We start from the raw sequence: 230,686 nt of genomic DNA on the forward strand, positions 1-230,686 counted from the left end.
CGAGAACCCCGAGCCGAGCGACTTTTATTATTTAATGAGCAAGGTCGGGGGCATTGTCGTTATGATCGGTTCGATAATCGTCGCTTTCAAAGCGTACTAGGCGCATGTGGATACTGCTTTTGCCGCTTTTATTGAGTAGAGGCCAGGTTCATGCACAACCTTATCCTATATCATACGTTATAGTAGTAAACAGTTTTAAAAGAAGGATGGTTTTGCTTAATGGCGGTAAAGATATGTACCGATTGTGGGGAATCAAACGCTGAAGGCTCGTTAATATGTGTTATTTGTGGTAGTTCGCTTAAAGATGCAATGATGGAAGGAACTCCAAACACTGTTAAAGATTATTCAAGAAACGCAACTCCCGCAACATGCCAGCACTGTAATGAACGATTGGTCCTAGGATCATTAACATGTAGATATTGTGGATCCGTTGTATCAAAGACGGTAAAAGGATCTCGTTATTATAGTGATCATATTTCCTCAGGGGAAAGCGGAGGATCCACACCTATGGCGACTTTTGGAAGAGGCTGCTTATGGCTCATCCTTGGTACATTAGGATTGGTACTGATCGCTGTTATTACCCAGAGTACAATTAATATTCCATGGTTCATATTTATCCCAGTCGTGATTCTTGTCTTCTGGATGGCTTCGAAGAAAGGAAAATAACCATAAGATTGGATTTCAGGGGGATGGTTTATTCCCTGCAAATCTAAACAATCATGTATTGAAAGAAGAGGAGGAAATGGAGCTTTGAAACGTGTTGTCGTTTATGATCCGGATCTCGTCAGATCCGTCAATTTGCCTGAGAAGGTAGAGGCATTTTTGCTTAAAGAAGGGCTTCCTCTTATCGAACCCGCGGATGCCGTCTTAGGCGTTCGCTTCCAATCGTTCGCGGATATGGGACTTCTGCACACTGGCGAACGCAAGCTGCTGCCCATCGGATACGAATGGGAGCCGGAGAGCGCCATTCTGGGGCTGGCTCAAGGTTCGGGGCATCTATATTCCTTCCACCCGACCTCCGGGCAATCAGGATTCGTTAACTCGGATATCCATTTGTTTCTGTTGTTCTTATCCTGCGTCCGATCGTTTACAGCAAGTCACTCCGAAGGTGATCAAGCGACAATATGGACGGCGGAGCAAATGCGTGAACGGCTGGCCGCCTTCCGCCGCGGTGAGATCGTCCCGCAACATCCGAAACGGCCGGCCTTCGACCGCAAGACGGAGTTGACCCGGATGCGGGCTTTGTTTGAGGAGAAGGACGCGGCCAGCCTGGCAAACGAAAACCGATGGTGGAGCCTCGTGCTTGAGCAACTGGAAGACGGCTTGTTATAGAACTTCGCTAAAACACTCGGTAGTCGAAAGTATTCTATATTGCAGGACAATGCTTGTGTCTAAGGGGGTTGAAAATGAAGGTCAAACGAATTGTCGCCAATATAAACACGAAGGATATCGCGGCAGCTAAAACCTTCTACCAGGATGTGCTCGGCCTTGACTTAATGATGGATCATGGTTGGATTAGAACCTATGGTTCAAACGAGGAGATGAGCATTCAAATTAGTTTCGCCACGCAAGGTGGCTCAGAAACGCCGACGCCTGAATTATCGATTGAAGTCGATAATGTCGATGCTGCATTAGAAGGCATGAAGAGAGCCGGATTTCCGATAGAATATGGGCCTGTCGACGAACCTTGGGGCGTTCGTAGATTCTTTGTTCGCGACCCATTTGGCAAGCTAATTAATATTCTTGCTCATGTACATGGGTAAACTTACGGCCAATCGTAAACGGACGCTGGTATGGCTTGCTTCATGCGCTATTGGGGGGAGAGGGCCGGCGCCTTATGCCGATCTCTGAACTGCTTGGGCGAACAATCGTTGTACCGTTGAAACAGATCGTAGAAGTGCCCAAGGTTTGAGACTCCCGCCGCTTCGGCAACTTCGGCGATGCTGACATCGCTCGTAAGCAGCTGTTGCTCGGCCTTCCTTATTCGCTTATAAGAGACGAAGTCCATAAAAGACATGCCGAACGCTTTTTTGAAAGTCTTAATAAAGTGGGTGTAGCTCATATTAAGAAGGCTGCTGACCTCTACCACGGATAGTTTGGTTCCCAGTCGTTCTTCCACATAGTCAATTGCAGGCTGCAGCCGATGAGCCAATTGGTTGTCGCTATAGTTCAGCTGCATTCGCTCATCATGCCTGAGCAGCAATAAGAGAAGATCTTTGATGCGGGAAGAAACGGCAAGCTCGTAACCAAGGTGACCTCCGTTCATTTCCTTAAAAATATCGCGGATCAGGGCGGCGGAGCGGGTGCGCGCCTCGCGGCACTCCCTGTAGATGTAGTTCAGCGCGCTAAGCGGACGAAGAACTTCCGAGAAGTGACGCATGCTGTTCAGCGTGCTCTGATCCCAATATTTGCGCAGATCAATCTGGAACACGAGGTAACTCAAATTGCCTTCCTTTGTTTGCATCGTCCTGTGCGGTTCGGAGGATCCGAAAAGGCAGATATCCCCTTTGCGCAGTACCAACCGTTCCTCTGTGCAAAATGCCGTCAGCTCACCCTTGAGGATAAGGAGAAACTCAACTTCTTCGTGGTAATGCCATTCTGCATATTGTTTTTGTCTCCAATCCTGCTCGACCTGCAATTGAACGGCTTCCGGCGTTGTATCCTTGCAATCGATTTGCCAGATTCGCATGGCGAGAAACGGATTCTGATAGACAACTTGCTCATGGCGCATCCCGGAATACATGGCTCGGACTCCTTTTGTTTTCGACTTGAATGGGACAGAATGACGTAAGGATATCGTAACATAAACCCCAAATTGGATAAAGAATATGACAGAATACCGTATAAATGAAAACAAAACGCTAATCAAACGGAGAACGCTTGTCGCGAAAATGTGACAGGCGTTCTTTGTGTATGAGGTCTGCTCGACGACTGCCGGTCGGACTAAGGCTCTCATTCAAAGAGGATTATTGGCAAGATTTGTAGAATGGTTAGTTATCGTGAGGGGGGAAGCCGCTTTGAAATTCGTTTATTCGATTCGAACCATTTTGATTGCGGGTTTTTTGGCGGTCATGCTGCCTACCCTTTTGTTCATGATGATCAACCACTTCTACTCCAGAGATATCGTTCGCGACAAGGTTACGGAGACGTACAGCAATACGCTGGATATCTTCGTCGGGCAGACGGACGACAATTTGGATGAAATTACGAATTACCTTCTTAAGATGTCCATTCTGGACGTGGATGTCGGCATGTTAATGTCGTTCCCGACAAACGACGATATGTATACGCTTACGAAGATTCGGATCGATACCAAGCTGAAGCGGGACGTCGACATCTATAATGTCATTGACAGCGTGTTCTTGTATCACGAGCAGGACATTATTATGGGCACGAACAGCGAATACAATAGTATGAAGGATATTATACAGACGCATATGGGCGAGCGCACAGCCAGTTCGGCATCCATAACGGACGACGTTAGCCGGAGATGGGAAGTTCGGTTCGATCAGAGAATGCCGGGGGGATTTTTCCTGCTTAATAGCATTGAGGTCAATGCCGGACTTCATGTCGGAGCGCTGATTCGCTTGAAGGACATTAACGAAAGTCTCCTCACCCAATGGAACGACGGTGTCATTGGCGATACGGGGATATGGCTGCGGGAAGAGGATCGTCTCAAAAAACGGCTTACGGAGAATGAACCTCCTGTAGATGCCGGGGCTACACGGATTACGGATGTTTCCTATCAGACGCTGAGCAGTAGCGATAACGGAAAGTCCTATCTCGTCATGAACCGGCCCAGCCGGGTTGTTCCCGTCGCTTATCAAGTGATTGTTCCCGAGCAGGCGCTGTTGAAGGAACTGAGCTTTTTCCGCAATGTCGCGTTATTCGCTCCGATTGGTCTGGTTCTGATTTTGTCCCTGTATTTGATTTTCATACGCAAAATGTTGTTTAAGCCGCTTCAGGAGCTGATCTTCGGGATGCGGAAAATCTCGCTGGGCATGCTGGATGTCCGCCTCAAGCGGGGCAAGACGATCGAATTCGAGTTTCTGGGCGAAACCTTTAACAAGATGGCGGAGCAGATCAAGACGCTTAAGATCGACGTGTACGAGGAGCAGCTCCGCGTCAAACAGGGGGAGCTGCGGCAGCTCCAAAGCCAGATAAACCCGCATTTTTATATGAACAGCTTAAATATTATTTATAACCTGGCCGCTCTTAACGATACGGAATCCGTAAAAAAGATGTCGCTTCATCTGGCCGACTACTTCCGATTTATTATGCGTAGCAACTCGGACACCATTACGATCCGGGAGGAGCTGTCGCATATCGGCAACTATATTACGATCCAGCAGATCCGATTTCCCGATAAGCTGGCCTGCGCCATTAAAGCGGATGAAGAAGTAACCAAACTGCCGATTCCGGCGCTTACGCTGCAGCCTTTCGTAGAGAATGCGATCATCCATGGCTTCAAGAACAGGCGGAAAACCTTCCATATTTCGATTACCGCGGCAATAGGCGAGAGAGAGGGCCAACCCGCATTGACGCTGACGGTTGCCGATAACGGTACGGGGTATGATGAGGCGGTGTTAGAACAGCTCCGACAGAAACGGTATGTACCTCAAGGCGATTCCGGTGGGCTTGGCATTATGAATGTTATCGACCGATTGTCGATTCTGTACGGAGACCGCTGTTCAATCGAATTCGGCAATAACGCCGACGGCGGCGCCGTGGTCACGATCAGCATTCCATTGCAAGGGGGAGGAGCTTAAACGATGTATAATTTGTTGATCGTGGATGACGAGGATATAGCGATTCGCGGGATTCGCCATGGCATCGACTGGAGCGATACAGAAATTGCGGAGCTCTTTGTCGCATATGACGCGGAAGAAGCCAAAGAGCTGATGCAGGAGCATCGGATCGATATCTTGTTATCGGACATCGATATGCCCGGGGACAACGGCATTGAATTGCTTCGATGGGTAAATGGGAATAAGCCGGATACCGTGACGTTGTTCCTGACAGGCCATGCGGATTTTGTTTATGCTCAGCAAGCGGTGCATCTCGACTGCTTCGATTATTTGCTCAAGCCGATCGATCATGCCCAGTTAAAACAATGTATCGCGGCCGCCGCGAAAAAGGTAAAGGAGCAGCGCCAGCTCGTCGAGATCAAGGATACGTTCGCGATGGTATCCGAGCAGTGGAGACAGCAACGGCCCGCCATGGTCGAGCGGTTCTGGCAGGATTATCTGCATGATCGCGTACAGGCCCATCCAAGCAGGCTGGAGCCGATTCTGGTGACCTATGACATCCCGCTGCAAGGAGACAGTCTCATCCGTATTATCGTCGTCAGCATCGAGCAATGGCGAGAGGAATGGTCGGCGAGAGACGAAGCGATTATGACTTATGCGGTCAAGAAGGCAGCCGAGGAACTGCTGCTCGAGGGGCGTGCCGGGACCGTCGTGCAGGAACCGAACGGCATGCTCTACGTTATCGACTATCACCCTCATCCCGAAGAAGAATCCGGGCTTGAGTCGCGTTGTCTGCATCTGATCCAGCAATGCCGTACGCTGCTGCATTGTCAGCTGTCTTGTTACGCCGGCTCGCCGGTCTTGCTGCAGGAAGCGAGGGCGGAAGCGCAGAGGCTGCTGGAGCAGGAGAAAAACAATGTCAGCCAAGGCGGCACCGTATGGCTCCATGCCGAACCGGTCAAAAGCAAAAGCATTTACACCGCGTTTGAATTCCCGTTTGCGGATTGGAGTTCCTTGCTTTCGCTTGGCAAACGAACGGAGCTTGCGTACCGAGTGGACGAATGTTTCGACCGGCTGCTGGAGCGCAAGGCGAACTATACGGAACTTGCTTCGTATTATTTTGGCTTTATGCATATGCTGTTCGGCTGGTTAAACGAGAGAACGTTGCAGGCATCCGACGTATACCCGGCGAACGAGTGGGAGGACGGCGCGGCCGCGCTGAAGTCGTTGTCCAAGCTGCGGGCTTGGACCCACCGGATCTGCATGATGACGGCCGACTATTCGTCGAAGAATGGCAAGTCGGTATCCAGCGCCGTGGAGAAGGTCCAGCAACATATGAAGGAGCGTCTACACGAGGATTTCAGCCGTGAGCAGGCCGCTGAGCTTGTTTATTTAAATCCGGCTTATCTCTCCCGGCTGTTCCGCAAGGAAACGGGACTGACGTTAACCGACTATCTGGTGGAGCTCAGAATGGCCAAGGCGAAGACGGAGCTGGCGAATACGAACAACCGGATCAGCGATATCGCCGTATCGGTCGGATACTCCAACTTTTCGCATTTCTCTCAGGCCTACAAACGCGTCACGGGACTTACCCCGCAAGAGTACCGGAAAAAGTTTCAAAACGTATAAAGGAATAGATAGAAAGCGGACTTTTTGAACTACCTCTAAAGTCACAGCGCCGACAATGCGGTCATTACGCCGACAGATGTCGGCTTTTTTTTTATTTAAACTAAAGAAGTAGCAAGCGAGAAACAGGAGGAGGGAAGGCGATGGACATTCTTTACGGCAAATTTCAGAGGAGCGTCTTCCGCAAATACTGGATGTTCTATCTGATGATGCTGCCCGGAATCGCCATATTGGTCGTCAATAACTACATTCCGATGTTCGGCATTCTGATCGCGTTCAAGAACATCAATTACACCGACGGCATACTTGGAAGCCCCTGGACGGGCTTGCGGAACTTCGAATATTTGTTCAAAACGAAGGATGCCTGGATCATTACGAGAAACACGCTGCTCTATAACGGAAGCTTCATCGTGCTGAATCTGATCGTGCCGCTCGCGTTCGCCCTGATGCTGAACGAGATGAGAAGCCGATTCCTGGCGAAGCTGCATCAGACCATCATGTTCCTGCCTTACTTCCTGTCAATGGTCGTGGTCAGTTATCTGGCTTTTGCCTTCATGAGCGACGAACATGGATTCCTGAATACGACGCTTCTGCCGATGCTGGGACTGGACGAGGTGAAGTGGTATTTCACCAAGGAGGTGTGGCCGTACGTCCTGCCGCTGGTCAACACGTGGAAGTGGGTCGGCTATTACACAGTTATCTACATGGCCGCGATCATTGGCATAGATGAGGAATATTACGAAGCCGCAACCATCGACGGAGCCAGCAAGTGGAAGCAAATGACGCGAATCACCATTCCGCTTATTACGCCGGTTATCGTCATCATGACGCTGCTTCAGATCGGGCGAATCTTCAACGCCGACTTCGGACTCTTCTTCCAGGTACCAAGGGAGTCAGGCGTATTGTTCCCGGTGACGAACGTCATCGACACCTACGTGTACCGAACGTTCCTGACCGTTGGCGATATCGGACTATCTTCGGCCGCGGGGCTGCTGCAATCGGTCGTCGGCTTCACGCTCGTCTTCCTGTCCAACTGGATCGTTCGGCGAATCAATAAGGATAACGCATTATTTTAGGAGGTGGCCAGCATGGAAGCATCAGTAGTGGAGAAAGCGCCAAGCGCCTCCAATCCCCAAAACAAGTTATCGTTGCCGGCTTCGGCGGGCATCCATCTCTTCTTCATTCTTTATTCGCTGCTCTGCATCATCCCGGTCATTCTGATCATTATGGTATCCATCAGCGATGATTCGACGGTTGTACGCGAAGGTTACCAATTCTTACCCTCGAAGTTCGGTATGGAAGCGTACGAATTCCTGTTCAAGGATGCCCGGCAAATTATTCGCTCGTACGGCATCTCCATCTTCGTTACGGTTGTCGGCACGCTGTCGAGCTTAATCATTATGGCCCTGTACGCATACCCCATCTCCCGGAGCGACTTTCCGCATGCGAAGCCCTTTACCTTCTTCGTTTTCTTCACTATGTTGTTCGGCGGCGGTCTTGTTCCGTGGTACCTTGTCTACGTGCAAATGCTGGAGCTGAAAGACAACATTATGGCGCTTATTCTGCCCCTTGTCATCTCGGCCTTTTTCGTCCTGATCATGCGCACCTTCTTTATCACAACCATCCCGTCGGCGGTGCTGGAATCGGCCAAAATCGACGGCGCTGGCGAGCTAACCATCTTTATGAGAATCGTCCTGCCGTTATCGCTGCCCGTGCTGGCCACCGTGGCCTTGTTCCAGACGTTGACGTATTGGAACGACTGGTTTCTCAGCCTGGTGTTTATTACGAAGGATGCCAATATTACCGTGCAATATCTGATGTACAAAACAATGCTGAACATTCAATTTCTTGCGAACAACAGCACGGCGGCCGCGGCGATTCAAGCGGCGGGCGGGACGTTCCGGTTTCCGAGCGAAACGGTGCGGATGGCCATGGTCATCATCGGCGTCGGCCCTATTATTTTCGCTTACCCGTTCTTCCAAAAGTACTTTGTGAAAGGGCTGACGGTCGGCGCGGTCAAGGGATAATCCCGCACTTATAGCATTGGCTTGAGCTAGCTGACGCTAGTTAAGCATAAATTCATTATTCCATTCGGGAGGTCATAACCATGACAAAGAAAAGTCGAGGAAAATGGGTATCGCTGCTCTTGCTCTCCATGATAACGGCATTAATCGTATCGGCATGCTCGGGCAACAGCGGCAGCGGCAAGGAGACGGAAGCGACGAATAAACCGGAGCAGAGCGAGGCGACCGGCGGGGAAGCAACCGCAACCGAAGCGCCGGATGAGCTGAAGCCGCACAAATTGACGCTGGTCTACCCGGGTACGCCGCAGACGGACGAAGCCGTCGTGGAGGAAGCGCTGAACAAGCTGCTGACGGCAAAGATCAACGCCACAATCGACCTCATGCCGATCGACTGGGGCGCATGGGACGACAAAGTCAATCTGATGATCGCGGGCCGCGACGTCATCGACATCTATTTCACCGCGCAATGGAACGGTCACGCGAACAACGTTTCCAAAGGCGCATTCATTCCGCTTAATGATCTCATCGACCAATATGGCCAAGGGATCAAGGAAACGCTTGATCCCGCTTTTCTGGAAGGCGCCAAGATTAACGGCAAAAACTACGGAGTCCCTACCAATAAGGAGCTGGCTTCGGCCGGAGGCATCGTATATCGCAAAGACGTGACCGACGAACTTGGCATCGACATGAGCGCGGTCAAGGAGCCCAAGGATCTCGACGCGGTATACGCGGTCGTGAAGGAAAAACGTCCCGACCTTGTGCCGTTGTATACGACCGGCGCTGTCTTTAATGCCCACTACTTCGGCAACTATGACTTCTTGGGCGATTCCACTATCCCGGGAGCGCTTCTGAAGGATGAGAGCGGCACGACGGTAGCCCCGGTCGAAGATTCGGCAAGGTATCTGGAGTATCTGGCTCTGGCACGGGACTTCTACGTGAAAGGCTACATTAACAGCGACGCCGCGACGACGCAGGTTGCATCCGCGGATGCCTGGAACGCGGGCAAAGTATTCTCCACGGTAGAGCCGATGAAACCGGGCAAAGATGCTGAAATCGCCAGCGCTGCAGGTATTCCGGGCAAAACGGCGCAAATCATCATGACATCGAAGACGGTCGCAACTTCCGAGACGGCGGGCTCCATGCTGGGCATTTCCTCGACATCGACGAATCCGGAGCGGGCCATGATGTTGATCAACCTGCTGCATACGGACAAAGAAATCAATAACCTTCTGAACTTTGGCATCGAAGGCGTTCATTATACGAAGAACGGCGAAATCATATCGCCAACCGGTAAAACGGTCGATTATTCCCCGGGCTCCGCGTGGATGTTCGGCAGCCAATTCCTCAACTACGTATGGGATACCGAAGCCCCCGACAAGTGGGAGCAATTCAAAGAGTTTAATGAAGGAGCGATCTCCTCGCCCGCGCTCGGGTTCGTCTTCGACAGCGAGCCGGTCAAATCCGAGGTCGGCGCCCTTGCGAACGTTATCCGCCAGTTCCAGAAAGCCGTAGAGACGGGTTCCGTCGAACCGGAGCAAGGATTAAAGGAATATCGTCAAGCGCTCAAGGACGCCGGCATCGACAAGGTCATAGCCGAGAAGCAGAAACAATTCGACGACTTCCTGGCAAGCAAGTAATAGAGGTAGTCGAAAGCAAAGGCTATTATGCTGAAAACCGAACCTCGACCTCCGCCGATTGCGGGAGGTCGGGGTTTTTCGTTTCTCCAATCGCAACCCAACCTTCCCGGCAAGCGTCTAATAGTTAACCAGGTGCTGGAAGGGGAAGGTCGAAATGAAAAAAACAGTTATTTTGATCCTGTTATGCGCGTGCTTGGCCTTAGCGGGTTGCAAGGGCGGTCAGGCGGAGCGGGAGTCCAATGCAGTTACCCCGCAGCCTACTTTGCAGACGATGCAGACGGTGTCCGTGACACCGGTCCCAACGTCAGAGAATGAGACGACAGGAGCGATAGACAGGGTGGAGACGGAAAATGGTTTTCGGCTCGCAACCGATGGGACGTACAATCCCTTTCAACTGTTCACGGCAGCCAGCGACGAAGGGACATCGTATGTCGTACACGTACTTACAAGCAACGAGTCGCTGGAGCATGGTGTCCGGTACGGGGCCATCGCCGCAGTAGTCCATCCCAATAGCGGAGAATTTCGAACCTATCCGCTCTTTAGCGCCATAATCAATGACAGCTACGCGGCTCACTCGATAGCGAAAGCTTACGGCATGCTGGACAGCCGCCATCTGCTGTATATCGCTGTTCATGACGCGAACGACGAAGGAGAGGTTCAATCCTATAGTGTAGAAAAGTTGGATATTACATCCGGCGAAAAGACCATAATCGTACCCGCAATCCAGGAATTGGACTCGATATCCCAAGAAGAGCATTTTGCGCCGGGATGGATGACGACATCCGGCGAATCGCTCGTGTTAAACAGTTATTCGGAAGGAAAGCTGTGGGCGATAGATATCGCGGACGGCGAAGTACGGCAATTGCCGAAACAAACGAAGCATAGCTGGCCTTTTTTTCTAACATCGGTATCGCCGGACGGCGAATTGATCTGGCATTTGGACAGTGACAATAGTCGATTCGTGTTGCTGGATTTAGAAGGGAACGAACGATCAACCGTCCCTTTTTCTTCGGAGGCCATCAGGGGGCAAAACGGCTGGTTTTATTGGAGCCCGAACGGAAAGTACGCCATATTCGATGACTCATCCGCCTCCGAGCAAAACCCTGTTATTTATGAGGACTCCGAATTCTCGGTAAAAGCGATGAACAAGCTGAACATCTATACGAGGGAAGGAAATGGACGGAGCATCATGTTCGATCGGAGCAAGGGGCAATTCGTTGAGGTTGCCGGATGGCTCGGGGCAGAGGATGAGTATGCGGTGCTGCGTTTCTATGATGTGGAGGGCGCTTCTGCATCGCTTGTACCGGATAGCGTCAGCTTCTTGCTTCTTCATCTGCCGACCGGCGGGTTGACGTCTCTCCAGCCAAACGCGGATAGACTGCCTGGCGAGAAACTCGAGCTCGCTTCTCTCTATAAAAGCAGGCCAGGCCTGCGGGAGCCGCTGCTGCTGGTAGATTTGGACAGCCATAATTACGTGCTTCTGTCAGACAGCGGAGCTTGGGCGAAGCAATCCTCTAATGAAGCTTCAAAACGAGCTTGGATTGAGGCGGCGTCCCAACTAGGAGGCACGCTTCTGCATTGGGAAGGAAAGGATGACACTCGGGGACTCGAGAAGGAGAGTCTCGTTTTGCAAGAGAATGTACGGGAGATAAGTTTCGCGGGAGAGAATTGGATCGTCACGGAGGATATGGTCTACATTCGAATGGACTGATATATTGCTTTTTGATTGTGATCCATTAAAATAGAAGTAGCTGGAATGAAACGGAAAAAGATGGGGGAGAGCGTCGATGCCATGGAGACACTCGAAAGGTTCAATTGTTCGCGCTCTGTTGTTGGCGCCAATGATGCTCTCTTATCTGTTGCTGCTTGGAAGCTGCTCTTTGCCAAATGAAAATGAAAGCGCTTTTCAAAGCGGTGCGCACACGAATCAGCCTCATGAGATGGCAGGACCGTACACGATCAAATTCGTGTATACGGGAGCGGGGCAGAAGGATGAGGCGGCGGTAGAAGCTGCTATTAACGACTACCTGAAGGGCAAGCTGGACGCCAGGGTCGATCTGATGCCGATTGATTGGGGACAGTGGGAAGACCGAATCAATCTGATGATTGCTTCCCGCGAGAAGGTGGATGTCATCTTTACGGCGCAATGGAACAAACATGCGGTCAATGTCGCCAAGGGGGCATTTCTGGAGCTCTCGGAGCTGCTGGAGAGCTACGGGCAAGGGATTCTGGGCAGCCTGGATCCCGCTTTCCTGAGCGGTTCGAAGATCGATGGAGGCAATTACGGCGTGCCCACCAACAAGGAGCTGGCCGCGCAGGGGGGCATTATCTACCGGAAGGATATCGCGGAGGAACTGGCTATCGATATGTCCCTCGTCCACACGATTGCGGACTTGGAGCCTGTCTTCGCCCGAGTAAAGAGTATGAAGCCGGACATGACTCCTATATATATGAAGCAAGGCGAAACGTTTAACGCGCATTACATCGGCAACTACGACTCGCTTGGCGATACCTCGATTCCCGGCATCCTGCTCAAGGACGGAGACAGCACCGTGGTGAGGCCGAACTACGAGACGGAACGATACGTGGAGACGCTGCGAATTACGCGCGACTTCTATCAGAAGGGCTACATTAATAACGATGCGGTCACCAACGGCACGATGAATATGGACGCGCTTATGGGCGGCAGCGTATTCTCCATTACTTCTTCGCTAAAGCCAGGCAAGGCTGAGGAAATTGCCATGGCGACAGGGCTGGTCGGCAAGCTGGCGCAGAGGGAGCTGAATGCCAAGACGATCTCCACCTCGGAGACGGCGGGCTCCATGCTGGGCATCTCTTCGACGTCGCAGCGGCCGGATCTGGCGATGGGGTGGATCAATCTTCTTCATACGGATCGCGATCTCAACAATTTGGTCAACTACGGGATTAAGGGCATGCACTACGAACAAGCGGGAGACGGCATCATTAGACAAACGGACCGTACGCAGGACTACAATCCTTCTTCGAACTGGATGTTCGGCAATCAGTTCCTGAACGACGTATGGGATACCGAAGATCCGGACAAATGGGAGAAGTTCCGGGCGTTTAACGAAGGAGCGCATCTGTCTCCAGGACTGGGCTTCGTCTTCGACAGCGCTCCTGTCAAAGCCGAGGTGGCAGCCGTCGTTAACGTGGACCGTCAGTACTTGAACGCGCTGGATACCGGCACGGTGGATATCGACCATGTGCTACCGCAATACGAGGAGAAGCTGAAGTCGGCGGGGATCGCCCGGATTATCAAAGAGAAGCAGAGGCAATTCGACGCTTATCTGGCGGAAAAATAGAATCAAACGGCTATACGGTCAGCAGACGCAGAAACGCCGCGGAACGCGAAAGATCGCGCGCCGCGGCGTTATTGGTTGTTGCTGAGTTCATACTTATAATAGAAGCAATTTTTTAGAGGACGCTGCCGCCGAAGATCATGCGGTGTTCCCACTGCGTGCCCTTGACGGAGTCGACGCGTACGCCGCCGCTTTTCTTGGAGTAGGTGTGAAGAATGCGGCCGTTGCCCAGGTAGAGACCGACATGCGTCACCTTCTGCTTCGACTTGCTTAATTTGCTGTAGCTGGATGCGGAAGAACCTTTATAAGACATAAAGAACACGAGATCGCCGCGCTTCAGGCTGGACCAGCTTGTCTTTACGGTAGAATTTTTTTTCACCCACGCAGCTTGGGTTGCGGACGAGCCGGGGATGGTTACCCCTGTTGCCTGCTTATAGATATGTTTTACGAAGTCGGAGCAGTCAAACGTCCGCGTTGTGCTGCGGTTCGAGCCGAATTCGTAAGGCGTACCCATATATTTGCCGCCGAGCTTGATCGTTGCTTCGATCTTCGAAGACTTGGATGCGCTTGCCGTAGCGGCATGGGCATGTCCATCGATTGGAAGCGGGACGACTCCGGTTGTCAGCAAGGCTGTTGCGACTACGCTGGCGATCAGGCTTTTCTTGATTATATGTTGTTTCGTAGTTGTCATGTATTATGCACCTCCTGGTTGATAGCTATACCGTAACATGGCAGGAAAGCGTTTATAACCTGCAAAAACTGGGTCTTTACCCAATTCCGCTTCTTAAGACGGGTTGGCGACTCGACCAAAGTCTAGTTCAGAAAGTGCCGAAAGTCTGTTTTGCCAAGGCTTTAAACCATCTATACTAAGTACATAAGCAAGAGCAACAAGATTTAACGCGGAAGCGAATATGAAGAAATTCTAATTGTAGAGAGGAGAGAAAGTTGGAGATGAATGGAAAAAGCGCACTTGGCGTATTACTGATTATCGTAGGCGGACTAGCTGCCTTGAACTTTCTGAACATCGACTTCGGCCGGATTATCGGCTTCCTGATTCCGTTTATTCTAGTGGGCTTCGGTATTCTGGGGTGGATGAATAACAAAAGGCTGATCGGCGGCATTCTAATCGGATTGGGCGGCATCATGCTGCTAGGCAAGCTCGGCGGTCTGCTGATGCTGATCCTGGCAATCGGATTGGTTGTAGCAGGCGTATCGTTGTTCAAAGGCGGAAATCGGAGAACATATTAAGGGATAGGCGGATGAGCGGCCGATACGCCGCTCGGAACCTTCGAGGAGGATACAGAGATGAGCATCGTAAGACGAATTCGCGACATCACCGTCGCAACGCTGAACGAAAGGCTGGAGAAGGCCGAGGATCCGGTTCGGATGATCGATCAATTCCTCTGGTCCACCAGGGAAGATATCATTCAGGCAGAGAAGCTGCATCAGCAATATACGAATCACTCCAATCACCTGAGAGCTCAGTGGCTGCAGGCCGAATCGCAAAAGGAACGCCGCGAACAGCAAGCGATGACCGCTCTCAAGGCGGGCGAAGAAAATATGGCGAGGTTCGCGCTTCACGAGAAGGCGACGGCTGATGAACGAGCGGCTCAATACAAGGATTTGTTCGAACAGAGCAGACAGCATACATTGGAACTGGAAGAACAGCTTCGCGAGATGCGCAGCGAATATCAAGCGGTCTATGACAAACGCGAATATTATGCGGCACGCATGGAATCCATCAGGCTTCAGCAACGCTTGAACAGCCGCTTCGGCGGTTATGGAGAGAGCGGCCCGCAGCCAGGGGCGATGTTCCGCCGGATGGAAGACCGCATCAACGACCTGGAGACGGAAGCAAAGAGCATCCGGGACGTACGCCGAATGGGGCATGAAATGGAAGGCTCTGGCCTTGGAAGCACGGTTAAATCGGTGATCGATAGAGAGCTGGATGAGTTGAAGCGTAAACTTCAGAAGGAAGGATGGTCATCTTGAGAAAATTATATCGCTCTACGCGCGACAAAAAGCTGCTGGGTCTGTGCGGCGGACTCAGCGAGATGTTAAACGTTGATGCTACTTTGCTCCGGATTCTGCTTGTCGTCGTGACGATCTTTACGAGCGGTACCGTCATCTTTATCTACCTCATCGCAGGTATGGTTATCCCGAAGGAGCCGCCGATCCATGGCGGATACGGTCACGGCGGATATGGCCCCGGACCCGGCCCTGGAGGATACGGCGGGTACGGCGGTGGCCATAACGGCGGCTACAATAACGGCGGTTACAATAATGGTGGATACAGCAACGGAACATATGGCTCCGCCAGCGGGCAACAAGGTCCATACAATGCGTCGTATGGAACATCGACTCCCCCTCCTCAGGACAAGTGGGGATACCGCAAAGAGGATCCTGCAGCGACACCCGGATTCGACAGCATGATGGACGATCTGGAGAAGAAGGCGTTAAGACGTGAAATCGACGAATTAAAATCCAAAATCGCGAAGTACGAGAAGGGAGAATAATATTATGGGAATCTTCAAAAGAATGAAGGATATGACGAAAGCATCGGTAAATGAGGTACTCGACAAAATGGAGGATCCGGTAGTCATGCTGAACCAGTATCTGCGTGACATGGAATCCGAAATTCATCAAGCTGAAGTAACGGTTGCCAAACAAATGGCGAACGAGCGCCGCATGAAGCAGCGTCTTGACGAGTCGGTACGCAGCGCGTCCGACCGCGAATCGAAGGCGGAAGCGGCATTGCGCGCCGGCCAGGAAGAGCTTACTCGCAAGCTGCTGGAAGAGAAGCTGTATTTTGATCAGAAGGTGACGGAATATATCGATCTCCATGCACAAGCGAAGGCGCAAGCGGAAGAGCTGATGCAGCAACTGCACGGCATGAAGGAAGAATTCTACCAGCTTCGCAACAAACGCAACGAGCTCGCTTCTCGCGCTCAAGTTGCCAAGGCGCAGAAGCAAATGGCTCAGCTTAGCGCGAACCACACCATCGACAGCGGTTCTGCTTCCCGCGGCTTCTACCGGATGGAAGAGAAAATTATGCAGCTGGAGGCGGAAGCGGATGTTCTTCGCACCCCTTACGGCAGCTACAGCGGCGGTTCGGCTGGATCCACGCCGGTCAGCTCGGCAGATTTGGAGAAGCGCATGAAGGTTGACGAGCAGTTCGAAGCGCTCAAGAGCAAGCTGAATGCGGGCAATGCCCCTGCGGCAAACAACGACGCAACTGAATAATGAAGACGAAATGGGGAAAGCGGCGGACCGGAGACGGTCTGCTCTTTCCTGCTTTGCCACGTTGAACAACCTCATATACAATTACATAAGGAGCGTTCCAGATGCAAGCAGAACAAGATAAGCGCAGCCAGGGCGATGAAGGTCCAAAAGCAGCCCGTAAGCGCAATAACGCGGAGACGGTACTTTGGCTGCTCATTATCGTCAGTCTGGCGGTCATCGTTCTGCAAGGACTCGATGTAGTGGAGCTATACACGCTCAAGGGCAAATGGGCCGTCATGGGATTGATCGGCGTAGGCGGCGGACTTGTGGCCGCAACGATTATGAGTTATCTTCAAAATTCCAAGTTGAAGGCCGCGCTCAAGAGACTGACGGAGCAGCAGCGCAAACGTCCTTCGTATACGGTAACGATTGATTCCAATAATCCCGATGCCGTTAGCCCGGATGAACTTGCCGATGATCCTAATTGGAGGGAAAAGGTCAGGTTCACCGCGGTCATCGAAGAGAGGCAGCGTCTGGCTCGCGAGCTTCATGATGCTGTCAGCCAGCAGTTGTTCGCCATCTCGATGACGGCTACGGCTGTCAGCCGTACGATAGAGCGTGACTGGGAACGGGCGAAGCGTCAAGTGCAGCTCATCGAGGAAATGGCGGCGGTGGCGCAATCCGAGATGCGGGCGCTGCTTCTTCATCTAAGGCCAGTCCATTTGGAGGGCAAGAACCTCGGTCAAGCGCTTAAGGCTTTAATCGAGGAACTGCAGCAAAAGATACCGATGGAAATTACGCTCGAAGTCGACGAGACGATTACTCTGCTGCCTGCAGCGGAGGATCATCTCTTCAGAATTGCTCAGGAGGCGCTGTCGAATACGCTGAGGCATTCCAAGGCAGACAAGATGCATATCCGCCTGATGCGTCTCGACAATCGGGTTCATATGACCTTGCAGGACAGCGGCATCGGATTCGATCTGGAAGTGAAGAAACAAACGTCTTACGGCCTGCTCACGATGGAGGAACGCGTAAACGAGCTTGGGGGCAGCATGCAGATGATGTCACAGCCCGGCGAAGGAACGACGATACATCTGTGGGTGCCGGTAGACGGCCAAGTCAAGACCGGAGCTCAATAAATCAAGGTTGCGAAAAGCGGAGTTCCGGATGGTAACAACCTACTAGGGGAGAGATGGAAGTTATGGAGGCGCCAATCAAAGTGCTGCTGGTCGACGATCACGAGATGGTGCGTATCGGACTTGCAGCCGTGCTGGATACAGAGGATGGTATCGAGGTAGTTGGAGAGGCCAGCAATGGCCCGGAAGGTATACGGCTGGCTACGGCTTATAAGCCTGACATTGTATTGATGGATCTGGTTATGGAGGGCATGGATGGCGTCGAGACGACGGCCAAGCTGCTGGAGCAGCATCCGGATTGCAAGGTTATCGTACTGACGAGCTTTATCGACGACAGCAAGATCTATCCCGTCATCGAAGCGGGAGCCTTCAGCTATCTGTTGAAGACATCCCGCGCAAATGAAATCGCCGAGGCAATCCGCGCGGCGGCGCGCGGCCAATCCGTGCTGGAGGCGCAAGTGGCCGCGAAGATGATGAACCGGTTCCGGCAGCCCAAACATCAGGAGAAGGCTCCTTTGCACGACGACCTGACGGAACGCGAGATGGATGTTCTCAAGCGGCTCGCGCAAGGCAAGTCCAATCAGGAGATCGCGGATGAACTGTTTATCGGCGTAAAAACTGTAAAGTTTCATATTACGAATATTTTTAACAAGCTGGATGTGGACGACCGCACGCAAGCCGCGATCTATGCCCATAAGCAGGGAATTGCGGAGTAACAAAAAAAAGCTGCGGCATTATAAATGTTTGGCGGCCTGGGAAAGAATGTACGCGGCGATTTCCTCGGAATCGTTAATGCTACAAGCGGGCAGCCCGTTCAATCGCTCGGAGACGGCAGGGAGCGACAACGCCTCAGGCCATAGAATGACGGCGGTTATATGAGATAAGCTGGCGAGCAGCTCGGCGTCGCTTGCCTCTCGTACGAGCACGAGCTTCGGATGGTTCTCTCTTTTGAACCCTTCAACCAGGATGATATCGACGTGCTGCATATGAACTAGCAATTCGGCAAGCGATGACGGTTTGTTGCTCAGTATTGCACTACGTCTCGAAGAGGAGATGGCCGTTATGTCGGCGCCTGCCTGTTGATGCCGCCAAGTATCCGTGCCAGGTTCGTCCATGGTGAAATCATGAGCATCGCTTTTGACTGTGCCAACCTTATAATTCCGCTGCTTCAGCAGCTCCGTCAACCGGCAGACCAAAGTGGTTTTGCCGGTGTTTTTGTGTCCGACGACTTGAATGACGAAGGGGCGGACAAGGGGATTGGCGTGAAGCTTCATGAATTCTTTGTGCTGCGGATTCTCCATTTGGAAGCTCCTCTCGAAATCATTTTGCTCATCTTACCATATTTTTGCGGGAAGATGCGGAATCCGGAGAGATGAAATTGATGCTTATGGCAGGTTGTCTCACTTGCTCTGTGATACAATGGAGGAAGAGAGATGGGCTCAAGTTCAAGGACTTGGAGGAACGTACATGGGGAAAGAGAAGGGGTCATTGGATGGCGTGGAGCGAGTAAACTCGCCAGGGAGCGATGGACGCTTTAACCGGCGGGCGATTACGCCGGAGGAAGCGCAGCGGCGTGTCGTTGCCGCTGCAAGAACTGTCGGCAGCGAGCTGGCGCCGCTGGCCGAAAGCGGCGGCCGCCGCCTCGCGGAGTCGCTGCGCGCGACGAGCGATTGGCCGCCGTTCCCGCGCGCGGGGCTCGACGGCTACGCCGTGCGCGCGGCGGATACCGCGGGAGCGGCGCCGGACTCGCCGGCGTTGCTCCGCGCAGCGGGTGCGGTCGCGGCGGGCGAGCTCGCCGCCGCGGCCCTTGCTCCGGGGACGGCTGCGCGCGTCATGACCGGCGCGGCTGTCCCCGAAGGAGCCGACGCGGTCGTCATGCTGGAGCAGACCGCGGAGGCGTCTCTGGCCGGGGGCGCAGCGGCGGTACTCGTGCGAGCGGCCGCCTTGCCCGGCCAGAACGTGGCGCCCCGAGGCGAGGAATTCCGCCTCGGGAGCCTGCTGGCGGAGCCCGGCACTCTGCTGAGGCCGGGCCACGCCGCTCTGCTCGGCACGTTCGGCTATGCCGACGTGCCGGTGTACCGGCGCCCCCGCGTGGCGATTTTTGCCACCGGCAGCGAGCTGATGCCGGTGGAGGCTCCTGCCGCGCCGGGACGGATCCGCGACAGCAACAGCGCGATGGTCGCGTGGATGGCCGAGCAGAGCGGTGCGGTGCCTTGGCTGTGCGGCACTCTGCCGGATGACCGGGCGGCGGTAGAGGAGGCGCTGCATCGCGTCGCGGAGGAAGCCGACCTCATCATAACGACGGGCGGCGTATCCGTGGGCGACTACGACGTGATGGCTTGCCTGCTTCGGGAGCTGGGGGCTGCAGGAACCCGCGTCTATGGCGCCGAAGCAGACGCAGTGAGGGAGAGAGGCCTCTTGTTCAACAAAGTAGCGATGCGTCCAGGCAGTCCGACTTCGGCCGCGATCTACGAAGGCAAGCTGTTGCTATGCCTATCCGGCAACCCCGGGGCTTGCTTCGTCGGCTTCGAATTGTTCGCGCGCCCGGCTCTGCTAGCCATGCAGGGCTGCACTTCGCCGCTGCCGCGCAAGATAATCGCGAAGCTAGCGCTTTCCGTATCCAAAGGCAGCCCGCATATCCGCTTCGTTCGCTCTCGCCTCCGGTATGGAGAAGACGGTATTATATACGCCGACCCGCTTGCGTTCTCCAAGTCCAGCATGATGGCTTCAATCGCTGATGCCGAGGGACTCGTCATCATTCCCGCCGGCCCGCAGGGGCTGGAAGCGGGAGAATGGGCGCAAGTGATGCTGCTGCCGACGTGAGGGCATGCCCGGCAAGTACGCCGGTTTAAGAGCAAGGACGATTTAGAGAAAGTCCGGCTGTAACGGAAACGCAGCCGTCATTGCTGTCCCGATCTGGAATCGATCATCCACTAGCCTCGAATTCCGGGTAAACGGGAGTTCGGGGTGTTTGGCGTAGCCGGCTAGCTTGCCATCCGAAATAATGTTAATGGACGCGTAATGCCGAAGCTGGTATGGTGATCAAACTTGTGTCTATGCGCCTTGAAGGCGATTCGGAAGAAATGCCAATGGAATCGTAATGGTCGTTATGGCATCATAAAAGGATAGAAGAATTCAAGTCAGGGGGAAGCACGGCGTGAAAAGGCTTTCGATGAGAATCAGAGCTTCCTCGAAGTGGATAACGCAAACACTTCTGTTGTCGATCATTCCAGTCATTTTGTTCGGATCCTTGATCTATTATATGGGTTCGCGGATTGTACAGGAGGAAATTCACCGTTCGTCCATGGAAAGCCTGTCCCAAGTCCGGCATCAAGTGGAGTCCGACATGGTCAATATTGAACAGATGTCGAATCAGATCGCGCTGCAGTCCGATATCATCGCGCTGATGAATATTCAGAACGAGACGACGCTGGGAGCATATCCGCGAACCAACGCCGTCCGCAATCAGCTGTCCCAGATCAAAAACGTAACGGATACGATCCACTCTATTTATTTTTATCATATAGGCCAACAAATCATCGTGAACCACGATATCGTCTCAAACGTGAATGAAAGGCGCGTGTTCCGCGATGTATCCTGGCTGGATAACGTAGACGATATGATCGCCGCCAGAAGTCTCCAGAAGTGGGTGGCTCCAAGGGAAATAGTCAGCTTGAACGGCGAAGCCACCTCGACACTGACGCACATTCGTTTGCTGCCGATGCTGTACAAGGAACCCAAAGCGGTCATCGTCGTTAATATGAAACCCGACTTTCTGCAACGGACAATCTCCAGGTTTCCCCTGAACGCGGAAGGCAAGCTGTTTGTAATGAACAAGGAAGGGCAGCTGATTGCCCGTATTCCGGATGAGAGCGGGGAAGGCGACAAGGACGATGCTTTACTTCACGAGATGGGCCGGATTTCGCAGGAGGGCGTCCGGACGACGAGGGTCGGCGAACATTTCCTTTCCGTGCTCCGATCGGACAAAAACGGGTGGACTTACGCCATTGCGGTGCCAGCCTACGTGCCAAGGCAGCCGGTAGAAGAATTCAAGCGAATCATAATTATCATTACGGTTGTTTTGTGCTTGATGGTCGTATACTCCGCCTATTTCACGCACAGTAAATTTCAGCGAAGCATCCGATCCATTCTGGAGAGGTTATCGTCGGCCCGTCCTTCCGAAGCTCCGCAGCTGCAAGGAGATGCAATTGCGGTGATGGAAGAGGGCATTAATCGGCTGCTCGCCACGGTCAAGGAAGGACAAAGCAAGCGGGACGTACACCTTTCATTCCTGAGATCGCACTATCTTCATTCCCTAATACACGGCAACGCAGTCGATGTGTCGCGGCTGGCCAAAGAGATTGACAGGAGCGAGTTGTTCCCGCTCGGCAAGCTGTGCGTCATGATCGCGCAGATGGACGAATCGGGGCAAAGCTCCTTCCGGGCGGAGCGAGAGCTGTTTCTGTTCGCGGTGTCCAATATCGGAACCGAGCTGAACAAGCTGCAGGAGCAGGATGGATCGACGTTCCGGATGGAATCCATTATTACGGATCGGCACACGGTGCTGATCGTTAATTATTCCGATGACGCGGATAATGATAAGCTTCCGGTGACGCTTGCGGATCAGCTTCGATCGGTCGTCAAACAAATTCTGAAGCAAACGATTACGATCGGCGTAGGCACTGGCGTCGATTCCGCCCACGATCTCGCTTATTCCTACAGGGATGCGCTCCAGGCGCTTCGCATGAATGTGGCCAGCGCCTATGACGAGGTTCTTCCCTATGCCAATATGACGCTGGTTGCGGAGAAGCTGGTTCATTATCCCTCAGCCGAGGAGCAGGAGCTGCTCCATGCGCTCCGTTCCAGAGACGGCGCTCTTGCCGAACGGAGTTTGAAGGCGTTTCGCGACGAGTTGGACGGCGAGCACGCATCGTTGCAGATGGCCAAAACCTTTTATTTGCAGCTGCTGGTCGCCGTGATCCGTTTGGTGCAGGAGTATGAGGAGGATATCGTAGCCGTGTTCGGCGAAAATCCGTACGAATCCTTTTTCCGCATGGAATCCGTTCCCCAAATCGACAACTGGTTTCGAGAGTGGCTGATGAGTCCGATTCTGCGCTACATGGACTCCGTCAAGCGTCGCAAGACGGAAACGATCATTAGGCAAACCGTCGATATGATCCATGACCGGTATTCGTCCGATCTTTCGCTGCAGATGGCGGCGGACGAAATGGGGATCAGCGTTTCCTATCTGAGCAAGTTGTTCAAGGAAGAGCTGGGCGAAACCTTTATCGATTATGTGACCCGGATCCGGCTGGAGAAAGCGCAAGGGCTGCTGGTCGAAACCGATCTCAACATGGGGCAAGTGGCGGAAGCCATCGGCTATACGAGCGTGCAGCAGATGTTCCGCGTGTTCAAGAAGAAGCTTGGCATGACGCCGGGAGAATACAGAGAAAGCGCCAAAACGAAAGAAACGGAATAACGTCTCCGGCGTCGCCAACCCGCGATGCCGGAGTTTTTTGCGTCCTGACGGCCATTACGGCAGCACGAACCTATTTTTTATGGCTGTTGCGGCCCTCTCGGAACGGGGAGAAATCAATTCAAAAAGTGTCAGTAGCGGCGAAATGCACATTACGGCTACATTGATGTCAGGCGGTTGCCGAACTAACCAAACGTTAAGGAGTGATGGGGTGAGACATAGCGGAATCAAGGCAACTCTTCGTTCCTACGCGTCGAATAAATATTTGATTCTCATGTTTTTGCCGGGTTTTTTATTGTTTCTGCTATTTCAATATGTACCGATGTACGGCATTCTGATCGCCTTCAAGGATTTCAAAATTTTGGAGGGCATCATGGGAAGTCCCTGGGTGGGCTTCAAGCACTTTCAATATCTGTTTGCGGGCGAAGGGTTTACCGACGCGCTGCGAAATACGGTGATCATCGCTTTGCTGAAATACGCTTTTGTATTTCCGGCTCCCATCGTGCTCGCCATATTGCTGAATGAAGTGCGGCTGAGCTGGTTTCGGAGGAGCATCCAGACCATTACGTATTTGCCGCATTTTTTCTCCTGGGTTATTCTCGGCGGCATTCTGTTTACGTTCCTCGGGCGCGACGGAGGATTCAACCGGATTTTGGGCTACTTCGGCTTTCAGCCGATAAGCTGGCTAATTGAACCATCCTACTTCTATGGCATCATCGTCGCGACGGATATCTGGCAAAGCGTGGGCTGGGGTTCCATCGTCTATTTTGCGGCACTGGCGGGCATTGATCCCACCTTGTACGAAGCGGCGATCGCAGACGGCGCCAGCCGATGGAGAAGGATCTGGCATATCACGCTGCCGGCCATTACGCCGGTCATTACGATCATGCTGCTGCTGTCGATCGGCAATTTCCTGTCCGTCGGCTTCGATCAAATCTACAACCTGATGACCGCCACCACCTCCAAGGTGGGCGATATTCTGGATACGTACGTGCTGCGCAGGCTGCTCACGATGAATTACGAGCTTGGAGCGGCGGCGGGCGTGTTCAGCTCGACCTTCGGATTGCTGCTGGTCATTCTCGCCAACCGTTTGGTCAAGCTGTACGATAAAGACCAGGGCATCTGGTAGAGGGGAGAGACAACATGCATCATCGCACAAGAAGCGAAAAAATATTCGACGGCATCAACATTCTGGCTCTCCTGATTCTGGCTTTTGTGACGCTGTATCCTTTTTTATATACGCTTACGATGTCGCTCAGCACGCCGGTCGACGCGAAGCTGCCCGGCCTGCATCTGTTCCCGATGCGTCCGACGCTGGAATCGTACGAGAAGGTGTTCGCCCAAAGCGGAATCGCGCAAGCCTTCCTGAATACGGCGCTGCGAACGGTCGGAGGTGTCGCATTGGTATTGCTATTTACGTCATTGTCGGCGTATCCGCTATCCCGCAAATCGTTTCCGCACCGCAGCCTCATTATGAAGCTTTACGTCTTCAGCATGCTTTTCAGCGGCGGACTTATCCCGATGTATTTGCTGATCCGTAATTTGGGACTGCTCAACAGCATGTGGGCGCTTCTTCTTCCGGGCGCAGTCAGCGCGTTCAATCTGATCATTATGCGCAATTTCTTCCAAGCCATTCCGGAGGAAATTATGGATTCGTCCAAAATAGACGGAGCTGGAGAGCTTCGCACGTTCACCTCGATCGTGCTTCCGCTGTCGCTGCCGGTGCTTGCGGTGGTGGCGCTATGGTCGGGCGTCAGTCATTGGAACGCCTGGTTCGACGCGATGATTTATATTCATGATATGGATAAGCAAGTGCTGCAGTTGTTCGTCAGACGAACCGTTATCGAGGAAAGCGACGCGTTGGCGACCCAGGCAGAGCTGCTGCATGCCACAACGTATTCCAAGGAAACGTTAAAAGCCGCAACCGTCATGATTGCGACGCTGCCGATCCTGTGCGTCTATCCGTTTATTCAACGCTTCTTCGTCAAAGGCATCATGTTGGGCTCCGTCAAGGGATGACAGGTATGGGCGCGCCAATATGCCGATACACGGCGGCAGAGTGCCCGTTCCGCACAATTATCGGTATCAAGTCGCAAGACTTCGTACAATAGATGCAATCCTACATTACGAATGGGGGAACTTCAAATGGTATTGAGAAAAGGAAAAAAGGGCTTGGCGTTGAACGGTATGGCGCTGATGCTGGCAACGACGCTCGTTATGGCAGGCTGCTCCGGAAACTCCGGCAATGGGGCGGAGCCGTCGCCATCCGCATCGCCGGGCGCAAGCCCGACACAGGAAGCGGCGGGGGGACCTGAGCCGGTCGAGTTGACTTGGATGGTCAACGATGTGATGCTGCCGGATTCATTCGGCGAGAAGTTTGTGGAGGAGAAGTTTAACGTCAAGCTGAATATCGTGTCCATTCCGCGCGCGGATTACGCCCAGCGCCAGCAAATTATGATGACGACGGGCGAAGTGCCGGACGTCATGATCGTCATGGACCCCAATGAAATGAAGAAATATGCGGATCAGGGCTTGCTCGCAGAGGTACCGATGGAGCTGATCGAACAATATGCGCCGCGCACCAAAGCGGAAATCGACAATAATGCGCCGCAAGGCTGGTTCTATACGGAGCACAAGGGCGTCAATTACGGCGTGCCGACGTTGTTCGGCGGCAAAAACACGACGCCGATCGCATGGCGCGTCGACCTGCTGGAGAAAGCGGGAGTAACCGGCATACCGGAAACGATCGACGAAATGACGGAGGCTTTTGAAGCGCTGAAAAAAATCGACGTTTACGGCATGACCTCCAACGGCAATTCCGATTATGCGGCTTTCCAGAAAATATTCGGCGCGTTCGGCGTTATGCCAATTCAGTGGACGGTAAAGGACGGCAAGGTGACAAACGGCGCCGTTATGCCGGAAGCCAAGGAAGCGTTGACGCTGCTCGCCGATTGGTATGGCAAAGGGTATATCGATCCCGAATTCGTGACCGGACAAAATTTGGGCGAAAAGTTTATCGACGGCACCTTTGCTTTTAATGACAATGCCAGCATATTCACCACGGACGAAAGCAACCCCAACTCCGCGGTTTCCGCGCTGAAGGCGATCAATCCGGATGGCAAAATCGAATTCGGCGCGTTGCCGAAGGGGCCTAGGGGCGAAAGCGGCGGATGGTCGTGGGGAACGGCGGCCAACGGCATGTCGTTCGGCGCTCATATGAAGGACCAGCCGGAGAAGCTGCAGCGCGCGCTCGAAATCATCGATGCCGTCATCAACGACGAAGAGGCGTATGTGCCGCTCGCTTACGGGACGCAAGGGACGCATTGGGATTTCAAGAACGGCACGGACCTGAAGGAAGGCGTCAAATATTTGCCGCCGTACGACGATGCGGTCAAGATGCGGGAGGAAGGCATTAAAGTTGGAGAAACGTTTTTCGGCGGACGCCCCAACTTCGAAATATTTTACAAATATTACGGCGACCAGCTTCGGGAGATCAATGAAAAATATGCCGCGAACCCTGTTGCCGATATTTTCGGCAAACCCGACATCTTGCCTTCGGCCGGACAATATTGGGGCGAGCTGAAGAAGCTGAAAATCGAAGCCTACGCGGCCATCATTCGCGGAGATCAGCCTATCGACTATTTCGACAGCTTCGTGAAGCAATGGAACGACATGGGCGGAGAGCAGTTGCAGAAGGAAGCGCAGGAACTGTACGATTCGCTGCAATCATAATGGACGCATAGCTATTGCAAAAGTCGGGCAGGAGACGCGTCTCCTGCCCGAACCTGTAGAATCGACCTTGGAGGGGAAACCATGGGGGCAACGGTATACGAATTAAAGGATCATTTGAATCATCAACAATATGAATGGCCGCTGTCGCTGGTGCGATATCCCTTGCGGCTCCAGCCCGGCGAAGCGCATCCCGGCAGCTTGGCGCTGCGGGATGGAGACGGTCTTCGGGTACCGGTGCAGCTCGTCGGGGCCGAACTGTCAGACGGCTTTGTCATAAGCGGGGAAATCGCTTTTCTGGCCGATCTGCCGAGAGGCGGGACGCGGCGTTATGAGCTGCATTACGGGGCAGCTCCGGAGTCTGTAGCGGATGAAGAGGAGCATGAAGGAGTGAGTGAGTCCCGCGGCATGGCGGTGCGGGAGGATGGCGACGGCATTCGCTTCGGCAACGGGTTGATCGAGGTTGCCGTGCCGCGTGCCGGCAGCGCGCTTGCGGGAGCTGGCGGAGATAGGACGGCGCCCGGATGGGCGAAGGCTGCGAATTCGGCGAAGACCGCCGAGTTGAGGACGACACGGCCGGATTCCGGTGAGATTTCGCCGGAAGCTGTCGAGTCGCAAGAGGTGTTCGGCCTGTATCTAACGAACGGCGGCAAGCTGGCCACGGCGCGACTGGCGAGCGGGCATCGGCTGTGCGCGGTGCAAAGCGAATGCATCTCCTCCGGCGCAGTCCTGCATGAGCATCGGATCACCTTTCTGTGGGAGAACGACGCGCGGTACGCCCTAACGATCCGTTTGGCGGCGGAAATGCCTTTTGTGGAGCTGGAGGAGCAAATGGAGGGGGCGGCCGGCAGTCGGCTGGATATCGAATGGACGGGCTTGCAGCCGACCCGCCGCTACACAAAAAGTCGAGGCGACGAGGCGATTGACGCTTATCTCGGCGAGCGGGGGAAGCTGCCGTTTCGCATTATGCCTTACGACAATTTCCTGTCGTGGCATACGGGAAGATCCGCCGCGTTTGTGGATGAAGGGGAACGGCTGGCGGTCGGCCTGTTCCATGGCGATCCCATGAAATGGGACGACGGGGAATATGCGCTCTGGAGATCGTCGGATACGCTGGCGATTTCGTTCCGATACGGGCAAGCCGGCCTGGAAGAAGGCGAAGAAGGGAGATTGATTTGGTCCTATCCGCTGGCCTCGGGCGTCCGGGCAACCAAAGTGGCGGTGTACGACCCTGATCGGAAACGTGCGGCCCTGTCGACTGCAGCGCTCAGGGTTCCCGCAACCGGGGACGGTCTGCCGTTGATCGACGAGCTCGCATTGTGGCATAGCTTCCTGCCGCTTGACAAGGTGAAGGATTGGGTGCTGGATTGGGAGGAACCGCAGGAGCAATATCCAAGGTTGTTCGATCCGGAGCAACTGCCGAAGGCGGGGCATATGTGGTATTTTGAACTGCATGAGGCGCCGAGGCCGGAGGATATGGAGGAAATCGTCGACAAGCTGTCCTTCAACTTCAACCAGGTGGAGGGCACCGCGCCGGTGTCGAGCAGGGAGTTCGCGTTCTGGACGCCGGTCTTCGACCTGTCGGCCAGAGACATGACGCGTGAGCAATTCCGCCGCTTCAAGGCTGCCAGCGCGTTGATGGCTTATGTGCGCGAGGATGAATACGTGGCTCCCATTCATACGATGTTGTCGGGCCATCCCAATTTCCTGGTTGACTACAAGGCGGTGCTTGGCTATATGTCGGCGCTGTTCCCCCATCACCCCCACGCCGGTCGTTGGATGGCCCATTACGAGAAGGCAATGGCGCTGAATTTGAAGTACCATACCCGTCCCGATGTAGCACCATGGAATGCCGAAGGCGGCCGCTGGACGGAAAATCTGGGCTGCTACGTCTGGGCGGCGCTGGTACCGATGGTTCGGTCCGCATGGTGTCTACGCAAAACGTATGGCGAAAGTACGCTGCTGTATCCTAATTTGGCGAAGCTTGGGGGTTGGCTGCTGAGGAGCCTCAGCGCTCCGCTGGCGGGCGGTCGCTCCTATCCGCCGCAGGGGGCGCATTCCGGCGTCCATAACGATCCGCTGCCCCCGTCTTATGCAATTCGGGTGCTGGGAGAAATGATGATGGACTACGATCCGCTGCTGGCGGAGCAACTGCTCGCGGTATGTCCCGCGGAGGCTCCCGGTTTCGAAAGCGGGGACCATTGCGACGTTTGGCGTATCATGCTGCAAGGCGAATACCTGTCCAATCCCGGTACGCCGCCGCAGCTGAAGTCGGCGAAATTCAACGGCTACGGCCACGTTCTGCGCTCCGCGATCGGGACGTCCGGCGAGATGTCGGTGCACTTGCAGCAGATCGACGAAGGCCCCAACTATCGCTGGGGACGTTCGGGCGACGGCGGCAACGGCGTCATTTATTATTACGCGGACGGCAAACGATACAGCTACAACCGTCCCGAGGATGTCGGCGACGATAACATGGGGACGGGAGAAGGCAGCACGACCTTTGCCGTGCTTGACGGGCATGAATACAAGAGCATCGGACGCAACGAGCTGACGGGGGCGCTGCATGACTTTGGTTACGCGCAGTTTGCCGAGCTGGCGGCGGGGCCCGCCGCGAGGCCGCATTACCGCTCCCGCAGCGTGCTGATGTCCGGCAACGACTATATCGTTATCTACGACGAAGTGGCGGATATGCGGGTACGGGGGCGCTTCTCCTGGTTCTCGCATCGCGACGACCCGTTCCCGGCCATTTACCAGTTGAAGCCGGGCGCATCGCCTTCACAGGTCACCTTGGCAGGGCCGATAGACGGGCCGCAGGTTCCGGCGGGACAATATAAAATCAATCGGAAGGCGCATGGCTATCCCAACGGCTCTGTCGGACGATATTATGACGGCTTCGGCGATTTCCTGACGGTCGTGACGCATCGCGGCGAATGGCAGCCGCAAATCAAGGGCGTCAAGGCGACGCGATACGGCGCCGTCGTGGCGATGGTCGGCAGAGAGGACCATATATTCCGCAGCGCAACGCGCATTCGCCACAACGGCGATGACCTGGCGTTCGACGGCTATGCGGGCATCGTACGCCGCTATGGCCGGGGGCATGTCGAGGCGGCGTTGTTCCGCGGCCGCTTCATCGCGGCGGAGGGCATCAAGGCGACGATACTTCCGGGGGAAGCGCCGGACCGTGGGTCCGCAACGGACGCGGCGATGGCAACGGCGGGCGTCTCGGCGGAAGCGCTGGACTGCGGCGTAACGGAGGCCACGGCGAAGGCAGAGTCGAGCACATTAGCGGAAGCCGTAGACGGCAGTACCATAGCGGGCGCGCCGGGTCCATCGGTAGATTCGCCGTACGGCGGCAGCTTGCAAGGCGCAGGAGCATTCGAATTTGCGACGGTTAGCGGCTTGCTCAGCGGTAGCTCCTCTTCGGCGATTCCGCTTGTCGTTCGATTGGAGCTGCCCAACTCCCGGGTGACGGGACAGCATAAGCTTTACGTGGACGGTAAGGCCCACGAAGCGAAGGCTGCGGTCGGCAACGAGGCAGGGGAGAGTGTGACCGTGCTGGAATTTGTTCTTCCGGCAGGTCGGATGGAATGGCAATGGACGGATGGCGATGCCGTGCCGGGAAGATTTGGAGCGATCCGCATGTCGCTGGCTTCGCCACATGAGGCGGAGCTAGAATGGGACTCGGCAGAGGGTGCGGACCGCTACGAGCTGGCCGTCAGCAAGGACGGCTGCCGTTCGTGGAAAACGGCAGCCGACGATATTCGCGGCCAGCATTACCGGCTGGAAGGGCTGATTGCGGGAACGAAGCTGCATGTCCGGGTCCGCGCATGCCGCGGGCAAGCGACTGGGGACTGGAGCGAGCCTTACCCGATCTATCCGTCGGCGCAACCGCCTGCCGCTCCGCAAGGGCTGCGGCTGCGGCGCAGGGACGGAGCAGTGGAAGCGACATGGGGAATGGTGCTGGGCGCGCAGCGGTATCGGCTGTATCGGCGGAAGGCGGAAGGCGGCGAAAGCGTGCTGCTGTACGAGGGGACGGAGCGACGCTTTCTAGACGACAGCATTACGGCGGATGAGATGGATTGGGTCTATAGCGTTGCATCGGTAAACGGCAACGGGCAAGGTCCTCGCTCGCGGGACCGGGATACGGTTCCGGGCGGACTAATCGATTGGGATCCCAAGCCGGATGAAACTTTCCGCCGCTACATCCGCAGCCACGAATACGGGCATAACGGGTTTGATTATTGGGAGAACGTGAAGAAGGGCAGCTTGCCGCCCTATCCGCAGTCTTGAGTCAACGGGGAGGACGATACGAATGTCAAGAACGATTGAGCATATAAGAGAAGCGGCGGTCGACGCGACGCTGCGGATGCCGCTTCGCGAATGGAATTGGAGCGAAGGCGTGGCCTTGTACGGTTTGACTACGTTATGGGAGAGAACGGGATCGGAGCGCATTCGGACATTCCTTGAGCGGTGGTATGGCGAGCATCTCGGCGGGGGTTCGATCCCGGAGACGGTGAACGCCACGGCTCCTTGGGCAGGCCTGATGAAGCTGTCGGGCAAGCTGGGGCTGGTCGATTACGCCGATAGGCTCGCGGATCGCGTCGATCATCTGCTGCATCGCTCGCTCAGACTGGCGAACGGCGCTTACGAGCATACGCTGACGGAAACCAAGTTCGAGAAGCAGATGTGGGTCGATACTTTGTTTATGGCGGGGCTGTTCCTGACGGAAGCGGGGTTGCGGCTTGGGAACGAGGATGCGGTAGAGGAAGGGCTGAAGCAATTCCATGTGCATGTCGCGGGGCTGCAGCAGCCGAACGGCCTTTTCTATCACGGCTGGGACGAAAGCAAAGGAAGCGTCATCGGCTGTCAGTGGGCGCGCGGCAACGCATGGGCGGCCGTCGTGGCTGTGGAGCTGCTGCGCATCCTGCCGGAACGTTATGCGGAGGATCGGCGGATAATACGGGATGTGCTGCACAAACAGTTGAAGGGATTGCAGGCGTATCAGGACCTGTCGGGCTTGTGGACGACAGTGGTGACGGAACCGGGCACGTATGTAGAAAGCTCGGCGGCGGCGGGCATCGCTTACGCCGTGCTGAGAGGCATCCGCGAAGGATCGGTCGACCCCTCGTTTGGCAATATGGCCCGCAAGGCGTATCGAGCTGTCTGCGCGCTGATCGATCATGACGGCGTGCTGCGGGGCGTATCCAGCGGAACGGGCGTGCAAAGCCATCCCGGCGAATATCACGTTATCGCGCGCGATCGCCTGGAAGGCTACGGGCAAGGTTTGCTGCTGATGATGTTGTCCGAGGAGCTCTGAGTTAGATGGGCGAAGGATTTCGCAGCAGAGGAAATGATCGCGAAACGACAGATGGCGAAGGCGCGCAGAGGACGCTTGGATACGGCGACGTTCTCGGCTCGGGACGAGAACTGGCGTGGCCGGTTGCGAAATTGCTGGAAGGCGCGGAACCGGAGACGCTGATGTACAAAAGCGTCGGCGGCACCGGACTGCGGCTGCTATTCGTGAAGCCGGATGACTGGAGACCGGAGGATCGCAGGCCGGCGATCCTCTGGATTCACGGCGGAGGTTGGTCGGGCGGACAGCCCGAGCAGTTCGTGCCGCATTGCCGGTACGCGGCGCTGCGGGGAGCCGTCGGCTTTAGCGTGGATTACCGGCTCATTCCGAATACGGAGGAAAAGGCGGGCTTAAGCAAGGAGAGTCCGCTCACCACGAACATGGAGGAAAGCGTCGACTCCGCTGCAGGTCAAGACCGTGGGGCAAACCGCCTTGCATCGGCGGCGAAGCTTGCGTGTCAAGCTTCCAGCGTGGAGGACTGCCTTAGCGACTGCATCGATGCCTTGCGGTTCATTCGCGAGCAGGCGTCGGATATGGGGGTCGATCCCGAACGAATCGTCGTCGCTGGCGATTCCGCAGGCGGACATCTCTCCACCTGCATCGGGACTTTGCCTCTTGATCATCCGCTCGGGGTTTTTGCGATCGTCAATTGCAACGGTATTGTCGATCTGACCGACAAATGGCGGTATTCCTCCCGCGCTCCTCTGCAGGAGAAGGCGCAGACCAACGGGCAGGCTGTGCGAAACTGGTTTCTGGGGCGCGAGGAAGCGGGACGGCTGTCGCCGCTTCAGCGGATTCGTCCCGGTCAACCGCCGTCGCTGACGCTGCATGGCCTGCTTGACCGTACGGTTGAAGCCGAGCAGTCTGTGAGATATGTAGAAGCGCATCGCAGCTGCGGCAACGACGCGAGGCTAATTCTATATCCTCGATCGAAGCATGCGTTCATTTTATTCGGCTATACAGCGGCTGTGGCGGAAACGATGGAAGCACTCGGAGACATCGATCGTTTCTTGGAAAACGCAGGATTCTGGGAGAACGTTGGGATACTTCCCCTCAAATGAATTTGTTGACGACGGAACCCCTGCTTGGAAGCGGCCAGTACAGTTGGGCGGCGCCATAATACATGGCGTAAGGGTATGCGGCTGTAAAGGGAAGCTTAAGCCAGTCCGCGGGCTGCTGCTTCTCGGCGTATGTGACCGCCGTCTTCAATCCCGTCAACAAGCCATCCGCTCCAAGCAGCAGGCGCCTCGCCTTGTCCGGTTCTTCACGAGCGGAGAGGAGAGCCGGCGAATGAGCGCCAAAAGTCTCCTTTTGGCGCTCCTCCATGTCCTCCGACGCCAATTCTCCTCTCGCCAGTCCGAACTGCGAAGTTGCCGGATGCCGCAGAGCAAGTTCGATGACCTCCCACACTTCGGGCATCAAATATTCCTCATTGCGCTTGTAAACAGAAGCAAGCCCGTTTAACAGATCATCCAGCTCATGGAGCTTGTCCTTCGTTATTTCTCCATTTCGCCAGCCTTCTTGGCGGCCCAGCTCGATCATTAGGCTGTTCAGCTTTCCTTCGGCGGCTTTTGCTGTTCGAAGCCAGGCCGCGGCTCCCTTAGCAGACGACGCTTCCCAATCGGCCAGTCCGTTGACGGGCTCGGCGCGCGAAGGTTCGATCAGCTCCCGGTTGCGATAAGCGGCATAAGGGTTAACGGCGCTAATCGGCGCATAAGCATTCGAACGTTCAATCCCTCTTATGGAGCGGATATATTCAGCCATTAAGTACTCCCCCTTTCCAAGTCCTGCATAAGGACATTCACGACGAGAATGAGAAAAAAATAATATAATTAGCATACTATATAACGAACACGAAAGGACTCGAACGAGAGAGTCGAAACGTCACGAATTGTTCGTTATAAGGAACGAATTTGTCGACGAAAGACTCTCGCTGTCGATTAGATGATAAGAAATAACAGTCCAATGTCGTCTAGATTCAAAACGGCAACGCCCGATGATCCGCTTCGGGACAATACATGGGCAGGATTCTGTCCGGATTGCGCGTAATTAGTAGAGTGTGCTTCTATGGAAGCAGACGTTGCTTTATCCCCTTGCCGCTGTTTCTTGCCGCGAACACCTTTACTCTTTTTGCCTGGTGTTGTTCGCCTGTTTGACGTGGATTGTTCGTTCGAGTTTCCCTGCTCCCGTTCATAGGCTGATTGGTTTCCATATGGCTGCGAGAAATGCAAGCCTTGACAGTCCCCTTGACAAGGAGATACGAGAACAAGACGTCCGTTAGCGCAACTTTCCGCGATTCCAACATACCTCAATCCGTTTTTTGCCACTGCGCAGACCGGCATCCCGATAATATGCTGCAAGTGATCGACAGTAAGCGGATAGATTCGTTCCATGGCTCCGTAACCATTCCCTCCATTGGTGTTGTTGCGACAGTGTATTCATCCGGAAGCCGAAATGTACGTTTACCTATACAAGAACGGAGGTTATACCATGTATGTACCCCGGAATTCTTTGTTGAATCGGAATGTAGCGGAAGCAGCCAGACATGGGGGATCCCGCAGTCCCCGCAACAAATACGGCGTGGCATTTGCAAGCGCGATGCTCGTTCTCTTGCTGATTGCGGCATTGGTGCTGCAAAAATCGGAATCGAAGGATCAGGCTGCCGCCCCTGCGCGGTACGCCCATGATCTTGCGCAGCTATGGAGCTGGAGCGATTCGGTGTTCGTCGGTGGAGCGAAGACGGCAGAATGGACGCTTCGGTTCGATGCGGCATTAAGCGAAGGGATGTCATTGGCGCAGTTGTCCGATAGCGTATTCTCCGACGCAGATGGAGTCATAAAGACGGAACGAATCGTGACGAATGGGGGAAACAGCGTGTCCGGACAATACACCGCGCTTATTGGCGAAAGTACGGACGCCGCTCGACTGTCGCTGCATCAGACGGGACAGTCCGGCAATGGCATGACGGTGATATTGCTTTTGGAATCGGGCGTCGAAGACTCGACGGAGCAAGGTCTGCAGGCTGCGCTTAAGCAACTGGGCTCCCTCCTCGCGAAGATGAGCGACGAATGGACACTAACGATGAAGACGCATGGATATTCGGACAAACAAGAAGGAGCCAAAACACTGGAGCGAATAGCCAGAGGCCGCATCCTGGAGCAATATGAGGATGGAGGCACACGCAGCGTCACGATGTTAAGCGACGCTCTTTTATCGTCAAAGGCACTCGGACATAACCGGCATGCCAATTTGCAGGTCGCGGAGCATAGCAGCACGGAAACGGCGCGGAACGAGCTGACGATAGGAGTACCGCTTATTTCGGGTGATTTCTCCTCGGTTCGAACGACCGAAGAACGAGCGGATTAACAGATGGTTTATTTGCATTTTTTATAACCCGTTCAATGGCGATTTAAGGTTGAATATGCTAAACTACATATCATGCAATTCCCATAAAAATTCAGGTAGAAAGAATGAGGCGTATGACTCCCAATCCCATAATAGAATCGAATTCCCCGGAAGGCGCGGTTTATTACCTGTTCGGGGCGACCGGAGATCTCGCAAGACGCAAGCTGTTCCCGGCATTGTTCAGTTTATATAAAGAAGGCAAGCTGTCCGAGAAATTCGCTGTCGTCGGTCTCGCTCGCCGGGCGCGCAGCAACGAGCAGTTCCGTTCGGATCTGTACGAATCCATCAACGAGTTCTGCCGCTACAGGGCCGACGACGCCGAGCTCTGGACGCGGTTCGCGGAGCACTTCGTCTATATGTCGCTGGATATTAACAACGTCGACGGGTTCCGCGAGCTATCCTTGTTATCCGCAGAGCTGGACGAGAAGTTCGACATCCCGGGCAACCGTCTGTTTTATCTGGCGCTTGCGCCGTCACTGTTTGGCCCTGTATCCCTAAATCTCCGAGACGGAGGTCTGTTGGAGTCCAAGGGATGGCATCGGCTCGTTATTGAGAAGCCATTTGGCTACGATCTGCCCTCGGCGCAGAAGCTTAACGAACAATTAGGCCAAGTGTTTAAGGAAGAAGAGATTTTCCGGATCGACCATTACCTGGGCAAAGAGATGGTTCAGAACATCCAGGTCATCCGTTTCGCGAACGCATTTTTTGAGCCGTTGTGGAACAATAACCATATCGCAAATGTGCAAATTACGTTGTCGGAGACTGTGGGCGTCGAGGAACGCGGCGGCTATTACGACAAATCCGGCGCGCTGCGGGACATGGGGCAGAACCACATGCTTCAGATGCTGACGATGATCGCCATGGAGCCGCCAAGCCGACTTCACGGCGAGGATATCCGCGACGAAAAGGTAAAGGTGCTTCGTTCTCTTCGCGGCTACAAGTCGAACGAGGAAGTACGCAGCCATGTCGTGCGCGGTCAATATACCGCCGGCAAGCTGGGCAACAAGGAACTGTCAGGCTACCGCCAGGAGGAGTCTGTCGGCGAAGATTCCGTGACGGAAACTTATTTTGCCGCAAAGGTGTTTGTCGATAACTTCCGCTGGGCGGGCGTGCCGTTCTATATCCGTACGGGCAAACGCCTGCCGGTTAAAACGACGGAAGTCGTCGTGGAATTTAAAGCGATGCCGCAAAACGTCCTGTTCGCGCAAAAACACGAGCTGTCGCCGAACCTGCTTGTCATCCGGGTTAATCCGATGGAAGGCATCTATATTAAGATCAACGCCAAGAAACCGGGCGCGGACAACGACGTCCAGCCGGTGTCGATGGAATTTTGCCAAAGCTGCATGATCGGCATCAATACGCCGGAAGCCTACGAGAGGCTCATTCATGACGCGGCCCGAGGCGATTCCACTTACTTTACGCGTTGGGACGAAGTATCCCATGCATGGGAATTCGTGGACCGGATCGCGAAAGGCTGGCGCGAGGATTCATCTGATCTTGAGCCGTATCCGGCAGGATCGTGGGGTCCGGCAAAGGCGAACGGGCTGCTCGCGGAGCAGGGCCATCACTGGTGGCCGGTCAACGGCCAGGATGAGGATAACGTCATCTGGATCACCAATAAGGATAAATAGATAAGACCGTGAAGGGAAGGCAAGCATGAATCAATCATTATCAAACGAAATTAAGCAGGAAGTCGACAAACGGCGTACGTTCGCGATCATATCCCATCCGGACGCCGGCAAGACGACCTTGACCGAAAAGCTGCTTCTATTCGGGGGCGCAATTCGACTGGCCGGCTCTGTCAAAGCCCGGAAAGCCAGCCGTCATGCGACATCCGACTGGATGGAGATCGAGAAGCAGCGGGGCATCTCCGTTACCTCGTCCGTCATGCAGTTCGATTATTTGGGGCATCGCGTAAACATTCTGGATACTCCCGGTCACCAAGACTTCTCCGAGGACACATACCGCACGTTGACGGCGGCGGACTGCGCGGTCATGTTGATCGACGTTGCGAAGGGCGTCGAGGTGCAGACGGTAAAGCTGTTCCAGGTTTGCCGCAAGCGCGGAATTCCGATCTTTACCTTCATCAACAAGTTGGACCGCGAGGGCAAAAGCCCGTTCGATCTTATGGAAGAGCTGGAGCAGGTGCTTGGCATCCGTTCCGTGCCGATGAATTGGCCAATCGGCATGGGCCGTGAGCTATGCGGGGTCTACGATCGGATGAAGAACCAGGTGGAGCTGTTCCAAGGGAACGATCACTCCACGATAGAAGTACGCAAAGTCGGCGACTACAACGATCCCATTATTCGCGAGATGGCCGGCGACTATTTGACGGATCAGCTGGTTTCCGATCTGGAGCTGCTTGACGTAGCGGGTGATCCATTCGACTACGACAAGGTACGCGCAGGAGAGCTGACGCCGATCTTCTTCGGCAGCGCCGTCAACAACTTCGGCGTACAGACATTTCTGGAGAACTTCCTGCAGCTAGCGCCGAAGCCGACTTCGCGGAACAGCATGTCGGGCCCTATCGAGCCGACGAACGAGAAGTTCAGCGGCTACGTATTCAAGATTCAGGCCAACATGAACCCGGCTCACCGCGACCGCATCGCGTTCCTGCGTATTTGTTCGGGACGGTTTGAGCGGGGGATGGCCGTAAAGCATGTGCGAAACAAGAAGGAGATCAAGCTGTCGCAGCCGCAGCAATTTCTGGCGCAGGACCGCGATATCGTCGAGACGGCTTACCCTGGCGACATTATCGGTCTGTTCGATCCCGGCATCTTCCGTATTGGCGATTCCTTGTCGCAAGGCATGGAGGTGGAATTCGACGAGCTGCCAACGTTCTCTCCCGAAATTTTCTCCAAGGTAACGGTTAAAAATGCCCTTAAGCATAAACAATATCAGAAGGGGCTGGACCAGTTGACGGAAGAAGGCACGATCCAAGTGTTTTACTCCACCGGCAACTTCGACGAGACGATTCTCGGCGTCGTCGGCCATCTGCAATTCGAGGTGTTCGAGCATCGGATGAAGGCGGAATACGGCGTAGACATCCAACTGCACCGTATGACGTTCCAATTTGCCCGCTGGATCGTGGACGAGAAGATCGATCCTTCCAAGTTCCGAATCAACTCCACGCTCGTGAAGGACAAAAAAGGCAATTACGTTGCCTTGTTCGAGAACGAATATGCGATGCGCACCGCCATGGACAAAAATCCGACCTCCAAGTTTCTGGAGACGGCGCCTTAAACTTATCTCAACCTCTCGGCCGAGCTGCCGGGGGGATTTTTTTATTGTATAGGAAATAATGCGACATACGAGATTGTGGATAATGAGCTTCAGCAGTAATGGGGCAAAATAGGTTGGCGGTCATTTTTGCGACTATTAAGTAGGCGAACGAGCAGCTATAGGCGTTAAAAACGCCGATGGACCGGAAAGTAACTCCAATTAGCGTACATAGGAGTTAGTGACGCTTATGGCTCCAAAAAGTATAAGTTTTGCAACCACTGTGCTGACAAAGCCAGTGAAACGTAACCGAATGGTGAGAAAAGAAGTAAAAAAAAGCATGCGCCAATGCGGCGCACGCTTGCAAGAAGCTCAATTATTGGAAGCTTTTGAAGCCTTGGTTCATTCCGGCTTGATTTTGAAAACCGTAGGAATGGCTGGTTTGCTGATTGGCGAATGCAGGGGAAACGTGGGAAAGGGAAGCTTGCTCGATTTGACGCAGGTTTTGGGACATTTGCTGCATTTGCTGGATGGCTGTTTGATGACCTTGCAGTGCCGTTTGGATCGTTTGAGCGGCACGCTGCTCCTTCTGAGCGATTTCCTCCAGCGTTCTTGCGTTTTGCTGCTCTTGCTGCAGCAATTGCTGGTACATCTGAGAGGCTTGCTGCGTTTGGGTGATGAGTTGGCTGATCAGTTGTTCGCATTGGTTGATCTGGCCGGTAATGGATTGATTCTGGTACAAGGATTGGTTCTGATACATGAGATTACCTCCGTCTGATATTAGGATAGTGTGGCGCTTCGCGATTCTTTCTCACACCAACCCGATTAGTTATTCTCAGGATGTGGATGGATTATTCAAACGTGGCAACTCTATGAAACTATCTCTCTTTTATTGTGTCCAGATAGACAGTTAGTCTATAATAGTTGGGATACAAAGAGAATGGGAGGGTACAAGAGCAGGCATGAAGAATCGCAAGTCTATTATTTTGCTGACATTGGGACTATTGCTAATCATTATCGCAGGGTTGTTTTACGTAATAAAATTACAGGACGACAAGGGCCCCGCGCCCGTGACGGAAGTTAAGGATATTCCACAGGTTCCGGTAAAGGAGCTGAAGGAGCAGTACGACGTAGTCGTCGTCGGCACCGATCCGGAGGGCGTGGCCGCAGCCGTATCCGCGGCGCGGAATGGCCTGAAGACGCTGCTGGTTGACGGGAAAAACCGAGAAATATTGGGCGGACTGTTTACTTTAGGCTGGCTTAACAGTCTGGACATGAACCGGGCGCCGGATGGTGTCGATTATTATAACAAAGGCATATTTAAGGAATGGTTCGACCGAGTCGAAGGCGATTCCTTTGCTATCATTACGGCTACCAATGCCTTCCATGAATTGGTAGAAGCAGAAGATAACATCGAGGTTCGCTTGGGCATGAAGAGCATAGAACCCATTATTTCGACTGATGGCGGCGCAACGACCGTAACGGGAGCGAAGCTGACGGCCGCTGATGGCACCGTATTGGATATAACCGCAGGGGCTGTCATCGACGCGACGCAGGACGGCGATTTCGCGGCTGCTGCGGGAGCGCCGTTTACGTTCGGCCGCGAGGATATCGGCGACGACAAGCTGTTGATGGCCGTTACGCCGGTGTACGAGCTGGTTAACGTGACCCCGGAAGTGTGGGATGCCATCAGTAAACGTCAGAACAATGACGACGATCCGGATACGGGAGCAAATAACGAAAGCGTATGGGGCTTCAAAGAAATGTGGGAATATCCTTCCACGAATCCGGAGCGCATTCGTTCCCGGGGACTTAACATCGGCCGTTCGGTCAATGATACCGCGTTTATCAATGCCGTTCAGATTTTCGAGGTCGACCCGTTTAATCCCGCATCCATCGAAGAGGCCTACGAAATCGCGCGTAAGGAAATTCCGCTTATGCTCGATTATTTGAAGTCGCTGTACCCGGAGCTTGAGCCGATAGAGCTTGGGGCGCTTGCGCCGGAGCTGTACGTGCGAGAGACTCGCCACTTGATCGGCGAATATCGTCTGACGATGACGGATTTGCTGGAGCAGCAGACTCATCCGGACGATATCGCATTCGGCTCCTACCCGGTCGATATTCAGAGCACTTCGTCCGCGCCTACGGACAGAGGCGCTGTCGTTATGAGACCGAAGTTCTACGGCGTGCCGTTCCGTACGCTCGTGCCGCAGGAGATAGACGGCTTGCTCGTCGTCGGACGTTCGGCCAGCTTCGACTCTTTGCCTCATGGCAGCGCTCGCGTCGTGCCGCTCGGCATGGCAACAGCCCAGGCTGCAGGAGCAGCTGCAAAGCTTGCACAGGAGGAAGGCATCACGTTCCGCGAGTTGTCGGCGAGCGAGTCGCTGATCGCGACCCTGAAGGAGCGGCTGACGGAACAGGGCATGGATTTGACTCCGCCTAAGCTCGAGCCATATCCCTTCATCAGCCACCCAGCTTACGAAGGCATGAAGCTGGCTGTAAGCATGGGCATCTCTCAAGCCGGGTACGGTGTCGACTTCGGACTGGATATCGAGTCCAATCCGAAACGTCTCTTCTTTAATCTGACCGGTGCGTCCAAGACGCATCCCGAAGCGTTCGCGCATTCGGCGGAACCGTCCATCAAGGACATTCCGACGGACCAAGTGAGCACGATGCCATTAACGCTGGAGCAAGCAGCTTATTCTCTCTTGATCGCCGTAGAAGGCGAAGCCGTTCCGGCCAAGGCGCTGGACGTGCTTATGGCGGGTGGCCTCGTCCAAGCGGACACCCTGGCCCTGATCAAGGACCGCAATAAGCTGACGAACGGCGACGTATACATGTTAATTAAAGATGTCGTGGACGCCTTGTCCACCAAATAAGACGATGAAAGCCGATGGGGCGGAATGCGCCCTGTCGGCTTTTTTTATAAAATTTCGTGGCGGACATCCGCGACCGTCGGCCGTTTCACCTTGACGAGGGAAACGTCAGCCTTCTATCAGCCACATTCCAAATATATGAAACTGCCATTCTATCAATCCCGTAATAAGTAGAGTTGTTTATCCTACTACGAGAAACGGAGTGAAAGTTCAGTTGAGATGGTTGACTAAAACAATGACCGCATCAGTCGTAGCTTTTAGCCTGGTTGTACCTGCTGCTTACGCAGCTCCGGCGACGGATACGCCGGCTGCCGGCTCAGGCGCAGTGCCGCTTGCAAAGGACTTGAATGCAGAGACGGCTAAAGCATTTTTGGATTCGTTTTTTGCCTCCGAGCAAGCAAAACCGCTATATGTAGGAGCATCCGTCGTCATCGTCAAGGACGGCAAGACGATCGCGGAGAGCGGTTACGGATTCGCGGATCTGGAATCGAAGGAGCCCGTCGATCCGGCAAGCAGCCTGTTCCGAATAGCGTCGGTATCCAAGTCGTTTACGGCAACGGCGCTCATGCAACTGGTGGAGCAAGGCAAAGTGAGCCTGAAGGATGACTTCTCGAAGTACATCAAAGGACTGAAGTTTGATAATCCATACGATGCCCCGGTGACGATCGAGCAGTTGCTTACGCATACAACCGGCTTCGAAATTCAGGATCCGCTTCCGGAGGATATACATACCGACTACGACCGTGTCGTGAAGCTGGAGGATTACGCGCTCAAGCATATGCCTCCCGTCGTCAGGGAGCCCGGAAGCTCCTATATGTACGACAACTTCGCATCGCTGCTGCAAGGACTAGTGGTACAGAATGTCAGCGGCGTGCCGTTCGAGACCTATATGGAGGAAAACCTGTTCGAGCCGCTTGGCATGACGAACAGCACCTTTTTGCCCAAAGATGAGCTGAAGGAGCGAATGGTAACGGAGTATGGGGCCGACGGCTCGGTGCTTGATCATTATGCCATCGATCCGACGGTAATGCCGCAGGGCGGCATGTTGTCCACGGCTCAGGATGTCGGCAAATATATGGTGTCGTTCTTAAACGAAGGAGCAGCCGGTTCCGGACGTATTTTGAAGGGTGCAACGGTAGCCGACATGCAGGAGTACCGCTCTTACGCGCATCCGCTGCTGCCGGATACAACTTATGGCTTCGAGGCGCCGATCCAGCTGCCTGGAGCGGGCAGCAGCTCAAGCGTCATTACCAAGGCGGGCGATCTCATTGGCACCAGCTCCCTGATGTTTATGATTCCGGAGGAGGAGACAGGCGTATTCCTGACTTACAACAAACTCGGACCGTTGCGCGATCTATTCTACCCGGCCTTTATTGCAGAGTTTTTCCCGGATATCGCCAAGCCGGCAGAACTGGATCCAGCGTTCGAGCCGTACACGACGGAGGAGCTGGGAGCATTTAGCGGCGTTTATTCCGATCTGCGGCTTCGCGTAATCGTATCGACGCTTGGTGCGGAAGAAGACGGCAGCTTGGTTATCTCGGATTCCTTCCTGGGACCTCGCAGCTTGAAGCAAGTGGATGACAATCTGTTTGTCGACGGTCTGACGGGCAAGTTTACGGCATTCCGACTAAACGACGACGGCAATGCTACCTACATGAAGGAACCCTATCTGAATCCGCTCGGCTATGCGCGCAAGGGCGTAGAACCTGCCGGCTTCGCCGATGTCCCGGCCGATCATCCGTATGCGGAGGCCATCCATGCGCTTCAGTCGCTTGGCTATCTCTCCAATGACGCGAAGGCAACATTCGGACCCGAAGAAGCGGCAACGCGCAGCGGGTTCGTGCAGGCTTTGATGGAGATCAGCGGACTAAGCGGAAGTACTTCCGAGGAGCCAGCCTTTAAGGATCTCGCTGGCCATCCTTCCGCTCCGTTTATCCAGCAAGCCTATGAGATGGGACTTGTCAAAGGCGCGAACACGGAAGAATTTAGACCGGATCGCCCAATTACCAGACAGGAAGCGGCCGTTATGATCTGGCGCGCGCTCGTATTGCAATATCCGGCGGAGCTGTTCGAATCCGTTAAGCTGTCCGGAGATACGGACGAATGGGCTGAGCCTGCCGTAAAGATGCTCGTAGGGTTAGGCCTCATCGGTCCTGAAGTGAAGCAGAATGCGGACGGAGCTTTCGACTTCTTGTCCAAGGCAACCCTGAAGCGCCAGGAAGAAGCGTTCATTCTCCATGCGCTTCTGACATCGCCGACGGATGCCATCGTTGCGGGGTTGATGGCCCAGCAAGCTCAATAATGGATTACAGCTCCCGATGCTTGACATCGGGAGCTGTTCTTTTATTCCAAGAGTTTAAAATTTGTCTATGTTATTAAGAACCAGGATGATCCCCGCGATGCTCATTACCCAGGACAACGTCGATCCGGCGCTGTTAGCAAGCTTTGTGCCAAGTTTCTCAAGCGGATGGCGCATTAGGCGTCCCAGAACTAGATGAAGCAAGTATAATATGATCGCGGGCAAAACCATGATCACATTGTACGAGGCTAACAGCGGAACCCACTCCACGGGCGTCAGCTCGGCTGTGCCCATAAGCCCGATTGCGGCAAAATAGGGAAGGGCTGTCGCGACCTCTATGGCAAAGGTAGTTATTCCGAGCGCAACCATGGAAGCGACGTTTTTGGATTTAGGTCTAGGGGGCGAATATTTTTTTTTGGTGTTGATAAAGAAGCTTCCGATAAACAGGGCCGCGCCGATAATCGTCAAAGCTATGCCGACAGCCCGGCTTTGGAAAAGATCCGCTGCCGATTCCATAACGGTGCCGAGTCCCATCATCAATAAAGCTCCGACGGCAAAATACAGAACGGCGACGGTTGCAATATAGGCGAGTAGACGAGTGAACACCTTCCCTCCGGGAGAGAGCAGCAAATAGATGGTGACTCCGATGATGGCGGGGCTAAGCATGTCCAATAGGGACAAGGCGCCAACGGATAAAATTAATTCTGTGGTCAACGAACTACCTCCGATCACTTATTGTAGCGAGATAAAAAGATGTCGTACGCGTTTTCGATTAACGCGATAAGCCGATCGTGGATGGGATACAGCCCCATCTGCTCCGATTGTTCCGAAGACTTCCGAATGTCCCACAGCTTCTCCGCAAAAGCCTCCTCGCCGCCGAATTCCTCCAGATACTTCTCGTGCATGCGAGCAATAATACGCTGAATGGCGGGAGAGTCGGGAGCCGAATCCCCGTATTTGTTGAGCTGACCCAGTAAAGCGATCCACTCCAGAGAATCGGGATCGTCGCTGTTCATATTAGGCAGCCGTTCCAGCAAGGGGAGTTCCCGTTCCTCGAACATTCGTGCGCGGTAATCATGCTTGATAGCCGAATCGCTGCCGGATGACCGGATAAGCCGATGGATGACCTCCCGTTTGGTTGCTCCTTCAACCGCGAGGCTATTAAGAAGCCCCCGCAGGTCCGATTCCGTTTGCTTTAATTTTTTTTGCTCGTTTATGACGTAATGGAGCTGCTGCTTTAGCGAGCCGGACCAGTTCCATTCTTCTCTGGCAAGCATGTCCTCGATTTCCCGCAAGCCAAAGCCCAGTTTTTTGAGAAACTGGATTTGCTGCAATCTCATCAATTCCGAATCGCCGTATAATCGGTGATTTCCTTGCGTCTTATCCGCAGGCTTGAGCAAGCCTATATGGTCGTAATATCTTAACGTACGGACCGTAATGCCGGTTTGTTTGGACATTTCATGAATGGAGATCGACTTCGTCACCTTCTTTCGCAAATAGGTATGATTCTATTGTAAAAGATGACGCTGCGTCACTTTCAAGCTTTTTTTCGTCATTCAACCTTTTTTTGCAGTCGATGTGAAGTTGAGGGGAGAATGCGATTGCCCGTGCTATTTTTCCCTGACGAAAGTATAATGAAAGGAATGTGATTGGAGGTTAACGGGGATGAAAAAAATTATGTTCACGGGCGGGGGCTCGGCTGGTCATGTGACCGCGAATCTCGCGCTGATTCCATACTTTCGTCAGGAGAACTGGTCGATACATTATATCGGTTCCGTCGGCGGCATCGAACGAAAGCTGATCGAGGAGCTGCCCGATGTGCGGTATTGGCCTATCTCGACAGGGAAGCTGCGCCGCTACCTGGATTGGAATAACGTGAAGGATCCATTTAAGGTGGTGGGCGGACTGCTGCAGGCCTACCGCATCATTCGCAAGGAGAAGCCGAATGTCGTCTTTTCCAAGGGCGGCTTCGTGTCCGTGCCTGTCGTCATCGGCGCATGGCTGAACCGGGTGCCCGTGCTTATCCATGAATCCGATATGACGCCGGGCCTGGCGAACAGGATCGCTCTGCCGTTTGCTTCGGGCATCTGCACGACGTTCCCGGAGACGACGAAGTCGACCTCGCCGGGCAAAAGCCGGTACATAGGTCCCGTCATTCGCGATGAGCTGCTGCAGGGGAAAGCGGAACGGGGACGCGAGCTGTGCGGCTTCCGCCGGGATAAACCGGTGCTGCTCATCATGGGCGGCAGTCTCGGGGCGCGGCGCATTAACGAAGCCATCCGCAAGCAGCTGTCGCCGCTGACGAGCCGGTTCCAGATTGTCCACCTATGCGGCAAAGGCGGCGTAGATGCCAAGCTGGAATCGAACAACTACAGGCAGTTCGAATATGTAAACGACGAGCTGCCGCATCTGCTGGCATCCGCGGACATCGTCATTTCGCGTGCGGGCTCGAACTCTATATTCGAATTTTTGGCTCTCCGCAAGCCCATGCTCCTTATTCCGCTGACCAAGGGCCAAAGCCGCGGCGACCAGATACTGAACGCCGAATCGTTCCGAAAGCTGGGTTATGCCGAAGTGTTGCCGGAAGAGCAGCTGACGCCGGATTCGCTGCTGGAGCGGACGATGGACCTGTACGGGAACAGGGAGCGTTACAAGGAAACGATGAAGGCGTTTGATCCCGGTAACGGCATCAAACTAATTCGTGATTGGATCACGACGATTATGAAGTAAGCCTGTCCGCAAGGAGACGGGGAAAAAAGCTGCTTTGACGCCATCCGTTTGCGATGACGCCAAGGCAGCTTTTGCGTTGGCGGGGTTATGTGTGCCCGGACTGAAAGTACGTGAAGCGATTACTTCCGGTTGTAGACGAGCGGGTTCAGCGGGCTTGCTGCCGGATCGCCTGGCTTGCAGCCCGGGAACCAGCTATTCATGTCCGATTCACGCGCCTTGCTGTCGGGTTTCGCCACCGTCAGCCCGTCCGCGATATAGATGACGGTCATAACCTTGCGCATATGCTCCGTCGGGTTGCCCGGGGCGGAATGCATCGTCCAGCCGGAGTGGAAGGTAGCGTCGCCCGGCGACATGGCTCCGTAATTCACCTGCGGTATGCCTTTGCCTTCAATGAATTGTCCGAGCGTCTTATGCGATTCGTCGGAAATGAACTGCTTGTTGACGTAACCCAGCTTATGCGTCCCGGATGCAAATGACATCGTGCCCACCTCTTGCGGGATCGGGACTAAGGGCATCCACATCGTAATCGTTTTGTCTGTGTCGAGCGGCCAATAGATTTGGTCCTGGTGCCATGGGGTATGCCCGCCGCCCGGTTCCTTGAACAACGCTTGATCGTGATAAATGCGCACGCCTTCCACGCCCATCAAATCGGCGGCGATTTTCGCGAAACGCTTCGCCAGGACAAATCGCTTAACCTCTTCGCTCTTCTGCCATAGATTTCCGACCTGGATGAAAGCTTTGCCGTACGTGTCCCGCTCGGAGACGGGTTTGTCGTGGTAGTTCAGCTCCATGACGATGGATGTAATTTGATCCTCGTAATACGCGATTTCCTCTGGTGTTGCGACGTTTGTCAAAAAGATGTGACCGTCTTCTTGATATTTGTCCGTCTGCTCTTTGTTGAGAGGGTATTCGTTTTGCATGTCGTAATACGTTTTTGCTTGTTCTGTCATGTTCTACACATCCTTTGACTCTGAATTATGAAATAAGATAGTTCTATCATAAGGCGGAAGTGACGAGAGGGCTTTGTCAAAGTCAATTGAAAGTTTGTCAAAAACAACGAAAATTATGAACGGTCATGGTATAGTGGAAACAACAGATACGTTATGTACGGAGAGGCGATTTACGATGCAGCGATTATACGAAACGATGAACGAAATGCCGATCGTCCCGTTTGTCCGCCAGTGCGACTATGCAGTTCGAAAGCCGTGGGTCATGCCGGAGCGGAGACTGCTGGACTATTTGCTTATTTACGTGCAGGAAGGCGAATGCCGCTTCTATGTAGATGATAAAAACTACCGGATGGGGAGGGGGGAGTTCTGCCTCATTCAGCCGAACAGCTACAACAAGCTGGCGGGGTTAACGAATACGGTAACTCCTTTCGCGCATTTCGATATTTTCTACCACCCGAGACGGGAAGAGAGCTTCGCTACAAAAGCCGGGCAAACCCAGTTGTCCGCTTATGCGCATCTGCTGCAACCGAGACTGGATGAATTGATGGCGACCGATATTCCGGTCAAGCTGGTGCCGAAACACGAAGGCAAATTCAGAGATACATTTCTCAAGGTCGTCGAACAATGGCAGCATAACGACCCGATTATGCAGTTAAAGGCTCAGGCGGGCATGCTGGATATCGTCTCGATGATCGTGGAGCAGTACGCGCCTAGCGCCCCTCCCTCAAAAGCGGCTACGACCGCACTGGATTGGGTCACGTCTTATCTGTCCTTCCGCCTTGGCGAATCTGTGAGCGTGGCCGACATGGCGAAGCGGGCCAATCTGTCGATATCCCGGTTCAACGAATTGTTTAAGGCGCAATACGGCATGACGCCGCATCGCTACTTGCTGGATATGCGTGTGAGCCATGCCTGCGAGCTGCTGCGCGAGACTCCGTTGTCGCAAGAAACGATAGCCGACTATTGCGGATTCTCGGATATCCACCACTTCTCGAAAATGTTCCGAAGCCGAATGATGATGTCGCCGGGAGAATATCGGAGATCGACGTAATCCGCGCGGCACCGCCAAAGGACGGCGGCGGCCGATTCACTTTGTGAAATGAAAGGATTGACGGTAAAACGGTTTCATGCCATAATGTACGCGTGTACATAAAAGGCGAGGAGGCTGCTTCCATTAGCAGGAAAGAAGTAGCGAGGCTGGCAGGCGTGTCGGAGGCAACGGTCTCCAGAGTGCTAAACAATGTAGGTCCCATCAAGGAAGAGACCAAGCAACGCGTGCTGCGGGCTGCAGCAGAGGTTGGTTATGTGCCAAGCGCATTGGCGCAACAGTTTGCAAGACAAAAAAGCGGCAATATCGGGGTTATTCTACCGTCTGTACCGAAGGTGCATCTGTTCTCGACTTATTACTTCTCGGAAATTTTAAGCGGGATCGGCGAAGGGGCCAAACGGTTCGGCTATGACTTACTGCTGATGTTTCAGGAGCCGGGCGAGCCGCGCGATTATGCCGCCTTGTTCCGCAAGCAAAAGGTGGACGCCTGTATTATGCTGGGTTCGCAGGATGTAGCGGAGGAGCGCGAGGCGCTGGCGGAGCTGGCGGACGCCGGACATCCCTTCTTTCTTGTCAACCAGCGCTTCGAAGGTTATCCATTCCCATACGTCGACGCGGATCATGTTTATGGAAGCAAGCTGGCGGTGGAGCATCTTCTCCAGCAAGGGAGGAGCCGTATTGCCTTTTTGAATGGACCGGATCGGTATTCCAACAGCCTTGACCGGCTGAAGGGGTATAAAGAAGCTTTGGCGGGCAGGGGGCTTTTGTATGACGACAGCCTTCTGTTTGAGGGCAATTACAGCCGCAAGAGCGGATTTGCCGTTGCGACCGCTGTCGGCAAAGCGATTAGGGACGGATTAGTCGATGCGGTATTCGCGGCCAATGACCGGATGGCCATCGGATTGATGCATGGTTTGCGGGAGCAAGGACTGGAAGCTCCCAAACATTATGCGCTGATCGGCTACGACGACTCTGACGGCTCGCGGATCATTCGTCCGATGCTGTCGACCGTAGCGGTTCCCTTTTACGAGATGGGCAAGCTGGCGGCGGAGAAGCTGCTCGATTCGGGACGGCAGGCTGTCGGGGCGGACGTTGATGAAGTAAAGGCTAGAGAATCCATGCTGCAGGTGCAGCTCATCGCAAGAGAGACGACATAACACAAGCGGGATTCAGAACGATTCCATTCAATCTAGAGAGGCGGTTGTAACCAATGGCAAAAGTAAGAGTAGGCATGGTCGGCTACAAATTTATGGGCAAGGCGCACAGCAATGCTTATCGTGCGCTTCCCATGTTTTTCCCGGGATCCGTGCAGCCGGAGATGAAAGCCATATGCGGACGCGATCCGGTCGGCCTGGAGACGGCGCGCGCGCAATTCGGCTGGGAGAATGCCGTGACGGATTGGAAGGAGCTGGTGCGCCGCGACGATATCGACCTGATCGACATTAACGCGCCAAGCGACGCGCACAAAGACATCGCGCTTGCGGCCGCCGAGGCGGGCAAACATATTTTTTGCGAGAAGCCGCTGGCTCTGACGCTAGAAGATTCGCGAGAAATGCTGGCTGCCGCGGAGAAGGCCGGCGTGAAGCACATGGTTGGTTTCAACTACCGCTTCGCTCCTGCGGTTCAACTGGCCAAAAAGCTGATCAGCGAAGGACGTCTGGGCAAAATCTATCACTTCCGCGGCGTGTTCCTGCAGGACTGGATCATCGATCCTTCTTTCCCCCTCGTTTGGCGGCTGCAGAAGGAAATCGCGGGCTCGGGATCGCATGGCGATCTTGGCGCTCATGTCATCGATATGGCGCGATTCCTCGTAGGGGAGTTCGACGAGGTGATCGGCATGAACGACACGTTCGTCAAGCAGCGGCCGATCGCGTCGACGATGACGGGCTTAAGCGCGAAGGGCGGAGCCGGCGAGGAGCTAGGCGACGTGACCGTAGACGATGCGACGGTGTTTATGGCGCGGTTCGAGAACGGAGCGATGGGCAGCATCGAGGCGACGCGGTTCGCAGCGGGGCATCGGTGTACGAACGCTTTTGAAATTAATGGCAGCAAGGGCAGCATCAAATTCGACTTCGAACGAATGAACGAGCTTCAAGTGTACTTTACGGACGACGCGGAGGATGTGCAGGGTTTTAGACGCGTTCTGGCTACGGACGGCGCGCATGCTTATATGGATGCCTGGTGGCCGGCGGGTCATACGATCGGCTATGAGCATACGTTCACGCATGAAGTGCTGGAGCTGATGACCGCCATTGGCGAAGACCGTCAGCCGGTGCCGAACTTCGTGGACGGGGTGAAGTGCCAAGAGGTGCTGGAAGCGGTGGATCGCTCGATCGCGGAGCGCAGATGGGTATCGATCAGCGAGCTTTAGATAGACGACTAGGGCGTGTCTGAATACTCCGAGGGGAGCAGATTTTGCCGAATTTTCGTTCCATGCAAGGAACTTTTGTGAAGGCGTACCGGGGGTACGTCAAGCAAAAGTGACGAAGCAGGGGGCGGAAAGGCGGTGAAAGATGCCCCAGAGTGGGTTTTCAGACACGCCCTAGCATAACGGAGAGGCGGAGGACAAATGAGAAAAGCATTAATCGTATGGGGCGGATGGCTGGGACATCAACCGGAGGAGGTCGCGGCGATCTTCCGGGGGCAGTTGGAGGCGGAAGGCTTCGAGGTGGAGGTGTCGGACACGCTGGAGGCGTTCGCGGACGCCGAGAAGCTGAAGGCGCTGGATCTCATCATTCCTCTATGGACGATGGGACGGATCGACCAGAAGCTCGTCGACAACGTATCGGCGGCCGTGCAGAGCGGCGTCGGACTGGCGGGCAGCCATGGCGGCATGTGCGACGCATTCCGGGAGAATGTCGACTGGCAGTTTATGACGGGCGGACAATGGGTGGCCCACCCCGGCAACGACGGCGTGAACTACACGGTTAACATCAGCAATTCCACCAGCCCTCTGGTAGATGGCATTGACGACTTCGAGGTAAGTTCGGAGCAATATTACCTGCATGTCGATCCGGCGGTAGAGGTGCTGGCAACAACGAGATTCCCGGTCACTCCGGGGCCGCACGCATATAACAAAGCGGTTGATATGCCCGTCGTTTGGACCAAACGCTGGGGACTGGGTCGCGTTTATTACAACTCGCTCGGACACCAAGCGAACATTATGGATATTCCAGTCGTGAAGGAGCTTATGCGGCGCGGCTTCCTGTGGTGCGCGGACGGCAAGACTGCGGCTGAACAAGCCGGAGCAGGCAATGGGGCTGCTTACACGGGCATGCAGGATAACCAGCTGTAGGAAGCGCTGCGGCAAGAAACGGGAACTAAGCTCGGTTTGAAACGAATGCAGACGAGGGTTTGCAGTTCCGTTTTGATTGAAATCTATTATTTGGGCGCAGAGAAGGATGGGAGCACATGGACAAAATTAAAGCGGGCATTATCGGAACCGGCAACATCAGCGGCATCTACTTCGAGAACGGCAGCAAATTCGATGCGTTGCAGGTGGTCGCGTGCGCGGACCTCGACGTGGATCGGGCGAAGGCGAAGGGCGAGCAATACGGCGTGCGGGGTTATTCCGTGGATGAGATGCTGGCCGACTCGGATATCGATATGATCATCAATCTGACGATTCCCCAGGCGCATGCGGCGGTTAATTTGCGGGCGCTGGAGGCAGGCAAACATACGTACGTCGAGAAACCGTTCGCCGTTACGCGCAAAGAAGCGCAAGAGGTGCTGGAGCTTGCCGCGCGCAAAGGACTGTATGTTGGCAGCGCGCCGGATACGTTCCTTGGCGGGGGGATCCAAACCTGTATCAAGCTGATCGAAGACGGCTGGGTAGGCACGCCGATCGGCGCAACCGCGTTTATGGTGGGCGGCGGCCACGAAAACTGGCATCCTTCTCCGGAGTTCTATTACCAGAAGGGCGGCGGCCCGATGTTCGACATGGGACCGTACTATCTCACCGCGCTGGTAGCAATGCTGGGGCCAATGACCCGAGTGACGGGCTCCGCCCGTATCTCCTATCCGGAGCGGACTATTACAAGCCAGCCCAAATTCGGGCAAAAGGTGCAGGTCGAAGTTCCGACGCATATTGCCGGCGTCATGGACTTTGCATCCGGCGCCATCGGCACCATCCTGACGAGCTTCGATGCGAAGGGAGGCTCCACGCTTCCGCGTATCGAAGTGTATGGCAGCGGCGGCACGATGGTCGTTCCGGATCCCAATAACTTCGGCGGCGAAATTCTCGTATGCCGTGCCGGAACTCGGGAATGGGCGACGATTCCGCTTACTTACGGCTACTCGGAGAACGCGCGCGGCGTCGGCGCGGCCGACATGGCCAAGGCGATCCAGACGGGCCGTAAACATCGGGCTAACGGCGAGCTCGCATATCATGTGTTGGAAGCGATGCACGGCTTCCACGACGCTTCGGAGCAAGGCGCGCATTACAGCATGAGGAGCAGCTGCGAGCGTCCGAAGCCGCTGCCGCTGGGCTTGCAGCCGTTTACGCTGGACTAAGGCACGACACGCTCGCGGCGTTGCCTGGAAGAGCTTTTGAAGGTGATCAGGCAAGGGGAGGCCAATCCGATTGTTGGATTGGCCTTTTTTGCGCGGTGGCCCGGGGGGGAGGGGTTCCCGATAGTTGAGTAACTTGCTGTAGCCCGAACCAATCCGTTCGGCTATAGTATGCTTTCGAGTGATGCAAACCGAGAAATTCTGCTTAGAGGCATGCCGGCGATGCGAGTAGTTGCAAGCCGATAAATGGGCTTAGAGGCGAGCGGAGCGATGTTGCGAGTGGTGCAAGTTGATAAGATCGGCTTAGAGGTGAGCGGAGCGACGCTGCGAGTGGGGCAAGCCGAAAAATCGCCATCGACCGATCGCATAGAATAACATTGGGCTTAATAACCCGATAAAAATCGGCTTACAGTGTGTCGCGGAGCGACTTTTGGAGCTGTAACCCGAAAAAATCGGGTTACAGTGTGCCGCGGAGTGACTTTCGGGTTGATGTGCAATAGCCGGAGAAGCTCTGGTTACAGCTACGGCTACTTTTAAAGTAACCTGCTTTCTTACGCCTCATATGCTCAACTCGCCCGACTGTCGCTTTGACTGCTCGTATGAGATAATTGGATGCGAGAGGTGAACACCCATGACGAATCCCAAGCCTTCAGCTGGCAGCATGTCCTTTCGGTACCGTCTGCCCCGTCATCCGCTGCTGGGACGGTACGTTTCGCAAATCTGGCACATTGTGCAGGACGGAGCCGAGGTAGTAGGGATGAATCCGAAGATGATTCCCGACGGACTGTATCATATGGTTATTAATATGGGCTCTGCCCATACTTATATCGACGGCATAGGGAGGCGGTGGTCTCCCAAGGTTAGCCATGTCAACGCCAAGCATAACGATTATGTCTCAATCGAACGAAGCGGCGAAGTTGATCTGTTGGGCGTCGTATTCCACCCCTGGGGGCTGTTTCCCTTCTTGTGTGATTCTATGGACGGAGTGCCTGGCGCCATATGGAATATGGAGGATCTGCTGGGCAGCCGCATCAACGAGCTGGAGGAACGGTTGTCGGAGACCAGGGACAGCGACGGGAAACTGCATATACTTGAGGAGCTTTTGCTTGAATGGGCAAAGCGGGCGGACGAGCCGCGCCTTGATATCCTACATGCAGCAGAATGGATCAGGAAGTCCGGCGGCACGCTTCAACTTGGAGAAGTTAGAGATCGAGTCAACCTCAGCGAAAGAACTTTGGAGCGGCATTTCAAACAATATACCGGGCAAAGTCCCAAATCATTCTCCGATATCCAGCGCATGCAAAACGCTCTCCGATTGATGAACCGTTATCCGGACAAGCTGGTTAACCACGCCATGCTCGCCGGTTATTACGATCAGGCGCATTTCAATCGGACGTTCGCAAAGCTGGTGGGGACGACGCCGACAAAATATTTGAGCGAAAAAAACTTGTTGTCGGATTTATACAAGAGCGGGGATGGAACGCAAGGTAAGATGGAGTAGAGATCGGTAAAGGGAGGAAGAAAAAATGAAACGAACAATCGGACATGTTACCATCCTGGTGGAGGATTACGATGAGGCTATCGCATTTTACAGGGACAAAGCCGGTTTCGAGCTGTTAGCGGACAACGAGTTTGGAGGCGGCATGAGATGGGTCAGTCTAGCTCCATCCAGGGAATGTCAGACTGCCATCGTGCTGGTGCTCGCGGACAGCGAAGAGAAGCGGGCTAGAGTCGGCAGCCAGGTTGCCAATCATGTGAACCTGGTCATTCAGACGGATGATTGCCGTCGGGATTACGATGTCATGAAGGCGGCAGGCGTGAAGTTCCTCGGCGAGCCGAACGAGGTGCCTTGGGGTGTCGAGGTCGTCTTCGAGGACCTGTATGGCAATCGATTCGATCTGCTTCAGCATAATGGCTTCTAGGCTTGCGGCAGGAGCGGTAGTGACAGAGAGTTGCCAAGAAAAAAGTCACCCTAGGGTGATTGGAAGATGAGGCATCCGAGGTCAAGCATAGTTCCTTTTGCATGGAAAAAGGCGTTGCGGGTAGTCCCGCAACGCCTCTTGGCTTGAATTGTTCAGCTAATAATTGTTCTGCTTAAGTTACTCCAGCCAAGCGTCGACTTTATCGCCGTTAGCCTCGACCCAAGCTTTCGCAGCGTCCTCTGGCGATGCGCCTTCGACGATGTCGATCATGACCGCGGCCATATCGTCCGGGGTCCAGTTGAACTTGTCGAGGAACGCATAGGCTTCCGGCTGAGCGTCCTTCAGACCGTTACGAACGACCGTATGAATCTGCTCGTCCTGGCCATAGACACCCTTCGTATCTTCAAGATATTTTAAGTCCATTTTGGCGAACTTCCAGTGAGGCGTCCAGCCCGTCACGATAATAGGCTCTTCTTTCTTGTACGCGCTCTCCAGCGCCTGCGTCATGGCAGCGGAGGAGCTCTCCAGCAGCGTCCACTTGTCTTTCAGTCCATACTGCTCCAGCACGTCTTCGGTCTTCATCATAAGGCCGGCGCCCGGCTCGATTCCGGTAATGGTGTATTTGACGCCATCGCCGACAGTTGCGTCCGTTGCGAGTTCTTCGATGCTGTTAACGTCCATGTAAGCCGGAACGACAAGGCCGAGTTTCGTACCTTCCAGGTTTGGACCCAGATCCTCCAGCTTGCCTTCGTTGTCGGCGAGATACGATTCATGCGTGGTCGGCAGCCATGCGGCTACCATAGCGTCCGCGCTGCCGTCCGCAATACCGGTCCACATAGGTCCCGCGTCGACTTGCAGCATGTCTACTTTGTAGCCCAGCTTGGTCTCCAGCACTTCCTTCACGACATGCGTACTCGCGATTTCGGAATCCCAAGCGACGTAAGCAAGCTTGATTTCTTTTTTGGCATTCGAAGCGCCGTCTCCGGACCCTCCGCCATTGTCTCCGTTGTTCGCTCCGCAGCCTGCCAGCAGCGCGACCGACATGGCGACCGCCGCGAATACATTCCACTTCTTCTTCATTGAACCAACACTCCCTTTTCTGTTAGATGTTGTTCAAAAAGTCCGCTTCCCATTACGAAGTAATCCAAGAAGCATGCTCGACGTCGAATATTTCCTGAAACCCACGAAAGTGAAGGGAAGCTTCGATGTTAATTCCGAATACTTTCGCGGGGCCCGAGGTTTGCCGAACCTAAGCAATTGCTCACGTAGCTTCCACTACGCTCCGCTCCTCAGGTTCTAGCTTCATCCAATCTTCTCGGTACTGATAACCGAACTTTTTGAACTAGTACTTTAATAAAATATTTTATGCCTTGGAACGTTTGATCACCTGTTGGGTTAAACGATCCAGTATAATGGCCAAAATAACGATAGCAAGACCGGCCTCGAAGCCAATTCCCGTCTTTACCTGCGTTACAGCCCGGTAGACCGTAGCGCCGACGCCTTGCGCGCCGACCATGGATGCGATAACGACCATGGACAGGGATAACATAATGGTCTGATTTACGCCTGCCATTATTGTAGGCAAAGCGATGGGCAGTTGAAGTTTGATCAGCTTCTGTCCCGGTGTCGAACCGAACGCATCGGCTGCTTCGACCAGCTCTGCCGGAACCTGCCGGATTCCGAGATTGGTTAGGCGAATCGTAGGCGGAATCGCAAAGATAATCGACGATATAACGCCAGGCACAACGCCGAGACTAAAGAACGTAACCGCCGGCAGCAAATACACGAATGCAGGCATTGTCTGCATAAAGTCCAGCACCGGAGTGATCACTCGTTGCAGCCCATTGTAGCGGGCGATCAGAATGCCGATCGGTATGCCGATAAGGATGGAGATGAACGCGGCGGTCAGCACGAGCGACAACGTCTGCATCGTCTGGCTCCAGAGCTGCAGATTGTCGATAATGAGCAACCCTATCGCGGTGAATACGCCCATCTTCCACTTGCCGATATACCAGGCAAGCGCTGCGAAGATAATAATGACGGCAAGTGGCGGCAGCCAGTCCAGCGCGTTGTTCAACCCTTCGACGGTGCCTCCTATGATCATCTTAATGAAGTCGAACAGCGGACTTAGATTGTTCTCGAGCCATTCCTCGAGCGTCTCGATCCAGTCTGAAAGAGGAATTTTAGGCAGATTCATGGTTATCTCCTCCCTCCGTCACGACATTGGTATTGCCCGCAAGCGCTGCGAGAACGGCTCCCTTGATCACGACGCCCTTCAAGCGGCCATTGTCGTCCGTTACAGCGACCGGAAGCCTGATATTGCCCATCAATTCGAACAATTCATTTAGTACGGCATCCGGCGAAACGATCGGGATATCCTCACGCATAAGGGTATCCTCGAGCTTCAAATTCTCTTTGACGGCGCGAGACGCATCGTCCGCCGTAACGATGCCGAGCAGCTTCATCGACTTGTCTACGGCATACAAGCTGGAGACGCCGCGTTCGCGCATAAATTGAAGCGCAACGCGTGGACCTTTGTCGAGCGTAATCGTCTCGGCCTTGTCCATGACGTGAGAGGCGGTAAGCACCTTCGACAGGTCGACATCTTCGACGAACCGCTCCACGTATTCGTTGGCGGGCTGCATCAGGATATCCTCCGGCGTGCCGATCTGCACGATGCGGCCATCCTTCATTAATGCAATGCGATCGCCGATACGCAAGGCTTCGTCGAGATCATGCGTAATGAAGATAATCGTCTTTTTCATCTGGCTCTGGAGCTCCAGAAGCTCATCCTGCATATCCTTGCGGATGAGTGGATCCAGTGCGCTGAACGCTTCGTCCATGAGAAGAATGTCGGGATCGTTGGCGAGTCCGCGCGCCAGTCCGACACGCTGCTGCATGCCGCCGCTAAGCTGTTCGGGATAGCTGTCTTCCCAGCCCTTTAGGCCCACAAGTTCCAATGAACGCATCGCCATATCTTTGCGTTCCTTCTTCCCGATGCCCTGCACCTCCAGTCCGTACTCTGCGTTGCGCAGCACGGTTCTATGAGGGAACAGCGCGAACTTCTGGAACACCATGCCGATGTTCTTGCGGCGGAAATCGCGGAGCTGCTCCGCGTTCATCTTCATGACATCCTGTCCCGAGAACAGCAGTTGTCCCGCCGTTGGCTCGATCAGTCTATTGAGGAGTCTCACGAGCGTCGACTTGCCGCTTCCCGAGAGCCCCATGATCACAAAGATTTCTCCTTCTTCAATAGAGAAATCCGCTTGATTGACGCCGACGGTCAGCTTCGTTTCCGCTAGTATTTTGTCCTTCGACCAGCCTTTATCGAGCAGCGGAATGGCCTTCTTCGGATCATTGCCGAATATTTTCGTCAGCTTCCTGGCTTCTATAATGGCCATGTTTGTACGCCCCCTTCCAAGGTTTCCGGTAAAAAATCGACTCCTCAAGTGTATCTGGATAAAGTTGTTATGGTCAAAGACGCTGAGGCTTCGTATACTTTGTACAGTTTTAACTTTACGAACTTTACGTACCGTATACTCCGGATAACGCCGAATTTCGCCATAAAGACCTACTTTACATGGATTAGGTTGTATGCTTCAATATCGGTAGAGGTTTTGACAGGCGCTGCCGCTCCTTGGGAGGGATAACATGAATGAATTAGCAGCCATTACGGATGAACAACGCGCGAAGCTGCTCGGAACGCGCAGACGAGTGGTGGAATCGATCGGCAAAAACATGGATTTATATGGCATCACGTTATCCATTGGCCATTTATATGGAAATATGTATTTTAATCAGGAGCCGGCTACACTGGACGAGATGGGCGAAACGATGGGCATGAGCAAGACGTCGATGAGCACCGGCATGCGTACGCTGCATGATCTCAAGATGATCAATAAGGTGTGGGGCAAGGGCTCCAGGAAAGATCTGTACGAGGTGGAGCCGGACTGGCATCAGAACTTCGCGGACTTCTTCTCCATCAAGTGGCGCAAGGCGGTCGAGCAGAACATGAACGTTATGCAGCGGTCGCTGAAGGATATAGGGGCGATGATGGGGCAATACGAGGACGACGAAGCTTTTATGAAGCTTCTGCTGAACGACAAGGGCAAGATCGAGGAGGCGCTGAGCTATTATCGTTGGCTGGACAGGCTCATCGACTCGTTCGAATCCGGCGAGATCTATAATTTCATTCCGAAAGAACAATAGACGATACGAAGATGGCCGCGGGAAGCTCCCGCGGTTATTTTGTTTGCTCGCGGGTTATGGTACGCTACATGTACAAACTTGGATTTTACGAAAATTCAACAGAACAGGAGCGGAATATAACCGTGAACAATAGAAACTTGCCGCCGCTGCCGCTGATGGATCGGCCTTCAACGCCGATACTGGTCCGCAATGGACAGATCGTGCTCGCGGACCGCGTCATTAAAGGCTCCGTTGGAATTGTCGATGGGCGGATTACGGACATTTTGGAGGAAGAGGACCGGGGAGCTGGCATTGCGCCGACTGCGGCCTCGTTCCTGGATCGGTACCCCGAAGCAGACGTCGTTGATGCCGAAGGGAATTTCGTGCTGCCGGGACTCATCGACATCCATTGCGACGCCATCGAGAAGGAAGTCCAGCCGCGCCCCAATACTCTGTTCCCGCTTGAGATGGCGCTTATGGAGTTCGAGCGGAAGCTGCCATTGCACGGGATAACGACGATGTATCATTCGTTGTCGCTCGGGGTAGGACTAAGCTTGCGGGGCGATCATTATTTAACTGGCATGGTGGATCTGATCGGACGGTACAATAAGCGTCGGTCCATGATCCGAAATTTGGTACACCTGAGGTTCGAGATCTCGCATCACGCCGGATTGCCCATTGCGGAGCGGTATGTGGAGGAAGGCGCGATCCATTATTTATCGTTTATGGATCACTCCCCTGGGAGCGGACAATATCGAAAACCAGGCTCCTTCGAACGATATGTAATGAAAAATCAGGGTGTCACGATGGATGAGGTCCAGACGATCGTAGAGGAGCTGGCGGAGCGTCGCAAAAGCGTGGATACCGACCGTCTAAAGAAGCTCGGCGAACTGGCGCGATCGCGAAGCATAGGCGTCGCGTCGCATGACGACGATACGCTTGAGCAGGTAAATCGATCGCATGCGCTTGGCGCGAATGTGAGTGAATTTCCCATCACTTTGGAGACCGCGCAGTATGCGGTAACTCGAGGAATGCGCGTCTGCGTTGGCGCGCCGAACATCGTCCGCGGTGTCTCGCACGACGGCAACCTGAGCGCGTCGGAAGCCATTCGCGAGGGAGCGGCAGACATCATTTGCTCCGATTATCATCCTTCCTCCCTGCTGACGGCGATCTTTAAGCTGGCAGACGAAGGGACGACCGATCTGCCAGCCGCTGTTCGTCTGGCTTCCCTGCATCCGGCGCAAGCGATGTCGGCAGACAGCCGGATAGGGTCCATCGAGCGTGGCAAATCGGCCGATCTCATCATCGTTGGCCGGTATGAAGGAATGCCGTGGGTTACCGATACGATTGTGGGCGGAGTTAAAGTATATCGGTCCTCCGTCCGATATTAACGCTTAAGAGGGCGAAGGATTCGCAGCTGCATTGCCCGTGTCGCCATGCAGATGCTGGTATATGGCATTGACCAGATGAGACTGCTCGTTCTCGCTGGACTGCTTCCAGATCATCTCGAATAGTACGCCGAGACCGGGCAACGCCTTCTCGTCATGGTCGACCGATCCTTCAATCACCTCTGCCAGCTGCTCCTTGGAATTATCTTGCACACGATTGACAATGGCTTGCCGCAAGTCGATTATCGGATTCATTGACAATACCTCCCGCCTGGATTCATGTTGCTTCCGGTGCACGACTTACTATTCCCTTGCCGCTTGGCCTTCATCCAAGCCAGGATAAGGTTGTGGTATACTGGATGAGATGAATCGACGGTGCCATACGGGCAACCCATTATATGAAGGAATAGGCAGGGAAAGCTAATGACTCATCATAATCGTTATCATAATCGTCATATGCTGATCAGTTCCGCGCTAAACGACCGGGTCAAAGGCTGGGCAGCGTTGCTTGATAAAAAAAACCGTGATAAATCCGGACTCTTCCTGATCGAAGGCGTCCACCTGATCAAGGAAGCGTTCGAGTCCGGCGCCGGTGTGCGAACCGTCGTCTACGACGACGAACGTGGATTGCCTGAAGAGCTCGTGGACATCGAGGAGTCGGAGCGGGGGATGGATGCCGAATGGATTCGGGCTTCGCGCGCCGTCATGGCCAAGTGCTCCGACACAGACAGTCCTCCTCCGGTATTCGCCGTTTTGGTAAAGCCAAACACTGACGCGGAAGCGCTATTTCGTGGGGATGGCTTTGTTGTCGTGCTGGACGGCTTGCGCGATCCCGGCAATGTCGGCACGATTATCCGGAGCGCGGACGCCGTAGGCGCGGATGCCGTGCTGCTGGGGAAAGGCAGCGTCGATCTCTTTAACCCCAAAGTCGTGCGCTCCACGATGGGGTCGTTGTTTCATCTCCCGATCGTGGAGGGAGATCTCGCAGAGCTGCTGCCGCTCGCGGGCGATCGGGGCATTAAGCGCGTCGGAACGAGCCTTCAAGCGGATCATAGCTGTTATGGCTACGACTGGAAACAGCCGACCTGGTTGCTGATGGGCAACGAGTCGAACGGTCTGTCGGCCGCTGTCCGCGAGCTCATGGACGAATCCGTCATTATTCCGATGCGGGGCCGCGCGGAATCGCTGAACGTGGCGATGGCAACCACCGTATTGTTGTTCGAGGCGGCTAGACAGAGAGAGTTTAACAAATAAAAAATTCCTGTCCAATTTTATTTTTAACTTCTCTAACTAAAATTAACTGTCCCAAACCACCAAAGGCTGGAACCTGGTTGACTATTTCACCAACCACTTCTCCAGTCTTTTTTTCTGCTTATAAAGCACCACAGCAGGGATTTCTCAGCCAAATCCCGAATAGGTAATCAAGCAGAAACCCAGCCAAATCAAGGCTTTTGGGGAAGTAGATATGGTTTTACTCAGGCATTTCCCAGGCTTTTATCCATGCGTTTTAATTACCGATCCCTGCTTTTCTCAGGCACTTCTCTACCCATTCAGGGACACGAATTATTAGTCGTTTTCGTTCACAATTGAACCAGTTTCCTTCCAGTTTTCAAGCCTTTTTCTCAGCGTTTTTGGGACAGGAATTTTTATCTCAGAATTGGCGGTGAGGCGGCGTGGGGGAAGGGATTGGGGGTTTTGGGGGAGTGGACAGTTATTTTTAGTTTTCTACAGAGAGCTTTAAAGAGCAGACAATGCCTGTCCATTCCCAAATAACGGTCTCTAAAAGAAGGGGCTGTCCCAAAAGTCATCGTCAGTTGACTAAAGGCCCCCCCTTTTCTCTAAATTGTAAAACAAAAAGAAACCTTTCCTTGGTAAAATGGAGGTACCACCCAACCACATACCAAAAGGAGAGGTTTCTTTTGTACATTCAATATACCATGGACCAACTTCATCTGCCAATGGACTTGGAGGACGACATTCCTCGCAATCACCTCGTTCGTGTAGTCAATGAGGCTGTCAATCGCTTAGATGACAAGATCTTCAGGGATGCTTACCCCGGTGGAGGAAGAGACAGCTACCATCCCAAAATGCTCACCAAAGTCATCATTTATGCCTATACACAGCGGATTTACTCTTCTCGCCAGATTGCCAAGGCGATCCGTGAAAATATCATGTTTATGTGGATTGCCGGCAGACAACGCCCAGACTTCCGGACCATTAATCGGTTTCGCTCCGAGCGGATGAAAGACATATTGGAGACCGTCTTCACTGGTGTGCTTCAATTTCTTGCTGCTGAGAAGTATGTAAAGCTTGAGCATTACTTTGTAGATGGCACAAAAATCGAAGCGAACGCGAATCGGTACACGTTTGTCTGGGGTAAGGCAGTCGTGAAGCAGAAAGCGAAGCTCCAGGAAAAAGTAAAAACATTGTTTGCCACCATTGAAGCGACTGAAAAACAAGAAGATCAGGAGCAGACCGGACAGGATCTTGCTGAGCTAGGCGAAGCATCCGAGTTGACCAGCGAGAAATTGGAATCGGCCGTTCAGCAATTGGAAGCCAACCTGCAAACTCGGCCGAAGGATAAGCCCCTTAAAAAAGCGGTACGCGCCCTTCGTAAGGACCTGTTGCCTCGTCTGCAGAAATACGAGACCCAGCAAGAGATTCTCGGAGATCGGAACAGCTTTAGCAAGACTGATCATGACGCCACATTCATGCGAATGAAAGAAGATCATATGCGTAATGGTCAGCTTAAGCCTGGCTACAATGTGCAGATCGGAACAGAGAACCAGTTCATTATCGGGTACAGCTTGCACCAACGTCCGACCGATACGCGATGCCTAAAACCTCACTTGGAGAAGGTCAAAGCAGCGCTCGGCAAGTTGCCGAAAACGGTTATTGCGGACGCTGGATACGGTGGTGAGGAAAACTACGCCTATTTGGAAAGCGAACAATTGGAAGCATTAGTGAAGTACAGCACCTACCATAAGGAAAAATCGAAGAAATGGAAGCAAGACATCAGTAAGCTGGATAATTGGCAGTACAACGAGATCGAAGACACGTGGACGTGCGCCGCAGGACGAAAACTATTATTCCGTTATGAAAACAAGGAGAAATCGGAAAGTGGGTATGAGCTAAGGAAGCGGCACTATCGGAGCGAGAGTTGCGAGGGTTGTCCGTTTAAGGAATTGTGCACGAAAGCGAAAGGAAATCGCGAAATCAGTGTAAGTATGAAGTATTTAAGTTACAAGCAGCGAGCACGCGAGAAGCTCAGAAGTGAGGACGGGTACGCCCTCTCGGTTCGAAGGATGATTGAGCCGGAAAGTGTATTCGGGCAAATAAAGAATAACCGCGGATTCAGACGTTTTCTGCTTCGAGGCCTGCCAAAAGTGAGCCTAGAGGTCGGGTGGCTTTCGCTCGCCCACAATTTGCTCAAGAAGGCGGCAATAGACCAAAAAGCAGAAATGGTGGTGCAGGGATAGCCTCCCTAGCACCACCATTTTTCCATTTTAGACGTTTCTTTCATCAAGTGAGCTATTACATAAGCGAACGATCTTACTTTTGAGACAGCCGCTTATTTATGCTCCCGGTTATCCAACTTTGCATCTGTTCGCTGATTATAAAATAATAGGATTAGGAGCAATCCGTTTAATATAAGGTACCGCAGCAACAAAAGTGTTATTATGTATAATAACGACTTTTGGGGGTGATGAATTGTTCTCGTGGTTGCGAGCAGGCGTTATTTTTGTTGTCGTGTTGGTGCTGACCCGGTTCATCCCGTTCTCATCCTTCTTCCGGAACGTGAATACGCTGGTTCATGAGCTTGCGCATGCCGCGGCGGCGCTCGTGCTTCAAGGCAGCGTCATGCATATCCATCTCTTCGCGGACCAAAGCGGAGTGACCTATACGAGATTTCAAGAAGGCTGGATGATGATTCCGATCGCACTGGCAGGATATATCGGGGCTTCTTTGTTTACCGTTCTGCTCTTCTCCATGTACGCGAAAGGGCGGGTCAAAGCAGGTCTTATTATCGTGGCCGTGCTGGCCACCGCGGCGCTTGCCTTGTTCGTGCGAAACGGATACGGCGTGGCATGGAGCGCCGGTTTTGCCGCTGTAACGCTTTTGATTGCTTTGGCTGGGCAGGCATGGCTCATGAAAGGTTATTATTTGCTCATCGCATTTCTGTGCCTCGTTGAATCCGTTGTTTCCTCACTTGTCATATTGTATTTGGCCGTCGTCGACCCGGCTGCCGCAGGCGATGCGGCCAGCTTAAGCGGAACAACCGCCGTTCCGGCCATAGTTTGGGGCCTGCTATTCGTAGCGTTTGCGTTATGGTGCGCCAAGCTGTCGCTTGGCAGCCTGTTTGCAAGAAAACGGACGGATTCGGGGCAAGTACAAGAGTATAGCAGAAACATATAGGCATAATAAAGGACATAAGAGGGCATCACGGGTCATCGCCAATGACAGCCGGGGCCTTTTTTTTTGTATGTCGCTAAGAGAAGCGTTTGGTCACGTGGACACTAAGCAGCTTGGCAACATGGAAGCCGAGTTCGTGGTATAATACTGCATTATCGCTCCGACATCGTGTCGGCAGCTTCATTAGGAGGAGCGAAAATGCGGAATGTCGTTTATTTGTTAGTGAGACGGTTGATGAACCGGCGCTTTTTCACGAAAATATTCATATCCATATCCGTCGTATCGTTTATCGGCGTATTCAGCCTGGTGTTCATCTACCAGCAGTATTACGAACGAATCATTACAGAGAACGAGCTCGACCGCGTTCAGCGCTCCATCAACCAGGCGGGCTTCAATCTGGACAACCAGTTGCAGCGCGTCGTACAGAACGTGCAATATTTGTATTATTACTCCGACAACGGCTCCGAACTGATCGGCGATTCCGGCGGAGATCGGCCGGTCAGCAAGCTGGAGGCGTTCCGAGGGCAATATTCCAGCGAAGTCGAATCCGTGTTTCTGCTGATCAAGGATAACGACAACGGCGGCCGCGAGACGCTGATTCACGATCAGGGCCTCGACAGGGTCCCCGGCATTGATTATAAAAGCCACTCCTGGTATCGAAGCTTTCTCGCGAAGGAAGCCGATATATGGTCAAAGCCAACCCGCGACCATCTCTTTTACCAGGACAGGTCTTATACGTCGATCTATTTGACGATAGGCAAATACGATGCGGAAGGGCAGGACGCGTTGCTGGCCGTCCGTCTGAACGGTCGTATTTTCAGCGACGCCTTCCGCCTGCTCGCAGCTTCGGATCTGCTGATCGAGTTGAAGGATGCCCGAGGATATATCGTTTATTCTTCGTTTCCGGACGGCAGCGGTTCGAACGAGGCGCATTATTTGAGAACGGAATCCCGTCTGAGCTACAGCGGCTTTCAAGTACAGGCTTATATCAACAAAGGGGCGATTACCGATAAAGTACGGCAGATCCAGATTGTCAATCCGTATGTCATCATCGCCATTCTGCTGATTACGCTAATGATTTCGTTTTTGTTATCCCTGATGCTGGTCCAGCCGATCAAGAAGCTGCTCCAATTGATGAAAAAGGTGGAAATCGGCGATCTTGATGTCAGATTCTCAAGCAAATATACGGATGAGATCGGTCTGCTAGGCCGGAATTTCAATAAAATGCTCGCCAACCTGTCGGAGATGATCGACCGGGTCTACGTGGTCGAGATGGAGAAAATCAATGCCGAGATGAAGCAAAAGGACGCCATGCTGCTTGCGATGCAAAATCAGATAAATCCGCATTTTCTGTATAATACGCTGGAAGTGATCAACTGCCAGGCTATTCTGCACGACGCGCCGCCCGTCAGCCGGATGAGCAAGGCGATGGCCGACTTCTATCGGTACACGATCGACAACCCCAGGGTGGAAGTAGAGCTCGGGACCGAGATCGAGCATGTAAGCACGTATCTGGAAATCCAACAAGAGCGTTACCCACATATCGAGATCGATATGGATGGGTTGGAGCCGTTCGACCGGTACCCGATCGTGAAGCTCACGCTCCAGCCCATCGTGGAGAACGCCTTCCATTACGCGTTCGTGGGGGAGCGGGATTATTATTTGAAACTGTACGCGGAAGAGGTCGACGAAAATACTTATGCCGTATGCGTCGAGGATAACGGACACGGCATGGAGGAGTCCGCCATAACATTATGGAACGAGAGGTTCCGTGACGGCGAATCCGATGTCCCCGAAGAAGAACGGAATGACGGGCCCAAGAGAGGCATCGGCCTGCTGAATGTGCACGGGAGGATCAGGCTGCGTTACGGGGAAGGTTACGGATTGGAGCTGCATGAATCGATAACCGGGGGAGTGACCGTCCGGGTCGTATTGCCGAAGGAGGGAAAACGCGGATGAAAGTGTTGGTCGTTGACGATGAAATCGTGATCCGTCGGGGAATCGTCAAGTTGCTGGAGCAGCCGGGCGGCCACATAACGGGCATCGAAGAGGCGAAGAACGGCGAGGAGGCGCTGAACCGGATCAAGACGGGGCGATTCGATCTGCTCATCACGGACATCCAGATGCCCGTCATGAACGGCCTTCAACTGATCGCCAAGGCCCGGGAGATCTATCCCGAGCTTGCCATTATCGTGCTTAGCGGATATGCCGAATTTCAATACGTGCAGCAAGCGTTGCGGCATCAAGTGTCCGATTACCTGCTGAAGCCGATTACGGGGGACAAGCTGCAAGAAGTCATTTCGAGAGTACTGCTTAACGATCCGGCCAAATGGACATCCAGAATGGATGAAGAGAGCATTCGGCTCATGAAAGAGACGGTAGCTTCCCTCGTGAAGAGCGTGCTCGCCGAACGAACGGAGGAGTCGGACGCTGCCATCGACAGATGGGGAGCGCATTTGAACGGGCGCGGGCATACGCTGCTGGAAATGAAACGGATAATGGGCCACTTCGGTCTCCTCTTTCGTTCGGAGCTGATGCTTGCTCATAAGCGCCCGCCAGGCTCGGAATCCATTCCGGTTTCCCCGGCGGCCTCTTCGCCCGAAGAATTGCTGCAAAGCTGGAAGCTGATCTTGAGAGAGGAGATCAGGCTTGTGGCGGGCAGCCGCGCGCCACGCAATAAACGAATCGTCGACGAGGCGATTGCGGAAATCAGCATGAATTACGGAGATGCCTCCTTAAATTTGTCGGGGCTGGCGGAGAACAGAGGATTAAGTCCGGCATATTTGAGCAAAATATTCCGGGAAGTCATGAAGAAACCCATAACGCAATACATTAGCGAATTCCGGCTGGAGAAAGCTAAAGAAATACTGCTGCGGGAGGACGCTCCCAAAATCAATCATATCGCGGAGCAATGCGGCTTTAACGATTACCCCTATTTCTCGAAAATCTTCAAAAAATATTATGGCGTTGCACCGCTCGAGTATAAAGAAAAAAATAATTCAACTATGTGACGAACCTTTACATGAAGGTTTGTTTTTTTGTATCAATTCGTAAATTAGTTTTCAGAAGACAAGAGTCGGCGTTACAATACATTGTTGAAAACGGTTTATCGCGTTATTATTTGAACTGTCACATCCGATATTTCATAAAAAGGCTGATATCGGTGTGAGGTATTATAACTCGAATATCGAACAGGGGAGTGTGCAGACATGTCGAACAAATGGACGAAGCTTACAACGGTAATGCTGCTTGCCGCCGTTATTTCCGCTTGCGGATCGGGCAACGGCAACGGCAATTCGGCGGGGACGGGCAATGCCGGAGGAAACAGCGGAGGAGCGCCGGCGGGGGAGACGGATACGATCGAAGCGTGGGGAGAGACGATCAAGAGCCAGTATGGAGGAGACACATTGAATCTGGCTTTCGCAAGCCATCCGTCCACGGAATCGTTCCAGAAGCTGACGGCGGATTTCGAGAAGCTGACGGGCATCAAGGTGAAGTGGGAGGTGATGGAGGAAACGTATCTGAAGAACAAGCAACTGCTCGACTACACGGGCAAAACAGGTTCGTACGACGTGCTGATGGTCGATGGCTTCTGGATGAGCGAATACGGCGCGAAAAAGGTCGTCGAACCGCTTGACGAGTATATCGGAAACGAGTCGCTTACGCCGGCCTGGTTCGATTACGAGGATATTATTCCCGCCTATCGCAACGGCATCAGCAAATACGAGGAGAAGACGTACGGCATTCCGACCGCCGGCGAAACCCGGTTCATTGCTTATCGCAAGGACTTGTTCGACAAGTACGGCAAGCAGGCGCCGACAACGATGGATGAATTCCTGGAGCTGGCGCAATTTTTTAACGGCAAGGAAGACGGTTTGTACGGCGTCTCCATGAGGGCGCAACGTGGCGTCCATGCGGCATCAGGCCTGATGACGATCATGTACAACTTCGGCGGAGGATTTATCAATCAGCAGACGGGCGAAGTAACGATGAACGATCCGAAGACGGTCGAAGCGCTGCAATTCTACGTGGATCTGCTTAAGAACGCTCCGAAAGACGTCGTGTCCTATACGCATGAAGAAGCCTTGTCCGCGTTCATGACGGGCAAAAGCGCCATGTGGCTGGACGCGACGGCGCTGGCGAAGCGCATCCTGGATCCTGCAAGCTCGCAGGTGTACGACAAGGTCGCGTTCGCTCCGACGCCGGAAGGGCCGGACGGCAAGGCCAGCGCGCTTGCCGGCTGGAATATGTCCATCTCCTCGCTGTCCAAGAACAAGGAAGCGGCTTGGGCGTTCATCGTCTACATGAACAGCAAAGTCAATGCCAAAGCTTACGTCGAGGGCGGAGGCGTGCCGGTACGGACATCCATCTACGAAGACCAGGAGCTTGTGGCTGCCGATCCTTCCTACCCGGTGCAGCTGGCAGCGCTGAACGACGCCAACGTGCTGGTGGAGAAGGGCATCTCCTGGATTCCGCCGCATGAGAAGATGGGTCAAATTCTGGACCGGGTCGGCTACTACGTGAGTGCCGCCATGTTCGGGGAAGTGACCGCCGAAGAAGCGGCCCGGAAGGCGCAAGAAGAATTAGAGGATATTGCCGGTTAACGCGGGAATCGGCGGCCGGGGGCGTCAAAGCGCCTCCGGCCAATATACGCAAGGAAGGTGAAAGCGATGATTCGCTCTTATTTCAAGAAAAGACCTCATCTCGTATACATCATGCCCGCCATCGTTATTCTTGGAGCATTGACGATTATTCCGACCATCTTCTTGTACGGGCTGAGTCTAACAAATTATGAGCTCGGTTATCCGACATTCGACTTTGTATGGCTTGAAAACTATATGCGGTTATTCACGGGCAAGGACGCCGAATTCTGGTATTCGGTATCCATCAGCCTGGGCTTCATGCTTGTAACCACGGCCATCGAGCTGCTGCTCGGCTTCTGGCTGGCGGTATTGCTGGACCGCGAATTCAAGCTCAAGTTTCTTGTATTCGCCTGCATGATCGTGCCGGTGGCGATGACGCCGAGCATTACCGGTCAAATCTGGAAGCTTATGATGAACGCGGAATACGGCGTACTGAACTACTTCCTCCAATTTTTCGGCGGCAAAGTGATCTGGTTGTCGGGAGAGAACGCCTTCTGGTCTACCGTTCTCGTTGATGTATGGCAGAATACGCCGTTCGTGGCGCTCATTATATATGCGGGCATGCGCTCGCTGCCTTCCGATCCGTACGAAGCGGCGGCTATCGACGGAGCCGGCAAGCTGCAAGTGTTCCGCAATATAACGATGCCGCTGCTCTGGCCGATGATTCTGCTGGCGGTTATTTTCCGGGCGATCGATTCGCTCAAGACGTTCGATATTCCGTATTCTCTAACGCAGGGCGGCCCTGGCAGCACGACGGAATTTCTTAGTCTTCACGTTTACCGGCTCGGCTTCGCCGGGACGGGATGGATCGGCCGTTCGGCGGCGGTTTCCGTCGTGCTGCTCGTGCTCACGACCGTCATCAGCATGGTGCTGATCAGGCTTTACCGGAAAGGAGTTGAGAGCAAAGGATGAATCCGCTGGGCAACAAAAAAGTCGGCGCAACGACGGCGATCCTGTTATTGCTGGTATGCGTGTTCTGCGTGTTCCCGTTCCTCTGGATGCTTATCATTAGCTTGAAGACGGGGACGCAAACGTACGATCCGGCCATATGGTTCTTCACTCCGACGATGGACAATTTCAGGGCCGTGTTCGAGGACAGGCATGCAATGGATTATTTAAAGAACAGCGCGATCGTCGTTCTGCTTACGACGTTGATATCGATTTTCCTGGGAGGTTTGGCAGCTTACGGCTTCGCCAGATTCGAATTCAAGAAGAAGGAGAACCGGGCGTTCTGGGTACTGAGCTTGCGGATGCTTCCGCCTATGGCCTCCGTCATTCCGATTTTCGTCATGGCGAGCATGCTAGGCCTGCTGGATACGCATCTGGTGCTCGTCATTTGCTACATGCTGTTTAACATTCCATTCACGATATGGATGATGCGCAGCTTCTTCGAGGAAATTCCGGTCGCGCTGGAGGAAGCGGCGTTCGTGGATGGAGCTTCCCGTTTCCAGGTATTCATCAAGATCATTTTGCCGCTTGCGACCCCGGGGCTTATCGCGACCGCGATCTTCTGCATTATCAATTCCTGGAACGAGTTCGTGTTCGCCCTGTTCCTGACCAGCGCGGACGCATCGACGCTTCCGACGACCGTGACGCTTTTCTTGTCCGTAAGCGGAGTTGCATGGGGCGAGATGTCGGCGATCGGCATCGTCACTATTTTCCCCGTGCTGCTGTTCGCCATGGTCGTGCAGAAGTATATGATTCGCGGCCTAACCTTCGGCGGCGTGAAATAATTCAACTCATGAATCGAACCAACGAATGAAAGGCGATGAAGGTAATGACAACAATTAAAATGGGAATCGTCGGCGCGGGAACATGGGGCCAGACGCACGCTTATATTTATAACGATCATCCGCATGCCGAGGTGGCTGCGGTATGCGACATGAACGCGGAGCGGGCCGCCGCGCTCGCCGAGAAGTTCGGCGTTCCTGCTTCCCGCGTATACACGGATCATAACGAGATGCTGCGAACCGGGGGAATCGATGCGGTGGCGATCGTTACTCCCGATTTTGCCCATACGAGAGTGGCGGTGGACGCGGCTAACGCGGGGAAACACATGATTATCGAGAAGCCGCTGACGACCTCGCGAGAGGAAGCGCTTGAAATTATCGAAGCGGTGAAACGCAACAACGTGCGCATGATGGTGGATCTGCACAGCAGATGGAGCCCGCTGTTCGCCATTCCGAAGCAGGCGATCGTGGATGGGGAGATCGGCGATCCGTACAGCGCCTACTACCGGCTGAACGACATCAAGTGGGTAGCGACGGATCTGCTGCCGTGGGCGGCCAAGTCGTCGATCCTCTGGTTCCTCGGCTATCATAGCGTGGACGTATTGCGCTGGTTGTTCGACGACGAAGTGGAGCGGGTGTACGCCGTATCGCGGGAAGGGATTCTGAAAGGGGAAGGCGTGGATACGGCCGATATCTACCAGACCATTCTGGAATTCCGCAAAGGCGGCATCGCCACGATGGAGAACGGCTGGATAACGCCGAACACCAATCCCAACGTCAATGACATGAAGCTGAATATTACGGGTACAAAAGGGATGTTCAACATTGATCCGACGCATAGCCAAATGATGGAGAGATTCACGGAGACGAAGGCGGACCGCCCCGATTTGCTGGTGCGCCACTTTATCCACGGCAAGCCGAAGGGCTTCGCTTACGAAAGCATTCGCCACTTCGTCGACCAGCTTGCGTCGGGCGAGCCGTTCCATGTGACCGTGGACGATGCCTTCAATACGACGATGGTTATACTCGCCATTATGGAATCCGCCAAAACGAGAACGCCGGTCAAAGTGGTCTATTAATTAATCCACTTACTCTGAAATGCGCCTTCCTGCTCAATAAAAATTGTCGGATCTTATCGATCGGTACGTCGAAAAGATAGGTGCTGCAGTCGATTGACTGTCCGCCCGGCGGAATGATAGACTCACTCCGAATTGGCGCCGTTCATAGGTTTCCTGCGCATCCTGTCATCGACAGCGCTAATAAAACGATTTCCAATCAAGGAGGAATTGTTGATGGCGGGGTTCACCGAACAAGGTTTGAAGCTCGAATCTTCCGTTGCGGGCACGATGGCGGCGCTTTTGCCCGCTGCCGGGCCGGTCGGCGCGGGTATTGCGACGGCGATCGGCGGTGTGGCGTTTATTATGGAAGTGCTGAGCTGGATGGAAAACGACACGACGATCCCGGACGCTCTGCGGGACATAGAGAAGCAGATCGATGGCATCATCTTCGTGCTGAACTTGCTGGACGAAAGAATGGACGAACTCGTTAATGAAGTTGCCAAAGAGGCGAATCGCGGGACGAACCGCGACCTGCTGGATTATCTGGACGAGATTCGGCAAGTCCATCTGGCCATGCAAGCCCCGTCGCCGGACATCGAGACGGCGGTGCGAAGTGCAAACGCGTCAGGCATTACGTTGGACAAGTTCCTCCGCAACGACTATGACATATGGAGATGGACGGATGTCGTCGCGAAGGAGGTCTTCGATCCGCAAACGGGTAATACGCATGGGGTTACTTCGCTGGCATCAAATGTCTTTAAACATTTGCCGACGTTGCCCGTATATTTGATGGCCGTTCTTACCTGGCTGGCCGCACGGGAGAAGGTCGTCCAAATGAACGCGAGGCATCGGCTGGATGATGACGCCGGCCGGATCGCCAGACATCTTGCGGCAGTGTCGGTCCGTCCCGGTTTCGATAAATACGGGGACGGGGCAGCGAGCTCGCCTCATTCGATCCCGGAGAACATCAAGTGGCAAATACGCGCGTTTCCCGTTGCCAGCGACACGCATCCGGTGAACCGGGTTTGCCGATTTATGTTCGAGCTCCGGAATTGGATGAACGGCGAAGTCAAGCGCGGGGATCACTTCGATCTGACGATGGAGAGCGATCACGTGTTGTGTACGGTGAATCCGGACAAACTCGGCTCGCCTTCGCTTGAGATTGATGCAGAGACCGAATGCGGCATCGAGGTGCTGCAAGTTTTGGCGGAAACGCTAGAGCGCGTCTCGAATGCAGGTACCGTTAGGAAACCGTTTGTAGGGCGATTTTCGACGGAGGAAACTTACGCCCCCGCCTGCTTGTACGTCATTGCCCAAAATGCGGAACTCCGTTGGTATCGCAACGAAGAGGCGGCGAAGCCCGGCGGATCGAAGGAATGGACAGGTCCCATTACGATTGGCAACGGCTGGGGAGAATTCAAGACGGTGTTCTCCGGAGGCGGTGCAGCTTTGTATGGCATTCTCCCGGACGGCAAGTTGATGTGGTACGGCCACGACGGCTATTTCGAAGGAACCGGGAGCTGGCGCGGAGTCCCAATTCAAGTGGGGCATGGCTGGAACGGCTTCAAATCCGTATTCCCGGGAGGAGAATACATCGTCTATGGCATTCAACCAAACGGAGACTTGATATGGTACCGGCATGACGGAGCAGCTTATGGAGGGGACGAGGCCACCTGGGCTCCCGGCGTCAAGGTTGGCACGGGCTGGGGCGGATACGCCAACGTCTTCTCTGGCGGGTATGGCGTTATTTACGCCATCCGCGAGGATGGCGTACTGGAGCGCCATGTTCATGCCGGGTACTTGAAAGGAACGAGCGAATGGGAGCCTCGCGCCGAAATCGGCACCGGCTGGAACGGATTCCAGGCCGTTGCTGCTGCGGCGGACGGAGTTCTTTACGCGTTCACGCGAGACGGCAGAGTGCTGTGGTACCGATATGGCGAGCGAAAGAAACCGGCTGCCGAAGGCATTCGGGATTGGATGAAAGTAAAGGAGTTCAAGTTTAAGGGGGCTGTCCGAAGCCATCCCGTCATTAAAGGCACGATTAGTCAGACGGACTTGAAACCAAAAAGATTTCCGGGTCTGGCGCAGCTGCCGGATTCGGCGATTCCTGTGGAGTACTGGAAGAAACGTGAGTTAATCGAGCTTAAGAAGCATCCGGCTCTCGCCGATTTCGTGGCAATGACATGGGAAGGACCGGTTGAAGTGATGCGGGGCATGTCCGGCTTCCGAAACGTATTCCCTCTCATGAATCCGCCGTTTCGAGGACCCAATTAACCGATCACGTTAGAAGAAGCCAAGGCACCCTTTGCGGGTTGTCTTGGCTTGTTTGCGATTGAGCCGGCTAATTCCGTTAATCGTTGTTGCAGCATCGTTCGTTATCGTTTAGATGGCCGGAGCGCTGTATTTTGGTTTCCAAATAGTTGCAGTTGTAATCGGAGACGTCTCCCCATAGCTGTACCCGGTCCTCGACGTCCAATCCGGCCTGGCGAAGCGCCTCCAGCTTTTTTGGGTTGTTCGTGATCAGCGTGACGGGTTTCGTCCGAAGCGACTTCAACACCTTGATCGCGTCGCCGTAATCGCGCGAGTCGTCCGCGAAACCAAGCTGGAGATTGGCGTCCACGGTATCGTAGCCATTTTCCTGCAGGATATAGGCGAGCGCCTTGCTGAACAATCCGATGCCCCTGCCTTCGTGGTTGGCCAAGTAGAAAATAGCCCCGCTGCCGTGCTCGACAACGTGCTTCATGGACTGCTTGAGCTGATAACCGCAGTCGCATCGTTTGCTGCCGAATATATCGCCGGTGTGGCAGATGGAGTGGAAACGGATCAAAGCGGAGGCATCGTCGGCGAAATCGCCGTGAACCAGCACGCTGGATTGTTGAAGCTCCGCCAGATTGGACGCGGACAGCTTGGCGACGATCGCCTCGAAGTTTTCCGTTGCCTCCTTGCAGTTCAGCCAGCAATACCACTTAAACTCCGCGGTTTCGCCGTCCAGGTTCACCGGCAGTTTGATGGGACCGACGAGGTAGATGGCGCCGTCTCCTTCGAGCGAAGGAATAAGTTTGATTTTCTCTTGCAGGAGCGAAATGACTTTTGGATCAAATGATTGCACGACTGGCATAGCAAGCTCTCCTTTAATTGTTTCAGCGTATCTTTCAAGTATAAGTCTTTTCTCTAGCTTGCGCATGTTCGGCGGCTGATTATGCGAAATCCGGATCATTCGAGGCGGAGTTGTGGTACTCTACAGAGAGCGTTGCTTGAATCGGTATTAAAGAGGGGAAGACGCAATGTCCGGAGTAATCACGAAAGCCATTCAAATTCTGGATGTGCTGCTGCCGCAAGGCACGGAGAAGGAAATGAGCGTGACGGAAATCAGCAAAACGCTCGACATGCCGGTCCAGAGCGTACATCGGCTGCTTGCTTCGCTTGCGGAGCACGGTTTCGTCTCCCAGAATGCGAAGACGAAGAGGTACAAGCTGGGATTGTCGATAATGAGATACGGCTTCCTGATGTGGGACAGCCTGATGTTGCGGACGATTGCAAGACCGTTCATGGAGGAGCTCTCCAAACGGACGAAGGAGACCGTTTATTTATCGGTGAGAGAAAACGCGGAGGGCGTGTATATCGACTCCGTGGATTCTCCTCAAGTATTGAAAATATCCGAACCGATCGGTCTTCGTTTGCCTATGTTCATCGGCGCCTCCAATCGGGTCATCCTCGCCTACCTGAATCCGTCGCTGCAACAAATATTATTGGACGGTTTCGACTGGGACAACGTCCCCGCCTTGAAGCCGATGACCCGCGAGTCCATCGAAGAGGAGCTTGAGGTCATCAGAGAGCGAGGTTACGCGGTAACGGAGGGCGAAGCGACGGAAGGAACAACGGGCATCGGCGCTCCGATCTTCTCTTACGAGAACATGGTCATCGGTTCCCTGAACGTAGCGGGGCCTACGATCAGGTTCGGGGAGGAGCAGTTGGACAAACAAGCCAGTCTGGTGATAAAGTACGCCGCGCGAATATCCGAGGAGCTTGGTTACCGTGGACGACGGAGGTCCCGCTAAGTTCCTTCGAGGTACGGTTACTCGTACTAGTTATCCGTGTGCATGTGCTGCTGGCAGGGATCGTATGAGTATTTGCACATTATCCCACTATTCGGGAAAGGTGCGTTGTGCGTGTTGGAATATGAGATATGATGGAACTAATTATGGCTGGGAGGTCAGACTTATGAACATCATCGCATTCCAACACTTTTCCTTCGACGATCCGGCGGCGATCGCGGCTTGGGCTCAAAATGGCGGTCATAGGCTCGACGTCGTCGATCCGTCATTGGGGGTACAACGCGAACGACTGGCGGATATGGATCTGCTTATTATTCTGGGAGGACCCATGAGCGTGTACCAGGAATGGGAGTATCCATGGCTAAGGGAAGAGAAGGCTTTCGTCAAGTCGGCGATCGACGGCGGCAAGAAGGTGTTGGGCATTTGCCTGGGCGCGCAGATGATCGCGGAGGTGCTTGGCGGCACGGTATCCCGCAATAAGGAAAAGGAGATCGGCTGGCACGAAATAAAGCGTACGACGGAACGACACCCGTGGCTGTCCTCGCTTCCTGAGACGTTTATGTCGTTTTCCTGGCACGGAGACACCTTCTCCTTGCCACGAGACGCGCGTAGTCTTGCCTACTCGGAGGCATGCGTCAACCAAGCGTTCGCATACGGCGAACATGTGCTGGGGCTTCAGTTCCATCTGGAGACGACAACAGACTGCATCGGGCAGATGCTGGAGCGCTGGGCGGACGAGTTGGTGGATCGGCCCTACATTCAGAGCGCTGATACCATCCGCAAAGGGTTGCCGTGCGGCGATCAGGCGCGGGAGCTCTTGCTAGGCATATTGGATAACATTCAGGTTGAATCTGCGAGCGTAAGACATATACCCTATTTTTCGGGTTTGTACGAGGGCAGCTCGTTATAGGCCCGCTTGTACAATCGGGTAAAATAGACGGGCTCCATGCCGACATACGCGGCGATCTGTCGGATGCTCAGATCGGGATATTCGTTTAGCATCTGGCGCGCTGTGTGCAAGCGCAGCTTGTGCAAATATTGCAGGGGCGTCGTGTCCAGCGCGGAGCGGAACAGTCGAGTCAGCTGCTTCTGCGAATAACCGACATGCTCCGCGAGCGATGCGATCGTAATCGGACGGTTCAGGTGATCCCGCAGAAACTGGACCGCCGTGTCGACTGCGGATTCCCGATAGCTGTCGGGCAGCGCGACGGGCGAAGCGGAAGGGAGTTGCTCCTGATTGCTTTTAAGGATGTGGAGCATAAGAGCGTACAACGCTTCGGAGGTATGCCATGGATCGGGGGCACCGCCGGAATGGGCCCAGATGTCGCGGATTCGCCCCGTTATTGCGGGAATATCGGTCACTGCGAACAGACGGGGAATATCCCGAAAACCCCATCCTTTTAACGTATTGCCGAAGTTCTCCAGGAAGGTTACATATGCGACATGCCACGCTCCGCTATCCTGCGGCATATATTCGTGCGCGCATCCGGCGGGGATGTACAGTAGATTGCCGCTTTTAAGAATGTCCCATTTGTCCTTTTCGGATCCCAACCTCCGGAATCGACCGGATCCGGATATCGTGAGAAATAACTGATGTGCAGAGAACCCCTTCATCCTCGTAATCGACCTCTGATTCTCCATTCCGGCCGTATAGACGGTGAGCGGCAGCAGCTCGCTTAATGTCTGATTGAGGTTGCTTCTAAGAGTCAGTAGCTCCATGGCAATGGCTCCTTGTCCATTTTGTACGGGTATTTGTCCGTTTTGGCTGTTCCAACGTATCATAACGCACATCTATAATGGAAGCAAACCATTAGGAGGTATGCGGGCATGATCGATATCGAACGTTATTGGGAACGGCTGGACATTCTTGGGGTGAACAGGGAGCGAGCGCGGGCGTCGTTTATCCCTTATGGCAGCGCGGCAGCTGCGAAATCCGGCAAACGCGGAGGTTCTCCTTATTTTCAGACGTTGAACGGCGCTTGGAAATTCCGATACTATCGCAGCGTAAGCGATGTGGCGGAGGTCTTTTACGAGGACGCTTCCAGTGTGCATGAAACCTGGGACGAGCTCATCGTGCCATCCTGCTGGCAAAATAACGGTTACGACCAGTTGCATTATACGAACGTCAATTATCCCATCCCGTACGATCCGCCGTTTGTTCCGGATGACAATCCGGCCGGCGCATACGTAAGGGAGTTTAACGTAGCGGCAGCATGGATCGCGAATGGCAAACGTACGCATGTCGTCTTCGAAGGAGTTAACGCCTGTTTTTATCTTTGGGTCAACGGAACGTTCGTCGGTTATAGTCAAGGCAGCCGGATTCCGTCCGAATTCGATCTTTCCCCTTATGTAATGGCGGGAACCAACCGTATGGCCGTGCTCGTGCTGAAGTGGTGCGATGGCACTTACCTGGAGGATCAGGATTTGTGGCGTTATTCCGGCATCTACCGCGATGTCTATTTAGTCTCCAGAGAAGCGGCGCATGTCCGCGACGCATTTATAAAGCCGGAACTGTCGGGCGATTTTACAGAAGGAACCGTGCGTGCCGAGCTTGAGACATCGGGCGAGCTGCCGATACGAACGGAACTTTACGCGCCAAATGGCGATCTGGTTGCCGATGGAAGCGCCATAATTGCGGGCAGCGGCGTCATTGAGCTGGGTTTGTCCAAGCCGGAGCTTTGGAATGCGGAGCAACCGCGGTTATACGATCTTTACGTGCATGCAGGCTCTGAAGTGTTGCTATTCCGTATCGGATTCCGCATGGTCGAAGTAAAAGACGGCGTGTTCCGTGTAAACGGGAAAGCGATCAAGCTCAAGGGGGTTAATCGTCACGATTCCCATCCGTCGCTTGGGCAGACTATCCCGCTGAACCATATGATCAAAGATTTGAATCTGATGAAGCAGCACAACGTCAATACGATCCGCACGTCGCATTACCCCAACGATCCGCGTTTCCTGGATCTGTGCGACGAATACGGCTTCTACGTTGTCGACGAAGCGGATCTGGAATGCCACGGCGTCGTAAACACGGGAACGAGGGAAGAAGGCTCCTTCCACAAGCTCGCGGTACATCCCGACTGGAAGGAAGCGTTTGTCGAACGGGCGGTTCGGATGGTGGAGCGGGACAAAAACCACGCCTCGATCCTCATCTGGTCGCTTGGCAACGAATCCGGCTACGGAGGCAATCATATCGCGATGGCGGAGTGGGTGCAGCAGCGCGACGAATCCAGGCTGGTTCATTATGAGGGAGCGGCCGCGCTTTATAAGGGGGACGAGAATACCGAGGCGCTGGACCTGGAGAGCCGCATGTATGCGTCGGTGGCTGAGATTGAGGCCTACGCTTTGGACGAGTCAAAGACGAAGCCGTTGTTCCTCTGCGAATACAGCCATGCGATGGGCAACGGTCCCGGCGATCTGCGGGATTACTGGAACGTCATCTACGCTCAGCCAAAGCTAATGGGCGGCTGTGTATGGGAATGGTGCGATCACGGCATTGCGGTCAAGACGCCGGAGGGCGTGGATTATTTCGCCTACGGCGGCGATTTCGGCGAGAAGCCGAACGACGGCAACTTCTGCATCGATGGCTTGGTGTCGCCGGACCGCAAGCCGCATGTCGGCTTGCTGGAGCTAAAGCAGATCATTGCGCCGATCGTAATGGAAGCGGAGGATGTGGGCGAGGGAATCGTACGAATTACGAATCGCTACGACTTTATCGATCTGTCGCATCTGTCCTTGCGCTGGAAGCTGGAGTACGGCGGCGAGTTGATCGATCAGGGCTCGGTTGGGGCACTGGAAGCGGCGGCCGGAGAGACGCAAACCTTGCGGCTCGGCTATCGCCAGCCTATTGCCGAAGGAGACGGCTGCGTACTGACGTTATCGGTTTGGCAGCATGGCGAGACGGCTTGGGCGGCACCGGGGCATGAGGTGGCATTCGCGCAGTTCGAGACGGCTGCGGCAGAGATTGCAGATCGTGGCGGCGAGACCGAAGCGGGGGGAGAGGAGTCGGCTGGCGCAGCGGCTTCCTACCGCTCGGAATTTATGAAAGCCGTAGAAAGCGGCGGCGTTCTGGCGGTAAGCGGGTTCGATTTTGAATACAAATTCGACCTTGGCAAAGGTGCGATCGCATCCATTACGCGTCACGGTGTCCGGATGATCGACGAGCCCGTTCGCTTTAATGTGTGGCGGGCTCCTACCGACAACGACATGTATATCCGCAAGGAGTGGGAGCGCGAAGGTCTGGATCGTGCCGTCATGAAGGTATACGACAGCTCATGGGAAATATTATCCGACTCGTCCGTGCAAGTAAAGGTCGCATTCTCGCTCGGAAGCTATATCCGCAGTCCGTTCTTAAAGGGGGAAGCGGTTTGGACGTTCTTGCCGAGCGGAGAAGCGAAGGTAAACTTTACGGCCGACGTGCGTGAGGATCTGCCGTATTTGCCGAGGATTGGCCTGGAGCTCGTTATGCCGAAGGGGACGGAAGAGGTCGAATATTATGGCTACGGCCCGCATGAGAGCTACGTCGACAAACGCGCAAGCGTACGCAAGGGGCGCTATCTGCTGACGGTGGACGAAATGGCGCAGAAGTACGTCATGCCGCAGGAAAACGGCTCGCGTTACGGAACGGAATGGGCGATGGTGACCAGCGAGCTCGGCATGGGACTGCGCTTCGACGCGCCGGAGCCGTTCTCGTTCCAGGCGCTTCATGTTACGTCGGCCGATCTGGCAGCCGCGAAGCATACGCCGGAGCTGGCCCGTCGTGATCAGACGATCGTTAACATCGATTACAGGATGAGCGGCGTAGGCTCGGGCTCATGCGGCCCTCAGTTGCTCGACCAGTATCGACTGGATGAGAAGCGGATCGCTTTCGAGTTGTCGCTGAGTCCGGTATTCAAGGAAGAATAGGCCGCCATTCGGGGCGGAAAAGGATGAATAGGCATAGGCCGCTCTTCGGGGCGGAAACAGGAACGACCTGCAGATGCTGTGGGTCGTTTTTTTCTTTTGCGGGAGCTTGTAGCTGTAACCCGAAAAATCGGGTTATTGAGCTACGCAGACCTCCTACGCTCGCAATAACCCGAGAAAATCGGGCTATAGAGCAACGCAAACCTACTATGCTCGCAATAGCCCGAGAAAATCGGGTTATAGAGCAACGCAAACCTACTATGCTCACAATAGCCCGAGAAAATCGGGTTATTGAGCAACGCAGACCTACTATGCTCGCAATAACCCGAGAAAATCGGGTTATTGAGCAACGCAGACCCACTTTGCTCGCAATAACCCGAGAAAATCGGGTTATTGAGCAACGCAGACCTACTATGCTCGCAATAACCCGAGAAAATCGGCCTATAGAGCAACGCAGACCTACTATGCTCGCAATAGCCCGAGAAAATCGGGTTATAGAGCAACGCAGACCTACTATGCTTGCAATAGCCCGAGAAAATCGGGTTACAGAGCAACGCAGACCTACTATGCTCACGATAGCCGGAGAAAATCGGGTTATTGAGCAACGCAGACCCACTTTGCTCGCAATAACCCGAGAAAATCGGGCTATAGAGCAACGCAGACCTCCTACGCTCGCAATAGCCCGAGAAAATCGGCCTATAGAGCAACGCAGACCTACTATGCTCGCGATAGCCCGAGAAAATCGGGCTATAGAGCAACGCAGACCTACTATGCTCGCAATAGCCCCCATAAAGTCGGGTTACAGAGCCGCTCGACTACGACTTTGTGAGCTGCAGCCCGACGCAGTGCAACTTTGCACGGCATACTACCGCCACACAGCCCGCTTCCCGAAACACAACGCTCGAATCAACTGTCACCCCGCAGTATGTGCATTTCTACGATACCCGCCTCACCTAACCAGCAAGCCCATAGAATCGGCTACACTGAAAGCGCTGTATCCATGCTATAGTACAGAGAGAGCGGGAGGTGCGGCAGGTGGGCAGATCCGTCATTAATCCACTAACGAAATTAAATATGAAGCAGCAGCTTATTTTGTTGTTCCTGCTTATGGTGAGTCCCGTCTTCCTGTTGCATTGGTACGGCAATCTCAAAGCGGAGGATTTGCTCAAAAATCAGGTGACGAACGCCTACGCCGAGCTGATCAAGCAGAATCACGCGCTGATTAACCGCGATATCGATACGATCGACAAGGTGACGGCGACGATCATCCAGCATCCTTCTACGCAGAAACTGGTGCCCAATGGAGCAGAAGCGGTCATCGAACGCGTGCGCAAATACGATGCCGTCGACAAGCTGCTGGCGAGCCTGTCCATCCCGGTCAACGGCGGCGAAGCCGTCTACTATTCGTTGTACGTGTACGATCCGGGCGACTATTACTTCTTCGCTCCGAAGCGGCAGGTGTTGCAGACGGGCGTCTACTTCTTTAACGACAGCACGAAGCCGGAGTGGTTCGACGAGGCGGTAAGCCATAAGGGCAGCGGCTACATGGAACTCATCAACGGAAACAAAAATTTGTCTCGCGTCCAGACGCTGGCCTTCATTCGAGCGGTCAATAACACGGGAAACGGAGATCGGATCATCGGCGTGCTTGTCGCGACAAACATGGAGAAGAAGGTGCGGGAAGCGCTTCATTCCGTGTCCCTTCCGCAAGGACATCTTATGATGTTTACCGATTGGACCGGCCGGATTCTGACCGCAACGCAGCCTGAATTGGCAGGTACGATTGCCGAGCTGCCACCTGAAGCGAGCGTGGATATCGATCTTGCGTCCTCAGGCACGATCGAAGCAATGACCAAGGATTCCATCTATATCGTCAACTATAGCCGGGTAATGAACCAACGGCTCATCTATCAAATTCCGGTCGGTTCGCTGCTCAAGCAGCAGAATGAGCTTAAGCGCGTCATTCAGTTCATTACCATTGCATACATGCTGCTGGGCAGCGTATTCCTGCTCTACTTCTGGCGTTCGCTTATGACGCCGCTGCAGAAGCTCGCGCAGTTCGTGCGCAAGTACGAGCCGGGACGGCTCGTGCCGGAGACGCCAAGCAGGCGCAGGCATGACGAAGTCGGCGTCCTGATGGCCGCCATGTACGATATGGCCAGACGGCTAAATGCTCTTATTCATTATAAGTATCATATGGATCTCAAGCAGAAGGAGTCGCAGCTGCAGCTGCTCTATCAGCAGATCAATCCGCATCTCCTCTACAATACGCTGGAAAGCATCTATTGGAAGATCACGCTGGAAGGGAATACGGAGTCGGCGGAGATGATCAAGGAGCTGTCGAAGCTGATGAAGATCGGCCTCAGCCGCGGCCGCGAGCTAATTCGGCTCGAGGAGGAGCTGGAGCATGCCGGTGCCTACGTCAACCTGCAGCAGAAGCGGTATTCTTACGAGTTCAAGGTGATATGGAGGGTGCAGGATGCGGCGAAGGGGATTCGTATTCCGAAAATAACGCTGCAGCCGCTGATCGAAAACGCCATAATCCATGGCGTCAAGCTGATGGGCGATGACGGGGAAATCATGATCACGGCCGCCGTCGAAGGGGAGCGCGTAACGATCAAGGTAGAGGATAACGGCTACAAGCAAGCCGACATCGGGAACATGGAGCGGCTGTTGTACGAGGAAGAAGCCGACCACACGCTGGGGTACGGCATCCGCAACATTCATCAGCGCATTCAGCTGCATTTTGGCAATTCATACGGATTGAGCTACCGAAGACGTGAGGAAGGCGGGACGGCTGCCATTCTTGTCTTGCCCGCCACCTACGAGGACCCGTTGCCCGGCACGGAATCATAAATAGAGTGAAAGGATGATTGCGGATGTACAATATTCTCATCGTGGACGACGAACCTCTTATCTGCGAAGGATTAACCCAGCTGCTCTCGACTTCGGGCATTGCGATCAAAGGGCTTTTTAACGCGCACAGCGGATACGAAGCGCTGGACTATATTCGCATGGAGGATATCGATCTGCTCGTTACGGATATCCAGATGGGGTCGATGAGCGGCATCGAGCTGATGCAGCAAGCCAAGATCATTAAACCATGGGTACAGGTCATCATCATTTCGGCGCATGAAACCTTTCAGTACGCGCAGCTTGCCATCAGGTTCGGCGCCAAAGACTATCTCATTAAGCCGCTGAACAGCGAGCAGTTTCTAAGCTCCGTGCGGCATGTGCTGCTGCATATGGACAAAACGGCAAGAGATTCGGAGCAGATGCTGTCCGATCTTAACGACGGTTTTCGCATGCGGGAGCCTCTGCCCGTCCGGATGGAGCTGCTCAAGTCGCTGTTGGAGCCTCATACGGGCAATCGGGAAGCCATCATTGACGAGCTTGCAAAAGGACACGGCATCGATCTGTCCGGGCCCTATTACGCCGTCATTAAGGCAAAGCTCGACTTGGAATCCGGCGGACGGACGTTGACGAAGAAGGATGACGAGCTGCTGCAATACGCGGTGCTCAATATAGCCGGGGAGCTGCTGGGCAAGGAGTGGGACTATCAGTCGTTCTACGATTCCGGCGGCATCGTCTGCATCATCATTCAGTGGACGGAAGCAAAGTACGGCGATTCCAGCGTCGACAAGGTCAATCAGTTGGAGATGATCGGGCGGAGCCTTCATTTTAACGTCGACAAGTTTCTCGGGTTCGGCTGCGTTGTCGGGATTAGCCAGATTTTGAAGGGGGCGGACTTTCTCGGCGTTACGAACGAACAGGGAGACAAGGCGATGCGCTGGAGCCGCCAGTTCAAGGATCATTACGTCTTCTATTATGGAGACTTCAAGTGGGGCGTCTATTCGGAGGAGGAGCCGACGGAGGAAGAGATCAACGCCCAGAACAACCTGATCGTGGAGCGGGCGAGCAAGTATATTCATGCGAATTACGCGCAGAAGGGACTTACTCTGAACGAGGTTGCGCTCAAGAACCATGTCAGCCCGAATTATCTCAGCTATCTGTTTAAAAAAAATACAGGCTGCAACCTGTGGGAATACGTCATCAAGCTGCGGATGGAGGAGAGCAAGCGGCTTATTCAGACTACGGATTTAAGGCGCTATGAAATTTCCGAGCTAGTCGGCTATGAATCTCCGGAGCATTTCAGCAAAATTTTCAAAAAGTACTTCGGGGTGAGTCCCAGCGAGATGAAGAAGTAAAATCGCCTATCATAAGCATAGATACGCACATGTGCAGGGGGACCGGGTTTCTCTAAAATGGGGGTAGATTACCTATAGGAATGAGGGACCACTGCACATGGAGCAAACAACGGCAGTTCCAATGAACGGGCAGCACCAGCCTAAGACGAGGCAGGGGACGCAGCGTACGGGCAAGTATAAACGGTATTTATGGGGATATCTGTTCCTTCTCCCGGCCGTTATCACCTTTACGCTGTTCCTGTGGCTGCCAATCTTCAAGGGCGTATTAAACAGCTTCTACATCGTCGATTTCGTCAAAGGCAATTCCTTTGCGGGCTTCGGCAACTACAAGACGATCTTCGCCGACCGGGATGTCATGACAGCCGTAAAAAATACGCTCTATTATATGGGGCTCGCGCTTGCCATCGGTTTCTGGGTGCCGATCTTTATCGCGATCGCGATCTCCGAGATGCGAAGATTCCAGGGTTTCGCGCGCGTAGCGGCTTACTTGCCGTATGTCGTGCCGTTCGTCGTCCTGTACGGCGTATGGCGATGGCTGTACGATCCCGTCGGACCGATCAACGCCGTACTTAAGGCAGTCGGGATCGGGGGAATCAGCTTTATGGTCGACCGCAGCTGGTCGATGATCTCTATCGTCATTATGGAGACCTGGCAAAGCTTCGGCTCCGCGATGTTGATCTATCTGGCGGCCATTCTCAGCGTCCCCCGAGACTGGTACGAAGCGGCCGAGATCGACGGGGCCGGCATCTGGAGCCGGATTCGCCATATTACGCTACCCGCGATCAAGGGCCAGATCCTTCTGCTGCTCATGCTGCAACTGATCGCGACCTCGCAAGGGTTCCAGACGCAGTTCGCGATGCTGGACGGCGGTCCCAACAATGCGACACTGACTTACGCGCTTCTGATCGTCAAATATGCCTTCGTCAGGCTGGATTACGGCGTCGCCTCCGCTCTCGGGGTGCTCATGTTCCTCGGACTCAGCATTCTGGCCATCCTTCAATACCGCATCAACAACAGAGGGGGCGTCGGCCAATGAAATCTTTTGATCGGGGCATATTGTCCTCCTACGACCTCAAGAAGGGGAAGGTCAAAGTCGCTTACGCGGGCATGAATCTCCTAATCATCGCGATGATGTGCTGCATGGTCTACCCCATCCTGATTTCCTTGTTCAACGGTCTTAAACTGAACACCGAAGTGAATTCGTTCCCGCCGACCTTCCTGCCGAAGGAATGGCATTTCGAGAACTACTCGAAGGCGTGGAACTACATCGATCTCCCGTTCTATTTTAAAAATACGATGCTTCTTTTCGCCGGCAACATGGTCGTAACGATACTGGTTCTTGGACTTGCCTCTTATGCGCTATCGAAGATGAACATGCCCTTCAAGTCGGGCATTCAATATTACTTCCTGATGACGCTGTTCATTCCGGCGACGACCTATATGATTCCGAACTTCATTAACCTGAAGGATCTGGGGCTGATGGGCTCGTTTGCCGCGGTATGGCTGCCGGCAGGCGCCAACGCGTTTTTCCTTCTTCTGCTCAAGACGTTCATGGATGGCATTCATATGGAAATATTCGAGTCGGCGCGCATCGACGGCGCTTCGGAACTGAGATGCTTTTTTCAGATCGCCTTCCCGCTGTCGATTCCCATCTTTGCCACATTGTCGATTTTCGTCTTCGCGACGGCATGGAACGACTGGTTCTGGCCAAGCTTTATCCTGAGCCAGGAGAACAAGCCGTTGTCCGCGGCCATTCGGGACTTCGTCCTGAACGCGCGCCGACTGGACTTGAATATCAGGTTCGCTATATTGTCGATCGTAATGGTTCCTCCAGTTATTATCTTCTTATTTTTCCAGAAATTTATATTAAGAGGATTATATCTCGGAGGAGTTAAAGGGTAAATTTCATCAAAATTACATGATGTGGTGGAATTGTCAATGCGTAAATCTGCACATGATCGCAATAGGAATACACATCGCCGACACGAACCTGCCTCCATTATGATGAGCATGTAGCCACAACAATCCAAATGAAGAGGGGATACACAACATGCGTAAAATGCAATTAACGCTTGCGACGCTCCTTACGCTCAGCTTCGCGCTGGTCGCGTGCAGCGGCAACGGCGGCGGAGGCACCAAGCCTGCCGCCGACCCGACAACCAAGCCTACCGATTCCGCCAGCACGAAAACGCCGGAAGAAGATATCAAATCGAAGAAGGTATCCATCAGCATCTACTATCCGACGCCGGATCGCGTGGAGGACCGGGCGCTGGAGGATGACAAGATCAGAAGGTTCAACGAGGTTTATCCCAATGTCGAGATCATCAAGAGCGACTGGCAATACAACCCGAACGAAATCGGCATCAAGATGGGCGCGAACGAGGCGCCGACGCTGTTCAATACGTACGCTTCCGAGGGCAAGTTCCTGGCGGAGAAAGGCTGGGCGGCCGACATTACGGAGCTGTTCAACAACTACCCATTCAAGGATCAGATGAATCCGGTGCTGCAGGATCTGTTCACGGTGAACGGCAAAGTGTACGGGATCGCGCAGCGCGGTTATCCGACGGGCGTGGCCGTCAACAAAAAAATGCTGGAAGCGAAAGGCGTGACGCTGCCGGGCTTCGACTGGACCTGGGACGACATGCTAAACGCGGCCAAAGCCGTATCGGATCCCGCCGCAGGCATCTCCGGCATCGCGCCGATGGGCAAGGGCAACGAAGCGGGCTGGAACTGGACGAATTTCCTGTTCACGGCAGGCGGAGACATTCAAACGGCGCAAGACGGCAAAATAACGGCGATCTTCAACTCCGATGCGGGCGTCAAGGCGCTTGAATACTATAATAAGCTAAAGTGGGAAGCCGATGCGATTCCCCAGGACTGGGCGCTTGGCTGGGCCGATGCTGTAGGCGCGTTCGCGCAAGGCAGAACGGCGATGGTTATCGCGGGCCCCGACGGTCCGGTCGACCAAGGACTCAACCAAGGCGGCATGGCGCCGGAGGACATTCTCGTCTATCCGATTCCGGCTTACGAGAAAGGCGGCAAACATTACGGCGTATTGGGCGGAGACTACCTCGTCATTAATCCGAACGCTTCGAAAGACGAGCAGGAGATCGCGTTCTATTATGCAACATTCGACTATTTCTCCGACAAAGGGTTAGAGTCGCTGGAGAAGAACATTCAAGAGCGCAAAACGGATAACAAGTATTATGTTCCGGCAGTGCTGCAATACTTCAAAACGGATTCCGAATACGGGCAGAAGGTTAACGATCTGTTCAACAAATACGACAACGTCTACCAATATGGCCAGGAAACGCTTGGGCTGATCGACGGCAAGCCGGAATCCCCGTACAACACGCAAGACTACTACGCGCAGATGACGAACGTCATTCAGGAGGTATTCTCCAAGCAGGGCGTCGACATGAAAGCGCAGCTGGATCTGACGGCGAAATACGTGCAGGAGAAATATTACGATACGATCCAGCAGTAACGCTTCCCAACAATAAAGACAGCGGCAGCCTGGGGCTTTATTTCGTCCCAGGCTGCCGCTTTTTCATAAATTCGAAGGAGTTATTGCAGGCGGATGCCACTCCAGCCGCTAACATCGCATTGCCCATATTTATTATCACCCACAGCGATTACCGTGCCGTCGGATTTAAGACCGAGAGTATGGGTGCAACCCGCCGAAACAGCCACCATATCGCGCCAGCCGCTTACATTGCATTGGCCATGCTCATTCGAACCCGCAAACGTCACCGTTCCGTCCGATTTAAGCCCGATGGTATGGTAACTACCCGCCGCTATTGCCACTATGCCGCGCCAGCCGCTTACATCGCATTGTTTATGCTTATTCGAACCCGCGGCCACCGCCGTGCCGTCCGATTTGAGCCCTGCGGTATGAAGGTAACCAGCAGCCACCGCCACTAAGTCGCTCCATTCGCTGACATTGCATTGGCCATACTGATTATTACCTGCAATCGATACCGTACCATCCGATTTAAGCCCGACGGTATGCCAGTCACCCGCCGCTACTGCCACCATATCGCTCCAGCCGCTTACATTGCATTGACCTTCATTATTTCGGCCCACAGCCGCAACCGTGCCATCCGATTTAAGCCCTACGGTACGACGCCAACCTGCAGCAACCGCTACAATATCGCGCCAACCACTTACATTGCATTGTTCATGCTTGTTCCAACCCGTCGCCGCCACCGTGCCGTCCGATTTAAGACCTATTGTATGAGCATTACCCGTGTTCGTCGCCATATGAACATTACCAACCGCCACGGCCACCATGCCGCGCCATTCGCTTACATCGCATTGCCCATATTTATTGTCGCCTACAGCAACCACTGTGCCGTCGGATTTAAGGCCAACGGCATGACGACGACCTGCCGCTATAGTAGCTTTGGGAATTGGCGAATTGACTTTTCCTATTAAAATCAACTCCATTTCGTTTCTGGATTCATTCGGACTAGGCTCGAACGTTACTCGACATAATACTTATGACACTAGACATGCTCCTAGCCCTTGCACATGCGCCTAGCGACGAAATATGATTTAATTATACTAAAGGAGCGTGATGCAATGGACATCAAATCGTTTTTATATCCCAAGAATGAGGTCTCGTACCTTATGACATCCTCTAATATGAAAGAAGCCATGGATAAATTGGAGGCGAGCCACTATACAGCCATTCCGATCCTGGACGAGAAGGGCTTGTATTTCGGAACGTTATCCGAAGGGGATTTATTATGGAAGCTAAAAGACACACCTGGCCTCGACTTCGATACAATGCACGAAATTCCTGTCATCTCCATCAAAAAACGAATGAAAGTCGAATGCGTTGCGATCAGCGCAGATTTGGACGATATGCTGGCGCTGGCGGCCGATCAGAACTTCGTTCCGGTCGTTGACGCCGATCGCGTTTTCCTCGGTATTATTCGCCGCAAAGATATAATCGCATACTATACCAGGAATATTGTGGATTAGATGAAAAGACCTGAACTTTGCCAATATATAAGGCTGCCGTTCGACTGGCAGTCTTATTTTTGTTGTTCATGTTAATTGAGTTATCCTTCTCCGTAAACTTTATATAAAATCTCTGCTATCTAATCGTTTTTATTTAAAAAAAGTTTTACCAGAAATGGAACTTTCCTTGAACTAATTTGTCTGTTTATAGGAGGTGATGGAAGTAGTGGAAGATGACTATCTTGTAACGATAACGAGTTTAGGACCGGCAGAAATGGAGCTGCTTATCGTAAAATACTGGAATGATATTTGGAATTATGCATTTGTATTGACCAAAAAGCACGATATGGCGGATGATCTCGCGCAGGAGACCTTCGTTAACGCCTTTCTTGCGTTGAACAAGTTCCGTGGGCAATCGACGGTGAAGACCTGGCTACTGAAGATTTGTCATAATCTCGCAATAAACCACAGAAGATCAGCCTTTTTTCGTAAAGTTCTCCCCGTTCCGTTTGTTCGATTTTCAGAGGAGTCTCCTTCCGCCGAAGCCGTTTATTTTGCAAGATCCAGGCTGGACGAAGTTTGGAGCGTGTTGCTGACGCTGCCTCTTAAGCATCGAGAGGTTTTAATACTGGAAGTCAGATATGGATTATCAATTGCTGATATAGCGAATTTACTCTGCATCGCGGAAGGTACAGTGAAATCCAGGCTTCATCGGGCGAGAATCAAAATGAGAAATAAGATGCTGGAGGAATGATATGAAGAGGAGAAACTTTGAACATGACCTTCAAAACGAGCCTTATTCCGAGCCAAGCCGGATATCGACCGCGCAATTAAACTACATACAAGAAAGAGTGCTACGTGGTGATCGGAGACGACCGTACATACATGTAATAAGTGTCATCCCTATTATGCTGTTTTTTGCGATATTGGCTATTATCGTATGGCTCGGTCTGCCGACCGCTCAGCCATCGACTCCAATGGCATCGATACCGCCTTCGGATGATCAGATTTCGCAACTCATTCATAATGCCAACTCTGATATGAATCCGGAAATCATGTATAAGGAACAGTTGAATGATCATCAAATACTCATCTTCACAAATAGCGTAAATCATGCGAATCGTATCATGAACTGGGAGGCAGGAATACTACATTGGGATGAAGGCGGCATGTCTTGGTCCGTTCAGGGTAAAGTAGAGGTGCCGCTTCTGACGGAACTGGAATACGGTAACCTGACTACAGAAGGAATAACTGGGGCCTTTAACTACACATTTGTACCCTTCGCTGAACAGAACACATTGCTTGTATTCGGCGCTTCTATCGATCCTGATGTCGACTCTATTTGGATGACTGATGAATCCAATCAAGTACATACTGCCAAGATGATTCCGCAGGTGCACGAAGCATATACACTGTGGTTTACGCCCCTTCCTGGCCAAGATGAATCATCCTACAAGCTGCATGCAGCAGAAGCGGGATCAATGTCCGGACCGATGGATTATAACGATCATGAAATACCGCTTTACAGAAAGCTGGATATATCTAAATTCAAACCCGACGAAATCCATATTCCTTTGAATTTAGCCGACAATCAATCAGAAGGAAATCCGGTAATCAAATTACTTAATACGACAGCAACCGAAAGGTCTGAAGGTATTTTAATTAGTGCTGCGTATCTGCTTCAGGATGAGAAATCCGAATTTTGGATTTCGCAATCAAGCAGTGACCAAGAGAATCCAGAACAGGTATTGGAAGATTTAAAATCCAATTTTCCAACCGAAACGATTACCGAAACGATTATTAACGGCCATAAAGCGTTGATCGAGCAGACTGAAATACGCGGGCAAATTTTTATTGCAACGAAGAATTACTTTTATTCGGTAGCTTCTACGTATTCCGTTGATATTGATATTTTATTGTCTGCAGCCAAACAAATTAAGGTTCATTAAAGGCATTCGCAGGCGGAGCGGCTGCTAAGGCAATGACTTCGTAGTACTCGCATCGTTTGCAAATGAAGGACAGAGAAACAGTGGCAGCCATGGGCGAGTCAATCAGTCCCAGACTGCCTCTGTTTAATATTAGCGACAATACGTTTCACCTTCATTTCTAACCTCCATCTTCCTAGTTAAAGCATTTCTGACTTCAATACGGAAATACATTCGACATCTAACAATGACTCTTCTTCAATATTCACAAATCGGGGGTTCTGCTTGCTATAGCGATGTTCGACCATATTCGGACGGAAACGACTCCATGCCGGACTTCCGTACAAGCCGCTTGCGAGGTCGGTGCATTAACTGATAGGGGGAATTACGGGGTTTAGTGTTTGATAGGATTCGAGAGGAGGCCAAGAAGAATATGTCAACGTTGTACATCAAGGACAGTCCGTTCATGGAGGGGTTCTCTGCGTATTTAGCCTCGCAAACGGTTTCCACAAGCGCACAGCTTACCAACTGGGACTTGACGGCACCGTTCTTCGGCAGCCCTGACTTCAACGCAACTAGCGGCAATTATACAGTTCCCGTGACGGGCCGCTACTGGATTGCCGCTACGGTGAACTACTCGCTTAACAACCCCGTTACGCTGGGTATCGGAGGTTCTGTTTACCCAAATTTTCAGGTCAGACGTTCTTTGCCGATCTCTACTATATTGGTCAGCAGCCTTCTTCCGGTGCTTAATCTTAATGTTACGCTTTTGAATATTAGGGCGGTGTTGGGCAACGCCGGCGTTTCGCTGGCGGGAGAGGCCGATCTGACAGCCGGAGACGTTATCGGATTATATTACGCGGCCAACGGCTTGACGCTTACGCTGAGTATCGGCTTGGGAGCCGTTAACGGAGTGATGTGGGTCGTTCAGCGATTGACGTAGTCATTCTTTTGAGAGCGGCTGCAAGTACAGGATCGGCGGTAGATGGTGCAAAAAAAACGAAAGCTTGTCGTTAGACAAACCTTCGGCTGTACAGGAATATATAGGTTAGGCTCCAGCGGCAAGCTCCGTCTTTGCTTTCTCCAGCATGGATGGCCAGTCCGCGAACTTCGTCTCGCGCGCAACATGGCGATTAAGCAGCTCCTCGGGGATCAACGACATATCTTCCGTCGACCAAGCCTGAAAGTTGCCTTTCTCCAGAAATTCTTGTATCGTTTTGCAATTCGAATATTGACTCATGAATGTTTCATTGAACAGCTTCCCTAGCGAGGCTTGTTCCTCCGGGTTTGCACGCTGGTCTTGCAGTTCCTTCAGCAGATCGTCGAACGACATAGGGGCTTTTCTTCTCAAATATGACCACTCCAATCTTCAATTATTTTCCGTCCGTATTGTCGGTTTTTTTCGTGCCTTTACTCTTGTATGGTTTGGGGGCGCCTGCGGCTCTGCGCTCGCCTGCCTGCCACCTGTTCCAGCCCTTCTTGCCGGTGCCTCGTCCGGTACCGCCTTTTCCCTTAGCTTTGCTCAGACCAATCACTCCGTATTCTGGCTGCCTTGACCAATCATTCGCTTCATTATATGTTATTGCTTCGAAATTAGCTATGTATACGTTGAGATCCTTCCTATCGGCGCCTAATATCAAAAAACTCGCAGCCTGCCCGTTCATGATACATAAGATCGCTGACGCTGGATTGCGTTACGACGGTTGTATCGTCAAACCGGACAATGACAGAGCTTCCGTCGACGATAAGATTGTCGCGGAAGACGCGAATGCGAGTGCCCTTCTCCAGTGCCTCCTCGAAGTCGGCATCGGTCAACAATTTGCGGTTTAGCGACATGTTATCTACTCCTCCAATCACCGTCAATGTTCCATTGTCCGCCGTGATCCGTTACACAGCTCCGTTCTGCCTCTAGTTTAATAGTGTACATTATCCGGCTTGATGGAACAACCTGTTTGTCATTGGTTCTGTCATTGCTTCTTTTCGTTTCGCTGGTGTGGGGATGAGACGCCATAAGGGCGGGTAAGGGACAATCCGTTTCTTTTTTGGGCGGGTTTTGCATAAGCTTGGGTATGGAGAAGGACAGGACGGAGGGATGGCGATGGCAAGATGGGGAAGACGGAGTTGGTGGCAGCGATTCGGTGACGGGCTGTCAGGGCTTGGTTCGGGCAGTTCATTACGGCGCACGAAGACGGTAAGCTGGGGAAACGGGAAGGGCAGAATCGGGACGACCAAGTCGGGCCCAGGGAGCGGCGGCATAAAGTGGGGAGCAAGACCCGCAGCAGGGAAGCCGGCCGCAAGCTGGAAGCGGCGGAGACCAATCTTTACATTCAGCTTGGGTGGTGCTGCAGGATCCAAGCGCCCCTCACAGCCAACCGTATGGGGGACAAGGCCAAAAGAACCGCGGAGTCGCCCGCGTCTTCGCAAACGGATGTTTCTGTTATGGCTCCTTCTGTTCATGATCGTCTTCTCGATACCCTCGTTCGTGTTCATAGAACGCAATCTGCGACCTCCGCTTATGAACATTGCGAAGGTCAGGGTGAAGCAGGTAGCCACACAGGCGATTAACAAAGCAATCACGGACCAGGTGGCGCACAAGTCAGAGGCCGATAAACTTATCGATTGGAAGATGAACGCGGACGGCAAAGTATCCGGCTTCATGCTGAATTATGCGGAGCATATCAGCATTACGTCGGAGACGGTGCAGACGGTCCAGGCGGCGCTTAGCGAGATCAAGCATATTCCGGAGCATATCCCGATCGGCCATGCCCTCGGCAGTGCGATCATCTCTTCGTTCGGTCCTACGGTCCCCGTTAAATTCGAGCCGGTCGGAGCGACGAAGGTGGAGCTAAATACCCGCGAACGGGGCGCCGGCATCAATATGGTTTTGGTGGAAGTGTATATTAGAGTCGTCGCTGAGGTATCCATTATTATTCCGTTCGATACTGAACCCGAGGTGGTCGAAACCGAAATTCCGATCTCGTATCTGCTCGTCGTTGGCGATGTGCCGATGTATTATTACGACGGTACGGGCAAGCCGGTTGGCGATTCCGCCGCCCAAGCGCCCAACATATCTGTCCCTCTGCAGCAAGGAGCGGGGGGCGTTACGGCCAAGCCGGGTGAAATTGAAGGCGGTGCGGCAGATGAAGGAGCATTGCCAGGAGAATCTTCCGCTCCGGGAGGCCATAGCAACGGCGACTCTTCTCAAGGAAGTTCGTCGATTCAGCTACAGTCGGAATAAGGGCGCTACCCGAAGGCCTAGAACGCGAAAGGGCTTCCCATCAAATCATTATTGACTTTGATGGGAAGCTTGTTTGTGTGTGAAATATGAGCGACGTGAAGCCACTGTTTGGGCTTTTTGAGGTTTAAGACGGTATCACCGCTCTAAATGCTGCGAGAAGCTCGCTTGGTTGGATTTAGGTCGACGTGACCGATCTAAATGCCGCATCGCTGCCGCGTTTTGATGATTAAGTCGGTATCACCGCTCTAGATGCTGCGAGAAGCTCGCTTTGTTGGATTTAGGTCGACGTGACCGACCTAAATGCCGCATCGCTGCCGCGTTTTGATGATTAAGTCGGTATCACCGCTCTAAATGCTGCGAGAAGCTCGCTTTGTTGGATTTAGGTCGACGTGACCGACCTAAATGCCGCATCGCTGCCGCGTTTTGATGATTAAGTCGGTATCGCCGCTCTAAATGCTGCGAGAAGCTCGCTTTGTTGGATTTAGGTCGACGTGACCGATCTAAATGCCGCATCGCTGATGAAGTAAAGTAGTTTGTGTACCAACATTTGGAGCCTTCACAGGCAACAAAAAAGTAGGGTATTCTCGGGATTGCTGAGATCACCAAGAAGGAGCCCTACTCGATGACTACTATACCCGAAAATGCGTTCAATGATCTACTTGAAAATGCTGTAACTAAGCTTGTGCAGGAGAAGTTGGAGTTACTCCTGCGTGAAGAAATTAAAAATTACATTAGTAACGAACACAAGGGACCGCGTACGACGTTAAATGGCAACTACAAGCGCACTTATCAAACACGCTACGGCGCCATCAACGAGCTTCAAGTGCCTCGAGACCGCAAAGGATTTTTTCAAACTCGACTGTTCCAGCCCTACCAGCGCCGTGAAGGCTGGCTTGAGGAAGCCATTATTCACATGTACAAAGGCGGAATGAGCACACGGGAAGTCGCAAAATTCGTAGAGAGCATGTTTGGCTCGCAGTACTCGCCTACAACCGTCAGCAACATTACCCATACGGTTATGGAGGATATTGAGCAGTGGCAGAAACGTCCGCTTGAGAAACGCTACTCTGTCATTTACCTCGATGGCCTTTATGTGAAGCTGAAGCGCAACACCGTAAGCAGTGAGGCGGTTTATTTGGCCATGGGCATCGACGAGAAAGGCATTCGCCAAATCCTCGGCTTCTACGTAGGCGGCCACGAGAGCTCAAATGGATGGCGCGAGGTTCTTAAGGATCTCAAGAATCGCGGAGCTACCGACATCTTGCTAGGTGTCTTCGACGGCTTGCCAGGGCTTGAAGAGGCCTTCCGTGAAATCTACCCCATGGCCGATGTTCAGCATTGCGTTGTTCACAAAGTACGTGCGACCTTTCCAAAGATCCGTGTAGCGGATAAAACAGAGTTCTTGGATGACTTGAAGCTGGTGTATACCGCCATCGATGGAGACGTGGCACGCGCTGTATTCGACGGATTTAAGGATAGATGGCGTAAGCAGTATCCAAAGGAAGTCGCGTCCTGGGAGGAACAACTCTCGACGCTCTTAACCTTTTACAAGTACCCGACGTTGACTTGGCCCGCCATCTACACCACAAATCCGATTGAACGAATGAACAAAGAACTGCGTAAGCGCCTCAAACCGATGAACAGTTTAACGAACATTGAAGCGGCGGAGAAGATCATTTATCTACAAGCCACCGACTACAACGAAAAATGGTGTGGTCGAGCGATCCGTGGCTTTGTCGATGTCGATACGAAAGCTGCTTTCGAGAAAATGTACAACGAGCGTTATGGAAACCAATAGCCTCCCGCGCCTTCGCTTGGGCTACGCTCACCATTAAAAGAATGCCATCGTCCCGATGGAAAAACCTACTTACACAAACTTCTTGACGCTACCGCATCGCTGCCGCGTTTTGATGATTAAGTCGGTATCGCCGCTCTAAATGCTGCGAGAAGCTCGCTTTGTTGGATTTAGGTCGACGTGACCGATCTAAATACCTCACCACTGTTTCGGCAATCCATCTTTTAAACGCTATCTCGTCAATCTGTTATGCCAGCGAAAATTACTTCCCGCTCCGACGTCGTTGCCGCTCCGCTTGCTCCCAGCGCTTAAGCATGGGATAGGGATCGAAAGCCCATTCCAGAAGGCCGCGATCGCTGTAGACGCCGTAATGGAGATGGGGCGGGAACTTGCCGGACGTACCTGGCTTGCCATAGCCGGAGCTTCCGACCCAGCCAACCACTTGACCGGCTTCGACGATGTCACCGACGTTAAGCTTTTTGTCGAAGCCGGAGAGATGCGCGTAATAATGGTAATGGTTGTTCAGATCACGAATGCCGATTCGCCAGCCGCCGTACTTGTTCCAGCCCTTGATCTCGATAATGCCGTAGCAGGTGCTTCGCACCGGGGTGCCGTGGCCCGCGAACAAGTCTGTTCCTTCATGGCTCCGTCTGCCGCCCCAGCCTCTGCGATCGCCCCATGTATCCCTGTAGGAATACGAAGTTCCGAGCGGAAGAGGGAAGGCGTGCTCAAATAGATCAAGCTTGCCGTAATGCTTGTAGATGGCGGCGAATTGCTCCACCCGCTGAACGGCGCGGTTATTATGGTAATAATCCCATACGCCAGCCGGAAATCGCATATCGACCGTGCCTTTTGCTCCCATAAAGGTAATGAGCGAATACAGCAGGTCGATGTCGCTCGTCCGTTCCGCGAGACCGTTGCCGTCTCCGTCCTTGCCGATCCCTTCGAAGAAACGAATGGAAGCAGGGGAGCTGTCATCGGAGTCAGGATTAAGCGGGCCTGCCCATCGCTCGGGCTCCACAAAAACTCCGGCTATTTGTCCTAACAGAGGGCGTGCCTTTGGCTTCGCTTTGGACATGGAGCGTTCGTATTGATCAACCGCCGCAATCCAATACCATTCGACGCCGGTAACGTTGCTTAGTTGATCGTAGAGCTCCCTGCGCTGGTCGAAGGGATTGGCAGCGAGTTGTCCTTCCGCCGCCGCGCCTGTCGCCTGAGATTGGATGACAGCAGTGCCGGAGGGTTGTGTTTGTTTTACTGGGGCTGCCGCCGCGGCTCCCGTCGCGGGCACAGCCTGCAGCAATGCGGCCGCAATCAGCGCTGAGAGCGGGATGATGGCTTTCAATTGCGTCTCACCCTTTCGATAAGCATGAGGTCATAACGATAGTTTTTGCAGAACTGCCGGTTTTATCCCCGAGCCCCAGCCTTCCGCATGGTTTGTTGCTGGAAATTACGAACATATGTGTGGAATAATGGAGAAAAATGACTGGAGCGATATACAAAGCGGAAGAAATCGCCGCCGACTTATATCGTTTTGCGATGGATCGCATTCGTATTAACTATGGATCAACAATCAATCTTGGAGAGCTTGTCATTACTTTTTGCCAGCAGAGCGTGTTATAATAATGGCAATGCCGTAAACTTATAACGTAACGTGAAAGCAGGGAATGGATATGAGCGAACGCAACAAACGCGAGAAATTGCCAAAGCCGGACTGGCTTCGCATAAAATTAACGACCGATGGCAACTATGCCGAAATTAAAAATATGATGCGGAACAAGACGCTGCATACCGTGTGCGAAGAAGCGCGTTGCCCGAATATTTACGAATGCTGGTCGAACAGGACCGCTACGTTTATGATTCTTGGCGATATTTGCACGCGCGCATGCCGATTCTGCGCGGTCAAGACGGGTATGCCGACTGAGCTGGATCTGCAAGAGCCCGAGCGCGTTGCGGAAGCGGCGGAGCAGATGGGGCTAATGCACTGTGTCGTAACATCCGTCGCACGCGACGATCTAGCCGATGGCGGCGCGTCCATCTTCGCGGCCACGATTATGGCTATCCGCAAACGGTTGCCGTTCTGCCGGGTTGAAGTGCTTATTCCGGACTTTATGGGCAATTGGGATGCCCTGCAAGTTGTTATGGATGCCAATCCGGATATCTTGAATCATAATATCGAAACCGTGGCAAGGCTGTCGGATCGCGTCCGCGCGAAGGCGAAGTACAAACGTTCTCTGGAGTTGCTGCGCCGGGCCAAAGAGATGAAGCCGAAGATTCCCACGAAGTCCAGCATCATGCTGGGCGTTGGAGAGCAGTATGACGAGATTATTCAGGCTATGGACGATCTCCGCGCCGTGGATTGCAATATTCTGACGCTGGGCCAATACCTGCAGCCTACGCCTAAGCATATGCCAATCGAACGTTATGTTCATCCAGACGAATTCGCCCAGCTTAAGATCGAGGGCAAAAATCGAGGTTTCCGCCATGTCGAATCGGGACCGCTCGTACGCAGCTCGTATCATGCGCACGAACAGACGGATTCCGCTCATGCGGCAATCGCCGCAGAAGAGAAGGGCCAGGCTTTGGAAAACAATATGGGACTGGGTCTGGAGTCTTCATCGGGTTCCTGCGCAAGCGCCGCTTCGGGAGCGCTGGCCTGAGCCAACTAATCGTTAATCGACGCTGAAGCGGGGGGTAACAATGGCATTGATTCATATCGGGGGCAAATCGTACGAGCTCATGCACGAAAATCGCAATGGGTGGAATCCCGAAGCGTTTCGTAACAGGTATAGCGAAGTATTAGAGCGTTACGATTATATTATCGGCGACTGGGGTTACAACCAGCTCCGATTAAAGGGTTTCTTCCGCGATGGCCATCAGAAGGCGGCCAAGGAGAGCAGCTTTTCGGGCGTATCCGATTATATTAATGAATATTGCAATTTCGGCTGCGCGTATTTCGTTCTGGAGAAGAAGCAAGGGGGCAATCACGAGCCGGATGCGGATGATCTGGATCTTAACGTGGATCCCGAAGCACCAAGGCTGGCGGGCTACGATCTTCGTGCAGCGGTGGAATCCGCAGCTGCTTCTTCTACGTCGGAGGCCGATCAGAGTCATGAGTTAGACAGACAGGTCCCTGCGAGAAAGGATCAGCATGGCGGAGCCCGGCATCGGAGTCAAAATGGCCACAACAATCACCATGGCCACGGCGGCAAGGGGCAGCCTTCATCCCGTGGAGGACAAGGACAGGAGAAGGATTCTTCTACCGAGCCGGGAGAGAACAAGCGCCGTGACCGCGATCAGTCCTTTAGGAAAAACAATCGCAATCGGCCTAACGATCATCGCGGCAAGAAGCCGGTTAAGGTTGCAGGGAGCGAATCAGCCGTTATATCGGAAGGTCAGAACCACAAGCCGCCGCAACCATAGAATAAAAAGATAAAAAGACGCCGGGCATCTCCTCGAAGGAGAGTACCCGGCGTCTTTTTAAGTCATGTCTATGAACGCTTCGCGTACGCGGTTCCAGAAGGTGAAGGCGCGGTACCTGGGAAACGTCACCTTGCGAGTCGATACGCTGCAGCGGATGGAACGAATGTCGCTGTGCATCATGTTGACGTGGTCCACGCTGAGTTGAATTCGCTGCTCCTTCTTGGATATGATGTCGCAATGATGGTGCTTGGGCAGCATAACGGAGGAGCCGAGCGTCCGGAATACCCGGTTATTGATGGAAGCAATCTCCGCAATCTGAAGCGATTCGATGGACGGATGGACGATGGCGCCTCCCAAGCTCTTGTTATAAGCAGTGCTGCCGGATGGGGTTGAGATGACGATGCCATCGCCCCGGAACATCTCGAACAGCTCGTCGTTAATATTGATCTGCGCGACGAGGGTGCCGTCAACGCCCTTTAAGGTAAATTCGTTAAGCGCTACGTAATGAAGCGTCTCGGTGTTTGTTTCCACCTCGATCTGAGCTAGGGGATAACGAACGAGCCTGGGAGTCTCCTCCGCCATTAATCTTACGAGCTCCTCGATTTCGTCCGCGTTCCAGTCTGCGTAGAAGCCGAGGTGCCCAGTATGTATGCCGATGAAGGCGACGTCCGCGATATGATCCACGTGCTTGTGGAAAGCCTGGAGCAGAGTGCCGTCTCCGCCGATGGAGATGACGAATTCGGGTCTCTCTTCATCCAGGACGAACCCTCTGGCGGCGGCAAGTGCATGGAATTGTTGGACCAGCGATTTGGATAAAGGGTCCCCTCTGTCGATTACGGCGTATTTCAAGTCGCGTTCTCCTTCCGAACTGTCAGTACTTTGATGATAGCGGAAATCGCCCTTTATTTCAACGATATGACAGGTTATCGAGATGATTCGCCGCGTTAAAGCGAGGGGCCGAGGAAACCCCATAGCAGATAGACCATAATGGCCGCCAGGAATGCATGGAGCAATCGCGCTATAAGGAACGGCCGGTACCTCATTGTCGTCCGGCTGACGAGGCTGGCAACCTGCGCATGAACGGATAGTCCCGCCCAGGATAACACCCAGGCCGCGATCGCGGCCTGATGCAGCAGACCGGTTCCGGCCATGCCTGCCGCACGCGTGCCGAGCGTCACTTCGAATAAGCCGTAGACGGCTGCGTCTGCGAGGGCGGGAGGCAGACCTGCCAGTCCCAGGACAAGTCGGAGCCCTTCGGACAGCGCGGAAACAAGTCCCGCATGCGTAAGCATCTCCATCACAACCGAAAAAAACACGACGAGTCCGCCTACGACGATCATCAGCTTGAGCGCGGATTGCACGGCATCCTGCAGCAGTCTGCCCATGTCGCGGCCGTCGAGCAGACGAGCCTCATGCATAGCGTGAAGGGCAGAATAGAATCGGCTTCTTTGCCTTGTCTTCCCTCCCGCGACAGGAACAGAGGACGACGGATCTGAATCGCCCCTTGCGGATGAAGAGGACATAGAAGCGGAGACCAGGGGCTTCTCGGCGGAGGGCTCGGATGCCCCATGGTGCTTGCTGCCGATCTCCTCGCTCCTGCCGTGAAGCCGCATGAGCAAGCCGACCGCGAAGCCGCTGCCGTAATGCGCGGCCGCAAGCACCGGCGCCAAGGCGACATTATGGAAGAAGCCGACCGATACGGCCCCTATGAGGAAGATGGGATCCGAGGTCGTCGTGAATGCGACGAGACGCTCGCCTTCGATGCGCGTAATAAGTCTCTGTTCCCAAAGCTGGGAGGTTAATCTTGCGCCGACCGGGTAACCTGACATATACCCCATCGCAACGACGAATCCCCCAATGCCGGGAAGTCGGAACAAAGGGCGCATCAGCGGATCCAGCAGCTTGCCAAGAAAGTGAACGATACCCAGTCCAAGCAGCACCTCGGAAATCACGAAGAAGGGGAAAAGGGCAGGGAACAGCACTTGCCACCAAATCGACAAGCCACGCAGGGAGGCATATATGGTTTCGTTGGGAAAGACGGCCATGAGCAACGCGATGAACAAGGCTGACATCGCGGTCAAGGACAGAGGGTGGATCATTGAGCGCAGCATCGTGTGTCTCCTTCCGAAGGGGAGGGCCTGTACGGACTCCATACCTACATATATGTTAGGAGTAGGGCATCCATAACTATTGCAGAATGTTACAGGAATATTACAGTTTGTAAACGCTTGCGATTTTGGTTTTAAACAGCGTTTTTTATGGTACAATAGAATCATCCTGACACGCTTGGAGTGATGATCATGAGTATTATCGCCGGCATTCTCGTCTGCGCTTTTGTCTACGTCATCAGGGAGTCCATTGCGGCACCGGCAGAAGAAGAGTACGAATCGTATCAATGAGATGCTGATCCACATAAGTCTTAAGTCCCGCGGACGCGGGCTTTTTTTTGTCCTTTTTTATTTTCGATGTGTTATAATACTAATTACCTACAGTTTGGAGATGGTTTTGACGATGAAGAGGAATATTAGCCTCTATGAGGCGGTAGGCGAAGCAGAAGGTATTAGGACTATAGTCGAGTTGTTTTACCCCAAGGTGCAGGCCCATCCATTGATAGGACCGCTATTTCCGGAGGATATTAATCCCGTCATAGACAAGCAGTATATGTTTTTATCCCAATTTCTCGGGGGCCCAAGCTTGTATTCCGATGAGCACGGCCATCCCATGATGCGAGCAAGGCATATGCCATTTCCCATTACACGTCGCCATGCGGAAGCGTGGCTGAGCTGCATGCGCAGCGCGCTGGAAGAAGCCGGACATACGCCAGAGCTGCGGGATTTACTGATCGAGAGACTGTCGGGACCCGCGTATCATTTTGTAAACACATCAGAAGAGGAGACGTGAATTCTCATGGAACCGCTATATGAATCCAAAGTAACTTGCATTTGCTGTGAAACGACTTATACAACATCCAGAGTTCGACCGAGTTTCAAGAGGGCATCTCGCATGGATTCAGATTTCTGCGGTTATTACGAGAAGGGCGTCAACCCGGACTTTTATGTCGTAAAAGTATGTCCGAGCTGTGGTTATGCATCGACGGATAATGGCTTTGAGCGTCTAAGCGACAAGCAGAGGAAAAGCTATTACGATGTAATCGGATCAAACTGGAAGGGACTTCAATACGGCGGCGAACGGACCGGCAGACAAGCGATGGAGACGTACAAGCTGGCTTTGTTGGCTGCGCAGGCTACAGGAGCTCCCGACCGTATTCTGTCGGGCTTGCTGCATCACATCGCGTGGTTATACCGTTACGAGGGGAACGTCGCGCAGGAGAAGAGATTCCTCGCATTCGCGCTGGAATCCTACATCAAGGTGTACGAGCTGGAAGGCAACAGCCTGAACAATGCCAGACTGATGTTTTTAATCGGCGAGCTGAACCGGAGAGTCGGAGAGTGGAACGAAGCGGTTAAGTGGTTCTCGCGCGTCGTCAGCGACAAACGAATTATGGACGCTGCCATGATTCGGGCATGCCGGGAGCAATGGCAGCTTATTCGCGAGGAGATGGGGCAGCAGAACGGCATAAAATCCGAGGCGGTAGTTTAGACAAGCACGGCTGCGGCTTCATCGCCTTAGCTGCGGAGACAGCCTTGCGCCGTCAGGACCCTGATCGGCGCAAGGGACTGTCCGCGAGCAAATAGTCTCTGTCCGCGTCAATAATGGTCATTCTGCCATGGCAGCAAGGAAAGATCATCAGCCTTTTTTTGCCGTCGCGTATGAGCGGTAGCTCGCTTGGCTTAAGCAGCAGCAGCACGTTCTCGGCGTCGCAGAACGGACATTCGGCAACATACAGGTCGCCCATCATGTTCTCGTACGGCCATGTGTTCTCAAACGGAATCATCACTGCGGCTTGCTCTCTCCTTTTTCCGCTTCGGACTTGGCCAGCTCGGCAAGCTTCTGCAGCAAGATATGCCTTGGCATATGCATCAGATTCTCGATAGGGACATTAAGCTCCTTGGATAGCTTTATCGCCGTGTCAGGTGATATTTGCAATGGTTTAGACATAGGTTTATCCTCCAATTTAAAAACCGAACTTTTTGAACTCGCACTATTACTGTTATACACCGACGGGCATGCTTCTAGCAAATGAATTGCTGAGGCCGCCCGATTTTTTTGTGTTCAATAGGATGATCCTGCGAACGGGATGTCATCGTTTTTGTCATACCTGTCATGGAATGTTGGAATCCTCTATACGATTTCCCATGTGTTTGCTACACTTTTGAGAAAAGCATTGAACAAGGAAACGATAAGAGGTGACTGAGCCCGTGATATCCATTATGATCGTCGACGACCAGCGTTTGCTGAGAGAAGGGCTGCAGACGATACTTCAATCGGAAGAGGATTTGGACATCGTCGGCTTATGCGAGAACGGATTGCAAGCAGTGGAGCTGGCGTCGCGGCAGCAGCCGGATGTTGTGCTTATGGATATTAAGATGCCCGTTATGGATGGCATCGAAGCAATGAAAAGATTGAAGCGCGAACATCCTTCCATAGTGGTGCTTATGCTGACGACCTTCGCTGAGGACCGCTTCATCATCGACGCGATGGCCGGCGGAGCGGATGGCTTTCTCCTCAAGGACATGCCGTCCAAAAAAATCGTGCAGACGATACACGAGGCTATGAGCGGCGCCGTTATGCTTCCGGCGCCTATCGCCTCGAAGCTGGCCGCCAAGCTGTCCGTCTTGTCGGACAGCAGAGCGGATTCATTCGACGAAGACAAGCTCAAAGCGAGCGGGTATTCGTTCACGGAGCGAGAACGCAAGATCATTATGCTCATGATCGACGGGTACAGCAATAAGCAGATATCCTCCGGCTTGTTCATGAGCGAAGGAACCGTAAGAAACTATATTAGCGTCATCTACAACAAACTCGGTACGAGCGATCGCCAGGCAGCCGTTGCGCTGCTGAGGAAAATGCTGCTCGAGGATTCGTACTGAGTATTGACGCCAAGTGGCAAACGACCCGTTATTGCGGCCGCGCGCCCAATCGCAACTTGCTCAGGTCTAGACGGCGGCGGAAAACGCCGCATAAGGAGTTAACTTTGCATGCGAATACTAAGGCAACGTCTATCCTTTCTGCCATGGCTGCTTGTATGCGCCGTTGTCATAGGCACGTTCCTGCCCATGGTGCTATTAAGCCAGTCGAGCCGGATTGATGGGGAAAGAGAACCTTTCACTGTACTGTCTCTGCACTGGGAGGTCGCTTTCGGCGCGTCTTCACCTAAGGATGCTGCGTGGGTGCCTTTTGATGAAGCCGCCAAAGCCAAGCTCGACAATTATGAAGGCACGGTGTGGCTGCAACGCTTCTTGCCCGAACTGCATTGGAACAATCCCTATCTATACTTCTCGATGATGAATAGATTCGAAGCATTCCTGGATGGCGAATCTATCTACCGGTTCAATATGGATGGCAAACTTAAATATATTAGTCCCACGCGAATGATACATGCAGCAAGCATACCATCCGATACTGCAGGCAGGCACCTGCTTATCCGGGCGGAATGGGAAAAGGCAGGATTGCTTGGACACGACCTCGTCATGATGAGCGAGCTGGATCAAATTTTATTCATCTCCATTGTGTCGGAGCTCGCATTCATCGTGTATTCCATGTTGGGAACCGCGGCCGGAGTCACGGGACTCGTGCTGTTCCTCAGAAGGAGAGAGCGTATCTACGGGTGGTTCTCGCTCTTCTGCCTGGCTTCCAGCTGGGGGCTTCTGCTAACCTGCCGTACTCTGCAATGGTTCATTCCGATGAGCGGTGCCTACCATTGGGGGCTGCTTCTCACTCCATTAGCGATTTGGGCGTGCATGGGGTTCTATACGAATGCGCTTAACGCTGGAAGCTTCCGTTATGTTAAGTTCGCGCATTATGCGATGGGCTTTTATTCGGCTGCAGCGATCTTGATCGCAGTTGCTGCACCAAGCATCTTCCACCAATGGGTCGGGATGGGAGAACTCTTTATTGCGCTCGTCGGCTTCAGCACGGTGACTTATGCACTGGCGCGTCATGCTTACGGATCGCGGGGGGAAACGACGCGGCTGGAGAAACGCTGGCTGCTGCGTGGGTATTGGACGTTTACGATGGGGTCGATCGTCAGTATTATTGCGTTTATCTTCCCCCTGTCGCTAACGAAACTTATGATGGAGTTCCCCTATCTGTACAGGGTGGTGGAGGGCATGCTGCCCAATGTATTCTTTTTGTTCCTGATCTGTACGGTCATGGTCATCGTGGTCCGCGTGCGTCAGGTGCATTTGGAGTCGGAGCGCAACGCGGCTGAGCTGCTGGTGAAGAACAGGGAGTTGGAGCAATTCCATCGTAATCTGGAGAAGCTGGTGGATACCCGAACCTCCGAGCTGGAACGGGCGAACCGGACGCTTGCCGTTACATTGCGGGAGAAGGCGGAGACGCTCGCGGAGATCTCGGTGCTTGAGGAGCGCAATCGTATCGCTTATGAAATGCACGACGTCGTCGGTCATACGTTAACCGCTGCAATCGTTCAGTTGGAGGCGACCCGCAAGCTGACCGACCGGCAAGGCGGAGTTCCGCAAGAAAAGCTGGATTTGCTTGATGAGTTGGTGCGTAAAGGGTTAAACGATATCCGCAAGACGGTTCGGCTGATGAAGTCGGACGAAGAACAGCAGCTGTCGCTGGAGGCATCTCTTCGCGAACTCATTCAGTATGCGGAGGACACGATGGAGGTTAAGGTGGAGAGCGATATTTCGCTGCCTCGCGAGCTGTCATTGGGCATAGTGACGGAAGGAGTCTTATGCCATGCGCTGCAAGAGGGGCTGACGAACGGCATTCGCCATGGCCGAAGCTATCGCTTCCGTTTCCGTATCGCATGCGAGGAGAATGAGCTTCGGTTCTGCCTCTCCAACGATGGCGAGCCTTACGAACAGAGCGCCCCGGGCTTCGGGCTCAGCTCCATGATGGAACGGGTGGAGCTGCTCGGGGGCAGCGTGTCTGTGCGAGCATCCACTGGCGAGGACCATTCGCCCGCAGGCTGCGAACTCGTCATTACCATTCCTCTGCGCTGATAAATAAAGATTGATGTTGACGACAGCCGCTGGCTGGCTTCCCGTGGCGGGAGGCCGACCGGCGGCTGTTGCTCGTTTAGGAGGGTGATCGGGAATCGGCAAAGCAAGCCACTTCGTGACACGTATGACAAAAACGATGACGGATTGTAACTACTGGGATTCCGGCGATTCTTTTACACTGTGATTGATCAATCCAAGACTTGCCAGCGAAAAGGAGAATGAACATGGAAAGAGGCATAAGAACCAACGGGATCAGGGCCATCGCGCTTGCGTTAATGGCGGCGCTGCTGCTGACGCAGATGGCAATACCGGGAAGTCGAACCTTCGGCTCGGGTACGACGTTGACCGTATTTGACGATCGTTTGGGAGAGGGATTTAGCAATAACAGCTGGTCTGGCGTCAATCTGGAAGAGACGGGAACGGTAAGGGAAGGTTCGAGATCGATCCGGTTCTCGGCTGGCGAAGGAGAGGCGGTCTACCTTTACAAGGATCGAATTCTGAACGCCGGCGAATTCGACGAATTTAGCTTCTGGGTGCATGGCGGCGGAAGCGAAGGGGCGGCGTTCAAGCTCGTATTCAATCTGGGCGGTGGAAGCATCGCCGAGATGGATTCCGCCAGTCTGCTTCCCGAAGGTGTGCCGGGGAACGAATGGGCCAAGGTGACGGTGCCGCTCGCGGCATCGGGCGTAACAGGCTGGATGGACGGCATTCTGATCTGGGGCGGGGGAGCGCAGAGCCCGATTTACTTGGACAGCATAGCTTTCACCGGCACTGGCACTGGCGGCGGAGGACAACAGCCGGGTCAAGAGCCCGGCGGCGGAACTGGAGGAGGAGAACCTGGCGGGGAAGAGCCGGGAGGCGAGGAGCAGGGGCCGGTGGAGCCTGTCGAGCCCATTCAGGGGGTCTATCTCTATGATGATAGGCTGGCCGACTTCATGGTCAACTACAGTTGGGGCGAGGTTGTACTGGAGCAGCAAAAGGTCAGACGCACGGGCGAAAACGCTATTCGGTTTGTCCCGGACGGAGATCGGGCGCTGTACCTGTACAGCGGCAATTTGCTGACGGTCAACGAATATGAGAAGCTGCGTTTCTATGTAAACGGCGGCGCGCAGGGCGGCCAGTCCGTTAAGCTGGCGCTAACGGCAGGAGGAGTGGCGGCGGCCGAATATCCGCTGGAACGCTGGATTCCGGAGGGCATTCCGGCAAATGCCTGGACAGCGGTGGAGATTGATCTGGCGGAATTGCAGCTGGAGCACCGCCTGTTCGACGGCTTCCGTCTGACAGGAGGAATTGCAGGGGGACAGCCGGCCGTGTATATCGACGACATTGGCGTCACGTCAAGGCAAGCGGCGCAGGCCGTTGTGGCCGAACTGCGGCTGAGTCATCCTCAAGTCGTGATGATGCCTGGCGAAGAACGCCAAATCCATGCCGAGACCTTCTCCATTTCCGGCGACACGTCGATCGTGACGGATGACGCGGAATGGTCCGTTGATCGACCGGATCTCATGACAATCGACAATGGCAAGCTGACGGCGCTGGGTGAAGGCATTGTAAAGGTGAGCGCAAACTATCGGACTTTTACGGCCGAAGGTTATGTGCAGATTACCGAAGTTGAGTCGCGGCCCTTGTATACGGATGGATTGGCAGAGGGATACCGCAACTACAGCTGGCATGAAAAGGACTTCGCCAATACGGAGCAAACGCATAGCGGCAGCCGTTCGATCAAGTTCGAGCCGGACGGCTGGGACGGCGTCTGGATCAATCGCGAGCAGAAGCTGAACATGGAGCAGTATTACGGCTTCGAATTTTGGCTGCATGGCGGCGAAGAAGGCGGACAGGCGCTTATGTTCCATGTATACGATGGCGGACAGTCGAGAGGCGTCGTACATTTGGGAGAACTGCTGCCGGACGGCGTTCTGACAGCGGGGCAATGGACGAAGGTGACGGTGAACCTGGCGGATCTGGGTCTGGATTCCGGCACGTTCGACGGTCTTATCCTGCAAGCGGCCACCGAAGCCGACCAAGGGACGGTTTATATCGATGATATCGCGCTGCTGGCCAATCCGAATCCGGGGCAATTGCCGGAGCCGGAATTGCCGCGCATCACGATAGACATCGACCAGTCCTCGGAGCGCAAGCCGATCAGCAACGATATCTACGGCATTAATTTTGATGATAATTATCCAACGGACTCTGCGTTGTCCTTCCCGATCGAACGGTGGGGCGGCAACCAAACGACGCGATACAACTGGCAGCTTGAAACGGCTAACCGCGCGGACGACTGGTTCTATATCAACTACCCTTATGACAACGACGAACCCGAACTGCTGCCTCATGGCTCGACCTCGGACAAATTTATCGATCGGGTGCTGGGACGAGGCGATAATGTGCTCATTACCGTACCTACCATCGGTTGGACGCCGAAGGACAGGACGGTGAGCTATGGGTTCTCGCAGCAACTGTACGGCAATCAGATTCGCTGGTCTCCCGATCTGCGGGATGCGGGCAATGGCGTGCTGGCAAGCGGAGAGCATGTCACGGGCAACGATCCTGGCGATACGTCCGTTCAGGTAGGGCCGGAATTCGCGACAGGCTGGATTAACCACATCGCGGGCCGCACGGATGACAAAGTGCGCATGTATGCCCTCGACAACGAACCGGAAATTTGGCATGTGACGCATCGCGACGTGCATCCCGAGGCCCCGACCTATGACGAGCTGTGGGACAAAACGGTGCAATACGGCTCGGCGATCAAGGCAGCCGATCCCGATTCGTTGTTGTTCGGCCCGGTAGCATGGGGCTGGTGCGGCTACTTCTATTCCTCCGCGGATATGTGCGCGGACGGACCGGACCGTCAGGCTCACGGCGGCAAGCCGTTCCTGGAGTGGTATCTCGATCAGGTTAAGCAGCACGAAGCGGATACCGGGACAAGATTAATCGATTTTCTCGACATTCACTACTATTCGCAGGAGCAGGCCGTGCCTTCCGAGGATGAAAGCCCTCTGGCTGCCAAACGGCGCTTCCAGGCGCTGAAGACGCTGTACGACGATAATTTCGTGGATCAATCCTGGATCCAGCAGCCCGTTCGCCTTATTCCGCGGATGAAGGAGATTATTGCGGGAAGCATGCCGGACTTGAAGCTGGCGATTACGGAATACAACTTCGGCAATGGAGTGGGCATCACGGCCGGTCTCGTACAAGCAGAAGCGCTTGCCATCTTCGGCAGGGAAGGCGTTGATCTGGCTGCGCGCTTTGGCAACTTCCGCGCAGGCACGCCGATCGAAGATGCGTTCAAGCTGTATTTGGACTACGACGGCAAAGGCTCCTCCATTCAAGGCAGCAGCGTAAAAACGGGTTCTTCCTTGTACGATGCCGTAGGCGCGTACACGATTGAAGGGGAGGAAGGCAAAACCTATATGCTGCTGTTTAACAAAGACACCTTGTCGAGAGATATCGAGCTGAATACCGGCATCAGCACAGGAGCCCAGGGCGAAATCTATTCCTTCAGCGCTTCTCGGCGGCTTGGCAAAACGGGAGATATTGTGATCGGCGGAGAAGGCATGCTGTCCCTGAAGCTGCCAAAGCGGTCCGCCACGCTGATTGTCATTGATCCATCTTAATCAGAAGGAGAGCGATGTCATGCAAGCATACGATGTCATTATTGCGGGGGCCCGGGTAGCGGGCTCCACGCTCGCCTACGAGCTGTCCAAGTCAGGTTATAGCGTCCTGTTGCTCGACAAGGCGACGTTTCCGAGCGATACGTTGTCCACGCATAATTTTCTGACGCACGGCATGGCGATGCTCGAGGAGATGGGGGTGCTGGATTCGTTGCTCGCATCGGGCACGCCGACCTACAGCCGAGCCGTCATTCAGTTCGATGATGCCGTTATCGACGGCCAGTTCCCGGAGGTGAAGGGACGCCGCGACTGTCTTTGTATCAGAAGGACGGTACTGGACGATGTTTTGTTCCGCCATGCTTCGAACATGCCGCGAGTATCCACGCTGGAGGGTTTCCGAGTGACGGGGCTTCTGTGGGAAGGCGGCGCGGTTGCCGGCGTGGAAGGAGTTACTCGCGCAGGAGAGCGCATGAAGTTTCCCGCCAAGCTGGTGGTCGGAGCCGACGGCCGCAACTCCGCGGTAAGAAAGCTGGCAGGAGCCGAGACGCTGATCTCCGTGCCCACCGATTTCGCTTCATACATCGGCTATTACGAGAACTATCGGCAGGAAGGCGAAATACACACCGAGCTGTACAAGGTCGGCGACAAGCTGGGAATCGTATTCCCGACCGGCGACGGTCTGCATGTGGTGGGGATCATGTTCCCTCTTGCCGACGAATACTGGATGTCACGATTTAGGCAAGCGCCCGGGGAAGCGATGAACGAAATCGTTCTCGACAGCTTTCAGGGCACCGCGATAGGGAGCAGGCTTCCTAAAGCATCGCTTCACGGACACGTGAAGGGGCTGCTGGGTTATGACAATGACTGGCATCGAGGCATGGGAGAAGGATGGGCGCTTGTAGGAGATGCGCTCACCTTTAAGGATCCCGCCGTTGGGCAAGGGATGCCGGATGCCATGCTCAGCGCGCGCCTTTTGGCGGGAGTGCTAAATGGGTATGAGGGCCGCTGGGAAGGACATTGGGACGTTATGTCGGAAGCTTACCAGAAGCAGACGGAGGAGGCCATGATGTCCCGCTTCCGTATGGCGTGCCAATTCACCAAAAACGTGCCGTTTACGCCGGAGGAGCATGATGTGAACGGGCTGATCGCTGCCAATCCAGATGCGACCGCGGCATTCCTCGGCATTTATAATCATGCGGTGGAGCCGGAACAGTTCCAGGGACATGTGATGCGGTTAATAGAGCAGAATCGATGAAACGCAAGCGGCGTTATATATTGAGATAAGCGTAGACATTACAATAATAGAATTTGCATAAGGATGGGCGTTTACGCCTCTGGAGCTGCTCGATTGAGAGCGAAGCCGGGGGCGTTTTTTTTGTGTTTCAACCATAGGAAAACAATCTCCATACTTGACCTATGAGGATGTCGATTCATTGTGTGCAAAACCGGAAATGAAGCTGCAATCAATCGCCGGCAACCTGTTTACGGAAATGAGGGCCCTTATATGGAACGTTTGGCGTGATTTTAAAATCCAACGGAACTCTGCGACGTTATTCGTGAGAAATCCAGGCAAATCGCGAGCTTTTGCCCATCATAAGGGCTGTCAGTTCCATTAGATTTGCGAAGTGCCGCTTTTTGCTGAAATAACGCCTCTCATTTCCGTTGCAGTTCAGTTGCTCCCGTTCATTTCTTTCCGGACACTCGCCCGCAATTTCACCTTTGCACAATTAAATAGATAACCTCTTTATGTCCTTTAGATTTTCGAAAACCTAAATAATCGAAGAAAAACGTCATTTATGTCCATTAGGCGGTGAGTGATGGGACGTTTTTGGTTTTTTTGAATCACCTTCAGGTGATTTTGTTCCTCGTATTGTGCGGTAAAAGAATATATGATATATTATTCCAAGTTAATTAAGACACAAATATAGTTAATGTGACTCATAATAGGGAAGAAGGGGAGAACGATTCAGCTTACTTCCAGACAGTTAGAGCTTCTGGATCTCGTCAAAAAACATTCGCCTGTTACAGGCGAACAGCTTGCGGAATATTTGGGCGTGAGCCGTCCGACGCTTCGATCGGACTTGTCGCTGCTTGTCATGCTTGGCATGCTGGACGCGAAGCCCAAGGTTGGTTATTTCCTCGGAAATACATTAAGGACGGCCGGAGAGCCACTGCCGAGATTCAACTCGATGAAGGTGAAGGACGTGCAGGGGGTGCCGGTAAACATTCCGGATACGTTATCCGTTCACGATGCCGTCATTATGTTGTTCACGGAGAATGCGGACACGCTTCTCGTTGTTACGGAGAACAAGCGGTTTGCGGGCATCATTACCCCCAAAGATCTGCTAAAGATCACGCTCGGCAATGCCGGTGCGGCCTCTATTCCCGTCAGCATGGTCATGACGCGATATCCTAATATCGTGACGCTGTCGCCGGACGATTCAGTGCTCGACGCCATTCGCAAAATGTCGCTTCATCAAGTGGACTGCCTGCCTGTTACCGTCGAATCGGATGATGGCGCAGGGCAGCCCGTCGTTACGGGCTGGGTGTCCAAATCGAATATTATTCGCTTGATGGCGGAACACGCGACATCTCAGGAATTGGGGGAGCCTGGTTTATGAAGCAACCATACATCTATGTCTGTTCGGACGCGGTGGGGGAGACGGCGGAAGCTGTTGCCAAGGCGACACTCAGACAATTTTCGACCGACCATGTCAAAATAAAACGTTACTCACATATTCGCACGGAAGACGAAATATTGCGTATTATTGCGGAAGCTTCGCTGACGGGCGGCTTTATCAGCTACACGCTCGTGCAGCCGGAGTTGCGGGAGCTGATGCGGGAGGAAGCGATGAAGCTGGGCATCCGCGCGGTCGATGTCATGGGCCCTATGATGCAGGCGTATGTCGACACCTTCAACGATCTTCCGCGCAGGCAGCCTGGGCTGCTCCACTCGATCGACGCAGAATATCACAAGCGGATGGAAGCCATTGAATTTGCAGTCAAATACGACGACGGCAAGGACGTATTCGGTCTGACGCAAGCGCAGGTTATTCTCATCGGAGTGTCGCGTACCTCGAAGACGCCGCTCAGCGTATTTCTGTCGCACAAAGGCATTAAAGTGGCAAACCTGCCCCTCATGCCGGAGGTGACGCCGCCCGAAGAGCTGAGGCAGGGGCCGGGGAGAATCATTGTGGGGCTTACCATGCAGCCGGATCATCTGCTGCATATTCGCACAGAGCGGCTAAAGGCGCTGGGCTTACCGTCTACGGCGCAATATGCCTCGCCGGATCGGATTCGGGAGGAACTGGATTATGCGGCTGGCGTTATGGAGTCGCTGGATTGCCCGATCATCGATGTGACGAACAGAGCCATCGAAGAGACGGCCGGCATTATTTATGAATGGCTTGCGAAATAAATGTCAATACCTATGAATAAAGATGGAGGGGTAGCAATGGATAGAACATTTGTGATGGTAAAGCCGGATGGAGTTGCCCGTGGATTGACGGGTCATATTGTTTCGAGATTCGAGGAGAAAGGGTTCAAGCTGGCCGCAGCGAAGCTGATGCAACTGGATCGTTTGGTGGCCGAGGAGCATTACGATCATCTGCGCTCGAAAGTATTTTTCGATGAGCTGGTAGATTTCATTACATCCGGTCCCGTATTCGCGATGGTGCTCGAAGGGAAGGACGCGGTTAAAAACGCGCGGTCGCTTATCGGCGCCACTAATCCTTCCGATGCGCTGCCGGGCACGATCCGCGGCGATTACGCTATTGATGTCGCCAGCAATATTGTTCATGGCTCCGATAGCGAGGATAACGCGGAAAGAGAGATCAACCTCTATTTTCATTGATCATAAAAATGAAAATAGTTGACGAATCACACTAGTATATGGTAGATTCTTAATCAAAGTTCAATACCACCAGCGGAAGCACCGCAATGTTGCAGCAATAGGCTGCATGCATTGCGGTGTTTTTTGTGTTGCAGCGGAGTTTTGGCGGTGATAGCGCTGGAGAAGAGGAGAGGATGGGATGAACAAGCTGCAATTGGCCGTTGCGGTCAAGGAGAAGGAGTATCTCAGAAGGCTCGCTGACTATATCAGAGGGAGCGTTTATGCGGCGAGATGGCAAATAACCGCATTCACGAGCGTTAATTCGTGCAAGCAGTATATGAAGCAGGGCTTCAGTATCGACATCATCGTCGCGGAGCGTGAGTTCGCGGAGGAGTTGCGGCACTCAGCGCAAGGCGTGCAGGTTGTTTTGCTGAGCGATCGACCGGCTTCTGGCGAAGGAGAACTGGAACTGAAACTGGAACTGTATCGTTACCAAGCGCTTCCGCAGTTGATGAATGCACTGGAGAGAATATATATCGATGGTGCAGGAATAGAGCGTTCAGTTAGTCTGGCACCTAATGGCTTGAGGGGCTTGGCGGGAACGGAGCGAACGCTTGTCGCAGCCGTGCATTCGGCAGCAGGCGGCGTTGGCAAGACGACGGTTGCGCTCCATCTTGCGGCTGCGGCCGGAGCGGCTGGCATGCGTGCTTGTTATGTCAATCTGGAATGCTGGGACACCACACGGGTCTGGTTTGGAGACGGTAGACGGGAGGAAGCTGGCGCGGGTCTATCCGATCTTCTTTATCTTGTGAAGTCGGGCAATGCCGTGACACGCGAACAGTTGAAGAGCTCTCGCAGGTACAACGCCGTGCTGAAGTGCGATTATATGCCCGGTTTCGCCAATCCGGAGGACAGGCTGACGCTAGGCGGCGAGGATTATGTCGGGCTTGCTGCGGCAATATCATCGAGCGGAGGTTATGATCTGCTTGTTCTGGATATGGATGCCGGATGGTCGGAAGCGGAAGTTTCATTGTTGCGGAAGGTCGATCTCGTCTACGAAGTCGTAAGGAATGATCGTTCCGTCATCGACAAGCAGCGGCAGGCCATGTCCTACTTCCGGCAAGATTCAGAGGGACGTTGCGGAGACCTGTGGAAGAGATGTCTTCTCGTATGCAATGGTGGCTCGCGAGCAGTAGAAGCCGACGCGTTCGGGGGGATGACAGGACTGCTAAAGGAATCTTCCGCATGGCTGCCAGAGGTGCCGGAATGGCGCTCACAGGGCTGCTCGCCCCTTGCATCCTCGTCTTATCTGGCCGCAGCCAGTCTGCTGGTAAAACGATTTATGTCAGAGGGAGATCGCAGACGTGCCGCCGGATGAAAGTATTGCGGAGCTGCGCAGCCGTATTAGAGCATCGATCGACTTCACCGCTTCCATTACGGATGAAGAATTGCTTCGCAAAACCGAAAGCGTCGTTTTTGAGTGGCCTGAGAGCCGATTCCTTTCCGCGGCGGACAAGGTCAAGCTGGTCAAGCGGCTCTACCATTCCTTTCGCGGACTTGATCTGCTGCAGCCGCTGATGGAGGATCCGCTCGTCAACGAAATCATGATCAATGGCCATAAGGATATTTTCGTAGAGCGGCAAGGGGAGATGACGAAGCTGCGGGAGAGCTTCGAAAGCGAGGAGAGGCTGCAGGATCTCATTCAGCGTATCGTGGCAGGGGTCAATCGGATCGTAAACGAATCCTCGCCCATAGTAGACGCAAGGCTGCCCGACGGCTCGCGTGTTCATGTCGTGCTGCCGCCAGTCTCGCTCAGCGGTCCATGCGTGACGATCCGGAAGTTCCCGGAACGCCCCATGAGCATGAAGGAGCTGGTAGAGAAGCAGTCTCTTACGGCGGAAGCGGCTTTTTTCCTGCAAGAGCTGGTAGAGGCCAAATACAACATCTTTATTAGCGGAGGCACCGGCACGGGCAAAACCACATTCCTTAACGCCTTGTCGCAACATATTCCGAGCGAGGAGCGAATCATCACGATCGAGGATTCCGCCGAGCTGCAGATCGCTTCGGTGCCTAATCTGGTCTCGCTGGAGACAAAAAATTCGAATACGGAAGGGAAAGGAAGCGTCACGATTAGGGAGCTTATACGCGCATCGCTGCGCATGAGGCCGAATCGAATCATTGTAGGCGAGGTTCGCGGCGAAGAGGCCATCGATATGCTGCAGGCACTCAACACCGGGCATGAGGGTTCTATCTCCACCGGTCACGGAAACAGCGCGCTGGATATGATGGGACGCCTGGAGACGATGGTGCTTGGCGCAGCCGAGCTGCCTCTGCCCGTCATTCGGGGACAAATCGCTTCGGCGATTGACATCGTCATTCATCTAAGCCGCGGCAGAGACCGCAGACGCCGCGTGATGGAAATTTGCGAGATGGGCGGCGTCGATGAGGGCAGAATTACATTAAATCCTCTATTCGTAAGAGGCGAACCTGAGGAAGGCGCATCTGCCGGGCAATTGTTGCGGACGGAAGTGCCGCTTGCGAGGACGAATAAGCTCAGGGCCGCAGGGAAGGAGGTGGGTCTGATCTGACTATATCGGCGAGAAGCAAACCCTGGAATCTAGTGAATAAGATAATGGGCTGGTGCGGATGGAGGGATGCCAGCGCGCGCGAACGAGAACGGAATCAACACGGTGGAAGGACGATTATGACGGATTATGCGGAATACGAGATGAACAGAAGGGAGGTAGTAACGTCCGTCCTTGGAGGTTCGGCGATGCTGTTCGTCGCTTTATATTTGTTCTATCATTCCATACTTGTATCCCTGATAGGAGCTTTGGCTGGAGCTGCGGCTCCAAGATGGCGACGCGGCGTCTTGCTTCGCAGGCGAAGAGAACGGCTGAAGACGCAATTCAAGGAGCTGCTGTTTTCCTTAACGTCATCGCTCGCCGCGGGTCGTTCGGCAGAGAATGCGTTTCGGGCTGCATGGGAGGATTTAAGTCTGCTTTATACCGAGCCGAACGCGGATATTCTGAGAGAGCTGCGAGTAATCGGCCATCTGTTGGATCAATCGATTCCGCTTGACGAAGCTGTCCGAGACTTCGCGAGGCGTGCCGGCATCGACGAAATAACGATGTTCGGCGATACTCTGACCGCATGCAAACGATCCGGCGGCGACCTGCTGGAGGTTATGAGACGAACGTCGTCGATGATTGGCGAGAAGATGAGCGTCGATGGAGATATTGCCGTGCTGCTGGCGCAGAAGCGATTTGAGGCGCGGATCATGATGGCGGTTCCTTTTGTTTTTCTCGGTTTTCTGGGATGGGCTGCTCCAGACTATATGGCCCCGTTGTACAGCGGCTTCGGGTATGTTCTCTTAACGATTGCGTTGCTGCTGTTAGGCGGTTGCTTTTGGCTTATACATCGTATTATGTCTATCGAAATGTAAGGAGTGGATGGCATGCTTGCAGCGTCAGCGACAGGTATGGTCGCGATATGGTTATATCTGATCGGTGCGGCGACGCTCAAGAAACTTTTGAATGCGATCCGATTGAGAAGAGATCCCTCCGGGGGGTGGCAGGAGGTTTTGCTGGCAAGCCCCTTCCTTCGTGTTCTTGCATTGGCGGAGCGTCTTGAGGTTGCGAGTCTCCGGGTCGAGACGCTTCATCGCCAGCTGATGGTGCTAAAGGGCGTCTCGTGGTCGGTAGAGCAGACAAGATCAGCGGCGGCGCAGTCGCTTGGACAGGCATATGGAGCTTTGACGGCAAGTTTGATCCTGGCAGGGTTCACGGGCGAATCCGTAATGTCCATGATGGGAGCTGTCGTGGCCATTGTGCTGGTGCTGCGTCGATTCGTGGAAGCGGATCGAGAAGTAGAGCGCAGGAGGCGGGCCATCATAGCGGCGCTTCCGGATATGCTGGCCAAGCTGACGCTGCTCGTCGGCGCAGGGGAGACTGTGCAGGGCGCATTCGCGAAATGCCTTAATGGCGGACCAGGATACGGGGACAGTCCGTTGCATAGGGAATGGCGGCATGCCGTCCTCTCGCTCCAGAACGGGCAGTCGTTCGGCATAGCGATCGAAAGGCTGGGCAGAAGCTGCGGCGTTCAGGAGGTTGCCATATTTACGACGGTTATCCTGCTGAATTACCGCAGAGGAGGCGATCGCTTCGTGCTGGCGCTGAGAGAATTCTCGTATTCGTTATGGGAGAAACGTAAGGCTGCTGCGCGTACAAGCGGCGAGGAGGCTTCGTCGAAGCTGGTATTTCCGCTGGTCGGCATCCTGTTCATTATGATGGTGGTGGTCGCTGCGCCTGCGTTTCTACTCATGTCCTGAGATCGACATAGGGGTTGTTCAAAAAGTCCGCTTTTGATCACGAAGTATGCCACGAAGTGTACTCGACATCGAATATTGAATTCAGGCGAAACTTCCGGTGCTCACGTAGCTTCCACTACGCTCCGCTCCTCAGTTTCTACCTTCATTCAATCTTCTCGGTGCTGAAAACCGAACTTTTTGAACACGGTCTAAGGGGTTTTACATTTAATCAAGATAAGAGAGGGATGAGATCGGATGAAGAAGCTGACAACGGGATGGAGATCGTTCTGGAGGAATGATCAGGGGCTGGGTACGCTCGAGATCATATTGATTATAGCCGTCGTCATTATTATCGCACTGTTGTTCAAGGACTGGATTATCGAGCTGATCGAGAACCTGATGGGCAAAGCGGACGATGAAGCCAATCGCATCTTCGAGAATTAACAGGCTATGGCGACGTGAGGAGGGAAGCTTCAGCTTGGAATCGGCGATGGTGTTTCCCATGCTGTTCATTCTGATTTTCCTATTCCTCTTTATGGGCATGTTCGTTTACCAGAATGTCATGGTGAGTTATACGGCTGCCGTTACGTCGGAACGGGCTGCCTTCGCCTGGGACAACAGTCATCGGGATCCGAGATCGGGAATATTGACGGAGGCAGCCTATGACGGGTTGTATACCGAGCTTGGAAGCGATGGCGTAACGGGGAGCCTGTTCGGATTGATCGGTAATCCGGAGACGGTATCCGTGTCGTTGCCATCCGGGCGAACGGAGGGAGCAGGGAGTGCCCTTGCCGTAACCAAGCTGTACCTGGCTTCGGACTGGATTGCTGCAGCAGGGCTTTCGTATTCGGGCGAGGTGACGCGGGTCAACGACGGACTGTTTAGGCTGGTGCGTACGAAGTTGGAGAAGCCGATCGGTTCCAACGTATTTCGTTCATGGGGCAAAGGCGAATTTGTTGATCCGACGGGACAATCGAACGCTCTGATTACGGCTCCTGTCGATTTCGTGCGTCATGTCGATTTGGCGCGTTATTATGCGAAAAAATTTTCTGGCGCGGCAGCAGGCAAAGCGACTTCGAAGAAGCAAGCAGGGAAAGTGCTGTCATCCTATGGGGGAGGCAGCCAGCCTTGAGAGAATAGGAATCGGTTGGAGGATGGGAGCGGGTATGCGGCATACGATATGGCGATATTTGATTAACGGGGAAGATGGCACGATCACGATATTTGCCGTTATTGTCCTTTCATCGCTGTTGTTGTTCTTCGGCACTTTGATCGATTACGCGCGAATTGCGGCAATGGGGCTTATGTCCGAGAACGCGGCCAGAACAGGCGTCCGTTCCGTTTTGTCGGCATACGATTCCTGGTTATACGAACGTTATGGACTGTTCGGACGTGGCGGCAGCGAAGGCGAGGAAATATTCCGGGAGGTTCTCGAAGGTAGCCGAGGAGAGGAGGCGGTTGCTGGAGGTTTTGGCCTGGTCCGTACTCGGCTTGAGGATGCCAAGCTTCATACGTCGCATGTGCTGGGAGATCATGACGTATTCGCAAGACAAGTGCTGGAAGAGATGAAATATAAGGCGCCGGTCGATATGACGCTGGAAGTTGTGGCCAAGCTTGTTCCGTTAGGGGATTCGCTGCGGCAGAGCGGCGAGACGTTCCATACGCTCGACGAACTGCGCAAGCTGTACGAGAAGCGAGAGAAGCTGCTGGAAGATGTACTGCTGTTACAGGAGCAGGCGGCGGACATCGTAGCTGGAAGCGAGGTTCTTCCGCTTGTGCCTGCCGGAAAGGCTGCTTTGAAGCTAGGCAGTAACTCCGTCCATAACGGAACGGTCCAATCGCTGCTGGAGCGATTTGCCGCTTACGCCGGGCAGGTTGGACAGGATGACGGAGCAGATGAGCCGGAGAATGGGAACGAGATCGCCTCATTCGAGAAGGAGGCTGCTTCGTTGGCTGGGCGGCTTCGATCGGCAAGCGCGGCATTGGAGCAGAAGCACGCGGAGCTGTTATCCCGGGCGCGACGACAGCTGGACCAGGCGGAGGCCGTCAACGACGAGATGATCCGCATTAATAGCCGTACTGTTTCTCCAAGCGGGTATGACGGAGTTCGCGGGAAGGATGTGCCCGGCGCAGAGCCATACCCAGACGCAGGGACGGCCGCTTCCGAGCTGGAGGAGGTGCGCAGGAGCGGCGATAAACTCATACGGAATGAAGGCTGGTGGAGTTCGTACCGGCAGGAGCTGGGTGATCAAGAGACGAGCGGCAAGGGAATCGTAAGCGAGGTCGAGCAACTGCTGTCCAGGCTGTCCATTGCGATGGCTTCGCCGGGATCTGCCGCAGCGACAAGGCTGCTGAATGAAGGCGTGACGGAGATACAGTTGGCCGTTCAGCACTATGAATCGGTCTATGCCGGACAAGCTTCGTTATTGGCGAAACGGAAGACGGAGCTTGCGGATGCGGATATGAAGAAGCAACTGAAGGAAACGGAAGCCAAGACCGCTGCAGCTTGGCAGAATGCAGGCAGGCTGTTGAACGGTTTGGCCAGCATGCGGGATTTGCCTGAGCATCGGGAGCTGTTCCAATCGGTGAAGTCGCGTTACGAGGACAGTCTGCTCTTTAATCAGAAGCAGCAAGAGGACGGGAATAACGCCGGAACCGGATGGTCGCAAGCCAAGGATGCGAATCAAGCGGTGGAGCGCTCGACAGGGCAGATGGAAGGATTGTTTGCAGGGATGTCCGACATGCTGGCAAAGAGTCGCGATATGTTCTACTACGGGGAATACGCTTCGGACAGATTCAGCCACTTTGCCCCCCAACAGCTGCTGGATCTAATGGAGAATGGGGACATCGAAGGGATCGCGGAAGCAGCCTCCTTCCATAATCAAGAGATGGAATATTGGCTGTATGGATTCCATGATCCTATTGGCAATCTGATTGCCGCATATGGAGAGCTGTTCGGCGTCAGACTGGCTGTTCGAACGATGGAAGGCTTGATCGTCAGCAAAAATCTGGGGCATCCGCTGTTAATATTGTCCGGGGCCATACTCTATGGGTTGGAGAAGACGGCGGAGGATATGCTGAGCTTCGCCCGCAAAGGAAGCGCGCCATTATCGAAATATGCGAAGGTAGAGCTCGGCTATCTGGATTATTTGCGATTGTTTGCTCTTCTGCATGGAGGCAAGGAGGAGGAGAGGCTGTCCCGAATGATCGCCGTCATCGAGCAAAACAGCGATCTGGTGCTGGCGCAGGTACCGTCAGGCGTTACAGGCGAAGCGTCGATCTCTATAAAGCTATGGTTTTTACCCGGACTGACGAAGCTGATTGGCAGGCTTGGTTTGTTGAATGGGAGGGTGAACGATGGTCGCTTCGAAAGCTCCGAGACGGTGGGTTGGTCGTACTGAACAGGCGAAGATTTTGAAGCTGTTTCTCGAATTGAGAGGCAGAACTAATGGCTCCATCGTTGTCGAGGCGGCGATCGTGCTGCCGCTTCTGATCTTTTTATTGATGGCTTTCGTGCTGCCTATCATGCTTTGCACGGCACAGATGGCGTTACATGAGACGGCTTCGCAGACAGCCCGCAGTCTGGCTTCGCATATATATCCGGCTGAGCTTGCCGTAGATGGAATCTCCGGCAGCGTAAAGGGAGCAGTACCGTCGCTTCCGGCGCCGGCTGCTTCTAAGGATGAGCTGCCGAAGTGGAACGAAGTCGCGGCCGAGGCGGCGGAATGGCTGCCTGGGCCGGCTGGCGAGCTGGCAAGCTCGGCGCTTCGCGGCGATTGGGGACCGCTGGTAAATCTTGCTGCGACAGAGCTGGGACGCAGCACCATCGAGCCGCTTGCCCGAAGGTTTGCGGCGGAGACGGCCCTTCGTCCGGAACGACTGAGTTTGGCCAAGCTTATGCTTCCCGATCTGGTTAATAAGGATGACGCTTATCTAACCGTTGTTATTCAATATGAATTCCCTGTCAGGATGCCATTGCTGGGGAAGAAGATCGTACTAAAGGAACAGGTTCGCGAGCGGGTTTGGATTAGCGATGCGGAGGCGGCGGCCTATGGCTCGAAGATCGGTGGAGACGGTAATGAGAGCCCTCATCTGCAAATCGTCTCCATTACGCCGACTCCGATTCGCCCCGGTCAGAAGGCGACCGTGACCGTACTGACGAATCCCGGCCAACCGGTGTCTTTAGGCGTTATGTACAAAAGCGGTGCCAGCAAGGCGAAGCATCTTGGAGATGCCACCGCGGATGGAGAAGGTTTTGTGTCCTGGACTTGGCATGTGTCGGGCAATACAACGCCGGGCATTTGGGAATTGACCGTGACTGCGGAAGGGGAGCATGCGGAATCCAATGTGTCGAAACATTTTCTGGTCGAGAAACGAAACCGGGGCGATTAAGTTTCAATTCCATCATTGTACTAGAAAGGAGGGCAGACATGAGCACAAGCTTTGCCTTAGCAGCCTTGTTGTTGCTGCTGGTTGCGGCGTTTATAACCGACATGAGGTGGAGAAGGATTCCTAATTGGCTCACGTTTACCTTCTTCGTTGCAGGCTTGCTGTATCATATTTCGATGGACGGTGGTGCAGGGCTCGCTGCCGCGAGTTGGGGGGCAACGGCGGGATTCTTGCCATTGCTGCTGCTATATGCACTTGGAGGCATAGGAGCAGGCGACGTCAAGCTGTTCGGCGCGGCAGGCGCTTGGATTGGCGTTGGGACCGTTCTTCAGCTTATGATGGCCTCCATTGTGTGCGCAGGGATCATCGGTCTTCTGTTGCTCGCAGGACGAATGCTCCCTTCGGTTGCGATAAAAAAAGCAATCCGTTATTTGACCGAGTCGGATGCCGAATCTGACACTGCCATACAGAGTCATGAGAAGGGCTCCAGGAAAGTCCGCTCGCGCCCGCGGATGCCCTTCATGATTGCCGTTCTGCCAGCTGTTGCGCTGGTATGGCCTTCGCTTACGTAACATCATGTTATTGAAGAAAGGAGGGGATCGTGTTGAAGCCGTATCGCATTGATTTCGTCAACGGGCGAGGCCACGAGATGACGCTCGACAAGGATGGGGGCATTCGCAGATCCGAGCTGGACGAGCTGGAAATCAACATGCTGAGATCGCAAAACGTGCCTTGCCTGCTGCCATTGGAATGGATGGAGATGGACGGGAACCTCACGTTCCGTTATGCGCTGAACGGCAAGAAGATGCTGATCCACAGGCTGCAGCAGCAGCCCCTTGCGATGGAGCAATTCTATGGTTTGTTGCACAAAGTCGTTTCCGGATTGTTGGAATGCAGAGATTATATGCTACGGCCGGAAGGATGCATGCTTGGCGACACCTTTCTATTTGTCGGGGAGAATATTGAAGACGTTTCGTTTGTTTATGTACCGCTGCATGCCCGCAAGGAAGAGAGTGCGGCTGGCGATGATTTATTAGCGATGGTAGCCAGATGGTCTGCTTACATCGAGCATGTGGACGGAGAAGGCTTGCAGGAAGTGCTGAGGATGTTCGGCGGCAATCGATGGCCGCTCGAAGAGCTCAGGGAGCTGATGCTGGAGAAGCTTGGCAGCAAGCATCTGTTGCCAGAGGCGGCATCCGGCAATGATGGGATAACGAGTATATTCGAGCGCGGCGTTCCTGAACGGGCGGATTCAATGCACAGGCAGGGACTCGGATATTCATCCATTACAACTAATGAATCTATTGAATCTTTCGATCAAGGCGATGAGAGTTTTATTGATAGCGGCGAAGCTAGCGCCAAGAAATCAGGTAGCCGGCGTTGGCTGATTGCATCGGGCGGGGTACTAGGCACGGCATGTATCTGGCGATTCGTTTATCTTGGTTATAGCACAACGCAGACGATGCTCGTAAGCCTTGGCCTGACCGTCCTGCTATTGGCCGCCGTGGTATGGATGTGGAGAAGGGGAGCCGGCATGCTGCTGGAACCGTCTGCACCTGTGCCGGAAGGGGAGGACATGGCAGTCTCGTTCGAGCTTCATTCTGGTCCTTTGCGTAGGGGTGAACGTTGGCGGACAGACGACTCGCCTCGCGAGTCATGGAGCATGCAAGACGAAAGCGATCGCAAGGACGGCGTGACGACCAGCTCGCTGGGAAGCTATGCATTGCCTCCTAAAGTGAAAGAAGCGGAGGCCGAGCAGCGGAAAATGGACGATCTGCATGCCCCGACGACTGTCCTGGGCGGAAAGGATGCTGACCAAGCGAATGATGGCGGAGGCCACGTTGCGGCAGATGTGCTGCTAAGGCGGCGGTGGAATGGCAAGGAAGAGGTGATTCCGATCTCGTCAGATGTGTTTCGAATCGGGCGAGGCTGCGGAGGCGATGGCTACGAAGAGAAGGCGGACGGAGTATCGCGCTTGCATCTGGAGATTGTGAAAGAGCAAGGCTGTCATGTCGCCAAGGATTTGGGGTCAAGGAATGGGAGCCTGCTTAACGGGACGATGATGGTGCCTTACAAATCCTACCCGATAGCTGTCGGAGATACGATACAGTTAACGGGAAACAAAGGACCTGCTTATCAGTTCGGCAAGGGCTAGAAAAAGCCAGCCCAGGGAGGGCTGGCTTACTGGGAGACGAGGAGCTGCGTGAGCGCCTGATCCAGCTTGGGATACCGGAAGCGGAAGCCCAGCTTGGTCGACTTGACGGGAAGCGCGCGCTGTCCGTCAAGCAGAAGCGTAGACATCTCGCCGAGCCCGACTCGCATTAATCCTGCCGGAAGCGGGAACCAATGCGGCCGTCCGATCGTTTTTGCGATTGCCCTGCCGAATTCGTCGTTGCTGACGGGTTCGGGAGCAGATGCATTGACAGGACCTTTTATGTCGTCATTATCCAGGCAGAACAGGATGAGCCCGATCATATCGTCTATATGAATCCAAGAGAGACCTTGTTTGCCGGAACCGACGCGGCCTCCAATGAACAATCGGTAAGGAAGAAGCATCAACGGGAAGGCGCCTCCCTTGCGGGCGAGAACCAACCCTATTCGCAGCTTTACGAGACGTTTCGCGGGAATGGCGTCTGCCGCCTCTTCCCAACTGCGCACGACTTCCGATAAGTAGTCGGTCACGGCGGTCGGGCTGTCTTCCTCGAAAACTAACGTTTCCGAGCTGCCGTAGGCGGATATGCCGGAAGCATTAACGACGACGGATGGGCCATCTTGGAGCGAACGGACGAGACGTCCGACTCGTGCCGCAGCCCATTTTCGGGAATCCATGATACGGGCTTTGGCCGACTTCGTCCAACGTTGGTTAATACTCTCTCCTGCCAGGTTAACGATGGCGTCTATTCCTTCCAGGATGGAAGGATCCCGCTCCAGCATGTCCCAGGTTACGTAACTCGGTCCGGAGCCGGAGGGTTGCTTTGCGGCAGCCCTCCGTGTAATAATCCATACCGTATCACCACGCCCGATCAGAGCATCGGTCAAACCTTGTCCGATAAACCCCGTCCCGCCCGTTATTGCAACCTTCATCCCCCGTCACTCCCCGGCCGTTATTTGGCTTCGATCTTCGTCAGCCACAGCTGCTTGATGCCTTGTTCGCTGTCAATGACCTTCTCCGTATATTCGAATGCGACGGGCGCTTCCGATTCGAGCTCATTGATCGCGGGAGAAAGCTCTTCCGTAATGCGGTAAGCCGCAGCTCCCTCATCGGTTCTGATTTCAATGGAATTGGAATCGATCAGGCCGGTATAGATTCCCTCGTTGCTAATAATGATATCGGCCGGAGCGTCCGGATCCGTGCCACCTCCCGTAGTAGCGGACTCTTCGGGCTGCTTCGTCTCTTCGTCGTCGCCGATAGAGCCTGGATCCTGAATGCCGCTCTCCTCAGGCAATTGGTCATTAATACCGGGCTCGGGCGAGCCGTTCACGTTTTGACCTGCGTTGTTATTGTTGGCGCCGCAAGCCGATGCAGTAAGCATGACGGCCATCAATAATGCGGCAGCTCCAGCGGTCTTTGTTCTGCGTTTGTTCTTCATGGTTGAACCACCTCCTACGATAGTAAGACGAACGAGCGGGTGGCGGGGTTGCATAAATATGTCTAACCGGACATGACGGCACTGAAACAATACATCTATTGGCGGGTAGTCGCCAAGTGCGTCAGCACTATTTGTTAATCAAATGTTCGTAAGGTCTGTAGTCGATGCCTTTGCGTTCCATGAACGACATAAGGATCCGATAATCGCGCTTGGGCGTAGCGCGTATGTAGCCCTCAATACAATGCTCGCGCGTAACGGTCTTCGCTCCGTGTTCGATTGCGACTTGACCGATCTTGGCCGCGATGGAATGTTTGGCAATGTCGCGGAAGGCATTAGGCACCGGCGATACCAGCTCATCGAGGAACTGCTTCGACTCTTCCCCCCACATGCTGCGGCTGCGCTCGACCCAATAATTCTGCCAATCCAGCTTGGACTTTCCGTCCCTCATCGGGAGCACCTTCAGGAACTTCCGGAACATGAAGAAGCCGCCAACGGACATGGCTATAACCATCACGATCGCCCAGAAAACGATAAAATACATAAACCAGCTTGGCGTTCCGTTCATACCTTATGTCACCTCAATAATGAATTATAGCGTATTCCTAGATTTATTTCGACATTCCTTGTAAAATAAGGTTTGATCAACCGAAAGGGGCGTTCAAGCCAATGTTGAAAATAGGTTCTCACGTTTCATTCTCGGACAAGGGTCTGTTGACTGCAGCCGAAGAGGCAATCTCGTACGGTTCCAGCACGTTCATGATTTACACGGGGGCGCCGCAGAATACGCGCCGCAAACCCATCGACACATTATACATCGAAGAAGGCAAGGCACGGATGGAATCAGCCGGGATCGGCGAGATCGTCGTGCACGCCCCGTATATTATCAATCTAGGCTCCTACAAGGATGATACGTTCGAGCTCGCCGTAAACTTCCTGCAAGAAGAGATTCGCCGTACGGACGCGATCGGCGTCCGCAATATCGTCCTTCATCCAGGTGCTTATACAGACAAGGATGCGGAGTTTGGCATCAACAGGATTGCCGAGGGATTAAACGAAGTACTCGCAGGAACAAGCGGCACGGCTGTCAATATCGCGCTCGAGACCATGGCCGGCAAAGGAACGGAGATCGGCAGAAGCTTCGAGGAGATTGCCGCCATTATCGAGAAGGTAAAGGACAACCAACGTCTGACCGTCTGCATGGATACTTGCCATATGCACGACGCAGGCTACGACCTCGTCCATGATCTGGACGGCGTTCTGGAGACGTTCGATCGAATCGTGGGACTGGATCGCGTCGCCGTCGTACACGTTAACGACAGCAAAAATCCGCGGGGAGCGTCCAAAGACCGCCATGCTCCCATCGGCGCAGGCTGGCTGGGGCACGAAGCGATCTCGAACATTATCCGCCACGACGCTCTGAAGGGACGTCCGTTTATTTTGGAGACGCCGTGGATTGGCAAAGTCGACAAGAAGGAACGGCCGATGTACGAAGCCGAGATTGCGCTTTTGCGCGGTGATGTGAAGGCGCGCTTTGGCGAAGGTTTTCTTGAAGACGTCGAAAAGCTTCATCATTATTTCGGCAAGCACGAGATCGATCCCAGATCGTTTATCATCGATACGTGGACGCTGCTCAAAAATGACGCGAAGGCAAAAAAAGCCGATCCGCGCGAGCCGATGGAGCGCTTGTACGACATGCTGGAAGTAGACGGTCCATTATCTTCCGAGCTGTCGGAGGAGCAAGTGAACCAGCGCTTGACGGCATGGTTTGCAGGGAAAGATCTGCTCGTAAAGGCTTAAAGGGTTTGGAACAAAATTCATTGTAGAAAAGGAAGATTTATCCGATGTCATCTCAAGTAACCAAACTATCGAAAGGACAAGCAGGACGAGCCCGGATGCTGATCTCCTGTCCGGACCGTCCGGGCATCGTCGCGGCGGTGTCTCATTTTCTCTATGAGCATGGCGCGAATATCGTCTCCTCGGACCAATATACGATGGACCCCGAAGGCGGCATGTTCTTTATCCGTTTCGAATTCGACTTAAACGACATGGACCGGGAGCTTCCAGTTCTAGTTGAAGATTTCGCGCGGGTCGCCGACCGCTTCCAGATGAAGTGGCACACGTTCCGGGCCAGTCGCAAGAAAAGGATGGCGGTCTTTGTATCCAAGGAAGATCATTGTTTGATGGAGCTGCTGTGGCAGTGGCGCGCAGGAGAGCTGGATGCCGAGATCGCCATGGTTATCAGCAACCATCCCGATTTGCGGGAGCTTGTGGAATCGTTCGGCATCCCGTACCATCATGTCCCGGTTACCGCGGAGACGAAGGCGGAAGCGGAGCGCAAGCAGATGGAGATCGTCGCGGACAAAGCGGACATTATCGTGCTTGCCCGCTATATGCAGATTATTTCGCCGAAGTTTATCGAGCAGTTCCCGAACCGCATCATAAATATCCATCACTCGTTCCTTCCTGCTTTCGTAGGGGGCAAGCCGTATGCGCAAGCCTACAACCGGGGCGTCAAAATCATCGGAGCAACGGGGCATTACGTTACGGAAGAGCTGGATGGCGGTCCTATCATCGAGCAGGATGTTCAGCGCGTCACGCATCGCGATAACGTCGAGGATTTAAAGCGAATCGGCCGGACGATCGAACGCGTCGTGCTTGCGCGCGCCGTGAAGTGGCATATCGAGGACAGGGTTATCGTACACGGGAACAAGACGGTTGTATTCAATTAATGCCGGGTGATACAATATTCAAAGCTTTTAACCTGGCTTTGGATAGGTACAGAGAATGACAAATTAGGAGGAACACAAATGTCTGTCACGCAAAAATCTATCGATCAGCTGTCGATCGACACGATCCGTACGCTGGCGATCGACGCCATCGAAAAAGCAAAATCCGGTCATCCAGGCATGCCTATGGGCGCGGCTCCGATGGGTTACCAATTATTCGCCAAGGACATGGTCCATAACCCTTCGAATCCGGAGTGGGTCAACCGCGATCGCTTCGTATTATCCGCAGGCCACGGTTCCATGCTGCTGTACAGCTTGCTTCATCTGTCGGGTTATGCGCTTCCGCTGGAAGAACTGCAGAACTTCCGCCAGTGGGGCTCGTTAACGCCGGGTCACCCTGAGTTCGGCCATACGGCTGGCGTAGACGCGACAACGGGTCCGCTTGGCCAAGGCATCGCGATGGCGGTAGGCATGGCAATGGCAGAAGCTCATCTGGGAGCCGTTTACAATAAAGAAGGTTTCAACGTCATCGATCACTATACGTATTCCATCTGCGGCGACGGCGACCTCATGGAGGGCATCTCGCATGAAGCAGCTTCCCTGGCCGGTCACCTGCAGCTGGGCAAGCTGGTCGTGCTGTACGATTCCAACGATATTTCCCTGGACGGCGAGCTAAGCCTGTCTTACTCCGAGACGGTACAAAAACGTTTCGAGGGTTATGGCTGGCAAGTGCTTCGCGTTTCCGACGGCAACGATCTCGGCGCGCTGACGAAAGCGATCGAGGAAGCCAAAGCGGACGCCTCCAAACCAACTTTGATTGAAGTGAAAACGGTCATCGGCTTCGGCAGCCCGAACAAAGGCGGCAAAGGCGGTCATGCCGGTCCTCACGGATCGCCGCTTGGCGCAGACGAGACGAAGCTCACGAAGCAAGTATACGGCTGGGATGAGAACCATCAGTTTCACGTGCCGGACGAAGTGCGCGCGCATTTCGCAGAGGCAAAAGCCAAAGGAGAACAAGCCAACGCGGCTTGGAATGAGCTGTTCGCAGCTTACAAGGACGCCCATCCGGAGCTTGCCAATCAATTCGAGCTGGCAACGGCTGGCGACCTGCCCGAGGGCTGGGACGCGGAGCTTCCAGCGTACACGACCGAGGACAAGCCTTTGTCGACGCGCGTTGCTTCCGGCAACGCCCTGAACGGTCTAGCGAATCGCGTGCCGAACCTGGCCGGCGGCTCCGCCGACCTGGAAAGCTCCACGATGACCCACCTGAAGGGCCTGACGCAATTCAAACCGGGCAGCTACGACGGACGCAACATCTACTTCGGCGTTCGCGAATTCGGCATGGCGGCGGCGATGAACGGAATCGCGCTGCATACGGGCATCAAAGTTTTCGGCGGCACGTTCTTCGTCTTTACGGATTATCTGCGTCCGGCAATCCGTCTGGCCGCGCTGATGAATCTGCCTGTCGTCTACGTCTTGACGCATGATTCCATCGCGGTAGGCGAAGACGGTCCAACGCATGAGCCGATCGAGCAACTGGCTTCCATCCGCATTATCCCGGGCTTGACGGTCATCCGTCCTGCAGACGGCAACGAGACTTCCGCCGCATGGGCTTACGCGGCAGAGAACAAGGGCAATCCGATCGCGCTTGTGCTGACTCGCCAGAACCTGCCGATTCTCGAAGGCACCGTAACGGGCGCCCGCGAGAACTTGAGCAAAGGCGCTTACGTAGTCTCCGACGCTGCCGGCGAGCCGCAAGCGCAGCTGATTGCAACGGGCTCCGAGGTGCAGCTGGCGGTAGCCGCTCAGAAAGCGCTGGCGGAAGAAGGCATCCAGGTTCGGGTCATCAGCATGCCGAGCATGGATCTGTTCGAGCGCCAGCCTAAGGCTTACAAAGACTCCGTTATTCTGCCAGGCGTGAAAGCTCGTCTCGCGATCGAGATGGCGCATCCGTTCGGCTGGGAGCGTTACACAGGCGATCAAGGCGACATTCTGGGCATCGACCGCTTCGGCGCATCTGCTCCCGGCGACCGCGTGATCAAGGAATACGGCTTCACGGTCGAGAATGTTGTAAGCAAGGTAAAAGCATTACTGTAATAGCCATATGAGAGGCTGGGAAGGGCTTCGTTCGTTGGAACGATTTCCTCCCCGGCCTACTTGGATTGTATGAAACGCGCTGCCTCTGAGGAGAACGGCGTCGGCCGCTTCGCCTTGCCATTATTTAAATACTACGCCTGCTAAGGACTAAAGGAGATTGGATCAATCATGTCGCAATTCGAGAACGTAACCGTAATCAAAAAAGCAAACGTCTATTTCGACGGCAAAGTAACAAGCCGCGCGGTTGTATTCGCAGACGGCACAAAGAAGACGCTTGGCGTCATGCTGCCCGGCGACTATGAATTCGGCACGGACTGTCTTGAAATTATGGAAATTCTGGGCGGCGATCTTAAGGTGCTCCTGCCAGGCGAGACGGAATGGATCCATATCCAAGGCGAGGGCGAATTCAAGGTTCCCGCCAACACGAAGTTCAAGCTTCAGGTTGCCGAAGTGACGGACTACTGCTGTTCGTACATTTACGAGTAATCGCGTCAGCCGATGAGGCCGCATCGTTATAGCGATGCGGCCTTTCGCGTTGTCGGAGCAACGCCACCGAACAAGCCAGTCCGCTTGTGTATGAAATTTCAGCTACAATGGCCCGTTCATCCGGGCACAAACAAGCCCCTCTAATTGTGGCGCCGCAAATTCACATAAACGTCAATACTCCGACATTGTATTCCCTTATGAAAATGGGCTAAAGTTAAAACAATCACTACCAACTTGCAATAGGGGGATTTCAATCCATGAAAGAAAGAAATTACACGCCGCTGGTGACGGTATTAACGGTCGTCATCGTGGCGTTGGTCGCGATCCTGTTCTTTTTGCCGGCCTACGACGGCGAAGTCGGATTCGACGTTAAAATGCTGCCGCTGCTGAACGCGATTTTCAACTGCTTCACGTTTCTGACACTGGTCGTAGCGCTGGTAGCCGTCAAGCGCAAAAATATTAAAATGCACAGGGCGTTTATCGGTCTGGCCTTCTTGTCCACAACGCTGTTCCTCGTCTCTTACGTAACCTATCACTACTTGACGGAGTCGACCAAATACGGCGGCGAAGGCATACTTCGGGGGATTTATTTCTTCGTGCTGCTTACTCATATCGTGCTTGCGGTAGTCGTTGTGCCACTTGCGCTGATGTCGGCCGTTCGCGGCATAACGAACCAAGTGGAGAAGCACCGCAGAATCGCGAAATGGACGATGCCGATCTGGCTTTATGTCAGCTTCACTGGCGTCGTCGTATACCTCATGATTTCTCCCTACTATTAAGTTGAGAAGCGAATGGCAGGCCCCCTCCAAACAGGGGGTTATGCTTGTATTCGGGGCTTTAATCCGATATTCTAAAGGAATAGTTACATAGAGGAGGAATTAGCAAACATGAGCAAAACCGTTCAATTCGATTATAGCAAGGCACTGGCTTTTATCGGTCAACACGAGATCGACAACCTGACAGAGCAGGTCAAAGCGGCACATGGCCAATTACATAACGGCACGGGAGCCGGCTCGGACTATCTGGGCTGGATCGATCTGCCAACGAATTACGATAAGGAAGAGTTCGCTAGAATCAAAGAGGCCGCTTCCAAAATCCAATCCGATTCCGAAGTGCTGATCGTCATCGGCATTGGCGGTTCTTATCTGGGCGCGCGCGCCGCGATCGAGATGCTGTCGAATTCGTTCTACAACATCCAGTCGAAGGAACAGCGCAAGACCCCTCAAGTGTTGTTTGCGGGCAACAACATCAGCTCGACTTACGTGACTCATCTGCTGGGGCTGCTGGAAGGCAGAGACTGGTCCATCAACGTTATCTCGAAGTCCGGCACGACGACGGAACCGGCAATTGCTTTCCGTTTCTTCCGTGCGGAGCTGGAGAAAAAATACGGCAAGGAAGAAGCTCGCAAACGCATCTATGCGACGACGGACCGGGAGAAGGGCGCCCTCAAGAAGCTATCGAACGAAGAAGGCTACGAGTCGTTCGTCATTCCGGACGACGTGGGCGGCCGTTATTCCGTCTTGACAGCGGTAGGCTTGCTGCCGATCGCGGTGGCCGGCATCGACATCGACGCCATGATGCTAGGCGCGGCCGACGCGTCCAAGAAATACGGTAACCCGAACCTGGCGGAGAACGAAGCGTATCAGTACGCGGCTGCCCGCAACGCTCTGTACCGCAAGGGTAAAGTGACGGAAATTCTCGTCAACTATGAGCCTAACCTGCACTTCGTTTCGGAATGGTGGAAGCAGCTGTTCGGCGAGAGCGAAGGCAAGGATTACAAAGGCATCTACCCGGCATCCGTCGACTTCTCGACCGATCTGCACTCCATGGGCCAATTTATCCAAGAAGGCAACCGGAACATCTTCGAGACGGTTATTCAAGTGAAGGAAGTTGCGGAGCACATCACGATCGGCCATGACGACGATAACCTCGACGGACTTAATTTCCTGACGGGCAAAACGATGGACTTCGTCAACAAAAAGGCATTCGAAGGTACGCTTCTTGCGCATACGGACGGCCAAGTGCCGAACCTGATCGTGAACATCGCGGACATGACGCCGTACACGTTCGGCTACCTGGTGTATTTCTTCGAGAAGGCTTGCGGCATCAGCGGTTACTTGCTGGGCGTGAATCCGTTTGATCAGCCGGGCGTTGAAGCCTACAAACGCAACATGTTCGCGCTGCTCGGCAAACCGGGCTTCGAGAAGGAAAAAGCCGAGCTGGAAGCGCGTCTGTAGTTCCCGGGGACGGGAGGCGAAACAAATGAACTTAACCAGCTATAAAACGGTCAGGCAAGAAGCCAGCAAAGAAATCGTCATCAAAAAATCGCGGTTCATCGGCTACGCGAAACCTGTGGAAACCGAAGAGGACGCCGTCGCTTTCATCGATGAGATCAAGCGGCTGCATCGTCAGGCTACGCACAATTGCTCCGCCTATGTGGTCGGAGAGCGCGATCAGCACCAGAAGGCGTCCGATGACGGAGAGCCCAGCGGCACGGCAGGCAAACCAATTCTCGAGGTGATCAAAAACAAAGGCCTTAAAAACGTCGTTGTAGTGGTCACCCGCTATTTTGGCGGCATTATGCTGGGCGCTGGCGGACTCGTGCGGGCTTATACGGACGGTGCGGTAGCGGGTATCGAGGCTGCTGAGGAGATCCAACTGGTGCTACATCGCGAGGTGTTCGTTGACGTGGACTACACGTGGTACGGCAAGCTGGAGAACGAGCTGCACGGCCGCGGTACGCGAGTGGGCGGTACGGAGTTCACCGACCGCGTGACGGTGCTCTGTCTGCCGGAGGAGCCTGCGAAGGACGCGTTCATCGCGTGGATGACGGATTTGACGCAAGGCCAGTCGGTGATCACGGAAGGCGAGAGCCGTTATTATATTGAAGGCGAATAGACTTGAAGCCGGCGCGTCGAGCGCCGGCTTTTCGGCGTTTTTAGGCGCCAGTAAGTAAATCGTCCGCTTTCCGAATGTGCAAGTCGCTCACGCCGACTTAAACCCGCCAACTGACAGCGTTTCGAACGTTTAAGTCGTTTAATCCCATGAGGGTTGCAACAAACGTTACATCAACAGTGCGATTGGATGTTTCTCATAGTAGATCAATTATTTTACAGCCTCTTTTTGAGAGAGTGAGCCAAAAACGCAATCCCTACCTAGTTGTAGTCACATTCTCCCAATAATTGTGTTAATTACTTTTTTCTATGTCACTTTACTTTTCTTGAACATGCCTAATTCCGTTCGCAACGGGGGTACTTCTCTTGATGAACCCCTTTTCTTTCCTGTGGATGTTCGTGTAGGCGCTCGGAATAGAGCGTTTAGGAACTGGATCCAAGGATGAAACATATGAATACGGAACAACTCGAGGACGCGCCAAACGCTTTTCTTCGTTTCTAAGTGTAACTGCATGTACTGTGCAAGCATAAAAGTGATCAGCGTGAGGTAAATCTGGTTCCAAATCGCTTGTGGTTTGTAGCTATGCAGTTTCTTCAGCCTTAGATGTTGTTTGATCCATTTGAAAAAAAGCTCGATTAACCATCTGCATTTGTAGATATGAGCGACTTCTTCGGCCGTGATGTCTAGTCGCGAGGTTAGCAGACGGTAGAAACGCCCCTGCTCATCATAAAACTCCACGAGTCGAATGCGTTCTTTCATGGAGCGGAAATCGCCGCCTACGCTAACGATCGCATCTCGGGTGATGGAGCCATCTGGCGTTACTTGCCTTTCTTCTACAACGGTGGTCAGGGCACGATCCCGCATACGCATGACGAAACGAATGCCTCGCCGGATCCAGTTATCCATGTTTTTGTAGTTATCGTAGCCACGGTCCATGACATAGGTCACGGTGGACTCGGTCACAAGCTCAACGGTAGCCGCTCGATCTCCGACGTTTAACGTCGATGGGATCACGGCATCGGGATAAACGACATCAGGCGAAGCAGTCAAGAGACGTACGTGCAGTTTGACACCGCTGGACGTAGACGAAACTCTGGCCCAGTCTCCAAGCACAAGCGGCAATTTCACCTTGGATGAGTCAATAAGAGCTAGGCGCCCAATGCTAGGTGAAATGCCCTTCAGATTTGCCGTCAGCTTCTGGATATGAACCAAGCCATGGAGGAAGAGTTCATGCAGCATTTCCGTTGGAATCTGGGCCAATTTACGCGAAAGTTGTGCAGCGCTAATGCAGGGTAGATCGAGAACGGATCGTAATTCGGAGTGCGCGTAGATTTGTTCTTCCATCTCGACATAACTCTGCCAATTATTGAACTGAGCAAGAACGAACACCAAGATGCTTTTGCTAATCGTAAGCTTCTTCGCATAGCGATCGGCGTAGAGTAGACGATCCTGTACATCCAAAGGCAGTAAAGAAAGTAGTTGACGAACGACAGTGTTTTGGGTTACGTTATCCATGGTTTGGACTCCTTGTTTAGAGGTCGTGGACAACGTGCTACGTCTCTAAATGTAGGAGCCTTTTTCTGTTTTGTCCATGAAAAACGTGTAGGTAATTACAAATATAGTAACTTCTGTTTGAATCATGTGAGGTTTACTGCAACGTTAATGGTTTAATCCGACTTAACCCCGTTAAGCGTCCGCTTTTCGAATGTGTAAGTCGCTCACGCCGACCTAAATCGTCCAAGCTCTCGCTTTTCGAATGTGTAAGTCGCTCACGCCGACCTAAATCGTCCAAGCGCCCGCTATTCGAATGTGTAAGTCGCTCACGCCGACCTAAATCGTCCAAGCTCTCGCTTTTCGAATGTGTAAGTCGCTCACGCCGACTTAAATCCGCCAAGCGCTCGCTTTTCGAATGAGTAAGTCGCTCACGCCGACCTAATCGTCCAAGCGCTCGCTTTTCGAATGAGTAAGTCGCTCACGCCGACCTAAATCGTCCGAGCGACCGCTTTTCGAATGAGTAAGTCGCTCACGCCGACTTAAATTCGCCAGCTAACTGCTTCCCGAGCGTTTAAGTGGAGTCGTTTCACTCGGCCCTGTCCGCCGCCGCCCGCGAGAGTAATTGTTCGAGTTATCGGGTCTACGGATGAGGCGCCGTACTTATATATAAGAATAGGCTATTAATCCGATCAGTTTTTCGTAATTAACCATTGACTTCCTTTAGCGGTGGATGCTAAATTTAAAATACCTAGTAAGCTAATAGGAATTATGCAATTATGAAATGGTTAACACACCTGCGGCTCGAGCCGATGGTTTGGAGGGTTATGTCACAGTGAACGAAATATTCCGGGGGAAAGCCTGGAGCTTCGGATTCAGAAGCGCCATCATGATCTACTTTTTATGTCTTATTGTACTGCCGATTGTCGGGATATATACCCAATCCTTCTCGCTCGGCTGGACGCCATTTTGGGAAAGCGTCTCGGATCCGCTGGCCTGGAAGGCCGTACTGTTGACCCTCAAGCTGGCTCTGATTGCCACAGTGCTCAATATGTTGATCGGTACGATGATAGGCTGGGTGCTGATCCGTTACCGCTTCCCGGGCCGGAGCATACTGAACAGTCTCGTCGATCTGCCTTTTGCACTGCCTACCGCGGTAGGAGGTCTACTTATCCTTCTGTTGCTGGGGCCTAACAGCCTGGTTGGCATGCTGGCCGGAAAGATTGGAATCGAGATCGTGTTCCACGAGCCGGCTATCGTCATCGCGATGCTGTTCGTGACGTTCCCCTTTGTCATTCGGGCCATTCAGCCGCTGCTGGAGGAGCTGGACCGTTCCGAGGAAGAAGCGGCTTACACGCTTGGCGCCTCCAAGGCGAAGACGTTCTTTAGCGTCATTTTCCCGACGATGCTGCCCGGTATTTTGAGCGGCGCAATGCTTGCCTTCTCCCGAGGGCTGGCGGAATTCGGGGCCGTCGTGCTGGTTGCGGGCAATATTCCCGGCAAGACGCTTGTAGCGTCCGTCTTTATATTCGGAGAGATTGAGAGCAATAACCCGCAAGGCGCTGCAGCCGTATCCGTTATGTTATTGACGTTGTCCTTCCTGATTTTGTGGCTTGTGAACCAGCTGCAAGCAAGGAGGTCGACGCCGTGAGAAGACTGTGGATCATCCTGACTTATGTCATATTTACGCTTTTGCTGATCGTGCCGCTGGTTAAAATTTTTACGGGTGCATGGGAGGAAGGAATTGATGGCTTCTGGGATGCGCTGTCGCGCCCGCAATCCATCCATGCATTGATGATGACGGGTATTATCGTCGTTCTCGTTACGATCATCAACACGCTGTTCGGCGTCATGCTTGCGTTGTACCTTGTAAGAGCACAATGGCTGGGGCCGCGGCTTAAGCGACTGCTTAATAGCATCGTAGATCTTCCGTTTGCGGTATCGCCCGTAATCGGCGGTCTCATGATCGTCCTAATACTGGGACCAAGCACCGTCATTGGAGCATTGTTCGCCGACATGGGCGTCAATATCGTCTACGCGCTGCCGGGCATGATTCTGGCGACGCTGTTTGTCACATTTCCGATTATGGTCCGCGAGGTCATGCCGGTGCTGCAGGAAATCGGAGCTCAGCAGGAAGAGGCGGCTTCTACCTTGGGGGCGTACTCCTGGTACACCTTCTGGAAGGTTACCTGGCCGTCCATCCGCTGGGGCGTCATATATGGCGTCGTATTAACGGTGGCGCGCTCCATGGGCGAATTCGGAGCGGTGCTGGTCGTCTCGGGCAACATTATGAACAAAACGCAGACAGCAACGACCCTGGTCTACCAGGACGTCGAAAACTTTAACGTTGTGGCAGCGAACGGCATCGCGCTGGTGCTTGCCGCGGTATCCGTCGGATTGCTGCTGCTGATGGAATGGTCGAAGAAAAGAAGGGAAGTGCATTAGCCATGCATATTGAGGTTCGCGGCTTAAACAAAAGCTTCGGCGATTTCAACGCCGTCAAAGACGTCAGCTTCGACATCGAGAAGGGCAAGCTGATTGGGCTCTTGGGACCGAGCGGCGGCGGCAAAACGTCCATTTTGCGCATGCTGGCGGGACTCGAGACGCCGACCAGCGGCGATATTGTGTTCCATGGCCAACGCGTTAACGATCTGCCTCCGCAAGAGCGGGGCATCGGCTTTGTCTTTCAGAACTACGCGCTGTTTAAACATATGACGGTATACGATAACGTTGCTTTCGGGCTTAAGGTCAAGAAGCTTTCCAAAGAGAAAATCCGCGAGCGCGTAATGTATCTCATCGAGCTTACGGGGCTCAAGGGCTTCGAGCATCGTTACCCGCATCAGTTGTCAGGCGGTCAGCGTCAGAGGGTCGCGTTCGCGAGGGCGCTGGCGCCCGAGCCGCAACTGCTGCTGCTTGACGAACCGTTCGCGGCGATCGACGCCAAAATCCGGACGGAGCTGCGGACTTGGCTAAAAGAAATGATCGAGCGCGTCGGCATTACATCGATCTTCGTTACGCATGACCAAGAGGAAGCCATCGAGGTAGCCGACGAAATCATGATCATCAGCAAGGGACGTCTGGAGCAGAAGGGCAGCCCTTGGGACATCTACAAAAATCCGGAGACGCCGTTCGTTGCGAGCTTTATCGGAGAGTCCACGATCGTTGAGGATATCTCCATTTTAAAGGGATTCGAGTCATTATCCGATCAACCCGGCACCAAAGCGCTCATTCGTCCTGAATATATCGAGCACGGCAAGCCGGGCGAGATCAAGCTCGCATCGGCGGCAACGACGGCAACCGTCCGTCAGTTGCACTTTCGCGGAAGCGAATGGATGGTAGAGCTTGCGATCGGCGATACGAAGCTGATTACCTACCGATCCCTGGAACGAGAGGTGCTCCAAGTGGGAGGGCAAGTACAGGTACTCGTGCATCGCGCCTATATGTTCAACGACGACGACAGCTGGATTATGGAGAATCCGCTAAAGGTCGATCCGATGCCAATTCATATCTAGCTATAAGTTGGTGTTCAAAAAGTTAGGCTTCTTGGCATGCTTCATGATGGAAAACGGATTTTTTGAACTTCCTTTAATGGCCGACCTAACGACTTTCACGAGAAAGAGTTGTTGCATGGATGAAACGCAAATCATCAATATACAGAAAGCTTCTGGCATCTCTTCTGATTGCCTCGGCATTGCTGGCCACGGCGGGCTGCGGGGAGCAAGAGGCTGAGCCGGGCTCTCCGCAAGGCGACGTGACGCTGGTTATCGGCGCGTATTCCGTCGTGAAGGATGCTTTCGCGGAGCTGCTGCCGGCCTTCAAGGAGAAGTGGCGGCAGGAAACGGGCCAGAGCCTCGTTTTCCAAGAGTCCTATGAAGCTTCGGGTACCCAGGCAAGGGCTATCGCGGGCGGCTTCGAAGCCGATGTCGCCGTACTGGCGATGGAGGGTGATCTGGACAAAATCGAAGACGCCGGCTTCATCAGTCATGATTGGCGCGTCGGCAGCGAAGGCGGCATGATTACGGAATCCATCGTCGTTTTGGGAACGCGCGAAGGCAATCCGCTGGGCATTCGGGACTGGGATGATCTCGCGAAGGATGGCGTTAAGGTGCTGTATCCGAACCCCAAGACGTCCGGCGGCGCGCAGTGGGATATCAACGCGATCTACGGCGCAGGCTTGAAGCGCTCCGAAGAGATTGAAGGAGCAAAGTCGGAGACGTATGCCAAGTCATTCCTGAAATCCATACACGCCAACGTGGAATCGCTCGACAAGAGCGGACGGGCGTCGATGGCCGCCTTCGAATACGGCGTGGGCGACGTCATCGTAACGTACGAGAATGAGCTCAAGGCGCGTATCCAGCAAGGGGTGCCGTACGAGATCGTCGTGCCGAAGGATACCATTCTCATTCAGAATCCGGCGGCTGTAGTCGACCGCAACGTCGACAAACACGGCACCAGAGAAGTGGCGGAAGCGTTTATCGCCTTTCTGCATGCCGAGGAATCGCAGCGCGTGTTCGTGAAGCACGGCTTCCGGCCGGCTCGGGAAAACGTCAAGCAGGAGCTGGGCGGACAATTTGTCGTTCCGGAAGGATTGTTCGATATCTCTTATCTGGGCGGCTGGGATGAGGTGCGCTCCAAGCTTTATTCCAAACGAGGCATCTGGTACCAGGTGTTAGCCGATATTTGAGGAAACAATCGATGCCTTCTATAATTTGATTCGAAGAAAGCCGGCCGAGAGGTCGGCTTTTTGGTGTAGCAGAAACAACGTATCCCATTACAAACATTTTGTTTGAGTCGGAGACGTTAATGCTATAAAATAAATAGACGCGCGGACCATATATGTCATATTGATGAATATGGCGACAATGTTCGCAACTTGAGATTGCATTATTAGCGAAAATCGACTACCATTAGTTTAGAATAATTCTAAATAATTGGACTGCCAGGTTAGGGTTACTCATACACACAAGGGAAGCCCATAATAACCTCTAAATAGATAACGAGCTGGAAGGGAGCAGGGCGGAATGAACGTTTCGGCTGAGATCGACAAAATTAAACGAGCATTAATGGAGAATGGCTCCAAGTTAACCACGCAGAGGGAGATCATCGTGCGCGTATTGCTTGAAAACGAGCAGGATCACTTGAGCGCGGAGGACGTGTACATGCTCGTCAAGGAGAAATTCCCGGAGATCGGTCTTGCGACTGTTTACCGGACGCTTGAGCTGCTAGCCGACCTGCAGGTTGTCGCCAAGATGAACTTCGGCGACGGGGTCGCGAGGTACGATCTTCGCGGCGAAGGCCAGGAGCATATGCATCACCATCTTATCTGCCAGAGATGCGGCGCTTTGGATGAGATCAAGGAGGATTGGCTGACGGATCTGGAGGAGCGGCTGGAGCGGGAATACGGCTTCAAGGTGCTGGATCATCGACTGGACTTTATTGGTAATTACCACGAGTGCAAGAACACGGAATGCAAACGGAATAATAAAGCCGTTTCTTGATCTCGCTTATACCAAGGGAAATATGGAACCTGACGGAAGATCGAGAGACTTCCTTCGGGTTCTTTTGCGTTCGGTTGGTCGGAGAGTGAGAAAGTTCTAAAAAAAGTGCTGAAATCCCTTAAAAAAAGCCCATACGGCCCCTGTTTACCTGTGCTAAACTACCCTTGCATCCCATCGATAGCTTAGTTCGAAGGAGTATCTTGAATTCCGCTTGGTATACTAGCTTGTATAGATGATTGAACGAGGAAGGAGTGTCGCCGAATGGCAATATCCGTAGTGCTGGCCGACGATGAACCGATCATATTGAAAGGGCTCACCAAGCTGATTCCATGGGATCAACACGGCATGGAAATTGCGGGTTATGCTTACGACGGCAAAGAGCTGTTCGAGGCCATCGAGACCTATAAGCCCGATGTGGTCATCAGCGACATTAATATGCCTTATTTCAGCGGCATTGACATCATTAAAGAAATCAAGCGACGCCAACTGCCGATCAAAGTTGTATTTATCAGCGCGTATCAGGAATTCGCTTATGCAAGAGACGCCGTCGCTTACGGCGCGGTCGATTATTTGGTCAAGCCCGTTAAAAAAACGGAATTGGAGGCCGTCATCAAGAAGACGCTGGGCCAAATTTCGGAGGAGAACGAGGAAGGGCGGATCCGGGACAAGCTGAACTTGCTGGAGCGCAAAAACAGAGACGACGAAGTGGGCGGATGGCTGGCCCAGCTTGCCGAAGGAACGTTTTCCGAGCAGTCGGAGGGTTACCCGTATTTGCTCGAGAAGCTGGATGATTCGCGATATACGATCGGTATTCTCGGCATCGACCCTTCGGGCAACGACAGCGAGCGCTGGCCGGCGCAAACGCAGAAGCTGGTGGAGTTCGCCATTCATAACATTGTGCAAGAAAGTCTTGCCTTATACGGGAAAGGATACTCCTTCATTCAGAACGGAGCCCATATTTTCGTGCTTAACCATGCCGCGGAGGATGTGCCGCTTCGGTTGGCCGATGCCATCCGCCGCAATATAGCGGACTATTTGAAACTCAAGGTTTCCGTCGGCGTAGGCGAATCGGCAGAAACCCTGTTTGGGCTCAAGCAATCCGGCGATCAGGCAAAGAGGGCGTTGGAGATGACCTATTACGAAGGTCTGAACCGTGTCATCCCGTACCGCAAGCTGGAGCAACGCAAGGACAGCGAAAACGAATGGTTTACGCTCCAGTCCGGCATAATCAAGTCGCTGACCGTGGGAGACTGGTCCGGTGCGAAAGCTTCGATGCAAACGCTGCTGCGATTAATCGAAAGCGCGACGATCGGCAACCGGCAGCTTGCCGTATCCACTTGCTTTTCGTCGATGCTCTTTATCGTGCAAGAGGTCAAGAAAGCGGATGTGCCCATGTCGGACCTCGGCTTCGACATCCAGCATTTGCAGGGCCGGCTGGAAACCTATGTCACTTACAAGGATTTATGCGACGGGATATACGATATGCTGCTGGAGCTGTACAATCGGATCGGCGACAAGCCGGGGATCAAGGAACAAACGTTAATAGCCCGTATAGCAGCCTATATCGATGAGCATTATAGAGAAGATATTTCCTTGGAGTCGGTGGCTGGCATCGCGTTTATGAACCCGTATTACTTCAGCAGCTTTTTCAAGAAACATATGAAACGCAATTTCAAGCAATACGTTACGGATCTGAGAATGAAGCAGGCAATGGAGCTGCTGAAGCATACAGATATGATGATCTACGAAATCGCGGAGCAGGTGGGTTACAATAACGCCCGCCACTTCAGCGATATGTTCAAGAAACAGACAGGCAAGCTGCCGCAAGAGTACAAACAAGCATTCAGGCAATAAAAGGATAGGAACGTTCGATGAAAGCATGCTTCGCTTTGCGCATATGGAACATGCGCTGATGGCGGGACATGCTTTCTTGCTTATTATTCGGGGGAGTGGGAGGCGTTGGCGATCTTGCGGAAGTGGTGGAACAGTATTTTTGTAAAATTTTCGGCTGCGTTTTTGCTTGTCGGCTTAATACCGCTTATTGCGCTTAGCATCTTTTCGCTGCAGGCGTTCAGCGGTCATGTTCAGCAGTTTACGATCAACAATTTAAAGCAGATGTCCTTATATTTGAGCTATAATATCAACAACTTTTTTTCGGATTACGACGAAATAACGAGACTAATGTACACAGGCAGATACGAGGGTTATTCGCCTACGTTGTCCGTCGACCAGACGGCTAACGTAAACGAGTTCGAGCAAATCAACAGCGTTCCTATCGGCGCGTTTTTAAGAACAGTGTTATATAGCGACAAGCATATTCGAAGCGTCTACTTCGTAAGAGCGCTGGATCAAAAGATTTATTACCAGACGAAGCAAAGCAAACCTCTTCTCGCGGATAAATTGCCCATCGATCAATGGCTGAAGCCGCTTGAGGAGCGTCCCAACTACTTGTCGATCTATCCGACCCATGGCGAATATTATTACAACGCGCCGAATCAGAAGGTGATAACGTTCGCGCGCAACCTGATCGATATTTCCGGCACGCTGACTCCGGACCCTAAAGTAGTAGGAAGTCTTTTAATCGACGTAGACGCGGGGGTGCTGGATAGTCTGCTGCAGGAAACGAACTTGTCCGGAGATGATGAGCTCTACGTGCTCGACAGCGACAATCAAGTCTACTACAGCAGCAAGGAAGCGGCAGACGGAGAATCGATCTCCGTATTGGATCGTTCCGAAGACAGCGGTTATCTGACGTTTAGCGATGAGGTTCCATATCTCAACGGACAGGTTTTTATGCGGGTTTCCAAAAATGGGCTGTTCGAGCAACTGACATCCACTCAATCGACCGTCTATATCGCCATTATCGTCTGTTCGATCGTGCTGCTGGCAATGGGAACCTGGTTCTCCAAGCGGCTCGCGGCCCCTATTCGCAATGTGCTGCTGCATATGAATAAGGTAGAAATGGGGAATCTGGACACGCACATCGAGAGATACGGCAAGGACGAGCTTGGCAGGCTGGCCTTTGGCTTTAATCGAATGGTGGATCGGCTCAAAATATTTATCAATGATGCGTACGTCGCGGAAATCAAGCAAAAGCAAGCCGAGCTCAGCGCGTTGAAAAGCCAGATACGTCCCCATTACTTGTACAATACGCTGGAAGTCATTCGGATGAATGCCGTCTACAACGATGACGAAGAAGTCGCCGATATGATTTTGTCATTGTCCAATCAGTTGAAATACGTGATCGACTACGGAGAGGATTGGGTATCCGTTCAGGAAGAATTGAACCATCTGGAGGACTATTTTTATATTATTCGCGTTCGTTACGAAAACCGAATCGAGCTCCGGCTGCAAATCGCCGACGAGGTGAGAAGAGACTATCCCATTCTAAAGCTGTCGCTGCAGCCCATCGTGGAAAACGCGATCCAGCATGGCATTCGCCCCAAGGGCGGGAAGGGCAGCGTGCTTGTATCGCTGGAGGTTGCCGGCAGCAAGCTGGTCGTAACGATCTACGACGACGGTGCGGGCATCGGAGAGGACAGGTTGCTGGAACTTCAGCAGTTGCTTGCGGAATCCAAGGCGCCAAGCAAAAACATCGGCATGAAAAATGTCCATGACCGCATCAAAACGATATGCGGAGAGGATTACGGCTTAACGATCAACAGTATGGAGCATGTGGGAACCTCGGTGCAATTATTATTGCCGATCCTCCCCAAACATCTTAAATAAGCCGCATATGCGGCTTAAAAAACTTCATTCATAACGACTTTGGCGGATGATACTCTTAGATCAAGGAAAACAACATCCTTACAACCTGGTACTCAATAAAGGGAGGCTTACAGAAAGATGGCCAAAAAAACATTATTTCAGTTATTTTCCATTGTTACGGCTGCTTCGTTAGTACTGACCGCTTGCGGCGGGAACAACAACAATTCCGGTGCGAATAACGGTGCGCCAAGCGCTTCGCCGGCAGGAACGGATGCTGCCGAAAGCAATAAGCCAGTGACGATTTCCGTTGCGTACGCAACGGGCGATCCGGCTACGAAACAAGCGATTGAAACAACGATTGACGCTTTTACGACGGCTAACCCGCACATTACGGTTAAAAACATCAGCGAAACGACAAGCGACTCCTATCTGGACTGGCTGAAAACAAAAGACGCGGTCGGAGAATTCCCGGACCTGGTGGAAATGCGCGATACGAAAGTTTTTGCGGATGCGGGCAAGCTGGCCGAGCTGCCGGAAGGGCTGCACAGCCTGTTTACCTTCCTGCCGGAATATGATGGCAAAAAATATAACGCTCCGCTTACAGGCAATGCGCCCAACGGCATTATTTACAGTAAAAAAGCATACGCCGATGCCGGAATTACAGAGCTTCCGAAGACATACGACGAGTTTATCGCGATACAGGATAAGCTGCTCGACAGCGGAATTTCTCCAATTGTAGCCGGCGGCAAAGATATTTTCCATATGGGCTTCTGGGTCAATTACTTCCTGATCAACAACGTGTACAAAGAAGATCCGGATTGGAACTCCAAACGCACAGCCAAGACGGCGAGCTTTACCGATGCCCCTATGGTACAAGCGATTAACGACTATAAGGAGCTGTTCACGAAATATGTGGACAAAGGCTGGCTGAGCACGGGCGACAACCAGACGGCTTCCATGCTCGTAACGGGCAAGGCTGCGCAGCTATATTCGGGTCCCTGGATGTTCGGGCAAATTACGGAGGCTGATCCCAGCTTCGAATACGGCTTCTATGCGTTGCCGGGCAAAGACGGCTCCGTAATCGTTAACGGCTTGCCTACCCTTGCCGGATGGTCCCTTTCCGCAGAAGCGGCCAAGGATGCCGACAAAGTAGAAGCGATTTCGGCGTTTATCAAATTTTTCTTTGATCCGGCGCAATACAGCCCGTACCTGGCGACCGTCAACGGAATTCCAACGACGGCTGCCGAAGTAACCTACGAGACGAACGAGCATATGCAAGAAGTGCTTCGGCTTATGGCGGACTCTTCGGTCGAGAAGTCCATGATGATCAATCAGTGGTTCGGCGAGAACGCAATTCCGCCGCAATTCCGCAACTGGTTCTACAAGCTGTTGCAAGACCTCGTCGTAAACGACGCCGATGTTCTGCAATATATGCAGCAATCCGATACGGAATACGACAACAACGTGAAAGCAAACCAACAATAAAGCCAACAGCTTAGGCGATCAACATGCGGGATAACCTCTGCCGGGCGGCAGAGGTTATCTTTCAGAAGAGGCAGGAGGAGAGCGTTATGAATGCCACGGCAGTAATCAGAAAAAAGAAAAAATGGTGGCAGAGCTACGCGATATGGTTTATATTGCCGGCGTTTGTACTATATACCTTGTTTGTCATGATCCCCACATTCAACAGTATCTATCTTAGTTTTACGTCCTGGGACGGCATTAGCGAAAACGTTCGTTACATCGGCTTCGACAACTTTAAGGAAATATGGGAAAGTCCGAGGGTTCATAACGCGCTGACCAATACGATTATCGTTGCTGTTTCGCTTGTTCTGCTGGAAAATGCGGTGGCCCTTGTGCTGGCTATCCTTGTGGATCAAGTACGCTGGTTCCGCAATTTGTTCCGCAGCATCTTTTATTTCCCGGTACTGATGAGCGGTATTATTATGGGTTTTATCTGGATGATTATTTTGAATTACAATTTCGGCGTTGTAAACCAACTGCTGGATATGACGGGCCTAAGCGCTATTAAGACAGACTGGCTCGGCAACCCGGATTTTGCGCTGCTATCGATTATATTGTCAACGGTTTGGAAAGCATCGGGCTACTACATGATTATTTATCTGGCGGGCCTGCAGGGCATTCCGCAAGAGCTTCTGGAGGCGGCAAGCATCGATGGAGCGGGCAAGTGGAAGCAATTCCGGCATGTTACGTTCCCTCTGCTGGCAGGGGCAACGACCGTATGCGTCATGTTGTCGATGATCAACTCCCTGAAGCTGTTCGATCAAATTGCGGTTATGACCAACGGCGGGCCGGGCTTTGCCACGGAAACGTTGACTTACATTATATACAAGGTTGCGTTCGGCGAAGGACGACAAGGTTTCGGCACCGCGCTTGCAATCGTATTGTTTATTCTCATTCTTATTATTTCGCTTATCCAGATTCGAGTGCTTCGCAAACGGGAGGTGGAGATGTAAGATGGGCCAAAAAGCGAAAAAGCCGATTACATCCGGTCAAATCATTTTGTTCGCGGTTACGCTGCTCATTGCGATCCTATTCGCATTTCCAATCTTCTTTAATATCATGTCTGCGTTTAAATCCAACTCCGAAATTCTTCGTGACGCCATTGCGTTCCCGGAAGGTTTTTATACGGAGAGCTTTAAATATTTGCTTACCGAAACGGAATATCCGAAAGCGATGCTAAACAGTGCGGTCCTTACGCTTGGCTCGATCGCCGCAATGATTGTCATCATCCCGATGGCGGCGTATGCGATCGAACGGACGAACCGCAAGTGGACGAATGCCGTCTACATCTTTTTCCTGTTCGGCATGATGATTCCGTTCCAGGTTTACATGATTCCGCTGTTCAAGCAGCTCAAGACGATGGGGCTGTTCGGCAATCTGGGCGGACCGATTCTGATCTACATCGCGGGTTCGGTAGGTTTCGGCGTCCTGCTATATACGAGCTTTCTCAAGGGCGTTCCGAGAGAAATAGAGGAATCCGCGGAGATCGATGGCTGTACGCGGATAGGCATATTTTGGCGAATCGTCTTCCCTTTGCTTGGCCCGGTTACGGCCAGCATGGTCGTGCTGCAAGGTCTTGGAATCTGGAACGACTTCCTGATGCCGATGCTTGTTCTGCCATCCGGCCAGACAAAGACGATGATCGTGGAGCTGTTCTATTATGTCGGAGAATTCTCATCTCGCTGGGATATGATTTTTGCGGGCACGACGATGTCGCTGGTGCCGGTATTAATCGCCTTTTTGTCCTTGCAGAAGTACTTCGTAAAAGGCGTTTCGTCGGGAGCGGTTAAAGGCTAGCGCCCAGGCGGGCAACCCAATAGCTTGGACATTATTTGGAAAACTGGTTAGCCGAAGCCGAATAACGGTTCACGGTTGAGAGAGGCTGTCCCTTAGGTCATCATTGGCTTAAGGGGAGCCTCTTTTTGTCTGGCACGCTGAGCTGCAAAAGGACGGAAACAGTCGTATCTCCCTGGCGCCGGCATGCTTAACAGCGTTACACCCGGTACAAATGCCGCCAATAGGAGGACGGGGCTTCGCCCGTCACCTTCTTGAACACTCTGCTGAAGTAATAGGGACTGTTGAAGCCTAGCCGTTCGCTAATTTCAGAAACGTTAAGCGAGGTGTTGCGCATCAGATCGATCGCTTTGTCGATCCGCAGCTTCGTATGCATCTCGATCACCGTCCGGCCGGTATGTTTGCGAAATGCGGTCGATATATAGTTGTAATTCAAATCGAGCCGGCGCGCCAGTTCCTCCGCTTGAAATTCTTTGCTCGCATGATCGACGAGATAAGCCATCACTTTGCCTGTCAGCGCCGACATTTTGCCTGCCGGAACCTGGGCATCCTCGTCGGATAAGGTTGCCTCGTGCAAATCGAGAAACAGCCCGTACGCCCGGATGCTCGCTCTTGTCATGCCGTGCAGCCGGGGCTGCCTGTATTCGTCGAGCATCGCCATCAGCCTGTCGCCGAGCGAAGGTTGAAGGGGCAATCCGCCATGCTTGGGCAGCTCGAACCGGTATTCGTAATGGCCCGGCGTATAGTAGCCCGTCTCGGGCATCGGCAAGCGGCCGCTGTAGCCGTCCTGCTCTTCCGACGGAGCATCGAAGTGAATCCAATACCATGCGGTGCCCGCTTCGCTTTCGGGCAGGCCCCAGTGACGAAGCCCCTTTTTCAAAAACAAATGCTCGCCCTGCCGCACCCGATATTCCGTTCCTTCCTCGATCACATGCATGCAGCCTTTCGTCACAAACAAAAATACATCGTAGTCCAGCACCCGGTCGGGATGGGTATAGACGGCAGCCGTCTGATTCCACCCCATGTCCCGCACCAGCGGCATCCGGTCCGCGGTTAACCGTACTGTACCTACCATAGCCGGTATCCTCCTTGAACTTAAAGCTCTATAACTCCATTATAAAGATGAAAAAAGTATATGCAATTTTATATTCCGTCTATTCTTTGCCTTTATTATAAATATTAAACTAATTACATGATATGAAAAAAGTGAGGGTTTGCGATGATGGCGCAGTTTTATAACTTAGAGCCGGGACGGGCGAAGCTTGGGGAGGGTCCTCTGGCCGCACGTTTCCGGTTAAACAAGGATTATGTAATGAGTTTGACCAATGCCAACCTCCTCCGCGGCTTCTATATGGAAGCGGGCTTGTGGAGCTATAGCGGCAACGGGGGCACGACGACGGCCTCCACAACCAGTATGGAGGGACCCGAACAGTGGCATTGGGGCTGGGAAGCCGTCACTTGCGAGCTTCGGGGACATTTCATGGGGCATTGGCTGTCGGCGGCGGCTCGTATTTACGCGCAGACTAACGATTTCATGGTCAAGGCGAAGGCCGATACGATCGTGTCGGAGCTGGCGCGTTGCCAGGAGGCGAACGGAGGCGGGTGGCTCGCCGCGTTCCCGGAAACCTTTATGCATCGGCTCTTAAACGGCAAGTGGGTATGGGCGCCGCATTATACCGTGCACAAGCTGCTGATGGGGCTCCTCGAAATGTATCAGCTGGCGGGCAACGGGCAGGCGCTGTCCATCGCGAAGGGCATGGCGGACTGGTTTTACCGCTGGACGTCGGCTTTGTCGCAGGAGCAGCTGGACGAGCTGCTGGATATGGAGACGGGCGGCATGCTGGAAACCTGGGCCGAGCTGTACGGCATTACAAGGGCGGATAACCACAGGAAGCTGATGGAGCGTTATGTCCGCAACCGGTTCTTTGATCTGCTGCTGCGGGGCGAGGATGTCCTGACGAACAAACATGCCAATACGCAAATCCCGGAAATATTAGGCGCCGCAAGGGTGTACGAAGTGACCGGGGACGAGCGTTTTCGCCGCATAGCGGAATCCTTTTGGGCATGCGCCGTCACAAAGCGGGGGTATATATGCACGGGCGCCGGCGACGACGGAGAGCTCTGGATGCCGCATCATGATATGGAAGCGAGACTAGGCGTCGGACAGGAGCATTGCGTCAACTACAATATGATGCGGCTTTCGCATACGCTGCTGCGCTGGACGGGAAATGCCGCTTACGCCGATTATTGGGAGAGGCGGTTCGTCAACGGCGTATTGGCGCATCAACATGGAGATACGGGCATGATCTCCTATTTCCTCGGGGTTGCCCCCGGCAGCCGCAAGACATGGGGATCGGAGACGGGACATTTCTGGTGCTGTCACGGAACGCTGATTCAAGCCAACGCGGCCTACGAATCCCAAATTTATCTGAGAGATGGCGATGGCGTCGCGATTGCGCAATGGATTCCGTCCGTCGCTTCGATTGAGCTGGAAGGAGTCCGGGTCGGCCTCGCCATCGAGCAGGATAGCCAGCAGGGGCTGTATCCGATGAATAAGTGGAATGTGACTGGCATGAAGGCGATTACCGAGGTGCATCGACCTGCCATACCCGTTACTAGGCCCGACCGGTTTCTGTTCAGCGTAAAGGTGAGCTGCGGCCGGGCAGCGCAGTTCGCGCTTAAGCTGAGGATACCATGGTGGGTTAAGGAGCGAGCCACGATCACGGTTAACGGCATTCTACAGCAGGATGTGCCGGAAGGCACGGGTTTCTGTAAGCTGAACCGAGTGTGGAGCGATGGAGATCTCGTTAAGGTGGAGCTGCCCAAGGCGCTGGCGGCCGAGCCGCTGCCAGGCTCGGCGGATCGGTACGCGTTTGTAGACGGTCCCGTCGTGCTGGCCGGCTTGACGGACGAAGATCGTCTCCTCGTTGGCGACGCCGAATGCCCGGAAAGTTTGCTGACGCCGGAGCGGGAGCGCAACCATAGCTGGTGGAATGCCGGCTATTACAAAACCAAAGGTCAGAGCGTTAATATTCGTTTGATCCCGCTGCACGAGATTAAGGACGAAAGTTATTCGGTTTATTTTCAGGTGAAGGCGGCGGAGCAAACAGCGCAATAAATCAACATTTTCGGACGAATGGCGGCAACTTTGCACCTAGCGCTCAAGCTATAATTGGCTTATGACATCAACAGAAAGAAGGGTTAACAGGATGCTGCAGGATAAGGACAAGGCGTGGCTGGATGAGGTTATCGGCAAAATAACGGAGAAGATGGACTGGGTAAGCGAAAAAACGCGGAATAAAATTCCGTACACGACCATCGACGGCACTTTTGACGACCGCTCCATCGACAATCCCACCGGCGACGAGGCGGACGGCATCTGCTGGTGGACCAACGGTTTCTGGGGCGGCATGATGTGGCTGATGCACCACGAGACGGGGCTGGACAAATATAAAGAAATCGCGCAAATTTCCGAGGATAAGCTGGATCTCTGCTTCGAGCAGTTCTACGGCTTGCATCACGATGTCGGTTTTATGTGGCTGCCGACGAGCGTGGCGAATTATAGAGTAACGGGCAACCCGGAGTCGCGCAAACGGGCGCTGCATGCCGCCAATCTGCTGGCGGGCAGGTTTAATCTGGCCGGCGGCTTCATCCGTGCATGGAACGATCTGGAGGAAGGCGATACGCGCGGCTGGGCGATCATCGACTGCATGCTCAACATTCCGCTGTTGTACTGGGCATCCCAAGAGACCGGAGATCCGCGCTTCAAGCAGATCGCGATGAAGCATGCCGATACGGCGATGGAAGCTTTCGTCAGGCCGGACGGCTCCGTCAATCATATCGTGGAATTCGATCCCTTTGAGGGCGGCGTCGTAAAAACGTATGGCGGTCAAGGTTATGAGCAAGGCTCCTCCTGGACGCGGGGACAGACATGGGGGCTGTACGGCTTTATGATGAGTTACATCCATACCGGCAAAGATGAATATTTGCAGACGGCAAAGCGGATCGCGCATTACTTCATGGCTAACGTCCCGGACAGCGGGATCATCCCCGTGGACTTCCGCCAGCCGGCCGAGCCGCGGCGCGAGGACGACACGGCTGCTGCGATCGCGGCCTGCGGATTGCTGGAGATCGCCAAGGCCGTCGGTCCGTACGAGAAGGACGTTTATGTCAATGCGGCGCTTCGGATGCTGAAGGCGCTGGACGCTTCGCGCAGCGACTGGTCGCGCGGGACGGATGCGATATTGCAGAACGGGACGGGCGCTTACCATTCCAAGACGCATCACCATGCCATAATTTACGGCGATTATTATTTCATGGAAGCCATTTTTAAGCTGAAGGGCAACGACTTGTACCTTTGGTAGACGCATGCAGAAGCGGGGCGGTTAAGGCGCGGCAAGGAAATATGAGCTCTTTTACTGCCCCGTTTTCCTTGCCGCGGCCCGATATTGCAGCGGCGTCGTGCCCATTGCGGTTTTAAAGCTGCGGATAAAATAAGATACATTGGGGTAACCGACCTCAGCGGATATATGCTCGACAGAGTACTGGGTCGTATGGAGCAGCCTGCACGCCTGCTTGATTCTTCGCGCGATCAGATAATCGGACAGGCTGCCGCCAGTCTCGCGCCGGAACAACCGGGACAGATAAAATTTGGACAGATGCAGCGCCTCCGCGATATGCTCCAGCCCGATATCTTCGGCATAATGCTCTTCGATCCATTGCATGGCCTGCTCGGAATAGGTAAAGGGACGGTATTCGGCCGTTTCCGCCACGGATCCCTGAAAGGCGACCGCTTCCAGATAATGGAGGAGAAGCATCGTCATGTCTTCTTCTTCGGCAACGGGATTCGATGCGAAGGGACGATTGTTGTATCGGTCGATGATATGCTCCAAATAACTTAGCTCCCCATGCAAGTCGATGGCCGATTCTCCCTCCCCGCTCCGCCATAAGCGATCCAGCAGAGCATGTCGGGAAGGGAATGGACGCAGCGCCTGCTCGAACATATGCGGCTGGAAGAACATAATCGTTCGCACATAAGGCGTTTCCTCGCTTACGCTCGCGAATACCTTGTGCAACTGATTTGGCTGGAAGATAAACAACCGGCCCGGCTTCATCTCATAGGTTTTCTGGCCGACGATGACGCTGCCCGTGCCTTCGTGGACGAGCAGCAGCTCGCAGCAGGGATGCCAATGGTAGAAGCCGGCGAAGACATCGGTCGTCCGGGTGGGAGAACCGAGCAGCAAAGGTTTGCCATGAAACGCGACGGGTTCGAATAAGTAGTTCATGCCTCTATTGTAATCAAAATTCCGATGAAAAACAGACGCCGCTGGCAAACGATGAAAAAGTCTGACTTTTATATGAAAAAAGTTCATTTCACGCGATGCCTCCCCATGATACGTTGTAATCGTACAAGACAGAGGAGGAGTGGAACGATGACTTTGATAACGAATCCCGTGCTAAGGGGCTTTAATCCCGATGCGTCCATGCTGCGCGTGGGCGACGACTATTATATCGCGACATCAACCTTCGAGTGGTTTCCCGGCGTGCAGATCCATCATTCTCGCGATCTGGTGAATTGGCAGGTGATCGCTCGCCCGCTTTGCGATGCCTCCTTGCTCGACCTGCGGGGCGTTCCGAGCTCCGGCGGCATCTGGGCGCCGGCGCTGACGTACGACAACGGCATGTTTTATCTCATGATTACGAACGTGATGGCGCGTCGCGGCGTCTTCAAGGATTTGCATAATTATTTGCTGACGGCGACCGATATTAACGGTCCGTGGTCGGCGCCGCTTCACTTGAACAGCAGCGGCTTCGATCCTTTCCTGTTCCACGACGACGACGGAACCAAATGGCTGCTCAATATGCGGTGGGACTTCCGAAAGGGGAGGGATCGTTTTGCGGGAGTAGTCATGCAGCAATTTTCGCCGGAGGAGAGAAAGCTTGTCGGACCGGTAATGACCATTGCGACAGGCACCTCGATCGGCGTGACGGAAGGGCCGTTTATGTTCAAGCGGGACGGATGGTATTACTTGCTGCTCGCCGAGGGCGGCACGGGTTGGAACCACGCCGCGACATTGGCCCGTTCGCGCCGGATCCAAGGACCGTACGAATACGATCCGGAGTCCCCGCTCATCACGACGATCGACGCGCCTGATCATCCGCTTCAGAAGGCGGGACACGGAGCCGTCGTGGAGACGCAGAACGGCGAGTGGTACCTGTCCTTTATATGCGCGCGTGCGCTGCCCGGCAGACGGCTGTCTCCGCTGGGCAGGGAAACGGGGCTTGCCCGCGTCGTATGGACGGTAGACGGCTGGCTGCGGCTGGAAGGCGGCGGCAAGGCTCCCGGGCTCCGGTTTGCCGCGCCGGATCTTGCGCCCCATCCGATCCCGAAGCTCCCGGATCAAGATGACTTCGACGGAGCTGCGCTCGGGAATGCGTATTTCACGCTGCGAGTGCCGGCGGACGACGAGTGGCTCAGCTTGTCGGAGCGCAAGGGCTTCTTGCGGCTGCGCGGCCGCGAGTCGTTATACTCCTGGTTCCGCCAGAGCATGGTGGCGAGAAGGCTGGCGCATTTCCGCTGCGTTGCCGAGACCTGCGTGGAATTCGAGCCGGAGCACTTTAACCAGATGGCGGGATTGACGCTGTATTATGACGAGAGCGACCATTTTTATTTGCTGGTAACCCGCGACGAGGAACGGGGCAAGCATATCCGGCTGATGACCACGAAGCAAGGGCAATACGACGAGCCGGAGGACGCCTTCGTCTCCGCCGAGGGCTGGGAACGTTGCTATCTAAAGGTAATCGTCGATGGCGAGCGCGTGCAATTTCACTGCTCGCCGGACGGCTCGGAGTGGCAAGCGGTGGGTCCCGCGCTGGATCTTGGGCAACTGTCCGACGAATACGAAGGCAAGCTTGGATTTACCGGCACGTTCGTCGGCTTATGCGCGCAGGACTTGTCGGGCACGATGAAACACGCGGACTTCGATTATTTCAAGTACTTGGGGGAAGACATCGAATAAGCGAAAGAAACATTTAAAGCGGGAAATGAGGTCAGCCGAAGGGCTGGCCTTTTTGCTTCGACGTCGGCTATAACAATAGTCCGCTAAAGCTGGCGGGCATAATATTGCGAAGCAGGCTTGCGCGATACTTGTGAGAACGATTATCATGAAGAGACATGCCACAATGGAGATGGGGGAAGTCCAAATAGATGAAACGGATATTGTTAATCGAGGACGAGGCGCATTTTGCGGCGTTCATGGAGCCGGAACTGAAGCATGAGGGTTTCTCAGTGACGGTTGCGCGCGACGGCAGATCCGGTCTGGAGCTCGCGCTGGGCGAAGCCTGGGATCTCGTGCTGCTGGATCTGATGCTCCCGGAAATGGACGGCGCCGATGTGTGCCGGGAAATACTTAAATACAAAAAAACGCCGATTATTATGATTACGGCGAGAGATAGCGTGTCGGACCGCGTATCCGGTCTGGATAGCGGGGCCGACGACTACATCCCGAAGCCGTTCGCCATCGAGGAGCTGCTCGCTCGCATTCGGGTTGTATTTCGGAGGCAAGAGGAGTCGGCGGATCCCGGATCCCTTCTTGCCGGCGGCAATCTGACGTTGGAGCGGGAATCGCGAATCGTCAAGAAAGCCGGCACGGTCATTGCGCTAACGAAACGGGAGTTCGCGCTGCTGGAAGCGCTGATGAAAAATGTTAATCGCGTGATGTCGAGGGAAACGCTGCTGAATACGGTATGGGGCTACGAGGCGGTTGTGGACGCCAACGTCGTCGATGTGTACATTCGTTACCTGCGGAACAAAATCGACGAGCCCGGGTCGCCCAGCGTTATTGAAGCCGTCCGAGGAATCGGCTACGTGATGCGCAGATGACGGCGGTATTCGGCAAGCGACGCAAGCCGTCACTTAGGAAGTCTTCCGGCAAGCTGCCGTTTCATTGGCGAATGACCTTGCTTGCAGCCATTCTGCTGAGCGTGCTCGTGACGGTCAGCAATTTGACGCAATACTTCTTTGTAGAGCGATGGATGGTGCGTCAGGAGGAAGCCAAAATAAGGCAGGACATGCGGGAGCTGCTCAACGAGCTGCTGGCCAAGGAAATTCAAATAACGCCGGGCAACGAAACGTTGCTTCGGCTTTATTTGGAGCGGGCCAACGTGCATGGAGGCATGATTCGGCTGCTTGATTCCAATGGGGATACGGCGATTATTGCGGGGAGTACGATCTCGGCCGAAAGGATTCCATTGCGCTCGTTGACAGACCTAAGCCCTGGCTCTGTGCTTTACGAGGACGGCGTGCTTGCGATGCGCAGTCCTATAACGATTTTCAACTTCCAAGGCACAATTGAAATGGTGCGCAGCATGGAGGAATTGGAACGATTGATCGCCCGTTTTTTTCGGATTATGATTATCTGCTGCGGAGCTGCTCTTTTGCTCAGCATCGCGGGCGGCAGACTGCTGGCTGTCGGTCTCATCCGGCCATTGCGTGCCATGAATGCGACGATGAAGAAGGTCAGGCAAAACGGCTTGCAGGAACGCATGCCGGTTACGGGAGCCAAGGACGAAATTACGGCGATGCAGACGATGTTTAACGGCATGATGGATGAAGTGGAGGCGTCGTTCGGCAGGCAGCGGCGGTTCGTGGAGGATGCGTCGCATGAACTGCGAACGCCAATCGCCATTATGGACGGGCATCTCCGAATGCTAAGCCGATGGGGCAAACACGATCCGGACGTGACGGAAAATTCGCTGCGAATAGCGACGGAGGAGTTCGAGCGGCTGAAGGGGCTTGTCGATAATCTGCTGCTGTTATCGCGGGCGGAACGTACGGAAGAGCTGGAGCCTCGCGGCATCTGCGAGCAGCCGTTAACTGTCCTTAAGGATGCGGCGGATAAACAAATGATGATGACCCCAGAGTTTGTCGTAAACGTAGAAGCCGGCATGCTGGAGGATGTATCCATGGCGATCGGCGAACATGAGCTGGCCCAATTGCTCCGCATCCTTTTGGACAACGCCGTCAAATATTCCGGAGAGAGCAGAGTCATCGGCATTACGGGCGAATTGGACGTCGATCAGGTGCGGCTGTCGGTGGAAGATCGGGGAGTTGGCATATCGGAAGAAGATATTCCCCACGTATGGGATCGGTTCTACCGGGCGGACAAGGCGAGAAGCGGCGGACAAGGGGGGTACGGGCTGGGACTGCCCATTGCAAAATCGCTTGTTCGCAGGCACGGGGGCGACATCGTATTGACCAGCGAGCTCGGCGTAGGGACAAAAGTGACGGTTTCTCTGCCCCTGGCTTAGTGAAATTCTCCCGCTTTAACATAAGGTAGCAATAGTCCCCGTATAAATTCGTTCAATAAAATTATCATTTTCACAGCGTTTTCTCATTATTATTCGCTACAATTGGCGGTAATGATATTCATTATCACGAATAAACGATATGGACATGAGAGGAACGAAGGAAATGAATAAAAAGTACGTAACAGGCACTGCTGCGATTATTTTGGGAGCATCGATGATGCTGGCGGCCTGCGGGGGCAACAACGGAACGAATGCCAATGGCAAGCAAGAAGGAGCGGGAGCCGTTAAGACGGAGAGCGACTCCGGCGTCGTAAACGTGTTTACGGCCCGCCACTACGATATCGACTTCGCGATGTTCGACGAATTCGAGAAGGCGACAGGCATTACGGTCAACGAAATCAAAGGAACGGCAGAAGAATTGGTGGAGCGCATGAAGCGGGAAGGCGAAAGCACGGAAGCCGACTTGTTCATCACGGTCGACGGCGGCATCCTGAACTATGCAAAGGAGAACGGCGTGCTGCAGCCGATCGACTCGGACGCTATTTTGGCCAACGTGCCGGAGAGCCTTCGGGACACGGAAAACCAGTGGGTGGGCCTGGCTACTCGAGCCCGGGTCATCGTATACGACAAAGAACTTGTAAAGCCCGAGCAGTTGTCTACATACGAAGATTTGGCGAGCGAACAGTGGAAGGGCAAAGTGCTCGTACGGTCCTCCAGCAACCTGTACAACCAGTCGCTCGTCGCTTCCATGATCGATTTAAATGGGGAAGCGGAAACGGAGAAGTGGGCAAAAGGGCTGGTCGGCAATTTCGCGCGCGACCCGGAAGGCGGAGACCGCGACCAAGCCAAGGGCATTGCGGCAGGCGTCGGAGAAGTGGCAATTATGAACACGTACTACATCGGACAGATGCTGAACTCCAAGGAAGCCGAGGAAGTAAAGGTCGCCGAGAGCGTCGGCGTGTTCTTCCCGAACCAGGAGACGACAGGCACGCATCTTAACATTAGCGGCATCGGCCTCGCGGCCCACGCGAAGAACAAGGACAACGCGCTCAAGCTGGTGGAATATATGACAAGCAAGGAAGGCCAGGAAATGCTGACGAACGGCAGCTTCGAATTCCCGGTCAACAAGGATGCCGAGCTTCCGGCGCTGCTCAAGGAATGGGGCGAATTCAAGACGCAAACCATCGACTTCGCGAAGCTGGGGGAGAACAACAAAGCGGCAACGGCTCTTATGACCAAGGTTGGCTGGAAATAAGATGTACTCATCCTTGCTGCAGAGGTTCAGACAGAGATGGAACGGATGGATCGCGATCAGCGGAATAGGGGCTTTTGCAGCCCTTCTTCCGTCTCTTTATATTTTGGCGGGATTATGGGGAGAGCCAGGGGAGAACTGGACGCATATCCGGACCTATATTCTCCCTTCCCATTTGATGGAGTCTTTGCAGCTTGTAGTAGGCACGGTAGCGGCTTCAGTTGCGATCGGAGTGTCGCTGGCATGGCTCGTCGCCGCGTATGACTTCCCGCTTCGAAGGATGTTCTCCGCCTTATTGGTGCTCCCGCTGGCGATCCCGCCTTACATAGCGGCCTATACGTACGGCGATATGCTCAGTTATACCGGCACCGTGCAGAAGCTGCTGCGGAATGGGCTTGGCGTGACGCCGAACCAGCGTTATTTCGATATCATGTCGATGCAGGGCGCCGTTTTTATTTTTGCCATGTTCCTGTTCCCGTACGTCTACCTGATGACCAAATCGTTTCTGGAGCGGCACAGCGCTGCCTACATCGATAATGCCAGGCTGCTGGGGCACAGGCCGCTTTCCGTTTTCCTTCGGGTCGTCCTGCCGCTGTCGCAGGGGGCCATTGTGGGCGGAGCGAGTCTTGTGGCGTTCGAGGTGCTGGGCGATTACGGTGTGGCCAAACATTTCGGCATCCAGACCTTTACGGTCGCGATTTTTAAAACGTGGTTCGGCATGTATGATCTGCAATCGGCGATACGGCTGGCTGGGGCGTTAATGGGCGTATTAATCGGAATCTTTGTCATAGAAAGGCTGCTGAGGAGCCGCAAGCGGTTCAACGCCTCTGTAAGCGGGGGTGCGGTGCTAAAGCGAAAAAGGCTGCGGAGGATCCCGGCTGCGCTAACGGTTGGCTTTTGTTCCATCGTGGTTTTGTTGTCCTTTATTATTCCGGTCGCACAATTGACGGTATGGGCAACATGGACGTACGACGACATCTGGAACGACAAGTTCCCCGCGATGATTCGAAACACGGTGTCGGTTTCTGCAGCCGCGGTGTGCATCATCATGCTGATGTCCGTCATTGCGGCCAATTCGCTGAGAATGTGGCGGAGCGGATTTACGCTGGCAGGGAGCAAGCTGCTGTTGATGGGATATTCCATCCCGGGAGCCGTTATGGCGATCGGAGTGCTGGCCCTGTTTCTGTCGCTGGATCAGGCGCTATCCGGCTTGTACGGCATGATGGGCTTGGGAGAAGGGAAGCTGGTGCTCAGCATGTCGTTAGCCATGCTCGTATTCGCCTTCGTCGCCCGGTTTTTGTCGGTCGGCTTTAATGCCGTCGACGCCGGTTACGACCGAATCGGGACCAAATACGCGGAGGCTTCCAGGCTTCTTGGCTACGGAGCGACGAGTACCTTCTTCCGTATCGATTGGCCGCTCCTAAAGGGCTCCATTTTGACAGGAGCCATAATGACCTTTATGGAGGTTGTAAAGGAGCTTCCGCTTACGTTGCTGCTTCGGCCATTCAACTTCGATACGCTGGCGACCAAGGCTTACCAGTATGCGAGCGACGAGCAGATTCATCAAGCTTCCTTGCCTTCGCTCCTTATCATTACGCTGGGCGTTGCGTCGGTCTGCTTGTACCATTTTATCGGTAGGGGGGAGAAGGCATGACATACGTCAGCCTTAAGGAAATTGCTTACGCTTATGCTGGAGCCGGGAGCGATGTTCTGTCGGAATTTTCATTAACGCTTGCGCGGGGAGAGACGGTTGGGCTGCTCGGAGGCAGCGGAAGCGGCAAGAGTACGCTGCTCCGTCTGATCGCCGGCCTTGAAAATCCGAAAAGCGGCGAGATAACCATTGAAGGCATCGTCATGGCAGGGGGAGGGCGCTTCGTTCAACCCGAGCATCGATGCGTAGGCATGGTGTTCCAGGATTACGCCTTGTTCCCGCATATGACCGTCGCCAGAAATATCGCTTTCGGATTGCGGGGGTTGTCGCGTTCGGAACAGGCGGCGCGCACGGAGAACATGCTGGAGCTCATCCAGTTGCAGGGCTTTGGCGGACGATACCCCCACGAATTGAGCGGGGGGCAGCAGCAACGCGTCGCGTTCGCCCGCGCGCTGGCGCCGCAGCCGAAGCTTCTGCTCATGGATGAACCGTTCAGCAATCTCGATGCGGCGCTAAAGGGAGAGATTCGTCTGGAGCTGAAGGAGCTGCTAAAGAAGTCCGGCATGACTTCGATTCTTGTGACGCATGATCTGGCGGATGCGGAGGCGATCTGCGACCGGATCGTGAATATGCCAGAGCCGGTCTTAAGTCTCGTTTGAGCCTTTAAGGTCAGGGGCTTCCTTGAATTGCTCCACGCAGTGACGGCAGATGCAACTGACGCCAAGCAAAGGCTCGGGAACGCGCTTAAGAAGCTCCGCCGGAATGGAGGCGCGGAAGCACCAGCAATCCAGGTCTGCCTCTGCACGCTCCGCCTCGCAGCCGTTTTCTCCTCCGCAGAGAGGACAGATATGTTTCATCGAAAAATAGCTCCTTTCAAAGAGCAGCCCTGCAGCGTTAGTCGCCGCAGGGCTGCATTTGTTTAACGGCTAAGGTCAATGTTGCTTCGCCGGCTCCAAAATAAACTTTTCGATCACATGGCGAACGCCTTCTTCGTTATTGGAGAGCGTGACGTAGTCCGCAATCTCCTTAAGGGCATCAATCGCATTGGCCATGGCTACGCCCAGACCGGCAGCCTGAATCATCTCGCGATCGTTCCATGCGTCGCCCATCGCGATCGTTTGCTCCATCGAGCAGCCGAGATGCTCCGCCATAAATCGCAGCGCATGTCCTTTTGTCCCTTCCTTGTGCATAAACTCCAAGTAATGAGCCTTGGACTTCGTAATATGGACCCGATCCCCGATCAGCGGAGCCAGTTCCAGCGCGATGGCGTCGAGACGGGCGGGATCGTCGATAACGAGCATTTTGTTCAGCGGCTTCGTAATGAGCTTGTCAAAGTCGGGTTCGATCCTGTAAGGGATGTTCGACAGCCTGGAATAGGCTTTGATCCGGTCGTTATCTTCCGTGCCGTACAGCTCGTCGTCTACGTAAAGCTGCAGATGGAGGCCATGCTTCACGCAATATTCGTGCAACGCCAGGGCGGCGTCCGTCGGCACATTGCGCTCGTAGAGCACTTGGCCGTCCAGCAGTGTTTTGACTAGCGCTCCCTGATACGTAATAATAGGTACATTAAGTTCAATCTGGCGGGCAATCTGCTGCGCCGAAGCGAACATGCGGCCGGTGGCAAGCGTCACTGTCACTCCGGCGGCGATCGCAGCTTCCATCGCCCTGCGGGTTCCGTCTGTCACTGTCAATTCATCTGTCAGAAGCGTGTCGTCCACATCAATGGCAATCAGCTTATACATAATTACGGTAAGGCTCCTCTCGGCGTCCAATCTGTATCGTGTATCGTCATAATAAGGTTGATTGTAGCGAAAATCGAGCCTACATACAAGGAGATCCTCACATGCACAACTATGAATCAAGACCGGCGAAGCAGCGCTCCGGCGCCATCTATGCGATAGGAGCGGTGCTGCTTCTTGCTGCGGGCTTCGCACTCGGCATGTTCTTTATGAGTACCCGGTACCCCATGATCAAGGAGCCGTTGTTCAAGCAAGTTAATGACTCGTATGTTCATGTTCTTAACGATTATCTTAATGACACGACGCCGGAGCAGCTCATTCAGGGAGCGGCGGTCGGCATGGTGGATTCGCTCAAAGACCCTTATTCGCATTACTTGCCCGGAGAAAAGGGGAAGGCGTATACGGATTCCTATGAAGGGCAATTTTACGGCATCGGCGCCGAGATGAGGCAGGAGGACGGCAAGGTTATGGTCAGTCATGTCATCAAAGAGACGCCTGCCGAGAGGTCGGGGATGCAGCCGGGCGACGTTATAATCGCAGTAGACGACGTTGACGTAACCGGCAAGTCGCTGCAGGATCTGCTAGGCATTGTAAGAGGCGAAGAAGACACGACGATCAAGATCCGGGTCCAGCGAGCCGCGGAGAAGGATCCCCTTGACTTTACGATGAAGCGGGCGGCTATCCCCGTGCATACCGTTACCTCCGAGAGACTGGCGGATGGCATCGGCCTTATCACGATCAGCCGTTTCGCCGAGGAAACCGGTAAGGAATTCAAGGCGGAGCTGGATAAGCTTAAGGCGGAGGGCGAGCTGAAGGGGCTGCTGCTGGATCTGCGTTCCAATCCCGGCGGACTGCTGCAATCCACGACCGAGATCGCCAATATTCTTATTCCAAAGGACAAAAAAATTCTCGACATCGTCTACAAGGACGAACGAAGAATCGTATCGCTGACGTCGAAGCAGAAGGAGAAGTGGACGGTGCCGATCGTCGCGCTTGTCAACGGACGTTCCGCCAGCGCGAGCGAGGTGCTTGCCTCGGCGCTCAAGGAATCGGCAGGCGCGACGCTTGTCGGCGAGAAAACGTACGGCAAAGGAGTGGTTCAGGGCTACAAGCAATACAAGGACGGCTCCGTAATCAGCTTGACGGAAGCGCAGTGGAAGACGCCTGGCGGCACATGGATCAACAAGCAAGGCGTGACCCCGGACCACGTTGTGGAGCTGCCGGAATATGCTTCGCTGCATCAGCCGCCGCTGGGTACCGAGTTGGCCAAGGGCAGCTATGGAGACGAAGTGAAGCTGCTGCAGGGGATGCTGAATACGCTGGGCTACGGGCCTTCGGGTCAAGACGGATTGTTTGACGTTCAGACCGAGACAGCGCTCCGCAAGTTCCAGAGCGAAAACGGCTTGACGTCGAACGGGAAGTTCGCCGACGCGACCAGCCATAAGCTGGTCGAAATGCTGCGCGAGAAGCTGGGACGGGAGGATACCCAGGAGCAGAAGGCGCTCGAGCTGTTGAAGCAGGCGCAGCAGTAAGTCGTTCATGAGTAATCCCATAGACGCCGGCGGGTGGCAAATCGGTTAATTGAAATGATTAAAAAAACAGGAAGAGATGCCCGATCCCATCGGGCGTCTCTTCCTGTTTCTTTACCATAATAGATGAGTTCTCGTTCCCCGCTCAGTTCTTCCTCGCTCATTCCTTCGGCGTCAGATCGATCTGGACGTCGTCCAGGTACCATGTCGTTAAACCCTCATAACCGGAGTCGCTGCCGATGATGACGAAAAGCTCGCCCTTGTCGTTCGACTTCAACGTCGTTTGATGACTCATCGGCTTCGCCTGGAAACCTTCGACGGAGTCGTCCGGCACGACCATGTTGCCGACGTTTTTGAGATCGGCACCGTCCTGCGACTGGTTGCCCTTGTCCGCGTTCAGGATGAAGTAAGGTTCTTCTCCATGCACATGATCGAGGCGAAGCGCTTCGGGCTTCGTTGCGACGAAACCCGCTTTGATATAGACCGATTCGCCAGGGGAACCGCCTACGCCCATCATGCCGCCAGGCACGTCCGTATACAGCTTAAAAGCAACGGATGCATCGTAAGTCATATTCGGCTCAAGGCCGCTGATTTTCTTCGTTACGAACATAAAGAGATCATCGCTGCGGTTCATGCCGACCATCTTTAGACCGTAGTTGCTTTTGTTATCCGACAAATCGATCAGCACGCGCCTGAACTCCAGGTTGTAGATGTTGGGATTGTAGGCTACAGGCAGATCGGCGAAGCCGCCTTCCCAGCCGTCCTGGCCTTGGTCGAACGAGAATTGATGCGACACCGTCTCGGCTTTTGCCTGGATGATAACCTTGCGGCCAGCGTTCTCCCAGGTTGTGGTTGCGGCGAGCAGGTCGGCTACGCTCTTTGCCGGGATGAAAGCCTGTCCTTGCTTAATAACGACTTTGGCAGGGAGTTTGATGCCCTTGACGTACGTTCCCGTCACGCTATCCTGGCCAACCGTCAACAGAACGGTCAGACCGGCTCTCTCCAGTTGGATGGTCCGATCCGTATCGTTCCATGTGAGCTTGGCGCCCAGTCCTTCCGCGAACGCGCGGGCGGGAACCATGGCTACGCCTTTCTCGATATATGGAGCTTGCTTTAATTCGATCGTCCCGTCGTTGTCAACGGCGTTTAGACTTCCTATTTGAAATTGTACGGATGGAGCAGCATTGCCGGCACCAAATGCCATCGTTGCATGCAACGATGCCGTCATTGTAAGCGCCGCGAGTATCGCCACAGCTTTTTTGCGTTTGTTCTGCTTCATGAGGTGCACCTGCCTTTAACCGGTTTAGTTGTTTGCTTTTGCCTACTCATAAACGGGGGCGGGCCCATAAAGGTTGCTACATGAAGTCGAAAAAATAGCGAATGACATGAAAAAAGACCGGCGAAGCGTAAGTCAGACTATCGACGCGGCTCAAAAAGCTTTTTTTCGAACTCTTGAATTTATTGTCGTCGCCAAGCAATAAATCCCGCTTTAAAACGGACACGGTCAAGCTGCCGAAAAAGCCGCTTAAACTGATGAGCATGCCCGATAACACGCCAAACAGCTGGTCGAGCGGCGTCAAATACGGATAAATGAACGTCGAGACGGCGGTCGTCACGACGAATCCGCAAGCGAAACCCTCCCAGGTGATATAGGGGTTTGCGGTCGGAATCACCTTTCGTTTGCCTCCGTAGATCGATACGAGATAATTTACGACATCGTTGATTTGCGTCAGCAGCACCAGAAACAGGACGATTCCCGCTCCATGCTCCGGCGTCGCGAATTGGAAATAAGCAAGATGGCTGAGCCCGAACACCATCAGCATAAGTCCCCATTGCGTCGAACTTACGCTGCGCAGAAAGCCTGCGGTTCCTTTGTTAATGAGCCTGGGCATGGGAAGAAGCAGGAACACGTAGACGGGAATAAACACGATAAACATCCCGTACCACTCGATGTAGATCCAGTAGAACTGCACGGGAATGGACAAGTACGCCCAGAGAAACAATCTGCGGTCCGCCTTTCTCGTCTTGATCATGGAGAAATATTCTTTCAGCGAGAAAAACGACAGCACCATTAGAGAGAGGAGGGAAACGACCGGATTGATGATCGTGGCCAGGCAAAAAACAAAGAACATGCCCCACCACGTTTTGATGCGGAAAGCGATGACCTCATGGTCCTTGCGGGACAACATGCGATCGGCTACCAAGTAAATTAAATTCACAATTAATAACCCTGCAAATACGACGACCAGCGCTGTTATGGAATCGTTCATACGGTTCACCATCTTGCTCCAGGATAGATTACTATAAAGCAACACTATGTTATTATGTAGGAATATCGATGATTTGATAAGGGGATAACGTAAAAAATGGAACGCGACGTATCGGTTTTTATTTTGCTTACGAATACCGGGACGCTTTTTACGAAGGTTATACAAAGCTATACAAAAGCACCCTATAACCACGCTTCCATCTCGTTCGACCGGGAGCTGTCGGAGCTGTACAGCTTCGGGCGCAAACATCCCAGCAACCCGTTCGACGGCGGCTTCGTCAAGGAAGACATCAAGACGGGGACGTTCAGCAAATATCCCGGTACGACCTGCGTCCTCTACGAGCTCGCTATAACGCGGCGCGAGGAAGAGAAAATGAAACGGGTGCTGCGGTTTTTTATCCGGAGCCGCGGGAAATTTCTGTACAACCTGCTCGGCGTAATCGGCGTCGCCTTAAAGGAGCCAGTCGAGTTCAGCAACTCCTACTTCTGCTCGCAGTTCGTCGCCGAGATTTTGTCCCGTTCGGGAATCAAGCTGTGGAACAAGCTGCCCGCGTTGGTCACGCCGGACGACTTTCGCCAGAATGATCGACTGGAGCTGATCTACGAAGGAAAGCTGAGTCAATACGATCCGCATGCCATCCATCGTTTTCGTTAAACGAATTGGAGCTTGTCGCTTGACAACGGGAATGATAATTACTATCATCTTAAATGAGAGGAATTATCATAGTTTGTTTACTTGGCGACGAGGTGGAACATGAAGAAGGTCAAATATTGCAAACGCAACTTGAAGCTAGGCTCCAAGTCGGTCTATAAGGCGATGAAGGAGAAGTACCCCGAGATCAAGGGGAAAAAAAGCGACTGTTTGGGCAATTGCAGAACCTGCAAGATGGAATGTTTTGTCGTCGTCAAATCGAAGGCAGTCACCGCGCCAACGCCGGAACAACTCTACAAACGATTGAAAAAAATGATTGGTTAACTCTATAATTGGGAAATATAGGAGGGGCGTCCATTTGCCGCCTCTCATTTTTATGTTAGAATAAATACAAATAAGAAGGCGAGGTGCACATTATTATGAAAGACTCTTTGGCTCAAGCGTTAAACGAACAAATGAACTTCGAGTTCTACTCCGCACACGTGTATCTTGCGATGGCTGCGTACTGCTCCGGCGACAGCCTGGACGGTTTCGCTAATTTCTTCATCGTACAGGCGGAAGAAGAACGGTTTCACGCCATGAAAATTTATAAGTTCCTGAACGACCGCGGCCGCCGAGCGACCCTTGATGCGCTGCCGGAACCGAACAATGACTACGACTCCGTGCTGCATGCCTTCGAGCAAGGCTACAAACATGAGCAGCAAAATACGGAACGCTTCTACAAGCTGTCCGACCTCGCGATGAACGATCGCGAGCACGCGACGATCAACTTCCTGAAGTGGTTCATCGATGAACAGGTCGAAGAAGAAGCGCTGTTCGACAGCATCATCAACAAGCTGAAGCGGATCGACAAGGACAGCAACGCGTTCTACATGCTGGACAACGAGTTCGCCGGACGATCCTTCACTCCGCCAGCCGGAGAGTAACGAAAGCTTGACGGCAGGGACATAACCCATAATAGAGCTTCTCCTATGCATGGATGGACATGCTCGGGAGGGCTCTATTTTTGTAAAAATACGGCTATTCAGTTGAGGAGAGGTATATTATGATAGATTCAGCTACGGTCAAAGACGCGGATGCATTGCTGCCGCTATTGTTATCCGCGATCGGCCCTATTGCGCATACGCTGTCGGGCACGACAGACGATGGAGAGACAAGGGATGTGCTGCGCGTTTTCCTGTCTTCGGAGCATAACCGTCTCAGCTTCCGCAATATTATTGTGGAACGAAGAGACGGTGCGGTCGCAGGGATGCTGATCGCTTATTCCGGAGATGCGGCAGAGGAACTGGATCGTCCCATCCGAGAAAGGCTTGAGTCTCTGCACGGGGAGGAAGCGGCAAGCGCGGTCGTGACGGAATGCAAACCCGGCGACTATTACCTAGACTCTATTGCGGTGGATGAGCGGTTTCAGGGGCAGGGCATCGCCAAAAGCCTTATCGCCGCATTTGAGGAACGGGGACGATCACAAGGTTACGATACGTTAGCTCTTATTGTAGAGCCGTACAATGAAGGCGCGTACGCGCTTTACCGCAAGTTGGGATACAAGGATGACGGCTTGTGGCAAGTGAGCGACGGCGCGTACAAACGAATGATTAAACAGTTGTAGCCCTTCGCGTGCCGGATGGCTGCCATCGGGGGAATCTGGGTGAAGGTTGTCCGAAACAAAACATGGCTGTGGATACGGAGCAATCCGCTTCTTATTTTGATCTTTGCGGCAGGAGCTTTCATACGCTTGTGGTACGGGGGGGCGCTGCCGCCCGGGCTTAATCAGGACGAAGCGTCAATCGGGTATGACGCGTACGCTATCCTGCATCATGGCGTCGATCGTAACGGGGTGTCGCTGCCCGTGCACTTGATCGCTTGGGGAAGCGGTCAGAATGCGCTGTATGCTTACCTGTCCATGCCGTTTATTTATGTATTCGGGTTAAACGAATGGTCCGTTCGCGCCGTCAGCATGCTGATGGGTCTGATTGGCCTGGGGACGATGTACGGCATAGGGCGAAAGCTGTTCGACACCCGCCGAGGCGCGTTGATCGTACTGTTCCTCGCAGCGATATGCCCTTGGCATGTCATGATGTCCAGATGGGCGCTGGAATCGAATTTGTTCCCGACGCTGGCGCTGCTGGCAGTCTACTTTTTGCTGCTCGGCCTGGAGAGGCCGAGGTGGCTGTTCGGCTTCACCGTCCTGCTGGCGTTGTCGATGTATGCTTACGGAACGGCCTATTTTTTTGTTCCCGTATTCGCGCTTGCCGCTGCGATTTATCTATGGGTATCGGGGAGGATAAAGCCGCTGCTTCTGCTGGCGCACGGAGCGCTCCTGGCTTTGCTGTCGCTGCCGATTCTATTATTCCTCTATATTAATAGAGCGGATAAGTCGGAGATCGTTACGCCGTTTTTTACGATTCCCAAGTTGACGGTGCCGCGCGTGGAGCAGGTATCCTCCGTGTTCTCGGGTAATGTTGCCGAAGGAATAGCGGCACGCTTGAGAAGTTTGCTGGAGCTTCTGATCTCGGGGACCGATGGACTGCCCTGGAATGCCATGCCCGACTTCGGCTACCTTTATCCTATCGCGATCCCTTTCCTCGTTATTGGAATCGGCGTTATTGCCGGAAAGGCATTTGTTGCCAAAAGCGCGCCCCATGCCATTGTGGGATTGTGGTTGATAACGGCCATGCTTATGGGGCTGATTATCGATATAAACATGAACCGAATGAATATTGTATTTTATCCTTTGATATTGCTTGCGTCGGCGGGAGTCGTCTGGAGCGGAGAGCGGATCCGCCACTCTCTTAAACTGTCGATCGCCGCGTTTACGATTTTTTTCGCCATGTTCGGGTGGCAGTACTTCACGAAGTATCCGGAGGAGATCGGCCCGTCCTTCTACGAATCGTTCGGAGACGCTATCCGTTACGCATCGGATGCAACCGACGGTCCCATCTACGTGACCGATAAGGTCAATATGCCCTACATATACGTTTTATTCTACGAAAAGATCCATCCCGAGGCGTTCGCAAGCTCCGTCGTGTATGCCAATCCGGGGTCGCCATTCCAGCAAGCGGCCTCCTTCGGCCGATACATCTTCGGCCCTGCCGTTGCCGAGTCTGGCAGTCCCGCCGTATACATTGTGCCTAATTACGAGCTGCCGCCTGCCGCTACTCTGGAGGGTTTTAACGTGCGCTCGTTTAAGAACTTTTCTGTTCTGACGGGAGCCTCTTCCAATTAAAGGTTTATGCGAGTCGCTAATCCCTGTGCTGCAGCGGGAAATGATAGACATGCCAAAATAAGGATGATAGGATTAATAGAGAAATAGTACTAGTAGTGACATGGGAGATTGAGAGGAGCCGGAGATGAAACATTACACTTGGTATAAGGCCGCGGTCTGCACGATGCTTGCAGCGGGGCTGCTGTTCGCCCCGCTTGCCGGAACGGGAAGTCACGCCCATGCGGCAACGGCGAAGGCGACTGCGGGCGAGACGCAGCAGTTGTCCATCTGGGTGGACGGGAAGAAGCTGTCCGCTCCCGTGGTGAAGGTGAATGGGGTAGCGCTTGCGCCGATGAAGGAACTGGCCGAAGCTCTGATGGCCGTGTCGGTGCTTGAGCCGAAGACGGGCGCGATGATCGTGAGAGCAGGCGGTTTGACCGTAACGATGTCGCCTGGCAAGAAGGAAGCCATCGTGAACGGCACGACGGTATTCATGGCGACGCCGGCGTTGCTGAAGGATGGCGTTCCGTATATTCCCGTGAGATTTCTGGCCGAACTGCTCGAGGCAACCGTAAAGTGGGATGCCGCAGGCAATGCGATTAAGATCGAGACATGGGATTATTATGGCGAAGAAGAGCCGTTCGAAGAGGAATGGGAGCTTCCGGAACTGCCGAAGCTGTCGGCCAAGGATATCGTGAATCAATATGACGGCAGCGTCGTCATGATTATGACGAATAAGGCGCAAGGCAGCGGCATCGCGGTCGGAGAAGACCTGATTTTGACCAACTATCACGTCATGGAGGACGCTACCTCGGCTACCGTATACGATATTTATTCCGACGAGATGAAGGTCAAGGGAGTCGTGGCCTACAATGAGGATGCGGATCTCGCCATTATTCGTACGGAGCAGCCGCACGAGCTTCTTCCTGTCGAGGTCAGTTATGACTACCATGCGGACAAAGGCGATCGCGTCGTGGCGATCGGAAGCCCGCTAGGCCTTCAGAATACCGTCTCCGACGGATTGATCAGCAATCTGAGCTACCAAGCCGGCGTTAGCTGGATTCAGTTCAACGCGCCGACCGATCATGGTAGCTCCGGAGGAGCGTTGTTTAATGAATACGGTCAATTCATCGGCATTACGTCGGCAGGTTATGATAACAGTCTAGCGGATCTTAACTTCGCCGTCTCTGCCTTCCATGCGGCCATGCTGCTGGACGAGGTGACGGAAGATAAGGTAAAGAAAGCGAAGTTCCTGGATCCGTCTCTGCCTGAGACGCTTGCAGGCGCACCGTTATCCAAGATCCAGAATCTGTTGAAGGAGGAATTTTCCTCGGTTGTCACCTCCGTCGGAGAAGCGGAGTTTACGAAGTGGGAAGCGACGAGGGATGCGGAAGGCTGGCTCGTGCTGACGGCCAATATCGATCCTCTTTTCTACCTTTATTCCGCGAATCAAGTAGAGGACGAGCTTAAGTTGTGGACGATTCTGCTGGGTCAGGAATTCCACCGGATGCTGCCGGACGAGAAAATTCAGGTATTGATCAACTTCGAGCGGGATTACGGCTTCCAGCCGCGAGGCTTCGGGCAGGGAGAAGTAACGTTCCTCGGCGAAGGCAAGTGGCGGGTCAAGCATACCGTCATCGATATGCAGCTTAAGGATCAAATGTACATTCGGACAAGAATGTAGACGGCCCGGCGCCGATCACCGCGGAACGCGGAGGATCGGCGCCGCTTCTATTTTGCCGGGAAGTCCGGTACAATAGGAGTCAGCTTGTAATGCGAGAGAGGGATTGCTTATGAAAGTCGTGTTGTCCACGCTTAATGCCAAATTCATTCATACATCGCTCGCCCTGCGCTGCCTCAAGGCGTTTAGCGGCGACCGGTTCGATATCGATATCGCGGAGTATACAATTAAGGATCCGGCAATGAACATCGCCTCGGATCTGTATGGACGGAATCCGGACGTTGTCGGGTTCTCGTGCTACATCTGGAATATCGAAGAGACGATTACTGTTGTTAATATGCTGCGCAAGATCAAACCGGAGCTGAAGATCGTACTTGGCGGCCCCGAGGTGAGTTATGATACGGAGCAGTGGATGGAACGGCTGCCGGATGTCGACTTCATCGTCGTCGGCGAAGGCGAAGAGACGTTTGACCATCTGCTGACGGAAATACAGGGGGCAGGCAAATATCATATGGTGTTCGGCCTCGCCTATCGCAAAGTCAGAGAGAGCGGCACGGAGATTCTGATTACGCCGCCGCGGCCTAAGCTGAACTTGAACGAATTGCCGTCGCCGCATCGATTCCCTGAGGATATCCCCAACCTGGGGAGCCGCGTCGTATATTTCGAGACGAGCAGGGGTTGTCCGTTCAGCTGCCAGTTCTGCTTGTCCAGCATCGAGGTCGGCGTCCGTTATTTCGATATGGAGCGGACGAAGTCCGATATCCTTTATCTGATCGACAACGGGGCCAAGCTGATCAAGTTCGTCGACCGTACCTTCAATATTAAGCGCGACTACGCGCTCGAGATGTTCCGCTTCCTAATCGAGAATCATCGCGGCACTGTCTTCCAGTTCGAGATTACAGCCGATATTATGCGGCCCGAGGTGCTGGATTATTTGGCCGAGCATGCGCCTCCCGGCATTTTTCGCTTCGAGATCGGCGTCCAGTCGACGAACGATCCTACGAACCTCGCCGTGCAGCGCCGGCAGAACTGGTCGAAGCTCGTCCGTACGGTCACAAAGGTGCGGGATTCCGGCAAAATCGATCAGCATCTGGATTTGATCGCAGGATTGCCGCTTGAGAATTACGACACGTTTAGAGGCACGTTCAACGACGTGTTTGCGCTGCGTCCCGAGGAGCTGCAGCTCGGCTTCCTCAAGATGCTTAGGGGCACCGGCCTAAGGCTGGACGCGGAGAAGTGGGGTTACATCTACATGGACCGCGCGCCTTACGAGATGCTGGGCAACGATCTGATGCCGTTCGGCGACATCGTTCGAATCAAGCGCGTGGAGGACGTGCTGGAGAAATATTGGAACGCGCACCGGATGGACCACACTCTGCTCTATCTTGTCGATCGGGTTTTCCCTTCGCCGTTCGACTTTTTCCAGCTGTTCGGCGACTATTGGGAAGGGCAGGGCTGGAGCAAAATCGGCCACCAACTGGAGGATTTGTTCTCGCGGCTGTGGAGCTTCCTGACAGATTTGCCGGCGGATACGCCGCTGGGAGAAGGAGAGACGGTTGGCTCGAAGCTGCGGCTGGACGTTGTGCTGGGACTGATGAAGTACGATTATTTCCTCGGCCACAACTATAAGCCGCGCAAGACGTGGTGGGAGCATTCCATGGACAAGTCCGAATGGAGCCGCTGGATGAGGGCGCTGCTGGAGCGTCCGGAAGCCGTTTCCGGCGCATTCGCGGACCTGGGCATGCACGAGCGCGACTTGCATAAGCACGCGATGCTGGAGAAGCTGCCGTTCGATCTGGAGGCATATCTGGCGACCGGCGAAATGTCCGAGAATCAGCATACGCTGCTCATCATGCTGTACGCGCTGGACAAAACGAGCAGCAAGCCGAAGCCGCGCGCGTTCACGCTGCGCGTGGAGCCCGCCGCGGTCGTGTAGGCAAGGCCAGTAAGTCGTCCCCGCCGACTAACTGGCCGCGAAACGCGGCGCAAGCGGCGAGTAAGTCGTCCCCGCCGACTAACTGGCCGCGAAACGCGGCGCAAGCGGCGAATAAGTCGGCCACGCCGACTAATAGCTCACGAGACGCGGCGTAAGCGGCGAATAAGTCGGCCTCGCCGACTAACAGCTCGCGAAACGCTGCGCGAGCGGTGATTAGGTCGGCCACACCGACTAACAGCTCGCAAAACGCTGCGCAAGCGTCGATTAAGTCGGCTATGCCGACTAACTGCACGCGAAACGCGGCACGAGTGGCGATTAAGTCGACCACGCCGACTAACTGCCTACAATCGCCCGGCTCATAGCAAACCTATTAAAAAGGTCGGAAGTCGCATCATCGCCGCGACTCCCGACCTTTTTTGTCGTCCTCACACCGTGGGACAACTTCCGTTGGAAAAATAGATAAAACGTTACGGAACCAAGCTAATCTAAAATTAACTTCTCCCCTTTCCGACAGAAGAAACAGAAGGAAAGAGCAAACTCGTCAACTTGCTAGTTGTAACGTTCGTAACACTCGCCGTCAGCTCGCCGCCCGCCTTACGCCGGCACGACGCTGCGAAGAACGGTCATGCTACCCGACAGCTCGTAGTCGCCAAGCGTGGCGGGCAACAGGAAGCACTGGCCGGCCTTTGCGTCCAGCTCGCCGCCGCTGTAACGCACTTGCCCTTCGCCGTCCGCGATTACGAGGATGACGAAGCTCTCCGGCGATGTGGACAGCGCAAGCGGTCCTTCGACGATGCCCTTCTCGACTTGGAAGTAAGGGGAAGTCGCGATCGACAGCCACTCGCCGGCGCTCACGCCGTCCGTCTTCATGCGTTGCGCGCCTGCTCCTTCGTAGGCGATGACGTTAAGAGAGTCCTCGACATGCAGCTCGCGGAGCTTGCCGTCCAGACCAGGACGGTCATAGTCGTACAGACGGTATGTCGTGTCCGAGTTCTGCTGAATTTCGGCGACAACGACGCCGGAGCAGAGCGCGTGCACCGTTCCCGCAGGGATATAGAAGGCGTCGCCAGCCTCGACAGATACCTCTTGCAGCGTATCCATGATGCGGCCTTCGTTAATGGCCGATTCCATGGCGGGACGGTCGATGCCGTCTTTCAGACCGTAGATGATCTTGGCGCCGGGCTTCGCGCTCAAAATATACCACATCTCCGTTTTGCCCAGCTCGCCTGCAGGCAGGCGGTCATAGACGTCGGTCGGATGCACTTGCACGGACAGATCGTCGTTGCAATCCAGCAGCTTGATAAGCAGAGGGAAACGACCGTTCTTCTCGGAGAAGCCGCGCGTTCCGAACCACTCCCGGCCGTATTGCTCGCGGATTTCGTCCAAGCCGAGTCCGGCAAGCTCGCCGTTGACGACCTTGGTCGTGCCGTTAGGGTGATCGCCGATCATCCAGCCTTCCCCGATCGCGCCATCCGGCAGCTCCAGGCCGAATTGCTCCAGCGCTCTGCCGCCCCAAACTCTTTCTTTCATCTCTGCTTTGAATTGCAGTGGGTATGGTTGTACTGCCATTATAAATTCCTCCATTCTTGTAGTCGCGCTATGATGTAATGTCAGTTTTGCTTCGCAGGCTGGAACAGCTCCACCAGTTCGCCGTCTGGTCCGTACAGGAAGAAGTAGCGGGCTCCGTTCGGCAGCGTCGTGATCTCGGTGTCGCGCAGCGGAATGCCAAGCGCCTTTACGCGTTCGAATTCGGCTTCGACGTCGTCAACCGTATAAGCGGTGTGGTGGGTTTTGCCCTCGGCGGGAAATTCGCTTTTATTGCCTTCGATAAGCTCGATCTCGGTATCCTCATGCCCGGGGAAGGACAGAAATGCGAGACGGATGACGCCGTTCGTATGCAGCAACGTATACCGATGCTCAAGACCGAGCAAGGACGTGTAAAATTCCAGTGAACGTTCGATACTGTCCACCATTATGCCAATATGTTCGATTTTTCTAACTGCCATTTCAATTTCTCCTCTCAAAATAGGTAGTGCCGGATTAGCCCTTTCGGCGCTCGATCGCGATCAGGTACGGAGCTGTTGTCCGCTGCGGTTGGCGGTACAGGACGGCTTGCGCGACGTTTTGCGGGAGATTTGCCGCCCATGCTTCGACGGCTGCGGCTTCCGCGTCCCCGCCGGGGTGACCGGGATAGAGCACGCAGGTCATAATGCCGCCCGGACGAATCAGCGCAAGTGCGGCATCAAGAGCGCGAAGCGTCGATTCGGGCTTCGTGATGACGGTGGTGTCCCCGCCTGGCAAATATCCAAGATTAAACATGACGGCGGCGATCCGGCCAGCGTCGCTTGCGTCCACGGAGCTCTCCATCTCAGCATGGTCGGCTAATATAAGCTTGAGCCCGGGCAGACGGCCGTCCGCTGCAAGCGGCGCGAGCCGCAGACGGGTTCGCTCCAGCGCTTCTTGCTGAATGTCGAACGCGTAGACCATCCCCTTGGGACCGACAAGCTCGGCAAGAGCAAATGCGTCGACGCCGCCTCCTGCGGTCGCGTCGACGACGATGTCGCCTGCTCCGGCGCGCTCCGCAATCCACTTGTGGGCCGTGCTGAGCACGGACAGAAATCCCATATTGTCAAGCCTCCTTCCGCCAAAGCTTGCCTTGCCAGGAGTCCCGGCGACGAAGCTCGGCGTCGATGCCGTTAAGAACGGGCCATTTGTCCATGCTCCACAGGGGACCGATCAACAAATCGCGGGGCGCATCTCCGGTGAGCCGATGCACGATCATGTCCGGAGGAAGGAATTCCAGCGTATCGACTACAAGCCCGATATATTCGTCCCTATCGAGGAAACGAAGGAGGCCGGCCTCGTATTGCTTGACCATCGGCGTTTTGCGCATAAGATGCAGCAAATGGATTTTGATGCCCTGCACATCCATTCGAGCAACGGCTCGGCCGGTGTCCAGCATCATCTCGTGGCTCTCCTGAGGCAAACCGTAAATAATATGGGCACAGACGCGAATGCCGCGTTCGCGCAAGCGGCGGACGGCATCCAGGTAACATGCGGTATCGTGGGCGCGATTAATAAGAACCGACGTAGATTCATGTACCGTCTGCAGCCCCATCTCCACCCACAGATAAGTTCGCTCGTTCAGTTCGGCAAGGTAATCGACGACATCATCAGGCAGACAGTCGGGACGGGTCGCAATGGACAAGCCGACGACGCCGGGCTGCTGCAGCACGACCTCATAATATTCGCGAAGCTCTTCGACGGGCGCGTATGTATTGGTGTAAGCCTGGAAGTAGCCGATATAAGCCGCCTCCGGCCACTTCCGGTGCTGCCGGTCGCGTATCGTGGCAAATTGCGTGACAAGATCGTCGCGCCGGCTGCCGGCGAAGTCGCCGGAGCCTCTCGCGCTGCAGAACGTACAGCCGCCTTTGGCGATGGAGCCGTCCCGGTTTGGACATGTGAATCCGGCATCAAGCGTCACCTTGAACACTTTGCAGCCGAAGCTTTCGCGCATTTCGTAATTCCATGTATGAAATCTTTTTTCCCCCCACATGATTAGCTGCGAGGGCGGAGGTTCGTGCAGATTCATGGAAATCTCCTTTTCTTCTCGTGTACCTCCTATATTTTAACGAAAATACGAACGAAAAGCCATGCCTATTCCATATCGGAGAGCGGAACGTTCGGAATTTGGCAACTGGAAAACAAGGGGGGAATCCAGCAAAACAGGCTTGTGTAACCTGACATGATGTGTTATATTAAAAGTGCGACAAATCAACAAATGTATCTGACATAGCCTAAATGTAACCGTACACATGATAAGTCGATAAATTGGAAAAAATGAAGAGAAATAAATCGATGAGGTGATGTGAGATGACAACGGCAAAAATTCCTTACGGCGACAAGAAAGTAACGGTTGAGCTTACGATTAAGGAACTGCAGGCGCTTGCGGGCATTCGCTTCCATGCAAACCATGAAGTTGAAGTCTCGGCACGCAAGAAGCTGAACATGGTCCTCGAAGGCACATACGAGCGCGAATCCAGAGATAACGCTCCGATCCCGTATCAGCTGCTGAGCTAATAGATAGCCAATAGATAACGCCGTACATCGGCGACGTAACATAAGTTGGAAGCCGCTAGCCGGAAGGCAGCGGCTTTTTTCGCGCAGTCGGAGGGAGAGGGCTTTACAACCGTGGCGCAGTTGGGCACAATAAGGACGAATTGTTTATTTTATTTTGATAAGAAGATGAGATCATGGAGTTCAAAAATTCGGTTTTCAGGACCAAGAAGATTGAATGAAACTAGAACCTGAGGAGCGGAGCGTAGCAGCGCTACGTGAGCACCGGAAGGTTCGGTTGAATTCAATATTCGAAGTCGAACGAATGCCTCTTGGCAGTCTTCGTACTGGGAAGCGAACTTTTTGAACAACCATTTGCAGAGAGGATTTGAACAATATGCGTTTGAGAGGCAGAAAAGGCATTCGGGAAAATCTGGAGGGCCAGCCGGAGCTGGTCGTGCTGGATGCGACGCCGCATCGCGGCAATTGGAAGGCGTTCTTCGGGAACGACAATCCTATTCATGTGGAGCTCGGTATGGGCAAAGGGCGCTTTATTAGCCAAATGAGCGTTCGCAACCCGCATATTAATTACATCGGCGTGGATATGTATGACGAGCTGCTGCGCAGAGCCAGCGAAAAAGCAAGGACGGCATGGGGGGAGAAAGGCGAAGAGACACCGCCGAACCTGGCGCTGCTGCGAGCGAATATTGAAGGGATCGAGTCTATGTTTGCTCCGGGCGAGCTGGAGCGCATCTACTTGAACTTCAGCGACCCATGGCCAAAGAGCAAACATGCCCGCCGCAGGCTGACCCACGAACGGTTTGTGGAAAAGTATATCGAGATTCTGAACGATCGGGGCGAGATCCATTTTAAGACGGATTCCATGACGTTGTTCGAATTCTCGCTTAACAGCTTCGCAAACATGGAGCTTGTGATGCGCAACATCTCGCTGCATCTGCATCGGGACGAGCCTAGAGAGGATCTCGTGTTTACGGAATACGAGATGAAGTTTATGGAGAAAGGCCAGCCGATTCATCGCGTCGAGGTCGTAATCGGCGAGGAAGCGCTGCGCGAGCATCGCTCGGCAAAAAAGGAAGCGGCCAAGCTTGAGCTCGAGTCGGCCGCTTTGCAAGAGGAGTCCGAGAAAGAGTAAATCCTTGCTGATTATCGTTCAGCTGATCGCAGGGACGATCCAGAAATATTGGACGGCGAACGCGGTTGCCGTTCCGATAATGGCTCCGGCCGCCACGTCGGAAGGATAGTGCAGCCCGAGGTGCATCCTTGACCAGCCGACGGAAAAGGCGATTATGAGCATAACAGGCAGCAATAAGTAGCTAAGCGGCGTGCCCGTCAGCAGCAGGGGCACGCTCCAAGCGAAGACGGCCGTCGTATGCCCGGAAGGGAAAGACGAGTCCTGCAGCGGTTTGGGCACCGTGTAGACGCCCTCTATGGCTTGGTACGGTCGAAGCCGCTTGAACTTTCGCTTAACGATAGCCACGGGGATATGGCTAATGATAACGGCGAGCAGGCTTTGCCAGCCCGCCGTCCCCCAGGGCTGCGGCGCCAGCAGCGCGCACAGCAGGGAGGCCAGCAACGTGAAGGTAGCGCCTCCCATATGCGTGACTGTACTGAACCAACGATCCACCATGGCATGAAGTCTGGTCTCCGTGCGTCTCCGGTTCGCCCAGATCAGCATTTTTTGTTCGTGGGATCTCATCCAGTCGATCATCCGCTCCATACCCTATCATCCTCTCCGCATACATCATTACTCCCATTGTACCATGAATTCATTGCCGCTCTGTTAACGGAGCATGAAGTCTGTATTAACGAATGCTACACAAGCGGTTAACGCAAGGAAAACAATCCTCTGTTACGATTGCCTCCAAACCATATTCGGCCTGCCGTGCCAACTAGGAATGCGGCATGCGCAGCTTACCGGATTGACGGAGGCGATAAATGGATGAAAGTAGCGATTTTCACCGACACGTATGCTCCCGAAATTAACGGCGTGGCGCGTACGCTGGGCCGCTGGACGAAGTATCTCGAGCGGCAGGGCGTTCCATGCCGGGTATTCGCTCCCGAGCCGCATGCATCGACAGTCCCCGACCCGGGAAGCGGCAGCCCCGTCGAACGTTTTGCAAGCCTGCCCTTTTTTCTTTATCCCGAATGCAGGTTGGCCTTTCCCAGCTTGTCTTATGTAAGCAAAGCCATTCGCGACTTCCGGCCGGACCTCGTGCACGTAGCCACCCCCTTTAACCTCGGACTATGCGGCATCCATTACGCCCGAAAATTCGGCATTCCTCTCGTCGCATCCTACCATACCAACTTTGATCATTATTTGTCGTTTTACAATTTGCAATGGATGGAAAAGCTGTTATGGAGGTACATGGAATGGTTCCACCGGGACTGCAGCTCCATATTCGTGCCCTCTCCCTCAACGATGTCGTTTTTGAAAAATCGCGGCTGGGACGACTCCCGGTTAAAGCTTTGGAGCAGGGGCGTTGATCCCGAGGCTTTTCATCCCGAATTAGATCGCGAATTGTTCCTGGCGCGCCATGGGCTTTCCGATTGCGGATTCCTGGCGCTTTATGTCGGAAGATTGGCGCCCGAGAAGGATGTCGAGGTTGCTTTGGAAGCTTTCGAGCGCTTGCAGCAGCAGGAGCCGTCCTCGCGTTTCGTGCTTGCCGGAGACGGTCCGTCCGCTCCGGACTTGAAGGAGATGTGCAGACAGAGGGGCATAAAGGCGTTATTTGTCGGATTCGCGGATCTGCCCATGCTGCAGCAATGGTATGCGGCTGCCGACGTGCTGCTGTTTCCGTCGCCGACGGAAACGTTCGGCAACGTCGTGCTGGAGGCGATGGCCTGCGGCACTGCCGTCATTGGCGCCGATGCAGGCGGAGTTCGGGATACCGTGCGTCAGGGAGAGACGGGAATTCTGTGCGAGCCGGGCAACGTGGAGGCCTTCGCGGAAGCATTGTCGATCCTGCGAAAAAACTCGGAACTTCGAAGCTTGATGGGACGTAAAGCATACGCGTACAGCTTGACTCAATCCTGGGACGGCATATTCGGCAGGCTGCTTGACGAATACAGATTAATTAAATCTCATAACCGCACCGATAACGGGGACATTTGTGCTAAAAACGCAGGAAATGGTTGAGAATAAGACTGCGGAGCAGGAAATGGAGGGGAATGGATCGCCGAGTGCCCATGCAAGCGTTTTTCTGACTGAATTAAACGCAATTAAGGCAAATTCCCATTTTGACAAAGAAGGGGTTTCAGTGGAAAATCAGTAAATCAAATAGGACATCCAAATGTTAGAAGAGAGAGCTTGCCTCCTCCAGGAGGACGAAGAAAAGCAAGCCGTAAAGAAAGTGTATGTTCATGAAGTTCTGGCGGACTTGCATGAACGGCACTATTAAAGGGTCAAGGGGGCCTCACGTCATGTTCTTTAGTACCGTGTTTATTGGTTTACAGGTTATTTTGGCTACGATCGCGGTTTATCAGTTCTCGCTGTCGCTGTTCGGCTTCCTTAAGAACAAAAGCCGCAAGCGCCATGCGCCTCGGAAGTCGTTCGCCGTCCTGGTGGCCGCGCATAACGAGGAGCAAGTCGTCGGCGCACTTATCGACAATCTCAAGAAGCTGGATTATCCCAAGGAGCTTTACGACATCTTCGTCATCTGCGACAACTGCTCCGACAATACGGCCGATATCGCCAGGGAGATGGGCGTTCATGCTTGCGTGCGCACGAATACGCATCTTCGCGGCAAGGGTTATGCCATAGAATGGATGCTGAAGGAACTGTGGGCAATGCCGCGCCAGTATGACGCGGTCGTCATGTTTGACGCCGACAATCTCGTAAACCCGGACTTCCTGCAGCTAATGAATGACGACCTAAGCGAAGGTCATCAAGTCATCCAGGGATACTTGGATACGAAGAATCCGGCGGATTCGTGGGTCACGGCAGCCTATGCCATTACGTACTGGTATTGCAACCGTTTATGGCAGCTGTCCAGAACCAATCTCAAGATGAGCAATTTCCTCGGAGGCACGGGCATGTGCTTCGAATCGAAGCTGCTGAAGGATATGGGATGGGGCGCAACGAGTCTTGTTGAGGATTTGGAGTTCTCCATGCGCTGCGTAAAGCGCGGCATCTATCCCGTTCTGAACTATGACGCCAAGGTGTACGACGAGAAGCCGGTAACGTTCCGGGCATCCGCCCGTCAGCGTCTGCGCTGGATGCAGGGCCACTTCAACGTGGCGCGCAACTACTTCTTCCCGTTGCTCTGGGCGAGCATCAAGGAGAGAAGTCTCGTGAAATTCGATGCGGCGATCTACTCTTTCTCGGTGTACAACACGCTGCTGGGCTTGCTGCTGACCGTCATCCTGTGGATTGACATGGTCATCCCGGCAAACGACGTGATCCACTCGATGTACAGCTACTTTCCTTGGTGGCTGATAACTATTGTCATTGCGGCTACCGTTCTGCAGTTCCCTGCGGCTATGATGATGGAGAAGGTGCGAAGCTGGAAAATGTACGCTCATCTGCTCACGCTGCCGTTCTTCCTGATCACATGGTTGCCCATTACGTTCTATGCCTTCTTTACGCAAAATAACAAAACGTGGAGCCACACGCAACATACGCGCGTGGTACGGATCGAAGAGGTGCAAGGAAAGTAGACGAAGGGCTTATACGGGTTGACGGGGGCATTTGCCTGTGATATAGTAATTCAGTATTGTGATTCACACTGATACGCACAAGAAGAAGCACCCGCTTCTCACCTTCCGGCACTGGCTGACAGGTTCGCGATGATCCCAATGGGCAAGCTGCCATTCATTCTACATATAGAATGGTCTCGGCAATTTCCACGGACATTTATGAGATGCGGGTTCTTATGAACCTGCATTTTTATTTTTTTAAAAAGCAGTATACCATTTTGGAGGTGGCACGTTATTAGCAGAGAACATCAAATCAACGATGAGATCCGGGCCAGGGAAGTACGTTTGGTAGGCGCGGACGGAGAACAGATCGGCATCAAGTCGATTCGCGATGCATTGCAGCTTGCTACGGAAGCAAATCTGGATCTGGTGAACGTTGCGCCGACGGCCAAACCGCCGGTATGCCGCATCATGGATTACGGCAAGTTCCGCTACGAGCAGCAGAAGAAGGAGAAGGAAGCGCGCAAGAACCAAAAGATCGTTGATCTCAAGGAAGTATGGTTCCGTGCCAACATCGAGGAGCATGACTACCAGGTCAAGTTCCGCAACGTGGTGAAATTCCTGAACGAAGGCGACAAGGTGAAGGCATCCGTCCGTTTCCGCGGCCGCGAGATCACGCACGCTTCGATCGGCCAGAAGATTCTGGAACGTCTGTCCAAAGAGGTTGCCGAAATATGCAATGTCGAGCGCGCTCCCAAGCTGGAAGGCCGGAGCATGATTATGATTTTGGCACCAAAAACAAACAGCTAGCAGCTGGAACATCATTAAGGAGGAATAACTGTCATGCCAAAGATGAAAACGCACAGCAGTCTGAAGGACCGCTTCAAAATTACCGGTACTGGTAAAGTGAAACGTTACAAAGCTTACAGAAACCACCTGCTCTCGCACAAATCGGGACGCCAGAAGCGCGTTCTTGCCGGCCAGCCGCTTATGGCTGCAGGCGACGTTCGTCGTCTTCAACAAGGTCTTTCCCAACTGAAATAGTAGTCCTTAAAGCGAAGCGGCTGTCGCCGTCCTTGGCGGCTCGGCGCGCTTCATTCGAAATAAACCAAGCGCAAATCAACTTACAGGAGGTTTCCACTCATGGCAAGAGTTAAAGGCGGCTTCGTCCGCACTCGTCGTCGTAAAAAAATTCTGAAACTGGCTAAAGGCTACTTCGGTTCCAAACACCGTCTGTTTAAAACAGCGAAGGAGCAAGTAAGCAAGTCCCTGACGTACGCTTACCGCGATCGTCGCAACAAAAAACGCGACATCCGCAGACTGTGGATCGTTCGTATCAACGCGGCAGCTCGCATCAACGGCCTGTCCTACAGCAAGTTCATGCACGGCCTGAAACTTGCGGGCGTTGAAGTTAACCGCAAAATCCTGGCTGACCTGGCCGTTAACGACATCGCGTCGTTCAACTCCCTTGCTGGCGTTGCCAAACAAAAAATTAACGCTTAAGATCACTTAAGCTGACAAAAGAGGCTTGCTCCGGTTACGCTGGAGCAGGCCTTTTTTTGCTTTTTGGGGAACTTTGCGGATCCAAGATTAGCGGACAAGCAACCAGCGAGCTTCGCGTGAGACTTAAAAAAGTTGATTTTGTTTTTTAACGGACACCAGCCGCGCTATTTGCCTGTATTTTGAACTCGACTAGATCTAACAGATGTAGGCGAACTAGTTTTATAGTTTCATAATTTTACAAGATGTGGTAGAGTTGTATGGGCACAACAGCCTAAATTGCCTGCTTTTACAAAGAGAAACGGCCGGGAAATAGGCATTTACTCACATGAATAGGAGGAAGAGAAATGAAAAGGTGGACAAAAACAGGGGCAGCGGCAATCATTCTGATCTTATGCGCGGCTTGCGGAACGAACGGCAATGAAGCGGGGGGCAGCGTCAGCGAAGCTCCGTCCGGCAATGTAAGCAATGCCCAAACGCAAACGGAGGCTCCTCCAACGGAAACGCCGGAGCCTAAACCGGAATATCCTTCCGAGTTTGCTATCGGCGATACGCTATTATATCCGGGAAAATTCGAAATCAAGATGGTATCAACAGAGTTTGCCACGAAAGTATCGCCTTCCAATCCCGGAGATTTTCATACTTATTATGAGGTAAAGGATGCAGGCAAAGTTTACGTCCATAACGTTTTTGAAGTAAAAAATCTGGGCGGACGCTCCGTTTCGGCGGACGAAATACTGGATGTCGACGTTTTGTACGACGGGACTTACGAATATTCCGGATTTTTTACAATCGAAGAAGACGGCGGCTCCGATTTCACTTATACGAATATCACTTCCATCGACCCGCTGACTAGCGGCAAGCTGCACTATCTCTCGGAGGTACCCCTGGAGGTGAAGGAAAGCGGCAAACCGCTGGAATTCACGCTTAAGGTCAACGGGAAAAGCGCGACTGCAAGCGCCAACGGAACCGGAAGCGGCGCGACCCTTGTCATGGACGACGAGCAGGCGCTTGAAGAAAGAACGGAATGGAAGGCGTATACCCCTCTGCAAGCGGGAACGGCCGTGACGATCGATGGATACGCCGAAATCGGCATATTGAAAGCCGAACTGACCACGAAGGTGGTGCCGCCCAAAGCAAGCGGCTATTATTCGTATTATGAAGTTAAGGACCAAGGAAAGATCTACGCCCATGTCGCATTCTCGTTCAAAAACCTGGCCCCGATCGGCAAAGACGCTTCCGAGGCGATGTCGCCCAGTCTGATCTATGACGACAAATACGAGTACGGAGCTTTCTCTGCAGTGGAAGACGGGGGAGGAAGCGACTTCACGTATTCCAACATTACGAGGATCGATCCGTTGGCCACCGAAAATATCCATTACATGTTCGAGATACCCGCGGAAGCCAAAGCTTCCGGAAAACCGATCGTCGTCACGCTGCAGTTGGAAGGGAACTCCTATTATTACGAGCTGCCGAGCGCATAATGTTCCGCCGGATTTCCGCTCGTCGGCAGGGCGGATGCGGGAACTAGCGGCTTAGCCAGCTCGAAGACATGCCAGTCCGGGATGTACCGGATGCATCCGTAACCAAGCTTGCCGTAGAAGCGCTGAGCACCACCGTTGCTCGCGTCGACGTACAGCCGGCTGACACGGCAGCCGTTCGAGGAACCGTAAGCCTCCGCATATGCCATAAGCAGCGTGCCCAATCCAAGGCCGCGATGCCCGGAATGGGTGGCCAGCATGTCGACAAGCAGTTCGTTCCCGGCGGCGAGAAAGTGGACGAAAGCAACGGGCGGACCTTGTTTCGTTCTTGTGGCTACATAAGTTGTGCCCCAGCGGAAACGATGGGGCAGCTCGCGGATCATGCGGGCGTCAAGCGGTCTTGCGGTCGCGGATAAGGGAATCAGCTCCGAGCGGATGAGACGGACGAGCTCGGGATCGTCCTGCGGCTTGCGAGCTCTTATCATGGACAGATAACCTCCTTCGGTTAAAGGCCGGAGCTTGAGGACAATGGTGTTTTGCGATTGCAGTCGCCGGCCGCATGGAATTGTAAAACACTGGTTACAATACTATATGTGGAGCGCCCAATATTGGCGAATGGACGTTGCAAAGCCGATGACCGGAACAAACTTTTTGAGCTTCTGCAGGAACGGTTCTTGACGTACTGGTCCAATCGGCATATAATAGTGAAAAGTCATATCAATCGGCAATGATGAGGACGAAGTGATAAGGGCCCTTTTGTTCAGAGAGCGTGCGGATCAGCTGCAACCGACGCCAAAATCCCTTTTCTACGAGCTCACCTCGGAGCTATTCTCCTGAAAAGCGTCAAGCGTATTAGGGAGCATCGCAGGGCAAGCGTTACAGTGCCATGGTAGAACGTCGAAATGTGCACAGCGTTCTAACCAATGGAGGTTATGTTTCGAGAGAAACATAACGAATTTGGGTGGTACCACGGAAGCTAAACCTTTCGTCCCTTTCAGCATAAGTATGCTGGAGGACGAGAGGTTTTTTTGGTTTTTCGAGAGGAGGAGAATGACTGATGGCAACGCCAAGCGCAACGCTAAAGTCGAAGGAAGAGTTGATGGAGAAATTCTCTAAGCCCGAGGTGATCTCGGGATCGGAAATATTGCTTCGCAGTCTGCTGCTTGAGGGCGTGGATTGTGTATTCGGTTATCCAGGCGGCGCCGTCTTGTACATCTATGACGCGATGCACGGCAACCCGGACTTTAACCACGTCCTGACCCGTCACGAGCAAGGTGCGATTCATGCAGCGGACGGCTATGCCCGGGCAAGCGGCAAAGTCGGCGTATGTATCGCCACTTCAGGTCCAGGCGCTACGAATCTGGTGACAGGCATCGCGACGGCTTATATGGACTCCGTGCCGCTCGTCGTTATTACGGGCAACGTCATTTCGTCGCTGATCGGCTCCGATGCTTTCCAGGAAGCGGACATTACGGGCATTACAATGCCAATTACGAAGCACAGCTATCTGGTACGCGAGGTTGAGGATCTGCCGAGAGTCATTCACGAGGCGTTCCACATCGCGAACACGGGGCGCAAAGGCCCGGTGCTGATCGATATTCCGAAGGATGTTTCCGCTGCGAAGACGTTGTTTAAGCCGGTAACGGAGATCAACGTTCGCGGGTATAACCCGACCGTTAATCCGAACAAGCTGCAAGTGGACAAAATGATCAAGGCGATTCAGGAAGCGGAGCGTCCGGTTATTCTGGCAGGCGGCGGGGTTGTCTACTCCGGAGCGCATGAGGAGCTGCTGGAATTCGTGACGAAGACCGAAATTCCGATCACGACAACGCTGCTCGGACTTGGCGGCTTCCCTAGCGGGAACGAACTGTGGATGGGGATGCCGGGCATGCATGGCACCTATACGGCGAATACGTCCATCCAGAGCGCGGATCTGCTCATTAATATCGGAGCCCGCTTTGACGACCGGGTAACCGGCAAGCTGTCCGGTTTTGCGCCGAAAGCGAAAATCGTCCATATCGATATCGATCCGGCGGAGATTGGCAAAAACGTGCCTACGGACATTCCGATCGTAGGGGACGTCAAGACGGTACTGACCGTGGCGAACCGGACGGCGCTACGCGCCGAGAAGGCGGATGCGTGGAGAGCCCAAATCCAGGCGTCCCAAAAACAATATCCGTTCAGCTACAAGGATTCGGATACGGAGCTCAAGCCGCAATGGGTCGTTGAAATGATCCACCAGACGACAAACGGCGATGCGATCGTAACTACTGACGTTGGCCAGCACCAGATGTGGGCGGCGCAATATTACAATTTCAACAAACCGCGTTCCTGGGTAACGTCCGGCGGTCTCGGTACGATGGGCTTCGGCTTCCCTTCGGCGATCGGCGCCCAGATGGCGAGTCCGGATCGTGTAGTCGTATCCATCAATGGCGACGGCGGCATGCAGATGTGCGCGCAGGAGCTTGCGATTTGCGCTATCAACAATATTCCGGTCAAAGTCGTTATTCTGAATAACCAAGTGCTTGGCATGGTACGCCAATGGCAAGAGCTTATCCACGAGAACCGCTTTAGCCATATCGATCTGGCCGGCAGCCCTGACTTCGTCAAACTGGCCGAAGCTTACGGCGTAAAGGGACTGCGCGCTTCTAACAAAGAGGAAGCCCGCGCCGCTTGGGAAGAAGCGCTCCGCCATCCTGGCCCGGCTGTCGTGGAGTTCGTCGTCCGCAGAGACGAGAACGTCTATCCGATGGTTGCGCAAGGCAGTACCATTGACCAAATGATCATGGGGGATGCGGAATGAAGAAACATACCATCGCAGTTATCGTGAATGACCAGCCCGGCGTTCTGCAGCGCGTATCCGGCTTGTTCGGACGCCGCGGCTTCAATATCGAGAGCATTACAGTAGGCACAAGCGAAGAAGTCGGTTTGTCCCGCATGGTCATCGTCACGACAGGCGATGACCACACGCTGGAGCAGATCACGAAGCAATTGTATAAGCTGATCGATGTTATCAAAGTCATTGATCTCAGCGCCAACGCGATGGTCGGACGCGAGCTGGCCTTGATCAAGGTTCATGCGGAGCCGGCCAGCAGACCGGAAATCATGGGCGTTGTCGAGACGTTCCGGGCAGCTGTCGTTGATATTGGCACGCACTCATTGATGGTTCAAGTTGTGGGCGACACCGAAAAGATCGACGCTATGATCGAGCTTATGAAGCCTTATGGCATCCGTGAACTTTCGCGCACTGGTGTCACTGCGCTTAACCGCGGTAACGTAAAGCAATAAGAACCCTTTATATCACTTATACAAAATCATGATTCAGTTCCCGCTTTGAGCGGGAGTTTAAGAGAGGAACCGGCCTGAGGGAAGACCGTGTTTCTTCGCTTAAACACCCGCTCAAAAGGGTTAAATTAAAGGAGGCAATTATTAACATGGCAGTTACATTGTATTATGAGAAAGACGCCGATCAAGGCGTTCTGCAAGGCAAAACAATCGCAGTTATCGGTTACGGAAGCCAAGGCCACGCGCAAGCGCAAAATCTTCGCGACAGCGGCTTGAAGGTTGTTATCGGCCTTCGCCCAGGCAAATCCGCAGACGTTGCCAAAAAAGACGGCTTCGAAGTACTTACAGTAGCAGAAGCTACTAAAATAGCCGACGTTGTTCAAATCCTTCTGCCGGACGAAACGCAAGCTCGCGTCTACCAAGAAGAAATCGAACCGAACCTGAAGCAGGGCGCGGCTCTGATGTTCTCCCACGGCTTCAATATTCACTACGGCCAAATCGTGCCAAGCGCAGACAAGGACGTATTCCTGGTCGCTCCCAAGTCGCCGGGACACATGGTTCGCCGTACTTACCAAGAAGGCTTCGGCGTTCCTGGTCTGATCGCAATCCATCAAGACGCTTCTGGCAACGCTAAGAACATCGGTCTTGCTTATGCCAAGGGCATTGGCTGTACGCGTGCCGGCGTAATCGAAACTTCCTTTAAGGAAGAGACGGAAACGGATCTGTTCGGCGAGCAAGCCGTATTGTGCGGCGGCGCTTCCGCGCTGGTTAAAGCAGGTTTCGAGACGCTGGTTGAAGCCGGCTACGCTCCCGAGATGGCTTACTTCGAGTGCTTGCACGAGCTGAAGCTGATCGTCGACCTGATGTATGAAGGCGGCCTCGCGACAATGCGCGACTCCATCTCCAACACAGCGGAATACGGCGACTACGTTACGGGTCCTCGTATCGTAACAGAAGAGACTAAGAAGGAAATGAAACGCGTACTGGAAGATATCCAATCCGGACGTTTCGCGCGCGACTTCATTCTTGAGAACCAATCCGGACGCGCTATGCTGACGGCTACCCGCCGCAACGAAGCCGCTCATCCGATCGAGCAAACAGGCGCACAGCTTCGCGAACTGATGCATTGGATCAAGAAGTAAGTTGGTTTTCAATCTACATTAAGACTTTTTAGTCCCGGTTCACCGGCGATCCGGTCGACGTGCGCATGCCCGTCGACCGGAAATGCGGCCGCGTGCGATCGGGATCATTCTGTTCATGGAGGTGCAAGTGCAGATATGCGGAAAATTTATATTTTCGATACAACGCTTCGTGACGGCGAGCAATCTCCAGGCGTAAACCTGAATACGAAGGAGAAGGTCGAGATCGCGCTGCAACTGGAGAAGCTGGGCGTGGACCGGATCGAAGCCGGTTTCCCTGCGGCGTCCCCAGGCGACCTGGCGGCGGTTAATGCCGTCGCTCGCGCGGTCAAGAACGCGACGATCATTGGACTGTCACGTTCCCGTGAGCAGGACATCGATGCGGTCCGCGAAGCGTTGAAGGGCGCACAGGATCCTTGCATTCACCTATTCCTGGCAACGAGTCCGATCCACCGCAAGCACAAGCTTCGGATGGAGAAGGAACAAGTCCTGGAGGCTGCCGAACGTGCGATCCGCTACGCCAAGCAATATTTTGACAAAATCGAGTTCTCGCCGGAGGATGCGGGTCGCACGGAGCTTGACTTTCTCTGCCAGGTTACGGATATGGCGATCAAAGCGGGAGCGACCGTGGTTAACATTCCGGATACGGTCGGCTACATGAATCCTCAGGAGTTCGGCAACATCTTTAAGACGCTTAAGGAGAATGTACCGAATATCGAGACCATTCAACTCAGCGCCCACTGTCACGACGATCTCGGCATGGCGACGGCAAATGCGCTGGCAGCCATCCTTAACGGCGCCGACCAAGTGGAAGGCACGATCAACGGCATCGGCGAACGCGCAGGCAATACGGCAATCGAAGAGGTTGCCATGGCGCTTGCCACGCGTCCGGACTTCTTCGGCGCACAGACGACGCTGAACCTGAAGGAAATCGCCAAGACGAGCCGCCTGGTCAGCAAGCTGACGGGCATGGTCGTTCCTGGCAACAAAGCTATCGTAGGCGCCAACGCCTTCGCGCACGAGTCCGGCATCCATCAGGACGGCATGCTGAAGGAAAAGACGACTTACGAAATTATCTCGCCGGACACGATCGGTCTGCGCGAATCCAAGCTGGTTCTCGGCAAGCACTCCGGACGTCACGCGTTCCGCGAGAAGCTGATCGATCTCGGTTACGAGCTGGACGACGATGCGGTAAACGCGGCGTTTGCGAAGTTCAAGGATCTAGCCGATAAGAAAAAGAATGTCATGGACGAAGACATCCGCGCCATGCTGGAGGAGAAGCTGACCGATACGCCGGAAGTGTTTACGCTGGAGACGATCCAGGTAAGCTATGGCAACGAGTCGACGCCTAACGCGACGGTGAAGGTGAAGCTGGCCGAAGGCGAGACGAGGGTAGAGACAGCGGAGGGCAATGGCTCCGTCGATGCCATCTACAACGCAATTGACAAAGCGACAGCCGAGGTTGTCGAGCTTGAGGATTATTCCATCAAATCTGTCTCGCAAGGGAAGGACGCGCTTGGCGAGGTGCACGTTGTGCTTAAGCAAGAGGATGTTTCGGCTCAAGGCCGCGGCCTTAGTACGGATATTCTCGAAGCGAGCGCACGGGCGTATATCGATGCGGTTAATCGCCTGATCGAGAAACGCAAGTCGCCGGGTCGTCGCGACAAGATGAGCCTGATCTAATAACGATTGACCACGACAAAGCGCGTAACGGATACGATTATCCGTTACGCGCTTTTTTGTCGTTAAGGAGAGGATGCAAAACATGAGGAGCAAAATCTCAGACGTATTATACGGCTGCAGGATGCCCATACATCGTCTCATCCAACTGGGAGTTCTTGATGAAAGCGATGAAAGGCTCGACGAGCGATGGATCGAATTGCGTTCCGCTTCCTCTGCGAAGCTCGTTCACGGAATCCTCCAAAGATAATCTGCTGCGGTAGCAGCGAGTGGACATCATGCTGTCGAAGGTATCGATGATGGCGCATATTCTTGCTAAGTAAGGAATGTCATGGCGGGAACGGCCTTCCGGATAGCCGCCGCCATCCCAGCGCTCGTGATGATATCTTACAATTTCGACGATTCGGGAAGATAAGCCGGGATACAGCTCGGCGGCAGAGCCGCCACAGGAGGGATGCTGCCTCATGATCCTCCACTCCCGATCAGACAGCTTTCCTTTCCGATTGAGGATGTTGTTCGGGATAAACAGCTTGCCGAGGTCATGCAGATAACAGCCGTTTACGAGAAATTCCTTCTCCGCTCCGCCGATTCCCAATACGTTGGCAAATTGCTGCGCGATCGCGGACACGCGTAGACAATGCCGGTACGAAGAAGGGCTCTTCCGCTTCAATTGCTTCATGCCTGCGTTAGCCGATAACTTATACATCTTGATACCTCCTAAAATTAAGCGACTATCACCATTAAGCCTGTGACGCGGCATGAAGCACTGTAATCGTACTGCTGCGGGATAGATCGAGCTCATAGGGCGTCCCGACCGACTGACCGCTGGCCTCTGTAATAATCCGCACGACGGGACGGTGCGCGATGGACGAACGATAGGACGTGACGATTCCTGTTTGACCGCTGCTCAGCGTCAATACGCTGGATAGGGGGAAGGCCTTTAGCCGCTGAAGGAAAAGATTGACGAGGCTGGCGTCAAAATAATAATTGCCCGCCCCGTACAGAAACTCCACGACGTCGTCGGCCCGGTACGAGCTGCGGTATCTGCGCGGCGAAGTCAGCGCATCGTAGCTGTCGGCCAGCGCGACGATGCGCGCGTATTCCGGGATGTCGTTGCCTTTGGTCCCGAAGGGATAACCGGAGCCGTCGAATCTTTCGTGATGCGCCAGAGAGACAACCGCGGACTGCGAAGGCATCCCTTTGATGTCCGCAAGCAGCCGATAACCGACCTCGGCATGCTGATTCAGCAGGTGACGGTCGCAGTCGGACAACGTGCCATGACCCGTTACGAGTTCCCGGGGCATAATCGTCATGCCGACGTCGAACAATAGCGAACCGAGCAACAGCTCCAACAACTGGGCTTCCGTATATCCGTATTCGTCCCCGATCATCGTAGACAAGATGGAAACGTTGACGGCATGTCCGAAGATCAACTCGTCGAACTGCTCCAGCTTGTTCATCCAATCCGCGACGGAGGGATGGGCAAGCGCGTCCGCAAGAGCTCTTCTATATCTGCGCTTGAATCTTCTGTCCTTGACGGAATCTCCGTGTTCCGAGCAGAAGGCATGGCGGTTCAGCCTATTCACGAGTTCTCCGTACAGGTCATTCCTCTGTTTGGCCGTGGTAGGCGGAAGAACGACGGAAGGAGCAGGCTGAGTTTGGACGTTGAACGCGCAGTGCTTAACAAACACGCGATTTACGCCCATCTCCTTCAATCGCTTGATATAGAACGTTGTCAACACCGTGCCTTCGCAGAGGATAATCATCCCGTTTTTGCCTAATACCGCTTTGGCGAGCCGGTCGCCTTCCTTGAGTTTATCGATTTGGCATTCCAACATCGTGAACTTGCTCCTTCCGAACAGAGTCATTACCGTTGACTCGTGCTGCTATCAAAGAATTTTTAAGCTTATGGAATAAGATTATCATCATGCCATCCGGTCAACTATTATCCTAGTGGATCCATTAGGGTATCCTTTGGGTTACTTTTTTGGCGAAATAGGCATGGCATCTAGGTTTATAGTTCTCGCCTATAGAGTCCATAGATTTTATATCTTGGAATGGAAGAGCTAAATGTGGTTAAATGATAATAGATTGAGAATGATAAAGAGGAGTGTATTTACATTATGTCAGAAGTGAAAAAAATCGCCGTCCTCGGCGGAGACGGTATCGGCCCCGAGGTTGTTGGAGAAGCATTAAAAATACTCAAAAGAACCGAAGAACTGTACGGTTATCAATTCGAGACGGAACACGGCTTGTTCGGCGGTATCGCCATCGACGAGAAGGGCACGCCGCTTCCGCAAGAAACGCTTGAGCTGTGCCAGGGCGCTGACGCTGTATTGCTGGGTGCGGTTGGCGGACCCAAATGGGACAACAACTCCAAGGAGCTTCGTCCGGAGACTGGCCTGCTCGGTATTCGCAAAGCGCTTGGACTATTCTCGAACATCCGTCCGGCTAACGTATTCGATTGCTTGAAAGAAGCGTCAACGCTGAAGCCGGAAGTGCTGGAAGGCACAGACCTTATCGTCGTGCGCGAGCTGACAGGCGGCATCTACTTCGGCGAGAAGTTCCGCCGGGAAGGCGCGAACGGCGAAGAAGCCGTGGATACATGCGTATATAACGTGCAAGAGATAGAGCGTATCGTTCGTCAGGCGTTCGATATCGCGATGACGCGGAGCAAACGTCTTGCTTCCGTCGACAAAGCGAACGTGCTTGAGACTTCCCGCTTGTGGCGCGAAGTCGTTAACCGCATAGCCGTGGAGTACCCTGAGGTTGAACTGGAGCATGTACTCGTCGATAACTGCGCGATGCAATTGCTTCGCCGTCCTTCCAGCTTCGACGTTATCGTAACCGAGAACATGTTCGGCGACATTTTGAGCGACGAAGCAGCCATGTTGACAGGTTCTATCGGCATGTTGTCCTCCGCTTCGCTGGGCGAAGGCAGCTTCGGCCTCTACGAGCCGGTACACGGTTCTGCTCCTGACATCGCGGGCCAAGGCATCTCCAATCCAATCGCGACCATTCTTTCCGTTGCGCTGATGTTCCGCCTGACGTTCGGCTACCACGATGCGGCGAAGTCCATCGAGGACGCGGTTAAGAACGTGCTGGATGCTGGACACCGCACAGGAGACATCGCGGTTGACAAGAGCTCGGCGATTGGAACTACGGCAATGGGCGACTTGATTGCAGCTGCTATGAAGTAGTTCGAGATTGTTGATAATTCTTCACAGTTTATAATTATTACAAACAAATACTATCTATAATATTGACTTTATTATTGTGTGATGATACTATTTTTTAAGAAGAGACACGCACCAATGAAGAGGCTAGAGCTTATTGTGCGTGAAATACCTCTAAATAAATTATGGATAGGTCAAGGAGGAGTTTTCATCATGGCAGAACGTTTGGTAGGACGCCCGGCACCGGATTTCTCAATGGAGACAGCAACAGGCAATGGACAAGATTTCGGTACTGCTTCCCTCGCCGATTACAAAGGCAAGTGGCTGGTACTGTTCTTCTACCCACTGGACTTCACGTTCGTGTGCCCGACAGAAATTACGGCGCTTAGCTCGGCAGCCGAAGAATTCAAAAAGCTTGACACTGAAATTCTTGGCGTCAGCGTAGACAGCAAGCACAGCCACCGCGCTTGGATCAATACTCCGGTTAACGATAATGGCCTTGGCCAACTGAACTTCCCACTCGCGGCTGATATCACGAAGAGCGTTGCTCGTGACTACGGCGTACTGATCGAAGAAGAAGGCATAGCGCTTCGCGGCCTGTTCATCATCGATCCGGAAGGCGAGATCAAATATCAAGTGGTTAACCACAACAATGTTGGCCGCAGCGTAGAAGAGACGCTTCGCGTACTGCAAGCTCTGCAATCCGGCGGACTTTGCCCAATCAACTGGAAACCAGGCCAAAGCCACCTGGTAGCGAAGTAATATTCGCTGAAATTTTGGCAATGACAAAGGACAGGCCCTTATCCGTTACGGATAAGGGCCTGTCCTTTGTGCGCTTGGCAATACATTGTCCCGGCAGGGGTTGGAATTTCATCTAGTGGATGTCACAGGGGATATTTATGGTAAACTAGAGGTGTTTTGATGATTGGAGTCGGGCTATCGTCGCCCGAAACTTTAATGGATGAAAGCAGAGGTGGATAGATTGGATCCTTATGTCGCGCAAAGATTTACGAGTCCGCAGACATTTACTAGAGGTATAGAAGGGCCGGCCTGTGACCGCGAGGGCAATATTTATGCTGTTAATTATGAGAAACAGGGTACGATCGGTAAAGTGACACCGCTAGGGGAAGGGAGTATTTTCGTTGAGCTTCCGAATGGCAGTATAGGGAATGGAATCCGGTTCAACCAGGCTGGCGAGATGTTGATTGCCGATTATGTCAACCATAATATTATCAAGGTTGACATGAATACGAGGGAAATCAAAATCCATGCTCATGAACCGAGGATGCATCAGCCGAATGATATTTGTATAACCAGAGATGATGTCCTATTTGCTAGCGATCCGGACTGGGATAACAACAGAGGAAAGTTATGGCGTGTGAACCTTGACGGAACTACGGATTTGCTCGAGGACGATATGGGTACGACCAACGGAATTGAGGTGAGCCCGGATGAGAAGGTGTTGTACGTCAATGAATCTGTTCAGCGCCGGATTTGGGCTTACGCTTTAAATAAGAACAAAGAAATAAGCGACAAACGTCTGCTGATCGAATTTCCGGACTACTCTTTGGATGGCATGCGCTGCGATATCGAAGGAAATCTGTATGTTACCCGTATTGGCAAAGGCGTTGTGGCGAAGATTTCACCTGAAGGTAATGTGTTGGGCGAGATTCTGCTCGAAGGAAAGGATTGTACGAACCTTGCTTTCGGCGGCCCGGAAGGCAAACACTGTTATGTTACAGTAGCCGATATTGGCAATATTCAGGTGTTTCAAACGGATGTTCAAGGTCGTTGCTTTGCAATGTGGCGATAAATTCATTATCAAGAATGAATAAATACTAATGTGAGGGCAGCGGAAACGGGCAGGAATTTGTCGATAACGTGGCGAATAAAATTAAATTAGCTATCATGTAAGGGATATTATTGGCGAGCAACGAGTAATCACCTTGATAAGCGTGAGGAGGCTGCCGCGGATGAGTTTCTGCTGTGGAGCAAGTATGATTGGTACGAAAGGCACGTTAAAACATTTGACGACGCATATTCACAACGTTCCGATTACATTTTGCCCAGTCTGCCATGGGATCGATGTTCATTACAAGGCGCAAAGCGAATACGACATTTTGGCAGAATACGCTTACGGCGATGGAGCTGCCGAAGTGGATTTTGAGGATTACGTCGATCAAGATCAAGCTTCGCTGCTGGAGAATTGCGTGAATCACGAAAACGAGGAGCCCATGGACGTCGTACGCAGCCAGATTGACATGGCGCTTGATCTACTCAGCTTCGCCAAACATTTGGAAGATAAAGAATGGCAATACATGCTCAAGAAGCGGCTTCAGGTGCTGGGAAGCAGGCGGAACAAGCTGCTGCAGCGGAAGTCATCGGTCTAAGGTTTTCATCGTATTCCGTTTAAAGACCTCCATTGGGAGGTCTTTTGTTTGAAATGGAGAAATAATGAGTATTTTTTAATAAGTACCCCCCCAATCGTCGAAACCAAGACGAAATGATAAGTAGTGAGGTGGAGCGGTTGTTGCTGATCCTGTTTAAGCGATTCATGCGTAAAACGGCTCTTGCTTCGTCTGCGACATTACAGCCTAAGCTGGAGCCAGAGCAATATGTAATGCACATTCGACAAGGCGATGATAAGTTGCGTGAGCAATTCATCGCCGAGTATTCACCATACATAGCTAAAGTAACAAGCAGATTCAGCAAGCGGTATATTAATCCGGAACGGGACGATGAATTCAGTATCGCCCTGCTGGCGTTTAATGAAGCCATCGACGGCTTCGACAGCGAAGCGGGGAGATCGTTCCTAGGATTTGCCAAAACCGTGATGCAGCGTCGGCTTATTGATTATGCGCGAAAAGAACAAAGACATCTTCAATCCGTGCCCTACAGTGCGTTCGATTCGGAGGGAGAGGATCAATCGCCTTACAACGTCCTCGAGACTAAGCAGGCTCTGGAGGCTCACGAGACAAGCAGAACCGACCTGGAGCGTCGTGCGGAGATCCTCGAGCTAAGCAGCGAGCTTGAGCCGTACGGCATTACGTTTATGGAGCTTGTCGATCAGTCTCCAAAGCATTCCGATTCCCGTGCGATGCTGATTGATATTGCATGTCTTCTTGCAGGAAACGCCGATTGGATGGGAATGCTGAAGGCCAATCAGCGGCTGCCTATTAAGGAATTGATGGAAGCCTGCCGCGTATCGCGCAAGACCATCGAACGTAACCGCAAATATATTATTGCAATTGCTATTATCCGATCGGGTGGATACCCGTACATGAACGATTATATGCGTATTCCGAGTTCGAACGAATGGATGAGTAAGGAGGTGAGCCGATGAAACGTGGAATCGTAATGAGCATTCACGAGCAGCATGCCGTCGTGATGACGCAGGATGGCCAATTCCTGAGGGCACCGCTCGCCGGCTCACCCCAAATCGGTCAAGAGCTGCTCTTTGAGGAAGAAGCGGCTCCCCTGCCAAGACGAAGGCTCGCGGGGCGGAGCAGGCTTCTGACTTATGCAGGCTCTGCAGCAGCTCTTCTTCTATTAATAACGGTTTGCTTCCTCTATGCAGCTATTGAAAGCAATCCCGTAGTAGCCTACGTGACGATGGATATTAATCCGAGCATCGAGATCGGCATCGACAACAAGGAGAAGGTGCGCGAGCTCAGGGCGATGAACGAAGCCGGCAGCAGGCTAATTGCAGATCTCGACTATAAAGGGCAGCCGGTGGAGAACGTCGCAACATTGATTCTCGAAAAGGCCAGTCTTGCTCATTATTTGGATGCTCCTCATAAGGACATCCTGATCGCCAGCATTCTAATGAACGGCTCCAAGGAGCAGAACGAGGAATTCGAGCGATTGCTTGCTCAAAGTCTGGATAATGAGTTGCGCGCTTGGCTGACCGAACATGATAAACCGACCGGCAGCGTGACGATTACGACGTTGTTCTTGCCTGCTGAGCTGAGAAGCGAGGCAGATTCCATTGGAATATCTTCGGGCAAGCTGGCGCTTTATCTGATGGCCAAAAACGAAGGGTACACGCTCGAGATCGATTCGCTTAAGAAGCAGTCCATCGATAATGCCACCGCATCCATAGGCGGTATTGAAGGGATCGTGGGAGCGGCGGAAGAAGCTGCATCCAAAGAACAGCTCGAGAAACTGCTGCAGCAGGAGCGGGCCGAAAATGCTAACGAGGCCTCCAAACCTTCGCCGACAGCGACGGCTAAGCCAACAACTAAACCAACCGCGAAGCCGGCTGATCAACCTGCGACGAAGCCAGCTTCCAAGCCTACGTCCAAACCAACTTCCAAACCGACCGTCAAGCCTGCAGGCAAACCTACGGGCAAACCTACCGCTACGGCCAAGCCGGGACGCGTGGATTGGGAGAAGCAATGGAGCGGCCATTGGGACAAGGAGCAGTTAGAGAAGCTGCGGAAGGAATGGGAGAAAGCAGCGAAGGAATGGGAGAAATCCGGCAAGGATTGGAGCAATCAGTGGGAGAAATGGCTGGAGGAGCAGGCTGAGGCTATGAAGGATAGTAATAGGAAGAACGGAAACGGATCAGGCAAGGACGATAGACGTGATCGGGATGACCGGGACGACGATGATGACCGGGACGAAGACGATGATCGCGACGACGATGATCGGGACGTTGATGACTGGAAGCAGAATGGGCGAGGGGATCAGGCAAGCTGGAATCATGGAGCAGGAGGCGGGAAGTTTTCGGGAAGTTCGGGCGGCAAGCGGGATGAAGATAGACGGGACGAAGAACATGAACGGAGAGAAGAGAGGGATCGTGATAAGCGGGGCGACGACAGGAATGAACGCGACGGGAAATAAGGGGCGATAAGCCGCAAGACCTAGACGAATCTAATAAAATACACGATTATCCGACTCCTCAAAACGAGTCTTTTCGACTAGGTAGAGGTGTTTATTCGACAGTATTTCCCGTTGACAGCGTTTGTAAAGTAATCCTATGATTAGGTGAGATCGAACTTGATCATTTCTTAGTCTATAGCTTTGTCGGGGAGGCAGATATGATGCAAGCCATTCGAAAGCGTTATTTCCCCGCGCTTGCCGAGTATATCCGTGGTGGTAAAGATGCATCGCTGCAGCACGCGAATGCGCTTGGACAGCAATTGTATGGTTTCCAGCCAGAGGAGATTATCGCCGTACACGAGGATTGCATCCAAGCACTTGCCGCTAACGTGGATTCCAAGGACGCCGTTCAAATCTATCATCGCTCCTTTCTGTTCCTGATGGAGCTTATGGTTGCCTGCCGCTTCCGAATGGAGATCAATTCGGAGGGCGATATCGTGGAGCCGACGGCCGAGCAAAAGATTGTGGCTATGCGCGAAAGATTGCTGAGTTCGAACCGTTCATTCGAGAAGGTCAAAAACAAGTACGAAAACGTCTTGCAACATATGGACAGCGGCATTGCCTTATTCGACGGGGATGGCATTCTATCGTTCGTTAATGTCCAAATGGCGAAATTGCTCGACATTCCCCGAAAGACTCTGGTCGGCTGCAATATCCGCGAAATTCTGCTTCATCCCAAACTGAACATACATACGAAACGAACCATTTTACGCCTGTACCGGGAGATGATACTCAAGCGCAACCGGTACTATGAGTTTCAGCAGAAAGACGGCAAGCATCTGCTTGCGACGGTTACATACGGGGATCAGCTGGACGGGGATTTTTTGTTCAGCGTTAAGGACGTATCGGAGTACAAACATATTGAACAGAGCGCCCTGCAGAACGACAAGCTTGCCATGCTGGGCAAGATCGCGGCGGCGATTGCCCATGAGATCCGCAATCCGTTAACGAGTATACGGGGCTTTATACAATTGCTCCGTCCTTACTTGCTGGAGGTTGGCAAAGAGGAGTATGCCCGCATTATTCTGACGGAGATCGACAGGGCTAACGACATTATCTACGAATTTCTAAATTCGTCCAAGCCGTCCGCGCCGGTAAAGCAAGCCAAGTCGATCGAGAATCTTATTCGCGAGGTGGTCATGCTGACGGAGAGCGAGTCGCTCATGCGAAATTGCGAGATTGGCATCGAATCGCATCTGGAGGATGCTATCGTCTCCATCGATATTAAGCAAGTGAAGCAGGTGATTCTTAATCTCGTGAAAAACTCGCTGGACGCTGTCGAAGAAACCCAAAGCGAGCGGAGGGGCAGAATCGACATCGTGCTTAACAGCGATGGCCAATATGTCGAGATTATGATCAAGGACAATGGCAAAGGGATGGACAAGCTGACGATGAGCAAGCTGTTCGATCCATTCTTCACGACTAAGGAAGAAGGGACTGGGCTTGGACTGTCCGTCAGCTACCGGATTATTCGCAATCACGGGGGCACAATCCGCGTGAACAGCAAGATGGGCAGCGGAACGGAATTTATCATTTATTTGCCATTGGCTGGATAAACCATTAAAATCGAGATCGGGGCTCGGATGAGCCTTGTTTCGATTTTTTTGTTCTTGAAGAGGTTGTTCACGCACTTGAAGGGAAGCGAGGAGATTAGAATGTCGACAACGTTTACATATGGTGTCAGAAATGAAGGATCGGCGCCGGAAGCGCTGATTCGCTTCGTAACGGAAGACGAATTGCAAGGGACGGCGAAGATCCTCCACGAGAAGCTGGATGAACGGCTGAGAGCGAGGTGTGCCAAAGGATTGTTCCAGGGCAAGCCGGAGCAAGTAGAATCCATGGCCGCACTCGGTTTCGTGAAGGCTGACACGGTTATCGTGGTCGGGTATCGTCCCGGCTCCGGCACGGACGGACTGCGATTGGCTGCAGCGGCGGCGGCCAAAGCGGCAAAGGCGGCGCGTGCGACGCATGTCGAGCTGTCCATAGGCGAGGCAGCATTCTCACAGGATGTGAAGGATTTGGGTGCTGGCGCAGCAGCCCAGGCTCTAACGGAGGGATTGCTGCTGGCGCTTCACGATCGCCAGCCCTTGAAGCGGGACGGTAGCGAGCGTTTCGGCTTGACGCAAGTCGATTTTGTGCCGGGAGAAGCCGCTTCACTGGGGACGAAGGAAGAGTGGGAGCAAGGTTTCATGCACGGTCGGATTGTGTGCGGGGGCGTCATCTATGCCCGTGATTTGACGAATTTGCCCGGCAACGATCTGACGCCTGAGCGGCTGGCGTTCCATGCGGAGGAGCTTGCGGGAGACTACGACCTGGATATCGAGGTCATTGACGAGTGGTCGGCGGCCGAGCAAGAGATGGGGGCGCTGTTGGCCGTCGGCCAAGGCAGCGTCAATCCACCGCGCATGATTGTGCTTCATTACAATGGCGCGCCGGATTCGAAGGAAATATGGGGGCTGATCGGCAAAGGCGTAACGTTCGATACGGGCGGCATATCCCTCAAACGGGCTCCGGGCATGGAAGAGATGATATCCGACATGGGCGGAGCTGCGGCAGTGCTCGGCGCCGTTCGGGCGATCGCGGAATTAAAGGCGGAAGTTAATGTTGTCGCGGTTATCCCGGCAGCGGAGAATATGCCGTCCGATCGGGCGTTTAAGCCCGGTGATGTGCTGCGTACGATGAGCGGCTATACCGTGGAGGTCGTCAATACGGATGCCGAGGGACGGCTCGTGCTGGCAGACGGCATGACGACCGCGATCCGCAGAGGCGCGACCAGGCTTATCGACGTTGCAACGCTGACGGGGGCCATCATGGTGGCGCTCGGTTACGAAGCTACCGGAGCCGTTACGAACAATGAATCGCTGATGAATGAAGTGAAGGCGGCCTCCAAGCGGTCCGGAGAACGCATCTGGGAGATGCCGGCCTATCCGGAATTCCGTCAAGCGCTGAGAAGCGACGCCGCGGATCTTAAGAACGGCGGGGTGAAGTACGGGGCAGCCAGCGCCGGGGGACTGTTTATCGGTCACTTTGCAGAAGGACTCCCTTGGGTGCATCTCGACATCGGGGGATCGGCATGGCTTGAACGGGCGCGAGGCTGGGAGCCGAAGGGCGCGACGGGAGTTATGGTGCGAACGTTGGTTGAAATGCTGACGGCGCAAGCTTAGCCGCGTTTAATGAGGCGCCTAGATGGACATGACTGATAGCATGGTTGTTTGCATGAACAAAAGGACGCCGCCATGCCCGCGCGGCATGCAAAGAATCTTTATCCATGCCCGAAATGGATGAAACCGATGCCAATATGGTTATGGATGACAGGCCCGTAATGTACTAAAATATGAAGAAGCTACGCTATTGCATTTGGTGTGCGATTGATAGGCTTCTTCTTTTGATTTATGGTGTCTGGCGTATTGAAACGCCCGCCATAGAAAATAATAGGACGGTTATGATTAGAGAGGGTGGAATTTTCTGCAATGAGCATCCATGATGACCACAATTCATCACCTTGGAAAAGCTACTATGGACCAAACCTTGGTTATGTCCAGGAGCAATACGAGCAGTTTCTTCAGGATCCGAATTCCGTAGAGACGTCGGTTCGAGAGCAGTTCGTACTCTGGGGGGCGCCGCCGAGCGACGCAGTCGCAGCGCAGGCATCGGCAAGCGCGTCGGCTCGGACGTCTTCCGCAGCCGTTGTTCCCGGCCCGGTCGACAGCAATATGTTGAAGAAGGTCGTTGCCGCGCATCAGCTAATGCTGAACATTCGCAGGTACGGCCACTTGGGCGCGGACATCAATCCGCTGGGTATCAGCCGGGCAGCGGATACGAAGCTGCTGGAGCCGGAGACTTTCGGACTTACGCAGCAGGATCTTGCTTCCATCCCTGCATCGCTGATCTGGGATAACGCGCCGGCATCGGTATCGAACGGTTGGGATGCCATTGTCAGATTAAGAGAAATCTACACCCGCTCGGCCGCATACGAATTCACTCATATTCATGACGAGAACGAGAGAATCTGGCTGAACAAGCAAGCGGAATCCGGCGACTTCCCGGCTCCTCTCTCCAAGCGAGAAAAGGAGACGCTGCTGGAGCGTCTTTTGCAAGTGGAGCAGTTCGAGAGTTTTATCCACAAGACGTTCGTCGGGCAGAAACGGTTCTCTATCGAAGGCGTCGACATGCTGGTTCCGGTACTGGACGAGATCGTGCGCGCGGTTGCTCATGACGGCGCTCACGATATTCTTATCGGCATGGCTCACCGCGGCCGCTTGAACGTGCTTACGCACGTGCTGGGCAAGCCGTATGAAAAGATTTTTTCGGAGTTCCATCACTCTCCGAACAAGGAATTGGTTCCTTCGGAAGGGTCGATCGGCATCAACTACGGCTGGTCGGGCGACGTGAAATACCATCTGGGCGCTGATCGGGCGTTTACGGAAGGCGAGACGGTACGCGCAAGAGTAACGCTTGCGAACAACCCGAGCCATCTGGAGTTCGTAAATCCAATCGTGGAAGGTTATACGCGCGCGGCACAGGAAGATCGCAGCAAGCCAGGCTTCCCCGTACAGGATCAACACAAAGCGGTTACGGTTTGCGTACACGGCGACGCGGCGTTTATCGGCGAAGGCATCGTGGCCGAGACGCTCAACTTCAATAATTTGCAAGGTTACCGCAATGGCGGCACGATTCATATTATTGCGAACAATCGGCTGGGCTTTACGACGAACAGCGAGGATTCCCGTTCCACTCATTATGCCAGCGATCTGGCCAAGGGCTTCGACATTCCGATCATCCACGTCAACGCTGACGATCCGGAAGCATGTCTGGCTGCCGTGCGCCTCGCTTGCGAATATCGCCTGATCTACAACAAAGGTTTCGTTATCGATCTTATCGGTTATCGCCGTTACGGTCATAACGAGATGGACGATCCCGATGCAACCCAACCGCTCGTCTATAGCAAAGTGCGGAGTCATCCTACCGTTGCGAACATTTATGCCGAGCAGCTTAAGTCGGAGAAGACGATTACGGTCGAGCAAGCGGATCAGCTTCGCGCGAAGACGCTTGCCGCGCTTCAAGCCGGATATGATGCCATGAAGGCGAACGAAGGCAAGGCGCATGTGCAAGTTACGCAAGAGTCCGGCGTCATCGTGCCGGAAGATGTTCCGACAGCCGTGCCGATGGAGACGCTGAAGGAAATCAATCTGGAATTGCTCAACCGTCCGGAAGGCTTTACGGAGTACTCCAAGCTTCAGCGTATTTTGCAGCGCCGCGCGACAAGCCTTAACGACGGCGAGAAGCTCGACTGGGCGCATGCCGAGACGCTGGCATTCGCGACGATTTTGGCGGATGGAACGCCGATTCGTCTGAGCGGTCAAGATTCCGAACGAGGCACATTCGCGCATCGCCATATTATGCTTAACGATAACACAACGGCCGAGAAGTTTACGCCGCTGCATATGTTCCCTCAGGCGAAGGCATCGTTCGCCGTGCATAACAGCCCGTTGTCCGAGACTGCGGTACTGGCCTTCGAATATGGCTACAACGTATTCGCTCCGGAATCGTTTGTCATCTGGGAAGCCCAGTTCGGCGACTTTGCGAACGTAGCTCAAGTTATTTTTGACCAATTTATGTCCGCTGGCCGGGCGAAGTGGTCGCAGAAATCCGGCGTCGCCGTCCTTCTGCCGCATGGCTACGAAGGTCAGGGGCCGGAGCATTCCAGCGCGCGTCTGGAGAGATTCCTGCAGCTGTCCGCCGATAACAACTGGACGGTGGCGAATCTGACGACGTCGGCGCAATACTTCCACTTGCTGCGCAAGCAAGCGGCTATGTTGGGAAGCGACAGCGTCCGTCCGCTCATCTTAATGGCGCCTAAGAGTTTGCTCCGCAACCCGCGCGTTGCGTCGCACGGCGTGGAATTCAGCGAAGGCTCATTCAAGCCGGTGCTGCCGCAATTCAGCTTTACCGAAGCGAAGGCGGCCAAGGAGAAGGTGAAACGCCTCCTGCTGGGAACGGGCAAAGTGATGGTCGATCTGGACGAAGCTCTTTCGTCGAAGGACGAAGGAGAGTTCGGATGGCTGCGCGTAGCTCGCGTGGAGCAGCTGTATCCGCTGCCTCAGGCCGAGCTGGAGCGAATTATTGCTCAGTTCCCTAAGCTCGAAGAGATCGTATGGGTACAAGAAGAACCGAAGAACCAAGGCTCGTGGTCATACATGGAACCGCGTCTGCGTGAGCTTGCGCCTGGCAAGGCGGTCGTACGTTACATCGGACGTCCGGATCGTGCCAGCACGGCAACCGGACATCAGGAAATTCACGCGGCCGAGCAGCAATCGATCATTTCATCCGCATTGAATGGGCAGCCATTTCAATCGAGTCTGGTAAGGGGGTAACATAAACATGGCAGAAATTATCGTTCCAGAATTGGGAGAATCGATCACGGAAGGTACGATTACGAAGTGGTTCGTTAAAGAAGGGGACTCCGTCAACCAAGGAGACGTCCTCCTCGAGCTTGAGACGGATAAAGTTAACATTGAAATTAGCGCAGACAGCAACGGCGTCGTATCGAGCATCGCGAAGGCGGACGGCGAAGTCGTTCAAGTAGGCGAAGCGATTGGAGCTATCGGCAATTCTACAGGCGCTGCTCCATCCGCGCCTGCACCGGCAGCGGAGCCGTCGGCTCCCGCACCAGCTCCGGCAGTAGCTGCACCTGCAACTCCGGCTGCAGCTCCGGTATTGTCGTCTTCGGCGGCATCGGTTAACGCGTCGCCGGCAGCCCGCAAGCTTGCCCGCGAGCAAGGCATCGACCTGACGCAAGTACAAGGCAAAGACGGCATCGGCCGTATTTTCCCGGACGATGTTCGTGCGCATGGGGTACAGGCATCGGCTCCTGCACAGGCGGCTCCAAAGGCACCCGCTGCAGCGCCTGCGCCGACAGCTTCGGCAGCGACGCAAGGCGGCAAGCCGGTTGAGCGCAAGCGCATGTCGCGCCGCCGCGCCACAATCGCTAACCGACTGGTAGAGGCTCAACGCACGGCAGCTATGCTGACGACGTTTAACGAAGTCGACATGACGGCGATCCTCGACCTGCGCAAGCGCCGCAAACAATCGTTCTTCGATAAGAACGAAGTGAACCTCGGCTTCATGTCCTTCTTCACGAAGGCGGTTGTCGGAGCGCTTAAGCAGTTCCCGCTGTTGAACGCGGAGATCGACGGCGAAGACATTATCATGAAAAAATATTTCGATATCGGTATCGCGGTAGCGGCGAAGGAAGGTTTGGTCGTGCCAGTCGTACGCGACGCCGACCGTCTGGGCTTCGCAGAGATTGAGCGTAACATCGTCGAACTGGCGAAGAAAGCACGCTCGAACACGCTTGCGCTCAGCGATCTGCAAGGCGGAAGCTTTACCATTACAAACGGCGGCGTATTCGGCTCCTTGTTGTCCACGCCGATCTTGAACGCGCCGCAAGTAGGTATTCTGGGGATGCACAAGATCCAGCTTCGCCCGGTAGCCATCGACGAAACCCGTATGGAGAACCGCCCGATGATGTATCTCGCTCTTTCGTACGATCACCGTATCGTAGACGGCAGCGAAGCGGTTCGCTTCCTGGTAGCCATCAAAGAAATGCTGGAAGATCCGGAGCAATTGCTGCTGCAAGGTTAATCGCCGGATAAATGTTATAGGATATACCAAAAACCGATCTACTCCCTAAGGGAGGGGATCGGTTTTTTGCACTTCCAGCTCAAGTTTTTGCTTGCACGAGTTGATTTTTTTTGCGATATTGCTCCGGCGTCATGCCGGTATGCTCTTTAAATACTCGGCTAAAATGGGAAGGATGTTTAAAGCCGACGTCGTAGCCGGTCTCCGTGATGCTGCTTTGACTTTGGATAAGTCGCAGCTTGGCCTGATATACCCTGCGGTGCATCAAATATTGGAAGATGGTCATGCCGGTCACCTGCTTGAACGTCTTGGCCAAATAAAACTTGCTGAGATGCAGCCTGTCACCGATGTCCTCCAGTGTAATTTCTTCGTGATATTGGTTCTCCAGAAACGAAATAATGGCTTGCACATGCTCCTCCTTCGAGGATGGATAGCTGTTTTTCGCCTTTAGCGGCTGATCGCAGAGTTCGCCGAGAAAGATAAAAAAGTCCAGTAAACGCGCCTGGAAACGTTGATAGGAGTGGGGGGTTCCGCGGGCGTACAGCTCGTTCATAAAGGCGAGCGACTCCTCGGCTTCCGCCTTGGCTTCGCCGCGGAGCTGCAGCCTTACATTTTGCAGCTTGCTAAAGGGCGCCAGCAGGTCGTCCGTAAAGCCAGGCTGAATATGCTGTTGAAAGTAACCGGGATCGAGATGGATTGTCGTCCTATGATAGGCGAAGGCCGGGTCTACATGGGCTTTATGCAAGGTCATGCCGTGCATGAGAAACATATCTCCTGGTTCAAGAACGTAAATTTTGTCATTGATGAGGTAATTCGCTTTGCCGCCGTGAAAATAATAGACTTCGTAATGGGGATGCGTATGGTATTGATGCATATAGTCATAATTGATCGTTGTTCCGATTGTAATCGGAGCGGCGATGCGGTGTTTGGTAATCACGATTCTCCCCCCTAGTGAGACTACCCCAATTATACACCAACCAGAGTCAAATGAAATACAAAAACGGTTAACGCGGAAGAAGAACGAAAGCGTTGCTCATGATACGATTAGCGCAAGAACAAGTCATTATGGAGACCTACATCGGGTCCCATTAAAGGAGCGTATTATTGATGAGCATTGTACGGTTGGGCGTAATCGGGCTTGGCAATATGGGCAAAGGACATATCGGCTATATGCAGCGTGGCGAAGTAAAGGGCGTCAAGCTGACGGCCGTCAGCGATAGCGCGGAGCCGGGACAGCTCTGGGCCAAAGAAAATCTGGGCGATGATGTAACTCTGTTCACTGATCCGTTCGTGATGATGGATTCCGGTCTTATCGATGCCGTTCTAATCGCAACGCCTCACTATTCGCACCCGGAGTTGGCGATCGCAGCTTTCCAGCGAAACCTGCATGTGCTGTGCGAGAAGCCGGCGGGCGTCTATACGAAGCAAGTGCGCGAGATGAACGATGCGGCTGCCCGTACGGATGTAAAATTCAGCATGATGTACAATCAGCGGACAAATCCGCTCTATCAAAAGCTCAAGGATCTGGTCGACAGCGGCGAGCTTGGCGAGATCAGAAGAACGAATTGGATTATTACGAACTGGTACCGTTCCCAGAGCTATTACGATTCCGGCACATGGCGGGCGACTTGGGAAGGCGAAGGCGGCGGCGTGCTCATTAACCAGGACCCCCATCAGCTCGACTTGTGGCAATGGACGATCAACATGATGCCTAAGCGGGTTCGCGCGTTCTGCTATTTCGGCAAACACCGCAATATCGAGGTGGAAGACGACGTAACCGCGTTCGTCGAATACGAAAATGGCGCGACAGGCGTATTCGTAACGACAACGGGCGAGGCGCCGGGAACGAACCGCCTGGAAATCAGCGGCGATCGCGGCAAGGTCGTTATCGAGGACAATAAGCTGACGTTCTGGCGTCTGCGTGTTTCCGAACGCGAGTTTAATGCAACTTTTACTGGCGGCTTCGGCGCTCCGGAATGCTGGAAATGCGAAGTTCCCGTTCATGGCACGAATCCCGACCATAAAGGCATTATGCAAAATTTCGTAAATGCCATTCTGCATGACGAAGCTCTTATTGCTCCGGGAGAAGAAGGCATTAAAGGTTTGATGATCTCCAATGCGATGCATCTCTCCACTTGGACGGATAACTGGGTTGATCTTCCGATCGACGAAGATCTCTATTATTCTTACCTGCAGAAAAACATTGAAGAATCCCGCAATCGCAAAGGAGTGAAGGCATGAGTAAAGACGGCATGAATTATGCCCCCAAGGGCGACGTAAAGCGCGTCGTTGAGCCAGGCCAATTTATTTTTGCGGCCACGAACCTGGATCACGGCCATATCTACGGCATGTGCAACGGTCTCGTTGAGGCAGGGGGCGAACTTCGATGGGTATACGATGGCGATCCGGCGAGAGCGGAAGCGTTCGCGCAGAAATATCCGGGCGTCAAGATTGCTTCCTCCCTGGAGACGATTCTGGAGGATGCCGAGGTGCAGCTAGTCGCGGCAGCGGCAATCACGTCGCTGCGCGGCCCGCTCGGCGTGCGCATCATGCGCAGCGGCAAACATTATTTCACGGACAAGGCGCCGTTTACAACGCTGGAGCAGTTGGAAGAAGCTCGAGTTGCCGCAAACGAGACCGGCAAAAAATATGCCGTCTACTATAGCGAGCGTCTGCATGTAGAAAGCGCTATTCATGCAGGGGAGCTTATCCGCCAAGGCGCGATCGGCCGAGTCGTACAAGTCATGGGTCTTGGACCGCATCGACTAAATGCGCCGTCGCGTCCCGACTGGTTCTTTAAGAAAGAGCAGTATGGCGGCATCCTGTGCGACATTGGCTCCCATCAAGTCGAGCAGTTCTTGTATTTTACGGGGAACACGGAGGCCAAAGTCGTAAACAGCAAGGTCGCGAATTACGCGGCCAAGGACTATCCCGAGCTGGAAGACTTCGGCGATATGACGCTTGTAGGCGAAAATGGCGCAACGGGGTATTTCCGGGTGGACTGGCTGACGCCGAACGGACTAGGCACTTGGGGCGACGGCAGAACGCTTATTCTCGGCACGGAAGGATACATCGAGCTTCGCAAGTACATCGACGTGGGCAGAGAATCGGAAGGCGACCAATTGTACCTGGTAAACGGGGAAGGCGAGCAGCATATGCGCCTCCGCGGCAAGGTTGGATTCCCGTACTTTGGCGAGCTTATTCTCGATATTCTTAACGGCACGGAAAACGCGATGTCGCAAGAACACACGTTTAAGGCGGCGGAACTGTCACTGATTGCTCAACGGGATGCGGTTAGAGTGGAAGGTTAATGATGAGGGAGCCGGGCGTAAATAACGCTCGGCTTTTTTTTCGTTCCGTTGACAGGCAGAAGAGGTTGTGATAATTTAAATAGTAACAATTACGATTAGTTGCATAACGAACATACATACTTCCCATACATACATCCTATTGGCTATCCGGGGAAGTATCTTTTTTCAGGGTGTTATCGTAATTATTACGAATAATTAGGGGGAACCAACGATGCCACAATCCAAAATTCCGGTGACGGTATTAAGCGGCTATCTGGGAGCCGGTAAAACGACGATTCTCAATCATGTATTAAACAATAAGGAAGGTCTGAAGGTCGCGGTTATCGTCAACGATCTTGGCGAGGTGAATATCGATGCGGGATTAATTCAGAACGGCGGAGGGCTGTCGCGTACGGAAGAGAAGCTGGTGGAGCTGTCGAACGGCTGCATCTGCTGCACTTTGAGAGAGGATCTGCTTCGGGAAGTGGAACGATTGGCCGAGGACGGCCGCTTCGATTACATCTTGATAGAGTCGACGGGAATCGGGGAGCCCGTGCCGGTCGCGCAGACGTTTACCTACATCGACGAAGAACTTGGCATCGACTTGTCCCGAATCTGCAAGCTGGATTGCATGGTCACGGTCGTCGACGCCTACCGATTCTGGCATGATTACTCGTCGGGCGAGTCGCTGCTGGATCGGAGCCAGGCCGTCGGCGAAGCCGACACTCGCGAGGTGGTGGATCTGCTTATCGATCAGATCGAATTTTGCGATGTGCTGATTCTTAATAAATGCGACATGGTTGAGGCTGATAAGCTCGAGGAGCTGGAGATCGTGCTTCGGACGCTGCAGCCGCGAGCGAAGTTTATTCGGGCGGTACAAGGCGTTGTAAATCCCAAGGAAATCCTTCATACGGGACTGTTCGATTTCGAAGCGGCAAGCCGTTCGGCGGGCTGGATCAAGGAGCTGGAGTCGCCGCACCATACCCCGGAGACGGAGGAATACGGAATCAGTTCCTTCGTCTACGAACGAAGGAAACCTTTTCACCCGGAGAGGCTAATGGCTTGGATGGAGCGTTGGCCGGAAACCGTCGTTCGCGCCAAAGGATTCGTGTGGCTGGCTACCCGCGATCGTATGGCGCAAAGTCTGAGCCAAGCGGGACCGTCCATCCAATTCGGTCCTGCCGGCCTCTGGGCGGCATCGCTTCCTCAGGCGGAGCTTGAGACGTTGCTCCGCGAGGAAGAAGGACTCCAAGAGAGTTGGGATCCCGTTTATGGGGATCGCGCTACGAAGATGGTGATGATTGGCGTATCGTTGGATCGGGAGCCTTTGACCGCATCGCTGGATCAATGCCTGCTGACCGATTACGAGATGACACAGGATTGGTCGGAGTTGTCTGACCGCTTCCCGCAGTAAACAGAGCCTCCGCTTAAATGACCGAAGAACGCGTTGTCGCCGTCCCATTGGAGGTGCAGCGCGTTTTTGCATCTTTAGAGGCGGCCTGGCGGAATGAGGCATCCTTTGGATGTATATGGTTGCAAGCGATTGCAATTGGCATTATGATGAAGTGGCGGACAATTTGATCCCCCGACACGAAAAATACGTTGCTGTACCTGTCGACAGGTTGCGTCAATCGTTTTGTGTACGCGCGTGCATTATGTAATCCGTTGATTTTTGATGGGGACGAGACTAAACGAGAAGATGGGCTTTGCGAGCAGTCAAGATGCTGGAGTTGCTGGAGAACGGTAAATAAGGAGTGTCATTATGAAAAATATCGTCATTACAGGAGCGAATCGCGGTCTTGGATACGAATTAGCCGCCGAAGCGGCGGCGAGAGGTTATCAAGTATGGGCTGGCGTGCGGGGACCGGGCTCCTCGGCCGAGAAGCTGTTTTCGCTGGCGGAACAATATCCGGAGCAAGTACATGTTCTGCCGCTGGACGTTACGGATGAAGCGTCGGTTCGATACGCATTCGGGAAGCTCGCCGCCCGCATCGAATCGCTGGATATCGTCATTAACAGCGCGGCGATCCTGCTCGGTCGGGACCAGAAGCTGGAGGATCTGGAGATGGAATTGGTCGAGCAATCCTTCCAGACGAACTTGTACGGTCCCATGTTGGTTATGAAGCATGCGCTCACGCTGCTGAAAAAAGGGTCGGACCAAGCCATCATCAATGTGAGCTCGGAAGCGGGCAGCATGGCCGGGGCTTACGGCGGCGATTACGGTTATGCGTTGTCCAAAAGCGCGCTGAATATGTTTACCGCGCAGCTGCGCAAACAATTCTCACCGCTTGGATATGCGGTATACGCGGTGCATCCCGGTTGGATCCGCACGGATATGGGAGGAGAGAAGGCGCCTGGGGATGCCGGGGAATCAGCTGCCGGCATCTTGGATCTGGCGGAGCGTAAGCAAGGAGATGCGGATGGCGCCTTCTTCGTAAATCAACGAGGCGAACCTATGAAGTTGTAATCTTACGAATAACGGATTTGGCAATTTAGCGAAAATAGAGGAGGAACAAACAAATGGAATATCGCAGATTAGGAAGAACGGGTCTCAAGGTTAGCGAGATCAGCTTAGGGAGCTGGTTGACCTACGGCAACTCGGTGGATGACGGCACCGCGGCCCGTACGATCGAACAAGCGTATGAGCTCGGCATCAATTTTTTCGATACGGCTAACGTATACATGCGCGGCGCGGCCGAGGAGGTCGTAGGCAAGGCTCTCCGAGCCTATCCTCGCGAATCTTACGTGCTCGCGACCAAGGTATTTTGGCCGATGGGCGACGGAGTAAACGACCGCGGTTTGTCCCGCAAGCACGTGCTAGAGCAGGCGAATGCCAGCTTGAAACGTCTGGGACTGGATTACGTCGACATCTATTACTGCCATCGCTATGACAAGGAGACGCCGCTGGACGAGACGCTACGCACGATCGAGGATCTTGTGCGGTCCGGCAAGGTGCTGTACGTGGGCGTGAGCGAGTGGACGGCGGCCCAAATCCAGGAGGGACTCGGCGTGGCGGATAAATATCTGCTCGACCGGATCGTCGTCAATCAGCCGCAATACCATATGCTGAACCGGCAGATCGAGAAGGAGATCATTCCGCTCAGCGACAGCAACGGCATCAGCCAGGTCGTATTTTCTCCGCTTGCGCAAGGCGTGCTGACGGGTAAATACCGTCGGGGCGAAGACGGAACGCCATCAGGCAGCCGTGCGACCGATAGCAGCTCCAACATGTTCATCGGCGGTCTTCTAAGCGACGGCAATCTGGAGAAGGTGGAGAAGCTTACCGGCATAGCGGGCGAGCTAGGCATATCCATGGCACAGCTTGCTATCGCATGGATTCTCAGGCTGCCGGGCGTAGCCAGCGCTCTCGTCGGGGCGAGCCGTCCGGAGCAGATCATCGAGAACGCGCAGGCGAGCGGCGTGAAGCTCCCTGAGGAAGTTCTGGCGCGGATAGAGGATATTCTGGCGTAAAAAAAGCGGCAGTGCAACCGGGAGACGCGTCCCCCGCTGCACTGCCGTTTCTTTGTGATAGCCGAAATATATACGGCTTAGAAATAGATTGCTTTGCCCGTCTTCGAGGACTCGTAGATCGCTTCGAGGATCTGGGAAACCACGTAAGCTTGCTCCGGCGTGACGACAGGCTCCGTATCTTCGTCGATCGCCTTGATCCACAGTCTCATCTCCAGATCGGAATCCTTCTCGGACTTGCCCTCGTAGAAGGCTACGCCGCCCGCGTTCAGGTCGATCTCCTTCGTGAACAAGCGACTGTGCTGTTCGCCGTTGATGCGAAGACCGCCCTTCATGTCGGCTCCGCCTTCGGTACCGCTCAGCGTACATTTGGCTTCGTCCACTTCCAGCGTGTTCAGCGCCCAGCTGGATTCCAGGACGATGGTAGCGCCGTTCTCCATAACGATCATGCCGAATGCGGAGTCTTCTACCGTAAAGAGCGCCGGATCCCATGGACCCCAGGCATTAGCGGAATTAGCGCGGCCGGACAGCTTGTGGTAAGCCTGGCCAAGCACGACCTTCGGCTTGTAGTTGTCCATCATCCACAGCGTAAGGTCAAGCGCGTGCGTGCCGATATCGATAAGCGGGCCGCCGCCTTGTTTCTCTTCGTCCAAGAATACGCCCCAAGTCGGAACGGCGCGGCGACGAATCGCGTGCGCCTTGGCGTAATACACTTCGCCGAGCTCGCCTGCTTCGCAGATTTGCTTGAGGATTTGGCTGTCGGGACGGAAGCGGTTGTTGTAGCCGACCGTCAGCTTTTTGCCTGTACGTTTGGCGGCTTCCAGCATGCGGCCAGCGTCGTGAGCCGTCTTGGCCATCGGCTTCTCGCTCATAACATGTTTGCCGGCTTCCAGCGCGGCGATCGCGATATCGGCATGGGAGTCGTTCGGCGTGCAGACATGAACGATATCAATGGACTCGTCCTTCAGAAGCTTCGTGTAATCCGTGTATACTTTGGCGCCTTCAGCACCGTATTTGGCCGCTGCTTCAATAGCGCGATGCTCCACGATATCGCAGAATGCGACCATTGCCACATTGTTTAATCTCTTCAAGCTTGGCATATGCTTGCCGTTTGCGATGCCTCCGCAGCCAATAATGGCAATGTTGTACGTTTTGGACATAAAAATTAGCCTCCCGTAATGGTTTGTTTCCGATAATCGGATGGAGTCATGCCGTACCGCTTGCGGAATACGGCATGCAAGTAATTGCTTGTGGAGAAACCCGTCATCGTTGCGATCTCTTCAATCGACTTGACGCCCTCGGACAGTTCCCGGCAGACGGCCGAGAGCCTTATATCTTCCAGCACGCGGCTGAACGTATGCTCTCCGTCCCGGTTCATTTCCTTGAACAGCCTTTGCATTTGACGAGCGCTTAGACGTTGTTTCTCCGCGACTTCCTCGAGTGACAGCGGGCCGCCGTAGTTGGCTTGCATAAATTCCACCGCAAGCTGGTACCGGTAAGCCTTCATATCCTTCGTAGGAAGAAGTCTTGTCTCATTTACTGTATCATAGGCGCGGACGGAGCGCAGCAAAATTTGAATGACATTCTGCTTGATCGTCGTATAGCTGCCCGCATAATATTCGCTGCAAGCTTCGTACGAGTTCAGGAAACAGCGCATCGCATCATGTGTATCCAGCGCAGGGAACAAGGGGAGAGCCTTCAGCTTGCCTATGCAAGAACGAGCCTCGGCCCATTCCAAGTCTTCATCCTCGCCGTCGGCGGCAATTCGTTCCGCGATATCGATATGAAGACACAACTCATCCATTCCCTCGCGCTCGCCCGCCTCTTGATAATGCATGACGCCAGGACCTGTCAAGTAGAATAAGCCAGGCTTTAGCGAATACTCTTGATCGACCAGAATCACCTTGCCCTTGCCCCTGGGAATAAAATGAAACTCATATTCCGCATGCTTGTGAAACGCGACAGAGCGTCCCGCTGGAAAATAGGTCAAATGAAATCGGAGCACGTGGATATCGTACGGTCCCCACTGAAATCGAAGATCGAGACGTTCCAGCGCATCGGGCCGCTCGCTCATGACGGAGTAGGGAAATACCGTTGCCACGGGGAGTTACCCTTCCAACTCGTCCAGACGCACGGCGCGTCCCTCGGAATTGGAGCGTCCCGCCGCTTCCATCAGCATCGTCAGCTCGCGTGCGTAGGCGATGTTTTCGTTCGCCGTCGTGCCGTTCTGAACATGCCCGACCCACTGCTCGAAGGCGCTTTCGCGGTTGGCAGGAATCTCGACCGACTGCCAGGCCTGATCGTCGCCTGTGCGAACCAACAGCTTGTTCTCCGGCGTGCCGTAGAACAGGGTACCCTTCGTTCCATGCACCTCGATGGAGAACGGCGAATGCGGATTGACGAATCCTGCTTCCACGATGCCGATCGCGCCGCCTGCTCCTCGTACCAGAGCAACCGCGTTGTCCTCTACTTCGCGACCCGTCACATACCCGAATTGAGCAGACACCTCGGATGGCAATTCGCCAAGGAATAGGCGGGTAAGATACATCGGGTGGCAGCCCAGATCGATCAGCGCGCCGCCGGCGCATTGCTCCAGACTATAGAAGTGCTCCGGCAGCCAGTTCGCAAGCGCGCCGTTATGAGATAGTCTGACGCGAACTTGCGTAATTTGCCCCAAGGTTTCCTTCTCCAGAAGCTCGCGAATGGCCAGCGTGTAACCATCGTTCAGACGTGGCAGCGATACGGTCAGCTTTAAGCCGTTATCGTCAACCGCTTTCAGAATCTGATTTACTTCCTTAAGCGTAGGGGCAACAACCTTCTCCGTGAAAATATGTTTGCCGGCCGCAGCAGCGGCGAGCATAACCTCCGTATGGCGATTCGTCGGCGCGTCGACGATGACGGCGTCGATTTCTCCGCTCGTCAGCATATCGTCCAGATTGGCATAAAACGGTACGCCTAGCTTCTCGGCAGCGGCACGACCGCGCTCCTCGTTCTCGTCCCACACAGCGGCCATGACCGTGTCCGGATGTTTTAAAGCCTGATTCGTATAATCCCAGGCATGTACGTGCCAGTAGCTAATTTTACCGATTCTCAACATTTCATCGTCTCCTTTGGGTCGCCTGACCACAGACTGATACATGCAAATTTATGACAACAAAACAAATTTACCATATTTATTATCCCAATATAAGTGTGAAAAAACGACTGTTTGTGTTTAAAATTGCGACATCGATTTGCGATATTCTCTCGGTGATACGGAGGAGATCTTTTTGAACGTCTTGCCAAAGTGAGAGAAATTATCGAAGCCGACACGCTCCGCCACCGCGGAGACGGTAAGCTCCGACTCGCGGAGCAGGCGCTGAGCCTCCTTTACCCGCGTCAGCACAACGTAATCCGTAAATGCGAAACCCGTCACTTCCTTGAACATGCGGCTGAGATAATGCGGGCTGATGAAGAAGCGCTCGGACAGATCCGCAAGCCGCAGCGACTCGTCGTAATGTCCGTTAATGTAACGGACGATCTCCGATATTTTGGCATGGAGAGGGGAGACGTGCTGGAACGGCTCCGGCTGATGGCTTGCCGAGTAGCGTCCGCATAGAAGCAGCAGACTTGCCGCGGCATTGCGGATCGCCAGGTGGTAGCCCGTCTCGCGAACGTCTGCCTCAAGACGCATGGCTCGGACGGACGACTCGGCGGCAAGGCTCTCTTGCCGGGGCAGCCTCAGCACGCGGATCTCCGGGGAGAATAACGCGCCGAACATCCCGGACAGCTCGGCGCCAAGACCGCGCAGCCATTCATCCGAGAAGTGAAGGATCACCCGTTCGTGACGGGCGTCCCCGGTCTGCATAGTTCGATGAAGCATCTCTTTGCCGATAAAGACAAGGTCGCCTTGCTCCACGAAATAGGAGCGGTCCTCAATGAAATAGATTCGGCTGCCGGACAGCAAGTAATACACCTCGTAATAAGGATGGAAGTGATCGATTGTCATCGTGTACGGTTCGGTTCGTTTCATATATTCGATATAAAGTTTGGCGGGATCGCCGAAGCTGACGTAATCGGATAGAGCGGCCATATGAGATCTCCTCTTTTCGCAAGATTTGCGTGGTTTGATGCAATTTAAGCATTAATTGACAAGTATTATAGCATTTCCTTGCTGTAAGATGAAGATAAGAATGCATATGCGATAAATAGGAGGATAATCATATGACGAAAAAAAGATATGTACTGGTCGGAACAGGCGGACGCGCGGAGTTTTTCTACGGCGCAATTGCCAAGGACTTTAAGGAAACTTCCGAGCTTGTCGCGTTCTGCGATCTGAACTTGACGCGTATGGAATACGCCAACAAAATGCTCGTGACCAAATACGATTACGAGCCGGTGCGCACGTATGCCGCCGATCGCTTCGACGAGATGATTGAAGCCGAGAAGCCGGACGCCGTTATTGTGACAAGCGTCGACCGCACGCATCATACGTATATCATCCGCGCTTTGGAGCTCGGCTGCGACGTCATCACCGAAAAGCCGATGACCGTGGACGAGAAAAAATGCCAGGAGATTCTGGACGCGGTAGAGCGTACGGGCCGCAACGTCCGCGTGACGTTCAACTATCGATATGCGCCGCATCATACAAAAGCGCGCGAGCTTATTGACAGCGGAGTCATCGGCAAAGTGACCTCCGTACACTTCGAATGGCTGCTCAACACGCAGCACGGCGCGGACTACTTCCGCAGATGGCACCGCAACAAAAACAACAGCGGCGGCCTGCTCGTCCATAAGTCGACGCATCACTTCGATCTCGTCAACTTCTGGATCGGTTCGGAGCCTGAATCCGTATTCGCCTACGGCGACTTGTTGTTCTACGGCAGGGAGAACGCGGAAGGACGCGGCGAGACGAAGTTCTACGAGCGCGCCACGGGCAACGCCAATGCGAAGGAAGATCCTTTCGCGCTGCATCTGGACAGCAACGACCATCTGAAAGCCATGTACCTCGACGCCGAGCACGAAGACGGCTACCGTCGCGATCAGAGCGTATTCGGCGACGGAATCAACATCGAAGATACGATGGGCGTGCTCGTCAAATATAAAAACAACGCCATTCTTACGTATTCTTTAAATGCCTATATGCCTTGGGAAGGTTACCGTATCGCGTTTAACGGTACGAAAGGCCGCATCGAAATGAGCATTATTGAACAGTCTTACGTCAACTCCGGTGGCGACAAGGCGCTTGAAGGGGCGGTCATCGGCAAGACGCTGAACGTATTCCCGATGTTCGGAACGCCTTACACCGTTGAAGTCGAAGAAGGCAAGGGCGGCCATGGCGGCGGCGACCCCGTGCTGCTGAACGATCTGTTCGGCGTGCCGAAGGAAGATCGTTTCCGCCGCGCGGCGAACCATGTGGACGGCGCAAGATCGATCCTGACCGGCATCGCCGCAAACCGTTCCATTCAGACGGGGCAAGCCGTACAGGTTGATACTCTGGTGAAATTCCACCAGTCCTAATGAACCGATAAGAGGAGGGATACGTTTGAAGCCATTTTTAGACGATAACTTTCTGCTAAATAACGAGACGGCGGTGCAGTTGTACCATAACCGGGTAAAGAATCTTCCTATCATCGATTATCATTGCCATCTTAGTCCGCAGCAAATCTACGAGAACACAAGCTTCTCCACCATTACGGAGGCTTGGCTCTACGGCGATCATTACAAGTGGCGGGCGATGCGCGCGAACGGCGTGGAGGAGCGTCTGGTAACGGGGGGCGAAGGCGCTTCCGATTACGATCGGTTCCTCGCTTGGGCGAAAACGGTGCCGCAGACGATCGGCAATCCGCTCTACCATTGGTCGCATCTGGAACTGCGCCGGTTCTTTGGCGTGGAGGAGCTCATTAACGAAGAAAATGCTCCCGTCATCTGGGAGAAAGTGAACGCGCAGCTGGCGACGGGAGAATTTAAAGCCCGCGATCTGATCAGGACGTCCGGCGTCGAGGTCATCTGCACGACCGACGATCCAGTCGATTCGCTGGAATATCATAAGCTGATCAAGGAGCTAGACGGCTTCGATACGCTTGTCCTGCCATCGTTCCGACCGGACAAGGCGCTGGAGATCAACCGGCCGACGTTCCTCGGCTGGATCGGGCAGCTCGGAGAAGCCGCGGGGGTTACGATCAAGGATTATTCCGAGCTTCTGGCGGCGTTGGAGTCCCGAATCCGCTTCTTCCACGAAGTCGGCTGCCGCGTGTCGGATCACGCTTTCGATTACGTGCCTTACGCGGAGACGACGGCCGAAGCGGCCGCAGCGATCTTTGCGAAAGCGCTGAACGGCGAAGCCGTTACGCTCGAGGAAGAGAAGCAATACAAAACGTTCACGTTCCTGTTCATGGGCCGATTGTACGCGGAGCTGGGCTGGGCGATGCAGCTTCATATCAATGCTTCGCGCAACAACAATCGCCGCATGTTCGGCAAGCTGGGGCCGGATACGGGCTTCGACTCCATCGGAGATGCCCCGGTCGCAGGGCCGCTTACGCGACTCTTGGACGAGCTTGACGGAGACGACGCGCTGCCGAAAACGATTCTGTATTCCTTGAACGCGCGGGACAACGAAGTGCTTGCGGCGCTGATGGGCAGCTTCCAGGGCGGAGGCGTGCCGGGCAAGATTCAGCTGGGTTCGGCCTGGTGGTTCAACGATACGAAAAACGGCATGCTGGATCAGATGAATTCGCTCGCGAACTTTGGTTTGCTGAGCCGGTTCGTCGGCATGCTGACGGATTCCCGCAGCTTCCTCTCCTATACGCGGCACGAATATTTCCGTCGTCTGCTCTGCAATCTGCTCGGCGAATGGGTAGAAAGCGGAGAAGCGCCGAACGATCCCGAGCTTTTGGGATCCATCGCGGAAAACGTCTCTTACCGCAACGCGAAAGCGTATTTCGGCTTCTAGACCGACAAGCGGTCAAAGCCCCGGCTCCTTCGACTAGAAGAGCAATCTTAAACAAACGAAACAGCGTCTTTCAGGAACGTCCATCAGGACGGTCCGCGAAAGACGCTGTTTGTGTATTTCAGCATCTGAGGACCTGCTACATTGGCGGCGATGCAGAACCATTCGGCTTGAGACATAACTTTGCCCACAAGATAAAAGGCAAGCCCCCCTAAAAGCTCGAACGCAAAAAATTCCTTCCATTGCCATGCTTGCACCACCACAATGACATATCCCTTGTTTCTCGCCGACGGTATTCGTCCAATCATCCGTCATTCGCCCCTTCGCCTTCTCGAAATAACCGTAACTAAGGTATGCGAAGGGGCTTTTCCAAAATGCTAAGAAATATCAAGCAGGGCGGCGGTTAGAATATCCGCCATCTCGTCGATATGCCGCTGCTCCGCGATCAGAGGCGGCATGAGCCGAATCGTCGATTCGCCCGTCACGTTAACGAGCAGTCCCAGCTCCATGCAGCGCGCGGCGAGCTTAGCCGCCAGTCCGTTCGGCATGTCGAAGGCGGCCAGCAGCCCAAGCCCACGCGGATTACGGACGAGATTATGCGACTCCAGCAGGCGGAGCTTCCCGAGCAGGTAGCCGCCTTGCCGCTGCGCGTTCTCCGTCAGACGGCGATCCAGCAGCTCGCGTACGACGGCATAGCCCACAGCCATGCCAAGCGGCTGGCCGATATACGTGCCGCCTTGGTCGCCCGGCTCGAAGAGATCGAACTTGTCGACGGTGAGCGTTGCCGACAGCGGGTAGCCGCCGCCGATTCCTTTGCCCAGCGTCATGATATCCGGCTTGATGCCGTAATGCTCCCAGGCGAACAGCTTGCCCGTCCGGCCGAGTCCCGTCTGCACCTCGTCGAAGATCAGCGCGATGCCGTACATGTCGCATATTTTGCGAAGTCCGAACAAGTACGCTTCGTCGACGGCATGCACGCCGCCTTCGCCTTGCACGAGCTCCAGCATGATGGCGCACGTCCGGTTGGACACGGCGGAGAAGCAGGCGTCGAGGTCTCCCATAGGCACATGGATAAACCCGGGAACCTTCGGCTCGAACAAGCTTTCCCACTGCTGCTTGCCGGTTGCGGACATCATGGCAAGCGTTCGGCCATGGAAGCTGTTCCGCATCGTGATGATTTCGTGCGCGCCGTCCAGATGGAGAGCGCCATGCTTACGGGCAAGCTTCACGGCGCATTCGTTTGCTTCCGCTCCGGTGCTGCCGAAGAATACTTTGTCCATGCCGCTGATGTCCGTCAGCAGCTCCGCGAACCGAATCATCGGCTCGTTGAAGTAGGCGGGACTGGCCAGCACGAGCCGGGAAGCCTGTTCCGTCAGAGCCTCGCGAAGAACAGCCGGGGAATGGCCCAGCGCGTTGACTGCCCAACCGCCGACAAAGTCTATATAGGATCGTCCTTCCGTATCTTGTATATACATGCCTTGACCGGAAGCCATGACGATTTCGGGCCGATTGGCGGTAAATAATAGATGCTTGCGGGCTGCCTGAAGCAGTTCGGCGGTCGTGCTTGCGGCCGTCGAGGGTTGCCCGGATAATACTTGTTCCATTGCCGATCCCTCCGTTTATTCAGTAATACTGTATAAATATACAGCATTACTAATAAATATTCAACAATTTATTTATTATATCTAAACGAGAACGAACAAAGCCGATCCGGCCCTCCAAGGGCGCGAATCGGCTTTGTAGTTTGAAAAAGGAAGGATTAGTTGTCGAGCGTCACGGTAACTTGTTCGGAGACGGACCAGCTGCCGACCGGCACAACTTCGTATGCTACACCAGCCGTAAGTTTGCCATCATTCTGGATCTCGAACGTGCCTGTTGCGCCCTTGCGAGTCTGAACTTTGTACTGCGCGGATAAAACGGAGCCGTCGGCACCTTTTAATTCGACGGAGCGGTAAGCGAACAGTTCGTCGCCCGGATCCTCCGACAAGGTAACGATGAGCGTCTTCTCGTCCTGCGCTTCCGCGGATGCGATCGTCAACGGCTGGAATTCGGAGGCCACGAACTCGTTTTCCTTTAGCTCGAACCAGTCGGATGTCAACGTGTACCGGACACCGGATTTCAGCGTTTGGCCTTGCGGCAGTCGGAATTTAGGCTCCTGCTTGCCATCCGTCGATTGCGTGAAACCTACATAGCTCACTTCGATCGGCTCGCCGGCTTCCGGCGTGAGAGTAGCCTTTCGAGTCGCCAGCGAGGAGATGATGGACATCGGCTTGCCGTTTAGCCGGTTTTCCGCGTCCAATATCGCCGCATTGGCCCCTCTGCCTCCCGCATAGGCCGAAATAATGTAGCCGTAGTCGATGATGCCGTCCTCGCGGGAGGATACCGCCTCGATCGTATCGGCCGTTACCTGGCGAACATTGTTCAGGACGAGCATGTCGTGATTGGAGTCGATTTCGAATGATTGTTTGCCTTTGTAGCTCAGGGAATACGAATCCTCGGTCATCGTTTTGACCGGAACGATGTACGTGGCGAAGGAACCGGTCTTAAGGCGAGGCTGGTTAACGAGTCCCAGGTCGCCGTCGAACTTGAAGTTCTCCGAAGCCGCGGACGTCGTCTCGTCCTCCAGCGTAAGAGGGGCGTCGAACGTGACTTCCAGCGTAATCCGGTTAAGCGCCTTGACGGATACGATCTCCGCGTCTGCCGACCGAATTCCTTGCTCTGCGGATACTAAAAGCGCAGCCGTCTCGCCCCGAGTCAGCCCGTCCTCGCTGTTGATCGACAGCTGCTCCATCCAGTAGGCGACGGATTTGGCATCGCGTTGCAACGCCTTGGCAATCAGGCCGGTCAGCGAAGATGTCGTAGCAGAATCGTTCGGCACCAGTTCGCCCGCGCCGGCCAGAAGGCCATGCTCGACAGCCGATGCGATATAAGCGTCATACCAGCGTGCGCCCGATCCTTGCGAAGCGGGTTCGGCATCCACTTCGAGAGCCAGAAGCACCATTTTGATGAGCTCCGCGTTCGATACGTTGTTGTTGGGGCGAATATCGCCATTGCCGTATCCTTGCAGGACGCCTTTCTCGATTAGTCGTTCTATTGCGTCGCTGTAAGCTGCGTCCAGCTTAACGTTGTTCAAGTTCTGTACGAGGGGCGCCGGCGCCGCTGAATTGGCGCTTGCTTGGACGGGCAGCAGGCTTCCGCCTCCCAGCAAAGCGGATATAAGCGCGATCGCGATTGCTTTTTGATTCGTAGCGTTTTTCATATCGGATTCCTCCCGAGAATGTGGTGAGTGGCTATAGCAATAGCATAAACGCCGACTCTAAACGGGAGGATAATAAAATATAAACATTTTATAAACGGAGCGTTAACAATCGGAAAAGGCGGCCGCCGGGCAGCGATGCGGCTAGACGTTGAACCGGTAACCGGCGCCCCACACGGTCTCGATGAACTGCGGATTGGAGGGGTCTCCTTCGATCTTCTCCCGAATGCGCGAAATATGAACGGTGACCGTGGCGATGTCGCCGTTGGAATCTAAGCCCCAGATCCGCTCGAACAGCTCGTCCTTGCTAAATACGCGGTTTGGGTGGGACGCGAGGAACAACAGCACGTCGTATTCCCGCGCAGTCAGCGCGATCTCGCGATCCCGGACGTAGACTCGCCGTGAAGTCTTATGCAGGGACAGCTCGCGAATGGCGATGACGTCGGCAGTGCCGTTATCGCGGCCGCCGTTATATCGCTCGTACCTTGCCAGATGCGCCTTTGCCCTGGCTACAAGCTCGTTCGGACTAAAGGGCTTCGTAACGAAATCGTCGGCGCCGAGACCGAAACCTCTGATTTTGTCGATCTCTTCTTTTTTGGCGGAGACGATCAGGATCGGCATATCCCGCTTCTCCCGAATTTGTCTGCAAATTTCGAATCCGTCCACGCCAGGCAGTTGCAGATCGACAATGACAAGAACGAAATCGCCACGAAGCGCCTCCTCCAGACCTTGCTTGCCGTCCCCGCATATCGTCACAGAGAAGTCGTGAAGCTGGAAGTAATCCCGCTGCAGCTCCGCGATATAGTTGTCGTCTTCGATGATCAGTATTCGTCTCATGGCTCCGTACTCCTTGCTTCGTCTTCTAGAATAAGCGGGAATTCCAGCACTACCACGGTTCCTCGTCCAGGGCTGGACTCCGCCCGGATTAAACCTCCGTGTCCTTCCATAATGCCCTTCGCAATGGCCAAGCCGAGTCCGCTTCCCGGCGTATTGGGGCTTCGGGAAGCTTCTCCCCGATAGAATCTCTCGAAAATATGGGGGAGCGTCGAAGCATCGATGCCAATGCCATTGTCTTTAATCGTGACGATAGCCAGCTCGTCTCGTTTCGACATGCCGATGGTTAGAATCTTCGGCTCTTCCTTCATGAACTTCATGCCGTTGTCCGTCAGGTTGACGACGACCCGCCGGAGCTTCTCGCGATCGGCCAGAACCGTCAGCGGCTTGCCGTCGCCGAGATCCCATACGAGCTCAACGCCTTGCTGCTCCAGTTCGATCCCCATTTCGTCCAAAGTCGCGTGAAGGAAGGCGCGGAGATCCAGCTTCTCGAACGAATAAGGCTCCTTGTTCATGTCCAGCTTGGAGAAATAAAGCAACTCGTCCACGAGCCGTTCCATGTCCGTGGCTCTCGTATGGATGGCGTTTACGTAACGCCGAAGCTTCTCCTCCGTATCCGTCACGCCGTCGCGAATGCCTTCCGCATACCCTTTAATCGTCGTGATGGGCGTTCGGAGATCGTGAGAGATGTTGGAGAGGAGTCCCTTCCGGTTCTCCTCGTAACGGAGCTGCAGCCTAATGGATTCGTCCAGCTTCAACCTCATTTCCTCGAAGCTCATGACAAGTTGCCCGACCTCGTCGCCGGATTGCGGACTCAGTTGGTAGGACAAGTTGCCTTCTTTGATAAATTCGGCTGATTTCCTCAGCTCGTCGAGCGGCTTGACGATTTTGCGCGTGACGTATCTGTATAGCAGCAGGCCGGTCAGAAGCAGCACCGCGACGAAGACGGCGATGAGTATGGGCAGCAGCGTGCGTACCAGCTCGGCGAACGGACTGCGCTCCCGCAGAACGTAGATGCTTCCAAGGTCGTTTGGAGAGTCGGCGAACGCGAAGTCGAATTTGGAGTAGGAGAAAAAACGGCTTTCCAGATTCATCGTGCCGCGTATGCCGAAGTTGCCCAACTCGTAGGGAGGAAGCAGCTCTGGGAGATTTTTTTGATTTAACGTCGGCGTCGCGTAGACGATCCGTTCGTTTTCCCGGACGACCAGGCTGGCTTGCACCATTTTGAGCGTCATGTCGTAGCTCTCGAGAAGCTCCGGGTCGCGCAATTGTCCGGGGTCGTGTTTGGCCAAATATTTGAGCTCCAGGAAGATGTTCTCTTCTTCGCCGGACAGCGGGTGAAGCGAATAATGGATGCGGTAGAAGCTGCCGATGCTTCGGAAGTCGCCCGTGACGGCTACCGAGAGCAGGTAGGCGGCCGCGACGAACAAAACGACGGACAAGAGAACGACGGACGAGAAAGATAGCAGCAATCGGAATCGGATGGACATGGCTGGCGGAAACCTCCTGCGCGGAGCGTGCTTGCAAAACATGCAAGTCCCGCGGTTTCTGTTGTTCGCCATTGTCGCACAGAAGCACGACCGATGCAACATGGTAGAAAGAGGGGACTGCAACGAGGGGCTAGAAGTGCGTGCGGTACCTGTCGCGGAATCTGGTGGGAGCAAGGCCGTGGGCCCTTGTAAAGCGGGTCGTGAAATAAGGGACATGCTCGAAGCCGACGCTGGCGGAGATCTCGGAGACGGGCCAGTCCGTCTTTAGCAGCAAGAGCCTGGCCTGCTCCAGCCGGAGTTCCATTAGATATTCCATGGGCGTCTGGCCGAATACGCTTTTCATGCAGCGCGTGATGTAATTGTAATGAAAGTTGAGCGCGGCAGAAAGCATCTCCCCCGTTACGGGAGAACGGTAGTGGGCTTTCAGGTAGGCTTCCGCGCTCTCGGCGACCATGACGGCAGGGCTCGCGTAACCTTCGTGCTGCCGCAAATCCAGCAGGCGCAGCAGCTCCTCGAACGTCTGCTGGCGCGTCCAAAAGGAACGGGACTGTTTCTCCGACGATGCCTCGTTCAGCTTGGACATTAGACGGAATGCCTGCTCCGGGTACGGCAGCGTCCAGCTTTGACGGATTTGGAGAAAATACGGCGCCGTCAAATATTGTTGCTTGTGCGGCTCGTGACTTGGCATGGGGGCCTGCGCATCCTCCGATACGGACCAAGCAGCCGGCACGTGGAAATGAACCCAATAGAACACGGTCCGCTCTTCCGTGCCTTTTACAGAGTAATGGGTCCGATCCGGCAGGAGCAGCACGCTCTGGCCGTCCGTGAGGCTCCATTGCTGCTCTTCCTCTCCGATAAATAACGTGCCGGATTCCACCGCGATGAAATCGAATACGCCGAGGGCGGTTCGGTTGGGATGGGCATCTCCAGGCTGATAGATCGTTTTGCCGCTCTCCAGACAATAGGGCAACGGGGGGACGGCAATGCTTATGATGGATGACATGGCTACGGCTGCCTCCTCTAAATTGGATTGAAGTCAATGGAGTGTGAAATCGAGTAAGCGAATGGTTGCTTTTATTGATTTTATTACGCAGTAACCGTAATTACAATATAACTAAGCAGGATGAAAACGATTAAATAACAAAGTGCACGAAAGGGTGGAATGGAATGGCTGGTACGAATAGATTATTTACGCCCACTGGAAATAACGTGAAGGTGGACGATGTTTTCTGGAATGGATATCGCGATCTTGTACGCAACGTGGTCGTTCCGTATCAATGGGAAGCGCTGAACGACAGGGTGGAAGGAGCAGAGCCAAGCCGCGCTGTACGAAATATGAAGGCTGCGGCAGGGGAACTGGGAGCGGAATTCAGCGGGTTTGTGTTCCAGGACAGCGATTTGTACAAGTGGCTGGAGGCTGTCGGATACTTGCTGCGGGAGAGACGGGAGCCGGAGCTTGAGGCCGTTGCGGACGAGCTGATCGCCACAATAGAGAGGGCGCAGGAAGCGGACGGTTATCTGAACACGTTCTACGCGTTGAAGGAGCCTGGCAAACGATTTACGAATTTGACGGAATGCCACGAGCTGTATTGCGCGGGCCATCTGATGGAAGCGGCGGTGTCTTATTACGAGGCAACGGGTAAAACCGCGCTGCTGGACATCGCATGCCGATTCGCCGACCTGATCGGCGAGACGTTCGGGAACGGTCCGGGCCAAATACCGGGCTACGACGGCCATCAGGAGGTCGAGCTGGCGCTGGCAAAGCTGGCCCGCGCGACCGGAAACGACGGCTATATGGCGCTTGCTCGGTATTTCATCGACGAGCGTGGCAATTCGCCGAGTTTCTTCGAAGCGGAAGCGGATCGCCGCGGCCGGACGACGCATTGGCATAAAGGCGAGATCGGCAAGATCAACCATGCGTACTTTCAGGCGCATCTTCCCGTCCGGGAGCAGTCGGTCGCAATTGGCCACGCGGTGCGCGTCGTCTATATGTGCGCCGGGATGGCGGACGTGGCGAAGGCGACGGGGGATGTTGCGCTCGCGGAAGCGTGCGAGAGGCTATGGCGCAACATCACGGAACGCCAAATGTACGTAACGGGCGGCATCGGCGCGACGGCTGCAGGGGAGGCGTTTACCGTTGACTATGACTTGCCTAACGATACCGCCTATGCGGAGACATGCGCATCGATCGGTTTGATTTTTTTTGCCAAACGAATGATGGAGCTGAATCCGAAGGGGGAGTTCGCCGACGTTATGGAGCGCGCGCTCTACAACACGGTGCTTGCGGGCATGGCGCAGGATGGGCGCAGCTTCTTCTACGTCAATCCGTTGGAGGCAGCCCCTCATGTGTGCGAAGGAGGGAATCCTGGCTTCAACCATGTGAAGCCGGTACGTCAAGAATGGTTCGGATGTGCATGCTGCCCGCCGAACATCGCACGGCTGCTGGCATCGCTTGGCGATTATGCCTATACCATTCATGGCGATGTCATCTA

General features: G+C 53.8%; 200 protein-coding genes and 1 other annotated feature (2 of these 201 running past the window's edge). Of the genes, 148 read left to right on the forward strand and 52 right to left on the reverse strand.

The window, feature by feature from the left end:
- The 4 genes from H7F31_RS12560 to H7F31_RS12575 all read left to right on the forward strand — a co-directional run.
- Nucleotides 1–100 carry the 3' portion of a DUF6199 family natural product biosynthesis protein gene (locus H7F31_RS12560; protein ID WP_187104453.1) on the forward strand. Its footprint begins 68 nt before the window's first position, so only the last 100 of its 168 coding nucleotides appear in the window; the start codon falls outside the window, past its left edge; the stop codon is at nt 98–100.
- 119 nt (nt 101–219) lie between these two features.
- On the forward strand, nt 220–666 hold the full coding sequence (locus H7F31_RS34580; protein WP_187104454.1) for a double zinc ribbon domain-containing protein: 447 nt from the start codon (nt 220–222) through the stop codon (nt 664–666).
- Between the two features lie 84 nt (nt 667–750).
- Nucleotides 751–1,332: an SUKH-4 family immunity protein gene (locus tag H7F31_RS12570; protein ID WP_187104455.1), complete on the forward strand. Its 582-nt coding sequence runs from the start codon at nt 751–753 to the stop codon at nt 1,330–1,332.
- A gap of 74 nt (nt 1,333–1,406) precedes the next feature.
- Nucleotides 1,407–1,763: a VOC family protein gene (locus H7F31_RS12575; protein ID WP_187104456.1), complete on the forward strand. Its 357-nt coding sequence runs from the start codon at nt 1,407–1,409 to the stop codon at nt 1,761–1,763.
- A gap of 47 nt (nt 1,764–1,810) precedes the next feature.
- Here H7F31_RS12575 and H7F31_RS12580 read toward each other — a convergent pair whose 3' ends face one another.
- On the reverse strand, nt 1,811–2,743 hold the full coding sequence (locus H7F31_RS12580; protein ID WP_187104457.1) for an AraC family transcriptional regulator: 933 nt from the start codon (nt 2,741–2,743) through the stop codon (nt 1,811–1,813).
- Between the two features lie 274 nt (nt 2,744–3,017).
- Between H7F31_RS12580 and H7F31_RS12585 the strand changes: the two genes are divergently transcribed.
- The 7 genes from H7F31_RS12585 to H7F31_RS12615 all read left to right on the forward strand — a co-directional run bounded on the left by H7F31_RS12585 (nt 3,018) and on the right by H7F31_RS12615 (nt 13,358).
- Entirely contained in the window at nt 3,018–4,769 is a 1,752-nt protein-coding gene (locus H7F31_RS12585; protein WP_187104458.1) for a sensor histidine kinase, read from the forward strand.
- Nucleotides 4,770–4,772: 3 nt separating this feature from the next.
- Nucleotides 4,773–6,377, forward strand: a complete 1,605-nt coding sequence (locus H7F31_RS12590) for a helix-turn-helix domain-containing protein (RefSeq protein ID WP_187104459.1) — start codon at nt 4,773–4,775, stop codon at nt 6,375–6,377.
- Between the two features lie 140 nt (nt 6,378–6,517).
- A complete protein-coding gene (locus H7F31_RS12595; protein ID WP_087570075.1) occupies nt 6,518–7,450 on the forward strand; it encodes an ABC transporter permease in 933 nt (310 codons plus the stop codon).
- Nucleotides 7,451–7,462: 12 nt separating this feature from the next.
- Nucleotides 7,463–8,401: a carbohydrate ABC transporter permease gene (locus H7F31_RS12600; RefSeq protein WP_187104460.1), complete on the forward strand. Its 939-nt coding sequence runs from the start codon at nt 7,463–7,465 to the stop codon at nt 8,399–8,401.
- An 80-nt stretch (nt 8,402–8,481) separates the two neighbouring features.
- Nucleotides 8,482–10,035 (forward strand): ABC transporter substrate-binding protein, encoded by a 1,554-nt coding sequence (locus tag H7F31_RS12605; protein WP_187104461.1) that lies wholly within the window; start codon nt 8,482–8,484, stop codon nt 10,033–10,035.
- Nucleotides 10,036–10,189: 154 nt separating this feature from the next.
- Nucleotides 10,190–11,746 carry a TolB-like translocation protein gene (locus tag H7F31_RS12610; protein ID WP_187104462.1) on the forward strand — a complete coding sequence of 519 codons (1,557 nt, stop codon included), beginning with the start codon at nt 10,190–10,192 and terminating at the stop codon, nt 11,744–11,746.
- Nucleotides 11,747–11,822: 76 nt separating this feature from the next.
- Nucleotides 11,823–13,358: an ABC transporter substrate-binding protein gene (locus H7F31_RS12615; RefSeq protein ID WP_187104463.1), complete on the forward strand. Its 1,536-nt coding sequence runs from the start codon at nt 11,823–11,825 to the stop codon at nt 13,356–13,358.
- Between the two features lie 112 nt (nt 13,359–13,470).
- Here H7F31_RS12615 and H7F31_RS12620 read toward each other — a convergent pair whose 3' ends face one another.
- The gene (locus H7F31_RS12620) at nt 13,471–14,046 is read right to left on the reverse strand and encodes a C40 family peptidase (RefSeq protein ID WP_187104464.1); all 576 of its coding nucleotides are present in this window, start codon (nt 14,044–14,046) and stop codon (nt 13,471–13,473) included.
- A 260-nt stretch (nt 14,047–14,306) separates the two neighbouring features.
- Between H7F31_RS12620 and H7F31_RS12625 the strand changes: the two genes are divergently transcribed.
- The 6 genes from H7F31_RS12625 to H7F31_RS12650 all read left to right on the forward strand — a co-directional run bounded on the left by H7F31_RS12625 (nt 14,307) and on the right by H7F31_RS12650 (nt 18,429).
- Nucleotides 14,307–14,603: a LiaF transmembrane domain-containing protein gene (locus tag H7F31_RS12625; RefSeq protein WP_087570081.1), complete on the forward strand. Its 297-nt coding sequence runs from the start codon at nt 14,307–14,309 to the stop codon at nt 14,601–14,603.
- Between the two features lie 57 nt (nt 14,604–14,660).
- A complete protein-coding gene (locus H7F31_RS12630) occupies nt 14,661–15,347 on the forward strand; it encodes a PspA/IM30 family protein (RefSeq protein ID WP_187104465.1) in 687 nt (228 codons plus the stop codon).
- Nucleotides 15,335–15,871 (forward strand): PspC domain-containing protein, encoded by a 537-nt coding sequence (locus tag H7F31_RS12635; RefSeq protein WP_087570083.1) that lies wholly within the window; start codon nt 15,335–15,337, stop codon nt 15,869–15,871. Before H7F31_RS12630 ends, H7F31_RS12635 begins: the two co-directional genes overlap by 13 nt.
- A gap of 4 nt (nt 15,872–15,875) precedes the next feature.
- The gene (locus tag H7F31_RS12640) at nt 15,876–16,598 is read left to right on the forward strand and encodes a PspA/IM30 family protein (protein ID WP_087570084.1); all 723 of its coding nucleotides are present in this window, start codon (nt 15,876–15,878) and stop codon (nt 16,596–16,598) included.
- 101 nt (nt 16,599–16,699) lie between these two features.
- Nucleotides 16,700–17,716 carry a sensor histidine kinase gene (locus tag H7F31_RS12645; RefSeq protein ID WP_187104466.1) on the forward strand — a complete coding sequence of 339 codons (1,017 nt, stop codon included), beginning with the start codon at nt 16,700–16,702 and terminating at the stop codon, nt 17,714–17,716.
- Between the two features lie 62 nt (nt 17,717–17,778).
- Nucleotides 17,779–18,429, forward strand: coding sequence for a response regulator (locus tag H7F31_RS12650; RefSeq protein ID WP_187104467.1), 651 nt, complete (start codon nt 17,779–17,781; stop codon nt 18,427–18,429).
- Between the two features lie 18 nt (nt 18,430–18,447).
- On the opposite strand, the gene mobB is transcribed toward H7F31_RS12650, so the two are convergent.
- Nucleotides 18,448–19,014, reverse strand: a complete 567-nt coding sequence (gene mobB, locus H7F31_RS12655; protein ID WP_187104468.1) for a molybdopterin-guanine dinucleotide biosynthesis protein B — start codon at nt 19,012–19,014, stop codon at nt 18,448–18,450.
- Nucleotides 19,015–19,117: 103 nt separating this feature from the next.
- On the opposite strand from mobB, the gene glp reads away from it, so the two are divergent.
- The 8 genes from glp (at nt 19,118) to H7F31_RS12695 (ending at nt 33,335) form a co-directional block, all read left to right on the forward strand.
- Nucleotides 19,118–20,536: a molybdopterin molybdotransferase MoeA gene (gene glp / locus H7F31_RS12660; RefSeq protein ID WP_261800403.1), complete on the forward strand. Its 1,419-nt coding sequence runs from the start codon at nt 19,118–19,120 to the stop codon at nt 20,534–20,536.
- A 334-nt stretch (nt 20,537–20,870) separates the two neighbouring features.
- Nucleotides 20,871–23,192, forward strand: a complete 2,322-nt coding sequence (locus H7F31_RS12665) for a helix-turn-helix domain-containing protein (RefSeq protein ID WP_187104469.1) — start codon at nt 20,871–20,873, stop codon at nt 23,190–23,192.
- Nucleotides 23,193–23,400: 208 nt separating this feature from the next.
- Nucleotides 23,401–24,318 (forward strand): ABC transporter permease, encoded by a 918-nt coding sequence (locus H7F31_RS12670; RefSeq protein WP_187104470.1) that lies wholly within the window; start codon nt 23,401–23,403, stop codon nt 24,316–24,318.
- A 14-nt stretch (nt 24,319–24,332) separates the two neighbouring features.
- The gene (locus H7F31_RS12675) at nt 24,333–25,208 is read left to right on the forward strand and encodes a carbohydrate ABC transporter permease (RefSeq protein ID WP_187104471.1); all 876 of its coding nucleotides are present in this window, start codon (nt 24,333–24,335) and stop codon (nt 25,206–25,208) included.
- 126 nt (nt 25,209–25,334) lie between these two features.
- The gene (locus H7F31_RS12680; RefSeq protein ID WP_187104472.1) at nt 25,335–26,921 is read left to right on the forward strand and encodes an extracellular solute-binding protein; all 1,587 of its coding nucleotides are present in this window, start codon (nt 25,335–25,337) and stop codon (nt 26,919–26,921) included.
- 81 nt (nt 26,922–27,002) lie between these two features.
- Complete coding sequence (locus tag H7F31_RS12685) at nt 27,003–31,211, forward strand: fibronectin type III domain-containing protein (RefSeq protein ID WP_187104473.1); 4,209 nt, start codon at nt 27,003–27,005, stop codon at nt 31,209–31,211.
- Between the two features lie 22 nt (nt 31,212–31,233).
- The gene (locus tag H7F31_RS12690; protein WP_187104474.1) at nt 31,234–32,238 is read left to right on the forward strand and encodes a glycoside hydrolase family 88/105 protein; all 1,005 of its coding nucleotides are present in this window, start codon (nt 31,234–31,236) and stop codon (nt 32,236–32,238) included.
- 5 nt (nt 32,239–32,243) lie between these two features.
- Nucleotides 32,244–33,335, forward strand: a complete 1,092-nt coding sequence (locus tag H7F31_RS12695) for an alpha/beta hydrolase (RefSeq protein ID WP_187104475.1) — start codon at nt 32,244–32,246, stop codon at nt 33,333–33,335.
- Here the strand turns inward: H7F31_RS12695 and H7F31_RS12700 are convergent.
- Nucleotides 33,328–34,038 (reverse strand): hypothetical protein, encoded by a 711-nt coding sequence (locus H7F31_RS12700; RefSeq protein WP_187104476.1) that lies wholly within the window; start codon nt 34,036–34,038, stop codon nt 33,328–33,330. The genes H7F31_RS12695 and H7F31_RS12700 overlap by 8 nt on opposite strands.
- 726 nt (nt 34,039–34,764) lie before the next feature.
- On the opposite strand from H7F31_RS12700, the gene H7F31_RS12705 reads away from it, so the two are divergent.
- The 3 genes from H7F31_RS12705 to H7F31_RS12715 all read left to right on the forward strand — a co-directional run bounded on the left by H7F31_RS12705 (nt 34,765) and on the right by H7F31_RS12715 (nt 38,922).
- Entirely contained in the window at nt 34,765–35,640 is an 876-nt protein-coding gene (locus H7F31_RS12705; RefSeq protein ID WP_187104477.1) for a hypothetical protein, read from the forward strand.
- Nucleotides 35,641–35,753: 113 nt separating this feature from the next.
- Nucleotides 35,754–37,310 carry a glucose-6-phosphate dehydrogenase gene (gene zwf, locus H7F31_RS12710; protein WP_187105328.1) on the forward strand — a complete coding sequence of 519 codons (1,557 nt, stop codon included), beginning with the start codon at nt 35,754–35,756 and terminating at the stop codon, nt 37,308–37,310.
- A gap of 25 nt (nt 37,311–37,335) precedes the next feature.
- Nucleotides 37,336–38,922, forward strand: a complete 1,587-nt coding sequence (locus H7F31_RS12715) for a peptide chain release factor 3 (protein ID WP_187104478.1) — start codon at nt 37,336–37,338, stop codon at nt 38,920–38,922.
- Between the two features lie 352 nt (nt 38,923–39,274).
- Here the strand turns inward: H7F31_RS12715 and H7F31_RS12720 are convergent, their stop codons facing one another.
- Entirely contained in the window at nt 39,275–39,658 is a 384-nt protein-coding gene (locus H7F31_RS12720) for a hypothetical protein (RefSeq protein WP_087570101.1), read from the reverse strand.
- Between the two features lie 202 nt (nt 39,659–39,860).
- Between H7F31_RS12720 and H7F31_RS12725 the strand changes: the two genes are divergently transcribed.
- Nucleotides 39,861–41,777, forward strand: a complete 1,917-nt coding sequence (locus H7F31_RS12725; RefSeq protein ID WP_187104479.1) for an FAD-dependent oxidoreductase — start codon at nt 39,861–39,863, stop codon at nt 41,775–41,777.
- 232 nt (nt 41,778–42,009) lie between these two features.
- Nucleotides 42,010–44,076, forward strand: coding sequence for a serine hydrolase domain-containing protein (locus H7F31_RS12730; protein WP_187104480.1), 2,067 nt, complete (start codon nt 42,010–42,012; stop codon nt 44,074–44,076).
- Between the two features lie 54 nt (nt 44,077–44,130).
- Here H7F31_RS12730 and H7F31_RS12735 read toward each other — a convergent pair whose 3' ends face one another.
- Both H7F31_RS12735 and H7F31_RS12740 read right to left on the reverse strand, forming a co-directional pair.
- A complete protein-coding gene (locus tag H7F31_RS12735; RefSeq protein WP_187104481.1) occupies nt 44,131–44,787 on the reverse strand; it encodes a GAP family protein in 657 nt (218 codons plus the stop codon).
- Nucleotides 44,788–44,801: 14 nt separating this feature from the next.
- Nucleotides 44,802–45,530: a MerR family transcriptional regulator gene (locus H7F31_RS12740; RefSeq protein ID WP_187105329.1), complete on the reverse strand. Its 729-nt coding sequence runs from the start codon at nt 45,528–45,530 to the stop codon at nt 44,802–44,804.
- 208 nt (nt 45,531–45,738) lie between these two features.
- Between H7F31_RS12740 and H7F31_RS12745 the strand changes: the two genes are divergently transcribed.
- Nucleotides 45,739–46,803, forward strand: a complete 1,065-nt coding sequence (locus H7F31_RS12745; protein WP_187104482.1) for an undecaprenyldiphospho-muramoylpentapeptide beta-N-acetylglucosaminyltransferase — start codon at nt 45,739–45,741, stop codon at nt 46,801–46,803.
- Between the two features lie 119 nt (nt 46,804–46,922).
- Here H7F31_RS12745 and H7F31_RS12750 read toward each other — a convergent pair whose 3' ends face one another.
- Entirely contained in the window at nt 46,923–47,753 is an 831-nt protein-coding gene (locus H7F31_RS12750; protein WP_187104483.1) for a phytanoyl-CoA dioxygenase family protein, read from the reverse strand.
- A 175-nt stretch (nt 47,754–47,928) separates the two neighbouring features.
- On the opposite strand from H7F31_RS12750, the gene H7F31_RS12755 reads away from it, so the two are divergent.
- From H7F31_RS12755 to H7F31_RS12785, 7 genes are all read left to right on the forward strand, one after another.
- On the forward strand, nt 47,929–48,804 hold the full coding sequence (locus tag H7F31_RS12755) for an AraC family transcriptional regulator (protein ID WP_261800404.1): 876 nt from the start codon (nt 47,929–47,931) through the stop codon (nt 48,802–48,804).
- Nucleotides 48,805–48,902: 98 nt separating this feature from the next.
- Nucleotides 48,903–49,958 (forward strand): LacI family DNA-binding transcriptional regulator, encoded by a 1,056-nt coding sequence (locus tag H7F31_RS12760; protein WP_397374685.1) that lies wholly within the window; start codon nt 48,903–48,905, stop codon nt 49,956–49,958.
- Nucleotides 49,959–50,011: 53 nt separating this feature from the next.
- On the forward strand, nt 50,012–51,172 hold the full coding sequence (locus H7F31_RS12765; protein WP_187104484.1) for a Gfo/Idh/MocA family protein: 1,161 nt from the start codon (nt 50,012–50,014) through the stop codon (nt 51,170–51,172).
- A 198-nt stretch (nt 51,173–51,370) separates the two neighbouring features.
- Nucleotides 51,371–52,096 (forward strand): ThuA domain-containing protein, encoded by a 726-nt coding sequence (locus tag H7F31_RS12770; RefSeq protein WP_187104485.1) that lies wholly within the window; start codon nt 51,371–51,373, stop codon nt 52,094–52,096.
- 116 nt (nt 52,097–52,212) lie between these two features.
- Nucleotides 52,213–53,313, forward strand: coding sequence for a Gfo/Idh/MocA family protein (locus H7F31_RS12775; protein ID WP_187104486.1), 1,101 nt, complete (start codon nt 52,213–52,215; stop codon nt 53,311–53,313).
- A 628-nt stretch (nt 53,314–53,941) separates the two neighbouring features.
- A complete protein-coding gene (locus tag H7F31_RS12780) occupies nt 53,942–54,811 on the forward strand; it encodes a helix-turn-helix domain-containing protein (protein ID WP_187104487.1) in 870 nt (289 codons plus the stop codon).
- 25 nt (nt 54,812–54,836) lie between these two features.
- On the forward strand, nt 54,837–55,232 hold the full coding sequence (locus tag H7F31_RS12785; protein ID WP_187104488.1) for a VOC family protein: 396 nt from the start codon (nt 54,837–54,839) through the stop codon (nt 55,230–55,232).
- Between the two features lie 177 nt (nt 55,233–55,409).
- On the opposite strand, the gene H7F31_RS12790 is transcribed toward H7F31_RS12785, so the two are convergent.
- The 3 genes from H7F31_RS12790 to H7F31_RS12800 form a co-directional block, all read right to left on the reverse strand.
- On the reverse strand, nt 55,410–56,312 hold the full coding sequence (locus H7F31_RS12790) for a glycine betaine ABC transporter substrate-binding protein (protein ID WP_187104489.1): 903 nt from the start codon (nt 56,310–56,312) through the stop codon (nt 55,410–55,412).
- A 283-nt stretch (nt 56,313–56,595) separates the two neighbouring features.
- A complete protein-coding gene (locus tag H7F31_RS12795; protein ID WP_087570115.1) occupies nt 56,596–57,429 on the reverse strand; it encodes an ABC transporter permease in 834 nt (277 codons plus the stop codon).
- Nucleotides 57,416–58,633: a quaternary amine ABC transporter ATP-binding protein gene (locus H7F31_RS12800; RefSeq protein ID WP_187104490.1), complete on the reverse strand. Its 1,218-nt coding sequence runs from the start codon at nt 58,631–58,633 to the stop codon at nt 57,416–57,418. The genes H7F31_RS12795 and H7F31_RS12800 overlap by 14 nt, the downstream gene beginning before the upstream one ends.
- Before the next feature lie 250 nt (nt 58,634–58,883).
- On the opposite strand from H7F31_RS12800, the gene H7F31_RS12805 reads away from it, so the two are divergent.
- Nucleotides 58,884–59,441 carry a GbsR/MarR family transcriptional regulator gene (locus H7F31_RS12805; protein ID WP_187104491.1) on the forward strand — a complete coding sequence of 186 codons (558 nt, stop codon included), beginning with the start codon at nt 58,884–58,886 and terminating at the stop codon, nt 59,439–59,441.
- Between the two features lie 122 nt (nt 59,442–59,563).
- Nucleotides 59,564–60,811, forward strand: coding sequence for an alpha-D-ribose 1-methylphosphonate 5-triphosphate diphosphatase (locus tag H7F31_RS12810; protein WP_261800405.1), 1,248 nt, complete (start codon nt 59,564–59,566; stop codon nt 60,809–60,811).
- 3 nt (nt 60,812–60,814) lie between these two features.
- Here the strand turns inward: H7F31_RS12810 and sspI are convergent, their stop codons facing one another.
- Nucleotides 60,815–61,063, reverse strand: a complete 249-nt coding sequence (gene sspI, locus H7F31_RS12815; protein WP_187104492.1) for a small acid-soluble spore protein SspI — start codon at nt 61,061–61,063, stop codon at nt 60,815–60,817.
- A gap of 168 nt (nt 61,064–61,231) precedes the next feature.
- Between sspI and H7F31_RS12820 the strand changes: the two genes are divergently transcribed.
- The 10 genes from H7F31_RS12820 (at nt 61,232) to H7F31_RS12865 (ending at nt 74,926) form a co-directional block, all read left to right on the forward strand.
- A complete protein-coding gene (locus H7F31_RS12820; protein WP_261800406.1) occupies nt 61,232–62,062 on the forward strand; it encodes a TrmH family RNA methyltransferase in 831 nt (276 codons plus the stop codon).
- A gap of 665 nt (nt 62,063–62,727) precedes the next feature.
- A complete protein-coding gene (locus tag H7F31_RS12825) occupies nt 62,728–64,287 on the forward strand; it encodes an IS1182 family transposase (protein WP_187104493.1) in 1,560 nt (519 codons plus the stop codon).
- A 232-nt stretch (nt 64,288–64,519) separates the two neighbouring features.
- On the forward strand, nt 64,520–65,224 hold the full coding sequence (locus H7F31_RS12830) for a M50 family metallopeptidase (RefSeq protein WP_187104494.1): 705 nt from the start codon (nt 64,520–64,522) through the stop codon (nt 65,222–65,224).
- Between the two features lie 195 nt (nt 65,225–65,419).
- Nucleotides 65,420–67,180 (forward strand): sensor histidine kinase, encoded by a 1,761-nt coding sequence (locus tag H7F31_RS12835; protein WP_187104495.1) that lies wholly within the window; start codon nt 65,420–65,422, stop codon nt 67,178–67,180.
- The gene (locus tag H7F31_RS12840; protein WP_187104496.1) at nt 67,177–68,232 is read left to right on the forward strand and encodes a response regulator transcription factor; all 1,056 of its coding nucleotides are present in this window, start codon (nt 67,177–67,179) and stop codon (nt 68,230–68,232) included. Before H7F31_RS12835 ends, H7F31_RS12840 begins: the two co-directional genes overlap by 4 nt.
- A 198-nt stretch (nt 68,233–68,430) precedes the next feature.
- Nucleotides 68,431–69,825, forward strand: a complete 1,395-nt coding sequence (locus H7F31_RS12845; protein ID WP_187104497.1) for an extracellular solute-binding protein — start codon at nt 68,431–68,433, stop codon at nt 69,823–69,825.
- Between the two features lie 66 nt (nt 69,826–69,891).
- Nucleotides 69,892–70,776, forward strand: a complete 885-nt coding sequence (locus H7F31_RS12850) for a carbohydrate ABC transporter permease (protein ID WP_087570123.1) — start codon at nt 69,892–69,894, stop codon at nt 70,774–70,776.
- Nucleotides 70,773–71,597 carry a carbohydrate ABC transporter permease gene (locus H7F31_RS12855; protein ID WP_187104498.1) on the forward strand — a complete coding sequence of 275 codons (825 nt, stop codon included), beginning with the start codon at nt 70,773–70,775 and terminating at the stop codon, nt 71,595–71,597. Before H7F31_RS12850 ends, H7F31_RS12855 begins: the two co-directional genes overlap by 4 nt.
- Nucleotides 71,598–71,641: 44 nt before the next feature.
- A complete protein-coding gene (locus H7F31_RS12860; protein ID WP_187104499.1) occupies nt 71,642–72,673 on the forward strand; it encodes a Gfo/Idh/MocA family protein in 1,032 nt (343 codons plus the stop codon).
- A 213-nt stretch (nt 72,674–72,886) separates the two neighbouring features.
- Nucleotides 72,887–74,926, forward strand: coding sequence for a tachylectin-related carbohydrate-binding protein (locus H7F31_RS12865; protein ID WP_187104500.1), 2,040 nt, complete (start codon nt 72,887–72,889; stop codon nt 74,924–74,926).
- Between the two features lie 76 nt (nt 74,927–75,002).
- Here H7F31_RS12865 and H7F31_RS12870 read toward each other — a convergent pair whose 3' ends face one another.
- Entirely contained in the window at nt 75,003–75,770 is a 768-nt protein-coding gene (locus H7F31_RS12870; protein ID WP_187104501.1) for a GTP cyclohydrolase II, read from the reverse strand.
- A gap of 166 nt (nt 75,771–75,936) precedes the next feature.
- Between H7F31_RS12870 and H7F31_RS12875 the strand changes: the two genes are divergently transcribed.
- Nucleotides 75,937–76,710 carry an IclR family transcriptional regulator gene (locus H7F31_RS12875; protein WP_187104502.1) on the forward strand — a complete coding sequence of 258 codons (774 nt, stop codon included), beginning with the start codon at nt 75,937–75,939 and terminating at the stop codon, nt 76,708–76,710.
- A gap of 163 nt (nt 76,711–76,873) precedes the next feature.
- Nucleotides 76,874–77,617, forward strand: a complete 744-nt coding sequence (locus H7F31_RS12880; protein WP_187104503.1) for a type 1 glutamine amidotransferase — start codon at nt 76,874–76,876, stop codon at nt 77,615–77,617.
- Here H7F31_RS12880 and H7F31_RS12885 read toward each other — a convergent pair.
- Nucleotides 77,581–78,426, reverse strand: coding sequence for an AraC family transcriptional regulator (locus tag H7F31_RS12885; RefSeq protein WP_187104504.1), 846 nt, complete (start codon nt 78,424–78,426; stop codon nt 77,581–77,583). The two genes, H7F31_RS12880 and H7F31_RS12885, sit on opposite strands and share 37 nt — an antisense overlap.
- Nucleotides 78,427–78,534: 108 nt before the next feature.
- Here H7F31_RS12885 and H7F31_RS12890 point away from each other — a divergent pair, with 108 nt between their 5' ends.
- The 6 genes from H7F31_RS12890 to H7F31_RS12915 all read left to right on the forward strand — a co-directional run bounded on the left by H7F31_RS12890 (nt 78,535) and on the right by H7F31_RS12915 (nt 89,301).
- Nucleotides 78,535–81,609 (forward strand): glycoside hydrolase family 2 TIM barrel-domain containing protein, encoded by a 3,075-nt coding sequence (locus H7F31_RS12890; protein ID WP_187104505.1) that lies wholly within the window; start codon nt 78,535–78,537, stop codon nt 81,607–81,609.
- Nucleotides 81,610–82,680: 1,071 nt separating this feature from the next.
- Nucleotides 82,681–84,462 carry a cache domain-containing sensor histidine kinase gene (locus tag H7F31_RS12895; RefSeq protein WP_187105334.1) on the forward strand — a complete coding sequence of 594 codons (1,782 nt, stop codon included), beginning with the start codon at nt 82,681–82,683 and terminating at the stop codon, nt 84,460–84,462.
- Between the two features lie 23 nt (nt 84,463–84,485).
- Nucleotides 84,486–85,814, forward strand: coding sequence for a response regulator transcription factor (locus H7F31_RS12900; RefSeq protein ID WP_187104506.1), 1,329 nt, complete (start codon nt 84,486–84,488; stop codon nt 85,812–85,814).
- A 97-nt stretch (nt 85,815–85,911) separates the two neighbouring features.
- Nucleotides 85,912–86,850 (forward strand): carbohydrate ABC transporter permease, encoded by a 939-nt coding sequence (locus H7F31_RS12905; RefSeq protein WP_187104507.1) that lies wholly within the window; start codon nt 85,912–85,914, stop codon nt 86,848–86,850.
- Nucleotides 86,847–87,716, forward strand: coding sequence for a carbohydrate ABC transporter permease (locus tag H7F31_RS12910; protein WP_187104508.1), 870 nt, complete (start codon nt 86,847–86,849; stop codon nt 87,714–87,716). Before H7F31_RS12905 ends, H7F31_RS12910 begins: the two co-directional genes overlap by 4 nt.
- Before the next feature lie 148 nt (nt 87,717–87,864).
- Nucleotides 87,865–89,301, forward strand: a complete 1,437-nt coding sequence (locus H7F31_RS12915) for an ABC transporter substrate-binding protein (RefSeq protein ID WP_187104509.1) — start codon at nt 87,865–87,867, stop codon at nt 89,299–89,301.
- Between the two features lie 80 nt (nt 89,302–89,381).
- Here the strand turns inward: H7F31_RS12915 and H7F31_RS12920 are convergent, their stop codons facing one another.
- Complete coding sequence (locus tag H7F31_RS12920; RefSeq protein ID WP_261800408.1) at nt 89,382–90,257, reverse strand: RCC1 domain-containing protein; 876 nt, start codon at nt 90,255–90,257, stop codon at nt 89,382–89,384.
- A gap of 141 nt (nt 90,258–90,398) precedes the next feature.
- Here H7F31_RS12920 and H7F31_RS12925 point away from each other — a divergent pair, with 141 nt between their 5' ends.
- The 4 genes from H7F31_RS12925 to H7F31_RS12940 all read left to right on the forward strand — a co-directional run bounded on the left by H7F31_RS12925 (nt 90,399) and on the right by H7F31_RS12940 (nt 93,650).
- Complete coding sequence (locus tag H7F31_RS12925) at nt 90,399–90,803, forward strand: CBS domain-containing protein (protein ID WP_187104511.1); 405 nt, start codon at nt 90,399–90,401, stop codon at nt 90,801–90,803.
- A 196-nt stretch (nt 90,804–90,999) separates the two neighbouring features.
- On the forward strand, nt 91,000–91,536 hold the full coding sequence (locus tag H7F31_RS12930) for an RNA polymerase sigma factor (protein ID WP_261800409.1): 537 nt from the start codon (nt 91,000–91,002) through the stop codon (nt 91,534–91,536).
- 1 nt (nt 91,537) lies between these two features.
- The gene (locus H7F31_RS12935; RefSeq protein ID WP_187104513.1) at nt 91,538–92,731 is read left to right on the forward strand and encodes a hypothetical protein; all 1,194 of its coding nucleotides are present in this window, start codon (nt 91,538–91,540) and stop codon (nt 92,729–92,731) included.
- Between the two features lie 409 nt (nt 92,732–93,140).
- Nucleotides 93,141–93,650, forward strand: a complete 510-nt coding sequence (locus H7F31_RS12940; RefSeq protein ID WP_187104514.1) for a hypothetical protein — start codon at nt 93,141–93,143, stop codon at nt 93,648–93,650.
- A 105-nt stretch (nt 93,651–93,755) separates the two neighbouring features.
- Here the strand turns inward: H7F31_RS12940 and H7F31_RS12945 are convergent, their stop codons facing one another.
- The 3 genes from H7F31_RS12945 to H7F31_RS12955 all read right to left on the reverse strand — a co-directional run bounded on the left by H7F31_RS12945 (nt 93,756) and on the right by H7F31_RS12955 (nt 94,543).
- Nucleotides 93,756–94,058: a hypothetical protein gene (locus H7F31_RS12945; RefSeq protein ID WP_397374379.1), complete on the reverse strand. Its 303-nt coding sequence runs from the start codon at nt 94,056–94,058 to the stop codon at nt 93,756–93,758.
- A 22-nt stretch (nt 94,059–94,080) separates the two neighbouring features.
- Nucleotides 94,081–94,233 carry a DUF3934 family protein gene (locus H7F31_RS12950; protein ID WP_087570874.1) on the reverse strand — a complete coding sequence of 51 codons (153 nt, stop codon included), beginning with the start codon at nt 94,231–94,233 and terminating at the stop codon, nt 94,081–94,083.
- Between the two features lie 94 nt (nt 94,234–94,327).
- Nucleotides 94,328–94,543 (reverse strand): hypothetical protein, encoded by a 216-nt coding sequence (locus H7F31_RS12955; protein WP_087570859.1) that lies wholly within the window; start codon nt 94,541–94,543, stop codon nt 94,328–94,330.
- 262 nt (nt 94,544–94,805) lie between these two features.
- On the opposite strand from H7F31_RS12955, the gene yunB reads away from it, so the two are divergent.
- Together yunB and H7F31_RS12965 are read left to right on the forward strand one after the other, a co-directional pair.
- Entirely contained in the window at nt 94,806–95,945 is a 1,140-nt protein-coding gene (yunB, locus tag H7F31_RS12960) for a sporulation protein YunB (protein WP_187104515.1), read from the forward strand.
- Between the two features lie 622 nt (nt 95,946–96,567).
- Nucleotides 96,568–97,743, forward strand: coding sequence for an IS256 family transposase (locus tag H7F31_RS12965; protein WP_187104516.1), 1,176 nt, complete (start codon nt 96,568–96,570; stop codon nt 97,741–97,743).
- A 259-nt stretch (nt 97,744–98,002) separates the two neighbouring features.
- Here H7F31_RS12965 and H7F31_RS12970 read toward each other — a convergent pair whose 3' ends face one another.
- Nucleotides 98,003–99,085: a M23 family metallopeptidase gene (locus H7F31_RS12970; protein ID WP_315970559.1), complete on the reverse strand. Its 1,083-nt coding sequence runs from the start codon at nt 99,083–99,085 to the stop codon at nt 98,003–98,005.
- A gap of 328 nt (nt 99,086–99,413) precedes the next feature.
- Here H7F31_RS12970 and lipA point away from each other — a divergent pair, with 328 nt between their 5' ends.
- On the forward strand, nt 99,414–100,400 hold the full coding sequence (lipA, locus tag H7F31_RS12975; RefSeq protein ID WP_187104517.1) for a lipoyl synthase: 987 nt from the start codon (nt 99,414–99,416) through the stop codon (nt 100,398–100,400).
- Nucleotides 100,401–100,440: 40 nt separating this feature from the next.
- Entirely contained in the window at nt 100,441–101,163 is a 723-nt protein-coding gene (locus H7F31_RS12980; RefSeq protein ID WP_261800410.1) for a YutD family protein, read from the forward strand.
- 57 nt (nt 101,164–101,220) lie between these two features.
- On the opposite strand, the gene H7F31_RS12985 is transcribed toward H7F31_RS12980, so the two are convergent.
- Nucleotides 101,221–102,012, reverse strand: coding sequence for an NAD kinase (locus H7F31_RS12985; RefSeq protein WP_087570856.1), 792 nt, complete (start codon nt 102,010–102,012; stop codon nt 101,221–101,223).
- A 95-nt stretch (nt 102,013–102,107) separates the two neighbouring features.
- On the reverse strand, nt 102,108–103,274 hold the full coding sequence (locus H7F31_RS12990; RefSeq protein ID WP_187104518.1) for a nucleoside recognition domain-containing protein: 1,167 nt from the start codon (nt 103,272–103,274) through the stop codon (nt 102,108–102,110).
- A 400-nt stretch (nt 103,275–103,674) separates the two neighbouring features.
- On the opposite strand from H7F31_RS12990, the gene H7F31_RS12995 reads away from it, so the two are divergent.
- Nucleotides 103,675–104,064: a globin domain-containing protein gene (locus tag H7F31_RS12995; protein WP_087570854.1), complete on the forward strand. Its 390-nt coding sequence runs from the start codon at nt 103,675–103,677 to the stop codon at nt 104,062–104,064.
- Nucleotides 104,065–104,070: 6 nt separating this feature from the next.
- On the forward strand, nt 104,071–104,763 hold the full coding sequence (locus H7F31_RS13000; RefSeq protein ID WP_187104519.1) for a DUF2225 domain-containing protein: 693 nt from the start codon (nt 104,071–104,073) through the stop codon (nt 104,761–104,763).
- A 52-nt stretch (nt 104,764–104,815) separates the two neighbouring features.
- On the opposite strand, the gene H7F31_RS13005 is transcribed toward H7F31_RS13000, so the two are convergent.
- A complete protein-coding gene (locus H7F31_RS13005) occupies nt 104,816–105,058 on the reverse strand; it encodes a hypothetical protein (protein WP_187105338.1) in 243 nt (80 codons plus the stop codon).
- Entirely contained in the window at nt 105,058–105,222 is a 165-nt protein-coding gene (locus H7F31_RS13010) for a YycC family protein (RefSeq protein WP_187104520.1), read from the reverse strand. The genes H7F31_RS13005 and H7F31_RS13010 overlap by 1 nt, the downstream gene beginning before the upstream one ends.
- A 248-nt stretch (nt 105,223–105,470) precedes the next feature.
- Between H7F31_RS13010 and H7F31_RS13015 the strand changes: the two genes are divergently transcribed.
- The 17 genes from H7F31_RS13015 to H7F31_RS13095 all read left to right on the forward strand — a co-directional run bounded on the left by H7F31_RS13015 (nt 105,471) and on the right by H7F31_RS13095 (nt 126,556).
- Nucleotides 105,471–106,154, forward strand: a complete 684-nt coding sequence (locus H7F31_RS13015; protein ID WP_256975930.1) for a response regulator transcription factor — start codon at nt 105,471–105,473, stop codon at nt 106,152–106,154.
- Between the two features lie 108 nt (nt 106,155–106,262).
- Nucleotides 106,263–108,254 carry a sensor histidine kinase gene (locus H7F31_RS13020; RefSeq protein WP_187104521.1) on the forward strand — a complete coding sequence of 664 codons (1,992 nt, stop codon included), beginning with the start codon at nt 106,263–106,265 and terminating at the stop codon, nt 108,252–108,254.
- Nucleotides 108,255–108,478: 224 nt separating this feature from the next.
- Nucleotides 108,479–111,874, forward strand: coding sequence for a glycoside hydrolase family 44 protein (locus H7F31_RS13025; RefSeq protein WP_187104522.1), 3,396 nt, complete (start codon nt 108,479–108,481; stop codon nt 111,872–111,874).
- A gap of 19 nt (nt 111,875–111,893) precedes the next feature.
- Nucleotides 111,894–113,126 (forward strand): NAD(P)/FAD-dependent oxidoreductase, encoded by a 1,233-nt coding sequence (locus H7F31_RS13030; protein WP_187104523.1) that lies wholly within the window; start codon nt 111,894–111,896, stop codon nt 113,124–113,126.
- A gap of 709 nt (nt 113,127–113,835) precedes the next feature.
- Nucleotides 113,836–114,492 carry a helix-turn-helix transcriptional regulator gene (locus H7F31_RS13035; protein ID WP_315970573.1) on the forward strand — a complete coding sequence of 219 codons (657 nt, stop codon included), beginning with the start codon at nt 113,836–113,838 and terminating at the stop codon, nt 114,490–114,492.
- The gene (locus H7F31_RS13040; RefSeq protein ID WP_187104524.1) at nt 114,489–115,289 is read left to right on the forward strand and encodes a pyruvate, water dikinase regulatory protein; all 801 of its coding nucleotides are present in this window, start codon (nt 114,489–114,491) and stop codon (nt 115,287–115,289) included. The genes H7F31_RS13035 and H7F31_RS13040 overlap by 4 nt, the downstream gene beginning before the upstream one ends.
- Nucleotides 115,290–115,325: 36 nt before the next feature.
- The gene (ndk, locus tag H7F31_RS13045) at nt 115,326–115,724 is read left to right on the forward strand and encodes a nucleoside-diphosphate kinase (RefSeq protein WP_187104525.1); all 399 of its coding nucleotides are present in this window, start codon (nt 115,326–115,328) and stop codon (nt 115,722–115,724) included.
- A gap of 178 nt (nt 115,725–115,902) precedes the next feature.
- Nucleotides 115,903–117,081 carry a P-loop NTPase family protein gene (locus H7F31_RS13050; protein ID WP_187104526.1) on the forward strand — a complete coding sequence of 393 codons (1,179 nt, stop codon included), beginning with the start codon at nt 115,903–115,905 and terminating at the stop codon, nt 117,079–117,081.
- On the forward strand, nt 117,068–118,291 hold the full coding sequence (locus tag H7F31_RS13055; protein WP_187104527.1) for a TadA family conjugal transfer-associated ATPase: 1,224 nt from the start codon (nt 117,068–117,070) through the stop codon (nt 118,289–118,291). The genes H7F31_RS13050 and H7F31_RS13055 overlap by 14 nt, the downstream gene beginning before the upstream one ends.
- Before the next feature lie 116 nt (nt 118,292–118,407).
- Nucleotides 118,408–119,148: a type II secretion system F family protein gene (locus H7F31_RS13060; RefSeq protein WP_187104528.1), complete on the forward strand. Its 741-nt coding sequence runs from the start codon at nt 118,408–118,410 to the stop codon at nt 119,146–119,148.
- Nucleotides 119,149–119,160: 12 nt separating this feature from the next.
- Nucleotides 119,161–120,033 (forward strand): type II secretion system protein, encoded by an 873-nt coding sequence (locus tag H7F31_RS13065; protein ID WP_187104529.1) that lies wholly within the window; start codon nt 119,161–119,163, stop codon nt 120,031–120,033.
- 234 nt (nt 120,034–120,267) lie between these two features.
- A complete protein-coding gene (locus H7F31_RS13070) occupies nt 120,268–120,456 on the forward strand; it encodes a Flp1 family type IVb pilin (protein WP_187104530.1) in 189 nt (62 codons plus the stop codon).
- Between the two features lie 34 nt (nt 120,457–120,490).
- A complete protein-coding gene (locus tag H7F31_RS13075) occupies nt 120,491–121,144 on the forward strand; it encodes a hypothetical protein (protein WP_187104531.1) in 654 nt (217 codons plus the stop codon).
- 34 nt (nt 121,145–121,178) lie between these two features.
- On the forward strand, nt 121,179–123,413 hold the full coding sequence (locus H7F31_RS13080) for a TadE/TadG family type IV pilus assembly protein (RefSeq protein ID WP_187104532.1): 2,235 nt from the start codon (nt 121,179–121,181) through the stop codon (nt 123,411–123,413).
- Entirely contained in the window at nt 123,370–124,404 is a 1,035-nt protein-coding gene (locus tag H7F31_RS13085) for a TadE/TadG family type IV pilus assembly protein (protein ID WP_187104533.1), read from the forward strand. The genes H7F31_RS13080 and H7F31_RS13085 overlap by 44 nt, the downstream gene beginning before the upstream one ends.
- A 38-nt stretch (nt 124,405–124,442) precedes the next feature.
- A complete protein-coding gene (locus H7F31_RS13090; protein ID WP_187104534.1) occupies nt 124,443–124,973 on the forward strand; it encodes an A24 family peptidase in 531 nt (176 codons plus the stop codon).
- Between the two features lie 32 nt (nt 124,974–125,005).
- Complete coding sequence (locus H7F31_RS13095; RefSeq protein ID WP_187104535.1) at nt 125,006–126,556, forward strand: DUF6382 domain-containing protein; 1,551 nt, start codon at nt 125,006–125,008, stop codon at nt 126,554–126,556.
- A gap of 26 nt (nt 126,557–126,582) precedes the next feature.
- Here the strand turns inward: H7F31_RS13095 and H7F31_RS13100 are convergent, their stop codons facing one another.
- The 3 genes from H7F31_RS13100 to H7F31_RS13110 all read right to left on the reverse strand — a co-directional run bounded on the left by H7F31_RS13100 (nt 126,583) and on the right by H7F31_RS13110 (nt 128,556).
- Nucleotides 126,583–127,485: a TIGR01777 family oxidoreductase gene (locus tag H7F31_RS13100; RefSeq protein ID WP_187104536.1), complete on the reverse strand. Its 903-nt coding sequence runs from the start codon at nt 127,483–127,485 to the stop codon at nt 126,583–126,585.
- 20 nt (nt 127,486–127,505) lie between these two features.
- Complete coding sequence (locus H7F31_RS13105; protein ID WP_187104537.1) at nt 127,506–127,991, reverse strand: hypothetical protein; 486 nt, start codon at nt 127,989–127,991, stop codon at nt 127,506–127,508.
- A gap of 127 nt (nt 127,992–128,118) precedes the next feature.
- On the reverse strand, nt 128,119–128,556 hold the full coding sequence (locus H7F31_RS13110) for a DUF2621 domain-containing protein (RefSeq protein WP_087570833.1): 438 nt from the start codon (nt 128,554–128,556) through the stop codon (nt 128,119–128,121).
- Nucleotides 128,557–128,657: 101 nt separating this feature from the next.
- Between H7F31_RS13110 and H7F31_RS13115 the strand changes: the two genes are divergently transcribed.
- The 7 genes from H7F31_RS13115 to H7F31_RS13145 all read left to right on the forward strand — a co-directional run bounded on the left by H7F31_RS13115 (nt 128,658) and on the right by H7F31_RS13145 (nt 136,198).
- Nucleotides 128,658–129,788 (forward strand): deoxyribonuclease IV, encoded by a 1,131-nt coding sequence (locus H7F31_RS13115; protein ID WP_187104538.1) that lies wholly within the window; start codon nt 128,658–128,660, stop codon nt 129,786–129,788.
- Between the two features lie 44 nt (nt 129,789–129,832).
- The gene (purU, locus tag H7F31_RS13120; protein WP_187104539.1) at nt 129,833–130,720 is read left to right on the forward strand and encodes a formyltetrahydrofolate deformylase; all 888 of its coding nucleotides are present in this window, start codon (nt 129,833–129,835) and stop codon (nt 130,718–130,720) included.
- 78 nt (nt 130,721–130,798) lie between these two features.
- Nucleotides 130,799–132,814, forward strand: a complete 2,016-nt coding sequence (tkt, locus tag H7F31_RS13125) for a transketolase (protein WP_187104540.1) — start codon at nt 130,799–130,801, stop codon at nt 132,812–132,814.
- Nucleotides 132,815–132,982: 168 nt separating this feature from the next.
- Nucleotides 132,983–133,300 (forward strand): pyrimidine/purine nucleoside phosphorylase, encoded by a 318-nt coding sequence (locus tag H7F31_RS13130; RefSeq protein WP_087570828.1) that lies wholly within the window; start codon nt 132,983–132,985, stop codon nt 133,298–133,300.
- Between the two features lie 257 nt (nt 133,301–133,557).
- Nucleotides 133,558–134,079 (forward strand): DUF420 domain-containing protein, encoded by a 522-nt coding sequence (locus H7F31_RS13135; protein WP_187104541.1) that lies wholly within the window; start codon nt 133,558–133,560, stop codon nt 134,077–134,079.
- 108 nt (nt 134,080–134,187) lie between these two features.
- Entirely contained in the window at nt 134,188–135,537 is a 1,350-nt protein-coding gene (locus H7F31_RS13140; RefSeq protein ID WP_187104542.1) for a glucose-6-phosphate isomerase, read from the forward strand.
- A gap of 25 nt (nt 135,538–135,562) precedes the next feature.
- Nucleotides 135,563–136,198, forward strand: a complete 636-nt coding sequence (locus tag H7F31_RS13145; RefSeq protein WP_187104543.1) for a YigZ family protein — start codon at nt 135,563–135,565, stop codon at nt 136,196–136,198.
- Nucleotides 136,199–136,501: 303 nt separating this feature from the next.
- Here the strand turns inward: H7F31_RS13145 and H7F31_RS13150 are convergent, their stop codons facing one another.
- On the reverse strand, nt 136,502–137,710 hold the full coding sequence (locus H7F31_RS13150; RefSeq protein WP_187100809.1) for an IS4 family transposase: 1,209 nt from the start codon (nt 137,708–137,710) through the stop codon (nt 136,502–136,504).
- A gap of 865 nt (nt 137,711–138,575) precedes the next feature.
- Here H7F31_RS13150 and cysT point away from each other — a divergent pair.
- The 10 genes from cysT (at nt 138,576) to H7F31_RS13200 (ending at nt 150,213) form a co-directional block, all read left to right on the forward strand.
- Nucleotides 138,576–139,337 (forward strand): sulfate ABC transporter permease subunit CysT, encoded by a 762-nt coding sequence (cysT, locus tag H7F31_RS13155; protein ID WP_397374688.1) that lies wholly within the window; start codon nt 138,576–138,578, stop codon nt 139,335–139,337.
- On the forward strand, nt 139,334–140,131 hold the full coding sequence (locus H7F31_RS13160; RefSeq protein WP_087570823.1) for a sulfate ABC transporter permease subunit: 798 nt from the start codon (nt 139,334–139,336) through the stop codon (nt 140,129–140,131). The genes cysT and H7F31_RS13160 overlap by 4 nt, the downstream gene beginning before the upstream one ends.
- A gap of 2 nt (nt 140,132–140,133) precedes the next feature.
- Entirely contained in the window at nt 140,134–141,198 is a 1,065-nt protein-coding gene (locus tag H7F31_RS13165; protein WP_087570822.1) for a sulfate/molybdate ABC transporter ATP-binding protein, read from the forward strand.
- Nucleotides 141,199–141,317: 119 nt separating this feature from the next.
- The gene (locus H7F31_RS13170) at nt 141,318–142,370 is read left to right on the forward strand and encodes a sulfate ABC transporter substrate-binding protein (protein ID WP_187104545.1); all 1,053 of its coding nucleotides are present in this window, start codon (nt 141,318–141,320) and stop codon (nt 142,368–142,370) included.
- Between the two features lie 337 nt (nt 142,371–142,707).
- A complete protein-coding gene (locus tag H7F31_RS13175; protein ID WP_187104546.1) occupies nt 142,708–143,184 on the forward strand; it encodes a ferric iron uptake transcriptional regulator in 477 nt (158 codons plus the stop codon).
- Nucleotides 143,185–143,445: 261 nt separating this feature from the next.
- Nucleotides 143,446–145,038 carry a response regulator gene (locus H7F31_RS13180; RefSeq protein WP_187104547.1) on the forward strand — a complete coding sequence of 531 codons (1,593 nt, stop codon included), beginning with the start codon at nt 143,446–143,448 and terminating at the stop codon, nt 145,036–145,038.
- Between the two features lie 105 nt (nt 145,039–145,143).
- Entirely contained in the window at nt 145,144–146,913 is a 1,770-nt protein-coding gene (locus H7F31_RS13185) for a cache domain-containing sensor histidine kinase (RefSeq protein ID WP_187104548.1), read from the forward strand.
- 117 nt (nt 146,914–147,030) lie between these two features.
- Nucleotides 147,031–148,377: an ABC transporter substrate-binding protein gene (locus H7F31_RS13190; RefSeq protein ID WP_187104549.1), complete on the forward strand. Its 1,347-nt coding sequence runs from the start codon at nt 147,031–147,033 to the stop codon at nt 148,375–148,377.
- An 86-nt stretch (nt 148,378–148,463) separates the two neighbouring features.
- On the forward strand, nt 148,464–149,369 hold the full coding sequence (locus tag H7F31_RS13195; protein WP_187104550.1) for a carbohydrate ABC transporter permease: 906 nt from the start codon (nt 148,464–148,466) through the stop codon (nt 149,367–149,369).
- Between the two features lies 1 nt (nt 149,370).
- The gene (locus H7F31_RS13200) at nt 149,371–150,213 is read left to right on the forward strand and encodes a carbohydrate ABC transporter permease (RefSeq protein ID WP_187104551.1); all 843 of its coding nucleotides are present in this window, start codon (nt 149,371–149,373) and stop codon (nt 150,211–150,213) included.
- Between the two features lie 196 nt (nt 150,214–150,409).
- Here the strand turns inward: H7F31_RS13200 and H7F31_RS13205 are convergent, their stop codons facing one another.
- Complete coding sequence (locus H7F31_RS13205; protein WP_187104552.1) at nt 150,410–151,285, reverse strand: helix-turn-helix domain-containing protein; 876 nt, start codon at nt 151,283–151,285, stop codon at nt 150,410–150,412.
- Between the two features lie 144 nt (nt 151,286–151,429).
- Between H7F31_RS13205 and H7F31_RS13210 the strand changes: the two genes are divergently transcribed.
- The gene (locus H7F31_RS13210; protein ID WP_261800411.1) at nt 151,430–153,328 is read left to right on the forward strand and encodes a beta-L-arabinofuranosidase domain-containing protein; all 1,899 of its coding nucleotides are present in this window, start codon (nt 151,430–151,432) and stop codon (nt 153,326–153,328) included.
- 91 nt (nt 153,329–153,419) lie between these two features.
- The gene (locus tag H7F31_RS13215) at nt 153,420–154,574 is read left to right on the forward strand and encodes an AGE family epimerase/isomerase (RefSeq protein ID WP_187104553.1); all 1,155 of its coding nucleotides are present in this window, start codon (nt 153,420–153,422) and stop codon (nt 154,572–154,574) included.
- 51 nt (nt 154,575–154,625) lie between these two features.
- On the opposite strand, the gene H7F31_RS13220 is transcribed toward H7F31_RS13215, so the two are convergent.
- Nucleotides 154,626–155,582, reverse strand: coding sequence for an AraC family transcriptional regulator (locus H7F31_RS13220; RefSeq protein WP_187104554.1), 957 nt, complete (start codon nt 155,580–155,582; stop codon nt 154,626–154,628).
- A 60-nt stretch (nt 155,583–155,642) separates the two neighbouring features.
- Between H7F31_RS13220 and H7F31_RS13225 the strand changes: the two genes are divergently transcribed.
- The 6 genes from H7F31_RS13225 to H7F31_RS13250 all read left to right on the forward strand — a co-directional run bounded on the left by H7F31_RS13225 (nt 155,643) and on the right by H7F31_RS13250 (nt 163,081).
- Entirely contained in the window at nt 155,643–157,229 is a 1,587-nt protein-coding gene (locus H7F31_RS13225) for a glycoside hydrolase family 43 protein (protein WP_187104555.1), read from the forward strand.
- A gap of 188 nt (nt 157,230–157,417) precedes the next feature.
- Entirely contained in the window at nt 157,418–158,092 is a 675-nt protein-coding gene (locus H7F31_RS13230; RefSeq protein WP_187104556.1) for a response regulator transcription factor, read from the forward strand.
- Nucleotides 158,089–159,519, forward strand: a complete 1,431-nt coding sequence (locus H7F31_RS13235; protein ID WP_187104557.1) for a sensor histidine kinase — start codon at nt 158,089–158,091, stop codon at nt 159,517–159,519. Before H7F31_RS13230 ends, H7F31_RS13235 begins: the two co-directional genes overlap by 4 nt.
- Nucleotides 159,520–159,682: 163 nt before the next feature.
- Nucleotides 159,683–160,774, forward strand: a complete 1,092-nt coding sequence (locus H7F31_RS13240) for a Fe(3+) ABC transporter substrate-binding protein (RefSeq protein WP_187104558.1) — start codon at nt 159,683–159,685, stop codon at nt 160,772–160,774.
- Nucleotide 160,775: 1 nt separating this feature from the next.
- Complete coding sequence (locus H7F31_RS13245) at nt 160,776–162,425, forward strand: ABC transporter permease (protein ID WP_187104559.1); 1,650 nt, start codon at nt 160,776–160,778, stop codon at nt 162,423–162,425.
- Entirely contained in the window at nt 162,422–163,081 is a 660-nt protein-coding gene (locus tag H7F31_RS13250) for an ABC transporter ATP-binding protein (protein ID WP_187104560.1), read from the forward strand. The genes H7F31_RS13245 and H7F31_RS13250 overlap by 4 nt, the downstream gene beginning before the upstream one ends.
- On the opposite strand, the gene H7F31_RS13255 is transcribed toward H7F31_RS13250, so the two are convergent.
- Nucleotides 163,067–163,279, reverse strand: coding sequence for a cysteine-rich CWC family protein (locus tag H7F31_RS13255; RefSeq protein WP_187104561.1), 213 nt, complete (start codon nt 163,277–163,279; stop codon nt 163,067–163,069). The genes H7F31_RS13250 and H7F31_RS13255 overlap by 15 nt on opposite strands.
- A gap of 75 nt (nt 163,280–163,354) precedes the next feature.
- Nucleotides 163,355–164,164: a Cof-type HAD-IIB family hydrolase gene (locus H7F31_RS13260; RefSeq protein WP_187104562.1), complete on the reverse strand. Its 810-nt coding sequence runs from the start codon at nt 164,162–164,164 to the stop codon at nt 163,355–163,357.
- Between the two features lie 101 nt (nt 164,165–164,265).
- Between H7F31_RS13260 and H7F31_RS13265 the strand changes: the two genes are divergently transcribed.
- Nucleotides 164,266–165,693 carry a S41 family peptidase gene (locus H7F31_RS13265; RefSeq protein ID WP_187104563.1) on the forward strand — a complete coding sequence of 476 codons (1,428 nt, stop codon included), beginning with the start codon at nt 164,266–164,268 and terminating at the stop codon, nt 165,691–165,693.
- A 157-nt stretch (nt 165,694–165,850) separates the two neighbouring features.
- Here the strand turns inward: H7F31_RS13265 and H7F31_RS13270 are convergent, their stop codons facing one another.
- A complete protein-coding gene (locus tag H7F31_RS13270) occupies nt 165,851–166,969 on the reverse strand; it encodes a copper amine oxidase N-terminal domain-containing protein (RefSeq protein ID WP_187104564.1) in 1,119 nt (372 codons plus the stop codon).
- A gap of 76 nt (nt 166,970–167,045) precedes the next feature.
- A complete protein-coding gene (locus tag H7F31_RS13275) occupies nt 167,046–167,960 on the reverse strand; it encodes a phosphatidate cytidylyltransferase (RefSeq protein WP_187104565.1) in 915 nt (304 codons plus the stop codon).
- A 96-nt stretch (nt 167,961–168,056) separates the two neighbouring features.
- Here H7F31_RS13275 and H7F31_RS13280 point away from each other — a divergent pair, with 96 nt between their 5' ends.
- From H7F31_RS13280 to H7F31_RS13310, 7 genes are all read left to right on the forward strand, one after another.
- Nucleotides 168,057–168,614: a hypothetical protein gene (locus H7F31_RS13280; protein WP_087570797.1), complete on the forward strand. Its 558-nt coding sequence runs from the start codon at nt 168,057–168,059 to the stop codon at nt 168,612–168,614.
- 99 nt (nt 168,615–168,713) lie between these two features.
- The gene (locus H7F31_RS13285; RefSeq protein WP_087570796.1) at nt 168,714–168,935 is read left to right on the forward strand and encodes a DUF1450 domain-containing protein; all 222 of its coding nucleotides are present in this window, start codon (nt 168,714–168,716) and stop codon (nt 168,933–168,935) included.
- Between the two features lie 95 nt (nt 168,936–169,030).
- Nucleotides 169,031–169,537 carry a ferritin gene (locus H7F31_RS13290; protein WP_087570795.1) on the forward strand — a complete coding sequence of 169 codons (507 nt, stop codon included), beginning with the start codon at nt 169,031–169,033 and terminating at the stop codon, nt 169,535–169,537.
- A gap of 119 nt (nt 169,538–169,656) precedes the next feature.
- Nucleotides 169,657–170,217, forward strand: coding sequence for a GNAT family N-acetyltransferase (locus H7F31_RS13295; RefSeq protein WP_187104566.1), 561 nt, complete (start codon nt 169,657–169,659; stop codon nt 170,215–170,217).
- A 39-nt stretch (nt 170,218–170,256) separates the two neighbouring features.
- Nucleotides 170,257–171,834, forward strand: a complete 1,578-nt coding sequence (locus H7F31_RS13300) for an ArnT family glycosyltransferase (RefSeq protein WP_187104567.1) — start codon at nt 170,257–170,259, stop codon at nt 171,832–171,834.
- Nucleotides 171,835–171,958: 124 nt separating this feature from the next.
- Complete coding sequence (locus H7F31_RS13305) at nt 171,959–173,497, forward strand: trypsin-like peptidase domain-containing protein (protein ID WP_187104568.1); 1,539 nt, start codon at nt 171,959–171,961, stop codon at nt 173,495–173,497.
- Between the two features lie 109 nt (nt 173,498–173,606).
- Nucleotides 173,607–175,430: a B12-binding domain-containing radical SAM protein gene (locus tag H7F31_RS13310; RefSeq protein WP_087570791.1), complete on the forward strand. Its 1,824-nt coding sequence runs from the start codon at nt 173,607–173,609 to the stop codon at nt 175,428–175,430.
- 594 nt (nt 175,431–176,024) lie between these two features.
- On the opposite strand, the gene H7F31_RS13315 is transcribed toward H7F31_RS13310, so the two are convergent.
- The 4 genes from H7F31_RS13315 to H7F31_RS13330 are packed head-to-tail and all read right to left on the reverse strand — an operon-like array spanning nt 176,025 to nt 179,022.
- Nucleotides 176,025–176,999: a type I phosphomannose isomerase catalytic subunit gene (locus H7F31_RS13315; protein ID WP_187104569.1), complete on the reverse strand. Its 975-nt coding sequence runs from the start codon at nt 176,997–176,999 to the stop codon at nt 176,025–176,027.
- A 41-nt stretch (nt 177,000–177,040) separates the two neighbouring features.
- A complete protein-coding gene (locus tag H7F31_RS13320) occupies nt 177,041–177,436 on the reverse strand; it encodes a VOC family protein (RefSeq protein WP_187104570.1) in 396 nt (131 codons plus the stop codon).
- Nucleotides 177,437–177,470: 34 nt separating this feature from the next.
- Complete coding sequence (locus tag H7F31_RS13325; protein ID WP_187104571.1) at nt 177,471–178,055, reverse strand: tRNA 5-(aminomethyl)-2-thiouridylate-methyltransferase MnmM; 585 nt, start codon at nt 178,053–178,055, stop codon at nt 177,471–177,473.
- Nucleotides 178,056–178,059: 4 nt separating this feature from the next.
- A complete protein-coding gene (locus H7F31_RS13330; RefSeq protein ID WP_187104572.1) occupies nt 178,060–179,022 on the reverse strand; it encodes a tRNA modification radical SAM protein MnmL/YtqA in 963 nt (320 codons plus the stop codon).
- Nucleotides 179,023–179,303: 281 nt separating this feature from the next.
- Between H7F31_RS13330 and H7F31_RS13335 the strand changes: the two genes are divergently transcribed.
- Complete coding sequence (locus H7F31_RS13335; protein ID WP_087570786.1) at nt 179,304–179,510, forward strand: hypothetical protein; 207 nt, start codon at nt 179,304–179,306, stop codon at nt 179,508–179,510.
- A gap of 373 nt (nt 179,511–179,883) precedes the next feature.
- Complete coding sequence (gene trmB / locus H7F31_RS13340) at nt 179,884–180,639, forward strand: tRNA (guanosine(46)-N7)-methyltransferase TrmB (RefSeq protein WP_187104573.1); 756 nt, start codon at nt 179,884–179,886, stop codon at nt 180,637–180,639.
- A gap of 18 nt (nt 180,640–180,657) precedes the next feature.
- Here the strand turns inward: trmB and H7F31_RS13345 are convergent, their stop codons facing one another.
- Nucleotides 180,658–181,224 (reverse strand): phosphatase PAP2 family protein, encoded by a 567-nt coding sequence (locus H7F31_RS13345; protein ID WP_187104574.1) that lies wholly within the window; start codon nt 181,222–181,224, stop codon nt 180,658–180,660.
- 222 nt (nt 181,225–181,446) lie between these two features.
- Here H7F31_RS13345 and H7F31_RS13350 point away from each other — a divergent pair, with 222 nt between their 5' ends.
- From H7F31_RS13350 to H7F31_RS13375, 6 genes are all read left to right on the forward strand, one after another.
- The gene (locus H7F31_RS13350) at nt 181,447–182,643 is read left to right on the forward strand and encodes a glycosyltransferase family 4 protein (protein ID WP_187104575.1); all 1,197 of its coding nucleotides are present in this window, start codon (nt 181,447–181,449) and stop codon (nt 182,641–182,643) included.
- Between the two features lie 284 nt (nt 182,644–182,927).
- Entirely contained in the window at nt 182,928–184,163 is a 1,236-nt protein-coding gene (locus H7F31_RS13355) for a glycosyltransferase family 2 protein (RefSeq protein WP_187104576.1), read from the forward strand.
- A 73-nt stretch (nt 184,164–184,236) separates the two neighbouring features.
- Nucleotides 184,237–184,402, forward strand: a sequence feature (ribosomal protein L20 leader region).
- Between the two features lie 34 nt (nt 184,403–184,436).
- On the forward strand, nt 184,437–184,952 hold the full coding sequence (gene infC / locus H7F31_RS13360) for a translation initiation factor IF-3 (protein WP_087570781.1): 516 nt from the start codon (nt 184,437–184,439) through the stop codon (nt 184,950–184,952).
- Between the two features lie 33 nt (nt 184,953–184,985).
- Nucleotides 184,986–185,186, forward strand: coding sequence for a 50S ribosomal protein L35 (gene rpmI, locus H7F31_RS13365; RefSeq protein WP_087570780.1), 201 nt, complete (start codon nt 184,986–184,988; stop codon nt 185,184–185,186).
- A 99-nt stretch (nt 185,187–185,285) separates the two neighbouring features.
- Complete coding sequence (gene rplT / locus H7F31_RS13370; protein WP_087570779.1) at nt 185,286–185,645, forward strand: 50S ribosomal protein L20; 360 nt, start codon at nt 185,286–185,288, stop codon at nt 185,643–185,645.
- A gap of 344 nt (nt 185,646–185,989) precedes the next feature.
- Complete coding sequence (locus tag H7F31_RS13375) at nt 185,990–187,126, forward strand: hypothetical protein (protein WP_187104577.1); 1,137 nt, start codon at nt 185,990–185,992, stop codon at nt 187,124–187,126.
- On the opposite strand, the gene H7F31_RS13380 is transcribed toward H7F31_RS13375, so the two are convergent.
- Nucleotides 187,105–187,608 carry a GNAT family N-acetyltransferase gene (locus tag H7F31_RS13380; RefSeq protein WP_187104578.1) on the reverse strand — a complete coding sequence of 168 codons (504 nt, stop codon included), beginning with the start codon at nt 187,606–187,608 and terminating at the stop codon, nt 187,105–187,107. The genes H7F31_RS13375 and H7F31_RS13380 overlap by 22 nt on opposite strands.
- A gap of 572 nt (nt 187,609–188,180) precedes the next feature.
- Between H7F31_RS13380 and ilvB the strand changes: the two genes are divergently transcribed.
- From ilvB to H7F31_RS13400, 4 genes are all read left to right on the forward strand, one after another.
- Nucleotides 188,181–189,926, forward strand: coding sequence for a biosynthetic-type acetolactate synthase large subunit (gene ilvB, locus H7F31_RS13385; protein ID WP_187104579.1), 1,746 nt, complete (start codon nt 188,181–188,183; stop codon nt 189,924–189,926).
- Nucleotides 189,923–190,411 carry an acetolactate synthase small subunit gene (gene ilvN, locus H7F31_RS13390; protein WP_087570776.1) on the forward strand — a complete coding sequence of 163 codons (489 nt, stop codon included), beginning with the start codon at nt 189,923–189,925 and terminating at the stop codon, nt 190,409–190,411. Before ilvB ends, ilvN begins: the two co-directional genes overlap by 4 nt.
- A gap of 146 nt (nt 190,412–190,557) precedes the next feature.
- Nucleotides 190,558–191,550: a ketol-acid reductoisomerase gene (gene ilvC / locus H7F31_RS13395; RefSeq protein ID WP_087570775.1), complete on the forward strand. Its 993-nt coding sequence runs from the start codon at nt 190,558–190,560 to the stop codon at nt 191,548–191,550.
- A gap of 135 nt (nt 191,551–191,685) precedes the next feature.
- Nucleotides 191,686–193,230, forward strand: a complete 1,545-nt coding sequence (locus tag H7F31_RS13400; RefSeq protein ID WP_087570774.1) for a 2-isopropylmalate synthase — start codon at nt 191,686–191,688, stop codon at nt 193,228–193,230.
- Between the two features lie 106 nt (nt 193,231–193,336).
- Here H7F31_RS13400 and H7F31_RS13405 read toward each other — a convergent pair whose 3' ends face one another.
- Both H7F31_RS13405 and H7F31_RS13410 read right to left on the reverse strand, forming a co-directional pair.
- On the reverse strand, nt 193,337–193,933 hold the full coding sequence (locus H7F31_RS13405) for an HD-GYP domain-containing protein (RefSeq protein ID WP_187104580.1): 597 nt from the start codon (nt 193,931–193,933) through the stop codon (nt 193,337–193,339).
- Nucleotides 193,934–193,967: 34 nt separating this feature from the next.
- Nucleotides 193,968–195,065, reverse strand: a complete 1,098-nt coding sequence (locus H7F31_RS13410; protein WP_187104581.1) for an HD-GYP domain-containing protein — start codon at nt 195,063–195,065, stop codon at nt 193,968–193,970.
- A gap of 285 nt (nt 195,066–195,350) precedes the next feature.
- On the opposite strand from H7F31_RS13410, the gene leuB reads away from it, so the two are divergent.
- From leuB to odhB, 10 genes are all read left to right on the forward strand, one after another.
- Nucleotides 195,351–196,427, forward strand: coding sequence for a 3-isopropylmalate dehydrogenase (gene leuB / locus H7F31_RS13415; RefSeq protein ID WP_187104582.1), 1,077 nt, complete (start codon nt 195,351–195,353; stop codon nt 196,425–196,427).
- A gap of 189 nt (nt 196,428–196,616) precedes the next feature.
- Nucleotides 196,617–197,165 carry a peroxiredoxin gene (locus H7F31_RS13420; protein WP_187104583.1) on the forward strand — a complete coding sequence of 183 codons (549 nt, stop codon included), beginning with the start codon at nt 196,617–196,619 and terminating at the stop codon, nt 197,163–197,165.
- Nucleotides 197,166–197,364: 199 nt separating this feature from the next.
- Entirely contained in the window at nt 197,365–198,216 is an 852-nt protein-coding gene (locus tag H7F31_RS13425; protein WP_187104584.1) for an SMP-30/gluconolactonase/LRE family protein, read from the forward strand.
- A 160-nt stretch (nt 198,217–198,376) separates the two neighbouring features.
- Entirely contained in the window at nt 198,377–198,793 is a 417-nt protein-coding gene (locus tag H7F31_RS13430) for a hypothetical protein (RefSeq protein WP_087566879.1), read from the forward strand.
- A gap of 140 nt (nt 198,794–198,933) precedes the next feature.
- Nucleotides 198,934–199,746, forward strand: coding sequence for an RNA polymerase sigma factor SigI (gene sigI, locus H7F31_RS13435; RefSeq protein WP_315970560.1), 813 nt, complete (start codon nt 198,934–198,936; stop codon nt 199,744–199,746).
- Nucleotides 199,743–201,248, forward strand: coding sequence for an anti-sigma-I factor RsgI family protein (locus H7F31_RS13440; protein WP_187104586.1), 1,506 nt, complete (start codon nt 199,743–199,745; stop codon nt 201,246–201,248). Before sigI ends, H7F31_RS13440 begins: the two co-directional genes overlap by 4 nt.
- Nucleotides 201,249–201,448: 200 nt before the next feature.
- Nucleotides 201,449–202,843, forward strand: coding sequence for an ATP-binding protein (locus H7F31_RS13445; protein WP_187104587.1), 1,395 nt, complete (start codon nt 201,449–201,451; stop codon nt 202,841–202,843).
- A 99-nt stretch (nt 202,844–202,942) separates the two neighbouring features.
- On the forward strand, nt 202,943–204,451 hold the full coding sequence (locus tag H7F31_RS13450) for a leucyl aminopeptidase (RefSeq protein ID WP_187104588.1): 1,509 nt from the start codon (nt 202,943–202,945) through the stop codon (nt 204,449–204,451).
- Nucleotides 204,452–204,757: 306 nt separating this feature from the next.
- A complete protein-coding gene (locus H7F31_RS13455; RefSeq protein WP_187104589.1) occupies nt 204,758–207,661 on the forward strand; it encodes a 2-oxoglutarate dehydrogenase E1 component in 2,904 nt (967 codons plus the stop codon).
- Nucleotides 207,662–207,668: 7 nt separating this feature from the next.
- On the forward strand, nt 207,669–208,931 hold the full coding sequence (odhB, locus tag H7F31_RS13460) for a 2-oxoglutarate dehydrogenase complex dihydrolipoyllysine-residue succinyltransferase (RefSeq protein ID WP_187104590.1): 1,263 nt from the start codon (nt 207,669–207,671) through the stop codon (nt 208,929–208,931).
- 79 nt (nt 208,932–209,010) lie between these two features.
- Here the strand turns inward: odhB and H7F31_RS13465 are convergent, their stop codons facing one another.
- On the reverse strand, nt 209,011–209,865 hold the full coding sequence (locus H7F31_RS13465; protein WP_261800412.1) for a helix-turn-helix transcriptional regulator: 855 nt from the start codon (nt 209,863–209,865) through the stop codon (nt 209,011–209,013).
- Nucleotides 209,866–210,035: 170 nt separating this feature from the next.
- On the opposite strand from H7F31_RS13465, the gene H7F31_RS13470 reads away from it, so the two are divergent.
- The 5 genes from H7F31_RS13470 to H7F31_RS13490 all read left to right on the forward strand — a co-directional run bounded on the left by H7F31_RS13470 (nt 210,036) and on the right by H7F31_RS13490 (nt 215,689).
- Nucleotides 210,036–211,169 carry a Gfo/Idh/MocA family protein gene (locus tag H7F31_RS13470; protein WP_187104591.1) on the forward strand — a complete coding sequence of 378 codons (1,134 nt, stop codon included), beginning with the start codon at nt 210,036–210,038 and terminating at the stop codon, nt 211,167–211,169.
- Nucleotides 211,166–212,239 (forward strand): Gfo/Idh/MocA family protein, encoded by a 1,074-nt coding sequence (locus tag H7F31_RS13475; RefSeq protein WP_187104592.1) that lies wholly within the window; start codon nt 211,166–211,168, stop codon nt 212,237–212,239. Before H7F31_RS13470 ends, H7F31_RS13475 begins: the two co-directional genes overlap by 4 nt.
- 211 nt (nt 212,240–212,450) lie before the next feature.
- Nucleotides 212,451–213,632, forward strand: a complete 1,182-nt coding sequence (locus tag H7F31_RS13480; protein ID WP_187104593.1) for a GTP-binding protein — start codon at nt 212,451–212,453, stop codon at nt 213,630–213,632.
- 348 nt (nt 213,633–213,980) lie between these two features.
- Nucleotides 213,981–214,685 (forward strand): SDR family oxidoreductase, encoded by a 705-nt coding sequence (locus H7F31_RS13485; RefSeq protein WP_187104594.1) that lies wholly within the window; start codon nt 213,981–213,983, stop codon nt 214,683–214,685.
- 53 nt (nt 214,686–214,738) lie between these two features.
- On the forward strand, nt 214,739–215,689 hold the full coding sequence (locus tag H7F31_RS13490) for an aldo/keto reductase family protein (protein ID WP_187104595.1): 951 nt from the start codon (nt 214,739–214,741) through the stop codon (nt 215,687–215,689).
- Between the two features lie 77 nt (nt 215,690–215,766).
- Here H7F31_RS13490 and H7F31_RS13495 read toward each other — a convergent pair whose 3' ends face one another.
- The 4 genes from H7F31_RS13495 to H7F31_RS13510 all read right to left on the reverse strand — a co-directional run bounded on the left by H7F31_RS13495 (nt 215,767) and on the right by H7F31_RS13510 (nt 219,758).
- Nucleotides 215,767–216,846, reverse strand: a complete 1,080-nt coding sequence (locus H7F31_RS13495) for a Gfo/Idh/MocA family protein (protein ID WP_187104596.1) — start codon at nt 216,844–216,846, stop codon at nt 215,767–215,769.
- A gap of 5 nt (nt 216,847–216,851) precedes the next feature.
- The gene (locus tag H7F31_RS13500) at nt 216,852–217,787 is read right to left on the reverse strand and encodes a helix-turn-helix domain-containing protein (RefSeq protein ID WP_261800413.1); all 936 of its coding nucleotides are present in this window, start codon (nt 217,785–217,787) and stop codon (nt 216,852–216,854) included.
- Nucleotides 217,788–217,793: 6 nt separating this feature from the next.
- The gene (locus H7F31_RS13505) at nt 217,794–218,783 is read right to left on the reverse strand and encodes a Gfo/Idh/MocA family protein (RefSeq protein WP_187104597.1); all 990 of its coding nucleotides are present in this window, start codon (nt 218,781–218,783) and stop codon (nt 217,794–217,796) included.
- A 117-nt stretch (nt 218,784–218,900) separates the two neighbouring features.
- Nucleotides 218,901–219,758 carry a helix-turn-helix domain-containing protein gene (locus H7F31_RS13510; protein ID WP_187104598.1) on the reverse strand — a complete coding sequence of 286 codons (858 nt, stop codon included), beginning with the start codon at nt 219,756–219,758 and terminating at the stop codon, nt 218,901–218,903.
- 131 nt (nt 219,759–219,889) lie between these two features.
- On the opposite strand from H7F31_RS13510, the gene H7F31_RS13515 reads away from it, so the two are divergent.
- Complete coding sequence (locus H7F31_RS13515) at nt 219,890–221,185, forward strand: Gfo/Idh/MocA family oxidoreductase (RefSeq protein WP_187104599.1); 1,296 nt, start codon at nt 219,890–219,892, stop codon at nt 221,183–221,185.
- A gap of 25 nt (nt 221,186–221,210) precedes the next feature.
- Complete coding sequence (uxaC, locus tag H7F31_RS13520) at nt 221,211–222,617, forward strand: glucuronate isomerase (protein ID WP_187104600.1); 1,407 nt, start codon at nt 221,211–221,213, stop codon at nt 222,615–222,617.
- Between the two features lie 83 nt (nt 222,618–222,700).
- On the opposite strand, the gene H7F31_RS13525 is transcribed toward uxaC, so the two are convergent.
- From H7F31_RS13525 to H7F31_RS13550, 6 genes are all read right to left on the reverse strand, one after another.
- Complete coding sequence (locus H7F31_RS13525; RefSeq protein WP_187104601.1) at nt 222,701–222,922, reverse strand: hypothetical protein; 222 nt, start codon at nt 222,920–222,922, stop codon at nt 222,701–222,703.
- 69 nt (nt 222,923–222,991) lie between these two features.
- Complete coding sequence (locus tag H7F31_RS13530; protein WP_187104602.1) at nt 222,992–224,218, reverse strand: aspartate aminotransferase family protein; 1,227 nt, start codon at nt 224,216–224,218, stop codon at nt 222,992–222,994.
- 155 nt (nt 224,219–224,373) lie between these two features.
- Nucleotides 224,374–225,873 carry an S-layer homology domain-containing protein gene (locus H7F31_RS13535; protein WP_187104603.1) on the reverse strand — a complete coding sequence of 500 codons (1,500 nt, stop codon included), beginning with the start codon at nt 225,871–225,873 and terminating at the stop codon, nt 224,374–224,376.
- Between the two features lie 141 nt (nt 225,874–226,014).
- Nucleotides 226,015–226,707, reverse strand: coding sequence for a response regulator transcription factor (locus H7F31_RS13540; RefSeq protein ID WP_187104604.1), 693 nt, complete (start codon nt 226,705–226,707; stop codon nt 226,015–226,017).
- Nucleotides 226,704–228,194, reverse strand: a complete 1,491-nt coding sequence (locus H7F31_RS13545) for a sensor histidine kinase (protein WP_187104605.1) — start codon at nt 228,192–228,194, stop codon at nt 226,704–226,706. Before H7F31_RS13545 ends, H7F31_RS13540 begins: the two co-directional genes overlap by 4 nt.
- Nucleotides 228,195–228,324: 130 nt before the next feature.
- Nucleotides 228,325–229,197, reverse strand: a complete 873-nt coding sequence (locus H7F31_RS13550; protein ID WP_187104606.1) for a helix-turn-helix transcriptional regulator — start codon at nt 229,195–229,197, stop codon at nt 228,325–228,327.
- 164 nt (nt 229,198–229,361) lie between these two features.
- Here H7F31_RS13550 and H7F31_RS13555 point away from each other — a divergent pair, with 164 nt between their 5' ends.
- A protein-coding gene (locus H7F31_RS13555) for a glycoside hydrolase family 127 protein (protein ID WP_187104607.1) crosses the window boundary here: on the forward strand, nt 229,362–230,686 show its 5' portion. 664 nt of this gene lie beyond the right edge of the window; only the first 1,325 of its 1,989 coding nucleotides appear in the window; it begins with the start codon at nt 229,362–229,364; its stop codon lies off the right edge, out of view.

The sequence above is a fragment of the Paenibacillus sp. PAMC21692 genome (assembly GCF_014303795.1).
Taxonomy (GTDB): Bacteria; Bacillota; Bacilli; order Paenibacillales; family Paenibacillaceae; genus Pristimantibacillus; species Pristimantibacillus agaridevorans.

Bases quoted from the DNA above. Each gene is read 5' to 3' on its own strand.
- H7F31_RS12780 (WP_187104487.1), top strand. From the start codon at position 53,942: ATGACGAATCCCAAGCCTTCAGCTGGCAGCATGTCCTTTCGGTACCGT.
- H7F31_RS12930 (WP_261800409.1), top strand. From the start codon at position 91,000: ATGGAAGTAGTGGAAGATGACTATCTTGTAACGATAACGAGTTTAGGA.
- H7F31_RS12675 (WP_187104471.1), top strand. From the start codon at position 24,333: ATGCATCATCGCACAAGAAGCGAAAAAATATTCGACGGCATCAACATT.
- cysT (WP_397374688.1), top strand. From the start codon at position 138,576: ATGATCTACTTTTTATGTCTTATTGTACTGCCGATTGTCGGGATATAT.
- H7F31_RS13355 (WP_187104576.1), top strand. From the start codon at position 182,928: ATGTTCTTTAGTACCGTGTTTATTGGTTTACAGGTTATTTTGGCTACG.
- H7F31_RS12705 (WP_187104477.1), top strand. From the start codon at position 34,765: ATGTATGTACCCCGGAATTCTTTGTTGAATCGGAATGTAGCGGAAGCA.
- H7F31_RS12875 (WP_187104502.1), top strand. From the start codon at position 75,937: ATGTCCGGAGTAATCACGAAAGCCATTCAAATTCTGGATGTGCTGCTG.
- H7F31_RS12860 (WP_187104499.1), top strand. From the start codon at position 71,642: ATGACAACAATTAAAATGGGAATCGTCGGCGCGGGAACATGGGGCCAG.
- H7F31_RS12800 (WP_187104490.1), bottom strand. From the start codon at position 58,633: ATGGCCATTATAGAAGCCAGGAAGCTGACGAAAATATTCGGCAATGAT.
- H7F31_RS12785 (WP_187104488.1), top strand. From the start codon at position 54,837: ATGAAACGAACAATCGGACATGTTACCATCCTGGTGGAGGATTACGAT.
- H7F31_RS13230 (WP_187104556.1), top strand. From the start codon at position 157,418: ATGAAACGGATATTGTTAATCGAGGACGAGGCGCATTTTGCGGCGTTC.
- H7F31_RS12765 (WP_187104484.1), top strand. From the start codon at position 50,012: ATGGCAAAAGTAAGAGTAGGCATGGTCGGCTACAAATTTATGGGCAAG.
- H7F31_RS13110 (WP_087570833.1), bottom strand. From the start codon at position 128,556: ATGAACGGAACGCCAAGCTGGTTTATGTATTTTATCGTTTTCTGGGCG.
- rpmI (WP_087570780.1), top strand. From the start codon at position 184,986: ATGCCAAAGATGAAAACGCACAGCAGTCTGAAGGACCGCTTCAAAATT.
- H7F31_RS12775 (WP_187104486.1), top strand. From the start codon at position 52,213: ATGGACAAAATTAAAGCGGGCATTATCGGAACCGGCAACATCAGCGGC.
- H7F31_RS12720 (WP_087570101.1), bottom strand. From the start codon at position 39,658: ATGTATCAGAACCAATCCTTGTACCAGAATCAATCCATTACCGGCCAG.
- H7F31_RS13410 (WP_187104581.1), bottom strand. From the start codon at position 195,065: ATGTTGGAATGCCAAATCGATAAACTCAAGGAAGGCGACCGGCTCGCC.
- H7F31_RS13305 (WP_187104568.1), top strand. From the start codon at position 171,959: ATGAAACATTACACTTGGTATAAGGCCGCGGTCTGCACGATGCTTGCA.
- H7F31_RS12700 (WP_187104476.1), bottom strand. From the start codon at position 34,038: ATGGCTGAATATATCCGCTCCATAAGAGGGATTGAACGTTCGAATGCT.
- H7F31_RS13205 (WP_187104552.1), bottom strand. From the start codon at position 151,285: ATGGTAGGTACAGTACGGTTAACCGCGGACCGGATGCCGCTGGTGCGG.
- H7F31_RS34580 (WP_187104454.1), top strand. From the start codon at position 220: ATGGCGGTAAAGATATGTACCGATTGTGGGGAATCAAACGCTGAAGGC.
- H7F31_RS13200 (WP_187104551.1), top strand. From the start codon at position 149,371: ATGGGCCAAAAAGCGAAAAAGCCGATTACATCCGGTCAAATCATTTTG.
- H7F31_RS13040 (WP_187104524.1), top strand. From the start codon at position 114,489: ATGAAGCAACCATACATCTATGTCTGTTCGGACGCGGTGGGGGAGACG.
- H7F31_RS13080 (WP_187104532.1), top strand. From the start codon at position 121,179: ATGCGGCATACGATATGGCGATATTTGATTAACGGGGAAGATGGCACG.
- H7F31_RS12580 (WP_187104457.1), bottom strand. From the start codon at position 2,743: ATGTATTCCGGGATGCGCCATGAGCAAGTTGTCTATCAGAATCCGTTT.
- H7F31_RS12615 (WP_187104463.1), top strand. From the start codon at position 11,823: ATGCCATGGAGACACTCGAAAGGTTCAATTGTTCGCGCTCTGTTGTTG.
- H7F31_RS13530 (WP_187104602.1), bottom strand. From the start codon at position 224,218: ATGGAACAAGTATTATCCGGGCAACCCTCGACGGCCGCAAGCACGACC.
- H7F31_RS12725 (WP_187104479.1), top strand. From the start codon at position 39,861: ATGAAGAATCGCAAGTCTATTATTTTGCTGACATTGGGACTATTGCTA.
- H7F31_RS13480 (WP_187104593.1), top strand. From the start codon at position 212,451: ATGCCACAATCCAAAATTCCGGTGACGGTATTAAGCGGCTATCTGGGA.
- sspI (WP_187104492.1), bottom strand. From the start codon at position 61,063: ATGAATCCGATAATCGACTTGCGGCAAGCCATTGTCAATCGTGTGCAA.
- H7F31_RS13515 (WP_187104599.1), top strand. From the start codon at position 219,890: ATGACGAAAAAAAGATATGTACTGGTCGGAACAGGCGGACGCGCGGAG.
- lipA (WP_187104517.1), top strand. From the start codon at position 99,414: ATGAGCGAACGCAACAAACGCGAGAAATTGCCAAAGCCGGACTGGCTT.
- H7F31_RS12690 (WP_187104474.1), top strand. From the start codon at position 31,234: ATGTCAAGAACGATTGAGCATATAAGAGAAGCGGCGGTCGACGCGACG.
- H7F31_RS13235 (WP_187104557.1), top strand. From the start codon at position 158,089: ATGACGGCGGTATTCGGCAAGCGACGCAAGCCGTCACTTAGGAAGTCT.
- H7F31_RS12905 (WP_187104507.1), top strand. From the start codon at position 85,912: ATGGAGCAAACAACGGCAGTTCCAATGAACGGGCAGCACCAGCCTAAG.
- H7F31_RS12605 (WP_187104461.1), top strand. From the start codon at position 8,482: ATGACAAAGAAAAGTCGAGGAAAATGGGTATCGCTGCTCTTGCTCTCC.
- H7F31_RS12620 (WP_187104464.1), bottom strand. From the start codon at position 14,046: ATGACAACTACGAAACAACATATAATCAAGAAAAGCCTGATCGCCAGC.
- H7F31_RS13175 (WP_187104546.1), top strand. From the start codon at position 142,708: ATGAACGTTTCGGCTGAGATCGACAAAATTAAACGAGCATTAATGGAG.
- H7F31_RS13210 (WP_261800411.1), top strand. From the start codon at position 151,430: ATGATGGCGCAGTTTTATAACTTAGAGCCGGGACGGGCGAAGCTTGGG.
- H7F31_RS12575 (WP_187104456.1), top strand. From the start codon at position 1,407: ATGAAGGTCAAACGAATTGTCGCCAATATAAACACGAAGGATATCGCG.
- H7F31_RS12640 (WP_087570084.1), top strand. From the start codon at position 15,876: ATGGGAATCTTCAAAAGAATGAAGGATATGACGAAAGCATCGGTAAAT.
- H7F31_RS13315 (WP_187104569.1), bottom strand. From the start codon at position 176,999: ATGGCAGTACAACCATACCCACTGCAATTCAAAGCAGAGATGAAAGAA.
- H7F31_RS13445 (WP_187104587.1), top strand. From the start codon at position 201,449: ATGCAAGCCATTCGAAAGCGTTATTTCCCCGCGCTTGCCGAGTATATC.
- H7F31_RS12625 (WP_087570081.1), top strand. From the start codon at position 14,307: ATGAATGGAAAAAGCGCACTTGGCGTATTACTGATTATCGTAGGCGGA.
- H7F31_RS12770 (WP_187104485.1), top strand. From the start codon at position 51,371: ATGAGAAAAGCATTAATCGTATGGGGCGGATGGCTGGGACATCAACCG.
- H7F31_RS12940 (WP_187104514.1), top strand. From the start codon at position 93,141: ATGTCAACGTTGTACATCAAGGACAGTCCGTTCATGGAGGGGTTCTCT.
- H7F31_RS13545 (WP_187104605.1), bottom strand. From the start codon at position 228,194: ATGTCCATCCGATTCCGATTGCTGCTATCTTTCTCGTCCGTCGTTCTC.
- H7F31_RS12715 (WP_187104478.1), top strand. From the start codon at position 37,336: ATGAATCAATCATTATCAAACGAAATTAAGCAGGAAGTCGACAAACGG.
- H7F31_RS12870 (WP_187104501.1), bottom strand. From the start codon at position 75,770: ATGCCAGTCGTGCAATCATTTGATCCAAAAGTCATTTCGCTCCTGCAA.
- H7F31_RS12895 (WP_187105334.1), top strand. From the start codon at position 82,681: ATGAAGCAGCAGCTTATTTTGTTGTTCCTGCTTATGGTGAGTCCCGTC.
- rplT (WP_087570779.1), top strand. From the start codon at position 185,286: ATGGCAAGAGTTAAAGGCGGCTTCGTCCGCACTCGTCGTCGTAAAAAA.
- H7F31_RS13280 (WP_087570797.1), top strand. From the start codon at position 168,057: ATGGAACGCGACGTATCGGTTTTTATTTTGCTTACGAATACCGGGACG.
- H7F31_RS13335 (WP_087570786.1), top strand. From the start codon at position 179,304: ATGACAACGGCAAAAATTCCTTACGGCGACAAGAAAGTAACGGTTGAG.
- H7F31_RS12680 (WP_187104472.1), top strand. From the start codon at position 25,335: ATGGTATTGAGAAAAGGAAAAAAGGGCTTGGCGTTGAACGGTATGGCG.
- H7F31_RS13455 (WP_187104589.1), top strand. From the start codon at position 204,758: ATGAGCATCCATGATGACCACAATTCATCACCTTGGAAAAGCTACTAT.
- H7F31_RS12600 (WP_187104460.1), top strand. From the start codon at position 7,463: ATGGAAGCATCAGTAGTGGAGAAAGCGCCAAGCGCCTCCAATCCCCAA.
- H7F31_RS13450 (WP_187104588.1), top strand. From the start codon at position 202,943: ATGTCGACAACGTTTACATATGGTGTCAGAAATGAAGGATCGGCGCCG.
- H7F31_RS12610 (WP_187104462.1), top strand. From the start codon at position 10,190: ATGAAAAAAACAGTTATTTTGATCCTGTTATGCGCGTGCTTGGCCTTA.
- H7F31_RS12885 (WP_187104504.1), bottom strand. From the start codon at position 78,426: ATGGAGCTACTGACTCTTAGAAGCAACCTCAATCAGACATTAAGCGAG.
- ilvC (WP_087570775.1), top strand. From the start codon at position 190,558: ATGGCAGTTACATTGTATTATGAGAAAGACGCCGATCAAGGCGTTCTG.
- H7F31_RS13065 (WP_187104529.1), top strand. From the start codon at position 119,161: ATGCTTGCAGCGTCAGCGACAGGTATGGTCGCGATATGGTTATATCTG.
- H7F31_RS13440 (WP_187104586.1), top strand. From the start codon at position 199,743: ATGAAACGTGGAATCGTAATGAGCATTCACGAGCAGCATGCCGTCGTG.
- H7F31_RS13060 (WP_187104528.1), top strand. From the start codon at position 118,408: ATGACGGATTATGCGGAATACGAGATGAACAGAAGGGAGGTAGTAACG.
- H7F31_RS13375 (WP_187104577.1), top strand. From the start codon at position 185,990: ATGAAAAGGTGGACAAAAACAGGGGCAGCGGCAATCATTCTGATCTTA.
- H7F31_RS13215 (WP_187104553.1), top strand. From the start codon at position 153,420: ATGCTGCAGGATAAGGACAAGGCGTGGCTGGATGAGGTTATCGGCAAA.
- H7F31_RS12755 (WP_261800404.1), top strand. From the start codon at position 47,929: ATGCAGCGATTATACGAAACGATGAACGAAATGCCGATCGTCCCGTTT.
- H7F31_RS13000 (WP_187104519.1), top strand. From the start codon at position 104,071: ATGGAACCGCTATATGAATCCAAAGTAACTTGCATTTGCTGTGAAACG.
- H7F31_RS13265 (WP_187104563.1), top strand. From the start codon at position 164,266: ATGCACAACTATGAATCAAGACCGGCGAAGCAGCGCTCCGGCGCCATC.
- H7F31_RS12790 (WP_187104489.1), bottom strand. From the start codon at position 56,312: ATGAAGAAGAAGTGGAATGTATTCGCGGCGGTCGCCATGTCGGTCGCG.
- H7F31_RS13285 (WP_087570796.1), top strand. From the start codon at position 168,714: ATGAAGAAGGTCAAATATTGCAAACGCAACTTGAAGCTAGGCTCCAAG.
- H7F31_RS13150 (WP_187100809.1), bottom strand. From the start codon at position 137,710: ATGGATAACGTAACCCAAAACACTGTCGTTCGTCAACTACTTTCTTTA.
- H7F31_RS12820 (WP_261800406.1), top strand. From the start codon at position 61,232: ATGACTCATCATAATCGTTATCATAATCGTCATATGCTGATCAGTTCC.
- H7F31_RS13030 (WP_187104523.1), top strand. From the start codon at position 111,894: ATGCAAGCATACGATGTCATTATTGCGGGGGCCCGGGTAGCGGGCTCC.
- H7F31_RS13325 (WP_187104571.1), bottom strand. From the start codon at position 178,055: ATGGGATTTCTGTCCGTGCTCAGCACGGCCCACAAGTGGATTGCGGAG.
- H7F31_RS13295 (WP_187104566.1), top strand. From the start codon at position 169,657: ATGATAGATTCAGCTACGGTCAAAGACGCGGATGCATTGCTGCCGCTA.
- H7F31_RS13050 (WP_187104526.1), top strand. From the start codon at position 115,903: ATGAACAAGCTGCAATTGGCCGTTGCGGTCAAGGAGAAGGAGTATCTC.
- H7F31_RS13115 (WP_187104538.1), top strand. From the start codon at position 128,658: ATGTTGAAAATAGGTTCTCACGTTTCATTCTCGGACAAGGGTCTGTTG.
- H7F31_RS12645 (WP_187104466.1), top strand. From the start codon at position 16,700: ATGCAAGCAGAACAAGATAAGCGCAGCCAGGGCGATGAAGGTCCAAAA.
- H7F31_RS12745 (WP_187104482.1), top strand. From the start codon at position 45,739: ATGAAAAAAATTATGTTCACGGGCGGGGGCTCGGCTGGTCATGTGACC.
- H7F31_RS12855 (WP_187104498.1), top strand. From the start codon at position 70,773: ATGAATCCGCTGGGCAACAAAAAAGTCGGCGCAACGACGGCGATCCTG.
- H7F31_RS13505 (WP_187104597.1), bottom strand. From the start codon at position 218,783: ATGTTGAGAATCGGTAAAATTAGCTACTGGCACGTACATGCCTGGGAT.
- H7F31_RS13225 (WP_187104555.1), top strand. From the start codon at position 155,643: ATGACTTTGATAACGAATCCCGTGCTAAGGGGCTTTAATCCCGATGCG.
- H7F31_RS12845 (WP_187104497.1), top strand. From the start codon at position 68,431: ATGTCGAACAAATGGACGAAGCTTACAACGGTAATGCTGCTTGCCGCC.
- H7F31_RS12750 (WP_187104483.1), bottom strand. From the start codon at position 47,753: ATGACAGAACAAGCAAAAACGTATTACGACATGCAAAACGAATACCCT.
- H7F31_RS13165 (WP_087570822.1), top strand. From the start codon at position 140,134: ATGCATATTGAGGTTCGCGGCTTAAACAAAAGCTTCGGCGATTTCAAC.
- H7F31_RS13430 (WP_087566879.1), top strand. From the start codon at position 198,377: ATGAGTTTCTGCTGTGGAGCAAGTATGATTGGTACGAAAGGCACGTTA.
- H7F31_RS13145 (WP_187104543.1), top strand. From the start codon at position 135,563: ATGAACTTAACCAGCTATAAAACGGTCAGGCAAGAAGCCAGCAAAGAA.
- H7F31_RS13100 (WP_187104536.1), bottom strand. From the start codon at position 127,485: ATGAAGGTTGCAATAACGGGCGGGACGGGGTTTATCGGACAAGGTTTG.
- H7F31_RS13090 (WP_187104534.1), top strand. From the start codon at position 124,443: ATGAGCACAAGCTTTGCCTTAGCAGCCTTGTTGTTGCTGCTGGTTGCG.
- H7F31_RS12730 (WP_187104480.1), top strand. From the start codon at position 42,010: ATGACCGCATCAGTCGTAGCTTTTAGCCTGGTTGTACCTGCTGCTTAC.
- H7F31_RS12865 (WP_187104500.1), top strand. From the start codon at position 72,887: ATGGCGGGGTTCACCGAACAAGGTTTGAAGCTCGAATCTTCCGTTGCG.
- ilvB (WP_187104579.1), top strand. From the start codon at position 188,181: ATGGCAACGCCAAGCGCAACGCTAAAGTCGAAGGAAGAGTTGATGGAG.
- H7F31_RS12695 (WP_187104475.1), top strand. From the start codon at position 32,244: ATGGGCGAAGGATTTCGCAGCAGAGGAAATGATCGCGAAACGACAGAT.
- H7F31_RS12890 (WP_187104505.1), top strand. From the start codon at position 78,535: ATGATCGATATCGAACGTTATTGGGAACGGCTGGACATTCTTGGGGTG.
- H7F31_RS13135 (WP_187104541.1), top strand. From the start codon at position 133,558: ATGAAAGAAAGAAATTACACGCCGCTGGTGACGGTATTAACGGTCGTC.
- H7F31_RS13470 (WP_187104591.1), top strand. From the start codon at position 210,036: ATGAGCATTGTACGGTTGGGCGTAATCGGGCTTGGCAATATGGGCAAA.
- mobB (WP_187104468.1), bottom strand. From the start codon at position 19,014: ATGGAGAATCCGCAGCACAAAGAATTCATGAAGCTTCACGCCAATCCC.
- H7F31_RS13540 (WP_187104604.1), bottom strand. From the start codon at position 226,707: ATGAGACGAATACTGATCATCGAAGACGACAACTATATCGCGGAGCTG.
- H7F31_RS13490 (WP_187104595.1), top strand. From the start codon at position 214,739: ATGGAATATCGCAGATTAGGAAGAACGGGTCTCAAGGTTAGCGAGATC.
- H7F31_RS12850 (WP_087570123.1), top strand. From the start codon at position 69,892: ATGATTCGCTCTTATTTCAAGAAAAGACCTCATCTCGTATACATCATG.
- H7F31_RS13070 (WP_187104530.1), top strand. From the start codon at position 120,268: ATGAAGAAGCTGACAACGGGATGGAGATCGTTCTGGAGGAATGATCAG.
- H7F31_RS13550 (WP_187104606.1), bottom strand. From the start codon at position 229,197: ATGTCATCCATCATAAGCATTGCCGTCCCCCCGTTGCCCTATTGTCTG.
- H7F31_RS13020 (WP_187104521.1), top strand. From the start codon at position 106,263: ATGCGAATACTAAGGCAACGTCTATCCTTTCTGCCATGGCTGCTTGTA.
- leuB (WP_187104582.1), top strand. From the start codon at position 195,351: ATGTCAGAAGTGAAAAAAATCGCCGTCCTCGGCGGAGACGGTATCGGC.
- odhB (WP_187104590.1), top strand. From the start codon at position 207,669: ATGGCAGAAATTATCGTTCCAGAATTGGGAGAATCGATCACGGAAGGT.
- H7F31_RS12795 (WP_087570115.1), bottom strand. From the start codon at position 57,429: ATGAATCTGCCTAAAATTCCTCTTTCAGACTGGATCGAGACGCTCGAG.
- H7F31_RS13140 (WP_187104542.1), top strand. From the start codon at position 134,188: ATGAGCAAAACCGTTCAATTCGATTATAGCAAGGCACTGGCTTTTATC.
- H7F31_RS12835 (WP_187104495.1), top strand. From the start codon at position 65,420: ATGCGGAATGTCGTTTATTTGTTAGTGAGACGGTTGATGAACCGGCGC.
- H7F31_RS13260 (WP_187104562.1), bottom strand. From the start codon at position 164,164: ATGTATAAGCTGATTGCCATTGATGTGGACGACACGCTTCTGACAGAT.
- H7F31_RS12840 (WP_187104496.1), top strand. From the start codon at position 67,177: ATGAAAGTGTTGGTCGTTGACGATGAAATCGTGATCCGTCGGGGAATC.
- H7F31_RS13495 (WP_187104596.1), bottom strand. From the start codon at position 216,846: ATGTCCAAAACGTACAACATTGCCATTATTGGCTGCGGAGGCATCGCA.
- H7F31_RS13535 (WP_187104603.1), bottom strand. From the start codon at position 225,873: ATGAAAAACGCTACGAATCAAAAAGCAATCGCGATCGCGCTTATATCC.
- H7F31_RS13275 (WP_187104565.1), bottom strand. From the start codon at position 167,960: ATGAACGATTCCATAACAGCGCTGGTCGTCGTATTTGCAGGGTTATTA.
- H7F31_RS12685 (WP_187104473.1), top strand. From the start codon at position 27,003: ATGGGGGCAACGGTATACGAATTAAAGGATCATTTGAATCATCAACAA.
- H7F31_RS13245 (WP_187104559.1), top strand. From the start codon at position 160,776: ATGTACTCATCCTTGCTGCAGAGGTTCAGACAGAGATGGAACGGATGG.
- H7F31_RS12980 (WP_261800410.1), top strand. From the start codon at position 100,441: ATGGCATTGATTCATATCGGGGGCAAATCGTACGAGCTCATGCACGAA.
- H7F31_RS12965 (WP_187104516.1), top strand. From the start codon at position 96,568: ATGACTACTATACCCGAAAATGCGTTCAATGATCTACTTGAAAATGCT.
- H7F31_RS13320 (WP_187104570.1), bottom strand. From the start codon at position 177,436: ATGGCAGTTAGAAAAATCGAACATATTGGCATAATGGTGGACAGTATC.
- H7F31_RS12955 (WP_087570859.1), bottom strand. From the start codon at position 94,543: ATGTCGCTAAACCGCAAATTGTTGACCGATGCCGACTTCGAGGAGGCA.
- H7F31_RS12935 (WP_187104513.1), top strand. From the start codon at position 91,538: ATGAAGAGGAGAAACTTTGAACATGACCTTCAAAACGAGCCTTATTCC.
- H7F31_RS13380 (WP_187104578.1), bottom strand. From the start codon at position 187,608: ATGATAAGAGCTCGCAAGCCGCAGGACGATCCCGAGCTCGTCCGTCTC.
- H7F31_RS12635 (WP_087570083.1), top strand. From the start codon at position 15,335: ATGGTCATCTTGAGAAAATTATATCGCTCTACGCGCGACAAAAAGCTG.
- tkt (WP_187104540.1), top strand. From the start codon at position 130,799: ATGTCTGTCACGCAAAAATCTATCGATCAGCTGTCGATCGACACGATC.
- H7F31_RS13010 (WP_187104520.1), bottom strand. From the start codon at position 105,222: ATGTCTAAACCATTGCAAATATCACCTGACACGGCGATAAAGCTATCC.
- H7F31_RS13290 (WP_087570795.1), top strand. From the start codon at position 169,031: ATGAAAGACTCTTTGGCTCAAGCGTTAAACGAACAAATGAACTTCGAG.
- ilvN (WP_087570776.1), top strand. From the start codon at position 189,923: ATGAAGAAACATACCATCGCAGTTATCGTGAATGACCAGCCCGGCGTT.
- H7F31_RS13350 (WP_187104575.1), top strand. From the start codon at position 181,447: ATGAAAGTAGCGATTTTCACCGACACGTATGCTCCCGAAATTAACGGC.
- ndk (WP_187104525.1), top strand. From the start codon at position 115,326: ATGGATAGAACATTTGTGATGGTAAAGCCGGATGGAGTTGCCCGTGGA.
- H7F31_RS12740 (WP_187105329.1), bottom strand. From the start codon at position 45,530: ATGTCCAAACAAACCGGCATTACGGTCCGTACGTTAAGATATTACGAC.
- H7F31_RS13130 (WP_087570828.1), top strand. From the start codon at position 132,983: ATGTCGCAATTCGAGAACGTAACCGTAATCAAAAAAGCAAACGTCTAT.
- H7F31_RS13400 (WP_087570774.1), top strand. From the start codon at position 191,686: ATGCGGAAAATTTATATTTTCGATACAACGCTTCGTGACGGCGAGCAA.
- H7F31_RS13485 (WP_187104594.1), top strand. From the start codon at position 213,981: ATGAAAAATATCGTCATTACAGGAGCGAATCGCGGTCTTGGATACGAA.
- H7F31_RS12990 (WP_187104518.1), bottom strand. From the start codon at position 103,274: ATGCTGCGCTCAATGATCCACCCTCTGTCCTTGACCGCGATGTCAGCC.
- H7F31_RS13105 (WP_187104537.1), bottom strand. From the start codon at position 127,991: ATGAAGAACAAACGCAGAACAAAGACCGCTGGAGCTGCCGCATTATTG.
- H7F31_RS13085 (WP_187104533.1), top strand. From the start codon at position 123,370: ATGGTCGCTTCGAAAGCTCCGAGACGGTGGGTTGGTCGTACTGAACAG.
- H7F31_RS13310 (WP_087570791.1), top strand. From the start codon at position 173,607: ATGAAAGTCGTGTTGTCCACGCTTAATGCCAAATTCATTCATACATCG.
- purU (WP_187104539.1), top strand. From the start codon at position 129,833: ATGTCATCTCAAGTAACCAAACTATCGAAAGGACAAGCAGGACGAGCC.
- H7F31_RS13510 (WP_187104598.1), bottom strand. From the start codon at position 219,758: ATGGCCGCTCTATCCGATTACGTCAGCTTCGGCGATCCCGCCAAACTT.
- H7F31_RS13330 (WP_187104572.1), bottom strand. From the start codon at position 179,022: ATGAATCTGCACGAACCTCCGCCCTCGCAGCTAATCATGTGGGGGGAA.
- H7F31_RS13195 (WP_187104550.1), top strand. From the start codon at position 148,464: ATGAATGCCACGGCAGTAATCAGAAAAAAGAAAAAATGGTGGCAGAGC.
- H7F31_RS13345 (WP_187104574.1), bottom strand. From the start codon at position 181,224: ATGGAGCGGATGATCGACTGGATGAGATCCCACGAACAAAAAATGCTG.
- H7F31_RS13405 (WP_187104580.1), bottom strand. From the start codon at position 193,933: ATGTATAAGTTATCGGCTAACGCAGGCATGAAGCAATTGAAGCGGAAG.
- H7F31_RS13220 (WP_187104554.1), bottom strand. From the start codon at position 155,582: ATGAACTTTTTTCATATAAAAGTCAGACTTTTTCATCGTTTGCCAGCG.
- H7F31_RS13190 (WP_187104549.1), top strand. From the start codon at position 147,031: ATGGCCAAAAAAACATTATTTCAGTTATTTTCCATTGTTACGGCTGCT.
- H7F31_RS13180 (WP_187104547.1), top strand. From the start codon at position 143,446: ATGGCAATATCCGTAGTGCTGGCCGACGATGAACCGATCATATTGAAA.
- H7F31_RS13025 (WP_187104522.1), top strand. From the start codon at position 108,479: ATGGAAAGAGGCATAAGAACCAACGGGATCAGGGCCATCGCGCTTGCG.
- H7F31_RS12650 (WP_187104467.1), top strand. From the start codon at position 17,779: ATGGAGGCGCCAATCAAAGTGCTGCTGGTCGACGATCACGAGATGGTG.
- zwf (WP_187105328.1), top strand. From the start codon at position 35,754: ATGACTCCCAATCCCATAATAGAATCGAATTCCCCGGAAGGCGCGGTT.
- H7F31_RS12995 (WP_087570854.1), top strand. From the start codon at position 103,675: ATGAAGAGGAATATTAGCCTCTATGAGGCGGTAGGCGAAGCAGAAGGT.
- H7F31_RS12910 (WP_187104508.1), top strand. From the start codon at position 86,847: ATGAAATCTTTTGATCGGGGCATATTGTCCTCCTACGACCTCAAGAAG.
- H7F31_RS12900 (WP_187104506.1), top strand. From the start codon at position 84,486: ATGTACAATATTCTCATCGTGGACGACGAACCTCTTATCTGCGAAGGA.
- H7F31_RS13255 (WP_187104561.1), bottom strand. From the start codon at position 163,279: ATGAAACATATCTGTCCTCTCTGCGGAGGAGAAAACGGCTGCGAGGCG.
- trmB (WP_187104573.1), top strand. From the start codon at position 179,884: ATGCGTTTGAGAGGCAGAAAAGGCATTCGGGAAAATCTGGAGGGCCAG.
- H7F31_RS13250 (WP_187104560.1), top strand. From the start codon at position 162,422: ATGACATACGTCAGCCTTAAGGAAATTGCTTACGCTTATGCTGGAGCC.
- H7F31_RS12925 (WP_187104511.1), top strand. From the start codon at position 90,399: ATGGACATCAAATCGTTTTTATATCCCAAGAATGAGGTCTCGTACCTT.
- H7F31_RS13425 (WP_187104584.1), top strand. From the start codon at position 197,365: ATGAAAGCAGAGGTGGATAGATTGGATCCTTATGTCGCGCAAAGATTT.
- H7F31_RS12915 (WP_187104509.1), top strand. From the start codon at position 87,865: ATGCGTAAAATGCAATTAACGCTTGCGACGCTCCTTACGCTCAGCTTC.
- H7F31_RS13525 (WP_187104601.1), bottom strand. From the start codon at position 222,922: ATGATTGGACGAATACCGTCGGCGAGAAACAAGGGATATGTCATTGTG.
- H7F31_RS12805 (WP_187104491.1), top strand. From the start codon at position 58,884: ATGAATGAATTAGCAGCCATTACGGATGAACAACGCGCGAAGCTGCTC.
- H7F31_RS13240 (WP_187104558.1), top strand. From the start codon at position 159,683: ATGAATAAAAAGTACGTAACAGGCACTGCTGCGATTATTTTGGGAGCA.
- yunB (WP_187104515.1), top strand. From the start codon at position 94,806: ATGGCAAGATGGGGAAGACGGAGTTGGTGGCAGCGATTCGGTGACGGG.
- H7F31_RS12590 (WP_187104459.1), top strand. From the start codon at position 4,773: ATGTATAATTTGTTGATCGTGGATGACGAGGATATAGCGATTCGCGGG.
- H7F31_RS13170 (WP_187104545.1), top strand. From the start codon at position 141,318: ATGAAACGCAAATCATCAATATACAGAAAGCTTCTGGCATCTCTTCTG.
- H7F31_RS12880 (WP_187104503.1), top strand. From the start codon at position 76,874: ATGAACATCATCGCATTCCAACACTTTTCCTTCGACGATCCGGCGGCG.
- H7F31_RS13005 (WP_187105338.1), bottom strand. From the start codon at position 105,058: ATGATTCCGTTTGAGAACACATGGCCGTACGAGAACATGATGGGCGAC.
- H7F31_RS12595 (WP_087570075.1), top strand. From the start codon at position 6,518: ATGGACATTCTTTACGGCAAATTTCAGAGGAGCGTCTTCCGCAAATAC.
- H7F31_RS13475 (WP_187104592.1), top strand. From the start codon at position 211,166: ATGAGTAAAGACGGCATGAATTATGCCCCCAAGGGCGACGTAAAGCGC.
- H7F31_RS13270 (WP_187104564.1), bottom strand. From the start codon at position 166,969: ATGAAGCAGAACAAACGCAAAAAAGCTGTGGCGATACTCGCGGCGCTT.
- H7F31_RS13420 (WP_187104583.1), top strand. From the start codon at position 196,617: ATGGCAGAACGTTTGGTAGGACGCCCGGCACCGGATTTCTCAATGGAG.
- H7F31_RS12630 (WP_187104465.1), top strand. From the start codon at position 14,661: ATGAGCATCGTAAGACGAATTCGCGACATCACCGTCGCAACGCTGAAC.